The 227,758-nt window shown below is 67.3% G+C and carries 214 protein-coding genes and 1 pseudogene (1 of these 215 cut by a window edge); 113 read left to right on the forward strand and 102 right to left on the reverse strand.

The annotated features are described in order from the left end of the window. Window positions 1–113: 113 nt before the first annotated feature. Together P9A17_RS33230 and P9A17_RS00010 are read right to left on the reverse strand one after the other, a co-directional pair. A pseudogene (locus P9A17_RS33230) lies at window positions 114–440 on the reverse strand (DUF222 domain-containing protein); the annotation flags it as partial. Window positions 441–480: 40 nt separating this feature from the next. Then, window positions 481–2,445: an NAD(P)/FAD-dependent oxidoreductase gene (locus tag P9A17_RS00010; protein WP_278036542.1), complete on the reverse strand. Its 1,965-nt coding sequence runs from the start codon at window positions 2,443–2,445 to the stop codon at window positions 481–483. Between the two features lie 70 nt (window positions 2,446–2,515). Between P9A17_RS00010 and P9A17_RS00015 the strand changes: the two genes are divergently transcribed. From P9A17_RS00015 to P9A17_RS00025, 3 genes are read left to right on the forward strand one after another with little or no spacing between them, the layout of a single operon-like run. After that, complete coding sequence (locus P9A17_RS00015; RefSeq protein ID WP_278036543.1) at window positions 2,516–3,433, forward strand: metal-dependent hydrolase; 918 nt, start codon at window positions 2,516–2,518, stop codon at window positions 3,431–3,433. A gap of 4 nt (window positions 3,434–3,437) precedes the next feature. After that, window positions 3,438–4,664, forward strand: a complete 1,227-nt coding sequence (locus P9A17_RS00020; RefSeq protein WP_278036544.1) for an SRPBCC family protein — start codon at window positions 3,438–3,440, stop codon at window positions 4,662–4,664. 28 nt (window positions 4,665–4,692) lie between these two features. Then, window positions 4,693–5,604, forward strand: a complete 912-nt coding sequence (locus P9A17_RS00025) for an alpha/beta hydrolase (RefSeq protein ID WP_278036545.1) — start codon at window positions 4,693–4,695, stop codon at window positions 5,602–5,604. Here the strand turns inward: P9A17_RS00025 and abc-f are convergent. The 4 genes from abc-f to P9A17_RS00045 form a co-directional block, all read right to left on the reverse strand. Continuing rightward, on the reverse strand, window positions 5,591–7,228 hold the full coding sequence (gene abc-f, locus P9A17_RS00030) for a ribosomal protection-like ABC-F family protein (RefSeq protein WP_278036546.1): 1,638 nt from the start codon (window positions 7,226–7,228) through the stop codon (window positions 5,591–5,593). The two genes, P9A17_RS00025 and abc-f, sit on opposite strands and share 14 nt — an antisense overlap. A gap of 22 nt (window positions 7,229–7,250) precedes the next feature. Continuing rightward, entirely contained in the window at window positions 7,251–7,685 is a 435-nt protein-coding gene (locus P9A17_RS00035; RefSeq protein WP_278036547.1) for a hypothetical protein, read from the reverse strand. A gap of 118 nt (window positions 7,686–7,803) precedes the next feature. Further along, a complete protein-coding gene (locus P9A17_RS00040; RefSeq protein WP_278036548.1) occupies window positions 7,804–8,490 on the reverse strand; it encodes a hypothetical protein in 687 nt (228 codons plus the stop codon). Window positions 8,491–8,600: 110 nt separating this feature from the next. Beyond that, on the reverse strand, window positions 8,601–9,224 hold the full coding sequence (locus P9A17_RS00045) for a TetR/AcrR family transcriptional regulator (RefSeq protein WP_278036549.1): 624 nt from the start codon (window positions 9,222–9,224) through the stop codon (window positions 8,601–8,603). Between the two features lie 93 nt (window positions 9,225–9,317). Between P9A17_RS00045 and P9A17_RS00050 the strand changes: the two genes are divergently transcribed. Next, window positions 9,318–9,995 carry a DUF998 domain-containing protein gene (locus P9A17_RS00050; RefSeq protein WP_278036550.1) on the forward strand — a complete coding sequence of 226 codons (678 nt, stop codon included), beginning with the start codon at window positions 9,318–9,320 and terminating at the stop codon, window positions 9,993–9,995. Here P9A17_RS00050 and P9A17_RS00055 read toward each other — a convergent pair. From P9A17_RS00055 to P9A17_RS00065, 3 genes are read right to left on the reverse strand one after another with little or no spacing between them, the layout of a single operon-like run. Then, entirely contained in the window at window positions 9,992–10,756 is a 765-nt protein-coding gene (locus P9A17_RS00055) for a fumarylacetoacetate hydrolase family protein (RefSeq protein ID WP_278036551.1), read from the reverse strand. The two genes, P9A17_RS00050 and P9A17_RS00055, sit on opposite strands and share 4 nt — an antisense overlap. Then, window positions 10,753–13,392 carry an aconitate hydratase AcnA gene (gene acnA, locus P9A17_RS00060; RefSeq protein WP_278036552.1) on the reverse strand — a complete coding sequence of 880 codons (2,640 nt, stop codon included), beginning with the start codon at window positions 13,390–13,392 and terminating at the stop codon, window positions 10,753–10,755. Before acnA ends, P9A17_RS00055 begins: the two co-directional genes overlap by 4 nt. 43 nt (window positions 13,393–13,435) lie before the next feature. After that, complete coding sequence (locus tag P9A17_RS00065) at window positions 13,436–14,362, reverse strand: GntR family transcriptional regulator (RefSeq protein ID WP_278036553.1); 927 nt, start codon at window positions 14,360–14,362, stop codon at window positions 13,436–13,438. A gap of 301 nt (window positions 14,363–14,663) precedes the next feature. Between P9A17_RS00065 and P9A17_RS00070 the strand changes: the two genes are divergently transcribed. The 13 genes from P9A17_RS00070 to P9A17_RS00130 are packed head-to-tail and all read left to right on the forward strand — an operon-like array spanning window position 14,664 to window position 26,754. Then, entirely contained in the window at window positions 14,664–15,809 is a 1,146-nt protein-coding gene (locus tag P9A17_RS00070) for an extracellular solute-binding protein (RefSeq protein ID WP_278036554.1), read from the forward strand. A gap of 21 nt (window positions 15,810–15,830) precedes the next feature. Further along, window positions 15,831–17,609 (forward strand): iron ABC transporter permease, encoded by a 1,779-nt coding sequence (locus P9A17_RS00075; protein ID WP_278036555.1) that lies wholly within the window; start codon window positions 15,831–15,833, stop codon window positions 17,607–17,609. 7 nt (window positions 17,610–17,616) lie between these two features. Continuing rightward, window positions 17,617–18,702 (forward strand): ABC transporter ATP-binding protein, encoded by a 1,086-nt coding sequence (locus P9A17_RS00080; protein WP_278036556.1) that lies wholly within the window; start codon window positions 17,617–17,619, stop codon window positions 18,700–18,702. Further along, entirely contained in the window at window positions 18,699–20,108 is a 1,410-nt protein-coding gene (locus P9A17_RS00085; RefSeq protein ID WP_278036557.1) for an NAD-dependent succinate-semialdehyde dehydrogenase, read from the forward strand. The genes P9A17_RS00080 and P9A17_RS00085 overlap by 4 nt, the downstream gene beginning before the upstream one ends. An 8-nt stretch (window positions 20,109–20,116) precedes the next feature. Then, window positions 20,117–20,554, forward strand: a complete 438-nt coding sequence (locus P9A17_RS00090; RefSeq protein WP_278036558.1) for a dimethylsulfonioproprionate lyase family protein — start codon at window positions 20,117–20,119, stop codon at window positions 20,552–20,554. Continuing rightward, window positions 20,551–21,627, forward strand: a complete 1,077-nt coding sequence (locus P9A17_RS00095) for an isocitrate/isopropylmalate dehydrogenase family protein (RefSeq protein WP_278036559.1) — start codon at window positions 20,551–20,553, stop codon at window positions 21,625–21,627. The genes P9A17_RS00090 and P9A17_RS00095 overlap by 4 nt, the downstream gene beginning before the upstream one ends. Next, the gene (locus P9A17_RS00100; RefSeq protein WP_278036560.1) at window positions 21,624–22,301 is read left to right on the forward strand and encodes a hypothetical protein; all 678 of its coding nucleotides are present in this window, start codon (window positions 21,624–21,626) and stop codon (window positions 22,299–22,301) included. Before P9A17_RS00095 ends, P9A17_RS00100 begins: the two co-directional genes overlap by 4 nt. Beyond that, complete coding sequence (gene otnK / locus P9A17_RS00105) at window positions 22,298–23,542, forward strand: 3-oxo-tetronate kinase (protein WP_278036561.1); 1,245 nt, start codon at window positions 22,298–22,300, stop codon at window positions 23,540–23,542. The genes P9A17_RS00100 and otnK overlap by 4 nt, the downstream gene beginning before the upstream one ends. Next, entirely contained in the window at window positions 23,539–24,162 is a 624-nt protein-coding gene (otnC, locus tag P9A17_RS00110; protein ID WP_278036562.1) for a 3-oxo-tetronate 4-phosphate decarboxylase, read from the forward strand. Before otnK ends, otnC begins: the two co-directional genes overlap by 4 nt. Then, window positions 24,159–25,217: an Ldh family oxidoreductase gene (locus P9A17_RS00115; protein WP_278036563.1), complete on the forward strand. Its 1,059-nt coding sequence runs from the start codon at window positions 24,159–24,161 to the stop codon at window positions 25,215–25,217. The genes otnC and P9A17_RS00115 overlap by 4 nt, the downstream gene beginning before the upstream one ends. A 2-nt stretch (window positions 25,218–25,219) precedes the next feature. After that, window positions 25,220–25,537, forward strand: coding sequence for a putative quinol monooxygenase (locus P9A17_RS00120; RefSeq protein ID WP_278036564.1), 318 nt, complete (start codon window positions 25,220–25,222; stop codon window positions 25,535–25,537). Then, window positions 25,538–26,272, forward strand: a complete 735-nt coding sequence (locus P9A17_RS00125) for a FadR/GntR family transcriptional regulator (RefSeq protein ID WP_278036565.1) — start codon at window positions 25,538–25,540, stop codon at window positions 26,270–26,272. Beyond that, window positions 26,269–26,754: a nuclear transport factor 2 family protein gene (locus P9A17_RS00130; protein WP_278036566.1), complete on the forward strand. Its 486-nt coding sequence runs from the start codon at window positions 26,269–26,271 to the stop codon at window positions 26,752–26,754. Before P9A17_RS00125 ends, P9A17_RS00130 begins: the two co-directional genes overlap by 4 nt. Window positions 26,755–26,815: 61 nt before the next feature. Here P9A17_RS00130 and P9A17_RS00135 read toward each other — a convergent pair whose 3' ends face one another. The 3 genes from P9A17_RS00135 to ilvD form a co-directional block, all read right to left on the reverse strand. After that, window positions 26,816–28,381, reverse strand: a complete 1,566-nt coding sequence (locus P9A17_RS00135; protein ID WP_278036567.1) for a hypothetical protein — start codon at window positions 28,379–28,381, stop codon at window positions 26,816–26,818. Between the two features lie 308 nt (window positions 28,382–28,689). Continuing rightward, complete coding sequence (locus P9A17_RS00140) at window positions 28,690–29,301, reverse strand: LysE family translocator (RefSeq protein ID WP_278036568.1); 612 nt, start codon at window positions 29,299–29,301, stop codon at window positions 28,690–28,692. 4 nt (window positions 29,302–29,305) lie between these two features. Further along, window positions 29,306–31,015, reverse strand: a complete 1,710-nt coding sequence (gene ilvD / locus P9A17_RS00145; RefSeq protein WP_278036569.1) for a dihydroxy-acid dehydratase — start codon at window positions 31,013–31,015, stop codon at window positions 29,306–29,308. A 76-nt stretch (window positions 31,016–31,091) separates the two neighbouring features. On the opposite strand from ilvD, the gene P9A17_RS00150 reads away from it, so the two are divergent. Continuing rightward, on the forward strand, window positions 31,092–31,715 hold the full coding sequence (locus tag P9A17_RS00150) for a DUF305 domain-containing protein (RefSeq protein ID WP_278036570.1): 624 nt from the start codon (window positions 31,092–31,094) through the stop codon (window positions 31,713–31,715). After that, window positions 31,712–32,023 carry a metal-sensitive transcriptional regulator gene (locus P9A17_RS00155; protein ID WP_278036571.1) on the forward strand — a complete coding sequence of 104 codons (312 nt, stop codon included), beginning with the start codon at window positions 31,712–31,714 and terminating at the stop codon, window positions 32,021–32,023. The genes P9A17_RS00150 and P9A17_RS00155 overlap by 4 nt, the downstream gene beginning before the upstream one ends. Here the strand turns inward: P9A17_RS00155 and P9A17_RS00160 are convergent. The 4 genes from P9A17_RS00160 to P9A17_RS00175 all read right to left on the reverse strand — a co-directional run bounded on the left by P9A17_RS00160 (window position 32,020) and on the right by P9A17_RS00175 (window position 34,362). After that, complete coding sequence (locus P9A17_RS00160) at window positions 32,020–32,634, reverse strand: DUF4232 domain-containing protein (RefSeq protein ID WP_278036572.1); 615 nt, start codon at window positions 32,632–32,634, stop codon at window positions 32,020–32,022. The genes P9A17_RS00155 and P9A17_RS00160 overlap by 4 nt on opposite strands. Before the next feature lie 145 nt (window positions 32,635–32,779). After that, complete coding sequence (locus tag P9A17_RS00165) at window positions 32,780–33,328, reverse strand: PadR family transcriptional regulator (RefSeq protein ID WP_278036573.1); 549 nt, start codon at window positions 33,326–33,328, stop codon at window positions 32,780–32,782. Beyond that, on the reverse strand, window positions 33,325–33,900 hold the full coding sequence (locus P9A17_RS00170; protein WP_278036574.1) for a glyoxalase: 576 nt from the start codon (window positions 33,898–33,900) through the stop codon (window positions 33,325–33,327). The genes P9A17_RS00165 and P9A17_RS00170 overlap by 4 nt, the downstream gene beginning before the upstream one ends. 165 nt (window positions 33,901–34,065) lie before the next feature. After that, a complete protein-coding gene (locus P9A17_RS00175; RefSeq protein WP_278036575.1) occupies window positions 34,066–34,362 on the reverse strand; it encodes a thiamine-binding protein in 297 nt (98 codons plus the stop codon). A 153-nt stretch (window positions 34,363–34,515) separates the two neighbouring features. Here P9A17_RS00175 and P9A17_RS00180 point away from each other — a divergent pair, with 153 nt between their 5' ends. From P9A17_RS00180 to P9A17_RS00210, 7 genes are all read left to right on the forward strand, one after another. Continuing rightward, window positions 34,516–35,526, forward strand: a complete 1,011-nt coding sequence (locus P9A17_RS00180; RefSeq protein WP_278036576.1) for a L,D-transpeptidase — start codon at window positions 34,516–34,518, stop codon at window positions 35,524–35,526. Between the two features lie 61 nt (window positions 35,527–35,587). Continuing rightward, window positions 35,588–36,520, forward strand: coding sequence for a DUF4129 domain-containing protein (locus P9A17_RS00185; protein ID WP_278036577.1), 933 nt, complete (start codon window positions 35,588–35,590; stop codon window positions 36,518–36,520). After that, window positions 36,517–36,999, forward strand: a complete 483-nt coding sequence (locus tag P9A17_RS00190) for a hypothetical protein (RefSeq protein WP_278036578.1) — start codon at window positions 36,517–36,519, stop codon at window positions 36,997–36,999. The genes P9A17_RS00185 and P9A17_RS00190 overlap by 4 nt, the downstream gene beginning before the upstream one ends. Beyond that, window positions 36,996–37,949 carry a MoxR family ATPase gene (locus P9A17_RS00195; protein ID WP_278036579.1) on the forward strand — a complete coding sequence of 318 codons (954 nt, stop codon included), beginning with the start codon at window positions 36,996–36,998 and terminating at the stop codon, window positions 37,947–37,949. Before P9A17_RS00190 ends, P9A17_RS00195 begins: the two co-directional genes overlap by 4 nt. A gap of 4 nt (window positions 37,950–37,953) precedes the next feature. Beyond that, window positions 37,954–39,165: a DUF58 domain-containing protein gene (locus P9A17_RS00200; RefSeq protein WP_278036580.1), complete on the forward strand. Its 1,212-nt coding sequence runs from the start codon at window positions 37,954–37,956 to the stop codon at window positions 39,163–39,165. After that, the gene (locus tag P9A17_RS00205; protein WP_278036581.1) at window positions 39,162–39,575 is read left to right on the forward strand and encodes a hypothetical protein; all 414 of its coding nucleotides are present in this window, start codon (window positions 39,162–39,164) and stop codon (window positions 39,573–39,575) included. Before P9A17_RS00200 ends, P9A17_RS00205 begins: the two co-directional genes overlap by 4 nt. A gap of 78 nt (window positions 39,576–39,653) precedes the next feature. Next, entirely contained in the window at window positions 39,654–40,082 is a 429-nt protein-coding gene (locus tag P9A17_RS00210; protein ID WP_278036582.1) for a DCC1-like thiol-disulfide oxidoreductase family protein, read from the forward strand. Here P9A17_RS00210 and P9A17_RS00215 read toward each other — a convergent pair. Further along, entirely contained in the window at window positions 40,079–40,582 is a 504-nt protein-coding gene (locus P9A17_RS00215; protein ID WP_278036583.1) for a GNAT family N-acetyltransferase, read from the reverse strand. The genes P9A17_RS00210 and P9A17_RS00215 overlap by 4 nt on opposite strands. Next, the gene (locus P9A17_RS00220) at window positions 40,582–42,585 is read right to left on the reverse strand and encodes a M13 family metallopeptidase (RefSeq protein ID WP_278036584.1); all 2,004 of its coding nucleotides are present in this window, start codon (window positions 42,583–42,585) and stop codon (window positions 40,582–40,584) included. The genes P9A17_RS00215 and P9A17_RS00220 overlap by 1 nt, the downstream gene beginning before the upstream one ends. A 40-nt stretch (window positions 42,586–42,625) precedes the next feature. Between P9A17_RS00220 and P9A17_RS00225 the strand changes: the two genes are divergently transcribed. Further along, the gene (locus tag P9A17_RS00225; protein WP_278036585.1) at window positions 42,626–43,228 is read left to right on the forward strand and encodes a hypothetical protein; all 603 of its coding nucleotides are present in this window, start codon (window positions 42,626–42,628) and stop codon (window positions 43,226–43,228) included. Then, window positions 43,225–43,914, forward strand: coding sequence for a hypothetical protein (locus P9A17_RS00230; RefSeq protein WP_278036586.1), 690 nt, complete (start codon window positions 43,225–43,227; stop codon window positions 43,912–43,914). The genes P9A17_RS00225 and P9A17_RS00230 overlap by 4 nt, the downstream gene beginning before the upstream one ends. Before the next feature lie 4 nt (window positions 43,915–43,918). Here the strand turns inward: P9A17_RS00230 and P9A17_RS00235 are convergent, their stop codons facing one another. Continuing rightward, window positions 43,919–45,115, reverse strand: coding sequence for an FAD-dependent oxidoreductase (locus tag P9A17_RS00235; RefSeq protein ID WP_278036587.1), 1,197 nt, complete (start codon window positions 45,113–45,115; stop codon window positions 43,919–43,921). A 91-nt stretch (window positions 45,116–45,206) separates the two neighbouring features. Here P9A17_RS00235 and P9A17_RS00240 point away from each other — a divergent pair, with 91 nt between their 5' ends. Together P9A17_RS00240 and P9A17_RS00245 are read left to right on the forward strand one after the other, a co-directional pair. Continuing rightward, window positions 45,207–46,199 (forward strand): methylenetetrahydrofolate reductase, encoded by a 993-nt coding sequence (locus P9A17_RS00240; protein ID WP_278036588.1) that lies wholly within the window; start codon window positions 45,207–45,209, stop codon window positions 46,197–46,199. Continuing rightward, window positions 46,192–46,950 (forward strand): class I SAM-dependent methyltransferase, encoded by a 759-nt coding sequence (locus P9A17_RS00245; RefSeq protein WP_278036589.1) that lies wholly within the window; start codon window positions 46,192–46,194, stop codon window positions 46,948–46,950. The genes P9A17_RS00240 and P9A17_RS00245 overlap by 8 nt, the downstream gene beginning before the upstream one ends. Here P9A17_RS00245 and P9A17_RS00250 read toward each other — a convergent pair. From P9A17_RS00250 to P9A17_RS00260, 3 genes are read right to left on the reverse strand one after another with little or no spacing between them, the layout of a single operon-like run. Continuing rightward, complete coding sequence (locus P9A17_RS00250; protein WP_278036590.1) at window positions 46,947–47,618, reverse strand: alpha/beta fold hydrolase; 672 nt, start codon at window positions 47,616–47,618, stop codon at window positions 46,947–46,949. The genes P9A17_RS00245 and P9A17_RS00250 overlap by 4 nt on opposite strands. A gap of 4 nt (window positions 47,619–47,622) precedes the next feature. Continuing rightward, window positions 47,623–48,108: an XRE family transcriptional regulator gene (locus P9A17_RS00255; protein WP_278036591.1), complete on the reverse strand. Its 486-nt coding sequence runs from the start codon at window positions 48,106–48,108 to the stop codon at window positions 47,623–47,625. Window positions 48,109–48,113: 5 nt separating this feature from the next. After that, window positions 48,114–51,059 (reverse strand): MMPL family transporter, encoded by a 2,946-nt coding sequence (locus P9A17_RS00260; protein WP_278036592.1) that lies wholly within the window; start codon window positions 51,057–51,059, stop codon window positions 48,114–48,116. 270 nt (window positions 51,060–51,329) lie between these two features. Here P9A17_RS00260 and P9A17_RS00265 point away from each other — a divergent pair, with 270 nt between their 5' ends. From P9A17_RS00265 to P9A17_RS00280, 4 genes are all read left to right on the forward strand, one after another. Beyond that, window positions 51,330–51,782 carry a hemophore gene (locus P9A17_RS00265; RefSeq protein ID WP_278036593.1) on the forward strand — a complete coding sequence of 151 codons (453 nt, stop codon included), beginning with the start codon at window positions 51,330–51,332 and terminating at the stop codon, window positions 51,780–51,782. A 151-nt stretch (window positions 51,783–51,933) separates the two neighbouring features. Then, a complete protein-coding gene (locus P9A17_RS00270; RefSeq protein ID WP_278036594.1) occupies window positions 51,934–52,332 on the forward strand; it encodes a heme-binding protein in 399 nt (132 codons plus the stop codon). A gap of 7 nt (window positions 52,333–52,339) precedes the next feature. Continuing rightward, complete coding sequence (locus P9A17_RS00275; protein WP_278036595.1) at window positions 52,340–53,086, forward strand: response regulator transcription factor; 747 nt, start codon at window positions 52,340–52,342, stop codon at window positions 53,084–53,086. Beyond that, window positions 53,083–54,423, forward strand: a complete 1,341-nt coding sequence (locus P9A17_RS00280; protein WP_278036996.1) for a HAMP domain-containing sensor histidine kinase — start codon at window positions 53,083–53,085, stop codon at window positions 54,421–54,423. Before P9A17_RS00275 ends, P9A17_RS00280 begins: the two co-directional genes overlap by 4 nt. Here P9A17_RS00280 and P9A17_RS00285 read toward each other — a convergent pair. From P9A17_RS00285 to P9A17_RS00295, 3 genes are read right to left on the reverse strand one after another with little or no spacing between them, the layout of a single operon-like run. After that, on the reverse strand, window positions 54,420–54,788 hold the full coding sequence (locus P9A17_RS00285; protein ID WP_278036596.1) for a DUF3054 domain-containing protein: 369 nt from the start codon (window positions 54,786–54,788) through the stop codon (window positions 54,420–54,422). The genes P9A17_RS00280 and P9A17_RS00285 overlap by 4 nt on opposite strands. Next, window positions 54,775–56,004: a M23 family metallopeptidase gene (locus P9A17_RS00290; RefSeq protein ID WP_278036597.1), complete on the reverse strand. Its 1,230-nt coding sequence runs from the start codon at window positions 56,002–56,004 to the stop codon at window positions 54,775–54,777. Before P9A17_RS00290 ends, P9A17_RS00285 begins: the two co-directional genes overlap by 14 nt. 9 nt (window positions 56,005–56,013) lie before the next feature. Further along, window positions 56,014–57,201, reverse strand: coding sequence for a YbhN family protein (locus tag P9A17_RS00295; protein WP_278036598.1), 1,188 nt, complete (start codon window positions 57,199–57,201; stop codon window positions 56,014–56,016). A gap of 77 nt (window positions 57,202–57,278) precedes the next feature. Between P9A17_RS00295 and P9A17_RS00300 the strand changes: the two genes are divergently transcribed. Next, window positions 57,279–58,433 (forward strand): AI-2E family transporter, encoded by a 1,155-nt coding sequence (locus P9A17_RS00300; protein WP_278036599.1) that lies wholly within the window; start codon window positions 57,279–57,281, stop codon window positions 58,431–58,433. 7 nt (window positions 58,434–58,440) lie between these two features. Beyond that, entirely contained in the window at window positions 58,441–58,791 is a 351-nt protein-coding gene (locus tag P9A17_RS00305; RefSeq protein WP_278036600.1) for a cupin domain-containing protein, read from the forward strand. Window positions 58,792–58,866: 75 nt separating this feature from the next. Here the strand turns inward: P9A17_RS00305 and P9A17_RS00310 are convergent, their stop codons facing one another. Genes P9A17_RS00310 through trmB form a run of 3 tightly spaced genes read right to left on the reverse strand, consistent with a single transcriptional unit; the run spans window position 58,867 to window position 63,661 of the window. After that, window positions 58,867–62,163 (reverse strand): MMPL family transporter, encoded by a 3,297-nt coding sequence (locus tag P9A17_RS00310; protein ID WP_278036601.1) that lies wholly within the window; start codon window positions 62,161–62,163, stop codon window positions 58,867–58,869. Between the two features lie 26 nt (window positions 62,164–62,189). Then, a complete protein-coding gene (locus tag P9A17_RS00315) occupies window positions 62,190–62,909 on the reverse strand; it encodes an NYN domain-containing protein (RefSeq protein ID WP_278036602.1) in 720 nt (239 codons plus the stop codon). Further along, window positions 62,906–63,661: a tRNA (guanosine(46)-N7)-methyltransferase TrmB gene (gene trmB / locus P9A17_RS00320; protein ID WP_278036997.1), complete on the reverse strand. Its 756-nt coding sequence runs from the start codon at window positions 63,659–63,661 to the stop codon at window positions 62,906–62,908. Before trmB ends, P9A17_RS00315 begins: the two co-directional genes overlap by 4 nt. A gap of 194 nt (window positions 63,662–63,855) precedes the next feature. Between trmB and P9A17_RS00325 the strand changes: the two genes are divergently transcribed. The 5 genes from P9A17_RS00325 to P9A17_RS00345 all read left to right on the forward strand — a co-directional run bounded on the left by P9A17_RS00325 (window position 63,856) and on the right by P9A17_RS00345 (window position 70,571). Continuing rightward, entirely contained in the window at window positions 63,856–64,821 is a 966-nt protein-coding gene (locus P9A17_RS00325) for a hypothetical protein (protein WP_278036998.1), read from the forward strand. Then, complete coding sequence (locus P9A17_RS00330) at window positions 64,818–66,044, forward strand: hypothetical protein (protein WP_278036603.1); 1,227 nt, start codon at window positions 64,818–64,820, stop codon at window positions 66,042–66,044. The genes P9A17_RS00325 and P9A17_RS00330 overlap by 4 nt, the downstream gene beginning before the upstream one ends. A 162-nt stretch (window positions 66,045–66,206) precedes the next feature. Further along, window positions 66,207–68,036, forward strand: a complete 1,830-nt coding sequence (locus P9A17_RS00335; protein WP_278036604.1) for a phosphoenolpyruvate carboxykinase (GTP) — start codon at window positions 66,207–66,209, stop codon at window positions 68,034–68,036. 139 nt (window positions 68,037–68,175) lie between these two features. After that, window positions 68,176–69,696 carry a fatty-acid--CoA ligase FadD4 gene (gene fadD4 / locus P9A17_RS00340; protein WP_278036605.1) on the forward strand — a complete coding sequence of 507 codons (1,521 nt, stop codon included), beginning with the start codon at window positions 68,176–68,178 and terminating at the stop codon, window positions 69,694–69,696. Then, window positions 69,693–70,571 (forward strand): enoyl-CoA hydratase/isomerase family protein, encoded by an 879-nt coding sequence (locus tag P9A17_RS00345; protein WP_278036606.1) that lies wholly within the window; start codon window positions 69,693–69,695, stop codon window positions 70,569–70,571. The genes fadD4 and P9A17_RS00345 overlap by 4 nt, the downstream gene beginning before the upstream one ends. 3 nt (window positions 70,572–70,574) lie before the next feature. Here the strand turns inward: P9A17_RS00345 and P9A17_RS00350 are convergent, their stop codons facing one another. Further along, on the reverse strand, window positions 70,575–71,303 hold the full coding sequence (locus P9A17_RS00350) for an SDR family oxidoreductase (protein WP_278036607.1): 729 nt from the start codon (window positions 71,301–71,303) through the stop codon (window positions 70,575–70,577). Between the two features lie 84 nt (window positions 71,304–71,387). Here P9A17_RS00350 and P9A17_RS00355 point away from each other — a divergent pair, with 84 nt between their 5' ends. Beyond that, window positions 71,388–72,227 carry a helix-turn-helix transcriptional regulator gene (locus tag P9A17_RS00355; RefSeq protein WP_278036608.1) on the forward strand — a complete coding sequence of 280 codons (840 nt, stop codon included), beginning with the start codon at window positions 71,388–71,390 and terminating at the stop codon, window positions 72,225–72,227. Here the strand turns inward: P9A17_RS00355 and P9A17_RS00360 are convergent. Together P9A17_RS00360 and P9A17_RS00365 are read right to left on the reverse strand one after the other, a co-directional pair. After that, window positions 72,197–72,919 (reverse strand): GntR family transcriptional regulator, encoded by a 723-nt coding sequence (locus P9A17_RS00360; protein ID WP_278036609.1) that lies wholly within the window; start codon window positions 72,917–72,919, stop codon window positions 72,197–72,199. The genes P9A17_RS00355 and P9A17_RS00360 overlap by 31 nt on opposite strands. Next, window positions 72,919–74,076 carry an acyl-CoA dehydrogenase family protein gene (locus P9A17_RS00365; protein WP_278036610.1) on the reverse strand — a complete coding sequence of 386 codons (1,158 nt, stop codon included), beginning with the start codon at window positions 74,074–74,076 and terminating at the stop codon, window positions 72,919–72,921. The genes P9A17_RS00360 and P9A17_RS00365 overlap by 1 nt, the downstream gene beginning before the upstream one ends. A 57-nt stretch (window positions 74,077–74,133) precedes the next feature. Between P9A17_RS00365 and P9A17_RS00370 the strand changes: the two genes are divergently transcribed. Genes P9A17_RS00370 through P9A17_RS00380 form a run of 3 tightly spaced genes read left to right on the forward strand, consistent with a single transcriptional unit; the run spans window position 74,134 to window position 77,549 of the window. Further along, window positions 74,134–75,141 (forward strand): MaoC family dehydratase, encoded by a 1,008-nt coding sequence (locus P9A17_RS00370; RefSeq protein ID WP_278036611.1) that lies wholly within the window; start codon window positions 74,134–74,136, stop codon window positions 75,139–75,141. 24 nt (window positions 75,142–75,165) lie between these two features. Further along, window positions 75,166–76,281, forward strand: coding sequence for a CoA transferase (locus P9A17_RS00375; RefSeq protein WP_278036612.1), 1,116 nt, complete (start codon window positions 75,166–75,168; stop codon window positions 76,279–76,281). Beyond that, complete coding sequence (locus P9A17_RS00380; RefSeq protein WP_278036613.1) at window positions 76,275–77,549, forward strand: amidohydrolase family protein; 1,275 nt, start codon at window positions 76,275–76,277, stop codon at window positions 77,547–77,549. The genes P9A17_RS00375 and P9A17_RS00380 overlap by 7 nt, the downstream gene beginning before the upstream one ends. Here the strand turns inward: P9A17_RS00380 and P9A17_RS00385 are convergent. Then, a complete protein-coding gene (locus tag P9A17_RS00385; protein ID WP_278036614.1) occupies window positions 77,546–78,469 on the reverse strand; it encodes an alpha/beta hydrolase in 924 nt (307 codons plus the stop codon). The two genes, P9A17_RS00380 and P9A17_RS00385, sit on opposite strands and share 4 nt — an antisense overlap. A gap of 33 nt (window positions 78,470–78,502) precedes the next feature. Then, window positions 78,503–80,680: an acyl-CoA dehydrogenase gene (locus P9A17_RS00390; RefSeq protein WP_278036615.1), complete on the reverse strand. Its 2,178-nt coding sequence runs from the start codon at window positions 80,678–80,680 to the stop codon at window positions 78,503–78,505. Window positions 80,681–80,849: 169 nt separating this feature from the next. On the opposite strand from P9A17_RS00390, the gene P9A17_RS00395 reads away from it, so the two are divergent. Both P9A17_RS00395 and P9A17_RS00400 read left to right on the forward strand, forming a co-directional pair. After that, on the forward strand, window positions 80,850–82,070 hold the full coding sequence (locus tag P9A17_RS00395) for an alpha/beta hydrolase (RefSeq protein ID WP_278036616.1): 1,221 nt from the start codon (window positions 80,850–80,852) through the stop codon (window positions 82,068–82,070). Window positions 82,071–82,096: 26 nt separating this feature from the next. Beyond that, entirely contained in the window at window positions 82,097–83,515 is a 1,419-nt protein-coding gene (locus P9A17_RS00400) for a wax ester/triacylglycerol synthase family O-acyltransferase (RefSeq protein WP_278036617.1), read from the forward strand. Between the two features lie 80 nt (window positions 83,516–83,595). Here the strand turns inward: P9A17_RS00400 and P9A17_RS00405 are convergent, their stop codons facing one another. From P9A17_RS00405 to P9A17_RS00420, 4 genes are all read right to left on the reverse strand, one after another. Continuing rightward, window positions 83,596–84,864, reverse strand: a complete 1,269-nt coding sequence (locus tag P9A17_RS00405; RefSeq protein WP_278036618.1) for an alpha/beta hydrolase — start codon at window positions 84,862–84,864, stop codon at window positions 83,596–83,598. Continuing rightward, window positions 84,857–86,491, reverse strand: coding sequence for an acyl-CoA ligase FadD12 (fadD12, locus tag P9A17_RS00410; protein ID WP_278036619.1), 1,635 nt, complete (start codon window positions 86,489–86,491; stop codon window positions 84,857–84,859). The genes P9A17_RS00405 and fadD12 overlap by 8 nt, the downstream gene beginning before the upstream one ends. A 3-nt stretch (window positions 86,492–86,494) precedes the next feature. Continuing rightward, entirely contained in the window at window positions 86,495–87,304 is an 810-nt protein-coding gene (locus P9A17_RS00415; protein WP_278036620.1) for a 1-acyl-sn-glycerol-3-phosphate acyltransferase, read from the reverse strand. Window positions 87,305–87,473: 169 nt separating this feature from the next. Beyond that, a complete protein-coding gene (locus tag P9A17_RS00420) occupies window positions 87,474–88,172 on the reverse strand; it encodes an SDR family oxidoreductase (protein ID WP_278036621.1) in 699 nt (232 codons plus the stop codon). A 204-nt stretch (window positions 88,173–88,376) separates the two neighbouring features. Between P9A17_RS00420 and P9A17_RS00425 the strand changes: the two genes are divergently transcribed. From P9A17_RS00425 to P9A17_RS00445, 5 genes are all read left to right on the forward strand, one after another. After that, window positions 88,377–89,213 carry an arylamine N-acetyltransferase gene (locus tag P9A17_RS00425; protein WP_278036622.1) on the forward strand — a complete coding sequence of 279 codons (837 nt, stop codon included), beginning with the start codon at window positions 88,377–88,379 and terminating at the stop codon, window positions 89,211–89,213. A gap of 54 nt (window positions 89,214–89,267) precedes the next feature. After that, window positions 89,268–90,188 carry a helix-turn-helix domain-containing protein gene (locus P9A17_RS00430; RefSeq protein WP_278036623.1) on the forward strand — a complete coding sequence of 307 codons (921 nt, stop codon included), beginning with the start codon at window positions 89,268–89,270 and terminating at the stop codon, window positions 90,186–90,188. After that, window positions 90,188–90,709 (forward strand): dihydrofolate reductase family protein, encoded by a 522-nt coding sequence (locus tag P9A17_RS00435; protein ID WP_278036624.1) that lies wholly within the window; start codon window positions 90,188–90,190, stop codon window positions 90,707–90,709. The genes P9A17_RS00430 and P9A17_RS00435 overlap by 1 nt, the downstream gene beginning before the upstream one ends. Before the next feature lie 66 nt (window positions 90,710–90,775). Beyond that, window positions 90,776–92,611 carry an acyl-CoA dehydrogenase gene (locus tag P9A17_RS00440; protein WP_278036625.1) on the forward strand — a complete coding sequence of 612 codons (1,836 nt, stop codon included), beginning with the start codon at window positions 90,776–90,778 and terminating at the stop codon, window positions 92,609–92,611. A 44-nt stretch (window positions 92,612–92,655) separates the two neighbouring features. Further along, the gene (locus P9A17_RS00445) at window positions 92,656–93,051 is read left to right on the forward strand and encodes an SgcJ/EcaC family oxidoreductase (protein WP_278036626.1); all 396 of its coding nucleotides are present in this window, start codon (window positions 92,656–92,658) and stop codon (window positions 93,049–93,051) included. Window positions 93,052–93,122: 71 nt separating this feature from the next. Here P9A17_RS00445 and P9A17_RS00450 read toward each other — a convergent pair whose 3' ends face one another. Further along, entirely contained in the window at window positions 93,123–94,595 is a 1,473-nt protein-coding gene (locus P9A17_RS00450) for an aldehyde dehydrogenase (protein WP_278036627.1), read from the reverse strand. Between the two features lie 54 nt (window positions 94,596–94,649). Then, window positions 94,650–95,417, reverse strand: coding sequence for a class I SAM-dependent methyltransferase (locus tag P9A17_RS00455; RefSeq protein ID WP_278036628.1), 768 nt, complete (start codon window positions 95,415–95,417; stop codon window positions 94,650–94,652). A gap of 36 nt (window positions 95,418–95,453) precedes the next feature. On the opposite strand from P9A17_RS00455, the gene P9A17_RS00460 reads away from it, so the two are divergent. Continuing rightward, a complete protein-coding gene (locus tag P9A17_RS00460; RefSeq protein ID WP_278036629.1) occupies window positions 95,454–96,620 on the forward strand; it encodes a glycosyltransferase family 4 protein in 1,167 nt (388 codons plus the stop codon). Between the two features lie 3 nt (window positions 96,621–96,623). Here the strand turns inward: P9A17_RS00460 and P9A17_RS00465 are convergent, their stop codons facing one another. Next, on the reverse strand, window positions 96,624–97,838 hold the full coding sequence (locus tag P9A17_RS00465) for a cytochrome P450 (protein WP_278036630.1): 1,215 nt from the start codon (window positions 97,836–97,838) through the stop codon (window positions 96,624–96,626). Window positions 97,839–97,880: 42 nt separating this feature from the next. Here P9A17_RS00465 and P9A17_RS00470 point away from each other — a divergent pair, with 42 nt between their 5' ends. The 3 genes from P9A17_RS00470 to P9A17_RS00480 are packed head-to-tail and all read left to right on the forward strand — an operon-like array spanning window position 97,881 to window position 99,243. After that, on the forward strand, window positions 97,881–98,114 hold the full coding sequence (locus P9A17_RS00470) for a hypothetical protein (RefSeq protein WP_278036631.1): 234 nt from the start codon (window positions 97,881–97,883) through the stop codon (window positions 98,112–98,114). Continuing rightward, complete coding sequence (locus P9A17_RS00475) at window positions 98,114–98,971, forward strand: oxygenase MpaB family protein (RefSeq protein ID WP_278036632.1); 858 nt, start codon at window positions 98,114–98,116, stop codon at window positions 98,969–98,971. Before P9A17_RS00470 ends, P9A17_RS00475 begins: the two co-directional genes overlap by 1 nt. Before the next feature lie 11 nt (window positions 98,972–98,982). Next, window positions 98,983–99,243: a hypothetical protein gene (locus tag P9A17_RS00480; RefSeq protein WP_278036633.1), complete on the forward strand. Its 261-nt coding sequence runs from the start codon at window positions 98,983–98,985 to the stop codon at window positions 99,241–99,243. Here P9A17_RS00480 and P9A17_RS00485 read toward each other — a convergent pair. Together P9A17_RS00485 and P9A17_RS00490 are read right to left on the reverse strand one after the other, a co-directional pair. Continuing rightward, window positions 99,184–100,887: a hypothetical protein gene (locus tag P9A17_RS00485; RefSeq protein ID WP_278036999.1), complete on the reverse strand. Its 1,704-nt coding sequence runs from the start codon at window positions 100,885–100,887 to the stop codon at window positions 99,184–99,186. The genes P9A17_RS00480 and P9A17_RS00485 overlap by 60 nt on opposite strands. A 20-nt stretch (window positions 100,888–100,907) precedes the next feature. Beyond that, window positions 100,908–102,113: a DUF3068 domain-containing protein gene (locus P9A17_RS00490; protein WP_278036634.1), complete on the reverse strand. Its 1,206-nt coding sequence runs from the start codon at window positions 102,111–102,113 to the stop codon at window positions 100,908–100,910. Window positions 102,114–102,304: 191 nt separating this feature from the next. On the opposite strand from P9A17_RS00490, the gene P9A17_RS00495 reads away from it, so the two are divergent. Further along, window positions 102,305–103,468, forward strand: coding sequence for an acyltransferase (locus P9A17_RS00495; protein WP_278036635.1), 1,164 nt, complete (start codon window positions 102,305–102,307; stop codon window positions 103,466–103,468). Here the strand turns inward: P9A17_RS00495 and P9A17_RS00500 are convergent. After that, the gene (locus P9A17_RS00500) at window positions 103,465–104,400 is read right to left on the reverse strand and encodes an NADP-dependent oxidoreductase (protein ID WP_278036636.1); all 936 of its coding nucleotides are present in this window, start codon (window positions 104,398–104,400) and stop codon (window positions 103,465–103,467) included. The genes P9A17_RS00495 and P9A17_RS00500 overlap by 4 nt on opposite strands. 93 nt (window positions 104,401–104,493) lie before the next feature. Here P9A17_RS00500 and P9A17_RS00505 point away from each other — a divergent pair, with 93 nt between their 5' ends. Beyond that, window positions 104,494–104,985 (forward strand): MarR family transcriptional regulator, encoded by a 492-nt coding sequence (locus tag P9A17_RS00505; RefSeq protein WP_278036637.1) that lies wholly within the window; start codon window positions 104,494–104,496, stop codon window positions 104,983–104,985. A gap of 14 nt (window positions 104,986–104,999) precedes the next feature. Here the strand turns inward: P9A17_RS00505 and P9A17_RS00510 are convergent, their stop codons facing one another. Genes P9A17_RS00510 through P9A17_RS00525 form a run of 4 tightly spaced genes read right to left on the reverse strand, consistent with a single transcriptional unit; the run spans window position 105,000 to window position 111,442 of the window. Further along, entirely contained in the window at window positions 105,000–106,502 is a 1,503-nt protein-coding gene (locus tag P9A17_RS00510) for an AMP-binding protein (protein ID WP_278036638.1), read from the reverse strand. Window position 106,503: 1 nt separating this feature from the next. Continuing rightward, window positions 106,504–110,736, reverse strand: coding sequence for an alpha-(1->3)-arabinofuranosyltransferase family protein (locus P9A17_RS00515; RefSeq protein ID WP_278037000.1), 4,233 nt, complete (start codon window positions 110,734–110,736; stop codon window positions 106,504–106,506). A gap of 19 nt (window positions 110,737–110,755) precedes the next feature. Continuing rightward, on the reverse strand, window positions 110,756–110,929 hold the full coding sequence (locus P9A17_RS00520) for a DUF2613 domain-containing protein (RefSeq protein WP_003933939.1): 174 nt from the start codon (window positions 110,927–110,929) through the stop codon (window positions 110,756–110,758). 24 nt (window positions 110,930–110,953) lie between these two features. Beyond that, entirely contained in the window at window positions 110,954–111,442 is a 489-nt protein-coding gene (locus P9A17_RS00525) for a universal stress protein (protein ID WP_278036639.1), read from the reverse strand. Between the two features lie 116 nt (window positions 111,443–111,558). On the opposite strand from P9A17_RS00525, the gene P9A17_RS00530 reads away from it, so the two are divergent. Together P9A17_RS00530 and P9A17_RS00535 are read left to right on the forward strand one after the other, a co-directional pair. Further along, window positions 111,559–112,767: a glycoside hydrolase family 3 N-terminal domain-containing protein gene (locus P9A17_RS00530; protein ID WP_278036640.1), complete on the forward strand. Its 1,209-nt coding sequence runs from the start codon at window positions 111,559–111,561 to the stop codon at window positions 112,765–112,767. 65 nt (window positions 112,768–112,832) lie between these two features. After that, window positions 112,833–113,462 carry a TetR/AcrR family transcriptional regulator gene (locus tag P9A17_RS00535; RefSeq protein WP_278036641.1) on the forward strand — a complete coding sequence of 210 codons (630 nt, stop codon included), beginning with the start codon at window positions 112,833–112,835 and terminating at the stop codon, window positions 113,460–113,462. Here the strand turns inward: P9A17_RS00535 and P9A17_RS00540 are convergent. Together P9A17_RS00540 and P9A17_RS00545 are read right to left on the reverse strand one after the other, a co-directional pair. Further along, entirely contained in the window at window positions 113,449–114,300 is an 852-nt protein-coding gene (locus P9A17_RS00540) for a MaoC/PaaZ C-terminal domain-containing protein (RefSeq protein ID WP_278036642.1), read from the reverse strand. The two genes, P9A17_RS00535 and P9A17_RS00540, sit on opposite strands and share 14 nt — an antisense overlap. Beyond that, window positions 114,297–115,649 (reverse strand): 3-oxoacyl-ACP reductase, encoded by a 1,353-nt coding sequence (locus P9A17_RS00545; protein ID WP_278036643.1) that lies wholly within the window; start codon window positions 115,647–115,649, stop codon window positions 114,297–114,299. The genes P9A17_RS00540 and P9A17_RS00545 overlap by 4 nt, the downstream gene beginning before the upstream one ends. A 179-nt stretch (window positions 115,650–115,828) precedes the next feature. On the opposite strand from P9A17_RS00545, the gene P9A17_RS00550 reads away from it, so the two are divergent. The 3 genes from P9A17_RS00550 to P9A17_RS00560 all read left to right on the forward strand — a co-directional run bounded on the left by P9A17_RS00550 (window position 115,829) and on the right by P9A17_RS00560 (window position 118,713). After that, complete coding sequence (locus tag P9A17_RS00550) at window positions 115,829–117,130, forward strand: acetyl-CoA C-acetyltransferase (protein ID WP_278036644.1); 1,302 nt, start codon at window positions 115,829–115,831, stop codon at window positions 117,128–117,130. 151 nt (window positions 117,131–117,281) lie between these two features. After that, complete coding sequence (locus tag P9A17_RS00555) at window positions 117,282–118,205, forward strand: TIGR03564 family F420-dependent LLM class oxidoreductase (protein ID WP_278036645.1); 924 nt, start codon at window positions 117,282–117,284, stop codon at window positions 118,203–118,205. Window positions 118,206–118,437: 232 nt separating this feature from the next. Then, window positions 118,438–118,713 (forward strand): hypothetical protein, encoded by a 276-nt coding sequence (locus P9A17_RS00560; RefSeq protein ID WP_278036646.1) that lies wholly within the window; start codon window positions 118,438–118,440, stop codon window positions 118,711–118,713. Here the strand turns inward: P9A17_RS00560 and P9A17_RS00565 are convergent. Both P9A17_RS00565 and P9A17_RS00570 read right to left on the reverse strand, forming a co-directional pair. Next, on the reverse strand, window positions 118,703–119,623 hold the full coding sequence (locus tag P9A17_RS00565; RefSeq protein WP_278036647.1) for a hypothetical protein: 921 nt from the start codon (window positions 119,621–119,623) through the stop codon (window positions 118,703–118,705). The genes P9A17_RS00560 and P9A17_RS00565 overlap by 11 nt on opposite strands. Window positions 119,624–119,804: 181 nt before the next feature. Then, a complete protein-coding gene (locus P9A17_RS00570; RefSeq protein ID WP_278036648.1) occupies window positions 119,805–121,640 on the reverse strand; it encodes an acyl-CoA dehydrogenase in 1,836 nt (611 codons plus the stop codon). Between the two features lie 236 nt (window positions 121,641–121,876). Here P9A17_RS00570 and P9A17_RS00575 point away from each other — a divergent pair, with 236 nt between their 5' ends. Then, window positions 121,877–122,965 carry a dihydrodipicolinate reductase gene (locus tag P9A17_RS00575; RefSeq protein ID WP_278036649.1) on the forward strand — a complete coding sequence of 363 codons (1,089 nt, stop codon included), beginning with the start codon at window positions 121,877–121,879 and terminating at the stop codon, window positions 122,963–122,965. A 4-nt stretch (window positions 122,966–122,969) separates the two neighbouring features. Here P9A17_RS00575 and P9A17_RS00580 read toward each other — a convergent pair whose 3' ends face one another. The 3 genes from P9A17_RS00580 to P9A17_RS00590 are packed head-to-tail and all read right to left on the reverse strand — an operon-like array spanning window position 122,970 to window position 135,256. Continuing rightward, window positions 122,970–123,761, reverse strand: a complete 792-nt coding sequence (locus P9A17_RS00580) for an SDR family oxidoreductase (protein ID WP_278036650.1) — start codon at window positions 123,759–123,761, stop codon at window positions 122,970–122,972. Window positions 123,762–123,777: 16 nt separating this feature from the next. Beyond that, on the reverse strand, window positions 123,778–124,272 hold the full coding sequence (locus P9A17_RS00585) for a TspO/MBR family protein (protein WP_278036651.1): 495 nt from the start codon (window positions 124,270–124,272) through the stop codon (window positions 123,778–123,780). Window positions 124,273–124,282: 10 nt separating this feature from the next. Further along, window positions 124,283–135,256, reverse strand: coding sequence for a type I polyketide synthase (locus tag P9A17_RS00590; protein WP_278036652.1), 10,974 nt, complete (start codon window positions 135,254–135,256; stop codon window positions 124,283–124,285). Between the two features lie 213 nt (window positions 135,257–135,469). On the opposite strand from P9A17_RS00590, the gene P9A17_RS00595 reads away from it, so the two are divergent. The 4 genes from P9A17_RS00595 (at window position 135,470) to pe (ending at window position 142,887) form a co-directional block, all read left to right on the forward strand. Further along, on the forward strand, window positions 135,470–136,891 hold the full coding sequence (locus tag P9A17_RS00595) for a condensation domain-containing protein (RefSeq protein ID WP_278036653.1): 1,422 nt from the start codon (window positions 135,470–135,472) through the stop codon (window positions 136,889–136,891). Between the two features lie 64 nt (window positions 136,892–136,955). After that, complete coding sequence (locus P9A17_RS00600; RefSeq protein WP_278036654.1) at window positions 136,956–139,958, forward strand: RND family transporter; 3,003 nt, start codon at window positions 136,956–136,958, stop codon at window positions 139,956–139,958. Between the two features lie 49 nt (window positions 139,959–140,007). Further along, window positions 140,008–141,738, forward strand: a complete 1,731-nt coding sequence (locus P9A17_RS00605; RefSeq protein ID WP_278036655.1) for an AMP-binding protein — start codon at window positions 140,008–140,010, stop codon at window positions 141,736–141,738. Window positions 141,739–141,756: 18 nt separating this feature from the next. Beyond that, window positions 141,757–142,887 (forward strand): acyltransferase PE, encoded by a 1,131-nt coding sequence (pe, locus tag P9A17_RS00610; RefSeq protein WP_278036656.1) that lies wholly within the window; start codon window positions 141,757–141,759, stop codon window positions 142,885–142,887. Window positions 142,888–142,917: 30 nt separating this feature from the next. Here pe and P9A17_RS00615 read toward each other — a convergent pair whose 3' ends face one another. Then, window positions 142,918–143,568, reverse strand: a complete 651-nt coding sequence (locus tag P9A17_RS00615; protein ID WP_278036657.1) for a GAP family protein — start codon at window positions 143,566–143,568, stop codon at window positions 142,918–142,920. 95 nt (window positions 143,569–143,663) lie between these two features. Between P9A17_RS00615 and P9A17_RS00620 the strand changes: the two genes are divergently transcribed. Then, window positions 143,664–144,155: a flavin reductase family protein gene (locus P9A17_RS00620; protein ID WP_278036658.1), complete on the forward strand. Its 492-nt coding sequence runs from the start codon at window positions 143,664–143,666 to the stop codon at window positions 144,153–144,155. 21 nt (window positions 144,156–144,176) lie between these two features. Here the strand turns inward: P9A17_RS00620 and P9A17_RS00625 are convergent, their stop codons facing one another. From P9A17_RS00625 to P9A17_RS00635, 3 genes are all read right to left on the reverse strand, one after another. Next, window positions 144,177–144,338: a hypothetical protein gene (locus tag P9A17_RS00625; RefSeq protein WP_278036659.1), complete on the reverse strand. Its 162-nt coding sequence runs from the start codon at window positions 144,336–144,338 to the stop codon at window positions 144,177–144,179. Between the two features lie 59 nt (window positions 144,339–144,397). Beyond that, on the reverse strand, window positions 144,398–144,805 hold the full coding sequence (locus P9A17_RS00630; RefSeq protein WP_278036660.1) for a rhodanese-like domain-containing protein: 408 nt from the start codon (window positions 144,803–144,805) through the stop codon (window positions 144,398–144,400). 90 nt (window positions 144,806–144,895) lie between these two features. After that, entirely contained in the window at window positions 144,896–146,626 is a 1,731-nt protein-coding gene (locus P9A17_RS00635) for an acyl-CoA dehydrogenase family protein (protein WP_278036661.1), read from the reverse strand. Between the two features lie 61 nt (window positions 146,627–146,687). Here P9A17_RS00635 and P9A17_RS00640 point away from each other — a divergent pair, with 61 nt between their 5' ends. Then, complete coding sequence (locus P9A17_RS00640; RefSeq protein WP_347403823.1) at window positions 146,688–147,146, forward strand: Lrp/AsnC family transcriptional regulator; 459 nt, start codon at window positions 146,688–146,690, stop codon at window positions 147,144–147,146. On the opposite strand, the gene P9A17_RS00645 is transcribed toward P9A17_RS00640, so the two are convergent. The 5 genes from P9A17_RS00645 to P9A17_RS00665 form a co-directional block, all read right to left on the reverse strand. Beyond that, on the reverse strand, window positions 147,147–147,545 hold the full coding sequence (locus P9A17_RS00645) for a hypothetical protein (protein ID WP_278037001.1): 399 nt from the start codon (window positions 147,543–147,545) through the stop codon (window positions 147,147–147,149). It lies immediately after the preceding gene. Between the two features lie 85 nt (window positions 147,546–147,630). Continuing rightward, complete coding sequence (locus P9A17_RS00650; RefSeq protein ID WP_278036663.1) at window positions 147,631–148,386, reverse strand: succinate dehydrogenase/fumarate reductase iron-sulfur subunit; 756 nt, start codon at window positions 148,384–148,386, stop codon at window positions 147,631–147,633. A gap of 2 nt (window positions 148,387–148,388) precedes the next feature. Then, entirely contained in the window at window positions 148,389–150,341 is a 1,953-nt protein-coding gene (locus P9A17_RS00655; RefSeq protein ID WP_278036664.1) for a fumarate reductase/succinate dehydrogenase flavoprotein subunit, read from the reverse strand. 35 nt (window positions 150,342–150,376) lie between these two features. After that, complete coding sequence (locus P9A17_RS00660) at window positions 150,377–151,198, reverse strand: hypothetical protein (protein ID WP_278036665.1); 822 nt, start codon at window positions 151,196–151,198, stop codon at window positions 150,377–150,379. 72 nt (window positions 151,199–151,270) lie between these two features. Beyond that, on the reverse strand, window positions 151,271–151,573 hold the full coding sequence (locus P9A17_RS00665) for a hypothetical protein (protein WP_278036666.1): 303 nt from the start codon (window positions 151,571–151,573) through the stop codon (window positions 151,271–151,273). A 115-nt stretch (window positions 151,574–151,688) separates the two neighbouring features. On the opposite strand from P9A17_RS00665, the gene P9A17_RS00670 reads away from it, so the two are divergent. Next, on the forward strand, window positions 151,689–152,450 hold the full coding sequence (locus P9A17_RS00670; protein WP_278036667.1) for an isocitrate lyase/phosphoenolpyruvate mutase family protein: 762 nt from the start codon (window positions 151,689–151,691) through the stop codon (window positions 152,448–152,450). Here P9A17_RS00670 and P9A17_RS00675 read toward each other — a convergent pair. Genes P9A17_RS00675 through P9A17_RS00685 form a run of 3 tightly spaced genes read right to left on the reverse strand, consistent with a single transcriptional unit; the run spans window position 152,447 to window position 153,953 of the window. After that, window positions 152,447–152,890: a hypothetical protein gene (locus tag P9A17_RS00675; RefSeq protein WP_278036668.1), complete on the reverse strand. Its 444-nt coding sequence runs from the start codon at window positions 152,888–152,890 to the stop codon at window positions 152,447–152,449. The genes P9A17_RS00670 and P9A17_RS00675 overlap by 4 nt on opposite strands. After that, a complete protein-coding gene (locus tag P9A17_RS00680; RefSeq protein WP_278036669.1) occupies window positions 152,881–153,450 on the reverse strand; it encodes a sigma-70 family RNA polymerase sigma factor in 570 nt (189 codons plus the stop codon). The genes P9A17_RS00675 and P9A17_RS00680 overlap by 10 nt, the downstream gene beginning before the upstream one ends. A 50-nt stretch (window positions 153,451–153,500) precedes the next feature. Further along, window positions 153,501–153,953 (reverse strand): universal stress protein, encoded by a 453-nt coding sequence (locus P9A17_RS00685; protein WP_278036670.1) that lies wholly within the window; start codon window positions 153,951–153,953, stop codon window positions 153,501–153,503. 142 nt (window positions 153,954–154,095) lie between these two features. Between P9A17_RS00685 and P9A17_RS00690 the strand changes: the two genes are divergently transcribed. From P9A17_RS00690 to P9A17_RS00720, 7 genes are read left to right on the forward strand one after another with little or no spacing between them, the layout of a single operon-like run. After that, window positions 154,096–154,560, forward strand: coding sequence for an Asp23/Gls24 family envelope stress response protein (locus tag P9A17_RS00690; RefSeq protein ID WP_278036671.1), 465 nt, complete (start codon window positions 154,096–154,098; stop codon window positions 154,558–154,560). Continuing rightward, window positions 154,560–154,856 (forward strand): hypothetical protein, encoded by a 297-nt coding sequence (locus tag P9A17_RS00695; protein ID WP_278036672.1) that lies wholly within the window; start codon window positions 154,560–154,562, stop codon window positions 154,854–154,856. The genes P9A17_RS00690 and P9A17_RS00695 overlap by 1 nt, the downstream gene beginning before the upstream one ends. Further along, window positions 154,856–155,134 carry a hypothetical protein gene (locus P9A17_RS00700; protein WP_278036673.1) on the forward strand — a complete coding sequence of 93 codons (279 nt, stop codon included), beginning with the start codon at window positions 154,856–154,858 and terminating at the stop codon, window positions 155,132–155,134. The genes P9A17_RS00695 and P9A17_RS00700 overlap by 1 nt, the downstream gene beginning before the upstream one ends. After that, on the forward strand, window positions 155,131–155,310 hold the full coding sequence (locus tag P9A17_RS00705; RefSeq protein WP_278036674.1) for a hypothetical protein: 180 nt from the start codon (window positions 155,131–155,133) through the stop codon (window positions 155,308–155,310). Before P9A17_RS00700 ends, P9A17_RS00705 begins: the two co-directional genes overlap by 4 nt. Continuing rightward, window positions 155,303–155,677: an Asp23/Gls24 family envelope stress response protein gene (locus P9A17_RS00710; RefSeq protein ID WP_278036675.1), complete on the forward strand. Its 375-nt coding sequence runs from the start codon at window positions 155,303–155,305 to the stop codon at window positions 155,675–155,677. Before P9A17_RS00705 ends, P9A17_RS00710 begins: the two co-directional genes overlap by 8 nt. Then, on the forward strand, window positions 155,674–156,237 hold the full coding sequence (locus P9A17_RS00715) for a DUF6286 domain-containing protein (RefSeq protein ID WP_278036676.1): 564 nt from the start codon (window positions 155,674–155,676) through the stop codon (window positions 156,235–156,237). The genes P9A17_RS00710 and P9A17_RS00715 overlap by 4 nt, the downstream gene beginning before the upstream one ends. A 2-nt stretch (window positions 156,238–156,239) precedes the next feature. Continuing rightward, entirely contained in the window at window positions 156,240–156,803 is a 564-nt protein-coding gene (locus P9A17_RS00720) for a hypothetical protein (protein ID WP_278036677.1), read from the forward strand. An 18-nt stretch (window positions 156,804–156,821) separates the two neighbouring features. Here P9A17_RS00720 and P9A17_RS00725 read toward each other — a convergent pair whose 3' ends face one another. Continuing rightward, window positions 156,822–157,886, reverse strand: a complete 1,065-nt coding sequence (locus P9A17_RS00725; RefSeq protein ID WP_278036678.1) for a GGDEF domain-containing protein — start codon at window positions 157,884–157,886, stop codon at window positions 156,822–156,824. 283 nt (window positions 157,887–158,169) lie between these two features. Between P9A17_RS00725 and nirB the strand changes: the two genes are divergently transcribed. From nirB to fdxA, 3 genes are all read left to right on the forward strand, one after another. Then, the gene (nirB, locus tag P9A17_RS00730; RefSeq protein WP_278036679.1) at window positions 158,170–160,737 is read left to right on the forward strand and encodes a nitrite reductase large subunit NirB; all 2,568 of its coding nucleotides are present in this window, start codon (window positions 158,170–158,172) and stop codon (window positions 160,735–160,737) included. 6 nt (window positions 160,738–160,743) lie between these two features. After that, complete coding sequence (gene nirD, locus P9A17_RS00735; protein ID WP_278036680.1) at window positions 160,744–161,103, forward strand: nitrite reductase small subunit NirD; 360 nt, start codon at window positions 160,744–160,746, stop codon at window positions 161,101–161,103. Window positions 161,104–161,171: 68 nt separating this feature from the next. Continuing rightward, complete coding sequence (gene fdxA / locus P9A17_RS00740) at window positions 161,172–161,525, forward strand: ferredoxin (RefSeq protein ID WP_278036681.1); 354 nt, start codon at window positions 161,172–161,174, stop codon at window positions 161,523–161,525. Here the strand turns inward: fdxA and P9A17_RS00745 are convergent. From P9A17_RS00745 to lysE, 11 genes are all read right to left on the reverse strand, one after another. Then, window positions 161,522–162,229: a sirohydrochlorin chelatase gene (locus tag P9A17_RS00745; RefSeq protein ID WP_278036682.1), complete on the reverse strand. Its 708-nt coding sequence runs from the start codon at window positions 162,227–162,229 to the stop codon at window positions 161,522–161,524. The two genes, fdxA and P9A17_RS00745, sit on opposite strands and share 4 nt — an antisense overlap. Beyond that, window positions 162,226–163,368: a uroporphyrinogen-III synthase gene (locus P9A17_RS00750; protein WP_278036683.1), complete on the reverse strand. Its 1,143-nt coding sequence runs from the start codon at window positions 163,366–163,368 to the stop codon at window positions 162,226–162,228. The genes P9A17_RS00745 and P9A17_RS00750 overlap by 4 nt, the downstream gene beginning before the upstream one ends. A gap of 120 nt (window positions 163,369–163,488) precedes the next feature. Continuing rightward, entirely contained in the window at window positions 163,489–164,031 is a 543-nt protein-coding gene (locus P9A17_RS00755) for a GNAT family N-acetyltransferase (protein ID WP_278036684.1), read from the reverse strand. A 33-nt stretch (window positions 164,032–164,064) separates the two neighbouring features. Then, window positions 164,065–164,961 (reverse strand): biotin-dependent carboxyltransferase family protein, encoded by an 897-nt coding sequence (locus P9A17_RS00760; protein WP_278036685.1) that lies wholly within the window; start codon window positions 164,959–164,961, stop codon window positions 164,065–164,067. Further along, the gene (locus P9A17_RS00765; RefSeq protein WP_278036686.1) at window positions 164,958–165,632 is read right to left on the reverse strand and encodes an allophanate hydrolase subunit 1; all 675 of its coding nucleotides are present in this window, start codon (window positions 165,630–165,632) and stop codon (window positions 164,958–164,960) included. Before P9A17_RS00765 ends, P9A17_RS00760 begins: the two co-directional genes overlap by 4 nt. Before the next feature lie 106 nt (window positions 165,633–165,738). Continuing rightward, window positions 165,739–166,431: a queuosine precursor transporter gene (locus P9A17_RS00770; RefSeq protein WP_278036687.1), complete on the reverse strand. Its 693-nt coding sequence runs from the start codon at window positions 166,429–166,431 to the stop codon at window positions 165,739–165,741. Window positions 166,432–166,445: 14 nt separating this feature from the next. Further along, a complete protein-coding gene (locus P9A17_RS00775) occupies window positions 166,446–167,390 on the reverse strand; it encodes an ABC transporter substrate-binding protein (protein WP_278036688.1) in 945 nt (314 codons plus the stop codon). A gap of 13 nt (window positions 167,391–167,403) precedes the next feature. Then, window positions 167,404–168,522, reverse strand: a complete 1,119-nt coding sequence (locus P9A17_RS00780; RefSeq protein WP_278036689.1) for a putative sulfate exporter family transporter — start codon at window positions 168,520–168,522, stop codon at window positions 167,404–167,406. Further along, a complete protein-coding gene (locus P9A17_RS00785; RefSeq protein WP_278036690.1) occupies window positions 168,519–168,641 on the reverse strand; it encodes a hypothetical protein in 123 nt (40 codons plus the stop codon). The genes P9A17_RS00780 and P9A17_RS00785 overlap by 4 nt, the downstream gene beginning before the upstream one ends. A 75-nt stretch (window positions 168,642–168,716) precedes the next feature. Then, window positions 168,717–169,241, reverse strand: a complete 525-nt coding sequence (locus P9A17_RS00790; protein WP_347403819.1) for a hypothetical protein — start codon at window positions 169,239–169,241, stop codon at window positions 168,717–168,719. Between the two features lie 49 nt (window positions 169,242–169,290). Beyond that, window positions 169,291–169,899 (reverse strand): L-lysine exporter, encoded by a 609-nt coding sequence (lysE, locus tag P9A17_RS00795; protein WP_278036691.1) that lies wholly within the window; start codon window positions 169,897–169,899, stop codon window positions 169,291–169,293. A gap of 303 nt (window positions 169,900–170,202) precedes the next feature. Between lysE and P9A17_RS00800 the strand changes: the two genes are divergently transcribed. Then, complete coding sequence (locus tag P9A17_RS00800; protein WP_278036692.1) at window positions 170,203–170,502, forward strand: hypothetical protein; 300 nt, start codon at window positions 170,203–170,205, stop codon at window positions 170,500–170,502. A 57-nt stretch (window positions 170,503–170,559) separates the two neighbouring features. Here the strand turns inward: P9A17_RS00800 and P9A17_RS00805 are convergent, their stop codons facing one another. Further along, window positions 170,560–170,700 carry a hypothetical protein gene (locus P9A17_RS00805; protein WP_278036693.1) on the reverse strand — a complete coding sequence of 47 codons (141 nt, stop codon included), beginning with the start codon at window positions 170,698–170,700 and terminating at the stop codon, window positions 170,560–170,562. A gap of 45 nt (window positions 170,701–170,745) precedes the next feature. Between P9A17_RS00805 and P9A17_RS00810 the strand changes: the two genes are divergently transcribed. Then, window positions 170,746–171,546: a DUF5718 family protein gene (locus tag P9A17_RS00810; protein WP_278036694.1), complete on the forward strand. Its 801-nt coding sequence runs from the start codon at window positions 170,746–170,748 to the stop codon at window positions 171,544–171,546. Window positions 171,547–171,608: 62 nt separating this feature from the next. Next, window positions 171,609–172,631, forward strand: coding sequence for an NAD-dependent epimerase/dehydratase family protein (locus tag P9A17_RS00815; RefSeq protein WP_278036695.1), 1,023 nt, complete (start codon window positions 171,609–171,611; stop codon window positions 172,629–172,631). A gap of 4 nt (window positions 172,632–172,635) precedes the next feature. Here P9A17_RS00815 and P9A17_RS00820 read toward each other — a convergent pair whose 3' ends face one another. Beyond that, window positions 172,636–173,310: a TetR/AcrR family transcriptional regulator gene (locus P9A17_RS00820; RefSeq protein WP_278036696.1), complete on the reverse strand. Its 675-nt coding sequence runs from the start codon at window positions 173,308–173,310 to the stop codon at window positions 172,636–172,638. A gap of 94 nt (window positions 173,311–173,404) precedes the next feature. On the opposite strand from P9A17_RS00820, the gene P9A17_RS00825 reads away from it, so the two are divergent. From P9A17_RS00825 to P9A17_RS00835, 3 genes are all read left to right on the forward strand, one after another. Next, window positions 173,405–174,976: an alpha/beta hydrolase gene (locus P9A17_RS00825; protein WP_278036697.1), complete on the forward strand. Its 1,572-nt coding sequence runs from the start codon at window positions 173,405–173,407 to the stop codon at window positions 174,974–174,976. A gap of 118 nt (window positions 174,977–175,094) precedes the next feature. Beyond that, a complete protein-coding gene (locus P9A17_RS00830; protein WP_278036698.1) occupies window positions 175,095–175,808 on the forward strand; it encodes a cutinase family protein in 714 nt (237 codons plus the stop codon). Between the two features lie 46 nt (window positions 175,809–175,854). Beyond that, the gene (locus tag P9A17_RS00835) at window positions 175,855–177,354 is read left to right on the forward strand and encodes an FAD-dependent oxidoreductase (RefSeq protein ID WP_278036699.1); all 1,500 of its coding nucleotides are present in this window, start codon (window positions 175,855–175,857) and stop codon (window positions 177,352–177,354) included. Window positions 177,355–177,398: 44 nt separating this feature from the next. Here the strand turns inward: P9A17_RS00835 and P9A17_RS00840 are convergent, their stop codons facing one another. Both P9A17_RS00840 and P9A17_RS00845 read right to left on the reverse strand, forming a co-directional pair. Further along, a complete protein-coding gene (locus tag P9A17_RS00840) occupies window positions 177,399–177,524 on the reverse strand; it encodes a hypothetical protein (protein WP_278037018.1) in 126 nt (41 codons plus the stop codon). Between the two features lie 19 nt (window positions 177,525–177,543). After that, entirely contained in the window at window positions 177,544–178,518 is a 975-nt protein-coding gene (locus P9A17_RS00845) for a GGDEF domain-containing protein (protein ID WP_278036700.1), read from the reverse strand. Window positions 178,519–178,609: 91 nt separating this feature from the next. Between P9A17_RS00845 and P9A17_RS00850 the strand changes: the two genes are divergently transcribed. From P9A17_RS00850 to P9A17_RS00875, 6 genes are read left to right on the forward strand one after another with little or no spacing between them, the layout of a single operon-like run. Then, window positions 178,610–179,479: a LysR family transcriptional regulator ArgP gene (locus P9A17_RS00850; protein ID WP_278036701.1), complete on the forward strand. Its 870-nt coding sequence runs from the start codon at window positions 178,610–178,612 to the stop codon at window positions 179,477–179,479. Between the two features lie 23 nt (window positions 179,480–179,502). Next, window positions 179,503–180,282 carry a precorrin-6A synthase (deacetylating) gene (gene cobF / locus P9A17_RS00855; protein ID WP_278036702.1) on the forward strand — a complete coding sequence of 260 codons (780 nt, stop codon included), beginning with the start codon at window positions 179,503–179,505 and terminating at the stop codon, window positions 180,280–180,282. Continuing rightward, window positions 180,279–181,754, forward strand: a complete 1,476-nt coding sequence (locus P9A17_RS00860) for a cobyric acid synthase (RefSeq protein ID WP_278036703.1) — start codon at window positions 180,279–180,281, stop codon at window positions 181,752–181,754. Before cobF ends, P9A17_RS00860 begins: the two co-directional genes overlap by 4 nt. Continuing rightward, window positions 181,754–182,497, forward strand: a complete 744-nt coding sequence (locus P9A17_RS00865) for a cobalt-precorrin-6A reductase (protein WP_278036704.1) — start codon at window positions 181,754–181,756, stop codon at window positions 182,495–182,497. The genes P9A17_RS00860 and P9A17_RS00865 overlap by 1 nt, the downstream gene beginning before the upstream one ends. Then, a complete protein-coding gene (locus tag P9A17_RS00870; protein ID WP_278036705.1) occupies window positions 182,494–183,018 on the forward strand; it encodes a bifunctional adenosylcobinamide kinase/adenosylcobinamide-phosphate guanylyltransferase in 525 nt (174 codons plus the stop codon). Before P9A17_RS00865 ends, P9A17_RS00870 begins: the two co-directional genes overlap by 4 nt. Window positions 183,019–183,030: 12 nt before the next feature. Next, window positions 183,031–183,846 (forward strand): DNA-formamidopyrimidine glycosylase family protein, encoded by an 816-nt coding sequence (locus tag P9A17_RS00875; RefSeq protein WP_278036706.1) that lies wholly within the window; start codon window positions 183,031–183,033, stop codon window positions 183,844–183,846. Here P9A17_RS00875 and P9A17_RS00880 read toward each other — a convergent pair. The 7 genes from P9A17_RS00880 to P9A17_RS00910 all read right to left on the reverse strand — a co-directional run bounded on the left by P9A17_RS00880 (window position 183,819) and on the right by P9A17_RS00910 (window position 190,106). Further along, a complete protein-coding gene (locus P9A17_RS00880; RefSeq protein ID WP_278036707.1) occupies window positions 183,819–184,118 on the reverse strand; it encodes a hypothetical protein in 300 nt (99 codons plus the stop codon). The two genes, P9A17_RS00875 and P9A17_RS00880, sit on opposite strands and share 28 nt — an antisense overlap. Beyond that, entirely contained in the window at window positions 184,115–184,750 is a 636-nt protein-coding gene (bluB, locus tag P9A17_RS00885; RefSeq protein WP_278036708.1) for a 5,6-dimethylbenzimidazole synthase, read from the reverse strand. The genes P9A17_RS00880 and bluB overlap by 4 nt, the downstream gene beginning before the upstream one ends. Beyond that, window positions 184,747–185,526, reverse strand: a complete 780-nt coding sequence (locus P9A17_RS00890) for a cobalt-precorrin-4/precorrin-4 C(11)-methyltransferase (RefSeq protein WP_278036709.1) — start codon at window positions 185,524–185,526, stop codon at window positions 184,747–184,749. The genes bluB and P9A17_RS00890 overlap by 4 nt, the downstream gene beginning before the upstream one ends. A 31-nt stretch (window positions 185,527–185,557) precedes the next feature. Further along, a complete protein-coding gene (locus tag P9A17_RS00895; protein ID WP_278036710.1) occupies window positions 185,558–186,799 on the reverse strand; it encodes an amidohydrolase family protein in 1,242 nt (413 codons plus the stop codon). A 52-nt stretch (window positions 186,800–186,851) separates the two neighbouring features. Beyond that, on the reverse strand, window positions 186,852–187,430 hold the full coding sequence (locus P9A17_RS00900; RefSeq protein WP_278036711.1) for a TetR family transcriptional regulator: 579 nt from the start codon (window positions 187,428–187,430) through the stop codon (window positions 186,852–186,854). A 74-nt stretch (window positions 187,431–187,504) separates the two neighbouring features. Continuing rightward, window positions 187,505–188,929 carry a wax ester/triacylglycerol synthase family O-acyltransferase gene (locus tag P9A17_RS00905; RefSeq protein ID WP_278036712.1) on the reverse strand — a complete coding sequence of 475 codons (1,425 nt, stop codon included), beginning with the start codon at window positions 188,927–188,929 and terminating at the stop codon, window positions 187,505–187,507. A gap of 133 nt (window positions 188,930–189,062) precedes the next feature. Further along, window positions 189,063–190,106, reverse strand: a complete 1,044-nt coding sequence (locus P9A17_RS00910; protein WP_278036713.1) for a LacI family DNA-binding transcriptional regulator — start codon at window positions 190,104–190,106, stop codon at window positions 189,063–189,065. 108 nt (window positions 190,107–190,214) lie between these two features. On the opposite strand from P9A17_RS00910, the gene P9A17_RS00915 reads away from it, so the two are divergent. From P9A17_RS00915 to P9A17_RS00930, 4 genes are read left to right on the forward strand one after another with little or no spacing between them, the layout of a single operon-like run. Next, the gene (locus P9A17_RS00915; protein ID WP_278036714.1) at window positions 190,215–191,633 is read left to right on the forward strand and encodes a sugar porter family MFS transporter; all 1,419 of its coding nucleotides are present in this window, start codon (window positions 190,215–190,217) and stop codon (window positions 191,631–191,633) included. Then, window positions 191,630–192,535 carry a sugar phosphate isomerase/epimerase gene (locus tag P9A17_RS00920; RefSeq protein WP_278036715.1) on the forward strand — a complete coding sequence of 302 codons (906 nt, stop codon included), beginning with the start codon at window positions 191,630–191,632 and terminating at the stop codon, window positions 192,533–192,535. The genes P9A17_RS00915 and P9A17_RS00920 overlap by 4 nt, the downstream gene beginning before the upstream one ends. An 8-nt stretch (window positions 192,536–192,543) precedes the next feature. Next, window positions 192,544–193,575 carry a Gfo/Idh/MocA family oxidoreductase gene (locus P9A17_RS00925; protein ID WP_278036716.1) on the forward strand — a complete coding sequence of 344 codons (1,032 nt, stop codon included), beginning with the start codon at window positions 192,544–192,546 and terminating at the stop codon, window positions 193,573–193,575. Window positions 193,576–193,577: 2 nt separating this feature from the next. Beyond that, window positions 193,578–194,450: a sugar phosphate isomerase/epimerase family protein gene (locus P9A17_RS00930; RefSeq protein ID WP_278036717.1), complete on the forward strand. Its 873-nt coding sequence runs from the start codon at window positions 193,578–193,580 to the stop codon at window positions 194,448–194,450. A gap of 56 nt (window positions 194,451–194,506) precedes the next feature. Here the strand turns inward: P9A17_RS00930 and P9A17_RS00935 are convergent, their stop codons facing one another. Next, the gene (locus P9A17_RS00935; RefSeq protein ID WP_278036718.1) at window positions 194,507–195,388 is read right to left on the reverse strand and encodes a LysR substrate-binding domain-containing protein; all 882 of its coding nucleotides are present in this window, start codon (window positions 195,386–195,388) and stop codon (window positions 194,507–194,509) included. Between the two features lie 74 nt (window positions 195,389–195,462). Between P9A17_RS00935 and P9A17_RS00940 the strand changes: the two genes are divergently transcribed. Then, entirely contained in the window at window positions 195,463–196,641 is a 1,179-nt protein-coding gene (locus P9A17_RS00940) for an MFS transporter (protein WP_278036719.1), read from the forward strand. Here the strand turns inward: P9A17_RS00940 and P9A17_RS00945 are convergent. After that, window positions 196,580–197,560: a LacI family DNA-binding transcriptional regulator gene (locus P9A17_RS00945; RefSeq protein ID WP_278037003.1), complete on the reverse strand. Its 981-nt coding sequence runs from the start codon at window positions 197,558–197,560 to the stop codon at window positions 196,580–196,582. The genes P9A17_RS00940 and P9A17_RS00945 overlap by 62 nt on opposite strands. A 144-nt stretch (window positions 197,561–197,704) precedes the next feature. Here P9A17_RS00945 and P9A17_RS00950 point away from each other — a divergent pair, with 144 nt between their 5' ends. From P9A17_RS00950 to P9A17_RS00980, 7 genes are all read left to right on the forward strand, one after another. Then, a complete protein-coding gene (locus P9A17_RS00950; protein ID WP_278036720.1) occupies window positions 197,705–198,889 on the forward strand; it encodes a Gfo/Idh/MocA family oxidoreductase in 1,185 nt (394 codons plus the stop codon). Window positions 198,890–198,905: 16 nt separating this feature from the next. Further along, window positions 198,906–199,904, forward strand: a complete 999-nt coding sequence (locus P9A17_RS00955; RefSeq protein ID WP_278036721.1) for a sugar phosphate isomerase/epimerase — start codon at window positions 198,906–198,908, stop codon at window positions 199,902–199,904. A 13-nt stretch (window positions 199,905–199,917) separates the two neighbouring features. After that, entirely contained in the window at window positions 199,918–200,910 is a 993-nt protein-coding gene (locus tag P9A17_RS00960) for a sugar ABC transporter substrate-binding protein (protein ID WP_278036722.1), read from the forward strand. Further along, window positions 200,910–201,782 (forward strand): sugar phosphate isomerase/epimerase family protein, encoded by an 873-nt coding sequence (locus tag P9A17_RS00965; RefSeq protein WP_278036723.1) that lies wholly within the window; start codon window positions 200,910–200,912, stop codon window positions 201,780–201,782. Before P9A17_RS00960 ends, P9A17_RS00965 begins: the two co-directional genes overlap by 1 nt. A 31-nt stretch (window positions 201,783–201,813) precedes the next feature. Next, a complete protein-coding gene (locus tag P9A17_RS00970) occupies window positions 201,814–202,839 on the forward strand; it encodes a Gfo/Idh/MocA family oxidoreductase (RefSeq protein WP_278036724.1) in 1,026 nt (341 codons plus the stop codon). 153 nt (window positions 202,840–202,992) lie between these two features. Continuing rightward, window positions 202,993–203,526, forward strand: a complete 534-nt coding sequence (locus P9A17_RS00975) for a TetR/AcrR family transcriptional regulator (protein WP_278036725.1) — start codon at window positions 202,993–202,995, stop codon at window positions 203,524–203,526. Window positions 203,527–203,618: 92 nt separating this feature from the next. After that, window positions 203,619–205,229 carry a sulfite reductase flavoprotein subunit alpha gene (locus P9A17_RS00980; RefSeq protein ID WP_278036726.1) on the forward strand — a complete coding sequence of 537 codons (1,611 nt, stop codon included), beginning with the start codon at window positions 203,619–203,621 and terminating at the stop codon, window positions 205,227–205,229. A gap of 3 nt (window positions 205,230–205,232) precedes the next feature. Here P9A17_RS00980 and P9A17_RS00985 read toward each other — a convergent pair whose 3' ends face one another. The 6 genes from P9A17_RS00985 to P9A17_RS01010 form a co-directional block, all read right to left on the reverse strand. Further along, a complete protein-coding gene (locus tag P9A17_RS00985; RefSeq protein ID WP_278036727.1) occupies window positions 205,233–206,645 on the reverse strand; it encodes an NCS2 family permease in 1,413 nt (470 codons plus the stop codon). A 9-nt stretch (window positions 206,646–206,654) separates the two neighbouring features. Beyond that, entirely contained in the window at window positions 206,655–206,891 is a 237-nt protein-coding gene (locus tag P9A17_RS00990) for a hypothetical protein (RefSeq protein WP_347403824.1), read from the reverse strand. Between the two features lie 24 nt (window positions 206,892–206,915). Further along, window positions 206,916–208,157, reverse strand: coding sequence for an acyl-CoA dehydrogenase family protein (locus tag P9A17_RS00995; protein WP_278036728.1), 1,242 nt, complete (start codon window positions 208,155–208,157; stop codon window positions 206,916–206,918). Further along, window positions 208,150–209,340 carry an acyl-CoA dehydrogenase family protein gene (locus P9A17_RS01000; RefSeq protein WP_278036729.1) on the reverse strand — a complete coding sequence of 397 codons (1,191 nt, stop codon included), beginning with the start codon at window positions 209,338–209,340 and terminating at the stop codon, window positions 208,150–208,152. Before P9A17_RS01000 ends, P9A17_RS00995 begins: the two co-directional genes overlap by 8 nt. Window positions 209,341–209,477: 137 nt before the next feature. Then, a complete protein-coding gene (locus P9A17_RS01005) occupies window positions 209,478–209,885 on the reverse strand; it encodes an STAS domain-containing protein (protein ID WP_278036730.1) in 408 nt (135 codons plus the stop codon). A gap of 149 nt (window positions 209,886–210,034) precedes the next feature. After that, a complete protein-coding gene (locus P9A17_RS01010; protein WP_278036731.1) occupies window positions 210,035–211,273 on the reverse strand; it encodes a DNA polymerase domain-containing protein in 1,239 nt (412 codons plus the stop codon). Window positions 211,274–211,328: 55 nt separating this feature from the next. On the opposite strand from P9A17_RS01010, the gene fadD2 reads away from it, so the two are divergent. Beyond that, the gene (gene fadD2 / locus P9A17_RS01015; protein WP_278036732.1) at window positions 211,329–213,041 is read left to right on the forward strand and encodes a long-chain-fatty-acid--CoA ligase FadD2; all 1,713 of its coding nucleotides are present in this window, start codon (window positions 211,329–211,331) and stop codon (window positions 213,039–213,041) included. Between the two features lie 55 nt (window positions 213,042–213,096). Next, entirely contained in the window at window positions 213,097–213,876 is a 780-nt protein-coding gene (locus P9A17_RS01020) for an SDR family oxidoreductase (protein WP_278036733.1), read from the forward strand. Here the strand turns inward: P9A17_RS01020 and P9A17_RS01025 are convergent. Then, on the reverse strand, window positions 213,873–214,193 hold the full coding sequence (locus P9A17_RS01025) for a hypothetical protein (RefSeq protein WP_278036734.1): 321 nt from the start codon (window positions 214,191–214,193) through the stop codon (window positions 213,873–213,875). The two genes, P9A17_RS01020 and P9A17_RS01025, sit on opposite strands and share 4 nt — an antisense overlap. 284 nt (window positions 214,194–214,477) lie before the next feature. Between P9A17_RS01025 and P9A17_RS01030 the strand changes: the two genes are divergently transcribed. After that, window positions 214,478–215,584: a GGDEF domain-containing protein gene (locus P9A17_RS01030; RefSeq protein ID WP_278036735.1), complete on the forward strand. Its 1,107-nt coding sequence runs from the start codon at window positions 214,478–214,480 to the stop codon at window positions 215,582–215,584. Window positions 215,585–215,602: 18 nt separating this feature from the next. On the opposite strand, the gene P9A17_RS01035 is transcribed toward P9A17_RS01030, so the two are convergent. Genes P9A17_RS01035 through P9A17_RS01045 form a run of 3 tightly spaced genes read right to left on the reverse strand, consistent with a single transcriptional unit; the run spans window position 215,603 to window position 219,924 of the window. Next, window positions 215,603–217,789, reverse strand: coding sequence for an acyl-CoA dehydrogenase (locus tag P9A17_RS01035; RefSeq protein ID WP_278036736.1), 2,187 nt, complete (start codon window positions 217,787–217,789; stop codon window positions 215,603–215,605). Between the two features lie 54 nt (window positions 217,790–217,843). Then, window positions 217,844–218,791, reverse strand: a complete 948-nt coding sequence (locus P9A17_RS01040; protein ID WP_278037005.1) for a 2-hydroxyacid dehydrogenase — start codon at window positions 218,789–218,791, stop codon at window positions 217,844–217,846. Next, window positions 218,788–219,924, reverse strand: coding sequence for an alpha/beta hydrolase (locus tag P9A17_RS01045; RefSeq protein ID WP_278036737.1), 1,137 nt, complete (start codon window positions 219,922–219,924; stop codon window positions 218,788–218,790). The genes P9A17_RS01040 and P9A17_RS01045 overlap by 4 nt, the downstream gene beginning before the upstream one ends. A gap of 130 nt (window positions 219,925–220,054) precedes the next feature. Here P9A17_RS01045 and P9A17_RS01050 point away from each other — a divergent pair, with 130 nt between their 5' ends. Further along, window positions 220,055–220,633: a VOC family protein gene (locus P9A17_RS01050; RefSeq protein ID WP_278036738.1), complete on the forward strand. Its 579-nt coding sequence runs from the start codon at window positions 220,055–220,057 to the stop codon at window positions 220,631–220,633. Here P9A17_RS01050 and P9A17_RS01055 read toward each other — a convergent pair. Next, the gene (locus tag P9A17_RS01055; RefSeq protein ID WP_278036739.1) at window positions 220,621–221,241 is read right to left on the reverse strand and encodes a TetR-like C-terminal domain-containing protein; all 621 of its coding nucleotides are present in this window, start codon (window positions 221,239–221,241) and stop codon (window positions 220,621–220,623) included. The two genes, P9A17_RS01050 and P9A17_RS01055, sit on opposite strands and share 13 nt — an antisense overlap. 105 nt (window positions 221,242–221,346) lie before the next feature. Here P9A17_RS01055 and P9A17_RS01060 point away from each other — a divergent pair, with 105 nt between their 5' ends. The 4 genes from P9A17_RS01060 to eccCa form a co-directional block, all read left to right on the forward strand. Then, window positions 221,347–222,246: an oxygenase MpaB family protein gene (locus tag P9A17_RS01060; protein WP_278036740.1), complete on the forward strand. Its 900-nt coding sequence runs from the start codon at window positions 221,347–221,349 to the stop codon at window positions 222,244–222,246. Between the two features lie 159 nt (window positions 222,247–222,405). Then, complete coding sequence (gene eccA, locus P9A17_RS01065; RefSeq protein ID WP_278037006.1) at window positions 222,406–224,238, forward strand: type VII secretion AAA-ATPase EccA; 1,833 nt, start codon at window positions 222,406–222,408, stop codon at window positions 224,236–224,238. Continuing rightward, the gene (gene eccB, locus P9A17_RS01070; protein WP_278036741.1) at window positions 224,235–225,770 is read left to right on the forward strand and encodes a type VII secretion protein EccB; all 1,536 of its coding nucleotides are present in this window, start codon (window positions 224,235–224,237) and stop codon (window positions 225,768–225,770) included. The genes eccA and eccB overlap by 4 nt, the downstream gene beginning before the upstream one ends. Continuing rightward, window positions 225,767–227,758: the 5' portion of a type VII secretion protein EccCa gene (gene eccCa, locus P9A17_RS01075; protein ID WP_278036742.1), read on the forward strand. The gene runs 1,983 nt beyond the window's last position; the window shows 1,992 of its 3,975 coding nt (coding positions 1–1,992); its start codon is at window positions 225,767–225,769; the stop codon falls past the right edge of the window. Before eccB ends, eccCa begins: the two co-directional genes overlap by 4 nt.

The following is a 227,758-nucleotide window of genomic DNA, read 5'->3' on the forward strand; positions in this document are numbered from 1 at the left end:
TCGAAGGAGCCCGCACCAACGGCTGGAAACAAGCACTCGGAGCCCTCGCCCTCAACTACCCCGACCGCATCAACCCCTACCTGTAAACCCGCCACATACACAGAAATCTTGACAAGCTCCGGTTGGCGCGGCGCCAACAAGGCTGCCTCCGAGAGTCGGCGGTGCGCCTCCGAAGTGGAGATGCGCCACCGCACCGACAGCACTTCTTTCCACGTTTTGGCGCCCATCTGCTGCGGAGTGGCCTCCACCTGCAGCCGGGCCAACATTCGGTGACTCACCGACGGCAACTGGCACCACAGCGTTTCGAGCTCATCCAACGACTCGACCAACTCGTGGCGGGTCAGCAGATCGACTTCGCAAGCGGCCACGTCGTCGTATGCAGCACGCAGCGCGGCAACCTTGGCCTGCAGCTCGCCACCCGACATACTTCGAACATACATTCGACCACCGACAGATTACGGTCTCCCCGAGACTTGACGTTCAGAGCATCTCGTAATCAGCGGGATCGGGCCGGTTGGTCCACCGCCAGTAGTCCGCGATGCGGAAGCCGTAGAGCGTGGGCACGGTGCCTGCCGAATTCTTGTAGTAGCTGACTACTTTCGGATGCGTGTACACCATCGTCTTCAGCCGTTCCTGGTTCCGGCGGTTGTAGTCGGTGCACACCTCGGCGCGCACCGTCGCCCGCCGCACCTGGCCGGCGATGATCAGGTCGATACAGCCGAGGATGTAGCGCATCTGGCATTCCGAGTTGTAGATGATGCTCGCGCCGTTGACCGCGTTGGTGCCGGGCCCGTACATGCAGAAGAAGTTGGGGAAGTCCGGAACGGTGATGCCGAGGTAGGCGTACGGTGACTCGCCCCACGCATCGTTGAGCGCGAGGCCGTGCAGTCCCCGAATGTCGATGGGGCCCAGCTGATGATTGACGTCGAAACCGGTGGCCCACAACAGAATATCGGCGCGACGGTGCACACCATCGCTGGTGGTCACACCATCGGCGGTGATCTCAGCGATACCGTCGCGGATGAGCTCGACGTCGTCTCGCTGAAGCGTCGTGAGCCAGGTTCCGTTGTCCTGCAACATCCTTTTGCCCATCGGCGGGTAGTCGGGGATAACCTTCGCCAACAGGTCGTCGTCGTCGGTGAACACCCGCATCCACGCGATCAGCATCTCGCGGACAGCGTGGTTCGCCTCACCGCACGACAGCCCGCCGGTGTCCCATCCGGCGTCGACCATCACCCTGTCCTCGGCGGCGTCGGTGAGAGGCCACCACGACAGGAAGCGCAACCACCTTCCGTAGTAGGGCAGGTGGCGGATCGCCCACCTCGCGCCGTCGGGGATCGGGTCGTGATACGTAATGTTCGGCGCCATCCACTGCGGTGTGCGCTGATAGACGTCCACCCGCTCCGTGCGGTCGGCGATGGCAGGGACGAGCTGGAAGCCGCTGGCTCCGGCACCGATCACCGCTACCTTCTTACCGGTCAGCTCCACCTCGTCGCGCCAGTCCGCAGTATGGAATGACGGTCCTCTGAAGTCCTTGGCGCCCTTGATGTCCGGTATAACCGGGGTACTGAACTGACCGACTGCGCAGATCAGCGCCCGAGCGTGCAGTTCCTCTTCGGCGCCGTCCGAGGGGCGGATGGCGACACGCCAGATCGACTCCGCATCATCCCATGTCGCCGAGGTGACTTCGGTCGAGAAGCGCGTGTGGGTGGCGACGCCGTGTCGGTCCATGACATCTTCGAGGTAGCCGAGAATCTCGGGCTGCTCGGAATAGTAGTGAGTCCAGTGGTCGGTGGGCTCGAACGAGTAGGCGTAGTACTGGTTGGCGATGTCGACGCGGCAACCCGGATAGCGGTTGGCGCGCCACGTGCCGCCGACGCCATCCTGCTTGTCGACGATCGTGAATGGAATTCCGGCCTGCTTCAACTTGATTCCCGCCAGCAACCCGGCTTCGCCGCAGCCGATGATCACCACCGGAAACGTGCTGCGTTGCTCGACGGTCGATTCGAGCCGGGGGCCTGCTTCGTCGGCGTCGGAGAGCCTGAGGTCGGCGGCGACATAGTCGACGTAGTCCTCGGTGACCTGGCCGGCCGACATCACGTCGAGCATGAACCGCATCTGTTCGGCGTCGGGAATGAACGGCGGCGGACAACCGCGGTCCCGGTACTCACGGACGATGTCGAACGCACGGTCACGGACGGTCTGCTTGTCGGCCTCGTTCATACCGCCCTGGAGATCCATCGGGATGAGCATGAACGGCCTGGGCAGTTCGTCGAGCAGGGACAGATCGCTGGTCATGTGCACCATCGACATCAGCAACGCGGGCACGCTGGCTTCGGCGATCGCGGTGCGGATGGCGTCGTCGGGGGTGTCGAACGGCAGTCCGAGGAGTGCGTCGGGGGCCAATCGGCGCGCCACGTCCCCGAGAACCTCGTTGTCTCCCATGCGTCGTAATGCTAGCGTTTGGCTGGACACATAACAATGAGTGTCCAGTCTCGATGTCAGGGGTGACGCGATGACAACTCTTCAGGTCCGCCGCGTACGTTTCGACTTCAGCGGGGACGACGTGCCGTTCAACTGGAACACGCAGCGCCCGGCGTTTGCGATGCAGTGCAACCTCATCTCGTTCTTCGCTCCCGGGTTCGAGAAGTTCATCGTCGATGCCACCCGCGAGGGGTTGCCACTCATCCGCGACCCCGAGATCGCCGAGGAAGCCGAGGCGTATCTGCGTCAGGAGGCCCAGCACTCAGCTGCGCACGCCGCCCACATCCGCGCTCTGACCCGGCGGTGGCCCGGGCTGCGGGACACCATGGACGAGGTCACGGCATCGTTCGATCACTTGACCGCGACCAGACCGCTGGCGTGGCGGCTGGGTTACACCGCCGTGATCGAAGCGACGTTCACGCCCTACTTCAAGGTGTTCCTCGACCATGAGGACAAGCTGTTCGCCACCGGTGACGAAAGGGTCGCGTCGCTGTTCCTGTGGCACTTCGTCGAGGAGATCGAGCACCGCAGTTCGGCTATCAAGGTTTACGACGCCGTGCACGACAGTTATCTGTACCGGCTCAGAACGATCGGCGGCGTCGTGAGACATCTCGATGAGATCCTCGGCATCATCTCGCGGGGATTTCGTATGCATGTACCAGCCGGGGACGGCGGGAGTTTTGCGGAGCTGCTCCCAACGGGTCTGTCTCCGAGCGCATTACAGGCAGCGCGGCGTGCGGCGCGTGGGCTGTGCGGTCCGGCAGCGGCGACGTACGCCGGTGTGCCCAGACGCGAACTCCTCGCCATGGTCGTCGGCCTCCTACGCTCGCAAGGGCCGGGTCACGACCCGGCGACCGAGCACCTCCCGGCCTTCGCGAGCCGATGGTTCGATCGGTTTCACCGCCAGCCCGGGAGTGTGTCTCGCTGGTACTCGGCGGGACAGGAGTAGACCGATGACCGACCAGCACATGGAAGTCCCTGCGTTCTCGTTCGATTCGGGTGGTGGTATCGACGAGGTCTTGGCGCCGGTCCGAAAGGCATCCGAGACGGCCACAGCGCAGCTGCCGTTCGTGCGATCGATGACCCGGCGGGTGCTCGACCATCTCGCGGACAAGACCCTCGACGTCGGCGACAGCGTGGCAATGGTGCCCGCCGACGTGTTCACGAGCAGACAGCGCCACGACGCCGACCGGGCGATGATGCGGCGCGTGCCGCATGTGATCGCGTGGGCCGGAGAGATACCGGAGGCAGGCGACTTCACCACCAAGGACGTCATGGGCACCCCGGTACTGCTGGTCCGCGACAAAGACGGTCGGGCAAGAGCTTTCGCGAACGTATGCGCGCATCGAGGCGCGCAAGTGGCGCAGGGCTGCGGGCGTGCCACTCGATTCACGTGCCCCTACCACGCGTGGAGCTATGACCTCAGCGGACGGCTGGCCACGGTTCCGGGCCGACGGATGTTCGACGGGGTCGACCTCACCGAACTCAGACTGCGGCCCCTTCCGGTCAGCGAGCAGGCCGGCCTGATCGTCGTGGCCATCGACGACACGGTCGAGGTGGAGGGCTTCCTCGACGACGCGCGCGACGACCTGACAAGCTTCGGATTTGACCGCTATGCCCATGCGCAGAGCACAGTCCTTGCGCTGCGCGCGAATTGGAAGCTCGCCGTGGACGTCAACTTCGAGGGATACCATTTCCCGTTCCTGCACAAGGACACACTCGCGCCGATCGTCACGAACAACTCGGTGTTCGACGTGTACGGCATTCATTGCCGGTGGGCCTTCCCGTTCCGCAACATCGAAGATCTACGCGATGTCCCGGAGCATGACTGGCCCGAGCGTTTCAGTGGCTCGGTCGTGTACGGGATCTTCCCGAGCTGCGTTCTTGTCGAGTCGCCGGTCTCTACGCTGATGCTGCGAATCTATCCCGGAGATGATGCGGGGTCGTGCGTCGTCCACATGATCGGCGGCGCGCTCCAACCCATGGCGACCGACGACGACCGGCTGCTGGCGCGAGCGGGATTCGACGGTGCCACCGCGGTGCTGCGCGACGAGGACTTCCCGGCCGCCGAAGCATGCCAGCGTGGCGTCGAAAGCGGCTTACAGAACGTGATACTCGGCCGGTCGGAACCGCTCGTCCAGCATCTACACCGACAGTGGGATGCCGCGATCACACCGTGAGCATCTCCGTGGCGAATGAGGTTGCGTGATGGCCAGACTCGGGAGCGAGCTGGCACGCGTGGATCCCGAGCTCCGGCGACTCGCCCGCCTCCTGCCCGGCGGCTACGCGCTGCACCGCGGGCTGAGGCTGCCGCGAGCACTGATGAACCTCGCTGGAAGGACGGGACGGCTGGCACGGGTGGATGCCGTCACCGTCAACCCCCACGTCGCGATTCGTCTCCACCAGCGGCCCGAGCTCTCAGAACCCGGACCCGCGCTGCTGTGGATCCACGGCGGCGGAACGGTGATGGGGTCCGCGGCTCAGGAGGACGGTTTCTGCCGAAAGTTGATGAACTTCACCGACATTGCGGTGGTGGCCGTCGATCACCGGCTCGCACCCGAGCATCCCTACCCAACACCACTGGAGGACTGTTACGCGGCGCTGATCTGGCTGGCGCGGCAGCCGTGGGTCGACCCCACCCGCATCGCGATCGGCGGTGCCAGCGCAGGCGGGGGACTCGCGGCGGCCCTCGCGTATCTGGCCCGTGACCGCGGTGACGTGGCACCGGTCCTGCAGATGCTCGTCTACCCGATGCTCGACGACCGCACGGGCGCCGACGACCCGGCGGTTCGGGTCATGTGGTCGGGTCGCGACAACGTGATCGCCTGGCGCTGGTATCTCGGTTCGGCCGACCCCGCCACCGCGGTCCCGGCCCGTCGTACCGACCTCAGCGGACTGGCACCCGCGTGGGTGGGTGTCGGCGATCTCGATCTCTTCCATGACGAGGCGCTGGCCTACTCGGCTCGATTGCAGGCCGCGGGTGTCCCTGCGCACGTGCACGTCGCCGGCGGCGCCTTTCACGCGTTCGACATGATCTCGCCGAACGCCGTTGTGTCACAGCGGTTCTTCAGCAGCCAGTGCCGCGCGCTGCGCGCCGCCGTCGGTGCTACAACTCTGTGACGTGCCCGCCGTCCACGAGCCAACGGCGGTCCAGCCGGACGTTCTCCAGCATGCGGCGGTCGTGCGTGACCAGCAGCAGGGCCCCGTCGTAGGTGTCGAGCGCCTGCTCCAGCTGTTCGATCGCGGGAAGATCGAGGTGATTGGTCGGCTCGTCGAGCACCAGAACGTTGGTGCCGCACGCCTGTAGCAGCGCCATCCCGGCGCGGGTCCGCTCACCCGGTGAGAGATCATCCACGGCTCGTTCTACATGGTCGGCCCGCAACCCGAACTTCGCGAGCAATGTGCGGACGTCCGCCGTCGGCCAGTCGGGCACTCGCTGCTCGAACCGGTCGACGAGCCGCTCGGAACCAGTGAAATAGGCTCGGGCCTGGTCGATTTCACCGATCGCGACGTTGGCGCCGAGGCTCGCGCGGCCCGAATCGGGAAGCTGACGGCCGAGAAGCAGGCGCAGCAGTGTCGACTTGCCCGCGCCGTTCGGGCCGGTGATGCCGACCCGTTCACCCGCGTCGACCTGAAGGGACACCGGTCCCAGGACGAAATCGCCCTGCTGCACAACAGCATTGGCCAGCGTCGCCACGACCGAGCTCGATCTCGGCGCGGATCCGATGGTGAACTGCAGCGTCCACTCCTTGCGAGGCTCCTCGACCTCCTCGAGGCGAGCGATCCGGCTTTCCATCTGCCGCACCTTCTGCGCCTGCTTCTCGCTCGACTCCGTCTGTGCCCGGCGCCGGTTCTTGTCATTGTCGGGGGCCTTGCGCATCGCATTGCGCACACCCTGGCTGGACCATTCCCGCTGAGTGCGGGCGCGCGCCTCCAGATCGGCCTTCTTATCGGCGAACTCCTCGTACTGCTCGCGACGGTGACGGCGATTGACCTCGCGCTCTTCGAGATAGCTGTCGTAGCCACCGCCGAACACTGTCGTCCTGTTCTGCGCCAGATCGAGTTCGAGAACCCGGGTCACCGTGCGCGCCAGGAATTCTCGGTCATGGCTGACGAGCACCACGCCTCCGCGCAGATCCTGCACGAACTGCTCGAGCCGGGCGAGCCCGTCCAGGTCGAGATCGTTGGTCGGCTCGTCGAGCAGGACGATGTCGAAGCGTGACAGCACCAGTGCTGCGAGTCCCACCCGTGCCGCCTGCCCGCCCGACAGTGCCGTCATCGGTGCGTGGGCCGCATCGGCATCCAAGCCGAGATCGGCCAGCACCGCAGGCAGACGCTCATCGAGATCTGCTGCGCCGGTGGCTAGCCAGTGATCCAACGCGGCGGAGTACGCGTCTGCGCTCGCGGAGGAATCGGTCAACGTCTCGGCGGCGGACTCCATGGCTTGCGTCGCGGCGGTGCATCCCGTGCGGCGCGCGATGTATGCGGCGACGGTCTCCCCGGCCACCCGCTCGTGTTCCTGGGGCAACCAGCCGACGAAGGCGTCGGCCGGCGCGAGGCTGACCGAGCCGTCGAGGGGCTCCAGATCACCGGCGAGGATGCGCAGGAGCGTGCTCTTGCCTGCACCGTTGACGCCGACCACGCCGATCACGTCGCCCGGCGCCACCGTCAGGTCGACACCTTCGAAGAGGGTGCGGTGGGCGAAACCGCCCGCCACGTTCTTCGCGACGAGTGTTGCGGTCATGCGCCCATCGTCGCACCCCGGATCAGATCCAGATCGCCAGCACTTCCACCGGCTTCACCGACATTCCGTGGCGGCCGATGTCGTAATAGATCAAGGTGCGAAGCTCTTCGGTCTTGATCGTCCAGCCGTTGATGTTCGAGGTCTGGCCCACGCCCAGCACGACGTCACTGGATGGCGGCGGAGCGATCGTTCCCTGCTCGTAGTAGATCTCGCCGGTGGACTCGACGACCGCAAGATTCAGTTTCGCCGGCGAGGTCTGGAACGGTACGCCGTCTGTCCGCCCGCAGATCGCCATCGGAATGCCCTGGCCTTCGAAGTCCGCACTGATCAGACACCGGATCTGCCCAGCCATGACCCGGATGGTCTGATCGGCGCCGGCAGCGGCGGCCAGCGGAGCAGACAGGCACGCGCCGAGTACGGCGAGTGCAGCCGACCCGGCGGCGAAGGAACGAATCATGCGGTCTCCCCGGTGAGAGCGTCTCCAGAACGCGATGCTCTCACGGAGGCGACGGTCCGCATCGCGGAATCGGCGTGAGCAATTTGCTTACCCCGCAGGTGAAGGTGGTTCCCCTCAGTCAGAGCGGCCCAAGGCCCCACTTGCTGATGATCGGGGCCACCAGCGACGCGTGCACGATGCGCCCGAACACGTCGTCGCTGTGGGCGTACAGGATGGCCACGGCGGCGACGGTGCCGTCGGGCATCCGGGCGTACACGGGCGCGCCCGAATCGCCGAGGTCGTCCCACGCTCGGAACGACACCTGGGTCTCGGTAATCGAGGTGATCGGACCGCAGGACAGTCCGGTGCGCGCGCCGGACTTGCAGAGCTGCGGCTGCTCGCGGCGGAGGTCGTCGGCGGTCATGACGCGGGACACCCGCATCGCGTCGACGTCACTCACAAGCGGGACCGAGCTCCCGGCGAGGTCGACCAGGCCGATGTCGTGCACTCCGGGCACCACTTCCCACCGCACGTAACGCCCGATGACGCGATCACCTGTCGGGGTGCGCTGCAGCACGGTGTCGTTGACCGGATCCCGGCGGCAGTGTCCGGCGGTGAGCATGCCGGCAGATCCGGCGGGGGTTCGCACGGTGAAACCCGAGGTGCACTGGAAGGGCTGCCCATTGGGCGCGAGAACGGTGCTGACCAGGAATGCTCCGGGACTTGCGACCGGATATTCGCCGAGAGCCTGGGCGGCCGGCGCCTGGCTGAAGGTGAACGCGGCGAGCGCGGCTGCCGCGCCGGCGAGCATGGATCGGATTCGCATCAACATCCTTCGTCCCGGGTCGGTGCATCGCCGTCGGTGGCGGTGAACTTCAGGAGCCGCTCGGTCGACTATTACGAAGGCCCCCGACCGAGGCAAGTTCCGTCGTTTCACTACCCGGCGTAGGCACGCAGAAACGCCTCCGCTCCGGCAAGGGCCCTGTCGCGGATCTGCGATGGCGAAATGTCCTGCGATGCGAACATGCCGCGATCGAGATCAGCGCCGAACGCGAGGAACGCGAAATGCTCGGCCAGCAGCCGCGGGTCCGCGGGGCGAAGACGTTCCTGGCGGACGAGGTCGTCGAACAGCTCGGCCAACGCATGCATCACCGCTTCGGGCGCTCGCCGGCGATACTCCGTCACCAGGTCGGGGAACCGGTGGGACTCCATCACCAGCAGTCGGCGCAGCGGCAGCACCCTGTCACTGAGGACTGATTCCGCGAGCCGGGCGGCGATCTCCGGAAGTTCGGCCAACGGGTCGCCGACGCCGCGCACGTGACGGACCAGTTCTCCGCTGAAGTCCTCGGCGACCGAGATCGACTGCAGGATCGTCGCCCGAAAGAGTGTCTCCTTGTCGCCGTACAGGTTGTAGATCGTGCGTTTGGCGATACCCGCGCGTTCGGCGACCTGGTCAACCGAGACACCCTGGAATCCGAGCTCGAGGAAGATGCTCGCGGCAGCGGTCAGGATCAGCTCCCGCGATCGCGTCACCCGGGGATCCTCGGCACTGGCCGGCATGCACCCTCTCCGTCGTTCGTAGTTGCACAACCGCTGTCGACTGCTTACTGTACGCACAAGTGCAATAGTGCACTGGTGAGTGCAGGAGTTGAGATGGCGAATACGCGACCGACCCTCGACCGCGGCGCTGCGGTCACCCGCAGTCTGCTGGGCTGGGGCGTCGTCGCGGGCCCGTTCTATCTCCTGGTCGGGGTCATCCTCGGATCGACGCGGCCAGGCTTCGACTTCACCCGCCACGCTCTGTCGCAGCTGATGCTCGGCCAGTCCGGCTGGATTCAGCGCGCCAACTTCGTCCTGACCGGGATCATGGTGATCGCCGCGGGTACCGGGATGTTGCGGGCGATACGCAGTGGCCGTGGCCTGGCGATCGGTGCACCGGTTGTCGCGGCGGGGCTGGCTTTGGTCTCGGGCGCCGTTTTCGTGCCGGACGCGGTCAACGATTTCCCGCCGGGCACGGCGACGGATGATCCGACGACGAGCGGGATTCTGCACTTACTCTGCGGCGCAGTGCAGTTCGTCGCCATCGTGGTAGCGGCATCGGCCTACGCGCGATGGAACAGCACCCGCGGGCGTTCGGGGCGTGCCGCCGTGAGTGCTGTACTGGCTGCCGGCATTCTCGGCGGGTTCGCCGCGGGAGTCGCCCTGGCGCAGCACCCCACCGGCATCGCGTTGATCTGGCTTGCTGTTCTGTGCGAGTGGATCTGGCTCGCGACAGCGTCCATACAGATCTACCAGTGGTCTCCACACCCGCTGGGCGAGGCCGGCCGCTAACCCGCAACGACCCCGTTGACGAGCGCGCCGACACCGTCGATCTCGATCACGATGCGGTCGCCGTCGTGGATCCTGGCGCTGCCACCGGGCGACCCGGTGAGGATCACGTCGCCGGGCAGCAGCGTGGCGAAGCCGGACAGGTACTCGATGAGGAACGGGATGCCGTACGTCATCTCGGTGGTCGAGGCGTGCTGGCGAAGCTCTCCATTCACGCTGCAGCGCAGCGTGATTCCGGAGCCGGGGTCGACATCGGTCTCGATCCACGGTCCGATCGGGCAGAACGTGTCGAAGCCCTTGGCGCGGGTGGGGTGCGGGTCGCTGCGTTGCAGATCGCGGGCGCTGACGTCGTTGGCGCAGGTGTAGCCGAAGACATAGTCGAGAGCGTCATCGGCGGACACCGCTCGTGCCGTGCGACCGATCACGACGGCGAGTTCGGCCTCGTGCTCGACGTGGGTGCTCAACTCCTGCGGCGGCAACACGATGTTGTCGCCGCTGCCGACGATGGTCGTCAGCCCTTTCATGAACACCGACGGGCGGCCGTTGTGTCCGTACCCCATCTCCGAACGGTGCGCTGCGTAATTCCGCCCGAGGCAGAAGATCTTGGACGGCGTGACAGGTGGGAGCAGCCGGATCTCGGCCAGTCCGTATTCGGCTCCACCGCGGGGGCAGTCGAACGGGCTGCCGACCAGTACCTGGACCGAATCATCACCGACCACGCACCAGTGGATGATGTCGTCGATCGCCGCACGGCCGTACCTCATCCGCGGCCCACGACATTGCGGATCACGTAGGGCAGCGTGCCGCCATGGTGCAGATATTCGATTTCGTTGTCGGTGTCGATACGGATGTGCAGGTCGATGGTGTTCCTGCGGCCGCCGGTGCCGAAGATCTCGAGCCCGACGGGATTGAGTCCCACGGTGATCCGGTCGAGGCCGCGCAGGTTCAGCGTCTCCGACCCGTCAAGTGGCGGCACGGGATCGCCGGAGTCGAACTGCAGCGGATAGATGCCCATGCCGATCAGGTTGCTGCGGTGGATGCGCTCGTAGGAGCCGGCGATGATCGCGCGCACGCCGAGCAGCGCAGGGGCTTTCGCGGCCCAGTCGCGACTCGAGCCCGCTCCGTAGTTGTCTCCCGCGACGATGACCAGCGGTGTGTCGCCGTAGGTCGCCGCGGCGTCATAGATCGGCAGCACCCGCGTGCGGTCCGCGGTGTGAGCCCACGCACCTGAGCCACCTTGACCGGGCGGCAACAGCTGGTTTCGCACCGCAGCGTTCGTAAAGGCCCCACGCACCATCACCTCGAAATTGCTTCGCCGCGTCGAGTATTGATTGAAGTCTCGGGGTTCGACGCCAGCGCTGCGCAGGTAGTCGGCCGCGGCGCTGTCGCGGGGGATGGCGCCTGCGGGGGAGATGTGGTCGGTGGTGACGTTGTCCCCGAGGCGCAGGATCGCCCGTGTCGCCATCACGGCAGGCACATCCGGGGCGGTGCGGCTGACATCCTCAAGGTAGGACGGCCGCCGGATGTACGTGCTGTCCGGCGACCAGCGATAACGAAGCGTCTGCTGACCATTCAGTTCGTGCCAGGCGGGGGTGCCTTGCCGGATTTCTCGGGTGTTCTTCGCGAACATCTCGGGCTGCAGGAACTCCGACGCGCATTGGGCGATATCGGCATCGGAAGGCCAGATGTCGGCGAGGTGGACCGGCCGGCCCTGTGGGTCGTGCCCCAGCGGGTCGCTCTCGAAGTCGTGTAAAACGTTGCCAGCCAACGCATAGGCGACCACCAGTGGCGGCGATGCCAGATACCCGTACTGAAGTCGAGGGTGTACCCGGCCCGGAAAATTGCGGTTGCCGGACAGCACCGCAGCCGGGGTGTAGCCCTGGGCGACCAGCTCCTCCATCCGCGGATGCAGCGGCCCGGAGTTGCCGATGCAGGTCATACACCCGTATCCGACGGTGGTGAAGCCGAGGGCACCCAGGTCGTCGAGAAGGCTTGCGTTCGAGAGATATTCGGTGACCACCCGTGATCCGGGGGACAGTGTCGTCTTCACCCACGGCTTGACGGTCAATCCGCGCCTGGTGGCGTTGCGGGCCATCAGTCCGGCAGCGATCATCAGGGCAGGGTTGGCGGTGTTGGTGCAACTCGTGATGGCGGCGACCGCGACGGCGCCGGCGGGCACAGGTTCCCCGAAGACGGGGTCGTCGTCGCCGGCAGGAGTCGCCGTCTCGACGGCGGCCCGGAACGATTCGGCGACATCGGCCAACGGCACCCGTTGGTGTGGCATCGTCGGGCCAGCCAAGGTCGTCTGCACGGTGGCGAGGTCGAGCGTGAGCTTCTCGGTATACCGCGGTGTTGGTGAATCCTCGTGACAGAAAAGGTGATTCGTCGTCAGGTACTCGCGCACCAGACGGCAGTGCTGCGGCGTACGGCCCGTCGCGGCCAGAAAGCGCATCGACTCGTCGTCGGACGGGAACAATGCGACGGTGGCACCGTATTCAGGCGCCATGTTCGAGATCGCGGCCCGGTCAGCCCATCCGAGCGCACGGGCCCCGGCACCATGGAACTCGACGAACTTATCGACCACACCGTGTGCGCGCAGCATCGCGGTCAACGTCAGCGCGAGGTCGGTGCCCGTGACGCCGGGTCGCAACCGTCCAGTGAGTTCGACGCCCACCACGGTGGGATAGGCAATCGTCACGGGTTCGCCGAGCATGGCGGCCTGGCCCTGGAGTCCGCCGACACCCCATCCGAGGATGCCGATCGAATTGATCATCGGGGTGTGGCTGTCGGTCGCCACCAGCGTGTCTGGGTGCAGTGTGGCGGGCTCTGTCGTCGAGTCGATCCACACCGCGGTGGCCAGAGATTCCATGTTGACCTGATGGATGATCCCGGTGCCGGGCGGAATGACGCCGAAGCCGTCGAGTGTGTTCTCGGCCCACTTGACGAAGCGATAGCGCTCCTCGTTGCGACGGAAGTCCACCGCCAGGTTCAGTTCGACGGCGTCCGGACGGCCATAGTGTTCGGCGATCACCGAGTGGTCGACGGTGAGATCGACCGGAATCGCCGGCTGCAGTGCCGCGGGGTCGCCGCCGAGGTCGGCGACCGCGTCGCGCATCCCGGCGAAGTCGGCGAGGGCGGGGAGACATGTGGTGTCGTGCAACATGATTCGGTTCGGGTGTAGCGGAACTTCGCACGAGGTGTTGTCACCGCGCAACGTCGCCACGAGGGCGGGCAACGATCCCGGCGAGCACCTCGCGATGTTCTCGACCAGTACGCGGATCGAGTACGGCGTGGTCGCGAGTTCGCCCGCGGACAACACGCGGTCCAGCGGCAGATAGCGGAAGCGTTCGCCGTCGACCGATAAATCGGCATAGGTGCCGTCAACGACCACCGCGTACATGACGTCCAGTTTGTACTAATTGGCGAATAAGTACAAGAGTGGATCAGCTGTGTGGATCGTGCGGGATCCCGGTTTTCAGCTCGCGGACGACGTCGAGGTGGGAGTACATGAATGTCGCAGCAGCCTCGGTGTCCCCGCCTTCGAGGAGATCGAGCAGCTGCAGATGCTCGGACGCCTGCGTCACAAGACGAGACCGATCGGCCTGGTGGTTGTACTCGATCATGCGACGCATGCGGTTGATGCGGCGTACGGCGTCGGCGAGGTAGGCGTTCCCCGAGCACTCCGCGATCATTTCGTGGAACGTGGCGTTGTACCGGAAAAGCTCACTGCGCGAGAGCAATATGGCGTTTCCATGCAGCAGGGACTCCTGCTGGCGCCTGTGCACGTCGAATGCGGCCTGGTCGATCGTGAAGGTGGGTTCGCGCAACCCGGCGGGTTCGATGATCAGGCGGAAGCGGTAGCTCTGGTCGTGGGCCTCGTTGGTCGACAGCGTTCGCACGAACTCCCAGCCGCGGGCAGCTCGACGGCGGATCAGGTCCTCGGATTCCATGCGGGCCAGCACGAGACTGGCCTGGCGGCTGGTGAGCCCGTACCGCTGACACAGGTCGGTGGTGGTGAAGTCGTCGACGAACCGCCCGCCGAGGTGGTCGTCGATGATGCGGAAGTAGAGCTGCTCGTCGGCGTCATCCTCGGTGTGCAGCGCCGCCCGGGCCAACTCGGTGGCGGGCATCGCGAGGTGAAAGCCACGTCGCGGTGTCCGCTCGACGAGTCCGATGTCCGTTAGGTACGTCAGCGCCCGACGCGCAGGCGTACGCGAGATATCGAGTTCGTCGGCAACCCACTGCTCGGTGAGATGCGCCCCCTCGTCGAGACCGTGGGCGCGGATGAGGTCGACGACCCGGGCGGCCATGGCCGTCGGAGACACGCGCGTGGACAGCAATCCGCTGCTCTTTGCGCTGTTGGGGGGCATGGCACCTCCGAGCCCGTCGGGAGTTTTGCACTTCGAGCGCCGATGGTACAAGCGATCGCGACGGCTCTGACGGGCTGAAAGTGCGTGTCCAGCAGACGGCCTTGACATCGGATGTGATGCAGCCCATATTGTACTAGTTCGCATAACAGTACAAACAACGACCGCGCGGCGCTGGAGGTCAACCGGTTGACAGGGCGACCAATTTTGGAGCACACTGCGTAACAGCGCCACATCGTGAGCCAGTTCACATCAAGGGTCTCAAAGCGGCGATGCGTCTCAGAGCAGGAAGGTCATCGCGATCGTGTTCACCAACTCCATGCGACGCCGGTCGAAGCCGGTTGCGGTACTCGCCGCAGCTGCCGCGGCGCTCGCGCTGACATCATGCGGAGCCGTCACCGACTACTCCGACGTCCAGCCGGAACTGCCCGACTACTACCCGGCGGACTATGCGGCGCTGGTCGAGGCGTCCAAAGGCGAGGGTGGATCCCTGACGATCTACTCCAACACCGACCAACAGAGCTGGGCCCCAATCATCGACGCTTTCCAGGACAAGTTCCCGTGGGTCGGCAGCATCAACGCGACCAACCTGGACTCCGACGAGGTGTTCCAGCGCGTGCTGTCGGAACAGGCGATCGGCCAGGACTCGGCCGACATCGTGGTCAGCAATGCGGCCGACGCGTGGGCCGACTTCGCCGACCGGTCCGACACGTTGGTCACCTACACGTCGCCAGAACTGGGCCGTCTTCCGGACTTCGCGCAGCCGATGCCGAACGTCTACACACTGTCGGTCGACCCGATTTCGATGGTCTACAACACCGCGCTGGTGCCCGAAGACGAGGCACCGACGAGCATCGCCGACCTGGCCGCCAAGGTCACCGAACACCCCGAAGATTTCAACGGCCAGATCGCCGTGCGAAACCCCAAGGGCGCCTTCGGGTTCACGGTGACGCGCGCGTTCGTCGAGAACGACCCCGACGTGGCGTGGGCTGAGTTGGGCAAAATCCTGCCGTTCTCCAAAAACGAGACCTCGACGGGCGGAATGGTCGAGAAGGTCACCTCGGGGGAGTACACCGTCGGCTTCTTCATGGGCTCACCGGCCTTGACCGCCGAAGTGCGCACAGGCGGCCTGATCAAGGCTGTCTTCCCCAGCGACGGAACGCCGTTGTTGCGCCGCGGTGTCGGCATCGCCAATGGCGCACCCCACGAAGCCACCGCGAAACTGTTCCTCGACTTCGTCATGTCCGAAGACGGACAGAAAGCGGTCTCCGAAGGCGGCCTCACCGCATACCGCGACGGTGTGAGCCGCGCTGAAGATGGCGTGGCGACGTACTCCGAGGTCGTCGAGTCCGTCGGCATCGACAACACGATCTTCGTCCCGTACACCAAGGCCACCGACGAGGAGATCGACGCCTTCTCCGAGCGCTGGCAATCCCTGCAAGCCGGCTGAACCTGAAAGCGACACATCACCATGACCCTTGCGACTCCACCAGACGTCTCGTCGCCGTTCGTCCGGCCCACGCCAGGAGAACTCGGCAGCCCCCGCTATCGCCGATTCCGGAACATCGGCCGCGACAGCCTGATTCAGTACGCCGTCCTCGCGATCCTCGCAGTGTTCGTCCTGGCGCCGGTCGTGCCGACCATCTACCAGTCCGTGATGGACCGGCCGCTCTACGAACTCGGCGGACTGTTCACGCTCGACAACTACTCGCGACTCTTCACCGAAGCCGGGTTCGGTGACGTCATCGTCAACACCGTGCTCTTCGCCGGCTTGACCGTGATCCTCGCCCAGCTGTTCGCGGTCCCGATGGCCATCGTCGTCACCCGCACGAAGCTGCCCCTCGGACGGCTCGTCGCCGGTTCGATGAAGTGGCCGTTCTACATCTCTTCCCTGCTGCTCGGGTTCGGCTGGATCATTCTCTACGGGCCCGGCGGTTTCGTGAGTGTGCAAGCCCGTGAACTACTCGGCTTCATCCCCTGGAACCTGTACTCCATTCCCGGAATGGCGCTGACGGAAGCCGTCGCGCTCGCGCCCATCGCGTTCACCTTCTGCGTCGGCGCCCTCAATCAGTCGGACAACTCACTGGAGTCCGCCGCACAGGTCTGCGGTGCGGGTCCGGTGCGGATCCTGTGGTCGGTCGTCATCCCGATGCTGAGGCCGCCGATCGTGTACAGCTCGGTGCTGATCATCTCGATGTCGATCGAGACCCTCTCGGTGCCCCTGCTCTACGGCATGCCTGCAGACATCACGGTGTTCTCGACGTTCCTGTACACCAACGGACTTCAATCGATCGACCCCGACTACGGCGTCCTGGGCGCGGCCTCGGTGCTGATCCTGCTCGTCACCGTCGCGCTCGTCGCCATGCAGTCGAAGCTGCTCAAGAACTCGCAGCGCTTCGTGTCGGTCCGCGGCAAGGCCACCCGCCCCCGCGTGTTCGACCTGGGCTGGATCAAGTGGATCTCCGTAGCCTTCATCTTCGTCTACCTGGTCATCGGAGCCCTGCTTCCCCTGGGCGCGTTGATCTTCCGCTCGTTCACGCTCGTCCTGACGCCGCTGAAGTCCCCGTTCTCGACGCTGACCTTCGAGAATTACCGGCCGATCTTCAGCTACACCTCCTACTACATGTCGATCGTCAACAGCATCGTCATCGCACTCGTCGGCGCGGTGGTGATCAGCGTGCTGGCCGTGCTGGCGGTACTGGTCGCCCGACGATCCGACATGCGGTTCAACAAGATGGTCGAGTACCTCTCGCTCGCCCCACAGGCCATGCCCGGCCTCATCGTCGGTATCGGCTTCTTCTGGGCGCTGGCGTACTCGCCCGGCTGGCTGTCCGGTCTGCTGTCCGGGACGATCTGGATCCTGGTGATCGCCTTCGGTTTACGGGCACTGCCCACCGCCTACGGCAACATCTCACCGCTGCTCATGCAGATCGGCGAAGAGCTCGACAACGCCGCCCGAGTCACCGGAGCCGACTGGTTCCGCACCTTCACCCGGGTGCTGGGCAAGCTGATCCTGCCCGCCTTCGCCGGCGCCTTCATCCTCGTCTTCGTCACGATGATCAAGGAGTACTCGCCCGCGGTGTTCCTGGCCAACTCTCAAACCAACGTCATCGGAACCACGGCGCTGCAGCTGTGGGCGGAGGGCAATGCCGGTTCCGTCGCCGCGCTGGCCACCGTGCAGATCCTCATCACCATCGTCTTCGTCTCGATTGCCACCCGCCTCCTGAAAGGTCACACCTCGAATGCCTAACCTGCGCGTGAGAAACGTCAACAAGACGTTCAACGGAAACCAAGTCCTGCAAGACATCAACTTCGAAGTGGCCGACGGCGAGTTCTTCACGCTGCTGGGGCCCAGCGGGTGTGGCAAGTCCACGACGCTCGCCTGCATCGCCGGGCTGGAGTCGCCGGACGAGGGCACCATCGCCCTCGACGACACCGTGTTCTTCAGCGGCAAAGACAACACGTTCGTCGTCCCGGAGAGCCGCAATCTCGGCATGGTGTTCCAGTCCTATGCGCTGTGGCCGCACATGACGATCGCCGACAACCTGGCGCTGCCTCTGAAGCTGCGCAAGGTGTCGAAGGCCCGCCGCAACGAGCTTATCGACGATGCGCTGGAGAAAGTGGACCTGCTGCACCTGCGCAGCCGCTACCCGCACGAGATGTCGGGCGGACAGCAGCAGCGCGTCGCGCTGGCCCGGGCGCTGGTCTACTCGCCCCGACTGCTGCTGCTCGACGAACCGCTGTCCAACCTCGACGCGAAGCTGCGCGAGCAGGCCCGAGCCTGGCTCAAGGCATTGCAGTCCGAGGTCGGCATCACGACGATCTACGTCACGCATGACCAGGAGGAAGCGCTGGCGATGAGCGACCGTATCGCGGTGATGGCCAAGGGCCGAATGGTCCAGATCGCCTCGCCCACCGAGATTTACGAGCAGCCCGCCGCGCGCGAGGTCGCCAGCTTCGTCGGAAACTGCAACTTCCTCGACGGCAAGGTCGTCGAAGCTTCCACCGGCGACGCCAAGGTCCAGCTCGATGCGACCGGACAGGTGGTGCACGCCACCGGTCGCATGGACGTGCACTCCGGTGATGCCGTCACCGTCGCCGTACGGCCGGAACGCGTCAACATCGCTGCCGCAGGCCATATCCCGGAAGACGGCCACAACGTGGTGCGCGCGAATGTCAGCAGCGTCCAGTACGTGGGTTCACGGTATGAGTACCTGCTCTCGGTCGGTGGCTCGACGGTTCACGCCGACTGCCTCAAGCCCGGACACCAGGGTGAAGTGGATCTGGTCATCAACCCCGAGAACATCTTCCTGTATCCGCAGAAGCAGGCAGTGCCCGCATGATCACCACCGTCAATCCGGCGACCGGGGCGGTACTGGCAACCTACCCGGCGATGACAGATGCCGAGATCGATCAGTCGCTCGATGCGGCCGCTCGCGCTCAACTCGCTTGGTCACAAACGGATTTCGGTACTCGGTCCCACATTCTCAGGGCCGCCGCGGCGCAACTGCGCGAGCGCGACGCCGACTTGACGCTATTGATCACCCGCGAGATGGGCAAGCCGCTGGCCGAGGCGACCGCCGAGGTGCACAAGTGCGCCACCGGACTGGAGTACTACGCCGACCACGCCTCCGACTACCTGGCCGACGAGGTGTACGAAACCTCCGCCGACCGGTCCTGGGTGTCCTACGAGCCGGTCGGTGTCGTCCTCGCGGTGATGCCGTGGAACTTCCCGCTGTGGCAGGTGTTCCGGTTCGCCGCTCCTGCATTGATGGCGGGTAACGCTGCGCTCTTGAAGCATTCGCCCAACACCACCGGTGCGGCCCTGGCCTGCCAGGAGATCCTGACCGCGGCCGGGCTGCCCGACGGGTTGTTCACCGCCCTCGTGGTCGACGAGGCCGACGTCCCGTCGGTGACCGAGCGTCTCATCGGTGATCCGCGCATCGGGGCTGTCACGATCACCGGGAGTGAGCGGGCCGGCAGCGCGGTCGGCGCACTGGCGGGGCGCGAGATCAAGAAGTCCGTGCTGGAACTCGGCGGATCCGATCCGTTCGTCGTGCTCGCCGATGCCGATCTGCCCCGCGTCGCGCACCTGGCCGTCAGAGGACGTTTCCTCAACGCAGGCCAGAGCTGCATCTCGCCGAAGCGGTTCATCGTGGAGGCCGCGGTCGCCGACGAGTTCACCGCGCTGGTCGTCGAGGAGACCGTCCGGCTCGCCGTCGGGGACCCCGAGGCGCCCGGAACCCATGTCGGGCCGATGGCGCGGCGCGACCTCCGTGACGGGGTGGCGGCCCAGGTGGACGCCGCCGTCGCCGCAGGCGCCCAACTACTGTGCGGCGGCAAGGTCGACGAGCACGCCGACGGGTTCTTCTATCCTCCAACGGTTCTCGCCGGAGTGAGGCCCGGCATGTCGGTCTACGCGCAGGAGGTGTTCGGACCGGTCGCCACCATCATCACCGTCGCCGACGCCGACGAAGCGGTGGCCGTGGCCAACGACACCCCGTTCGGGCTGGGAGCCAGCGTGTGGAGCAACGACGTCGACGCGGCCGTCGCCGTCGGTCGCCGTATCACCTCCGGCGCCTGCTTCGTCAACGCCATCGTCGCCTCCGACGCCCGGATGCCGTTCGGCGGCACCAAGCGCAGCGGCTATGGGCGCGAACTCGCCGGCCCGGGTATCCGCGAGTTCGTCAACATCCGAACCTGGTGGGCGATGGACAAGCCCCACGCCGACGCCCCGGCGTCCGAATAGGAGCACACATGAACACCAGCACCCGTGGCGCCGTCGTCCTGCGCCCGTCCGAGATCACCCCACGTGAGCGCGGCGGTGGCGCGCGGACTATCCCGTTGGTCAGTCAGCAGGTCGGAGCCCAGGACTTCCTCAACGGAATCACGATGTTCGCGCCGGGCACCGCGATCCCGGAGCACTTCCACAACTGCGACGAGTCGGTGCTGATCCTCAAGGGATCCGCCGTCGCCCACATCGACGGAGAACAGCATCCGGTGCAGACCGGGGACACGTCCTTCATCCCGGCAGGCATCCCGCACTTCTTCAAGAACGCCTCGGACACCGAGGAACTGCACATCTTCTGGACCTACGCGTCGATCGACGCGAACCGCACCATCGTCGCCACCGGCGTCACCACCCGGATCGACGAGGAGCACGGAACCAACATCACGAAGGGAACACCATCATGACCGACACACTGCGCCTGGGACTGCTGGAAGGCGACGGCATCGGCCCCGAGATCGTGCCCGCCTCCGTCGAGGTCGTCGATGCGGCCCTGGCCGCCGCCGGTGCCCCCAAGGCCGACTGGGTCACGCTGCCGCTGGGTCGGTCCGCCATCGACACCCACAACAGCCACACCCCGCAGGAGACGCTCGACGCACTCGCCGGCATGGATGCCTGGGTGCTGGGACCGCACGACAGCGCCGCCTACCCCGAACCGTTCAAGTCACAACTGAACCCCAGTGGCACGCTGCGCAAGCACTTCGGCCTGTTCGGAAACATCCGGCCCGCCAAGTCATTCGAGGGCGCCAAAGCCGTCGTGCCGGGCACCGACTTGGTGATCGTGCGTGAGAACACCCAAGGCTTCTACGCCGACCGCAACACGTTCGCAGGCACCGGGGAGTACATGCCCGACGAGAACACCGCGATCGCGATGGGCATCATCACCCGCTCGGCGGTCGAGAAGATCGCGAAGGTCGCCTTCGACCTGGCCCAGGCGCGCCGGCGCAAGCTGACGATCGTGCACAAAGCCAACGTGCTCCGGCTGACCACCGGGCTGTTCCGCGACGTGTGCCGCGAGATCGCCGCCGACTACCCGGACGTCGAGGTCGACGACTACCACATCGACGCGATGACAGTGCATCTCGTGCGCCGTGCCAACGCGTTCGATGTCATCGTCACGGAGAACATGTTCGGCGACATCCTGTCCGACCTCGCCGGCGAGCTGGCCGGGTCGCTGGGAATCGCGCCGTCGATCAACGCATCGCTCGACAAGGCCATGGCCCAGGCGGCGCACGGGTCGGCCCCTGACATCGCGGGCCGCAACATCGCCAACCCGATCGCGATGATCCTGTCGTCGGGCATGCTGCTGCAGTGGCTGGGCACCCGGCATAACGACGCGACCCTGCTCAAGGCCGCCGAACTCGTCGAGGGTGGTGTCGAGGCGACGGTGAAGGCCGGCACGATGACGCCCGACATGGGCGGCACCACCGGCACCAAGGAGTTCGGTGCCGCCGTCGCGCAGTACATCTCGCGACAGTGACCCATCTACAACCGGCCAACGATCCGCTGATCGCCGTCGTCCACACAACGCCGGCATCGATCGCACCGACCGCGGCAGCGCTGCGTGGCCAGATGCCCGGCGTCCGGGTGTGGAACCTACTCGATGACCGGCTCGGTTCGGACGCCGATGCAGTCGGCGACATGCCTCCCAGCCTGCGCCACCGGATGCTGAACCTGGTAAGGCACGGTGTCGATGGGGGAGCAGACGCGGTCCTGATGGTCTGCTCGATGTACGGCGATACTCGACCCGTTGCCGAAAAGCTGTTCACAGTACCGATATTCAGCTCTGATGCGGACATGATGGCCGAGGTCGCAGCGCGGGCACCCAAGCGGGTGGCCGTGCTCGCGTCCCTGCGCGCGGCCACGGCCGACAGCACCACGCGCCTGCGGATGGCGGTGGGCGGTGACGTGGAGGTCGTGCCCGCGTTCTGTGCGGGTGCCGCCGAGGCGGCCTCTGCGGGGGATCGCGCCGCGCTGATCGATGCGGTGATCGCAGGAGTCGACGCGGCAGGAGGAAACTTCGACATGCTGTGCGTTGCTCAGTACTCGATGAGCTCCGTCGCCGACGAGGTGGCAGCCAAGACGGGCCTGCCGACCGTGAGCCCTCCGCGATACGCTGCCCGGGCCATCGCGCGGCGATTGGGAACCGGATGAGCGCGCCCAAGATCGGCTGTATCGCCGACGATTACACCGGCGGAACCGACGTGGCCGCGGCACTGCGCAGACAGGGCCTACGGACGGTGCTGCTGTTCGGACCGCCTGCCGATGGTCTGCGGCTCGACGAGTGCGAAGCCGTCGTCGTCGCACTCAAGACCCGAGCCCTCGAACCCGAGGCGGCCGTGAAGATGTCGATGGCCGCGCGGCATTGGCTCATCGAGACGGTCGGTGTTCCTACCGTCTACTTCAAGTACTGCTCGACGTTCGACTCCACGCCCGCGGGCAACATCGGGCCCGTCGCGGATGCGCTGATCGACGCGGCCGGTGGAGGCACCGCGGTGGTGTGTCCGGCCACACCGGAACATGGGCGGACCCTCTATCAGGGGCACCTCTTCGTGGCGGACAAGCTGTTGTCCGAATCCCCGATGCGACACCACCCGCTGACCCCGATGACTGACTCCGACGTCGTACGCCTGATGTCGGCACAGACACCCCACTCCGTGGGATCGGTTGCCTGGCAACAGGTGCAACAGGGACCCGTCGCCGTCGCCTCCATTCTGGCGGCGAGCCCGCGCTATGTGGTGATCGACGCAGTCGACGACTCCGACCTCGACATCATCGCGCGTGCGGTCGAAGGTGCTGCCGTGGTGACGGGCGGGGCAGGGCTTGCCGGTGCGCTCGGCCGGGTGCTCGTCGAGCACGACCGCGGCCACATGGATCCGCGTGCGGTCACGGCACCCGATGCGCCCACCGTCGTCTTCGCGGGCAGCTGCTCCAGGGCGACGCTGGGCCAGGTCGATTACGCCCGAGCCGAATTCGCGTCCTACCGGCTCGACCCCCGGGACGTGGACTCACCGGGGCAACTGCTGGAACCGGCGCGCACCTGGCTGCTGGACAGCCTGGGCGACCTCCCGGTGATGATCTACTCGTCGGCGCCGGCCGAGGAGCGCGGCCCCGCCGATCCTGTTGTCGCCGAACAACTGGAGGCGACGATAGGTGCGCTGGCCAAGGCCGCCGTGGCCGCCGGTGCCCGACGTGTCGTGGTGGCCGGTGGCGAGACATCCGGGGCAGTGGTCGACGCCCTCGGGATCCGCTCGGTGGTCGTGGACGCCGAGGCCGACCGCGGGGTGCCGTGGTGCAGCACACCTGATCACTCGGTGTCGTTGCTGTTGAAGTCGGGCAACTTCGGCAGGCCCGACCTCCTGGTGCGCGCCGCGACGAGTGAGGTGCTGGCATGAGCGTATGCGATGACATCGTCGAACTCGGTGCGTCGTTCTTCCGGCGCGGCCTGACCTTCGGGCGCACCGGCAATCTCAGCGCCGTCGACGCCGACGGCACCGTGCTGATGACCCCCACCGGCGTATCGCTCGACAAGCTGAATCGAAATCAGTTGTCCCGCCTGAGTATCGATGGGACGCGCCTTGACGGGCCGAAACCTACCAAAGAGGCCTTCCTGCACCTTGCCGTCTACCGGGCTAGGCCGACGGACAGGGCAGTCGTCCACACCCACAGCACCTACTCGGTCGCGGTGTCGTGCCTTCGCGATGTGGACCGCACCAACGCGCTGCCCGCACTGACCGCGTACTACGCGATGCGCGTGGGATCGCTTCCGGTGCTTCCCTACCATGCACCGGGCGATGAAAGTCTGGGCGCAGAAGCTGAATTCGCCGCAGTCAGCCACCACGCGCTGCTGCTGGCCAACCACGGTCCGATCGTCGCCGGCCGCGACCTGGCGTCGGCGGCCGATGTGCTCGAAGAGATCGAGGAAACCGCCAAACTGTCCCTGCTGCTGCGAGGCCAGGCCGTGGCACCCGTCGCCGATCACGAAGTCCAACGACTGGAGGAGCTGTACCGATGACCGTTTGTGTCGACACCCATCAACTGAGTGCCCCGGCCGCGACCGCCTGCGGCGCAGCGATTCTCGAGGCCTACGGCGTTCCACACGCCGACGCGGTGTTGGTGGCGGAGTCGCTGGTCACCTCCGACATGTGGGGGCACCCGTCGCATGGTCTGCTGCGTCTGCCCTGGTACGTCTCACGCGTGCGCTCCGGCGCCATGACGGCGATCACCGCCCCGCGTGTCGTCAGTTCGTTCGGTGCGGTGACCACCTTGGACGGTTGCGACGGAATCGGACAGGTGGTGACCAACCATGCCGTCGACACTGCCGCCACGGCGGCCCAGGTGCACGGGGTGGGCGTCGTCGCGGTCCGCAACAGCAACCACTTCGGGACGGCCGCCTACTGGACCCGTCTGTTGGCCGAACGGGGCTGCGTCGGAGTGCTGACGACCAACGGCAGCCCGGCGATGGCACCGTGGGGCGGCACGGAGAAGATGATCGGCGCCAACCCGTGGTCAATCGCCGTTCCCAGTGGCGGGCACGGGGTCATCGTCCTCGACATCGCCAATACCGGCGTCGCGCGCGGAAAGATCTACGCCGCCAAGGAACGGGGTACGCGGATTCCGGAAGGCTGGGCCATCGACGCAACCGGCCTTCCGACGACCGACCCGCAAGCCGCCCTCGACGGCGTCATCCTCCCGATGGCGGGACACAAGGGATACGCGATCTCGTTCATGATGGACGTGCTGTCAGGTGTGCTGACCGGAAGCTCGTCGGCCACCGACATCGTCGGGCCCTACGTCCCGGACAAGCGCAGCGGATGCGGTCACCTCGTGCTCGCCATCAACATCGCGGCGATCATGCCCGTCGACGAGTTCGGCTCCCGTATGGACGATCTGATCGGCACCGTGAAGAGCTGTCCTACCGCACCGGGACAACAGATCCTGGTGCCCGGAGAGCTCGAGAACCGGGCCGTCGAGCATGCCGACGGTCGAATCACGCTGCCCGAAGCGACATTTGCCGAAGTCAACGCGCTCGCCGTCGAGGCCGGGGTCGCGCCGCTGAAGGGGATCTGACGATGTACACGCTGTTCGTCACGCTCGATGTGCATGCCGAAACGATCGACGAGTTCGTCGACGCGATCACCACCAACGCAGCGGCGTCGCTACGCGACGAGCCCGGATGCCTGACATTTGACGTCCACCAGGATGCGCAGACGCCGACGCGATTCCACCTGTACGAGATCTACACCGACGAGGATGCCTTCCTGACCGGTCATCGGCTGGCCCCGCACTACGCGCGATGGCAGGAGGCCGCCAAGAGGTACGTCGTCGAGGGAAGCCACCTCAACACCTTCGCGCGACCGATCCGCTTGGGCACCGGCTACAGTGGTTGAGTGGGCGACCAATTCGCGCGGATAGTGCAGGCTCCTCGAGAGCCTCTGTCATCGGAGGTGGCGCGAGCACTGCTCGACGCGGTGTTCTCCGGCCAGATCACCCCGGGCACGCGCATGCCCTCGGAACGTCAACTCGCTGAATCCTTCGGGGTGGGCCGCTTCGTGGTTCGTGAGGCGCTCAAATCGCTCGGCCTGCTGGGACTGCTCGAGGTGCGCCAGGGTGACGGCACCTATGTGCGCCCGCCCGACTCCAGCTTGCTGCCGCGGGTCGTGGAGTGGGGACTGCTCGTCGGCGAACAGCGCACCAGCGATCTCGTCGAGACGCGCCAACACCTCGAACCCGTGACCGCGCGACTGGCCGCCGAACGCCGATCCGACGCCGACCTGACGGCGATCAAATCGCACCTGGACGGAATGCGCGACGCCTCCGACAACGACGTCTTCGTCGACGCCGACGTCGCGTTCCACCTCAGCATCGCCGAAGCGACGGGAAACCGCGTGCTGTCGAACATGCTGTCCAGCATCGCGTCACTGCTGAACGTATGGATCCGCAACGTCGTCGAGGCCGCGGCATCGCGGGAGCCTTCTTACCTTGAGCACGTGCCGATCTACGACGCCATCGCCGAACGCGACGCCCATGCCGCTGGGGAGGCGATGCGAATCCATATGGACGGCGCGGCTTGTCGCCTGAACGCCGCGATCGCGGCACACAACAAGAGCGGTGCCGACCGATGAGTGAAGAACTCGTCGAGGTCGAGGCGATCAAGAAGCTCAAGGCGCGCTACTGCCGACTTCTGGACACCAAACAGTGGGAAGCATGGCGCGAGCTGTTCACCGATGACTTCGTCAGCGACACAAGCGAATCGGGTGGCAAGCTGATCGTCGGGGCCGATCAGTTCGTCGCCTTCACCCGCAAGAGTCTGCGCGGGCAGGCCACCGTGCATCAGGTGCATGCGCCCGAGATCGAGCTGACCTCGTCGACCACCGCGACCGGAGTGTGGGCGCTCGAGGATGTCGTCAGGTTCGGGCCGGGGGTCAACCTGCGCGGCTACGGGCACTACACGGAGACCTACGAGTTGGTCGACGGGCGCTGGCTCATCGCGTCGTCGAAGCTCACCCGACTGCGTGAGGACGTCTTCAACGGCCTTGTCGCCGTGTATATCTCGCCTCGTATTCGAAAGGTGCTGATGAAGGCCGCCAGCCGAGCAATGAATTAGGGGCCGACGCACGCCCTGCCCCCCGGGCAGGACGCGCATCGACCCCTGTCTTCACGTGCTGCTAGTCGGTGGACCCTGCGCCGTCGCTACCGGCTCCTCCGGCACCGCCCGCTCCACCGGAGCCGCCCTGCGTGCCGTCGTTGTCGTCACCGTCGTCGCCCGGGTCGCCGGGATCGCCCGGATCACCGCTGCCACCGAAGCCACCGGTGCCACCGCCACCGCCTGCGCCACCGTCACCGCCGGTGCCACCTTCGTCGGAGTCGCCGCCGGAGCCGCCTGCGCCGCCGTCACCGCCGGTGCCACCTTCGTCGACGCTGCTGCTGCCGCCGAGGCCGCCGGCACCGCCGGTGCCACCGTCACCCGCGGAACCGTTCTCTCCAGCGTCGCCGCCTTGGCCGCCTTCGCCGCCGTCGCCTGCGTCACCGCCGGAAGGACCGGAGCCGCCTGCACCGCCTTCACCGCCCTGACCGCCGTTGCCGCCGCTGGCGTTGTCGTCGGTGTCCTGGCCGCCGAATCCACCGAGACCACCCTTGCCGCCCGCTCCGCCGGTCGACGTCCCCACGCCGCCGTCGCCGCCGTCGCCGCCCTGGCCGCCGTCAAAGCCCTCCGAGCCCGTGCCGCCGGTGCCGCCGCTTCCGCCGACGCCACCGATCTGACCACCGCCGCCGGTGCCGCCGTCACCGCCCTGACCGCCGCCGAAGCCGTCGTCGCCGAGGCCACCGAGGCCGCCGTCGCCACCGGTGCCGCCGATCACGCCCGAGCCGCCGACGCCACCGTTTCCGCCGTTGCCGCCGACACTCCCGTCGCCGGTGATGCCGTCGCCGCCGTCGCCACCGGTGCCGCCGTTGCCGTCGGCTCCGGCCTTTCCGAGGAAGCCTGCTGCGCCGCCCTTTCCGGCTTCGCCGCCGTTGCCGCCGTCACCGGGTGCGAGGTTCGACAGCGGATCGCTGTAGCCGTCGCCACCCGTGCCGCCCTTGCCGCCGGCACCGCCCGAGCCGAAGAAGAACCCGCCCGCTCCGCCGGCACCGCCCTTCCCGCCGACCTGGCCGTCCTCTTCAGGGTCTGCACCTGCGACGCCGGTCCCGCCCTGGCCTCCTGCGCCACCGTTCCCGAAGAACAGGCCACCGTTGCCACCGCGGCCGCCCTCGCCGCCGTCGACGCCTTGTCCGCCCATACCGCCGTTGCCGAAGTACAGCGCGCCGTTACCGCCGCGGCCACCGGCATAACCGTTGCCGCCGTTGCCGAACAGCAGACCGGCATTGCCACCGTTGCAGGCCGAGCCCTCGCACCCTTCCACCGCGCTGACGCCGTCGCCGATGAGCCAGCCTCCCGTACCGAACGGGCGGAACAGGTTGAAGTTTCCGTTGGCACTTGCGGCGGCGAGCGCGTTCGGCGTGATCGCTGCGTTGCCGCTTCCGCCGATGTTCTCCGAATGCAGCCACCACCAGTCGTCGGCGAGTTCCGACTCGGAGGACATCAGCTGGATCGTCGGTGCCGCGACGGTCGGCACAGGATCGTCGAGCAGGCCGGCCGACAAGAGCCCGGCGCCGACGACAGCGGCACTCCCCATCCCGGCCGTCAGGAACTGACGAACCGATAGGACTTTGATCTTCGGATTGACGGACATGAAGCGCCCCCTTTGGCGTGACGTGTCAGGCGCGCGACAGCGGATCATCTGAGCGTTTGCTGACAACCGACAGCAGCAATGTAGAGCTTTGCCAGACGAACGGTCAAGCAATTCCCATATTTTCGGTAGGCAAATCAGCAATTAACGCAAATGAAGTATGAGTTCACGTAAATCCGCTGTACAAACTACCTATCGCGTGTCCATTGCGGTCGCAAATTTTCGCATGAGCTAATTTCTAACGCTTTCGCAATAGGGATGTCGGCCGGTATGTGAGTTTGCCGATGGGTGGGATACGCGATGGTTCCGTGTTAGCGCGATGTGACGGCCATACGCGCGGCCAGCGCGACATACGTGGCGGCGAAGGTGCGCCGCAGCCAGGTGACGACACGCGGCCGCCGGATGACGTGAGAGCGCACGGATGCGGCGAACACCCCGTACAGGGCGAACACCACGAACGTCATCGCCATGAAAACCGCGCTCAGGTAGAGCATCTGAGCGACCGGTGGCCGACTCGCGTCGACGAACTGCGGAAGGAAGGCGAGGAAAAAGATGGTCAGCTTGGGATTCAGCACATTGACCGCGACCGCCGTCCAGGCGATACGCCATGCGCCCGGCGTCGCGGGTTCGGCGGTGCCCGCCACCAGCTCGGAGTCATCTCGCCACGTCGTCCACGCCAGGTACAGCAGATACAGCACGCCCGCCCATTTGATGGTCTGAAACGCGATCGCGCTGCTGTGCAGGATCGCGGCCAGGCCCGTGACCGCCGCCAGCATCGCGGGCACGATCCCCAGCGTGCACCCCGCCGACGCGACGAGGCTGGCGCGCGGACCGTGCGCCAGACCCGTCGCGACCGTATAGAGCGCGCCCGTACCCGGAGTCGCAACGACGATCAGCGACGTGATCAGGAAGGCGAGGGTCATTCCACTAGCTGCAGACGGCGCCGACTGCTGCCGATCCGACGAGCTTCGTGTACTTGGCCAGCACACCGGTCTTGTACACCGGCGGCAGCGGCTCGAAACCGGCCTTGCGCGAATCGAATTCGGCTTCGTCGACGAGAATGTCGAGCGTGCCGTTGGCGACGTCGAGCCTGATCCGGTCGCCATCGCGCACGAAGGCTATCGGCCCGCCGTCGACGGCTTCTGGCGCGATGTGCCCGACGCACAGTCCGGTGGTGCCGCCGGAGAACCGGCCGTCCGTCATCAGCAGCACGTCCTTGCCCAGCCCCGCGCCCTTGATCGCGCCGGTGATGGCGAGCATCTCGCGCATGCCCGGGCCGCCCTTGGGGCCTTCGTAGCGGATGACGACGACGTCGCCGTGGGTGATCGTCCCGTCCTCCAGCGCGTCCAGCGCGGCCCGCTCCCGCTCGAAAACCCGTGCGGTGCCCTCGAACACGTCGGAGTCGAAGCCCGCAGACTTCACCACCGCGCCTTCGGGGGCCAGCGATCCGTGCAGGATCGTGATGCCGCCGGTCGGATGGATCGGGTTGTTCATTGCGCGCAACACCTTGCCGTCGGGGTCCGGCGGCTCGATGTGGGCGAGGTTCTCGGCCATGGTCTTTCCGGTGACGGTGAGGCAATCACCATGCAGCAGGCCGGCATCCAGCAGCGCCCGCATCACGACGGGCACACCGCCGATCTCGTCGACGTGCTTCATCACATACGCGCCGAACGGCTTCACATCCGCGAGATGCGGCACCTTCTGGCCGATGCGGGTGAAATCGGCAAGCGACAGTTCGACATTGGCCTCCCACGCGATCGCGAGCAGGTGCAGCACCGCGTTGGTGGACCCGCCGAACGCCATGACGACGGCGATGGCGTTCTCGAACGCCTCCTTGGTCAGAATGTCGCGGGCGGTGATGCCGCGGCGCAGCATCTCGACCACCGCCTCACCGGACCTGCGGGCGAACTCGTCACGCCGCTTGTCGATGGCGACCGGAGACGCGCTGCCCGGCAACGACATTCCCAACGCCTCGGCGGCCGAGGCCATCGTGTTGGCGGTATACATGCCGCCGCACGCACCCTCGCCGGGACAGATGGCGCGCTCGATGATGTCGACGTCCTCGCGGGACATCAGTCCCCGGGCGCACGCGCCGACCGCCTCGAAGGCGTCGATGATCGTGACTTCCTTCTCGCTGCCGTCGGTCAGCTTCGCCACACCCGGCATGATCGAGCCGTTGTAGAAGAACACCGACGCCAGATCGAGGCGGGCGGCGGCCATCAGCATGCCGGGGATCGACTTGTCGCAGCCGGCGAGCAGAACTGTGCCGTCGAGGCGCTCGGCCTGGACCACCGTTTCGACGCTGTCGGCGATCACCTCGCGGGAGACCAGGGAGAAGTGCATGCCCTCGTGACCCATGGAGATGCCGTCGGACACGGAGATGGTGCCGAATTCCAGCGGGTACCCGCCCGCTTCGTGCACGCCGCCCTTGACCGCCTGGGCCAGTCGTTGCAGCGACATGTTGCACGGTGTGATCTCGTTCCACGAAGAGCCGACGCCGATCTGCGGCTTCACCCAGTCGTCGTCGGTCATGCCGACGGCGCGCAGCATCCCTCGGGCGGCGGTGCGCTCGAGGCCGTCGGTGACGTCGCGGCTGCGGGGCTTGATGTCGATGCTGTTGTCGGAATCTGAGGGCATGCGGTGATTATGCGCCAGCGCTTTCGGCGGCAAAACCCTGGTAGATACCCCCACGGGGTACTAGTACGCTGGGCGCATGACGCCGATCGTCGTTCGCCTGATCGCCGCGCTGTCCGCACTGCTCCTGCTGGCCGGCTGCGGCGGGGACGGTGACGCGTCCGTGGACGCCACGACGACACCGCTGATCCCCGACACACCGGTGATCACCGAGGCGCCCGCCGGCTACAACGCCGCCGATGTCGCGTTCGCCGAAACGATGGTTCCGCATCATCAACAGGCTGTCGATCTGTCCACCACGGCCACGCAGCGCTCCACGAATCCCGAGCTCATCGCGCTGGCCAACCAGATCGTCGCCACCCAGCAACCCGAGATCAACATCCTCAACGTGTTCCTCGTGCAGTGGAGCGAGAATCCGGACGCCCGCACCGACCCCGACGCGGGAGACGATCCGCTGGAACCGTCGATCCAGGGGATGGTCGACGACGCGACCGTCGCGAAGCTGGAGTCGCTCAGTGGCGCGGAGTTCGACAAACTGTGGCTGGAGTCGATGGTCGGACAGACCCAGGGTGGCGTCGACATCGCCGACGACGAGATCGCCAACGGGGTCAACGTGGACGCCATCGCGGTCGCCAAGGCGATCGCGGCGGAATTGGAACCGCAGGTTGCCCAGATGAAGCAGATGCTGGAGGGGATGCCGTGACTGACAGCCACGACGATGACGCCGGTGAGCGCGGCTACTCGGCGCAGAAGGAGAACTACGCCAAGCGGCTGCGCCGGATCGAGGGCCAGGTGCGCGGCATCGCCAAGATGATCGACGAGGACAAGTACTGCATCGACGTCCTCACCCAGATCAGCGCCGTCAACAGCGCGCTGCAGTCGGTCGCGCTCGGCCTGCTCGAGGAGCATCTCGGCCATTGCGTCACGCACGCCGTCGCCGCAGGCGGTAGTGAGGCCGACGCGAAGTTGGCCGAGGCGTCGGCCGCGATCGCGCGCCTGGTTCGCTCCTAGCCCACCGCGCTGATCGTCGCGTCGCAGATCGGCAGATTGACCTCAAGGACGCGCTGCTTCGTGTTGTCCGGCGGTGTGACCGCCAATGTGCCGATGCGCCCGCAGGATTCACCGGTGGCGCTGTCGATCGTGGAGGTCTGGACGTCGGCGGTCGCGACATCGCCAGGCTGCAGAGTCAGCCGCGGCGCGGCATTGGCCGGGCGTTTGGCCACGTGCACAAGCACATTGCCGGGTCCGCCGAGCAGGTCGGCCGACGGATAGCTGACGAAGCCGCATACCTCGGACGAGGTGTTCGCGAACGAGATGACGACGCGGCGCATCGTATCGGCCTCTTCGACCGGGCCCGCGCTGACGGTGAGGGCGGCGTCGGAGCACGGCGGAATCACGCCTGGCTCAACCGCAGTGGCGGCCGGGGTCTCCGACGGTGGAACCTCGGTGGAGGTGGGGGCGGCCTCCGGGGCGGTCGTCGGCGTCGACGTCGTGGCTGCCGTGCTCGACGGGGTGACGGTGACCGTCGCCGCGGCAGGTTCTGTGGCGTCCTGCGCGCAGCCGGCGAGTAGCAGGATCGCGGCAGAGCCCGTGAGCAGTGCGGCGGTGGAGCGTCCGAGCATGGGTGGTCCTTCCAGGTCAGTTCCCGACGAAGTATGAGTACAGGCGGATGATCCGGCTACCGATCCCAAGATCATCCGCCGAAACTGAACTGACGCAGGGGCGCTCTCGAACTTCTCCTGCTGGAATTCCGTTTCGGCGCGGAGGTCACTCGTCGGCGAAGTGGAACTCGCCTGCTGTGACCCGCTCCAGCATGCCGGCCGTCCACGATGCGTTGGACTGGAAGACCCCTCGCCAGACATCGAGGAGGTGCTGCGCGTGGGGCGGCGCATCCGGATCCGGCCACTGCGGCTTCATGTCGTCGAGCTCGACATCGATGCGGCGGGTGATCGCCAACTGCTCGGTCAGCAGCTCGCGCACCCGCGCCCGCGGCAGGCTCTGCATGAAAGCGATGCCGGCACCCAATTCCTCGATGTCCGGGCTCCGCAAGGCTGTTTCCAGCAGCGCGAAGAACTCGTCCTCGCCGGCTTCGGTGATGCGATACATCACCCGTGTCGGGCCCTGCGGACTCGCAGCGGGGTCGGCGGCCGTCAGCTTCCCTTCCCGCGCAAGCTGTTTGACGGCGTGATAGATCGACGGGGGTTTGACGGCCGTCCACGTGTCGACCCGCCAGCCCATCAGCTCGCGGTGTACGGCGTAACCGTGTGCCTCGCCGTGGGAGCGGACGACGCCGAGGACCAGGAGCCGGACCGTCACGCCTCGCGCATCCAGTCGTCGATCCGCTCCAGGGCGGTGAGTTCCGGTGCCAGCGCTGCCTTCTCGTCGTCCGACAACCCGATCGCGGCCAGCTGTGCCCTCGAAGCGTCGGCCTGTGCCCGATCGCCCAGAGTGACTGCCAGTTCGGCGCGGTCGGCGTGCGCGCGGGCCAGGTCGAGTCGCGGGGCGTGATCCCAGTACCGCCGCAGGGCGGTGTCGAGTGCGCGGGCGGCCAGCGCGTCGTCGCTCTTGAAATCCCGGAAGATGCGGACGTTGTCGTGTGCCTTGGCGAGCCCGGACAGTGCTGTGGAACCGCCGTACTCGATGTCGGGTTCGTCGCGGTTGATGACGGTGATGCCGTTGCCGGACGGGTCGTAGATGACGAAGCGGGTCTGGCCGGGCCGAAGACGTGTCAACCGCGGCAGTCCGGTCGCCGGTACGCGGCCAAGGCGCGCACGCAATGTCTCGACGAAGCGCGCATGGATCGGGGCGACGTCGTCGACGAAGGCGAGGAACCCGCCCGAGTTCTCCTCGGAGCCGTCCAGGCCTGCCGACGCTGCCGTGAAGTGCACCTCGATGTCGTCGAGCGGAACGCCAAGTACAGGTAGGGACGCTCCTGGCGGTGCGTGACGGTGAAGCCGAGCGCTTCGTAGAAACCGACGGTGGCGGCGGCATCGGTACAGGGCAGCACCGGGACGGTGGTGATCATGATCGCCACGGTACTCAAGGTTGAGTAGTTAGCCCAGCGCGTCGTCGATGCGCTGCACCTTCGCCGTGAGCTGGCCGGTGAAACCCGGCCGGATGTCCGCCTTGAGAACCAGGCTGACCCGGGGAGACACCGCCGCGACCGCCTCGACGGCCTGCTTGACGACGGCCATCACCTCGTCCCACTCGCCTTCGATGTTGGTGAACATCGCATTGGTTTCGTTGGGTAGGCCCGACGCGCGCACAATCCGGACGGCAGCGGCGACGGCATCGCCGACACCGCCCGTCTCGTCTGCTCCGGAAGGACTGATGCTGAAGGCGACGATCATGCGTCCAGTGTCACCGGCGTAACGGTTTGCCGCCCCGGCGCGACAATCACTGCAGGTCAAGGCTGTCTGGGTGGTCGCTGCCCAGGTCAAGCCGGCAAGAACGATCTTGGCGCTGTGACACACTGGGGTCAGTCGCTGGACTGGAGGTAACGCATGCGGCAGCGAAACAAGAGACGGCTCTCCGCCCTGCTCATGACCATGGGCGTGATCGCGGGGCTGTCCCTCGGTGCGCCCTCGGCGCTAGCACAACCCCTGCCGGCCCCGGCGCCCGCGCCGCCCCTACCGCCCGCTCCGGCACCGTTCGTGTTCCCGAACCCGTTCGCTCCGCCGCCACCCCCGGCTCCCGTGGTGCCGACGGCGAACGATCCGTTCCCGACGATCCCCGGCCAGCCGATGGCCATTCCCGAGGGCACCCCCGAGGGGCAGAACCCGACGCCGTTCGTCGGGCAGCCGCCGTTCGTGCCGCCGTCGTTCAACCCGACCAACGGATCGATCGCGGGCGCGGCCAAGCCGATCTACATCAACTTCCAGCGCCCCATCGCCAACCGCCAGATGGCCCAGGACGCGGTGCACATCTCGTCGGTGCCGCCGGTGCCCGGCCGTTTCTACTGGACCACCGACACGCAGCTGCGCTGGCGCCCCCTCGACTTCTGGCCGGCCGGCACGGTCGTCAACATCGACGCCGCAGGCACCAAGTCGAGCTTCACGGTCCCCGAGCAGCTGGTCGCCACCGTCGACAACGAGACCAAGCAGATGGAGATCATGCGCGACGGCGTGCTGGAGAAGACCTTCCCGGTCTCGATGGGCAAGTCCGGCTACGACACCAAGAACGGCACCTACTACGTGCTGGAGAAGTTCGACACCATCGTCATGGACTCTTCGACGTACGGCGTGCCCGTCGACGATCCGTCCGGCGAGGGCTACAAGCTCAAGGTCAAGGACGCCGTCCGCATCGACAACAGCGGCATCTTCGTCCACGGTGCCCCGTGGTCGGAAGGCTCTCAGGGCTACAGCAACGTCAGCCACGGCTGCATCAACCTCAGCGCGGAAGACGCGGCGTGGTTCAGGCAGAACTTCGGCAGCGGCGATGCCGTGGTCATCAAGAACACCGACGGCGGAATGTACGACCAGCCGGACGGCGCGTCCGACTGGCAGATGTTCTGACGGGATAACTCGTTCGCGTCGCCTGACGTGTCCGCCGTGCCACGATGGGCCCTGAGGGGCGATGCGCGGTGACGACAGGGCGATAGGACGCACGATCGCGGTGATCGTGCTGATGGCGCTCGCTACGGTCGCCTTGCGGGGCTATCTACCCGGAGCAGAACGGCGTGACCAACCCGAGGAGCTGACCGCGAGCTCCGGCAGCGTCGTCCCGGTCATCGTGATGCTGGTCGCGTCCATCGCCGTAATCGCGGTGGCGATCCTCTCGCAGGCTTTGCAGCGGTCCGCTGGGCCCGGAGCAGGGGATCCCCAGCGGAGACTTGGTGGTCCGCGCACACCGCTGCGGTGGCGGCCCCTGGTGATCGCGATCGTCGTGCTGCTGGTGTGGTCGCTGGTGCTGGTCCTGCTGATGCGGTGGGTGTCGCCGGAGATTCCCGACAACGCGGCCCCTGCCGATCCCGGAGCGCCCCCCGCGCAGAGCTCTTCGGAGGGTGACCAGACCCCACCAGCGCGTCCCTCCGGCGGCGGCGCCGTGTTCGTCATCCTGGCCGTAGCGACGACCGTGCTCGTCGCGATGTCGATCGCCGGAACCGTGCTGCGGCGCAGGCGGACACCCGCACCCACGATGGCCCCGGCCAGCCGCGACCCCGCCCCGCCGCCGGCTGCAGCACCCGACCTCGTCCGTGCTGCCGAACTCGGGCTCGCCGCAATGGACGACCCCGGCCGGGATCCGCGCGAGGCGATCATCGCGTGCTACCTCGCGATGGAACGGGAGCTGGAGAAATCGCCGGGCACCACTCCGCGGGATTCCGACACCCCGTCCGAGGTGCTGGCCCGCGCCATCGAACTGCACGCCCTCGAAGCGGGCAGCGCCACCGAACTGGTGGTGCTCTTCGAGGAGGCGCGGTTCAGCCCGCACGTCATGAACGAGTCGCACCGTGCCGACGCGGTGCGCGCACTGCGAGCGGTGCTCGATGAACTCCGGGTGGCGCCGTGACGAAAGTCGTTGTGGCAGGAGTATTTCTGGTGGTCGTCGTCCAGCTGCTCGCCATCACCCAGTTGGAGCGGGAGATCGTGGTCGCGGTGACGGGCGGCGCGATCGCGTGCGCGCTGATCGCCGTCAGGTCACGTCTGAACCACCAGATGGCGTTGGAGGAGGACGCCGTCGCCGACGACGCCGCCGCGGCCGTGCGCCGCTGGCTCTCGCGCACCGAGACACTCATCTCTTGGTCCGAATCGTCGCGCGCCGACTGGGACCGCCGGCTCCGGCCCATGCTGGCCCGCCAGTTCGAACTCGCCGCCGGTCGGCGTAAAACCAAGGACACCAGAGCATTCGATGCGACAGGCCGAATGGTGTTCGGCGACGAACTATGGCAATGGGTGGATCCGGAGAACATATCGAGAACTGGAGGCCAGGAGCCCGGCCCGGGACGCCGGACACTCGACGACATCCTCGCGCGGCTGGAGCGGCTGTGACCACACCGGCCGTCACCACCGCCCGATGCGAGGCGGTGCTCGACGAGATCGGCCGGGCGGTGGTCGGAAAACGCGGGGCGCTGAACCTGATCCTGATGACGGTCCTGGCGCGTGGCCACGTGCTGGTCGAGGATCTCCCCGGGCTCGGGAAGACGTTGATCGCCAAATCTTTCGCCGCGGCCCTGGGGTTGGAGTTCACCCGGGTCCAGTTCACGCCGGACCTGCTGCCCGCCGACCTTCTGGGCTCGACGATCTACGACATGCAGTCCGGCCGTTTTGAATTCCGTCGCGGGCCGATCTTCACCAACCTGCTCCTCGGCGACGAGATCAACCGAACCCCGCCGAAAACCCAGGCAGCCCTGCTGGAGGCGATGGCCGAGCGGCAGGTCAGCGTCGACGGCGTCACCCACCGGTTGCCCGAACCGTTTCTCGTTCTGGCGACGGACAATCCGATCGAATACGAAGGCACCTATCCGCTGCCGGAGGCCCAACTCGACCGGTTCGCCATCCGCCTCGAGTTGAAGTACCTCTCCGAGCCGGAGGAGGCGACGATGCTGCGGCGCAGGCTCGACCGGGGATCCGCGCCCGTGGTCGTGCGTCAGGTCGTCGACGCCGACGATCTGCTGCACATGCACGAATCGGTGGAGCAGGTGACCGTCCACGACGACGTCGTGCAGTACGTGGTGACGCTCGCGGCCGCGAGCCGCCAGCATCCGCAGGTCGCCGTCGGTGCGAGCCCGCGGGCCGAGCTCGACCTGGTGCAACTGGCCCGCGCACGGGCGCTGCTGCTCGGACGCGACTACGTCGTTCCCGAGGACGTCAAAGCGCTTGCGGTGCCGGCGATGGCGCACCGGATCAGCCTGCGGCCCGAGATGTGGGTGCGCAAAGTCCAGGGAGCGGACGTCGTCGAGGAGCTGCTGCGGCGCACAGCGGTGCCGCGGGCGCGGTGATCCCGTGGTCGATGTCGATTTACGTTGGCGTGCTTCCTCACTGACCCTCGCGATCGCGACGTGCGCAGCGGTCGTCATCACGGGGGCACTGGTGACCGGCCGGTGGGAGCTCGTCGCCTTCGCGGCGCCGATGGCCGGGGTTTTCTGCTCGATCGGCTGGCAGCGCCCCGCTCCCACCGTTGATGTATCAGGAAGTCCGGCGTTCCAACGGTGTTTCGAAGACGAGAAGGTGCGCGTGAGCGTGTCCGCCGATGCCGACGACGGCAGCCCGGTCACCGTACGCTGCACCGCACCGGCCGGGATGGAAGTCGAGGACGAGCCCTCGGCGGTCTCGGTGCGGGCGGCCCGGTGGGGCCGCTACCCGATTTCGGCATCGGTGAGAGTCCCCGGACGCGGCGGGCTGATCGAAGGCACCGGAACGGTCGACGCCGCCGAGGTCTGCGTATTTCCCATCGCCCCACCGCAATCCACCGGGATTCCGCGCACGGATCTGCTCGACAGGCTGGGTACCCACCTCACCCGTCACACCGGGCCGGGTGTGGAGTTCGCCGATATCAGACCTTACGTCCCCGGCGATCAGTTGCGCACCGTGAACTGGGCGGTCAGTGCACGGCGTGGCGCGCTGCACGTGACCGAACGGCTCACCGATCGGGCGGCAGACGTCGTCGTGCTCGTCGACACCTACCCGCAGCCGCCGGGACCGGCGACCGCCGCGACCGAGCGGGCCGCGCGCGGAGCGGCGCAGGTGGTCCAGAGCGCCCTGAGGTACGGCGACCGGGCGGGGCTGGTCGCACTCGGCAGCCGCACCACCCGCTGGCTCGGTGCGGACATCGGGCAGCGCCAGTTCTACCGGATCCTCGACACCATGCTCGGCGCGGCTGACACCCATGAGACCGCGACCGGCACCCTCGCACCGCGGCCCGCCGTGCCGGCCGGTGCGATCGTCGTCGCGTTCTCCACCATGCTCGACACCGAATTCGCTTTGGCGCTCATCGATCTGCGCAAGCGCGGGCACCCGGTGGTCGCGGTCGACGTCCTCGAAGGCAGCCCCGTCGAAGGTGACCACGACCCGCTGGTGCACCGGATGTGGGCGATGCAGCGATCGTTCATGTACCGCGACATGGCCACCGTCGGCGTCGACATTGTCAGCTGGCCCGGCGCCGCGACGCTGGATCAGGCGATGGCGCTGATACCTCTGCGTCGGAGGCGCGGATGACCCGCCATTTGTTGGCACCCGCATTCGGCGTGCTCATGGTCGGCGCGGCTGCATACCGCGCCGACGGGTTGGTGCTCGTCGTCGCCGGTGTCGCCGTGGTGGCGGTGATCGCGTCGGTGTGGCTGCGCCCGGCGGCCACCGCCGCGGTGCTGCTGGCGGCACTGACGGTCGCGCTTTCCGGCTCGGCACCTCTGTACGTGGTGCTGGCCGGGCTGGCCGCCGCGGTGTATCTCGTTGTACGCCATGCCGATCCGACGGTGCCGACGACTGTGTTCGCGGTCGGCTTCGCACTGGCGGCCTCGGTCGTCATCGTGGTGCCCGTCCGCGTGCCGTGGCTGCCGCTCGCTGCTCCGCTGGCCCTGCTCGCTGCCTACCTGCTGGCGCTACGGCCGTTCCTCCGCGCGCGCTGACGCACCGTTCTATCGGTCACAGTGCGCATTGTTGCCGTGTAGATGGGAATCCCCATGTCGGTACGAGGAGGTACTCAGATGGTCAGCGTGAAAACCCAACCGGCACCCGTCCTGCTCTATGACGGGGTCTGCGGCTTCTGCAATGGCGCGGTGCAGACCATTCTGCGGCTCGACCCGCACGGCGATCTGCGATTCGCACCACTGGACAGCGACTTCGGACGGGGTGTGGTCGAACGTCACCCGCAGTTGGCCGACGTCGACTCCATCGTCTTCGTCGAGAGGCCGGAAGAGACCGACGAGCGGGTCACGACCAAGTCTGAGGCCGCGTTACGCGTCGCGGACTACCTCGGCGGCCCGTGGCGGGCAGCGGGGGTGGTGGGCATCGTGCCCGCTGGGGTGCGCGACCGGCTGTACGACGGCTTCGCGCGCGTCAGGTACCGCATCTTCGGGACGCACGACACCTGCCCGATCCCCGCGCCCGAAGTCCGCGCCAGATTCGTGAGCTAGCGGCCCTCGAACTTCGACAGATACATCCACGTCGGGCGGTACCCGCGACGCTCGTACAACCGCATCGCGTCGGTATTGCCCGGCAGTACCCCGAGCACCAGATCGCGGACACCGTCGTTACGCAACGCCGACTCCAGCATGTCGAGAAGCTCCGAGCCCAGGCCGCTGCCGCGGTATTCCGGTAGCACACTGAGCGATTCGATCTCGCCGATCCGCTGACCCGTGCGCCACGTGTCAGCCACCCAGGTGTCCGCCGACGCCATCACGTGGGCCAGCCCGTAGCCGATCAGCGCGCCACCGTCCGACGCCAGCAACAACACCGTGTCCGGTTTGGCCAGCAGCTCCGCGTACAGCTTGCGCCGCTCGCGCCACGTCTCGTCATCGCCGACGAACGGCGCGAGCTCCGGCATCGACTCGGTGTGGCGGTGATGCACCGCAATCCACAACGGCGCCAGCGCATCCAGATCGCCGACGCCGCCGCGGCGCACCTGCCAGCTCATCAGTTCCAGATGTGGACGCGCCGCTCGGGCTCCAGGAACAGCTCGTCGTCCCGGCTGACGTCGAACGCGTCGTAGAACGCGTCCATGTTGCGGATCACGCCATTGCAGCGGAACTCCGGCGGCGAATGCGGATCCACCGCGAGGCGCCGGATCGCCTCGGCGTCACGCGATTTCGTGCGCCACACCTGAGCCCAACCGAAGAAGACCCGCTGTGCGCCCGTCAATCCGTCGAGCACCGGAGCCTCGGCTCCGTTCAGCGACAGTTGATACGCGAGCAGTGCGATCGACAGGCCACCCAGGTCGCCGATGTTCTCCCCGACGGTGAACGCGCCGTTCACGTGGTGCGAGGACCCCGACGACGCGAGTTCGCGCGGTACGAACTCTTCGTACTGCTCGATCAGAGCCTTTGTACGCAACCCGAATTCGGCGCGATCCTCGTCGGTCCACCAGTCCACCAGATTGCCGTCGCCGTCGTACTTGGCGCCCTGATCGTCGAACCCGTGCCCGATCTCATGGCCGATGACCGCGCCGATACCACCGTAGTTGGCGGCGTCGTCGGCATCGGCGTCGAAGAACGGCGGCTGCAGAATGGCAGCGGGAAAGACGATCTCGTTCATACCGGGGTTGTAGTACGCGTTGACGGTCTGCGGCGTCATGAACCACTCGTCGCGGTCGACGGGGCCACCCAGCTTGGCCAAGTCGCGGTCGTACTCCAGCTCATAGCCGCGCCGGTAGTTGCCGTACAGATCGTCGCGTGCGATCACCAACGACGAATAGTCGCGCCACTTCGCGGGATAACCGATCTTCGGCGTGAACTTGTCGAGCTTGACGAGCGCCTTCTCGCGGGTCGCGGGAGTCATCCACTCGAGGGTGTTGATGCTGACGCGATAAGCCTCGCGCAGGTTGGCGACCAGCTCGTCCATCCGAGCCTTGGCCTGCGGCGGGAAGTGACGGTCCACGTACAGCCTGCCCAGCGCCTCACCCATCAGGCTTTCAACCACCGAAACGCCGCGCTTCCACCGGTCCCGGATCTCCTCGGTGCCCGAGAGCCGCTTCCCGTAGAACGAGAAGTCCTCGGCGATCAGCTCGTCGGTCAGCAGGAACGTCCTGCCGTGAATGACCCTCCAGCTGAGCCACTTCTTCCAGTTCTCGAGGCTCTCGTCGGCCCACAGAGCGGCGAACGCCGTCAAGTAGTCAGGCTGGCGCACAACGACTTCGGCAGCTTGCTCGGTGCCGGCACCCAGGCCGCCGAGCCACCCCGTCCAGTCGAAGCCCGGAGCCTCGTCGACGACCTCGGTGAACGTGCGCAGGTTGTACGTCAGGTCGGCGTCGCGCCGCTTCACGACATCCCAGTGCGCGGCCGCGATCTTCGTCTCCAGCGCGACGATCGTGGCGGCTGTCGCTTCATGATCGGCGGAATCGCCGCCGTAGACGAGCGCGAACATCGCCGCGATGTGGCCGGGGTAGGCGGCCAGGATCTCGGCGTGCTGCTCGTCGCGGAAGTAGGACTCGTCGGGCAGGCCGATGCCGGACTGACTCAGGTGCAGCAGGTAGCGCGTCGAGTTCTTCGAGTCGGTGTCGACGTAGAGGCCCGTGCCACCGCCGATGCCGGCGCGCTGCAACGAGCCGAGAACGCCGGCGAGTGCGTTGTGATCCCCGGCGGCATCGACGGCGGCGAGCTCGTCGAGCAGCGGCTTGAGCCCACGGGCGCGGACCGTGTCCTCGTCCATGAAGCTCGCGTACAGATCACCGATGCGCTGCTCGTCGGTGCCCTCGTCTGCGTTGGCTGCTGCCGCTTCGGTGATCAGGTCCCGGATCTGCTCTTCGGCACGGTCGTACAGCGTGCGGAACGCGCCGTCGGTCGCCCGGTCACCCGGGATCTGATATTCGGTGAGCCAGCGACCGTTGACATGGCCGAACAGGTCGTCCTGCGGGCGGGCGTCGCCGTCGACGTAGCGCAGGTCGATACCGGACTTGAGATTCGAAGAAGCTTCTACCGTCACCCCACCAGCGTGCCAGAAACGTCCAGGTACCCTCACGCGCATGCCCGACGACGAGCAGGTTCCCGACCACGAAACGCGCGCAGGCACGTCGGGAGTGTTCAGAGTATTCAGTGGCTTCGGCATCGCCTCGGCCGTACTCGGGGTGATCGCCGTCGCCGCGGTCGTCGTGGCCGCCCTGATCTGGTCGGGTCATCGCAGTGACACCGACGAGCTGAAATACCGCACCGAGGTGCTGCAGGCGGCGGCCGACTGGACCAACGTCCTGATCAACATGAACAAGGACACGGTCGACACCGACATGACCAAGCTGCACGACGGCACCGTCGGGCAGCTCAACGCGGACTTCGAGTCCAGCGTCGAGCCGTTCCGTCAACTGGTGCAGACGCTGCAGTCCCAGACCAGCGGACAGGTCGACTCGGTCGCGATCGAGACCATCCACCACGACCAGCCCGGCGCCCCGCCCGCCCCCGAGCCGGGGATGTCCGGCTTCTCGACGCGGACCGACACCGTCATGGTCGTCGCCACGTCGCTGAGCGAGAACGCGGGCACCGAGAAACCCCAGACGGTGCGCTGGACGCTGCGACTCGACGTCACCGACGTCGACGGCAAGCTGTTGATATCGCGACTGGAGCCGATCCGATGAGGAACCGGCTGCGCGTTCTCGCCTTCGACCTGCTCGCACCGTTCGGCGCGATCGCCGCGCTGGTCTACGTCGGCGTCGCACTCGGCTGGCCGCTGTGGTGGGTGTCGGTGTGCTCGGTGCTGTGCGTCCTCATCGTCGAGGGCGTCGCCGTGAACTTCGCGCTGGCCCGACGTGACGCCGTCACCGTCGGCACCGATGACGACGGCCCGGGGCTGCGGCTCGCGGTCGTCGGCACCGCCGCGGCCGCAACCGTCGCGGCCGCTGTCGTCGGCTACGTGCAGTGGACGGTTCCCGACCGCACGTTGCAAGACGACAGCGGCGAGGTGACGGGCATCGCCAGCAGTGTCGCCGAGGCGTCGGCCACCTTCACTCCCCAGAACCCGACGTCGTCGATCGATCGCGCCACCGGCATGATGTCGCCGGCCAGCGCCGAGCGGTTCAAGAACGAATTCGCCGCGGTTGCAAAGGATCTGGGTGCCCGTAACGTCTCGGCGCAGGCCAGCACGGTGTCTGCGGGGGTCGAGGCCATCGGACCCGACGCCGCGAGCGTGGCCGTCATCCTGCGCGGCACCCAGTCCACGCCGGGGCGGCAGCCCGACACCGCGGTGCTCGCGCTGCGGGTCGCGCTGTCGAAGACCGACGGCCGCTGGGTCGTCGAGGACGTGTCGCCGATTCACTCCCGCTGACGCCTCAGGCCCGGCCCTTCAGGATGAGATTCCAGTAGATCTGCGGCAGCACGTACCGGTCGAACGCCCACGCAACCCGGCGCGGCTTGAGTGGGTCCAAGAACGACGGCAGCGACGAGCTGATCGCGCCGTCCCGGTCGAATTCGGCAGGGATGAGGTGGCGGGAATCGGTGGCGACCGGTGCCACGGTGTAACCGTCATAACGGGACAGCGGTCGCCCGTTGCGCGCCGCGACGAGGTTGTCCGCCAGCGTCGAGGTCTGACGTCGTAGTGCGCCGCCCGAGGGATCGGTGGCCACCTGCGCGGCATCACCGGCCGCCCAAACGGTCGAGTAGACGCGGTGCTGCAGCGTCTCAGGGTCGATGTCGATGCGGCCGTGCGAGTCGGTACCGCTCAGGCCGGCGTCCTCCAACCAGCGCGGTCCGCGAAACGGGGGCACGAGATGGAGAAGATCGAACGGCAGGGTGCGTGTCCCGTCAGGCCCTTCGACAACGAGTTTTCGGTCGTCCGGGCGGACAGCGCTGACCGAGGTGTCGTAACAGACGCGCGCTCCCAATTCGGCCAGAGCGCTTCGTAACCGGTCGTCGACATCGGGCACCCCCAACAGCGCAGGACGATCGATGACGAGGGTGATGTCGACATCACCGAGACGGCCCTGCCTACGCCAGTAGTCCGCCGCGAGAAACAACGGCTTGATGGTGGTGCCCGTGCAGCTGACCGGGGCACGCGGAACCGTGAACACGGCGTGGCCGTGACGCGGCGGCATGGCGCGGACGAGCTGCCAGGTGTCCTCGGCGCGGTCGAGGTAGTTGCTGCACACCGCCGGTGACTCGATGACCTCGGCCAGGCCGGGAAGGGCGTCGGTGTCCGGGACGAGCCCCGGGCTCAAGACAAGGTCCCGGTAGCCGTAAGTCCTGCCTGAGGCGCAGGACACGGTGTGCGCGACCGCGTCGACGGCCGTGACCGAGTCTTGGACCCAGCTGCAGCCGCGCGGCGTCACGGAACGCTGAGTGCGTTCGGCCTCGCCTATGGAGGCCTGCCCGCCCCCGACGTACGAGAGGAGGGGGCGGTAGGTGTGCACAGCCAGTGGCTCGATCACGGCGATGTCGTTGATCCCGCGTCGCAAGAGATGCGCGGCGGTGCTGAGTCCCGCGTTTCCGCCTCCGATGACGAGCACATCGAAAGACGAAGTCGCGACCACGCATGGCCCTTACCCGCTTTGGTGAGGACTATTCGGGCCGGGTGATGGGAACACGTGGGCCCACAGCTTCGACAGAAAGGGGGACGCGGCCTTGGCGCAGATTTCCGAGCTGGATTGTCCCAAGCGCATGCATTTCGGTCCCTGCGGTGGGGTACGCCACGACGGGCAGTGTGAGATGCGCCCCGGGCCGTGCGTGTTCCCCGACGTCGTCCCGTGGGCGGGCCCGGTTCCCCAGGCGCGCCCGGCAACCGCCCCGCTGATCCTGACCGACTTCAGCTGCGTCCCGTTCGACCTGGCGGACATGACCGCCACGGCTGCGGCGCTGTCCGGTTCGTGTGACGCGGTTCTGGTGGGCGAGCACCAGAACCGTCCCGACTTCCCGCCCGTCCTGACTGCCAGCACGCTCCTCGACAACGGTGTGACTCCGTGGATAACGCTGTCGTGCCGGGACCGCAACCGCGTGGTGCTCGAGCAGGAACTGCGCGGACTGCAGCTTGTCGGAGTGCAGACGGTGCTGTGCGTGACCGGCGACGGCCGTGCCTACGACGTGCGCCCCGATGTCACCCAGACCTTCGACCTCGACGGCCCGCGCCTGGTGTCGCTGGCCGCATCACTGGCGGTCACCGCCGCCGTACCTGAAACCCCAACGGCGCCACCGGTTTCGCAGCGACCACTGCGGTTGGTGCAGAAGCAGCGCGCCGGGGCGGGGGTGGCGGTCCTCAACCACGTGTCGACCCCGGCGATGGTCGCCGAGTTCATGGCCGCTGCACGGACGGCCGGTCTGACGATTCCGGTCCTTGCTGCGGTCGCGGTGCTGACCGACGAGGTGTCCGCCGCTGTGCTGCAGGGGCTGCCCGGTCTCGCGCTCGACGATGCGGTGGTGAGTTCGATTCTGACCGCGCCCGACCCGCGGGAAGCCGGTATCGCGGCGGCGGTCGACGAGGCCCGCGCCCTGCTCGCCATCGACGGGGTTGTCGGCGTCAACATCTCCGGCCTGGCCTCCGCTGCGGGTACCCGAGAAGGTGCCCACATCAAAGCCGAAGTGGGACAACGAATACGAGCATGGGTGGACGGCAATGAGTGAGGCGATGTCGGCTGAGTTCGACACCGTTGCCGAATGGACCGCGGAGGTGGCGCGCGACCTCGGTCCGGACTTCTGGATACCCGCGGGATGCCGCGGCAGCGGCAATCCGGCCGCGCTGGACTGGCTTGTCGACGAACTCGAACTCAGGACCGGAGAGTCGTTGCTCGACTGCGGGGCAGGAGTCGGGGGACCCGCCGCATACGCCGCGCAGTTGCGCGATGTCGCACCCGTGCTGATCGATCCCGAACGGGGCGCGTGCCGCGCGGCCCGGTCGCTGTTCGGGTATCCGGCGGCGCAGGCGAGCGCGGCGCGGCTGCCCGTCGACGATGAAACCTTCGATGCAGCATGGTGTCTCGGTGTGCTGTGCACGATGCCGGATCAGTCCGATCTGCTCACCGAACTACGCCGCGTCGTGCGGGCGCCCGGACGCATCGGCCTGCTGGTGTTCCTCGCCGAGGTGGAGCTGTCGCCTGAGGACCAGCCGGAGGGCAATCACTTTCCGACCGAAGAGTCGCTGCAGCAGCTTCTCTCGGTCGCGGGCCTCACGGTCGTGCGCAGGCGGAAAACCGCCGACCTGCCGGAGATCCCGGCGAGCTGGCAATCGAAGGTGGATGCTGTCGAGGATGCTCTGCGTCGCAGGCACGGTCACGAGCAGGCGTGGCGGGTGTCCGAGAAGCAGTCCGACGAGATGGGCCGGCTGCTCGGCGAGGGCCTCGTGACCGGGCACGTGCTGAGCCTGCGGGGCAGTTAGGCCAGCAGGGCCGCGGCGATCTCCTCGGGATGGCTGAGCGCCGCGAGATGCCCGCCCGGGACCACCTCGACGTCGAGCCCGAGACGATCCCGCACCACCCGCCGCTGGAACTCCAGCGGGAACAGCCGGTCGTGGCTGCCCGCCAGCACGCGGGTCGGCACGTCGGGCCAGAACGGCAGCGGCCAGGGTTCGACGAACGGAAGCTCGGCCTGTTCGGGCTCCGGCCGCAGCAACGCGACCTGACGCACCGTGGCGGGAACATCGTGAAAGAAGTCCTCGATCACGTCGAATTCTGTTCTGCCAAGCTCGATTTCGGCGAAGTAGTCGATCTGCGCCTGCTTCTGCCCGGTGTTGGCCCACCAGTTGCCCGGCGACTCCGCCGGTGCAGGCACCATCGGGTTGAGCAGAATCAGCGACGCTGTCGGCAGCCGCTCGGCGACGATCGGCGCCGTCATCGCCCCCAACGACTGGGCGACCACCGTCAGCGGTCCGTCGGCGTCCATCGCCGCGACGGTCGCGATATCGGCGTAGGTGAGCAGGTCGGCTTCCGGGTCGTCGGCGGGCAGTTCCACGGCGATCGCCTCGACGCCGGCCTCTTCGAGCAGCGGGACGACCCGATGCCAGTACCAGGCGCTGCCGCCCGCGCCCGGGATCAGCAGATGGGCCACGGGATCAGTCGCTGTTGCGCTGGGATCGCATCTTGGCGAACCGGTCGGACAAGCGGCCCATCCGGATCATCAAGGACGCCGCGGGGCTGGTGCTGCCGCGCAGGTAGGCGGCGAAGTCCTCGGACGGAACGCCGATACGCGACGCGAACTCCTGCTCGCCGAGACCCGAACGCTCCAGCAGCAGGTGCACGTGGCGGGCCACCTCGGCGCACTCGTTGGCCTCCAGATGCTCGCGGGTGCGAACCAGGACCTCCGACATCGCCCTCGACACCCCGTACGGACGCGCAGTCTCGAGGACCTCCTCGACCTGGCGGGCCGTCCTGCCGAACGGATCGCGCTTGATGGCAACGACGATGCGCTGCCAGACGCTGAGGTCGTCGTTCTCCAGGGCGGCCCGGATCGCGGCGGTGGGCCAGAACTCCACGGGCCGGCCGTCGACACCCGGGGGAGTCGCGGCGGCGTCCGCGCCCCCACGAATCTCAGGGGTCACCGCCGTCACCTCGCTTCCTCCAGCATCGCCACCGCCACCGATAGGCAGCGCTGTCTGACCTTGGCCCACTCAGTCTCTCTGTCGGCTCCGGCCGCCGCGATGTCCGGTCCGTCGGACGGCGCGGGCTCGGCCAGTCGGCGCACCAGCTGAGTGGCCACCCAGTGTCCGCGTGCCGGTTGTCCAGCGTAGTACCGATCCATGCTGGCCAGCACTTCAGCCGCGGTGTTGGTGTCCATCGAGTCGACCAGTTCCGCGAATTCGTTGTAGTCGCGCGCGGTGTTGCGCTCCATGATCAGAAAGCTCTTGAGGCGCAGCGTCTCGGCGCCGGTCGGGATCTGCAGCCGATCGCCGGTGGGTAGCAACACGTTGGTGGTCTCCATCGGGGCGGTCCGCTCGATGCGCGAACTCCCGGTATCGCCTGGATGCTCCTCGCGCAAGCGCTCGTCGGCACCTGCCCGTTCGACGGCCAGCGCATCCAGGGCCACATCGAGCCTGCCGCGCCACATCGTCACCGGGTGTTTGGGCAGTTTGACCGCGACAGTCTTGCCGTGGGCGCGATTGGTCACCGCGGCGGTGACGCGCTCGTCGCGGCCCACGCGCGTTCCGGTCATCTTGCTGTACGGCTGGCAGCCGCTGAACGCCAGCGGATCTGCGACAGTGATTGCCTGCGGGGCAAGGGATTTGAACTTCGCCGCCGACTTGACGACGGTACGAAGGTCCGAGCCGGACGGAGCGAGCGCGGAGATGTCGTCGGGGATGATCACGAGGTCGCCGATGTCGGCCTTGGGGAGCGGCTTCTCGAAGTCCACCGACGGCAGGATGCGGTCCAGCCAGCGCGGCAGCCACCAGTTCCACTCGTCGAACATCGCCATCAGCGCCGGCACCAGGACCAGGCGCACCACCGTCGCATCCACCGCGATCGCGACCGCGCACGCGACGCCGAGCTGGGCGACCAGCGGCATACCGGCGAACGCGAACCCGATGAACACCGCGATCATGATCAGCGCCGCGCTGGTGATCGTGCGGGCGCTGGTCGACACGCCATAGGCCACCGCGTCGCGGGTGTTGCCCGTCTGCAGGAAGCGCTCCCGGATGCGGGTGAGCAGGAAGATCTCGTAGTCCATCGACAGGCCGAATGTGAGGGCGAGCACCAGCGGCGGGACCGTACTGTCCAGCGACGAGATCTTCTCGAAGCCCAGATCCTGCAACCAGCCCCACTGGAAGACCACGACGAGCGAGCCGTACGCCGCCGCCACCGACAGCACGGTCATCAGGACGCCCTTGAACGCCAGGAACACCGACCGGATCGACACGAGCAGCATGACGAAGGCGATCAGCGCCACGAACGCGAACACCAGTGGCTGCGTCGTGGAGACCCGGTCGTCGAAATCCTTGATCAGCGCCGTCGGGCCGCCGACGTCGACGCGGGCTCCCTCGCCGGCCACCGCCGGGAGCTGGTCGCGCATCCAGTCGATCGTGTCGCGGGCACCCATGTCCTCGGGATCGACCGACGGCACCGCGGACAGCAACGCGCTGCGGTAGTCGGCGCCGAACACGGGCGGAGCGACCGACACCACGTTGGGCGCCTGGGTCATCTTCTGCCGAATAGATTGCAGCAGAGGCTCTTTCGCCGCTGCCGAAGCGGCGTTGCCGTCCGGGAAGGTCACGAGCACCCGAATCGGACCGAGCGCACCGGGGCCGAGCGCCTCAGCCGCCGCGTTGACACCCCCGCGGATCTCGTGGGTGGCATCGAACTGCCGCTGCATACTGTTGCCGAGCATCATCGAGAATGCGGGTGCCGCAAACGCCAGCAGCAGCGCCGCCGCCGCGATCGCCGACAGCCACGGCCTGCGCATCACCCACCCGGTCCAGCGGGACCAGAACTTCGACTGCGTCGCCTCGACGCCCCGACCCCAGTGAAGGTATGACGAACGTTTGGCCGCCCGCCTGCCGAACGTGGCCAGCACCGCGGGCGTCAGCGTCGTCGACGTCAGCACCGCGATGGCCACGGCGAGGATGGCGCCTGTCGCCATCGACTGCAGCACCGGGGTGTTGATCAGATAGATGCCGGTGACCGACGCGATCACCGTCAGGCCCGACAGCACCACCGCGAGGCCGGACGTGGCCATCGCCGCATCGGCGGCGTCCTCGGGTTCACGGCCCGCGCGCAGCTCCTCGCGAAATCGCATCAGGATGAACAGGGAGTAGTCGATGGCGACCGCGATGCCGAACATCGACACCGTCGACGTCACGAACACCGACATCGTCGTGTACATCGACAGGACGAAGACCACACCCATCGTCACGACGACGGTGCAGACACCCAGCAGCAGCGGCATCGCCGCGGCGGCCAGTGACCCGAAGACCGCCAGCAGGATGATCAGGACGATCGGGAAGTTCCACTTCTCGGCCTGGGCGATGTCGTGCTTGGTGGCCTCGGTCGCTGCCGCACCGAGCGCTCCCTGGCCGATGACGTAGAAGCGGACCTTGCCGTTCTCCGTCTCGCCGGGCTCTTCACCGTCGACGCCGATCTTCTGGCGCAGCTGTTTGGCGACGTCCACCGCGCCCGTGTTCTCGAAGTCCAGCTGCAGCGTGATGACGTACGGCCGGTCGGGCCGCGGCGGTGGTTGCAGAGGGGTCGGGACGATCGCGACGCTGGGCACCTCCGCGGCCAGACTCTCCAGATGCGCGACGGCGTCGTTCATGTCCTGGAACGAGGCGTCCGCGCGGGGTGCAGCGACGAGCGCCAGGGGCGATGCGCCCTGGTCGGGGAATTGCGCCTCGAGTTGGCGTTGCACGTACAGCGACTGCGAGCCTTCGACTTCGAAGCCACCGCCGGTGAGGTTGCCTGCTTGATTGACGGCCAGATACACCGAGGGGACCAGAAGTAACAGCCAGACCGCGAACACCGCCCAGCGGAACCTACGCAGGTTGCTGCTCACGCGCATCATGAACTGCTGGATGTGAACTCCCCACTTTCTCCCCGGGCGTTTCTTCGCGGAAGCGTACAGCAGGAAACTGTGCCGCGACCGTCCTCACCAGGGCCTCAGCAATGCCTCATGCAGCTCTAATGCATGTCTGCGCGACGCGCTCAGGTGGTCAGCCCGGCGGGGGCGATGGCACTATGTGGTCGAGCAATATCAAGGCGTCGGGGCCCGTGCTAATGATCGCAGCGTGTTTGCGAAACGCGTGTGGCGTTAGCGAACTGTTAGGAGTTCGTCATGAAGCCAGCCAGGGGAGTCACCGCGTTAGCCACGCGGTCGTCGGTCCTCGCCGCGGGGGCCGCTGTCGCGGCGCTGATGTCGGTATCCACGGCGACCACGGCCACCGCCGCACCGGACCCGTGTGCGGCCAGCGAGGTGGCCAGGACCGTGGCTGAAGTGGCCACCTACACCGGCAACTATCTCGAGGCAAACCCCGAGACGAACGCCGCCATCACCGCGATCTCTCAACAGCAGGAAGGGCCGCAGTCCCTCGCAGCGCTGAAGACGTACTTCGATGCCAACCCGCAGGTCGCCGCTGACCTGCAGCGGCTTCAGCGTCCACTGCAGGCACTGTCGACCCAGTGCAAATTGCCACTGACACTGCCTCAGGTCTTCGGCCTGATGCAGGCCGCCCAGCAGAGCCCCGCACTGCCGCCGGCCCAGAATGTCGGAGTGGCCGGGCTGCGTTAGCTCGCAGGACCATCGCTTCTGGCGACTTTCTCACGATTGGTTAACCGCTAGGCAAGAAACTGTGCGGCTGTTCTGCTTAGCTTCCTAGGATGGTCCTGACCGGCGGCCGCTTCGGGCCCGGTCTGTCAATCCCAAGATCTAAGGAGCGTTCATGTTGAACTCGGCCCCCATTGTGCGTCGTGCTGTCGCAGGCGCGCTGGGCGCGGGTGCGGTTTCCGGCGCTGTGCTGTTCGGTGTCCTCGGCGCTGCGCCGGCTTCGGCACAGCCCGCCCCTCCGCCGCCGCCGAACTGCACCGCGGCCGATTTCTCCGGTGTGGCCTCCGGCGTCTCCGCCGCATCGTCGGCCTACCTGTTCACCCACCCGGACGTGAACGCGTTCTTCAGCGGCCTGCACGGCATGCCGCGGGCTCAGCTCGACGCCGAGGTCGCCGAGTACCTGGCCACCCATCCCCAGGTCGAAGCCGAGCTGAAGGGCATCCGCCAGCCGCTCGCCGACATCAAGCACCGCTGCGGCTTCACGCCGCAGGACCCGGACGGACCTAACTTCTGATACGACGGTGCGGGACAGGGTAGACAACCCGCCCGCTCGTGGGGGGGAGCTGTCCGCCCAGGACGGCGCGGGCCGGACGGTCCTCATGGTTGACGACGACCCGGATGTCCGGACCTCGGTTGCCCGAGGTCTGCGGCATTCCGGGTTCGACGTCCGGGTCGCGGCGACAGGCAGGGAGGCGCTGCGCCTGCTCTCCAGCGAATCGCACGACGCGCTGGTGCTCGATGTGCAGATGCCCGAGCTCGACGGCGTCGCGGTGGTCACCGCGTTGCGCGCGCTGGGCAACGACATCCCGATCTGTGTGCTGTCGGCCCGCGACACCGTCAACGACCGCATCGCGGGGCTCGAGGCCGGCGCCGACGACTACCTGACCAAGCCTTTCGATCTCGGTGAGTTGGTCGCGCGGCTGCACGCGCTACTGCGCCGGGCCCACCTTTCCGATCCGACGTCGGACTCGATGACGGTCGGGTCGCTGACGATCGACACCGCGCGCAGGCTGGTGTTCGTCGCCGGCGAGCGGGTCGAGCTGACGAAACGCGAATTCGATCTGCTGGCCGCGCTCGCCGAGAACGCGGGCGTGGTCCTGAGCAGGCAGCGCCTGCTGGAACTCGTCTGGGGCTACGACTTCGACGTCGACACCAACGTCGCCGATGTCTTCGTCTCCTATCTGCGCCGCAAACTCGAACGGGACGGCCTGCCCCGCGTCATCCACACGGTGCGCGGCATCGGCTATGTGCTTCGGGAAGAGCCCTGAGACTTCCGAGGTTTCTCCGATCGGCTTCTCTGCGCACCAGAGTGGCAATCGCAGCAGCCGCTGCCGCGGCGGCGGTGGTCGCCGCGTTCACGATCCTGACGTCGCTCGTATTGGCCAACAACGATGAGGTGCAACTGGATCGGCGCCTCGACGCGATCGTCGACGCCAGCGTGTTCCCCGATCAGCTGACCGACCCCCGCCGCGGGGTACTGCAGACGGGCCGGTCCCGCTCGTCGGGTCAGGTCGTCTTCCAGCGCGGCTTCCAGTTGCCCGCGCTGCCGCCGGGCACCGAGACCGTCGTCGTCAACGGCATCGAGTACCGGGTGCGCACGCTCCCGGTCGACGAAGAAGGCGGCGTGCTGATGTCGATCGGCATCCGCGCCGACAGCATCCTGCTGACCAGCGCCAGGATTCCGTTCTACATCGGGGTCGGCGTGATCACGGTGTTGCTCGCGGGGGTGCTGGGCTGGCTGCTGGCCGGGCCCGCGATCCGGCCGCTGCGCAAGCTGACCGAACACACCAAAGCGCTCGGCGACGGCACCGAGCAGATCCCGGCAGTCCACGGGGTCCGCGAAGCCGAGGACCTGTCCGAGGCGATGAGCGCGATGCTGGACCGGCTCGCTGCGGCCCAGCGGGCCACCACCAATTCGCTTCAGGCCGCGCAGGATTTCGCCGCCAACGCCGCCCACGAGTTGCGCACTCCGCTGACCGCGATGCGCGCGGACCTCGACACGCTGCGCATCCACGACCTGCCCGACGACGAACGGGCCGAGGTCGTCGGCGACCTGTCCCGGGCGCAGCGCCGAGTGGAGGGCATCATCACCGCGCTCGGTCAGCTCGCCTCCGGCCAGTTGGCACAGGCCGAGGATCGCGAGGTGATCGACATCGCCGACATGCTCGACCGCGTCGCCCGCGAGAACATGCGCGTCAGCCGCGACGTGCAGATCGACATCGAGGCAGGCGACGAGGTGGGCACCGTGCTCGGCTGGCCCAGCGGTCTGCGGCTGGCGGTCGACAACCTGGTGCGCAACGCCGTCACCCACGGCGCGGCGACCCGCATCGTGCTCGCCGCCCATCGCGGTGTCGACGACATCACGATCGTCGTCGACGACAACGGGCGGGGCCTGCCCGCCGACGAGCACGAGTCGGTGCTCGGACGCTTCTCCCGGGGCAGCAACGCATCCCCCGGAGGTTCAGGGCTGGGCCTGGCGCTGGTGGCCCAGCAGGCCGCGCTGCACGGCGGCGCGATCGCGCTCAGCGACGGACCTTTGGGTGGGCTGCGCGCCACCCTCGTCGTGTCGACTTCGCCTGAGGCGCCGCAGGATTCGGACGGCTAGCGGCGCGCGATGGCGCGGGCGGCCCCGCGCCAGCCGAGCAGCAGCACGGCGGTCGTCACCGACGCCACCACGATGAAGCTCGTGGCCGTGCCCTGGCCGGTGACCTTGCGCAACAGCATGCCGACGACAACCGTCGCCACCCAGACGACGACGCCTGTGGGTGCGAGCGAGGACGGCCGCTGCCAAGCCCTCGCGAGCAACCAGCCGATGCCGGTGCCCGTGAGGAACGGCCACGCCGTCTCGGCGATACCAGCGATGGTCAAACCCTCCGCGTGACTGCGGCGCCCGATCGTGCAGAACACGACGACGCAGAGCAGGTCGGCGGCCAGCGCCTTGAGCACGAGGGAACGGTCAGCGGTCTGCATAGGTCATCACATCGTAAACCATTGGGCTGGTGTTCTTTTCGTCGCGCGGGGCGAATCCCGGTTCAAGCTCGGCGGGCCTGCCGTCGAGCAGGGGATCGATGTCGGCGGTGGTCCGCGAGTCCAGCCGGTACGAACCGAACACGAACGGTAGGCCGTCCGAGCGCAGCGGGTCCGGGCCGTTCATGACGTGGAAATGCAGGTGCGGCGCATCAGAGTTACCGGTGTTGCCGAGTGACCCGATGACCTGACCGGTGGTCAGCCGGTCTCCGGGCTGGACCTTGACCGAGCCGGTCTGCAGATGCGCGTAGAAGGCATAGTTGCCACCACCGAGGTCCTGCACGATGTGGTTGCCGCCGTACTCGTTGAGCGCCAAACCTGTTGGCGGGACACCCGGTACCTGCTCGGGCAGCCCGTCGAGAACGCTGACGACCGGCCCGTCGCCGACGGCGAGGATGTCGGCGCCGAAGTACGGGTAGCTGGCCGTCGCGGCCTTGTCCCCGGTGAACATCCGGCCGTCGGGCCCGAGCTGGATGTAGTCGATGGCGAACCGCTCGGCCGCCCAGATCTCGCCGTTGATCGGGTTCAGCGCCATGCGATGCGCCGTCATGTCGCAGCAGCTGTTGCCGTCCAGCCAGTTCGGCCCGGCCAGCGGCGGCGAGATCTGCACCGGCGTGCGGGTCTGCACGGTGACGGGCCCGACTTCCTCGGTCATCGCACCGGGGAACAGTGGCGGCATCGGGTCGGGCACCGTGATCGAGACGGCGTGGGTCAGTTGGTCGGGGACCGGATCGTTGGGTGAGAGCGCCACGTCGAGCCACACCGTCGCCGTCTGGGCGGCACCGAGCACGGTTGTCGGCGTTGGGTTTCCGAGTATCCGCGTCCAGTACTGGAGGCGGTCCCGGGGCAGGGTGAGCAGTGAGCGGTCGCCGCTGCGCACCTCGACCGACGCGAGGGTCACGTCTTGGGCGAGCGTGTTGGTCAGCAGAAGTTCGTATGCGAGATGAGTTTTGCCGTCCGTGGTCGGCACCGGGATGGGTGCGGACAGAACGCGTCCCACCAGCGGCGTGGCCACCGAGGGGCCCTGCGGCGGCGGGGCGTCCGTCGATGGAACGGTTGACGAGCTGGTGGCCACCTGTGTGGTCTGGGGTGCGGATGCGCAGGACGCGGTCAGTGCCGCGGCTAACAGCAGGATCGCAAGGGTTGGACGAACCGGCATGTGGCGCAGCTACTTTCGGGGATTGGTGAGGTCGTCGTCCGGGGGATCGTCGGACAATATGTCCGGCGGATGAGGCGCCTCCGGGTCGGGGCTGAACTGCGGCGGAGCGTCCTCGTCCGGGGCGGGTGCCGTCGATCCGTTGGAGTCGGGATCGACGTCGCTCTCGGTGCGGAACATGAAGAAGAACACGATCCACCCGATGGTGGAGATGAAGATCCAGCTGATCAGGCGGTAGATGAGCATCGCCGAGATGGCCGACGCCAGCGACATCCCACTGGTGACCAGACCCGGTACGAGCACCGCTTCCACCACGAGCAGGCCACCGGGCATCAGCGGGATCGAGCCGACGGCGCGGGCGGCCGCATACGCGACGGTCACCCCTGCCAGCGACGGATGCCCGCCGGTGGCATAACAGGCGAACAGCAGGCACGCGACGTCGGCAACCCAGTTGAACAGCGACCAGCTGAACGCCTCACCGAGATCGCGGCGCCCCAGCTGAACCGACTCCAGCTGTGCGAGGATCTCGCGCCACTTCGCCATACCGGTCTGGGCGGGCTTGCCGCGCAGCGAGTTCACCCACGTCAGGACCCGCACACCGATGCCCTCGATCAGCTCGGGCCGGGTGGCCACCGCCTGGGCGAGCAGGATCAGCGCAATGAAACCGCCGAGCGAAAAGATCAGCGACAACGGGTTCTTGCTGGCGCCGAGAAGGAAAGCGCCGCCGAGGCCCAGCAGCGCCAGCCCGACGACCTGCAGCACGCCGGACATCACCAACTGCCAGGACGCCACGAGCGGGGACGCACCCCAGAGCCGCTGCTGGCGGTAGATGAACGTCGCCGACAGCACCGGCCCGCCGGGCAGCGTCGTCGACAAGGCGTTGCCTGCGTAGAACGCCGCCTCGGAGCGCCACTGGTGGACCCGCACCCCAGCCGACCGCAGAAGCGTGCGTTGGATCTGGGCGAAGCTGTGCATCGACGCCATTGCGGCGACCGCGGCGGCCAGCACCCACAGCCAGTTCGCCGACAGCAGGCTCTTCCACGCCTTGGCCAATTGATCGCGGACCAGCGCCAATTCGATCGTCAGCACGATGACGGCCAGCCCGATCAGAACCCACCGCAGCCACCAGTACTTGCCGCGCGTTCGGTCCTGGCCGGAGGCCCCGGCCTGGGTGTCGCTCGCTGGCGCGTCGTGTGACACGCCCTACAGGGTAAGCGGACATCGGCTGAAAACCGCAGATCCAAGGCTCGGGCGGATGTGGCCGTTACGCTACCGGGATGCCAGACCGCCCGTCTTTCGACACTTTCGCCGACCAGTCGGTCAGTCCGACGGTCCGCAGGATCGCCGCCTGGTCGTGGCGGCTGCTGGTCATCTTCGTCGCGGTCCTCGCCGTCCTGTGGGTCATGCTGAAGCTCGAAATCCTGGTTGTCCCGGTGGCTTTGGCGACGATCATCGCGGCGCTGCTGCTGCCCGTCGTCGACTTCCTGGACAAGCGAGGGGCACCGCGCGGTGGCGCTGTCGCACTCGTACTGCTCACCAGCATCGCGTTGTTCGGGGCGCTGCTGGCGTTCGTCGTCACCCAGTTCGTCGAGGGCGCGCCCGCGCTCGTCGGGCAGGTCTCCACCAGCATCGAGGGCGTCGGCAAATGGCTGACCGACGGTCCGCTGCAGGTCAGCGATCAGCAGATCAACCAGGCCCGCGACACGGCGATCAACGCGCTGCAGAGCAACCAGGAGAAACTGACCAGTGGCGCGCTGTCGACAGCGGGCACCCTGACCGAGATCATCACCGGCGCCCTGCTGGTGTTCTTCACGCTGATCTTCCTGCTGCACGGTGGTCGCAACATCTTCGGGTTCGTCACCTTGGTCTTCCCCAGCCACGTGCGCGACCGGGTCCGCGACGCCGGCCGCGCCGGATTCCGTTCGCTGATCGGTTATGTGCGCGCGACGTTCCTCGTGGCGGCCGTCGACGCGATCGGCATCGGTGTCGGCCTCGCGATCATGGGTGTGCCACTGGCGCTTCCGCTCGCCTCGTTGGTGTTCATGGGTGCGTTCGTCCCGCTGGTCGGTGCTCTGGTGACCGGATTCCTCGCCGTCGTCGTGGCTCTGATCGCGAAGGGCTGGGTCTTCGCGCTCATCACTCTGGGGCTGATCATCGCGGTGCAGCAGTTGGAAGGTCACGTCCTGCAACCGCTCGTAATGGGGCGCGCCGTCGCGATCCACCCGCTGGCGATCGTGCTCGCGATCGCCGGCGGCGGCGTGATGGCCGGGATCGTCGGCGCGCTCCTCGCCGTTCCCGCGCTGGCGTTCCTCAACAGCGCGATCCGGGTCCTGACCGCCGACGACCCGGTCGCGGAGGAAGCGGCGTTGGAGGCCGACGACGAAGGGTTGATCAGCGCCGAACCCGACGACGTCGACACGAAGAAGGGCTGACTCTGACATGAGCGAACTCAGATCCAACAGCGCCGCCCACGCCGCCGAACTCGACCTCGACCACGAGGCTGTGCCCGGAGACCAACGCGTCGAGGGTGACCCACAGACCGGCGCGGTGGAGCTGACCAACTTCTACGGCGTCGAGGTCGGCGTCTGGGAGATGACGCCGGGTGTCGCAACCGACGTCGAGGTCGACGAGGTATTCATCGTGCTGGCGGGTTCGGCGACCGTCGAGTTCGGCGACGGCAGCCCGACACTGACGGTCGGACCCGGCGACGTCGTCCGTCTGGCTGCGGGCGCCGAGACGACGTGGACCGTCACCGAAACCCTGCGCAAGATCTACCTGACCCAGGCCTGACGCGGTCTCGCGAGGCTAGACCTTTGGTCAGACTCCTCAACGCGGCTCGTCCCTCGCCGCTTGATCGTCGTCCGACTAGATGCGGCCTTCGCGGCGCAGCAGGTCCTGCGCGCTGAGCCCACCGCCGCCGCGCCGTGGCGTGTCGTCGTCAGGCCGGGTGTTGAGCTTCTCCGTCGCCGTCTCGGCATCCGGCTTGCGCTGCGCCGGGATAGCCCGGGTCGCCGCGTCGTCGGAATCGTCGCCGGCGGTGTCAGCGTCGGGCATCGCCCGGGTCGGTTCCGCTGACGGCCGCATGGGCTGCGGGCCGGCCTGACCGGCGCCGGACGCGGTGTTCCCGCGCAGGTCTCCGAGCCAGGACTCGATCTCGCGCTCGTCGCGAGGGGCCGGCGCCTCGGGTTTGTCGGGACGCGCTGCCCGCTGCGCCGCTGCGGCGGCACCGCTGACAGCGTTGCGCACGACGTTCTTGGCGACGGACAACCGCGTCGTCTGCGGCTCGTCGGCCGGGGGAGCTGGCACCTGGGGCGGGGCTGCCTGTGGACGCGGCGGAGCGGCCGGGATGCGAGTGGTGCCTGCGCCCGACGGATCTCCGGCAGGCCTGGGCGGCATCGGGGGCCGCGGACCGGCGGGTGGCCGGCCGGGCCCTGGGCGGCCGGGGCCGGGATGCCCGGGATCGTGTGGCGGCAGTGCCCGCGCGGGCACCATCGCCGGGGGACCGCCCGCACCGACCAGCGCCTCGGCGGGCTCGTCACGCTCGTCCCGCACCTGCGGACGTTTGCGCTCGTCGGGCAGCTCGGTCTCGCCGAGACCCAACTTCTCCTGGACGCGCTTCATCCAGCGCGGCGCCCACCAGCAGTCGTCGCCGAGCAGCTTCATGATCGCGGGGACCAGGAACATCCGGATGATCGTCGCGTCCAGCAGCAGTGCGATGAGCAGGCCGAACGCGAGGTACTTCATCATCACCAGGTCGGAGAACACGAACGCACCGGCGACCACCGCGAGAACCAGGGCCGCGCCGGTGATCAGGCGGCCCGTCGTCGCGGTGCCGATGCGGATCGCCTCGGCGGTCGACAGTCCGCGCTCCCTGGCCTCGACCATGCGGGAGACGAGGAACACCTCGTAGTCGGTGGACAGACCCCAGATCACCGCGATGATCAGGCCGATCATCGGCGCCATCAGCGGCTGCGGGGTGTAGTTCATCAGCCCGGATCCGTGCCCGTCGACGAACATCCACGTCAGGATGCCCATCGTCGAGCCGAGCGTCAGCGCGCTCATCAGCGCCGCCTTGATCGGTAGCACGATCGAGCCGAACGCCAGGAACATCAGGATCGTCGTCGTGACGATCAGCACGATCCCCATCAGAGGCAGCCTGTCGAACAGGCTGTGGATGCTGTCCTGCTCCAGAGCGGGCGTGCCGCCGACGGAGATGTCGAGCCCGCGGGGAGGTTGGATTGCGCGGAGCTCGTCGATCTTCTGGGAGGCATCGTTGCGGCTGACCAGGCCGTTCTGGATGACCCGGATAGACGGGTCCTTCGAACCGCCCTCCTGAACTGAGCGTTCCTGCCACATCTTGGACGGATCGTTGTCCGGGTCGATGAACCCGCCGATCGTCATCGCCTTGGCACGGACCTCCGCGAGCTGCTGATCGGTGACGGGCTCGCCGTCCTGGCGTTCGATCACCATGGTCAGCGGTTCGGTGCGGAATCCGGGGAAGCTGCGGTCGAAGTCCTCCTGCGCCTGGCGCACACCGTTGTCAGGCGGCAGATACTTCTCGCTGATACCGCCGAGGGCAAGCTGGCCCAGCGGGATGATCAGCAGGATCATGATGATCAGAATGGGCGCGGCGAACGCGATCGGCCGCTTCATCACGACGTTGACGAGCTTGCCCCAGAAGCCCTTCTCGACCTCGGCGCGCGTCTTCGTCTTCTGCGTCTTCTCGGCCAGCCACTCGACCCACCAGACGATCGGTTTGCGAGCGAGCGGGACATAACGGGCCAGAGCGAGACCACCGGCGACGACGGCGACGAAGATGATGACACCGAGCATCACCCAGTACAGGCCGCCGCCGAGGCTGTCCTTATTGGACATGACGAAATAGGTCAGCCAGCCCAGCATGCCGACGTAGCCGAGCGTCAGGCCGATCAAGGTCAGGGGCAGGCCCTGCTCTCCGGAGTACTTGATGCGTTTGCGCGCCAGATGTCCGAGGGCAAAGCCGGCCGGCGGGACCAGCAGGCCGGCGGGGATGGACGCGATCGCCAGCGTGTTGGTTTTCGTGTTGGCGGGATCCGAGGTGACGTCGGAGTTGATGAACTTCAGCAGCCAGCGCACACCGAGCGCGTCGACGCGGGGGCCGAGGATGCCCAGGGCCGCGGGCAGCACGGTGATCGACAGGATCGCCGCGAGCATGACCGACGCGATGATCGCGTAGGTGATCGACTTCAGGAAGCCCTGCGGGAACAGCAGCAGCGGCACCGAGGACGCCACGAGGATGACGGCGGAGAACATGACGGTGCGGCCGGACGTCATCACGGCGCGGCGCACCGCGGCCTCGGTGTCGTACCCCTCGGCGAGCTCCTCGCGGAAACGGCTCACCATGAACAGGCCGTAGTCGATCGCGATGCCGAGGCCCATCAGCGTGACGACGGGTTGAGCGAAGAAGTGCACGGGCATGAACTCGGCGAACACCCGCATGATGCCGAGCGCGCCGGCGATGGTCAGACCGCCGATGATGCCGGGCAGGGCCGCGGCGATGACACCGCCGAAGACGAAGAACAACACGACGCAGACCAGCGGGATGGCCGCCACCTCGGCCCGCTTCTGGTCCTCGCCGATGGTGCCGGTCAGCTCACTGGCCAGCGGCTGCAGCCCGGCCAACTGGATGCGGCCGTCGTTGACCTCGGACAGTTGAGGTTCGATGGCCTGGTAGTTCTTGAGGATCGCGTCGTCGTCATCGCCCTTGAGCGGGATGCTGATGAACGTCTTGGACAGGTCCTCGGTCTTCATCTGCTGCACGGTTTCGGCCGCGGCGTCCGGCGCCCGCAGCCAGCCGACCCAGCTGACGATCTGGTCCTCGTGGTCGGCGACGAGATCGTTCAGCTCGCCGGTGACCTTCTCCATCCACTCCGGGTTGTCGACCTTCTCGCCGTCGGGCGGCGTGAGGATCGCCACCACGTGGCTCGTGCGATCACGGCCGTAGGCCTCGTCGGACACCAGCGACGCATGGACGGACTGGCTGCCTTCGTCATAGAAACCGCTCTGGGTGACGTGCTGTCCCAGGCTCATGCCGTAGACGCCGCCGCCCAGGCACAGTGCGACCATGACACCGATCACTATGTATCGGTACTGGTACACCGTTCGACCCCACCAGGCGAACACGTTGGGCTCCTTAAGCTTTAGTTTTTCTAGACGCGCGAGTTCAGGAGCGACGACAGCGGCCGGAACGGCTGCAGCCAAGCACCCTGCTCGGGTAGCGAATCGAGTCCGATCCGCGGTAACGGTTCCCGGAAGACGCCTGCGATGTCCTCCAGATCGACGAACTCCAAGGTATCCGACGCTAACGCCCAACTGGCATGTTCGCGAAATCCGAGCACCTGGACCCCGACGCCGGTTCTGGCGATGTCTTCCAGGGGCACTTTGAACGCCTGGCCGTCGGCGGAGGCGACGATCAGACCGGCCAGTCCCTGGCTCTCGCGCAGGGCGATGTGGTCCAGCATGTCGCTGTCGACGTCACTGTCTTCGTCCACCTTGGGTTTGGCGAACACCGCGAAGCCAACGTTACGCAATGCCTCGACCCAGGGCCGCACGACGTCCGCGCTGCCCGGGGCGATGTTGGTGAAGACGGTGGCCTCGGGTTCGAGCGCCACCGGGCGGCCGGATCCGGCATATTCGGCGGACAGGTCGGCGGTCCGGGAGAGCAGCCAGCGGCCCAGCGCGTCGAAACGGGGCCGGTGGGCGGCGGTCGGACGGCCACCCAGGATCGATCCGAGCCCCATGTCGAGGTTGGGTGCGTCCCAGACGAGAAGGACCCGGCCGGCCCGCGGCGCGGTGTCGGCGCCGAGCTCTGCGTACGTGACCACCTCGGATGTGGCGTCGACGCCGGGCATGTTGTCGGTGACGCTCATGGCGTTCTCTCCCAGAGCAGCTCGGTCACGATGGGACCTGCGAGCGCTTTGCGCTCGTACTTGGTGACGGGCCGGTCCGCCGATATCAGGAGACGATCAGAGACGGCGACACGGCGCAGGCGCGGCTCGGCGTCGCCGACCTCGGCGATGTGCTCGGCGTATCCCATGTGATCGGTGGCCGCGTGCAGCACGCCGCCGGGGCGCAGCCGGTCAGCGATCAGGGCCACGGTGTCGGGCTGCAGCAGCCGGCGCTTGTGGTGGCGCGCCTTGGGCCAAGGGTCGGGGAAGAAGACGCGGACGCCGGTCAGCGAGTCGGGCCCGAACATCGAGGTGAGGACGTCGACACCGTCGCCGCGGATCAGCCGGATGTTCGAGGTGCCCTCCCGGTCCATCGCACTGAGCAGCTGGGCCAGCCCACGCCGGTAGACCTCGACGGCGACGACGTCGATGTCGGGTTCGGCCTGCGCCATTGCCAGGGTCGAGGTGCCCGTGCCGCAGCCGATCTCCAGGACGACGGGGGCGTGGCGGCCGAACCAGGCGTCGGTGTCGAGCAGGCCTGCCGGGGCGTCGCCGTCGCGGGCCTGTAGGCCGAGTTCGGGCCAAAGCCGATCCCAGGTGGCCTGCTGGCTGTCCGAGATGGTGGAACGACGGGCGCGGAAGCTGGTGACGCGGCGGTGGAAGTGCGGGGATTCCGGCGTCGCGGAAGCGGCGACCTCGGAACCCGTCGATTGCATCCGTCCATGGTCGCTTATCAAGACCGCGCTCCCCGCATCGTGTTACAGATTGATACCCAACAGTTGCCTTCTCCTGGTACAGGGGGGTACCCACGCCGTCAAGCGGCAAAAGTGGTGTCGTCGCCCCGCCGCAACCGGTGCCACGATTCTGTGGGGGGCGGACGTCAAGGCCGCCTCGGGGACCGGGGGCCACAGTGTTTTCTTTGTCGTCTATGCCGCTGTCGTCGTCAGCTCGGCCGACGTTGGCCGACGCCGTCGGCCGGTACGCCGCGCACACCGGCAACCCGCGGGTACGCGCGGTAGAGGCGCGGCTTCGCGCACCGCGGTCGGTGGCCGTCCTCGGTCGGTCGGGGGTCGGCTGCACAGCCGTGGCCCGAGGGCTGGCCGGATCCGGCGTGCGAATTGTCACGAGCGGCGCCGACGTGCACGTTCTTGTCGTCGCCGAGGCGCTCAAGGCTGAGGACCAGCGGGATCTCGGCGCCGGGCCGACCGTCATCGTCCTCAACAAGGCGGACCTGTCCGGCCGGGTCCCCGGTGGACCGCTCGCGGAAGCCGGGCGGATCGCGGGCCGGATCGCCGCCGCGTCCGGTTGTCCCGTCGTTCCCACGATCGCTCACCTCGCTGCGGTCGACGTCGACGAGGAGATGGCTGCGGCACTGCGCACGTTGGCGGTGACACCTGCCGACATGACGTCGGTCGATGCGTTCGTGGCCGCGCCGCACGTGGTGCCCGGCCCCGTTCGACGCCGTCTGCTCGAGCGACTCGACCGGTTCGGCATTGCGCACGCGGTTCTTGCCGTCGCCGACGGTGCGGACGGCGCGCAGGTGGCCGCGCGGTTGCGGGCACTCAGCCAGGTGGACGCCGCCGTGGCCCGGATTGGCGAATTCGATGCCGAGGTGGAGTACCGCCGCGGCTGCTCGGCGCTGGCGGGGCTGCGACGGGTCGCCGCGGAGACGCGCGACGACGAGCTGGCCTCGTTCCTGGTTTCCGACCAGGTCGTGTCGGCGGTGATGACGTCCGCCGCGAACGTCATGGAGGCGGCGGGTGTGCGTGTCGACCTCGGTGACGGTCTTCGCAGTGCGGTGCGGTGGCGCCACTACGCGGACGGGCCTCTGAATGCACTGCACCGCCGGTGCGCCGCCGACATCTCGCGCGGTCTGCTGAGGTCGCAGCAGTGACGGCGCCGGAGGTGGTGGTGGTGGCCGGCCCACCTCGGGCGGGGGTGTCGGCGATGGTGAGCGAGTTGAGCCGCAGGCTCCCGTCGTACCGGTTCGCCGAGCGCACGGAGTTGTCGTCGGACGACAGTCCCGCAGCAGTCGTGTTCGTCGTCTCTGCGGTTGCCCCGCTCACCGAATCGGATTGTGCACTGCCCGAGTTCGCCGCCGACATCGACGTGGTGGTCGCCGTCGTCGCGAAGATCGACGACCACCGCGACTGGCAGGCCGTCCTTTCCGTCAACCGCGCAGCGCTGGGCAGGCCCGTGCCGTGGGTCGGTGCGGCGGCGGCACCCAGGCTGGGTGAACCGATCATGGACGAATTGGTCGGCGTGCTGGACTCGGCGCTCGGCGACGCCACCGTTCGGGCTCGAAATACGTTGCTGGCGAACGACTTCCGAGTTGCTCAGCTTCGAAACCAGCGGGAGCGCCTGATGCGAAGCAGGCGGCTGGCGGCCGCGGAACGTGCGCGCACGTTGCGCGGCGCGGTCCAGCAGGTCCGGCTTGATCTGACGCACACCGTGCGGAGGCGGTGCGCCGCGCTGCGCACCGAGTTGGTCGAGAAGGCGGCGGCGGTCGACAGGGGTGAGGTGGGGTCCTTCCCTCGGTACGTTCGCCAGCGCTGCCGCGACGTGCTGGCCGACGTCGACGCCGACATTTCCGCACATGCCGGCGCGACGGCGGCTGCCCCGCCACCGGATCTCGAACCGGCAGATCCGCCGCTGACACCGCGCCGGCTGGAGAACCGACTGATGGCCGTGCTCGGCGCGGGGTTCGGCTTCGGTGTCGCCTTGGTGGTGACGCGCGTCGTCGCGGGACTCGCGCCCGGGCTCGCGCTCGCGGGACTGGCCGTCGGCGGAGGTGTCGGGCTGGCGACGTCGGTGTGGGTGATCCGGGCGCGCACACTTCTTCACGTCCGGACACTGCTTCAGGCGTGGGCGGCCGAGGTGGCTGCCGCGGCGCGGGCCGCCGCCGAGGAACGGGTGGCGACGCGCATGCTGGCCGCCGAGACCTCGATGGCCTTGGCGAGCGCCACTGCGGGGGCGGGCGAGGACGAGGAATTCGGTGATCAGATCGCGGCGATCGAGGCCAAAATTCGGCAGCTCACGCGCTCGGAGGAGGCTTCTGGGTTGTTACCGATCGGTAGATCACCCGGTTACCGCCATCTGAATCGTTCCTGTGAGTGATTGGACATACTCCTGATTTACCGCGGGTATCTCACCCGCGTTAACCTCAATACACAGTGACGGCCGTGGCTGCCATCTGGTTTGAGTCCTGGGGGCCTCAATCCTGGCGCCGCCCGCGTTCTGGCAGACCTTTCGCAGCAAGATGCAGGGAGACAACACAGCATGACCGCAGCGACCATTCCGGGACTGGATTCCGCACCGACAAAGCACGAGGGGCTGCTGGCGTGGGTCCGCGAAGTTGCCGAGCTGACGCAGCCGGACCGCGTGGCTTGGGCTGACGGCTCCCAGGAGGAATACGAGCGCCTCGCCCAGCAGCTCGTCGACGCGGGCACCTTCCAGAAGCTCAACAACGAGAAGCAGCCGAACTCGTTCCTGGCGCTCTCCGATCCCTCCGACGTCGCGCGCGTCGAGTCGCGCACCTACATCTGCTCGCAGCGCGAGATCGACGCGGGGCCCACCAACAACTGGATGGACCCGGCCGAGATGCGCGGCATCATGACCGACCTCTACCGCGGCTCGATGCGCGGACGCACCCTGTGGGTGGTGCCGTTCTGCATGGGCCCGCTGGACGCCGAGGATCCGAAGCTGGGCGTCGAGCTCACCGACTCGGAGTACGTGGTCGTGTCGATGCGCACGATGACCCGGATGGGTCAGGCGGCGCTGGAGAAGATCGGCGACGACGGCTTCTTCGTCAAGGCGCTGCACTCCCTCGGTGCGCCGCTGGAAGACGGTGAGAAGGACGTGCCGTGGCCCTGCAACGACACGAAGTACATCACCCACTTCCCCGAGACCCGGGAGATCTGGAGCTACGGCTCCGGCTACGGCGGCAACGCGCTGCTGGGCAAGAAGTGCTACTCGCTGCGCATCGCGTCGGCGATGGCCCACGACGAGGGCTGGCTCGCCGAGCACATGCTGATCGTCAAGCTGATCTCCCCGGAGAACAAGGCCTACTTCGTCGCCGCGGCGTTCCCCTCGGCGTGCGGTAAGACCAACCTCGCCATGCTGCAGCCCACGATTCCGGGCTGGCGCGCCGAGACCGTCGGCGACGACATCGCGTGGATGCGCTTCGGCAAGGACGGCCGGCTGTACGCCGTCAACCCCGAGTTCGGCTTCTTCGGTGTCGCGCCCGGCACCAACTGGGATTCCAACCCCAACGCGATGAAGACGATCGCCGCCGGCAACACCGTCTTCACCAACGTCGCCAAGACCGACGACGGCGATGTGTGGTGGGAGGGCCTGGAGGGCGAGCCCGATCACCTGATCGACTGGAAGGGCAACGACTGGGTTCTCCGCGAGACGGAAACCAAAGCCGCGCACCCGAATTCGCGCTACTGCACCCCGATCTCGCAGTGCCCGACGCTGGCGCCGGAGTGGGACGACCCGCAGGGTGTGCCGATCTCGGCGATCCTGTTCGGCGGCCGTCGCAAGACCACCGTCCCGCTGATCACCGAGGCCCGCGACTGGCAGCACGGTGTCTTCATCGGCGCCACGCTCGGTTCCGAGCAGACCGCCGCCGCCGAGGGCAAGGTCGGCACCGTGCGCCGCGACCCGATGGCCATGCTGCCGTTCCTGGGCTACAACGTCGGTGACTACTTCCAGCACTGGATCAACATCGGCAAGCAGGCCGACGAGTCGAAGCTGCCGAAGGTGTTCTTCGTCAACTGGTTCCGCCGCGGCGAGGACGGCCGCTTCCTGTGGCCCGGCTTCGGCGAGAACAGCCGCGTGCTGAAGTGGGCCATCGAGCGCATCGAGCACACCGCCGAAGGTAAGAGCACCCCGATCGGCATCGTGCCGACCGCTGCCGACCTGGATCTGTCCGGGCTCGACGTGGATCCGGCTGACGTCGACGAGGCGCTGAAGGTCAACGCCGACGAGTGGCGTGCTGAACTGCCTCTGATCGAGGAGTGGTTCGAGTTCGTCGGCGAGAAGCTGCCGACGGGCATCAAGGACGAGTTCGACGCCTTGAAGACCCGCCTCGCCGAAGAGGCCTAGCCGTTCACACCGCGAGCGCGCGAGTCTGCACACTGACACGCCGCTCGCGTTGTGCATTCTGGGCACGCTCGTCGGCGGCGACAGCGCGCACCCAGCCACCTCTTGACAGGTGTCAAGTTTAGGCTTGTAGAGTCTTCGCATGCAGATCCGTGACACCGCCGTCGCCAGCCCCGACAAGCCCGCCATCGTCATGTATCCGTCGGGAACGGTGGTGACATTCGGCGAGCTCGAGGCCAGGGCGAACCGCCTCGCGCATCTGTTCCGCAGGGCCGGGCTCGTCGAAGGCGATGCCGTCGCGATCCTGATGGAGAACAACGAGCACATGCACGCGGTCATGTGGGCCGCGCGCCGCTGCGGTCTGTACTACGTGCCCATCAACACGCACCTGACCGCCGCCGAGGCGGCCTACATCGTCGACAACAGCAGCGCCAAGGCGATCGTCGGATCTGGCAAGCTCACAGACACTCTCGCCGGGCTCGCCGCGGAACTGCCCAACGGGCTTCCGCCGGTTCTCCTCATCGCCGACGGGACTCTCGACGGATGGCAGAGCTACCCCGAATGTGTTGCGGATCAACCGGATACGCCCATCGACGACGAGATCGAGGGTGACCTGCTGCAGTACTCCTCGGGTACGACGGGCCGTCCCAAAGGCATCAAACGTGCACTGACACATCAGAAGCCGGCCGAGGTGCCCGGTCTGATGGCCGCGCTGGTGTCGTTCTGGATGCACCCGGAGGCCGTCTATCTGAGCCCCGCCCCGCTGTATCACACGGCGCCGTCGGTGTGGTCGATGCAGACCCAGGCCGGCGGAATCACGACGGTGGTGATGGAGAAGTTCGACGCCGAGGGTGCGCTCGACGCGATCGCCAAACACCGTGTCACACATGGTCAGTTCGTGCCGGTCATGTTCACCCGCATGCTCAAGCTCCCGGAAGACGTCCGCACCTCCTACGACGTGTCGAGCCTGGAGCGCGTCATGCACGCCGCCGCCCCGTGTCCCGTCGAGATCAAGAAGCAGATGATCGACTGGTGGGGCCCCATCGTCGACGAGTACTACGCCTCCTCCGAGGCACACGGCTCGACGCTGATCACCGCCGACGAGTGGCTGGCCCACCCCGGTTCGGTGGGGCGCCCGCTGGCCGGTGCCCTGCACATCGTCGGCGAGGACGGCAACGAACTGCCCCCCGGCGAGGCCGGCGAGATCTACTTCGAGGGCGGCTTCGACTTCGAGTACCTCAACGATCCCGACAAGACCGCCAAGTCCCGCAGCACCCACGGGTGGAAGACCGTCGGCGACATCGGCTACGTCGACGAGGAGGGTTACCTCTACCTCACCGACCGCAGGCACCACATGATCATCTCGGGCGGGGTGAACATCTACCCGCAGGAAGCCGAGAACATGCTCGTCACGCATCCGTTGGTGATGGACGCCGCGGTGTTCGGTGTGCCCGACGACGAGATGGGTCAGCGGGTGAAAGGTGTTGTCCAGACGGTCGACCCCGCCGACGCCACCCCGGAGTTCGGTGAGGAACTGATCGCGTGGCTGCGAGACCGGCTGGCGCACTACAAGTGCCCGCGGTCCATCTCGTTCGAGGCGCAACTGCCGCGCACCGACACGGGCAAGCTGTACAAGCAGGAGCTGATAAACAAGTACTCGTGAACGAGCTGGCCGGGGGAGTGCGGGTCGCCGTCGGGACACCGTCGGACGACGCATCCTTCACGCTGACCGAGGACGTCACCGACGATCCCCGCGCCGTCACCGTCACCTCGGTGCCCGACGCGCTTGCCGAGCTCACCGAGCGCTGCCGACGCTGGCCGCAGGCCGCGGCCGTCTGCGACGACGTCCTGCGCGCCGTCGACGTCAAGGGTTCGACGTTCGCGGGCGTCGTCACCGAATCGCTGGCCTACTCGACGCTTCAATCCGGTACCGAGTTCGCCGGCTGGCTGGCCGGCCGTGGACCGGCCGTCGTACCCGTCGTCCCGAATCCCGTTGTGGCAGAACGCGACGGAGACCGTCTCACGGTTCGCTTCAACCGGGCCGCGCGGCACAATGCGTTCTCGACCGACGCCCGCGCGGCGCTGCTGGAGGCCCTCGAGGTCGCCCGGTTGGACCCGTCGGTCACCGAAGTCGTCGTGGCGGGCAACGGCCCGTCGTTCTGCAGCGGCGGCGATCTGGCCGAGTTCGGCACGTTCGCAGACCCGGCCAGCGCGCACATCGCCCGGACCCGCCACAGTCCTGCTCTCGTGCTCGACGAGATCACCGCCCGGCTGGGCCGCGCCTGCCGCGCCGAGATCCACGGCCAGGTGCAGGGCAGCGGACTGGAGATGGCGGCCTACTGCGGTTGGGTGCGATGCCGTCCCGACGCGGTCCTCGGGCTACCGGAGCTCGCGCTCGGGCTGATACCGGGTGCTGGCGGGACGGTCAGCATCACCCGCCGCATCGGCCGTTGGCGCACTGCCTATCTCGTGTTGTCCGGCCGCTCGATCGACGCCGAGACCGCGCTGCGGTGGGGCCTGGTCGACGAGATCGGCTGATTGTCAGCGCTGCCGGGCAGGACGGATGATCAGCTCGTTGACGTCGACATCCGCGGGTTCGTTGATCGCATAGGAGATTCCGCGTGCGATCGCATCCGGCGAGATCGCGTCGGCCCGGTAGTCCTTCATCGCCGCGACCGCCGTCGGATCCGAGATCGTCTCGGCCAGTTCGGATTCGACGACTCCCGGGGACACCGTCGTCACGCGGATCGACGGGTCCGACTCCATCCGCAGCCCTTCGGTGATCGCCCAGGCGGCGTACTTGCTCGCGCAGTAGACCGCGCCCGTGGGCACCACCTCGTGCGCGCCGATCGACGCCACCGTGATGAAGTGGCCGCCGCCCTGGTGCTGGAAAACCGGGAGTGTGGCGGCGATGCCGTTGAGCAGCCCGCGCACGTTGACGTCGATCATCCGGTCCCACTCGTCGACCAGCAGAGCGTCGAGGCGTGACAGCGGCATCACGCCCGCGTTGTTGACGATGACGTCCACCCTGCCGTGCGCGGTGACCACGGCATCGACGAAGGCGGCGACATCCGCGCGGTCGGTCACGTCGAGACGCCGGGTCTGGATGCTGCCGCCCGCCTTCCCGACCCGGCCGGCGAGTTCCTGGAGGCGGTCCTCGCGGCGCGCGCCCGCGACGACGTGATGGCCGTCGGAGGCGAGTCGCTCGGCAACCGCCTCTCCGATTCCGCTGCTGGCTCCGGTGACGATGATGATCTTCGATTCACTCATGACCCCAGCCTGGGTGCCGGTGCGACGGACAACCAGGGTGCGATGCACCCTGTCAGCCCGGGAATGCCCGCCTACTGTGGATGGATGGCCGAACTCGGTGAGTACCTGAAGAGCCGGCGCGCGCTGCTGAGCCCGGCCGACGTCGGGCTGACGAGCACCGGGGTGCGCCGCGTGCCCGGCCTGCGGAGGGAAGAGGTGGCGCTACTCGCCGGGGTCAGCGTCGACTACTACGGGCGTCTGGAGCAGGGCCGCGAGCGGTCACCGTCGGTGCAGGTCCTCGAATCGCTCGCCGCGGCGCTGCGCCTCGACGACGACGGCCGCAGCCACCTTTTCGGGCTGGCGGGGCACACCCCGCGGGAGCCGCGGCAGCGGGTGCCCGACCGCGTCGATCCGGGCCTGCTGCGATTGATGGATGCGTGGCCCGACAATCCGGCGCTGGTCTACAACCGCGCGTACGACATCCTCGCCGCCAACCCGTTGGCCGCTGCGCTGTTCGGGGAGCTCGGCGCCGTGGGAAACCTGATGCTGCTGGTCTTCACCGATGCGCGCGCCCGAGATTTCTACGCCGACTGGGATGTCGTGGCGGCGGATTCCGTCGCGGGTTTCCGGATGGCGTACGGCGCCGCGCCCGACGACCCACGTGCCCGCGCCGTGCTGGGTGAGCTGCTTGCCGTCGACGAGTTCCGCGCCCTGTGGGAGCGGCGGGATGCCCGACGAAAATGCTTGGCGCGAAAGACGTTCCGTCACGGCGAGGTCGGTACGCTGACGCTGAACATGCAGACGTTCGACGTTCGGTCCGCACCCGGTCAGGAACTCATCGTCTACGACGCCGACCCGGGCACGCCGAGCGCCGACGCGCTGAAGTTACTGGGCAGTGTGGCCGCGACCAGCGGTCAGCCGGAACGCTTCAACGTCACCCGGTAGGTGTACTGCTCCGGCAGGAACTGGCTGACGGCCAGTTCGACCGGGTGGCCGCCCTCGTCGGAGTAGAGCCGATCCACGCGCAGCATCGGGTGACCGGTGGCGCAGCCCACCGCCGCGGCGGCGGCGTCATCTGCCCCGACAACCGTGATCGACTGTGCCGCTTCGGCGATCGGCCGCTCCAGATGCGGTTCCAGCAGTCCGATGACGGTGTGGGTACTGACGGCGCCGGTCATCAGAGACGGCGACGTCAGTACCGGCGCGGCGACCGCAGGCGGAAGGTGAAGCACGGTGTGCCCGAACGCGACACCGTCGTGCACCCGCCGGAACTCCACGGTGTAGACGACATCGCCGTCGAGGCGCAGCCGGCTGGCGGCCTCGATGTCGACTCGACGGCCCAACCCGCTCAGGACTTCCATCGTGGTGTCGTCGGACAGGCTCATCAGGTCTTCGATCGAGCCGAGTTGGCGCAGGTACCGCCGGCCGGGTTCGCCCGCGTAACTGCCACGCCCGGGAACCCGGTAGACCGCGCCCTCGGCGACGAGATCCTGGAATGCGCGTCGCACGGTCTGGCGGGACAACCCGTGGCGGGCCACCAGTTCCGACTCGGTGGGAAGCCGGGTCCCGTCCGGATACCGGCCGGCGGCGATCTCGTCGCGAAGCCGTTCGCGCAGAACCTGATACGCGGGCGGCATCAGATTCCGCCCCGGGCCACCAGCTGTCCGGCGATGACGTTGCGCTGGATCTCATTGGTGCCCTCGCCGACGATCATCAGCGGGGCGTCACGGAAGTAGCGCTCCACGTCGTACTCGGTCGAGTAGCCGTATCCGCCGTGGATCCGCACGGCATTCAACGCGATCTCCATGGCCACCTCGGAGGCGAAGAGTTTGGCCATCCCCGCCTCCATGTCGGCGCGCTCTCCGCTGTCGTACCGGTCGGCCGCGTGCAGCGTGAGTTGGCGCGCGGCAGTCAGTTTCGTCGCCATGTCGGCCAGGTAGTGGCCGACAGCCTGATGTTTCCAGATCGGTTGCCCGAAGCTCTCCCGATCCTGGGCGTAGGCCAGCGCATCCTCCAGCGCTGCCGATGCGACCCCGAGCGCTCGTGAGGCCACCTGAATACGGCCTGTCTCAAGGCCTTTCATCATCTGCGAGAAACCCTTGCCCGGTGCGTCGCCGAGAATCGCGGAGGCCGGTACCCGGCACTGGTCGAAGGACAGCTCGCACGACTCAACTCCCTTGTAGCCGAGCTTGGGCAGGTCGCGGGACACGGTCAGCCCGTCGGCCGGATTCTCGACGAGCACCACGGATATGCCGCTGTGCCGCGGTGTGGCGTCGGGATCGGTCTTGCACAGCAGCGCGATCAGACCCGACCGGCGGGCATTGGAGATCCACGTCTTGGCACCGCTGATCACGAGATCCTCGCCGGTGCGCCGGGCGATCGTGCCCATCGCCTGAAGGTCGGATCCGCCACCGGGTTCGGTCAGCGCCATCGTGGCGCGCAGTTCACCGGTCGCCATGGCGGGTAGATAGCGCTGTTTCTGGTCCTCGGTACCGAACAGCGCCAGAAGTTTCGCCACCACGGTGTGCCCGCCCATCGCACCCGCCAGGCTCATCCAGCCACGTGCGAGTTCCTGGGTGACCAGGACATAGCAGCGGGTGGAGACCGGGGCGCCGCCGTACTCCTCGGGGATGGCGAGCCCGTAGATACCGATGCGCTTCATCTGGTCGATCCACGCCTCCGGGTAGGTGTTGGCGTGTTCGACCTCGCGGACGGAGGGTTTGACGTCGCGGTCCACGAACGTGCGCACCGTTTCGACCAGCATGGTTTCTTCGCTGCTCAACCCGTCGACCACCGTCTACCTCCTGCATATGTACGGCCATATTGACACGGCATCAGACCTGGTGCCAGCATGCCAGCCGTGACTTTGTACGGCCAAATCCCCGGCGGACCTCATTTCGACGACCTGCACGTGGGCCAGGTTTTCGATTCGGCGCCGTCGATGACGTTGACCGCCGGCGTCGCGGCGGCGCACCAGGCCATCATCGGCGACCGTATGCGGCTGCCGCTGGATGCCGAACTCTCCTACGCCGTGACCGGCGCCCCGGGGGCGCTGGCCCACCCCGCGCTGGTGTGCGACGTCGCGATCGGCCAGTCGACGCTGGTGACCCAACGCGTCAAGGCCAACCTGTTCTACCGCGGCCTGACCTTCCACCGGTATCCCGTCATCGGCGACACCCTCTACACCCGCACCGAAATCGTTGGCCTGAAACAGAATTCGGCCAAACCAGGGCGTTCCGCCACGGGTCTGGCGGCGCTGCGGATGACGACGATCGACGGCGTCGGACGGCTCGTGCTGGATTTCTTCCGTTGTGCGATGCTGCCGCTCAGCAGCGACGATGTGCAGACGGGTCACAACGACGACCTGTCGGGCATCGGCACCGGGACCGATGTCGTAGCGGATCCGATCGCCGACTGGAATGCGGATGCCTACCGAGCCCGTGTCCCGGCGCCGCATTTCGACACAGGGCTGGCAGGAACAGTGCTCCGCAGTACGGCCGACGTGGTGAGCAGTGCTCCTGAACTGGCCCGGTTGAGTTTGAACATCGCTGCCACCCACCATGATTCGCGACTGGCCGGCCGGCGACTGGTCTACGGCGGTCACACCATCGGCTTGGCGCTCGCCCAGGCGTCGCGTCTGCTGCCCAACCTCGTGACGGTGCTGGGCTGGGAGTCGTGCGACCACACCGGACCGGTGTACGAGAACGACACTCTCTACAGCGACCTGACCGTCGAGGGCGCAGACGTACTCGGTGAGGGACGCGGCGGCGTGGTCCGGCTGCGGTCTGTCGTGTTCGCCGCAGGCGAGGACGGTGACCGGCAGGTTCTGGACTGGAAGTTCTCCGCTCTCCTGTTCTGAACCGTTGTCACCCACAATGGGGTGATGAGTCCTGTGCGTGTCCCCGCCGCCGTGCTGGAGCATGCGCGGGCAACCACGCAGACCATCGCGGCCCTGTCCGGAGCGGACATCGACGCCGACGAGGCGATCGGTGGCCGCGCCGCGCTGCTCGGACTTTCGCCCGCAGGCCGCGTGTCCGCGGGCGGCGCCACCCGGCTGATGGATGGTCCGGACGGGTGGTGCGCGCTGACCCTGTCGCGGCCCGACGACGTCGGCGCGGTCCCGGCGCTGCTGGAACGCGACAGTGTCGACGGGGAACTGTGGCCCGCGATCGAGGGATGCGTCCGCGATCTCGGGGTGACCACGTTCGCAGAGCGCGCCCGCCTGCTCGGGCTTCCTGTCGGAGTCCTCGGTGAAAGCAACGCCGCGCCGATGACTGTGCAGACTTGCGCAGAGGCCGCACCGGAAGTGCCGATCGCAGGGTTGCTTGTCGCGGACCTGTCGTCGATGTGGGCAGGCCCGTTGTGTGCCAGGGTCCTCGCGGACGCCGGCGCGACGGTGGTCAAGGTGGAGAGCGCAGCCCGCCCGGACGGCACCCGGCGGGGGCCTGCCGCGTTCTTCGATTGGATCAGCACCGGAAAGCTCTCGTATTGCGTGGATTTCGACGATTCAGCCGCCGTGAGCAGGCTCCTCGCCGCGGCGGATGTGGTCATCGAGTCGTCGCGTCCTGCCGCGCTGCAGCGACGGGGGCTCGGCCCGTCGGACGTGCCGGCGCGGCGCGGCCGCATCTGGGTCCGGATCACCGGGCACGGTACCGACGGTGAGCGCGCCGACTGGGTAGCCTTCGGCGACGATGCCGCCGTGGCCGGGGGACTGGTCGCTGGAAGCGTCGACGCACCACAGTTCTGCGGGGACGCGATCGCCGACCCGTTGACGGGACTCCACGCAGCCCGCGCCGTGCTCGAATCCCGCGGCCGTGGGGGTGGTGAGTTGATCGAGGTGTCCATGTCGGCGGTGGCCGCGGAGTACGCACGACTCGACCGCCGCGCCGAAAGAGACTGCACCGCAACTCCAGTGATCGCTGCACCCGCCGCTCCTCTGGGCGCGGACAACGGACTCGTCGACCGGATGGTGTCCGAACGGCTGGTCGCATCATGCTGATCCGCCGTGCGGTCCTGATCGACGGCACCGCCACCGACATCCGCGTCGAGGACCAGATCGTCGACGTGGCAACAGGTCTCGAAGCCCGACCGGGTGAGGTGGAGTTCGACGCCGCAGGTGGCACGGTGCTGCCCGGACTCAACGACCATCACATCCACCTGCGCGCTACTGCGGCGGCGCTGGATTCTGTCCGTGTCGGGCCCGGCGAGGTCCGTGACAGGGAAGGCCTGGCACGGGTTCTCGCCGCGGCCGTCCGCGGCGGCGACGGGTGGATTCGTGGGGTCGCCTACCACGATTCGGCGGCGGGACCATTGGACCGCGACGTACTCGACGCCGTGGCGCCCGAGATGCCTGTGCGCATCCAGCACCGCAGCGGGGTGCAATGGGTGTTGAACACGCCCGGGCTGATCCGGGTCGGGCTCGCCGAGCACCCCACCGGAATCCTGCGAAGCTCAGATCCCAGCTGGACACTTCCGCCGAATGAACCCGAGCTCGCCGAGTTGAGCGCACAGCTGTGCCGATACGGTGTCACCGGAGTCACCGATGCCACACCGGATCTCGATGCCGGCGACATCACCGACCTGCAGGCTCAGATGCGACAGACGGTGCGCTGCCTCGCGCCGGGCAAGCGAATCCTGCATGACGACGAACTCGATCTCGATGCGTTGACGCGCTGGGTCCGCCACACGCATTCCGTCGGTGTGCCAGTGGCGCTGCACTGCGTCACAGCGGCGCAACTCGTCGTCGCGCTGGAGGCGTTCCGGGCTGTCGGGCGTCATCCTCTCGACCGCATCGAACATGCGGCCGTTGTTCCCGACGGGATGATCGCCGATCTCGCCGCGAGCCGGATCCCGGTGATTACGCAGCCCAATTTCGTTGCAGAGCGCGGAGATCAGTACCTCGCCGACGTCCCCGAGGCCGAACACCACGAACTGTGGCGGCTGGCCACATTACTGAATGCGGGCATTCCCGTCGCCCTGTCGACCGACGCACCGTTCGGCGACGCCGACCCGTGGGCGGCGATGCGGGCCGCGGTGCACCGCCGCACACCGTCGGGCACCGTGCTCGGTCCCGGTGAATGTGTCACGGCGGCAACGGCGTTGACGATGTTCCTGGGCAATCGACCGGGTCATCCGCACCGCGTCGAGGCCGGCGGCGCCGGCGACCTGTGCATTCTGGCCACGCCACCTGCCGAGGCACTCGCCGAGCTCGACGCCGCGGCGGTCACCGGAACCGTCATCGCCGGTGAACTCGTCTACGAACGTTAAGCCGGCGAGCTCGCCGCCTCGGGTGGGGAAGGCGCGAAGGCTGACCGCAGCAGCGCGCACTGGCTGTTGAAGAACGACAGCGACACATCGGCTTTCGGAGCCACCCCGTCGAACCCGTGGAACGCTCCGTCGACGACCATCACCTCGCACGGCACCCCGGCCTCACGAAGCCTCTCGGCGTAAGCGAGGTCCTCGTCGTGGAACAGGTCGAGCGTCCCGACCCCGACCCACGCAGGCGGAAGGCCCGCCAGGTCCGCGCGGCGCGCAGGGACGGCGACATCGGGCTCGGCATCGCCGAGGTAGGCCTGCCAGCCGTACTTGTTGCTCGCCTGGTTCCACAACCGATGGCCGGGGTTGTCGAGATCCGTGCGCTCGACCGTGCGGTCGTCGATCATCGGGTAGACGAGAAGCTGTGCTGCCACCGGGATCTCACCGCGGTCTCGGGCCAGCAGCGCCAGCGCGGCAGCCAGTCCGCCGCCCGCGCTCGCGCCGCCGATCGCAACCCGGGCCGGGTCGACCGCGGGTAGCGCGGCCAACCAGCTCAGCGCCGAGTAGCAGTCCTCGACCGGCGCCGGGTACGGATGTTCGGGTGCGAGGCGGTAGTTGACCGACACCACCGTCGCGCCGAGTTCGCGGGCGAACCGACCGCACAGCACGTCGTCCTGTGCGGCGTCGCCGATGAGGTACCCGCCGCCGTGGATCCACAGCAGCGCAGGCCCGGGCGTCTGCAACCCGGTGGGCCGGTACAGCCGCACGCTGACGCCTGACGGCAAGGTGAGAACCTCGACGCCCTCGGGCGCCTTACGCCACATCAACCGCGAGAACGCGCGGAAGAACGGAAGCGTCACAGGGGTGATGATCTGCTTGGGGACCACCCGCGCAGCGCGTCGCAGTTCAGGGTGGAAGTCGATGCTCGGCACCGCACCAGTATGCGTGGACGGCGAGGCCGCCCGTCAGCGAAGCAGCGGATCGCGTGGCAGGCCGAGAATCCGCTCGGCGATCGTGTTGCGGGTGATCTCCGAGGTCCCCCCGGCGATGGTCATCGCGCGGTTGCCGAGATAGCTGCGTGTCAGTTGCGGTGTCTGCTCGACCACCGCGGCCGTCCCCGCCAGCTCGAAGGCCAGCTCGGTCAGGTGCTGGCCGGACTCGGCGACCAGCAGCTTGGTGACGTTGCCTTCGGGTCCGGGTTCGGCGCCCGCGATGGCGCGGGTGGCGCGACGCAAGTTGAGCAGCCGCAGCGTGTGGATCTCGGCGATCACCTCACCCGCCCGCCGGACGTACATCGCCGCGGTGTCGGGGGAGTTGTCGAGCAGCCTGATCAGGTGGTCGGGCGTGGTGCCCATGGGTGCCCCGGAGCCGCCGCCGATGGAGATCCGCTCGTTGCCCAGCGTCGCGCGCGCCACGAGCCAGCCCTTGTTGACGTCGCCGACGACGTCGGAGTCCGGCACGAAGACGTCGTCGAAGAACACCTCGTTGAAGTGGGAGTCGCCGGTGATGCCGCGTAGCGGATTGACGGTCACCCCTTCGGCGTTCATGTCGACAGCCATCATCGTCACGCCGGCATGCTTGGCGGCGTCCGGGTCGGTGCGGACCGTCGCCAGACCCCACTGACACATGTGCGCGAGGCTCGTCCACACCTTCTGGCCCGTCACCCGCCAGCCGCCGTCGACCTTCTTGGCCGACGTGCGCACCGCGGCGGCGTCCGATCCCGCCCCGGGTTCGGAGAACAGCTGGCACCACATCACCTGTCCCCGCAGGACCGGTTCGACCCAGCGTTCGCGCTGGTCGTCGGTGCCGGCCTGGGCGATGGTCAGCGCCACCCAACCGGTGATCCCCATGTCGGCGCGGTCGATGCCGGTGAACTCCTCTTCGATGACAAGCTGTTCGAGGACATTCGCACCGCGACCCCACGGCTTTGGCCAGTGCGGAACCAGGTAGCCGGAATCGACCAGGAAATCGCGCTGCTGATCGGCGGGCAGCGACCGCACGGTGGTGGCGGCTTCGCGTGCTTGGCTGCGAAACTCTTCGGATTCCGGCGGCAGCGTGAACGACGCGCCGTGTGCCTGACCGCTGCGCTGGCCGTCGACGACGTCGAGGAGCGAATCGACGCCGTCGGCGAGCAGCGCCGCCAGCGTGCGGGCTCTACGAAGGTAGAGATGCGAATCATGCTCCCAGGTGAAGCCGATTCCGCCGTGCAGCTGAATATTGTTCTGCGCGTTGAACACCTGAGCCCGGTTCGCCAGCGACGCGGCCACCGCGGCGGCGAACCATGCGCTGTCGAGGTCGTCCGACCGTGCCGCATCCCACGTGGCCGCGGTCGCGGTTTCGGCGTTGACCAGCATGTTGGCCGCGTGATGCTTGACCGCCTGGAAGGTCCCGATGGTGCGGCCGAACTGTTCACGCACCTTGGCGTAGTCGACCGCCATGTCCAGTGCCGCCCAGCTGACGCCGACGGCCTCGGCCGACGCGAGAATCCTGAAGACCGTCCTCGCATTTCGGGCGGCCCCGCGCAGGACGCGGTCGGCGGCGACGGATACGCCGTTCAGTGCGACCGAGCCGATGCTGCGCGTGGTGTCCAGACTTTCCAGGGGCCGCACCGCCACGCCGTCGGCGCGGGCGTCGACAATGACCACGTCATCGCCGGAAATGAGGACGACAACGTCGGCATCGGGCGCGCCGAGCACGGTCGGGCACTCTCCGGTGACGACCTGGTCGGACCCGACTGTCACGGTGCCTGACGTGCCGAGCGCAGCGACCGACTCGCCGTCCGCGAGGCTCGGAAGAAGTTCGGCCCGAACGGATTCCGGTGCACAGCGGTCGATCACCACCGCCGCCGACACGCTGGACAGGAACGGGCCGGGGGCGAGTTGGCGGCCGAGGCATTCGGTCACCACCGCCAGTTCTGCCAGGCCGAAGCCGGACCCGCCGTGCTCCTCGGCGATCGCCAGGCCCGTCCAGCCGAGTTCGGTTGCCGCCGACCAGATGTCGGCGGGGTGGGTAGATCCGCCGTCCAGTGTCGCCCTGGCTTTGGTCAGCGCGTGCAGCCGCTTGAGCTGGCCGGACACGGCCTCCGCGAGGTCCTGATGGTCGTCGGTGATGGCCAGATTCGACGTGCTCGCGGTTTTACTCACGGAATGCCTTCTACGTTGAAGTTGACGGATGTCAAAAGACGCTATCGCGGGCCTCTGTGTACGCCGGAGGTTGTGGGTCAGATCACAAATTGACTACTTCTGAAAATCGGTAGACACATTGGCCTCGATTGTCTGTTTGGCCGGTAGCGATCGGGGTACGCTTCGCGCCATGACGGAACGCCCGGATACGCGGTATCCCGGACCCACTTTGACCACTCGCGTTCAATGGTTGCTGAACGCGGGGTTTTCCGACTATTTGCTGGCCGCCAGCGTGGCCTCGGCATCTCTGCCGGTCATCGGGAAACACCTTGAGCCGCTGGGTGCATTGACCGCCGCGGGCGTCTGGGGTGCCCGCCACGCCCCCGACTTCGTCGGCTCGCTGGCCAAGTCGCTGGTGACACCCAACGACGCCGAGAAGAAGCAGCAGGAACGAGACTGCACGAACGCGGTCACCGAGGCCGCTCTCCGTGGCGTTGTCTCGCCCAACGATCTCGACATCGAGTGGCCCGCCGCCGACCGTGTGCCCCCGGTCTGGAAGATGCGCGAGCACCGTCGCAACGTGCTCAAGACGTCGGTGCGTTACGGCCCGCGCCCGACCCAACTGCTCGACGTGTGGCGTCGCGAAGACACCCCCGCCGACGCACCGGTGATGATCTTCGTCCCCGGCGGAGCCTGGGTGCACGGCGGCCGCGTGTTGCAGGGCTACGCACTGATGTCCCATCTGGCCGAGATGGGATGGGTCTGCCTGTCCGTCGAATACCGCGTCGCGCCGCACAACCCGTGGCCCGCGCACATCACCGACGTCAAGACCGCGATCGCGTGGGCGCGCGCCAACGTCGACAAGTTCGGCGGCGACCGTAACTTCGTCGCCATCGCCGGCACGTCCGCGGGTGGACATCTGGCGGCGCTCGCCGGACTGACCGCCAACGACCCCGAGATGCAGGGCGATCTTCCCGAAGGCTCTGACACCTCGGTCGACGCGGTCGTCGGCATCTACGGTCGCTACGACTGGGAGGACAAGTCGACGGTGGAGCGGGTCCGCTTCATGGACTTCCTCGAGCGCGTCGTCGTCAAGCGCAAGTTCGACAAGCACCCCGATGTGTACCGCAAGGCATCGCCCGTCGCGCGCATCCACTCCGAGGCGCCGCCGTTCCTCGTCATCCACGGCACCGGAGACAGCGTCATCCCGGTCGCGCAGGCCCAGGACTTCGTCGGGCGCCTGCGCAACGTGTCTCGTTCCGTCGTCGGCTACGTCGAGCTTCCCGGCGCAGGTCACGGGTTCGACATGACCGACGGTGCCCGCACCGGTGCGGCGTCGACGGCAATCGGCTTGTTCCTCAATCACATTCACCGAAACCGCAGTCTCATCGGGGCCAAAGAGGTTATATAGTCACCTCCAATCGGGAAGGTGGCGCGGTGAAGAGACTGCGTGGTTGGGATGCTGTGCTCCTGTACAGCGAAACCCCGGCCGTTCACATGCACACGTTGAAGCTCGCGGTGATCGAGCTCGACGGTCTGGGTGGTGCGACGTTCGGCGTAGAGGAGCTCCGCAAGGTAATCCACAGCAGGCTCTACAAGCTGGACCCGTTCCGCTTCGAACTGATCGACATCCCGTTCAAGTTCCATCACCCGATGTGGCGGGAGAACGCCGAAGTCGATCTCGACTACCACGTCCGGTCCGCCCGGGTCGCCGCCCCCGGTGGCCGTCGTGAACTGGACGAGAAAGTCGGCCGGATCGCGAGCACCCCTTTGGATCGCAGCCGCCCCCTGTGGGAGATGTATCTGATCGAGGGTCTGGCCGGCGGTCGCATCGCAGTGCTCGGCAAGATTCACCACGCCCTCGCCGACGGCGTCGCCTCGGCGAACCTGTTGGCGCGCGGCATGGATCTGCAGGACGGGCCGCAGGCCGACCGCGATTCGTATGCCACGGATCCCGCGCCGAAACGGGGCGAACTGGTGCGGTCGGCGTTCACCGACCATCTCCGTCAGATCGCGAAATTCCCTGGGGTGGTGCGTTATACGGCCGCCGGAGTCCGGCGCGTCCGTCAGAGCGAGAAGAAGCTGTCGCCCGAGCTGACCCGGCCGTTCACCCCGCCGCCGTCGTTCATCAACCACCAGATCGACGCGACGCGCCGGTTCGCCACCACGACGCTGGCGCTCGACGACGTGAAGACGACCGGCAAGCACCTCGGCGTCACCATCAATGACATGATCCTGGCCATGTCGGCGGGTGCCCTGCGAAAGTTGTTGCTGCGCTATGACGGTCACGCCGATCATCCGCTGCTGGCTTCTGTTCCGGTGAGCTTCGACTTTTCCCGCGACCGTATCTACGGCAACTATTTCACGGGCGTGCTCGTCAGTATTCCCGTCGAACTCGACGACCCGCTGGAGCGGGTCCGCGCCGCGCACGACGCCGCGGCCGCCGGCAAGGAGAGCAACACCCTGCTCGGCCCCGAGTTGGTGAGTCGGTGGTCGGCGTATTTCCCGCCCGGTCCCGCCGAAGCGATGTTCCGCTGGTTGGCGACCAAGGACGGCCAGAACAAGGTGTTGAATCTGCCGATCTCGAATGTGCCGGGCCCCAAGGAGCGCGCCCGCGTCGGCGGCGCACTCGTCACCGAGATCTACTCCGTCGGACCGCTTACCACGGGCAGCGGTATCAACATCACGGTGTGGAGCTACGTCGACCAGATCAACATCTCGGTACTGACCGACGGCAAGACCCTCGAAGACCCGCACGAGCTGACCGCGGCGATGACCGAGGAGTTCATCGAGATTCGCCGCGCCGCAGGGCTTTCCACGGAGCTCACGGTCGTCGAGACCGCAATGGCTAATTAGTCGGCTCGCCGACGTGGCCAATTAGTCGGCGCGCCGACGTGGCCAACTGATCTCCGCCGAGACTGAAACCTCGCAGGGCCTTACTCGGACTTTGTCTGCTGGAATTCCGTTTCGGCGAGAGGCTGCTTCCGTTTGGCCATCACCCAGGACAGGAACGTCTCGACCGCGTGGGCGGTGTAGTGCGCCCGCGGTGAGCCGTAGTAGAAGTCGAAAGCGTGCTGGGCATGCGGGATTTCGGCGTACACCACCGGCGATGTCGACACTTCCTTCAGCGCCGCCGCGAACTCGCGGCCCTCGGTCACCGGGATGATCGAGTCGTCCTGACCGTGCAGGACGAAGAACGGCGGTGCGTCGGCGCGCAGCCGGTAGCTGGGCGACGCGTCGACGTACACCTGGCGGTTCTGCGCGAACGGCTTCTTGACGACGAACTTCTGCAGGAACGCGATGAACTCCTTGCGACCGTCGCCTTTACTCGATACCCAGTCGTAGCGGCCGTAAATCGGGACCGCGGCGACCACGGAGGTGTCCGCGTCCTCGAAGCCAGGCTGAAACTGCGGGTCGTCTGCCGTCAGTGCCGCCAGCGACGACAGGTGCCCGCCGGCCGATCCACCGGTGATCACGACGAAGTCCGGGTCGCCGCCGTATCCGGCGATGTGCTCCTTGATCCACGCCAGCGCCCGCTTGACGTCGACGATGTGGTCGGGCCAGGTGTTCTTCGGGCTGACCCGGTAGTCGATCGACACACAGATCCAGCCGTGGTCGGCGAGGTGGCTCATCAGCGGATAGCTCTGGGGCTTGCGCATCCCGATCGCCCACGCACCGCCCGGAACCTGGAGCAGCACAGGAGCTTTGCCGTCGCGCGGCAGGTCGGCCCGGCGCCAGATGTCTGCGCGGTTCACCTTGAGCGGGCCGTACTGCACGGTGCTGGCCTTCTCGACGTACCGGCGCCGAATGACCTCGTTGGGGAACACGCCGATGGTGCGGCGTCGCGACGACTTCGCCTTCTCCGCGATCGCCTGGTAGTCGGGGCCGAGCGCCTCGCGCAGCGGATCTTCGAAAAACGGCTGCGATGCCACGTTCCGACGGTGGGTCAGATACAGCAGTGCCCACGCAACAGCGGTGAGTACCAATGCGATCCGCCCCCGGGTGCCGCGGAAGTCACCACGGATACCGCGCCGGACCGCGTCGATCATCGAGCCGGCCATGTACAGAGGGGACAGCTCGGACGTCGGCCACCCGAACGCGAACACCGGGATGGTCGGATAGCCCTCCCGGGCCACCGGCCTCAGACCGTTGGCGGCGTTGAGCAGTTCGACTGCGGCACGCAGCACGGGATGGCGTTTAGGCATCGCCCAGGCGGTCCTTCAGCTCCTTGCGTGAAATCTTCCCGGTGATGCTGCGGGGAAGCTCGTCGAGCACCGTGATCTCCCTGGGCACTTTGTAGTTCGCGAGGTTGTCTCGCACATGTTGCTTCAGCGTCTCGGGGGTAGCCGTCGCGCCCTGGTTCAAAACCACGAACGCCGCCAGTCGTTGCCCGAATTTCTCGTCGTCGACGCCGAGCACGTGGGCCTCGGCGACATCGTCGTGGGCGGACAGCGTCTTCTCGACCTCGATCGGGTAGACATTCTCGCCGCCGGACACGATCATCTCGTCGTCGCGGCCGACCACGAAAAGCCTTCCGGCATCGTCGAGATAGCCGACATCGCCCGACGACATGAAGCCCTCGTGGAAGTCTTTCGTCTTGCCGGAGGTGTATCCGTCGAACTGCGTCGAGTTGCGCACGTAGATGCCGCCGGTCTCGCCGACGGGCACTTCGTTGAAATCACCGTCGAGGATCCGGATCTCGGTGCCTTCGGCAGGCTTTCCCGCGGTGTCCGGTGCGGCGCGCAGGTCGCGTGGTGTCGCGGTGGCGATCATGCCGGCCTCGGTGGCGTTGTAGTTGTTGTAGATCACGTCGCCGAAGCGGTCCATGAACTTGATGACCACGTCGGGCCGCATCCGCGAACCCGATGCGGCCGCGAAGCGCAGTGAGCGTCCGCTGTACTTGTCGAGGACCTCGTCGGGCAGATCCATGATCCGGTCGAACATGACCGGAACGACGCACAGTCCGGTGGCCCGGTGCTTGTCGACGAGTTCCAGCGTCGCTTCCGGGTCGAACTTGCGGCGCGTGATGATCGTGCAGGACATCGACGCCGCGAACGCCAGCTGCGAGAAACCCCACGCGTGGAACATCGGGGCGACGATGACGACGGGCTGCTCGGCGCGCCAGGGGGTGCGGTCGAGGATCGCTTTGAGGACGCTCGGGTCGCCGCCGGAGTGGCTGGCGCCCTTCGGTGTTCCGGTGGTGCCCGAGGTCAGCAGGATCACCCGAGACTTTTCGCGCGCCCTAACCGGTTCCTCGCCACCGTGTTCGGCGATGAGGTTCTCGACGGTGAGGCCGTCGTTGGGGGTGTCGGTCCACGCGACGATACGGGTGGTGTCGGGCTGGTCGGACAGCGCTCGGTCGACGATCTCGGAGAACTCCTCGTCGTAGATGACCGCGACGGTCTTGCCCTCGCCCTCACGTTCCAGCACCTCGGCCAGCGCAGGGCCGGCGAAGGAGGTGTTGAGCAGCAGCACGTCCGCGCCGATGCGGTTGGCGGCGATCAACGCGTCGACAAAGCCCCGGTGGTTGCGTGCCATCAACCCGATCACTTCCGGCTGTCCACCGGGCAGCGCCTGAAGCGCGGCGGCGAATGCGTCGGCGCGCCGGTCGATCTGGCGCCAGGTCAGGATGCCGAGTTCGTCGACCAGTCCCGCCCGGTCGGGGCAACGCTGGGCGGCTCCGGCGAAGCCCGACGTGATCGCCATGTTCTCGCGCTGCATCGCACCCGCGATGCGGAGGTACTTGTCGGGGCGCATCGGCGCGATGATGCCCGCGCGCACCATCGTCGAGAGCAATCCCAGGGTGTCGGTGACGGGGTCGGTGATGCCCATCTCTCAGCCCAGGATCGGGAGCTTGCGCTCCTGAGCCAGTTCGTCGAGGGCGCGCTGCATCACCCGGCGGACGTGAGCGTCGACCTCGTCGACGTCGGGGTTTTCGCCGAACTCCTTGATGATGTCGATCGGCGGCAGCGCCTGCATCGTGATCTTGGCCGGCAGGGGCACGTTCACCGGGAGCACCGCGGAGAAGCCGAACGGAAAACCGAACGACACGGGCAGGATCTTGGCGCGGAAGAGTCGGGCGACCGGTCCGAGGGCTTTGGCGATGTCGGTGCCGCGGCTCAGGAAGAACTGGGATTCCTGCCCGCCGATCCCGACGGTCGGCACGATCGGAACGCCGGCATTGATGGCGGCCTTCACGTAGCCGGTTCGTCCGCCGAAGTCGATCTTGTTTGCGGTCAGCGTGGGACGGTAGACGTCGTAGTCTCCGCCGGGGAAGACGACCACGACACCGCCCGAGCGCAGTGCCTCGTCGGCGTTCTTGTGGTTGGCGGGGATGAAGCCGGCCTTCTTGAAGAAGGTGCCCGTCGGCCCGACCATGAGCATGTCGTGGCTCAGCGTGTAGACGGGGCGGTCGAAGCCGTACTTCTCGTAGAACCCGCTGGCGAAGACGGGTACGTCCATCGCGAACAACCCGCCGGAGTGGTTCGACACCACGAGCGCGCCACCCGCTGGGAAGTCCTCGAGGCCGCGGACTTCAGCGCGGTGATACCCCTTCAAGAACGGCTTGAGGACGTTCATCACGCGCTCGGTGAGCACCGGATCCCATTTGGTGATCTCGGACGGCTGGCTGTCGGTGTCGCTCACGGCGGCCCCCTTGAGACGTCGGCGTCGGACTGGAACGTGTTCTAGTTTTGCTAGGTTACCCCCTGCTCACAGCCGTCAACGCAGGTATGACCAGCATCACGTGACCGAAGACTCCAACACCGGCCGTCCGCCGTCAAGACCGGCTACCCGATCGCAACCTTGATCTTGATCACTCTCGCGGCTCGGACAAGCCTGCCTTGACGGTTCGCGTCAGCTCGTCACCGAGGATCTCAGGCTTGCCGGCGAACAGGCCGTCGAGCGCGAGCGTGGCCACGACGGCCGGGTCGGTCTTCTGATCGGCGGGGATGTAGCTCACCATGTCGGTGTCCATATAGCCGACGTGCAGCCCGGCCACATGGATGCCCTTCGGTGCGAGCTCGGTGCGGATTGCGTCGGTCAACGCCCACTCGGCGGCTTTGGCCGCGGAGTATGCGCCGCTGGCGGGGAAGTGCGCCCAGGAGAGTACGGACAGGACGTTGAGGATCGCGCCGCCGCCGTTCTCCGCGACGTTGCGTTCGATGATCGGGGCGAAGGCGCGAGTCACCGACAGCGTGCCGAAGTAGTGGGTGTCCATCTCGAGGCGGATGTCGTCGACCGGGCTCTCCAGCAGGTTGGCCTGCGTCGAGACCCCGGCGTTGTTCACGAGGACGTTGACGTCCCCGGCGACTTCGGCGGCACGGCGTACCGACTCCGGATCGGTGATGTCGAGCTGGACCGGAATGACGCCAGGGATGTCGACGGTTTCGGGTCGGCGCGCGCCGGCGTAGACCTTGGCGCCGCGGGCGACAAGCTGTTCGGCGAAACGCTTGCCCAGGCCGCGATTGGCGCCCGTGACGAGAGCGGTGATGTGTTCGATGTTGTTTGTCATGTCCGACTCAACTCTCAGACCCCTCAGTTCAGTCCCATGAACCCAGACGATTGCAGCTAGCCGGTAATTGACACGTCAGAAATGCGACGAAGCCGGACCTGACCGTTGTAGTTTTTAGTCGCACTATGGCGGGACCCGGTCGGGGGATTCCGCCATAGTGCTTTTCGGGCCCGGGTTGACCCGAACCCCTGTTGAGGTCGCACGATGGACGACATGGCCAGCCTGCCCGCCGAGTACTTCACCCGGATCGCGTTCACCGGTCCCGCCGAGCCGACACTCGACACCGTGCGCGGCATCGTCGCCGCCCACAACCGGACCATCCCGTTCGAGAACCTCGATCCGCTCACCGGGATCCCTGTCGTCGACCTGTCCGCAGATGCGTTGGCCGACAAGCTGATCGGTCGCCGTCGCGGGGGTTACTGCTACGAGCACAACGGACTGCTCGGTTACGTCCTGGAAGAGCTGGGCTTCGGTGTGCAGCGTCTCGCGGGCCGGGTGGTCTGGATGCACGACGGTGACGCACTCCCCGCGCAAACCCACCAGGTGCTGTCGGTGACTCTTCCCGACGGCGACGGGCCCTGGCTCGTCGACGTCGGGTTCGGCGGGCAGACGCTGACCTCCCCGATCCGGCTCGAGGCCGGGCCGGTGCAGCAGACCCGGCACGAGCCGTACCGGCTGCTCGACCACGCCGAGGGTGTCGAACTGCAGGCGGAGGTCCGCGGCACATGGCAGCCGCTGTATCTGCTGAACCTCACCCCGCGGCCGCGGATCGATCTGGAAGTGGGCAGCTGGTACGTCTCGACCTACCCGCATTCCGGGTTCGTCACCGGGCTCAGCGCCGCGATCGTGGCGGACGACGCACGCTGGAATCTGCGCGGCCGACACCTTGCCGTGCACGGCGCGGGCGGCTCGAAGAAAACCCGCTTCGAGACCGCGGGCGAGGTGCTCGACGTGCTCGACAAGCAGTTCGGCATCAACGTCGCCGACCTGGGTGACCGCGCCGACCTGGAAGCACGGGTGGATCAGGTCCTCGACGTCTGACGCAGCAGGAATTGTCATGGTCACGCCCGAAGCGGACGACGATACTCGGACACCGTGACCGATCCGAGGGGCCGCGACCGGCTCCGCGAACTACTCGACGCCGTCACCGACGCGGACAACGGCGACGTCGGTGACATGGCGAAAAGCAGTCACGCCTCGGAGTTCCACTTCTCCCGGGAGGTGCGGCGGCTGACGGGCGAATCCCCGGCGGCGTTGCGCCGCCGCGTCATGCTCGAGCGTGCCGCATGGCGACTCCAGCGCGGCGAAGCCGTCGCAGCGGTGGCGGCCGACGAAGGGTGGTCCTCGGCCGAGGTGTTCTCCCGCGCCTTCCGCCGCACTTACGGGGTGCCGCCGTCCCAGGCCGTCGACGTCCACTTCCGGCTGCCCGCACCGAACGGGCTGCATTTCCACCCGCCGGAGTCCCTGTGGCTGGACAGTGAGCCTGCCGACGCACCCATCGCCGACATCACGCACCTGATGGTCGTCCACGACGTCGACGACACCGCCCACCTGCTGGCCGCTGCGGCAGGCCTGACCTCAGAGCAGTGGACGGCTGAGGTACGGCCTGGTCAGACGGTGCTGGAATGGGACGGGCCCGAGCCCAGCGTCGGGGCGGTGCTCGGCACGATCGTGTGGAGCAAGGAGGTGTGGCTCGCGACGATCGCCGGCGACGACTTCCCGTCCCGCACCGCGACCCAACCCGAGTTCACCGACGCCGCGGCATTGGCCGCCCACCACGACGACATCGCCAAGCGTTGGCGCGCAATGGTTTCCGACTACACCGCGGCCGGTCGTCTCGGTGACACCGTCATCGACGCGCTGTGCGACCCACCTGAGTCGTTCCAGCTGTACGGCATCGTCGCCCACGTTCTCACCTATTCGGCACACCGCCGCGAGCTTGTCCGCGCCATGCTCGCCGACCACGGCGTGACCACCCGGCGCGGCGACCCACTGGACTGGATGAGAGGAACCTGATGGCCACGATCTACTACACCGCGTCCAGCCTGGACGGGTTCATCGTCGACGACCACGGAAGCCTCGACTGGCTGTTGTCGCGGGACATCGACTCCGCCGGCCCGTTCGGATTCGAGGGGTTCATGGCGTCGATCGGGTCGATCGTGATGGGTGCCGACACCTACGAGTGGATCGTGAAGAACGAACCGGGCGCCTGGATGTACTCGCAACCGTCGTGGGTGATGACGCACCGGCCCGACATCATCGTCGACGGTCACGACGTCACGACATACGCCGGGGACGTTGCCGAACTACACCCGACGCTCGTGGAGGCGGCCCGCGGCAAGGACGTCTGGGTGGTGGGTGGCGGCAACGTCGCCCGGCAGTTCGTCAGCGCCGGACTGGTCGACGAGGTGATCGTGTCCTATGCGCCGTGCACGCTCGGCGCGGGATCGCCCGTGTTGCCGATGCGGTCCGAGTGGGCGCTGGTGTCCTCGGCCGTCAACGGCGATTTCGTGTGTGCCCACTGGCGGCAGGTGTAGCCACACCCACGGTGCGTCGTAGGCTTGCAGCAAACACGCAACGGCGGTCAGACCGGAGGGTGCAACATGGGCCACTACAAGAGCAACGTGCGTGATCTCGGGTTCAACCTCTTCGAGGTGCTCGCATTGGAGAAGGTGCTCGCAACCGGCGAATTCGGTGACCTCGACGTCGCGTCGGTCCACGACATGCTCGACGAAGCGGCCAAGCTGGCCGAGGGGCCGCTCGCCGAGGCGTTCGCCGAAACCGACCGCAACCCGCCGTCGTTCGATCCGGCGACGCACGTTGTCAGCATCCCGGAGCCGTTCAAGAAGTCGTTCCGCGCCTGGCAAGACGGTGAATGGTTCCGCGTCGGCATGTCCGAGGACATCGGCGGTGTTCCGGCGCCGTCGATGCTGGAGTGGGCGATCAACGAACTCGCGCTCGGCGCGCAGCCCGCGGTGTTCATGTATTCGGCCGGGCCCAAGATGGCCGACATCATCAACGCCGTCGGCAACGATCTGCAGAAGCACTGGGCAGCGCTGATGGTCGAGCGCAACTGGGGCGCCACGATGGTGCTGACCGAACCCGACGCGGGCTCCGACGTCGGCGCGGGCCGGACCAAAGCCATTCCCCAACCGGACGGCACCTGGCACATCGACGGCGTCAAACGCTTCATCACCAACGGCGACACCGACGACCTGTTCGAGAACATCGTCCATGTCGTGCTGGCCCGCCCGGAGGGCGCCGGGCCCGGCACCAAGGGCCTGTCGCTGTTCCTCGTCCCGAAGTTCCACTTCGACCCGCAGACGGGTGAAACCGGGGAGCGCAACGGCGTTTTCGTCACCGGCCTCGAACACAAGATGGGTCTGAAGGCATCGGCCACCTGTGAGGTGACGTTCGGGCAGCACGGGGTGCCTGCGGTCGGCTGGCTGGTCAATGATACGCACAACGGCATCGCGCAAATGTTCAAAGTCATCGAGTACGCGCGAATGATGGTCGGTACCAAAGCGATTGCGACACTGTCCACCGGCTACCTGAATGCGCTGGAGTATGCGAAGACCCGCGTCCAGGGTTCCGACATGACGCAGATGACGGACAAGTCGGCGCCACGGGTGACGATCATCCATCACCCCGACGTGCGCCGCGCCCTGATGACGCAGAAGGCCTATGCGGAAGGTCTGCGGGCGTTGTACCTGTACACCGCCGCACACCAGGATGACGCCGCCGCCGAGATCGTGTCCGGCGCCGACGCCGCGATGGCAGGCCGCGTCAACGATCTGCTGCTGCCGATCGTCAAGGGCGTCGGATCCGAGCGGGCCTACCAGTGCCTCACCGAATCACTGCAGACACTCGGCGGTTCCGGCTTCCTGCAGGACTATCCGATCGAGCAGTACATCCGCGACGCCAAGATCGACTCGCTCTACGAGGGCACGACCGCGATCCAGGCGCAGGACTTCTTCTTCCGCAAGATCGCCCGGGACCAGGGCGGTGCGTTGCTGCACGTCGTGGCGCAGCTGCGACAGTTTCTGGAAGACCCCGCCGCGCGGCCGGACCTGGCGACCGAGCGGTCTCTGCTAGCGACCGCCGTGGCCGACGTGCAGGAAATGGTGGCCACGATGACGAAATACCTTCTGGATTCCCAGCAGAACCCCCGCGAGCTGTATCGGCTCGGTCTGGAGTCGGTGCCGTTCCTACTCTCGGTCGGCGACCTGCTGCTGGGCTGGCTGCTGTTGCAGCAGGCCGAGACCGCACTCAACGCGCTGGACGGGAACGTCAGCGACCGTGACCGTGCGTTCTACGAGGGCAAGGCTGCGACGGGTAAGTTCTTCGCGCGCAACGTGCTTCCTCGCCTGACCGCGCAGCGCGTCGTGCTGCAGGCGGTCGACCTGACGGCGATGGACATGCCCGAGGCCGCATTCTGACCCGTCCGCGATGACTTTCCGTCTCACCCGAGGTCGTCACTGACATGACCGATGACCAGAATGCAATCCGAACAGTGGTCGAGCGGTGGATCGGGGCGATCCAGGCACGAGACCTTGACGGCGTGGTGGCCGCTCACACCGACGACATCGTGATGTTCGACGTCCCACCGCCGCAGAACGGCGTCCGTGGGCGTGCTGAGTACCGCGACTGCTGGCCGCCGTTTTTTGAGTTCATCGCCAGTGGAGCGGTTTTCGAGCTGGTCGAGCTCGACGTCACCGCGGGCGCGGACGTGGCGTTCGCCCGCGCGCTGCTGCGATGCGGGACGGCCGACGAGTTCGCCGAGAATCCGGACCGTCGGCTGCGCATCACTGTGGGGCTGCGCAAGGTGGACAGCGAATGGCTGATCGCCCACGAGCACCACTCGTTCCCCCTGGACTGAGCCGCGAGCAGACGCAAACTCACCTTCGCCGAGGCGAATTCGTGTGAGTTTGCGTCTGCTCGGCAGCGAGATCAGGCGGGGGTGTAGCCGAACGGCAGCAGGATGCTCTTGGGTTCGGTGTAGGCCGCGATGCCCTCGGGGCCGTTCTCGCGGCCGATGCCGGAGTTCTTGAAGCCGCCGAACGGGGCGCCGGGGTCGAACGCGTACATGTTGACCGCGTAGGTGCCGGTGCGGATCTTGCGGGCGATCGACAGCGCCTTGTCGTTGTCGGTGGTGTACACCGAGCCGGCCAGGCCGTAGACGGAGTCGTTGGCGATGCGCACCGCGTCGTCCTCGTCCTCGTAGGCGATGACCGCCAGCACAGGCCCGAAGATCTCCTCCTGGGCGATCACCATCGAGTTCTCGACGTCGGCGAAGACGGTCGGCTGCACGAACCAGCCGCTGTCGAGGCCCTCGGGGCGTCCGCCGCCGGTGACGATGCGGGCGCCTTCGTCGACACCCTTCTTGATGTAGTCCTCGACCCGGTCGCGCTGCTTCTCCGAGATCAGCGGACCGATCATGGCGCCGGCGTCGTCGGGCAGACCGATCGGCATATTTCGGACAGCTTCACTGAGTTTTTCTACGACCTCGTCGTAGCGCGAGCGCGGCGCCAGGATCCGGGTCTGGCCGACGCAGGCCTGCCCGCAGTTCATCAGGCCGGAGAACACCAGCATCGGCAGCGTCGAATCCAGGTCGGCGTCTTCGAGGATGATGGCCGCCGACTTGCCGCCGAGCTCCAATGTGCACGGCTTGAGCTTCTCGGCCGCGAGCTTGCCGATCTCCTTGCCGACGCCGGAGCTACCGGTGAACGTGAACTTGTCCAGCTCGGGGTTGGCGGTCAGCGCGCGACCGGTCTCCGGGCCACCCGGCACGATCGACAGCACGCCCTCAGGCAGACCGGCCTCGGCGAACGCCTCGGCCATCGCGAAGACGGACAGCGGGGTCTCGGCGGCGGGCTTCAGGACGACGGTGCAACCGGCCAGCAGCGCAGGTCCGAGCTTGTTGGCGGCCAGGAAGAACGGCACGTTCCAGGCGGTGACGGCGCCGACGACGCCGATCGGCTCCTTCACGACCAGCGTCTGGCCGTACACGCCGTCGCGGATGTCCTGCCACTGGAACTTGTCGGCGGCGCCGACGTAGTAGTTGAACGACGACATCGCGGCGCCGTACTGCATCATGTCGACGATCGTCGGCGGCTGGCCCGTCTCGGCGGCCAGCAGGAACTTCAGCTCCTCGGCACGCTCCTCCATGATCTTGACGGCGCGGCCGAGGACCTCGGCGCGCTCGGCGGGTGCCAGGTGGGGCCACGGGCCCTCGTCGAAGGCCTTGCGGGCGGCGGCGCAGGCGGCGTCGACGTCGGCGGCGGTGGCCAGCGGGACCTTGCCGACCAACTCGCCGGTTGCGGGGGAGTGCACCTCGATCACGTCCGAGGTGGCCGGCTCGACCCACTTGCCGCCGATGAACAGCTTGTCCCATTGGGTCTTGAAGGCAGTGCTGGATGTCATACCGGTCACAGTACCGACAGTAGACAGAAACGAGAACCTGTTCCAGTCCACAGATCAGGACACGTGCAACACGACCACCAGATTGCTCACCGTGAATTCCCTCAGGCCCGGCACCCGTGTCAGTCCCCAGGCCCATCGCGGGTGGTAGCGGGGAAATGCGGCGACCATCGCGCCGGTGCTCGCGGCCCAGCGCAGCCCGTCGGCGGCCGACACCGCGAACAACGACGATCCGTAGTCGTTCTTGGGCCGATGGCCGTGTTTGCGGGTGTATCGCTCGGCGGCCCGGTGCCCGCCGAGATAGTGCGTCAGGCCCATCTCGTGGCCCCCGAAGGGCCCGAGCCACACGGTGTAGGACAGCACGACCAGCCCGCCCGGCCGTGTCACACGCAGCATCTCCTCGCCCAGCCGCCACGGCTGCGCGACGTGTTCGGCGACGTTGGACGACAGGCAGACATCCACGCTGCCATCGGCGAATGGCAACGCGGTGCCCGAGGCCCGCACGAATGTCCCGGCCCGGCTGTGTGTGCGGGGTGCGGCGGCGTGCATCTCCCGCGGATCGGGTTCGACGCCGATGTAGCGCACGCCGGCGTCGGTGAACGCCGTCGCGAAGTACCCGGGGCCGCCCCCGACGTCGAGCAGCGTCACGCCGGCCGAACCGGTTCCGGTGGCGGAGCTCCACAGGTCAGCGACCATGCCGACGGTGTCGGCGGCAAGTGCGCCGTAGAACCGGTCGGGGTCGCTCTGCTCGAACCGGAACGCCGACAGCAGCCGCAGCGATCGCGACAGCGTCGCCCGCCGGGCGAACAGATCGGTAGCGACCACCCGGTCACCCTACGCAGGGCGGTTAGGCTGGCCGGGATGTCTCGTCCCGCCCCCCATCTGCGTTCGGTGCTGCTCCTGTGCTGGCGCGACACCGGCCATCCCCAGGGCGGCGGCAGCGAGGCCTATCTGCAGCGCATTGGGGCCCAGCTGGTGGCGCAGGGCACCAAGGTCACGCTGCGCACCGCGCGTTACCCGGGCGCAGCGCGCCGGGAGGTCGTCGACGGTGTCGAGATCCAACGCCGCGGCGGCGCCTATTCGGTGTACGTGCGGGCCGGCCTCGCGATGGTTGCGGGCCGGCTCGGGGTCGGACCGATGCGCCGGGTGCGTCCCGACGTCGTCGTGGACACCCAGAACGGGCTGCCGTTCCTGTCCCGGCTCGCCTTCGGCAGGCGCACCGTCGTGCTGGTTCACCACTGTCACCGCGAGCAGTGGCCCGTCGCCGGCCCGGTGATGAGCCGCATCGGATGGTTCGTCGAATCCCAGCTCTCGCCACGGGTGCATCGCCGCAATCAATACGTCACGGTGTCGCTGCCGTCGGTGCGCGACCTCACTGAGCTCGGCGTGCACCCCGACCACGTCGCCGTCGTGCGCAACGGTGTCGACGCGGCCCCTGAAGGCACCCTCGAACTTCCCCGCTCGCAGACTCCGCGGGTCGTCGTGCTGTCACGGCTGGTGCCGCACAAGCAGATCGAGGACGCGCTCGACGTCGTCGCAGCATTGCGTACTCGCATCCCGGACCTGCACCTCGACGTCCTCGGTGGCGGTTGGTGGTCGCAGAAGCTTGTCGACCACGCGGCGCGGCTGGGGATCTCCGACGCGGTCACGTTCCACGGGCACGTCGACGACACCACCAAGCATGCTGTGCTGCAACGTAGTTGGGTTCACGTTCTGCCGTCCCGCAAAGAGGGGTGGGGGCTCGCCGTCGTGGAGGCCGGTCAGCACGGGGTGCCGACCATCGGCTACCGCTCCTCGGGCGGGCTGGTGGATTCGATCGTCGACGGAGTGACCGGCGTTCTCGTCGATGACTATCCGGATCTGGTCGACGGGCTGGAACGGCTGTTGACCGATCATGTGCTGCGCGAGCAGCTCGGCGCCAAGGCGGCGGTCCGCAGCGGCGAGTTCTCCTGGGAACAGAGCGCCGACGCGATGCGTGCGGTGCTCGAGTCGGTGCGTGCGGGCCGCATGACGAGCGGCGTCGTCTGATCGCTACGCGGGGACGGCCGCGGGCGTCAGGCGGACCGGCATCGAGTGGATGCCGTTCATCAGCACCGAGCGCACGCGTTCGACAGGACCTGCGAGTTCAATCTGCCCTGTGCGCCTGATGATTTCGCCGAAGATGGCCGTCGCCTCGACCCGGGCGAGGCTCGCGCCCAGACAGAAATGGGTGCCACCGCCGCCGAAGGCCAGATGCTGGTTCGGGGTGCGGCCGACGTCGAAACGGTCGGGGTCGACGAAGTGGTCCTCGTCCCGGTTCGCCGACGGATAGAACAGTGCGACCCGTTCCCCCTCTGCGATCCGCGTGCCCCGGATCTCGGTGTCCCGCGTCGCGGTGCGGGTGAACACCGTGACCGGGCTCGTCCAGCGCAGCATCTCCTCGATCGCGGTCGGCATCAGTGAGGGATCGGCTGCCAGGCGGGCCCATTGGTCCGGGTGCTCGATCAGCGCGAGAGTCCCTGCGGCGACCAGGTTTCGGGTGGTGTCGCCACCGGCATTGAGCAGCAGCATGAAGAACAGGTTGAACTCGAGGTCGGTGAGCCGTTGGCCGTCGACCTCGGCCTCCAGCAGTGCGGTCGCGATGTCGTCACCCGGGTTCGCCCGCTTCTTCGCTGCGAGATCGCCTGCGTAGGAGAACAACTCAACCTGCGCCTGGACCAGTTCCGGATCGTGCAGCGGACGCGTGTTCATGATCTCGGTGAGCGCGTAGAGCGCGCGGCCGTCGTCGAGCGGAATACCGAGCAGCTCGGCGATCACGTAGGACGGCAGCGCCCCGGCCACGTCGCCGACGAACTCGCACTCGCCGTGGTCGAACGCGTCGTCGATGATGTCGCGCGCCATGTCGGCGGTGCGATGGTTCAGCCGTGCCACATGCCGGGGCGTGAATCCGCGGCTGACGAGGGCCCGTAGCGCGGTGTGCCGCGGCGGATCCATGGTCAGCATCATCAGGGCCAGTTGGTAGGACTCCTCGGGCTCGGGGACATCGACGAACACCCCCTTCTGCTGGGATGACCACAGCTCGCTGTCGCGCGAGGCGGCGAAGACGTCGTCGTGGCGGGTCAGTGCCCAGAATCCCGGCTTGTCGCCGTACGGATGCCACGCCACCGGAGCCTGCTGCCGCAGTCGGCGGAACGCGTCGTAAGGCATACCGGCGAGGTAGGTGTCGGCGTCGGCGAGATCGACACCGCCGATCGCAATCGCGTCCATTTGCCGCACATTAGTCGGGTTATGTTGCAGACAACGTCGAGAATGGCTATTAACATAATCGTCGTGGTGCGCCGGATTCTTGCCTATGACATGACGTTGGCGGAGTGGCTCGGCACGGCGTTGATCCTGGGTGCGCCGTACGGGGTGATGGGGGTCGTCTTCTCCGTGTTCAAGCCTGACCACATCGTCCATGCCGACGGCATCCTCAAGGTGGCCGCCTTCGTCGGCACCGTGGTGTTCTGGCCGGTGTTGCTCTTCGCCGACGTGTGTCCGTGATGAGCGGCAACCGAATTCGCATCACGCGACGCACCGCGCGATGGAGCGATGACCCGGTGCAGGTGGCCGACGCGATGGACTTCTGGTCGTTCGCTGCCGGCGCGGCGAACGTCGTCATGCAGCTCGCCCGCCCCGGTGTCGGCCACGGTGTCGTGGAGAGCAAGGTCGAGTCCGGCAACCTGATGAAACATCCGTGGAAGCGGGCCCGCACCACGTTCCAGTACCTGGCCGTGGCAATCCTCGGCTCCGAGGACGACCGGGCCGCGTTCCGGGAGGCCGTCAATGCCGCCCACCGCCACGTGAAGTCGGGACCGTCAAGTCCGGTGCGGTACAACGCTTTCGACCGGGATCTGCAGATGTGGGTGGCCGCCTGCCTGTTCGTCGGACTCGAGGACACCTATCGGCTGCTGCGCGGTGAGATGACCGGGGAGCAGGCCGAACAGTTCTATCGGTCGGGTTGGACGCTGGGGACCACGCTGCAGGTCACCGAGGACCAGTGGCCGGCGACCAGGGCGGAGTTCGACGACTACTGGGACCGTGCGTGCGAGCAGGTTGCGATGGACGACGTGGTCCGGTCCTACCTCACCGACCTCATCAACCTGCGCATGATCAATCCGCTTCTCGCACTGCCGTTCCGGACGTTGCTGAAGTTCCTGACGGCGGGCTTTCTCGCACCCGTCTTCCGGGACGCGCTCGGCGTGAGTTGGGGAGGCGGGCGTCAGCGCCTGTTCGAGCGGTTGTTCCTGTTCGTGGCGTTCGCCAACCGATTCCTGCCCGGATTTGTGCGCCAAGGTGGCAGTTATGTACTGCTCGCCGACGTCCGTCGCCGGGTCCGGCGACACCGCCAACTGGTCTGAGGAGCGCTGCGATGCCGGGAATCAGAACCGCGACCCGCGGAGTGCTCAGCAGGCGGGTTTCTGTCGCGGGGATGGTGGAATTCCATCTCTGGCTGCTGATTCCGTACGTCACGATCGGACTGGCGTGGGCGGTCTTCCACGTCGAGGAGGTCCGCCGGCTCGAAGAGACGCTGCAGACCGCCATGCCTGCCGGCGGCGGCATGGCGGCCTATCTACTCGTCGCCGCCCTGTGGCCCATGCACGTCCTGCTTCCGTCGGTCTGCCTGGTTTGACCGCAGCCGCCCGGCCGTCATAGCGACGAGGCCCAGGAGAAGCTGAGCCAGCCACACCGCGTGCGCGGCGATCATGACGGCCCGATGCGACGCGGGGGGCGCGTCGCCACCGACGTCGTACACGGTGAGGTCGACGTCCCGGAATGCGACGGGCAGCGTCAACGCGGGCGCCTGGCCGTTCTCCGGGTTTTCGATGACCACCCAGCCCACCCCGGCCGCCGCGAGTTCGTCGCGGCCCGCGCCGGACACCAGCATCTGCTGGATCTCCCTGGCCCTGGAACCGTCGCCGGGCACGGTCGTCCCGGCGATGGTGAGGTCGCCGGTGCTGAGAACGTCGGCCCGCACCCAGCGGGGGAGCGGGTCGAGCACCGGTGCTTCACCGGCCCAACGGAATTGGCGCATGCTGTCGACGGGCAGCACGGCGACGGGAGCCGGGTCCGCGTTGATGATGGCCGCGGTGGCGTCCCAGCCTTCCGGATAGTGGACCGGCGCCACCCGGCCGCCGACGCCCCACGCCAGGTCGGGCAGTGTCGCGATCAGTGCGGCGCAGCACACCGCGGCGGTGGCCAGTGCAGGTACGCGCGGACGGAGGGTGACGACGGTGGCGGCCCCGGACAGTGCATAAGCAGGCATCGCCAGCGCCACCCACTTCTGACCGTCGCGGAGCACACCGAGCCCGGGTACCGCGTCGATCACCGCCTCGACAACGGTCAGGCCCGGGCCCGTCGCCATCAGGGCAGGCAGCACCACCGCGGCGGCAGCGACGACCAGAAGGGGCACAGCGGCCCGACGCCGGATCAGCAGCGGCACGCCGACCGCGACCACACCGAGGAGAACCGCTGCCGACACGATCGCGAAAAGCGTTGTCCGTGAAGCGGGTACCGCCTCGGCGTTCCAGATGCCGCCGAGGCTCGCCAGGCTGCCGAGAGTCCCGAGGCCGGGTTCGGCGCGCGCCGCGAACGCCGCCACCCCGGCCTTCTGGTCGGCCGCCCACCCGGTCGCGAGCGCCGACGCCACAAGCCACGGCAGCGCCGCCGTCGCGGAGGCGGCCAGACTCACCCCGGCGCACCACCATCGAGGTCGGCCCGCACCCGCGGCCAGCGCGCATACCAGCGCGATCGCGGCGGCCAGCATCAGCCCCGTCGGCGTCAACCCCGCCAGCGCCAGCCAGAACACCAGCGACGCCACTCCGGGGAGGCGGCGCTCCGGCCACCCCCGCAGGGACAGCACTGTCGCCGCCACCCACGGCAGACAGCCGTAGCCCACCAGCAGGCTCCAGTGCCCCTGCAGAAGCCGCTCGGCGACATACGGATTCCAGATCGCGATCGTCACGGCCACGCACTGACCGGCCACGCCGGCGTCGGGAAGCACGGCGGCCACCAATCGTGCCGCACCCCACCCGGCGAGCCAGAGCCCCAGGATCAGCAGCGCCTTGACGACCACGCCGCCGTCCACCAGCGACGAGGCCAGGGCGACGAAGAAATCCTGCGGCAGCGCGCGCGGCGCCGCCTGTGTCAGGCCGAGCGCGGCGTCGGACAGATAGGACCGCGGAGTGGATACCGCATCACGCAGCAGCAGATAGCCGGGCCCGAGAAGGGGAGCGGTAACCGCCAGCGTCAACGCCAGCGAGTAGGCCGGCGCAATCAGCGCGCGGCGGACCCCGATCAGACCGGTCTGTCCGGCGGCAGGTCGGACGGCCGCTGCGCGGGCAGCTTCTCGGTCATCGCCTCGGCGCCCGGCACCTGCTTGCCCTCATCGCCCCGCGTGCCGTAGAACCGGCCTCCGGTGTCGTCGAGACCCGGATCGATCAGCATGGACTCCGCCCGGAGGCTGAACGTGCCGAGCAGCGCACCGCCGACGAGAGCGATCAGCCCCAGAGCGGTGAACGTGATCGGAAGGATGCGGCCCCACAGCGCTACCCGATCGCGCTCGTCCTGCGCGGCGGCCACCTGGGATTCGACCGACTCCTCGTTGGTCGTCACCGTGTAGTCGGCGAAAGTCACCTCAGGCTTGAGGGCTTCGCGGGCGTAGTAGTGGTAGGAGCGGTCGGTCTCTTTGAGGATGGTGCCCGACACCGGGTCGACCCAGAAGGTGCGCTGCGCGGCGTAGTACCGCGTCATCGTGATCTCTTCCTCGGGGTCGCCCTCCAGGCCCCACAGCGACGCACGCGCCGTGACCTGGCTGTCCGCGTCGTCGTCGTACAGGGAGGCGTACTTGAGCGGTTCGACGAGTTCGCCGTCGGCGTCGAAGCCGACATTCTGCGTGAACTTGAAGGCGGTCAGGCCGTTGACGTCCTCTTCGCCCGCATAGTTCGCGTCGAAGGCCTTCTGCGCGATCGGATCGAAAACCGGGTAGGTCTTCTTCTCCGTGTCGAACGGGAACCGGTACGCCAGACCCTCGTGCGGAAGAGCCACGCTGGTCGGCGGGTTCTCGTCCTCGATGGAACGCGGCTTCTGCACCGAGCCGCCGGGGTTGGTCTCGCTGGACACCGCTTCGGCGGTCTGACGGTTCACCGTGACGGTGTCCACCATCGCGAGCAGGAGACCGTTCTCCTGCTGCTGGTCGGAGCGCCGCAGCGAGGTGCCGACCTGCAGCGTGACGACGTCGGCGTTCGACGGTGACTCGACGCTGATCTGCTGCTGCTGGACGACAGGGATGTCCTCGTTGATGACGAACCGCTCACCGAGAAGCGATGCCGGGTCGAACGCAGTACCCGTGCCGTCGCTGACGAGGGTGGCGTCGATGTTGAGCGGAATCTTCGCGATCTTGCCCTGGGTGTAGGTGGACAAGAGCAATGCGGCGATGAGCAGGGCAGCTCCGAGGCCCATGATTCCGCACGCGGCGATCCTCAGCGCAACTGCGCGGTTCAATACCGTGTCTCCCTTCGCGCACCGCCACGGTCGTGACGGGCGGCGCCCAGCCAGACGCCCAAAAGCCGGTTCGACCCTAACAGCAGACAATAAGGTCGTCGCTTACTACGAGGCGTTCACCGGCAGCGCCTGACTACCCCGTTTCGCACCGTTGCCTCCTGATGCATCCGATTGCGGGCACACTGTTCGGCGTGAGTGAAAGCGCCGTGGGCGGGACCCGCGGTTTCCTGCCCGCCGTCGAAGGGCTGCGCGCGTGCGCCGCCATCGGCGTCGTCGTCACCCACGTCGCGTTCCAGACCGGTATGTCCGGCGGCATCCTCGGCCGCATCCTCGGCCGGTTCGATCTCGCCGTCGCGGTGTTCTTCGCACTGTCGGGGTTCCTGCTGTGGCGCGGTCATGCCGCCGCGGCGCGCGGTCTGCGGTCACGTCCGCGAACGGGGCACTACCTGCGGTCGCGCATCGTGCGCATCATGCCGGGCTACCTCGTCGCCGTCGTGGTGATCCTCACGCTGTTGCCGGAGGTCAAAGCCGACTTCACCGTGTGGCTGGCAAATCTGACGCTGACCCAGATCTATGTCCCGCTGACGTTGACCGCGGGGTTGACGCAGATGTGGAGCCTGTCGGTCGAGATGAGCTTCTACCTCGCGCTGCCGCTGCTGGCGCTGCTGGCCCGGCGGGTTCCTGCCCGTGCCAGGGTTGCCGCGATCGTCGCCGTCGCCGCCGCGAGCCTGTTCTGGGTGCACATCCCGTTCGATGCGGCGTCCGGGCACAACCTGTGGAACTGGCCGCCGGCGTTCTTCTCGTGGTTCGCCGCAGGCATGGTGCTGGCCGAGCTCACCGTCAGCCCGGTGGGCTTCGTCCACCGGCTGGCTCGCAGGCGGATCCTGATGGCGGTCATCGCCGTGACGGCGTTCCTGATCGCCGCGTCGCCGCTGGCGGGCCGGGAAGGGCTGCATCCCGGCTCGATCGCCCAGGTGACGCTGAAGACGGTGATGGGGGCGATCGTCGCGGGCGCGCTGCTGGCGCCGCTGGTGCTCGACCGTGTCGACACCTCGCACCGGATACTCGGAAGTCCTGTCATGGTGACGCTGGGCCGCTGGTCCTACGGACTCTTCGTGTGGCACCTGGCGGCGCTGGCGATGGTGTTCCCGATCATCGGGGAGTTCGCGTTCAACGGCCACTTCACGATCGTGTTGGTGCTGACGGTGGTCTTCGGTTTCGCGATCGCAGCGGTCAGCTACGGCCTGGTGGAGTCGCCATGCCGGAATGCGTTGCGCCGCTGGGAGCGACGCAACGATCCGACACCGCTGGACTCATCGGTCACCGAAGACGTCGAGCCGGCGCAAGCCCGCTAGGGAATCAGCAGGGTCTTGCCGGGCAGGCGACCCGTGTCGTAGGCCTCATGTACGGCGGCCGCCTGCGCGAGCGGGCGCCGGTCGGCGACGTCGATCCGCAACTCTCCCGAGTCGACTCTGCCGGCGAGGTCAGCCAGCTGCGCGGCATCACTGCGCACGAAGACCCGTTGTGCCCGGAGTCCTCGCTGGGGTCGTTCGGGTCCCGACGTCATCGTGCCGACGTAGTGGCCACCGGCGACGACGACGGACGCGAGCGCCTCCGTCTCCGCCGCGGTGGTGCTAACCAGATTGAGGACGACGTCGAACGGAGCTCCACCGATCTCGAAAGGTGTTGCGGTGTAGTCGAGATAGCCGATGATGTGGTCGGCGCCGAAGTCGTGGAGATGTTGGGCGGTCTCGGCCTTCGCGGTGGCAGTGACTTCTGCGCCGACACTCTTGGCGAGCTGGGTGGCGTAGCCGCCGACCGCTCCGCCGGCGCCGTTGATCAGAATCGTCTGTCCGCGGGTGAGGCCCGCGATTTCGAACAGCGCCTGCCACGCAGTGAGCCCGACAGTCGGCAGGGAAGCCGCGTCTGCCAGCGGCACCGATGATGGCGCTTGTGCCAGGACCTCGGCCGGTGCGACGACATACTCCGCGGCGGCACCGTCGGCGGTCATCGGAAGCAGGCCGACCACGGCGTCCCCGACATTCCAGCCGTCGACACCGTTTCCGATTTCGGCGATCGTGCCGGCGACGTCGATGCCGGGCACATGGGGGGAGTCGATCGCAAATACCTCGGACAGGTAGCCGCCGCGGATTCCGGCGTCGACCGGATTGAACGATGTGCCTGCGACCTTCACCAGAACCTGCCCGGCGCCCGGTACCGGTTTCGCCACGTCGACATACTCCAAGACGTCGCTGCCGCCGTAGCGGTGGAACTGTATCGCCTTCATGATCTTCTCCGATCGTCAGATGCTTCGATTTCGAAGCGTTTACGAACGGTGCAACATGCTTCGATATCGAATCAATTCCCGTAGGCTGCGATCGTGGCGAAAACGCTGAAACCGGAGCAGATGCGGACCTACTTCGCCCTCACAGAAGCAGTCAGCCTGCTGCAGTACGCCGTCCGCGAGCAGCTGCAGGAGGAGGGTGGTCTCAGCTACGTGCAGTTCGAGATCCTGGCCAAACTGGCCGACACCGACGGGCCCCTGACGATGACCGACCTCGCCGACGGGGTTGTCTACAGCCGCAGCGGCCTCACCCACCAGGCCGGGCTACTCGAGAAAGAAGGCCTCATCATCCGAATGGCCAGTCCCGACGACCACCGGGCCACGCTCGTGGACATCACCGAGAAAGGCCGCGCCAGGGTCGCCAACGTCCTGCCCGGCCACATCGAGGTCGTCCGCTCGCTGTTGTTCGAGCCGCTCTCCGCTGCCGACGTGCGCACCCTCGGCGGCATCATGGGCCGGGTTCGCGACCACATGCGCGCTCTGCCGCCGCGATCGAGCCGACCGCGCCCCGCCGCGCGCCGAGGCTGAAACTACGCAGGCCCTCACTCGGCCTTTCGCTGCGTGCTTTCCGTTTGGGCCCCCCGCGCGATGACCTCGTCGCGGACCGCCGACCGTCGTGCCTTGCCCGCATCGTCACGCAGCGGGCGGTCGGCGAACTCGACTGACCTGGGCAGCTTGTAGCCCGCGATCCGCTCGGCCAGGAACGCGACCACCCCCGCCTCGTCGAGACCGTCGGCCTGCACGATCGCGTGCGGCACCTGGCCCAGATCGTCGTCGGGCAGTCCCACCACCAGGCTCGACAACACCGCCGGGTGCTCCGCGAGCGCCGACTCGATCTCCGCCGGATAGACGTTGCGCCCGCCGACGGTGAACATGTCGACTCGGCGGTCGTTGAGGTAGAGGAACCCGTCCGCATCGAAGTAACCCAAGTCGCCCAACGAATCCCAGCCGTCCCGGGACTTGGCGGTGCTGCCGATGTAGCGGTAGGTGGGCCGCGACCCCGGGCCTGGCCGCATGTAGATCTCACCGGCCACGCCGGGCGGGCACTCGTTGCCGTCGTCGTCGAGCACCTTCATCTCACCGGCGACCACCGTGCCGACGGAGCCGGGGTGTGTCAACCACTGGTGCCCAGAAATGAACGTCAGGGCCTGTAACTCGGTGCCGCCGTACAGTTCCCACACCGCCTCGGGGCCGACGATCTCGATCCACGCCCGCTTGACGGCGGGCGGGCAGGGTGCGGCCAGGTGCCAGAACCGGCGAATCGAGGACAGGTCGTAGGCGTCCGGGTTCGCGCGAAAGACCGGCAGCAGACGTTGCATGATCGTCGGCACCGTGGCCAGGAACGTCACCCGGTGTTCGGTGATGAGACTGAGGAATTCGTGCGGTTCGAACCGCGGCATCACGACGAGGTGGTGACCCTGCAGCAGGCCGATGGCAAATGTCGTGAAGCCGGTGTTGTGGCTCAGCGGCACCGAGATCAGGTTGACGTCGCCCTCCTGCGCGCCCAGCGGATAACCGATGGCCGCGGGCACCCGGCTGTCGTTGCCCGCCTCGATCAGCTTGGGCCGCCCGGTGCTTCCGCCCGATGCCATCGACTTCCACACCGGCGACACCGCCTCCGGCAGGGGCTCGGCCGGGAATTCCGCGAACTCGGCGGCCAGATCCGTTGCCGTACTTGGTGTCATACCGGTCGGGTCGGTCCTGCCCACCAGCAGCGCCGGCCTGCGCAACTCGAGCAGTGCGGCGAGCTCGGCGTCGGGCAGCCGCGCCGACAGCGGCTGCGGCACCGCCCCGAGCTTCCAGCACGCGACGACCGTGAACACCCAGTCCAGCGAATTGGGCAGCACGATCGTCACATAGTCGCCGACGCCGACTCCAAGGGAGGCGAACCCGCGGGCGACCCGATTGGTGATGGCATCGAGCTCGGCGCGGGTCACCGTGACACCGGAGCAGGTCACCGCCGATGCACCGGGCGCCTGCTCGGCAAGGGTCGACACGTGCGTGCCGATCGGAGCGACGGGCGAGGCGGCGAGCGCGTCTGTCATGTCAGCCATCCTCGTCGTCGTGAGCCTGGCTGCGGCGGGAATCGGAGAACGTCACCGTCGACATCGCGACGGCGAGCACCGACAGCAGCGCGAGGAACTGCACCCCCGCCGAGTGTCCGACGTATCCGTCGACCGAGCGCCACGGGTACTGGCTGAGCACCGCGCCGGCCAGGATCAGTCCGGACGCCGCAACCCCCACCGTCAGTCCGTCGAGCAGCGTGTCCCGGCGGCGCAGCAGATACCTGATGCCCAGGGCCGCCGCCGCGACGACGGCCCCGGCGATACCCGAGATGACCAGTGCTGCAACCGTTGCCGCGGCGCCGGCGCCCCACGGCGGGGGCTGCCACGGTTGCGTCGGCTCGCCCGGGTCGCCGACCCGGCGGGGCGCTACGAACGCCAGCGCGAAGAGAAGCGGCAGTAGTGCAAGGCCACCGATCAGACCGGCCCGGTAGGTGGCGTTGGAGGCGAAGTCCAGCGTGACGGCGCCCTCGGTGCCCGCGGGCACCACCCAGCCCTGCTGCCAGCCGTTGACGGTGACGGGGGTCAGCGCGTTGCCTGCGGCGTCGCGTGCGACCCAGCCCGGGTTCACGCTCTCCGGCACGACCAGAACGCGGGAGGCATCCGATGGCGTGACGGTGACCTCGCGGTGATCGCCCGTCCATCGGCCGGTGTCGACGGAAGATGTTGTTGCTGAACGGACTTCACCGAAGCGCGGGGTGTCCAGCTGGATACCGTCGACGATCAGCGCGGGGCCGGGACTGACGAGCAACTCCTGCTGGCCTTCGGGGAGCAGGATCGGTTCGTCGCGGCACGGGCGGGCCGGAACAGGTCTGTTGTCGAGCAGGTCGCCGACGGTGGTGCGTACCGACGTCTGGACGAACTCACCGGCGACGCCGATGACGGGTCCGCGCCCGCACGGCAGGGTGATGCTGCGGTCGCGGTTGGCGGCGGCGTCGGCGGCGCCGATCGGGGCGCCGCGACCGTCGAGCGCGACGATCTCGGCGAGCCCGGGCGGCTTGAGCTGATCGAAACCCAGTGAGGTGCGGTCGATCACGTCGTCCCACTGCAGCAGCCACACCCTGATCGAGTCGGTCATCCGGGGGTGGAGCGCGAACGTTTCCGTTCCCGCCGTCATGCGGCGCACCTGCGGGCCGTCCCCGAGGTCGACCGCGATGAGCGTCGGGTGGGCGGGCAGCGCCGACGCGCTGGGCGTCACCCGGATCGCGGACACGGTCTGCGGGCTGGGCAGCGTGAGCGTCAGCGACGGCGGGGTGTGTGGCTGCACTGTGCGCTGCGGGGCGGTCCACGATGTGCCGGGATCGCCGTCGGTGGCGGCGTAGGCGGAGCCGAGCACGTCGATGGGATCGCTGTCACCGGCGGCCCGCGTCGTCCCGGGCTGCGCGATCAGGTCGGCGAGATTCGGTCCCTGCCTGGCCCGCACCCAGACCGTCGGCATCACCTCCGTCGGCTCCGCGACGGCGAGCGTCCGGCTCAGGTTCACGGGCTCCTCGGCGGCCAACGCCATCGCCGCCGCGCACCGGACCCCGGTCGGGCTCTCCGCACACCCGGCACGCCCCAACAGATCCGAACCCAGATCCCATTGCGCCACAACCGAACCCGGAGGCGGACCGGGAACGCTGACGGTGTGCCGCAGGTTGACCGGGTGGGCGAAACCGTTCGCGTCGTACTGGGTGACGCTGATGTCGGTGAGGCCGAACTGGACGCCGGGCGACCCGTCGTCGGTGCCGGTCGCGGTGATCCGCACCCACGGGGATTCCCCGTAGGGCAGCGCCACGGTCAGCGGTTTACCCGCCTCGTCGAACCGCACGGTGCTGGTGCCGTTGACCGTCGACACCTCCAAGCGCCGTACCTGTGCGCCGACCGCGGAAGCACTCGGCGTGACGGTGAGGGTCGCGTTGGTGACGGGGTGGTCGAAGTCGACTTGCAGCCACTGGCCCAGCGCGGTCTGCAGCGAGTTGGACACCCAGCTGGTCGAGGAATCCCCGTCGATCGCCGACGGCGGCCCCGACGACGGTGAAACATTGGGCAGCGCAGTGGAATCCGATGCGGCACTCGATACGGAGATCCGGCCGCCACCCCACTGGCCGTACACGAGATCGGCATCGGCGGACGGATAGTCGGGCACCCGGTTGTAGGTGTTGCGCGCGTCGTCCGGCCCGCGGATCGCCGACGAATGGTCGTCGACGCGGCCGTAGTCGGTTTCGCGGGCCGTCGGGGTGTCGGTGATGGTCACCAGCGGTGCGGGCAGGCCGGCACGTAATGCGTCCTGCGTCAACAACATCGGTCCGAGCGGCGGCCGGCCCGACAACCGGCGGCGCTCATCGATGCGCAACAGCGACTCGGGCCCGCCGTCGACCCGCGCCATCGTGTCCGTCTCCGCCACATAGGGTTCGAGCGAAGCCGCACCGTCGACGTGATAGATCTCGACCGCCGGATAGCTGGGTCGCAGCCCGCTGTCGGTGACGAATCCCTCCAGCGCACCCGGCCCGACCACGTCGCCGAACTCCGCGACCTTCGTCAGGCCCGGTGACCCGTCGACAGCGCGGTGCACGAGGATGGGCCGCGCCGACCTCGACGAGTCAGGGTCGAGGTCGTTGCGCACCACCACATACGAGATGCCCTGTCGGGCAAGGGTGTCGGCAAGGCCGTCAGAGGCTCGGCCGGCGGCGAACAACCGCTGGACGGAGTCGAGTGCGCGGATCGTCTCCGGCGGGTTCAGGGGGATCGAGTCGCGCACCCCCCACGCACTGTCCCCCAGGACCTGGAGTGGCTCGTCGTGGCTGTTGCCCCACACCTGGGTCGCGAACGGAGATCCCGGCGCAACGAGGACACGACCTCCGGAGTTGTTGTCGTCCAGCCACTGCGCGGTGTCGTGCCAGTACTGCGGGATGGCGTCGAACGCGCCCGGAGGCGTCAGCCGACCGGTCCAGGCCAGTGCCGTCGCCGCCGTCAACGCCGACAACAACACGATGCCCACCGCGACCCGCTTGTCCTTTTCGGGATGGGCGAAAGAGTCGCGCCACACCCGCTGCGGGGCGCTGCCCGGCAACGGGATACGGCCGAGTACATGAACCAGACCCAGCGCCAGGGGCAGCCGCAGCAGCGGTTCGAGCTTGTGCAGGTTGCGCAAAGGTGTGCCGTCGGCATCCAGAAACGCCTGCACCGCATGGGCGATCGGAGAGCCGAGACCGCCGGAGTAGGTGGCCGCCAGCAGCACGACGCCGACCATCAGCATGGTGATCAGCCGGCCCCGGGCGGGCATGCGTGCCGACGCCAGACCGGCCAGCCCGCCGGCCGCCACGAGCGTGGTCGCCAGCACCGCCACCGACCCGGTCACCAGCTGCGCACCGGCCGTCGCTGTCGGCGCCACATACGGTGTCCACGCACCGGTGCCGCGCAGCATCTCGGTCAGCGACATCCACTGCGTCGTCACGCCGGAGGATTCGATGAAGTCCAGGAACGGCGGGCTGATCCTGCCGAGGTGCAGCAGCGCGACCACCCACCACGCCACCGCGAGAGCCGCACACGGCAACCACCACGCCACGAAGCGCCACCACGTCCGGTCGGGCCGGTGGCACAGCAGCCACACCACGGCGCACAGGCATGCGGTGAGAGTCGCGACCGCGTTGACCGCCCCCATCAACGCGATCGCCACCGCCGACCGTGCCGCCAGCACTCGCACCCGGGGATCGCTGTGCCCTTCGCCCACCCCTTTCTTCCCCCCGCGTAAGGCAAGGATGACCGGCAGCAGCACCCACGGCGACAGCATCATCGGCAGCGTCTCCGACGAGATCGCGCCGAGCGTCGTCAGCACCCGCGGTGACAGCGCGAACGCGACCGCACCGATCACCCGCGATGTCGAGCTGCCGATGCCGAGCGCTTCGGCGACCCGCAGCACACCCCAGAAACCGACGACGAGGATCAGCGCCCACCACAGGCGCTGCGTCACCCACCCGGGGACACCGAGGAGGTCACCGGCGAGGAAGAACGTGCCGTGCGGGAAGAGGTAGCCGTAGGCCTGGTTCTGGGCCTGACCGAACGGGAGCTCGCTGTTCCACAGGTTGAACGCGCGCGCGAGGAACCGCAGCGGATTGGCGGTGAGATCAAGCTTGGTGTCAGGGGAGATCTGGCCGGGTGACTGGCCAAAACTCAGAAGCAGAGCCACCGCGGCGGCGGCCCACAGCCAGCGCCGCGACAGCGGCTGGACGCTCAGTTCAGGATGGGAACGCAGTTTAGGTGCGGTCGCCGTACTCGACCCGGTTGAGAACCGAGGACGCCGGATCGCCCGCCTGCAGAGGCGGCTTGGTGTCCTGTTGCACCATGAGCGTCACCCCGAACACGGCCGCCGCGCCTAGCAGCAGGCCCACGACAATGCTGGCGGCTGCGGGCACGAGGAACCGATCCATGCGGCCAACCTAGCACGGTGGCCGTCACGGTCCGGGCGGCACGATCAGCACCGGACGGTGCCCACGGCGCAGCACATGGTCGGCGACGCTGGACTGCAACAGCGACCGGAAACCCGTGGTCGCCCTCGTTCCGGTGACGATCAGGTCGGCGTCGAGGTCGTCGGCCGCCTCGATGATCGTCTGCCACACCGTGAAGGTCACCGGGCGGCGCAAGGCTTCGGCGGGCAGCCCGGCCGCCACGGCCAATTCCAGGCCCTCGTCGTTGATGCGCTGCGCCTCGGTCAACGCGATGTCGTCCTCGTCGTCCTGGCGGGGGTCCGGCGGCCCGTCGAGGTCGTAGTCATAGGCGCTCTCGTCGGCGCCGCGGTCCATCGGCGACCACACCGTGAGCACCACGGCCCTGTCTGCGGTCAGGAACCGGCCCGCGTACTGCACGGCACGCCGGGCCGTCGGCGACCCGTCGAAGGCGATGAGGAGCACGGTCTTCTTGTCCCGGGGTACGGGGCTCGTCATCGTCACTCCTTGTTCGCGGCGGGCATCCAGAATATTGGGTCGTTGACCTGGTGTGCTGACGAACTGGACGACCACGGCATGGATCGCGGCGGGCCCTGCCATTAGTGTCGGGACGTATGCCAGCCCCAAGGACCTTCCCGAACGCGCTGATCGGCGTGCTGGCGGCGTCGGCGCTGCTGGCCGGATGCACATCAGCTGATTCCGAGCCGTCCGCGCCGCCGGCCGCCCCAGCCGGCCCGTCGCAGCTTTCGCTGGCTGCCGGGAACCTCCCCGCCGCTCCCGCCCTTGCACCGCCCGCAGCCCCCGTATGTGGCGATCCCGCGGCCGTCGTCGCGGCGATGCCGACGCGCGACAAGCTGGCGCAGCTGCTGATGGTCGGGGTGGCCGGCGCGGCCGACGCACGCACGGCCGCCGCGGACTACCACGTCGGCGGCATCATGATCGGCAGCTGGACCGACATGTCGATGCTGACCGACGGGTCCCTGCCCGACATCGCAAACGCCGGCCCGCTGCCGCTCGCCGTGAGCGTCGACGAGGAGGGCGGCCGCGTGTCGCGGCTGTCCGGGCTCATCGGAGGCCAGCCGCCGGCCCGCGTGCTCGCGGAGACCAACACCCCGGAGCAGGTCTACGGGATCGCGCTCGAGCGCGGCAGAAAAATGCGCAACCTCGGTATCACCGTCGACTTCGCACCGGTCGCCGATGTCACCGACGCTCCCGCCGACAGCGTCATCGGGGACCGTTCGTTCGGAGCCGACCCCACCACCGTCACCGACTACGCCGGCGCCTACGCCCGCGGCCTGCGCGACGCCGGCGTGCTGCCCGTCCTCAAACACTTCCCGGGGCACGGCTCGGCGTCCGGCGACTCGCACACCGGCGCCGTCGTCACCCCGCCGATCGAGCAACTGCAGGCCAACGACCTGGTTCCGTACCGGACGCTGACCGCCCAAGCTCCGGTCGGAGTCATGGTGGGCCACATGGAGGTGCCCGGCCTCACCGGCAGCGAACCCGCCAGCCTGAGTCCGGCCGCGTATGCGCTGCTGCGGTCCGGCGACTACGGCGGCCCGCCGTTCGGCGGACCGGTGTACACCGATGACCTGTCGGGCATGCAGGCCATCACGGACAGGTTCGGAATCGCCGATGCCGTGCTGCGCGCGCTGCAGGCCGGAGCCGACGTGGCGCTGTGGCTGTCCACCGACGACGTGCCCGCCGTGCTCGACAGGCTTGAGGCAGCCGTCGGGGCCGGTGAGTTGACGATGTCGGGCGTGGATGCGGCCGTGAGCCGGATCGTCGCGACCAAGGGCCCGTCGACGCGGTGTGGCGGCTGATCGGTCAGCAATTGCTTACCCTGTCGTAGGGAAGGTGTTGCTCATCGGTCACGAAAGGCGCGCGCATGGCAGGTGGAACCAAGCGGTTGCCGCGCGCCGTCCGCGAGCAACAGATGTTGGACGCGGCCGTGGAGATCTTCTCGGTCAACGGTTACCACGAGACCTCGATGGATGCGATCGCCGCCGAGGCGCAGATCAGCAAGCCGATGCTCTACCTCTACTACGGATCCAAGGAAGACCTGTTCGGTGCGTGCCTGAATCGTGAGCTGAGCCGGTTCGTCGACGAAGTGAACAGCCACATCGACTTCAGCGCCCCGCCCAAGGAGTTGCTGCGCACCGCGGTGCTGTCGTTCCTGAAGTACATCGATGCCAACCGGGCATCGTGGATGGTGCTCTACACGCAGGCCACCAGTTCGCAGGCCTTCGCCCACACCGTGCGCGAAGGTCGCGAGCGCATCATCGAGCTCGTCGGCCGACTGTTGCGGTCGGGCACGCGGTTTCCCGAGCCCGACACCGATTTCGACATGATGGCCGTCGCGCTCGTGGGCGCCGGGGAGGCGATCGCGTCGCGGGTCAGCACGGGCGACGCCGACGTCGACGAGGCGTCCGAGCTGATGATCAACCTGTTCTGGCGGGGCCTCAAAGGTGCGCCGTCGACCCACGACGTCGACGCCACCGCCGTCATCTCAAGCTAGACACGGTTCCCGTCAGGTGCGGGTAGCCCTTGCTCAGATGACGCAGTGTCAGATCCCAACCGTCGGTGTTGCGGTCGACGTACAGACCAGCCCGTGCGGGCAGTACCACCGGCTTGGCGAACCGCACCGAATACTTGACCGCATCCGGCAGTTGTCCCTCGATGTTCGCGAGAACTGCAGCGGCGCTGAACATTCCGTGGGCAATGACAGTCGGGAAACCGAACAGCTTGGCCGCGATCCCGTTCGTGTGGATCGGGTTGTGGTCGCCGCCGACGGAGGCGTAGTGCTTGATCTGGCCCGGCGTGATCCGCAGTATCGCGTTGGGCGGCGGTAGCTTCGGCTGCTTCTGCGGTGGCGCCTTGGGCTCGTCGGACAGGCTGGTCCGCTGCTGATGCAGGAATGTCGTCACCTGCTGCCAGGCGAGCTCGTTGCCGACCTGGACATCGGTGAGGATGTCGACGAGCAGACCCCTGCGGTGCTCCCGCATGTTCTGCGCGCGCACCGACACCGACACGGTGTCGGTCACCGCGATCGGCCGGTACTGCGTGATGTGGTTCTCCAGATGCACGGAACCCATTGCCGCGAAGGGAAAGTCGAACCCGGTGATCAACTGCATCACCGTCGGGAACGTCAACGCGAACGGATAGGTCAACGGCACCGCATTGTCGAACCGCAGCCCGGTCACGTCGGCGTACTCGGCGACGTTCGCCGGGTCGATCGACAGATCCTCGACGGTCAGTGTGCGGGTGGGAAGCGTCTCGCTGCGCGGGATGAACGGCAGCGCACCCGCTGCGGCGAGTACGAGATTTTTGAGGCCCGAAGGCTGACCGTTGCTCATGCGCCCAGCATCGCCTGTCCGCAGACCCGGATCGTGTTGCCCGTCACCGCATTCGACCCGGGGCTGGCGAAGTACGCGATCGCCTCGGCCACGTCGACGGGCTGCCCACCCTGGAACAGCGAGTTGAGCCGTCGGCCGACTTCACGGGTCGCCAACGGGATCGCGTCGGTCATCTTCGTCTCGATGAAGCCCGGTGCGACGGCGTTGATCGTGATGTTCTTCTCGGCGAACTCCGGTGCCAGCGCGTCGGTCAGCCCGATCATGCCCGCCTTCGTGGTCGCGTAGTTCGTCTGGCCGCGGTTGCCCGCGATGCCCGCCATCGACGACAACCCGACGATCCGGCCGCCGTCGCCGATCACCCCGTTACCCACCAGGCCCTCGGCGAGACGAAGGGGGGCAAGGAGATTCACCGCGATGACGGAATCCCAGCGCGACTCGTCCATGTTGGCCAGCAGCTTGTCGCGGGTGATGCCTGCGTTGTTGACCAGGATGTCGAGCGTGCCGTCATAGTGCTCGCGGACGTGCTCGGTGATGCGGTCGACGGCGTCGGCCGCGGTGACGTCCAGCGTCAGCGCCGTGCCGCCCACCTTGCTCGCGGTGATCCCGAGCGACTCGGCTGCGCCTTCGACGTCCACGCAGATGACCTTCGCGCCGTCGCGCGCGAACACTTCGGCGATCGTCGCCCCGATGCCGCGCGCCGCGCCGGTCACGACGGCGACCTTGCCGTCGAGTGGCCGTTCCCAGTCGGCGGGCGGGGTCGCGTCGGCTGCCCCCACATGGAACACCTGGCCGTCGACGTAGGCCGACTTGCCCGACAGCAGGAAGCGCAGCGTCGATTCCAGCCCCGTCGCGCCGGGTTGGGCGTTGGCGGACAGGTACACCAGCGCGGCGGTCGACCCGTTGCGCAGCTCCTTGCCCAGCGAGCGGGTGAAGCCCTCAAGGCCGCGCTGCACGGTGCGCTCGTGCACGCTGCCGGTCTCCTCCGGCGTCGTGCCGATGACGACGACGCGGCCGGAGTGGCCGAGGTTGCGCAGCAGCGGGGTGAAGAACTCGTAGAGCCCCTTGAGTCCCTCGGGTTCGGTGATGCCGGTGGCGTCGAAGACGAGCCCGCCGAACGAGTCGGCCCAGCGGCCGCCGAGATTGTCGGCGACGACGTCGTAGTCGTCGGCCAGGGCGGCGCGCAGCGGCTCGACGACCCTGCCCTCGCCCCCGATCAGCAGCGATCCTGCGAGCGGGGGTTCACCGGCCTTGTGCCGCCGCAGCGGTTCGGGCTGCGGAACACCGAGCTGTTTGGCGAGGAACGAGCCAGGCCCGGAGTTGACGACCTGGGAAAGGAGATCGGAAGCCACTGTGCTGCCTTTCGAGAGGGGGCCACCTTCGGAAGAGGAGGCCGACTTTCTGACGATCAGGTGGGTTCTACGTCGACCGCACGGGGGTACCCGCTCTGTCGCGTCCGTCACCGAACTTACTCCAGAGTAAGAACCGTGGGTAGTATGACGCTCGACACCTAGCAAGCCGGGAGGACAACGTGGTCGACAACAGGACAACCCGCCGGGTGGCGATCCTCGGAGGTAACCGGATCCCGTTCGCGCGATCCGATGGCGCCTACGCCAAAGCCTCGAACCAGGACATGTTCACCGCCGTGCTGGACGGGCTCGCCGAGCGCTTCAACCTCAAGGGCGAGAAGCTCGACGCCGTCATCGGCGGTGCGGTGCTCAAGCACAGCCGCGACTTCAACCTGATGCGGGAGTGCGTGCTCGGCAGCTCGCTGTCGTCGTACACCCCCGCTTTCGACCTGCAGCAGGCCTGCGGCACGGGCCTGCAGTCCGCGATCGCCGCGGCCGACGGCATCGCGCTACGGCGCTACGAGGTGGCCGCCGCCGGTGGCGTGGACACCGCCTCGGATGCGCCGATCGCATTCGGTGACGACCTGCGCAAGGTGCTCCTCGGACTGCGCCGCGCCAAATCCAACGTCGACCGGCTGAAGCTGGTCGGCAAGCTGCCCGCCGCCCTCGGCGTCGAGATCCCGGTCAACAGCGAGCCGCGCACCGGTATGTCGATGGGCGAGCACGCCGCCGTCACCGCCAAGGAGATGGGCGTCAAGCGCGTCGACCAGGACGCGCTCGCCGCCGCCAGCCACCAGAACATGGCCGCGGCCTACGACCGCGGGTTCTTCGACGACCTCGTCAGCCCGTTCCTCGGCCTCTACCGCGACAACAACCTGCGGGCGGATTCGTCGACGGAGAAGCTGGCGAAGCTCAAGCCGGTCTTCGGTGTGCGTAACGGCGACGCGACGATGACGGCGGGCAACTCGACGCCGCTGACCGACGGTGCGTCGGTGGCGCTGCTGTCATCGGAGGAATGGGCGGCCGCACATTCGCTTCCTGTCCTGGCCTATTTCGTCGACGGCGAAACTGCGGCGGTCGATTACGTCAACGGCCGCGACGGCCTGCTGATGGCGCCGACGTACGCGGTGCCGCGACTGCTGGCCCGCAACAACCTGACACTGCAGGACTTCGACTTCTACGAGATCCACGAAGCGTTCGCGTCCGTCGTGCTGGCGACGCTGGCGGCGTGGGAATCCGACGAGTACTGCAAAGAGCGCCTCGGCCTCGATGCTGCGCTGGGATCCATTGACAGGTCGAAGCTCAACGTCAACGGTTCGTCGCTGGCTGCGGGACATCCTTTCGCCGCGACCGGCGGACGCATCGTCGCCCAGCTGGCCAAGCAGCTCGCCGAGAAAAGAGCTCAGACGGGCCAACCGGTGCGTGGCCTCATCTCCGTCTGCGCTGCCGGCGGGCAGGGCGTCACGGCCATCCTCGAGGCCTGATTTCGTGCGCCGGACGTGCACTAATGCCGTCCCGAAAAAAAGTTTCGGAACGCTGTAACGCTCGTCCGCAGGCGATCGATACATGGGATAGCTCCGTGTTGCCGTCTGACCCCCCGACCCGACGGCAACACGGGGCTCTTAGTTTTAGGGCATGCAGATCAGCATGTTCGGCCAGATCACCGGCTTCGGTGCGGCCAATCCGATCGACGCCACCATCGCCTACCTCGCCCAGCTGCGTGACGAAGGCTTCGGCCGCGTCTGGATCAGCCAGCTCCCTTACGAGCCCGACCTCCTGACGATCCTCGCCGTCGCCCTCCACGAGGTCGACACCATCGAGGTCGCCAGCGGTGTCGTCCCGATCCAGAACCAGCACCCGATGCAGATGGCGCAGCGGGCCCTGACCGTCAGCCTGGCTTCGCGGGGCCGCTTCATCCTCGGCCTTGGCATGACGCACGCCGCCGTCACCGAGGGCATGTGGGGCATTCCGTGGGACAAGCCGGTGCGCCGGCTCAACGAATACCTCGACGGACTGCTGCCGCTGTTGGCCGGCGAGCCGGCCGACGCGTCGGGCGAGACGGTGACCACCCGCGGCGCCCTCGTCATCCCGGGTGCGCCGAGGCCCGACGTGTACATCGCCGCGCTCGGCCCGCAGCTGCTGCGTCTGGCGGGACGCCGTACTCAGGGCACCTGCACGTGGATGACCGGGCCGGCCACGCTGCGCGACCACGTCAGCCCGACGCTGCGCCAGGCCGCGGCAGACGCGGGCCGCCCGGCCGACGCGGTCAGGGTCGTCGCATCTCTTCCCATCGCCGTGACCGATGACGTCGATGCGGCGCGCAAGCAGGCCGCCGAGCAGTTCTCGGTCTACGGGACGCTGCCGTCCTACCGGGCGATGCTCGACCGCGAGGGTTACGCGGGACCCGAGGACGCCGCCATCATCGGCGACGAGGCAACGGTGCGCGATCGGCTGGCCGATCTGGGTGCCGCGGGTGTCGACGAGTACGTCGGCGCGGTGTTCGACACCGTCCCCGAGGGTCGCGATCGGACGCGTGCTCTGCTGCGTGAATTGGGTTGAAGATTCCCCTTTCCCGCGGGTGAACGCAGGCGTAGCATCGTCTGCACGACGGGTTCGGGAGTGACGGGTCCGAAGAGCCGACGAGGGATGAGAGTCGGCCGCGCGAGACAATGAAGCGCACCCACGTGTCCTCCCGAACCCGCCCTTATCTCCTTCCCGCGAAAAGACACAAACTCACCCGGAATCGCCGCAGTACGTGTGATTTTGTGTCTGCTCGCGTAGGAAATGAGGCATGACCGCGCTCAATGCCGTCCAGCTGCTGACCTTCGTCGCGTTTCTGGGGCTGCTCGCCTACGCGGTATTCGCGCCGCGCGAAGCGAACCGCGTTACCCGCGTTCGGCGGACCCGGACGTACTATGGGGTGGCGATGATTGCCGGCGCCGCATTTTTCGCCGCGATGGCCGCCGACTCCGTCGGGTGGCTGCGCTACGCGGAGGGCATTGCGGCCGTGAGCTTGCTCGTCGCCGGACTCGCGGTGGTCGCGAAGGCCCGACAGCCTAGTAAGTAGGGGTATTCCGCGGAGCCGACGGCGCCACCGGCCGGCCCGACAGCTCCCGGTAGATGTAGACCTGGAACAGGTAGCTGACCGGGATTGCGACGAAAAGTCCTATCAGGCAGGCAAATTGGCCAACTGTACTCAGCGCGGCGGCGATCAGATACATCAGCAACACCGGCACGATGTTGTTCTTGACGAGGTTCACGCTCGTCTTGACCGCCTCGATGACCGGCAACCCGCGGTCGAGCAGCGCCAGCGGCGCGAGGATCGTCAGGAATCCGACGAGGATGCCGGGGATGACGCACAGGATGAACCCCACGACGGTCGCTGCCACGATCAGCAGTTGCAGGGCGAGCATCGCGCCGAAGCGGTTCGGCTTCAGGAAGGACGCCAGCGTGACGGGCTGCCCGTCGGCGATCTTGAGATAGCCCGTGTTCAGTGCCGCCGACATGGCGGCGATCGTCAACCACAGCAGGATGGACGCGACGACGATGAGGACGATGCTCGTGGCACCGAAGTACATCGTCGACGTGGATGCCGAGTATTCGGTGTACGAGGACGGGCTCGTCTCGGCGGCCACGAATGCCATGCCGTACGGAACTCCGAACAGCACACCGATCGCGAGCATCCAGATCACCAACGACCCGACCAAGGGAAATGCGTTCTGGGTGAACGTATTCCATGACCACTTGAGTCCGGCACCGATGTCGGGGGCGGGCTTGCCGAACATCGGCGGAGGCCCGTAGCCCGGTGGCGGCGCGTATCCGGGCGGCGGGCCGTAACCGGGAGGCGGTGGTGCGTACCCGGGAGGCGGCTGGCCCGTCTGGTAGCCCGGGGGCGGTCCGTAACCGGGCGGCGGCGGTTGGTAGCCGGGCGGTGGCTGGTAACCGGGCGGCGACTGGTCGTTCGGATAGTCGGTCATGTCATGTCCCCTCGGTTTCTGAAGGCGAGCAGACACAAAATCGCACGAAATGCGGTCAATGTGTGTGATTTTGTGTCTGCTGGCAAGCGGGAGGTGCCCCCCAGCTCGCACCAAGAGTCAACGCAAGACGCCCCCGGGAAGAGTCCGGGGGCGTCTCGGGTCCGAAGCAATCTGAGGGGGGTCAGAAGCTCGCTTCGTCCAGTTCCATGACCTCGGTGTCGAGGTTCTCCACAATGGCGCGGGTGCTGGTCAGCAGCGGCAGGAAGTTCTTCGCGAAGAACGATGCCACCGCGAGCTTGCCCTCGTAGAAGGCACGGTCGTCACCGGTCGCGCCTGCATCGAGAGCCTCGATCGCCACGGCGGCCTGCTTCTGCAGCAACCAGCCGATCATCAGGTCGCCGACGCTCATCAGGAAGCGCACCGAACCCAGGCCCACCTTGTAGATGCTGGCCGGATCCTCCTGCGAGGCCATCAGGTAACCGGTCAGCGAGGCGGCCATGCCCTGGACGTCCTCCAGTGCGGTGGCCAGCAGTGCACGCTCGGCCTTGAGCCGTCCGTTGCCGGTCTCGGCCTTGACGAACTGCTCGATCTGGCCGGCCACATGGGCCAGCGCGACACCCTTGTCGCGGACGATCTTGCGGAAGAAGAAGTCCTGCGCCTGGATCGCGGTGGTGCCCTCGTAGAGCGAGTCGATCTTGGCGTCGCGGATATACTGCTCGATCGGGTAGTCCTGCAGGAAGCCGGAACCACCGAACGTCTGCAGCGACTCGGTCAGCTTGGCGTACGCCTGCTCCGAACCCACACCCTTGACGATCGGCAGCATCAGGTCGTTGACCTTGACCGCCAGGTCGGCGTCGATGCCGTGGACAGCCTTGGCCATCTCGGCGTTCTGGTGCGTCGCGGTGAACAGGTACAGCGCGCGCAGGCCTTCGGCATACGCCTTCTGGGTCATCAGCGAACGACGCACGTCGGGGTGATGCGTGATGGTCACGCGCGGCGCGGTCTTGTCGGTCATCTGCGTCAGGTCGGCACCCTGCACGCGGAACTTGGCGTACTCCAGAGCGTTCAGGTAGCCGGTCGACAGCGTGGCAATGGCCTTGGTGCCCACCATCATTCGAGCTTGCTCGATGACGTCGAACATCTGCGCGATGCCGTCGTGCACCTCGCCGACGAGCCAGCCCTGGGCGGGCACGCCGTGCTGACCCAGCGACAGCTCGCAGGTGGTCGAGATCTTCAGGCCCATCTTGTGCTCGACGTTGGTGACGAAGACGCCGTTGCGCTCGCCGGGCGCGCCGGTCTCGCGGTCGAAGTGGAACTTCGGTACGAAGAACAGCGACAGACCCTTGGTGCCTGCGCCTGCGCCTTCGGGGCGGGCCAGCACCAGATGCATGATGTTCTCGAACAGATCGTCGGAGTCGGCCGAGGTGATGAAGCGCTTCACGCCGTCGATGTGCCACGAACCGTCGGGCTGCGCAACGGCCTTGGTGCGGCCGGCGCCGACGTCGGAGCCGGCGTCGGGCTCGGTGAGAACCATGGTGGAGCCCCAGCCGCGCTCGGCGGCGAATCCGGCCCACTTCTTCTGCTCATCGGTTCCGAGGTGGAACAGGATGTCGGCGAAGCCGGCGCCCATCGCGTACATGTAGACGGCCGGGTTGGCGCCGAGGATGTGCTCCTGCAAGGCCCACGACAGGACGCTGGGCAGCGCGGCGCCACCGAGTTCCTCGCTGACCGACAGCTTGTCCCATCCACCGTCGGTGACGGCGCGCACGGACTTCTTGAACGCTTCCGGAAGCGTCACGGAATGGGTCTTGGGGTCGAAGACCGGCGGGTTGCGGTCGCCTTCGGCGAACGATTCCGCAACCGGGCCCTCGGCCAGCTTGGCCATCTCGGCCAGCATCTCGGCGACGGTGTCGGCGTCGAGGTCGGCGTATGCGCCCTGACCCAGTGCCTTGTCGACCCCGAGGACCTCGAACAGATTGAATACCTGGTCCCGAACATTGCTCTTGTAGTGGCCCACGATTCCTCCTCGATGAGAACGCCACGTGCGGTTGGGTACTTCTGCTAAGTTACCCACCAGTAACTGCGGGTTACTATACCGCCCGGTAACTTCAACGCAAGACGAGTGTGAGCAATTTCCATCGCCTAACCAACCGGGCGGTTGGCCGACGAGCCATTTCGGCCAGTTCATGGGTCTTGACCTGGGAATTTCCCTCCCTGTGATGATGGTCACGTTTGGGCCGCTAGGGTGTCCTCATGCAGACGGCAATCGGGGTCGCGGTATGGGGAACAGGCAATATGGGAGCGACCTCGATCCGCTCCGTTTCGCAGTTCCCGGGACTTCGCTTGACGGGCATCATCACGTCCTCCGACGAGAAGTCGGGTAGGGACGCCGCGTCCTTCGCCGGCATCGACGAACCCACCGGCGTGAGCGCCACCACCGACGTCGACGCGGCGCTCGATCAGTGCGACGCCGTCGCCTATATGGCCTCGGGGGACATCCGGCCCGAGGAGGCGATCGCCGACATCGAACGGTGCCTGCGCGCCGGGAAGCACGTCGTGACGCCGTCGCTGTACTCCCTCTACGACCCCGCGTCCGCCCCCGCTGAATGGGTGGAGCGGCTGACGGCAGCGGCCGAGGAAGGTGGCGCCACGCTGCTGGTCAGCGGCGTCGATCCCGGATGGGGCAACGACGCGCTCGCGGTGACGGCGGCCAGCCTGTGCACGCGCATCAACACGATCACCTGCCAGGAGATCTTCGACTACTCCACCTACAACCAGCCGTTCGCGGTCAAGGTGTCGTGCGGGTTCGGCGGATCGATGGACGAGACGCCGATGATGTTGCTGTCCTCGATCCCGACGATGGTGTGGGGCGGAAACATCCGGCTCATCGGCCGCGGCCTCGGCATCGAGATCGACGAGATCACCGAAGAGGTCGAACGCCTCCCGCTCGAGGAGACCGTCGACACCGTGATGGGTGAGTTCGAGAAAGGAACGCAGGGCGCGTTCTTCCTGAAGGTGATCGGCTGGTCCGGCGGCAAGCAACGGGTCGTCATCGAACACATCACCCGCATCCATCCGTCCTGCGCGCCCGACTGGCCGCAGCCCGACGAGGGCGTGGGGGATCATCGGGTGATTGTTGACGGAGACCCGCAGCTGACCATCACCACCCGCGCCGACGTTCCCGGCGGCACGCGGGCCGACGGGGGCAACACGACCGCCGCGAACCGCCTGCTCGGCGCCCTCAACTGGCTTGCCGAACAGAAGCCCGGCATCTACGACGGGCTGCAGGTGCCGCTGCGCTCGGCGCTGAGCCCCGAACGTGAAGCCGCCCGCTGGGCCTGATGCGCTAGTGCCCGGCAAGTCTCTTGTTGACCAGCCGGGTGAGCCACGCCGGTGAGAAGCGTGCACCCGCAGCCAGCACCTTGGCCTGTAACCCGACCGGATAGTGCACCTGTGCCAAGGCTTTTCGCGCCCACGAGGCATCCACCGCGGCGACGATATCTTCGGCGATGTTCTGCGCGGTGAGGCGGATTCCCAGCGACTGCGTGGTGCCGGTCTTGAGGTCCTTGGTCATCGCTGTGTTCACGTACAGCGGCCACATGTCGATGACGCGGATCCCGTACCGCGCCCACTCGAGGTTCAACGCTTCGGTGATGGCTCGGACGAAGAACTTGGTCGCAGAGTAATTCGCCAACTCGGCCTGGCCGTAGATCGCCGATGCGGAAGCCAGGTTGACGACGACAGCACCCGGCGAGTCCTTCAAGTACGGGAACGCCGCATGCAGTCCGTTGACCACACCTGTGACGTTGACCCCGATTTCGCGGTGGTGCACATCGAGCGGGATCTCCTCGAAGCGGCCCGCGTTCAGCAGGCCGGCGTTGTTGATGAGCACGTCGATACGACCGCCGGACGAGTCGGCGAACTCACCGAGCCGCTCGGCGACCTCGGCGGCGTCGGTGACGTCGAGGTGCCCGACGACAGGAATACCGCCGACCGCGGTGATGTCGGCGGCCAGCACGCGCAGGCCGCCCTCGTCGATGTCGTAGCCGCCGACCCGGTATCCACGCGCGGCGAACAGCAGCGCCGTAGCACGCCCGATGCCGGTCGCGGCGCCGGTGATGAACACGGATCTGGTCATGTACGCCTCTCAGTCGTCAGTTGTTGAGTTGCCACACAGCGAAGTTCAGACACAACGCGAACGCTGACCACGCCAGGTAAGGCAGCAGCAGGACTCCCGCGAGGGCACTGCGCCGCAAGAACGCAACGACGGTCGCGACGAGCACCACGAGCAGGACGCTCAACTCGACGAAAGCCACCCCTCTCCAGCCCAAACCGAAGAACAACGGGGTCCACGCAGCATTGAGCGCCAGTTGGATCCCGTACAACGTGAGTGCGCGCGTCGTCTCCGGTGCGGGTCCTGTCCGCCACACCAGCCACGCGGCGACCGCCATCAGGACGTAGAGCACGGTCCAGGTGGGGCCGAACACCCATGACGGCGGCGCGAATCCGGGCTGCTGGAGGCGTCCGTAGTCCTCGGATGCGCTCGCGGTCGCCAACCCGCCGAGGGCAGACGCTGCGACCACGGCGAGGATCGAGAGCACCAACGCGAGGACCGACCGGGAGCGAGTTGTCGAATGTTCGGTCACCATGGCCCGCAGGCTACCCCGTCGAATCTGCTTCCCCGGCGGGCTTTTCGTGGCCGTTCGGTGACGCTTCCTCCGCATCGGGCAGCTGACCCACGAGGTACTCGGCGAGCCCGCCGATGGTCGGGTAGTCGAACACCGCCGTCGCGTTGATCGTGAACTTGCCGCCGAACTGGCTGTGCAGCCGGTTACGCAGCTCGATCGCCATCAGCGAGTCGGTACCGAGATCGAGGAACCGGCTGGTCGCCGCGGGCGGTGACGCCAGCCTCAGGAAGTTCTGGACCTCCTTCTGCAGGAACTCGGTCACGAACCCGGCGCGCTGCGGAACCGGGACCTCCATCAGCTGCTTCAGCAGCTCGCTGTCCCCGGTGACCTCGCCTGCGGCACTGGGCAATACAAGGTCCAGGATCGGCGGTCGCGAACTGCCGAGCACCTTTGCGGCGCGCTGCCAGTTGGCCTTGATGACGGTGGCCTGGCCTGTTCCGTTGGCGACGACCTCGGCGAGCGCCGACAGCGCCGCCGACGGATCCAGTGGAATCAGGCCCTGCGCAGAGATATTGGCGGTCGCCGCGGCCGACGACGCCATACCGCCCTGTCCCCAGGGGCCGAAGTTGATGCCCGTCGCGGGTAGGCCCTGGGCTCGGCGCTGCGCGACGAGGCCGTCCAGCAGCGCGTTGGCCGCCGCGTAGTTGGACTGGCCGGGGGACCCGAACAGGCTCGACACCGACGACGACACGATGAAGAAGTCCAGATCGTCGTCCTCGGTCAGGCGATCCAAGTGATAAGCACCGAAAGCCTTGGGTGCCAACGTCATCCGGAACCGATCCACACTCTGCTGGGCCAGCAGCGCATCGTCGAGGACACCTGCGAGGTGCACCACCCCGGCCAGCGGCGGCAGTTCCGCGCGGATCCGGGCCAGGAGGGCATCGACGTCGGAGGAGTCGCCGACATCGGCCGCCATCACGTGGACGCGGCACTTGTGACGCTCGGCGATGTCGTCGATGGCCTGCTGGGTGTCCGTATCGGGCGAGCGCCGGCTGGTCAGCACGATGTCGCCCGCCCCGAGGTGGGCCAGGTAGGCAGCCGTGTGCAGTCCGATCGCGCCGAGCCCACCGGTGATCAGGTAGGTCCGGTCAGCCTGCGGCTGAAGCGGATTCGGAACCTGCACGACGATCTTGCCGATGTGGCGGGCCTGCTGCATGCGGCGGAATGCCGACCGCGCCTCGGTGAGCGGATAGATCTCGGCGGGCAGCGGTGTCCAGTCGCCGTTCGCGAGCCCGTCCGACACCTCGGTCAGCAAGCCGCGGATCCGTTCGGGTTCGGTGAACATCACCGTGTCCAGCGCGACGATCTCGTAGGCGATGTCGGGCCGGGCCTGCGTCATCTGCTCGACCGACCAGATGTCGCGCTTGGCGATCTCCGCGAAGCGGCCGTTCTGGGCGGTGGCCCGCAGCGTCGCCTCGATGAACCCTTCGCTCGTCAAGGAGTTCAGGACGACGTCAACCCCTGCGCCATCGGTGTCCGCCAGTATCTGATCGGCGAAGTCCGTCGTCCGGGAGTCGTAGACATACTTCACACCCAGCTTGCGCAGCGTCGCACGCTTGAAAGTGCTTGCGGTGGCGAACACCTCGGCTCCACACTGCTGGGCCATCTGCACGGCCGCGAGACCCACGCCGCCGCTGGCGGCGTGGATGAGCACCTTGTCGCCCGGTTTGAGCTGGGCCCAGTCGAACGACAGTCGCACCGTCAGTGCCGCGGCGGGAATGGTGGCCGCTTCCACGGCGCTCACCCCGTCGGGGATCGGTGCCAGGAACTGGGACGGCACGTTGAACCGGCTGGCGAAAGCGCCCTGCATCGATCCGTAAACACGCTGGCCGACCTCGACGCCCGTGACGCCCTCACCCAACTGGGTTACGACGCCGGCGAAGTCGCCGCCGATCGGACCGGGGTCGCCCGGATAGAGCCCGAGGACGTTGAGGACGTCGCGGAAGTTGAGGCCCGCGGCCTCCACCCGCACCTGCACGTAGTCCGCGTCCGGGGCGGGGACATCGGCCTCGGTCAGCCGCAGGTTGTCGATGGCGCCGCGCTCGGTGGGTGCCAGCACATAATCGCCTCCGCGAGGCACAGCGAGGTGGCCGCTGCGCGCCCACGGCAGCAACCGCGAGGCCAGCAACTTACCTTGGCGCACAGCAATTTCCGGCTCGTCGACGGGAGTCGCGAGCAGGTTGGCCAACGCCTGGACGGCCTCCGGTGATCCGTCGCAGTCGACGAGCTTGGCGCGCAGCGCAGGCTCTTCGTTGATCGTGGTGCGACCGAAGCCCCACAGCGCCGCTTGCACCGGGTCGACCGGTTCGCCGGACTCCGTGGCCACACCTCGCTCGGTGACGATCCACAGACCGCCCGGCAGTTTCACCCCACCCTGCACGGCGTGCACGGCGTCGAGCAGGTTGGCGATCTCGGTTTCGAGCCGGGCCTCGATGTCCGCGCTCGTCTCGCCGGCGGTCGGCAGGCCGGCACGCCAGACGACTCCGGAGAACGGCAGACCGCGCTCCTGCGCTGCAGACAGCACCTGTCCCAACAGTTCTGGATCCGTTGTCCGGTCGACTGGGATGCAGCCCGCGACCTTGGCGGCGAGTTCATCGAAGCCCGCGATCAGCCAGGTGCCTGTCGTCTCGCCGATGTCGTCTGGCCCAGAAGGCGGGGGTACCTCGTGCCACCCGAGGGTGTACAGCAGCCGGGTGGCGTCGCCGCCGAGCCCGCGCAACAGCGCCTCCCTGGGCGCGCGCTTGACCGTGAACTCGCGGATACCACCCAGGTGCCTGCCATCTCGGTCGAGGTACTCGAGGTCGAAGACCTGGGTTTCGTTGTCGAGTGCGCCGGCGTGCCACTTGGCGCGGCAGTAGAACCGTCGCGGCATCTTCTCCCGCAGCGTCACCTCGCCGTATCGCAGCGGCAGGAACAGGTCGTTGACCCCCTGCTCGGCTGCCAGCAGCGCGGGGAACGCCGGGAATGCAACGCCGGTGCACAGGTCCATCAGCACGGGGTGCATCGGCTCGGTTCCGAGCTGTTCGGCGAGTTCGGCTCCGACGAGGATGTCGCCGATCGCTTCACCCTCACCGAGCCACAACGACTTCAGCGAGCCGGACCATGTCGGTCCCCAGGCGAGCTCGAGATCGGCGAAGGTCTCGAACAACTCCTGTGGCCGCATGCGGTTGAGCCGCTCCAGCGCCTCGTCGACCCGTTCCGTCTCGTCAGGTTCGGCGTCGTCGGCCAGACCGCTCACGACGGTGCCTTCGGCGTTCAGCGCCCATTCGGCACCGCTTTCGCCGTACGGCCGGCTGTGCACCTGGAACTTCCACTCGCCGCCGGTCTCCAGCGGATGCAAGGTCAGCTGAACTTCCCGGGAGCTCTTCTCGGGCAAAATGATCGGCTCGTAGAAGAAGACGTCCTTCGCCCGTGCCGGGGTGCCGACGGCGGCCAGCGCCATCGCGGCGTACGTCGCCCCGGGAACCACGACGGTGCCGTAGATGACGTGATCGGACAGCCACGGCTGGGATTTGACGGACAACCTGCTGGTGTAGACCGAGTCACCGGAGGCGAGATCCTTGGCGCTGCCCAGGATTCCGGAGCCCACCGGTCCGACGGAACCGCTGACCGCGATGGAGCCCGCTTTGGGCCAGAAGCGGCGTCGCTGGAACGGATAGGTGGGGAGTTCGAGTCGGGGGCCGGGCTTGCGTTGCAGCGCAGCGAAATCGGGCCGGTGACCGCCGACGTAGGCCGCGGCCAGCGCGTCGGCCATCTGCCGCCTGTCGCTGACGCTCTTGCGCAGCGACGCGATGGCACGCGGCGGTGCGAGGTGCTCGGGCCATACCTGCACGGCGGCGCCGGTGAGCACCGGCTGCGGGCCGATCTCCATCAGAACGGTGCACCCCAGGGCCGCGACGGTGCGCACGCTCTCGGCGAACTGCACAGGCTGGCGGGAATGCCGTCGCCAATACGGGGCATCCAACGGGGCCTGGCCGGTCAGCACGGCACCGGTGCGGTTGCACACCAGCGGCAGCGTCGGGACCTCGAAGGTGAATTGCGCCGCATAGGACTCGAATTCATCGAGAACCGGATCCAGCAGCTCGGAGTGGAACGCGTGGCTGGTCTGCAGCCAGGTGCAGCGGACTCCTTCGCCGCCGAACCGTTCGACGATCTGTTCCAGATCGTCGCCGGGGCCCGACAGCACGGTGTTGGGACCGTTGTAGGCGCCGACCGACACCCGTGGGAACTCGGCTGCGGCCTCTTCGACGTGCTTGGCGTCGGTGAACACCGCGACCATGCGTCCGCCTTCGGGCAGGCTGCCGAACAACCGGCCACGTTCGGCCATCAGCCGGGCGCCGTCCTCGAGGCTGAACACGCCGGCGACGCAGGCCGCCGCGTACTGGCCCACGCTGTGCCCGAGCACCACGTCGGGCTCGATGCCCCACGACTGCCACAGCCGGGCCAGGCCCATCTCGATCGCGAAGAGCGCCGGTTGCGCGAACGATGTGTGCCGCAACAACTCCGAGGTCGCCCGATCGGACGCGAACAGCACCTCCAGCAGGGGGCGCGGCAGCATGCCTGCGACCGCGTCGGCGCACCGGGTCACGGTCTCGGCGAACACCGGTTCCGTCGCGAACAACTCGCGGGCCATCCCGGGATACTGGCTGCCCTGTCCGGTGAACAACCACGCCGTCGTCGGATGATGGGTGTGCTCGCCGCGGACCACGCCTGGCCGCAAGCGATTTTCGGCCAGCTCAGCCAGACCGTCGCGGGCACCGTGAACCGAATCGACCACCAGAGCGGCACGATGATCGAAGTGTGATCGTCCAGTGCCGGCGGTCCGGCACACCTCCGCCAGGTCGGCGTCCGGGTGTGCGCCCAGCCAGGATTCGTAACGCCGCGCCAGCGCCGCCAGTGCTTCCGGGGACCGTGCGGACAAGGCGAGCACGTTGACCTGCTCGGGCTCGGGCTCGGGCTCGGAGACGTCCTCGACGACCGCCTCGACAGGCTCTTCCACTGCGGTAGGGGCCGGTGCCTCCTCGATCAGGACGTGCGCGTTGGTTCCGGTGAATCCGAACGAGCTGACTCCCGCGCGCCGCGGCCTGCCGTCGGCTTCCCACGGAATCGCCTTGTCCACCACCCGGACCGGCAGCGAATCCCACGGGATGTGCGGTGACGGGTTGTCGAAATGCAGGCTCTGCGGCAGCACGCCGTGTTGCAGCGACAGCACCACCTTGATCAGACCCGCTGCGCCGGAGGCAGATTCGGTGTGGCCGATGTTCGTCTTGACCGAACCCATCAGCAACGGGCGGTCCGGGTCCCGCGACGCGCCGTAGGCGGCGGCGGCGGCCTGGACCTCGATGGGGTCGCCAAGCGGGGTTCCCGTCCCGTGCGCCTCCAGGTAGTCGACGTCGCCGCCGGACAACCCGGCGCGAGTGAGGACGGAGTGGATGAGCCGTTGTTGCGCACCGCCGTTGGGCACCGTCAGCCCGCTGGATGCGCCGTCCTGGTTGACGGCGCTGCCGGAGATGACCGCCCGGATCTGGTCGCCGTCGCGCTGCGCATCACTGAGTCGCTTGAGCACCAGCACGCCGCAGCCCTCGCTGCGCACGTAGCCGTCGGCGGAGGCGTCGAACGTCTTGCACCGTCCGACGGGGGACAGCATCCGGGCGCGGGACGCAGCGACGATGGTCACCGGGCTGAGCAGGACGTTGACCCCGCCGGCCAGCGCCATGTCGCAGTCGCCGGACCGCAACGCCAGCGTCGCCTGGTGCACGGCGACCAACGCCGAACTGCACGCCGTGTCGATCGCGACGGCCGGGCCTTCGAGTCCGAGGGCGAATGCGACGCGGCCGGAGATGGCGTTGAGCGCGTTGCCGGTGATGAAGTGCGGCTCGATCTTGTCGACCGGTTCGGACGACAGCAGGTGCGCGTACTCGTTGGCGGCCACGCCGACGAAGACTCCGGTGCGGCTGCCGCGCAACGTCGCCGGCGAATACCCCGCCCGTTCTAAGCCCTCCCACACCGTCTCGAGCATCAGCCGCTGCTGGGGCTCGATCCACACGGCCTCACGCGGGGAGATGCCGAAGAACTCGGGATCGAAACCGTCGATGCCGTCGAGGAATCCGCCGAATCGGGTGTAGGTCTTGCCGGGTGCATCGGGATCCGGGTCGTAGAACTCGTCGATGTCGAATCGGTCCTCGGGGACCTCCCGGATGGCGTCGACCCCGCCGGAGAGCACGTCCCAGAACGCTTCCGGATCCGGGGCGCCGGGGAAGCGGCACGACACCGCGACGATCGCGATCGGTTCGTTCGCGCTTGTCGTCACCGCGGAGGTCAGCGTGGGTGCGGAGGCCTGCTCGCTGAGGCCGAGCACCTCGCCGAGTAGATAGTCCGCGACGTCGGCCACGCGGGGATGATCCATCGCGAGCGTGACCGGGATCTCCGCGCCGACACCCTGTTCGAGGTGGCGCCGCAGCTCCACGGCCATCAGCGAATCCATGCCGAGGTCGAAGAAACCCGCGTCCTCGCGGATCTCCGCGACGTCGACGCGTGTCACCTCGGCGACGACCTCCCGCAGATAGGTCGTCAGCAGCTTCTTGCGTTGCTGCGCAGGGGCGTTGGTGACTCGTTCGACGAGCGCGGTCTTGCCGGACGGCGTCACCGGCGGCGTCGCGTCGGGCACCTCGCGCGCGAGCTCGGAGAGGAATGCGCGCCGGCCCGCCTGCTGGTAGAGCGGCATGAAGAGCGACCAGTCGATGCGGGCGACGACACCTTGCGGCGCGGACGCGGCAACCACGTCGGCGAGCCCTGCGAGGGCATCAGCGGGGGACAGGGTCTGGACCCCGCGCTTTTCGAGGCGGGCCCGCGACTCGGCGTCGGCCATTCCCGTCGACCACGGACCGAAGTTGACGCTGACACCGGGAATGCCCTGCTCGCGTAACCGGAAGGCCAGCGCGTCGAGGAAGGCGTTGGCAGCCCCGTAGGCGGTCTGACCGTAGCCGCCCCACACCGAGGCGATCGACGACGTGCTGAGGAAGAAGTCGAGCGCGAGATCTCGTGCAGCCTCGCTCAGATGCCAGGCGCCCCAAACCTTTCCGGCGAAGACACGGTCGACTTCGGCGTCGTCGAGAGAGGCCAGCGGCGTCGTGCCGATCTCACCCGCGGCGTGCACGATGCCCGCCAGCGGGGGCAATTCGGCCTGGACGGTGGTGAGGAGCCGTGCGACGTGATGGGCGTCGGCAACGTCTGCGGTGAAGACCCGGACGTCGCAGCCGTGCTGTTCGGCGAGTGCGTCGATGCGTTGCTGTGCAGACTCGCCGGGAGAACGCCTGCTGGTCAGCACGAGATGTCTGGCGCCGTGGGCGGCCAGATACGCGGCGACCTCCAGGCCGATCGATCCGAGCCCACCGGAGACCAGATAGGTTGCGTCGGAGCGGATCTGGAGCGGAGCCGTACTGGGGGCGCCGGTACGTCGGACCAGCCTGGGCCCGTAGGCGCCCTGCTTACGCAGGGCGATCTGGTCCTCCCGGACGACGGAATCGGTGGATGTGGCGACGCGATCGATGAACTGAGACCATTCGTCGGTGTCGCCGGTCGCGATGTCGGCGAGTCCACCCCAGAGCTGGGGGAGTTCGAGCGCCGCGGCGCGGCCGAATCCCCACAGGCACGCCTGGTCGGGTGACACGCTGTCGGAGTCGGTAACCGGCTGTGCGCCACGGGTCACCAGCCAGATCGGTGCGCGCAACTCGGCGGCCGTCGCCGCGCGCAGGACTCGTCTGGTCCCGCCGAGAATGCGGTGCTGCATCCGCAACAACGACTGCATGGATGGTGCGACGTCGGCATCCACAGCGGCGACGTTGACGATGTGCAGCGGCGAATCGTTCGCCGCAGCACGGAACGCGTCGACGAGCTTCTCCTCGTCGGCGTCGGACACCGGCAGGGCGAGGGTCCGGTGCTGGTGGCCGCGGGCGGTCAGCACCTCCGTCAGCGACCGGACCGCTGGGGTGTCCTCGCCGATCAGGAGCCACGACGCGGCGGAAGCCGCAGCGGGCGACGACAGCTTCTGCCACTGGAACTCGTAGCGGTCGTCAGCGATCGACTGCGTCGTGAGCTGCTGATGATGCTGGGCTGCAAGCCTTCTGAGAACATCGAGGGTCTGGCTGTCGATGTCTCCGTCGTCGAGGAGGGAGGCGAGCTCTTCGATCCGGCCGTCCTCGAGGAGGCGGACGGCTTCGGTGCGGGACTGCCGCATCCGCGGCTGCTGCGCGGGCGCTTCTGCGCCGTCGGGCCGGTTGTCCAGGAACCAGTACTGGCGATGGTCGAACGGGTAGGTGGGCAGGTCGAGCTTGCGGGCATGAGCTTCGCGCGTCGCGGCGAAATCGGGGACGTGGCCCAAGACGTAGGCGTCGGCCAGGGCTTCGGTGATCTGCCGGTGGTCACCGGTGTTGCGGCGCAGCGACGCGATCGCCCGCGGTGTCGTCGCCGGGTCGGGCCATGCCCGCAACGCGGCGGCGGTCAGCACCGGTTGCGGACCGATCTCCAGCAGCACCTTGCAGTTGAGGCTCGCCAATGTCCGCACGCTCTTGGCGAATTCCACCGGCTGGCGCGCATGCCTGCGCCAGTAGGCGCCGTCGAGTTTCACGCTTCGCCCGAGCGCGTCGCCGGTGCGGTTGTCGATCAGGATCCGCTGCGGCGGATTGAACGTGAACTGCTCTGTGTACGTTTCGAATTCGTCGAGAATCGGGTCGAGAAGCGCGGAGTGGAACGCATGGCTGGTGTCGAGCCAGTCGCAACGCACCCCGTCGGCGGTCAGCGCGGACACGGCCTTCTCGAGATCCGGTGCGGGACCGGACAATACGGTGTTGGCGCCGTTGTAGGCGGCGACCGACAGGGCGGGGAACTCGTCGGTGAGTCCCTCGACGCGTCCGGCGTCGGCGAACACCGCGGCCATCCGGCCCCCGGCGGGCAGGCTGCCGAAGAGGCGGCCACGCTCGGCCATCAGCCGTGCGCCGTCCTCGAGGCTGAACACGCCGGCGACGCAGGCGGCGGTGTACTGGCCGACGCTGTGGCCGAGCACTACGTCCGGTTCGAAGCCCCACGACTGCCACAGACGCGCCAGGCCCATCTCCACCGCGAACAGCGCGGGCTGCGCATACGTCGTCTCGCGCAGTGTGTCCTCGTCGTCGGTATCGAAAATGACGTCCAGCAGCGGCTTTTCGAGAACATCGGCCAGCACGTCGGCGCACCGCTGCATCGTCTCCGCAAAGACCGGTTCGGTGTCGAACAGCTCCCGTGCCATGCCGGGGTACTGGCTGCCCTGGCCGGTGAACAGCCACGCCGTCTTCGGAACGTCATGCGACTCACCGCGGACGAGCCCGGTGGCGGGCCGGTCGTCGGCGAGAGCGCCGAGAAGCTCGACGACGGAGTCCCGCGAATCGACCACGAGCGCGGCCCGGTGCTCCAGATGGGCGCGCCCCACGCCCGCGGTGAAGGACAGGTCCGCCAGCGTGGCGTCCGGGTGGGCGTTGAGCCAGCTGCGGTACTGCTCGGCGATGTGGACGAGGGCGGCGGGCGTGCGGGCGGACAGCGGCACGATGCTCGACCGCGACGTTTCGGCGGGCACGTCCAGGCGGGGGGTCGGCTCGGGAGCCTCTTGGAGGATGACGTGCGCGTTGGTGCCCGCGAACCCGAACGAGCTCACGCCGGCGACGCGAGGCTTGCCGTTGCGCTCCCAGGGTCTGGTCTCCGTCACGACCTCCACGGCGAGCCGGTCCCACGGGATGTGTGGGGACGGATTTTCGAAGTGAAGATGCTTCGGCAGTGTCGCGTGCTCGAGCGACAGGATGACCTTGATGACGCCCGCGATGCCTGCGGCGGCCTCCAGGTGCCCGATGTTCGTCTTCGCCGAACCGATCAGCAGAGGCCGTTTCGGATCCCGTCCAGCGCCCAGAACCGTACCGGCGGCCTGCGCCTCGATCGGGTCACCCAGCGAAGTTCCGGTGCCGTGGGCTTCCAGATAGCCGACGTCGCTGGGCGCCAGGCCCGCGCGCTTCAGCGCATCGGTGATGACTCTTTGCTGGGCCACGCCGTTGGGCACCGTCAGACCGCCGGACGCGCCGTCCTGGTTGATGGCGCTACCCCGGATGACGGCCCGGATCCGGTCCCCGTCGCGGAGCGCGTCCTCGAGCCTCTTGACGACGATGACGCCACACCCCTCGCCGCGCACGTATCCGTCGGCGGCGGCGTCGAACGTCTTGCATCTGCCGTCGGGCGCGAGCATGTTCGCGCTGGAGAACGTGATCATCGTGGCCGGGGTCAGCAGCACGTTCGCGCCGCCGGCCAGCGCGAGGTCGCACTCACCCAATTGCAATGCCTGGCAGGCCTGATGGATCGCGACCAGCGACGAACTGCACGCCGTGTCGACGGCGACTGCAGGTCCCTGCAATCCCAGGCGGTAGCTGATCCGTCCCGCCGCGGCGGCGCTCGACGTGCCGATGGCCAGGTAGGCCTCGATCTCGGGATAGGTCAGCCCGTCGGAGGCCATGCCGAGATAGTCGTGGGTGGCGAGCCCGATGAACACGCCGGTGTTGGTGTCGGCCAGCGCCGTCGGCGCGGTTCCCGAATGCTCGATCGCACGCCACGCCGTCTCCAGCAGCAGGCGGTGCTGGGGGTCCAAGGATCGGACCTCGCGCGTCGACATGCCGAAGAACGGGGCGTCGAATCCGGTGACGTCGTCGACGAAGCCGGCCCGGCGCGTCACGACCTTGCCGGGCGCTCCCGGTTCGGGATCGAAAAATTCGTCGGCGTCCCAGCGGTCCTGCGGCACCTCGGAGATCGCGTCGCGGCCGTCGCGGAGCAGCTCCCAGTACTCGTCGGCGCCGGAGGCGCCGGGGAATCGTGCGGCGTAGCCGACGATGGCAAAACGCGGGGCAAGTTCGCCTGCACCCTCGACGTCCGTCATGTGGCTGTCCTCCCCCAAGATCAGTGTGGTGACCCCCCAGGATCGAATGTGGACGGATCCTATGCCACTGTGCCCTGTCCCCGGGGTTCGTCGCAGGCCGGGGCTCCCTCGGTCGGGGCGGGCCACAGTCGTGCAGCGTTGGGTATGTTGATCCCGCGTTGAGTGACGATGCCGGGCAGCAGCCGGTCACAGCATAAGGACCAGGGGGATGCAGTGCGCATCGGCAAGATAACTATTGGCGCGCTTGATGAATGGACGCTCAATCCAGGGTCGGTCACCTCCTGGCATCCGACACAGTCGTCAATTGAAAAGGCGCGGCAGGCGCCTGTCAGCCCGGTGCCGATCAGCTACATGCAGGGCCAGCATCTCCGCAACTATTCCGAGCGGTCCTCGGCCGGTTCGACGTTCTCCCGGCAGATCATCGCCAGCTGCGAGGTGGCCGGCGTCTGCGACATCGCGGCCATGGACCACGCCGTCAACTCCTACCTGCGCCGCCACGACACCTTCCGCAGCTGGTTCGAACGGACCGGAGACGGACAGTTCGTGCGACACGCCATCGAAGATCCGGCCGACATAGAGTTCGTGCCGACCGAGCACGGGCACATGACCGTCGACGAGATCCACGCCCACGTGGTGGACATCCCGAGTCCCCTGGAATGGGGCTGCTTCACATTCGGGATCATTCAGAGCGACGACCATTTCGCATTTTTCGCGGCGATGGATCACGTTCACGGGGACGCGACGTTGATCGGCACCACGATGATGGAAGCCAACGGCATGTATTCGGCGTTGAGTTCCGGCGGCGCCGCGCTGACTCTCCCGGACGCGGGAAGCTTCGACGATTTCTGCGTCAGGGAACGCGAATACACCGCGGAGCTGACCGTGGATTCGCCTGGCGTACAGGCGTGGATCGACTTTGCCGACGAGAACGACGGCGGCTTCCCCGAGTTCCCGCTGCCGCTGGGCAACCCGCGTGAGGCGACCACCAGCACGATGACCTCCCAGCCCCTGCTGGACCCGGCGCAGACAGAGCGTTTCGAATCGGCGTGCTCGGGGGCCGGTACTCGCTTTGTCGGAGGGCTTTTCGCCTGCCTGGCGCAGGTCGAACATGAGCTGACCGGTGCGCTGACGTATTACGGCCTCACGCCCAGGGATTCACGCTCCGCCGGGGACAACTTCATGACGCAGGGCTGGTTCACCGGACTTATCCCGATCACGATCCCGATCGGGGCGGCGTCGTTCGCCGAGGCGGCGGGCTCGGCACAGGCCGCATTCGATTCGAGTCTGAACATGGCCAAGGTGCCCTATTACCGGGTGCTGGAATTGGAGCCGTCCCTGAAATGGCCGCGGCCCAATTTCCCTGTGTCGAATTTCTTCCACGGCGGTGCTGCTCCGCTGAATGCGGTCCTGGCCGCCGCCGAAATGGGCCTCGCGAACAATATCGGCATCTACCCCGACGGCCGCTATTCCTACCAGTTGACGATCTACATTTTCCGCTACGGCGAGGGCACCGTGATGGCCATCATGCATCCCGACAATCCCGTCGCCAAGAAGTCGGTCGAGCGGTACATGACGGCGATGAAATCGGTCGCCGGTTTGGTTGCTGACACCGGGCGCTGGGGACGCGTCGCGTAGCGTGGAGCAATTCGCGGAGGACGGCTTCCCGCGATGCGCTGCGCGCGGGCGGGGGTGAGGCGATATGAGACGGCTGGCCGATCTCGTGGTGCGTTGGCCCCTCGTCGTGATCGGGATCTGGGTCGCTGTGGCCGTTGCCCTGCCGCTGACGTTCCCGTCGCTGGGCCAGATGGCGGAGAAGCATCCGCTGGTGATCCTGCCGGGCGACGCGCCGTCCACCGTCACCGCCACGAAGATGGCCGAGGCGTTCGACGAGCCGGGTGCCGACAACCTCCTCGTCGTCGCGTTCATCAACGAAGCAGGGCTCGAACCGGCCGATGAGGCCACCTACCGCGAGGTGGTCGACGCGGTGCGCGACGACGTCACCGACGTGGTGTCGGTGCAGGACTTCGTCAGCACGCCGCAGCTGAGGCAGTTCCTGACCAGCGAGGACAAGACCACCTGGGTGCTGCCGGTCGGTCTGGTCGGCGAGCTGGGCACCCCGCGCGCCTACGAGGCGTTCAACCGCGTCGCCGACATCGTCAAACACCAGGTCCCGGACGAAGGATCCGGCCGGACCCTCGAAGTGTTCGTCACCGGGCCCGCCGCCACCGCCGCCGACCTGACCGTCGCCGGGGAACAGGATCGGCTGCCGATCGAGATCGCGATCGCCGTCCTGGTGCTGCTCGTCCTGTTCGTCGTCTACCGCAGCGTCGTCACGATGCTGTTGCCGCTTGTCACGATCGGGTCGTCGCTCGTCATCGCGCAGGGGGTGGTCGCCGCCTACTCGCAGATCACCGGTGCGGGTGTCTCCAACCAGTCGGTCGTCTTCCTCAGCGCGATCATGGCCGGCGCCGGGACGGACTACGCCGTCTTCCTGATCAGCCGCTACCACGATTACGTGCGCTCAGGTGACGACCCCGCCCGTGCGGTCAAGGCCGCGATGATCTCGATCGGCAAGGTCATCACCGCGTCGGCGCTGACCGTCGGCGTCACGTTCCTGGTCATGAACTTCGCCCAGATGGGCGTCTTCCGGACGATCGGGGTGTCCGCGGCGATCGGTATCGGTGTCGCGTACCTGGCCGGTGTGACACTGCTGCCCGCAATTCTGGCGCTCGTCGGTCCGCGCGGCTGGATCAAACCGCGCCGCGAACTGACGGCCCGGTTCTGGCGACGCTCCGGCATCCGCATCGTCCGCAGGCCCATACCGCATCTGGTGGCCAGCGTCCTCGTGCTGGTGCTGCTCGCCAGCTGCGCGATCTTCGTGCGCTTCAACTACGACGACCGCAAAGTGGTGGAGGCGTCGGCGCCGAGCTCCATCGGGTACGCCGCACTGGAGAAGCACTTCCCGATCAGCCAGTCGATCCCGCAGTACATCCTCGTGCAGTCGCCGCGCGATCTGCGCAACCCGCAGGCGCTGGCCGACCTCGAGCAGATGGCGTCGCGGATCGCGCAGCTGCCGGATGTGTCCCTGATCAGTGGCATCACCCGACCCCTCGGCGAAGTGCCGGCCGAGTTCCGCGCCACGTTCCAGGCCGGCATCGTCGGTGACCGGCTCGCCGCCGGATCCGCCCAGATCGGCGAACGCACCGGCGATCTCAACACGCTGGCCAACGGCGCCGACACGTTGGCCGACAGCCTCGGCGACGTGCGCGCCCAGGTCAACGAGGTCGCGCCCACACTGCGCAGCCTGATCGACACGTTCTCGTCGGTGCGGACCGAATACGGCGGCGACAAACTGGTCCGCGACGTTGCGACCGCAGCCAAGCTCGTCGACAGCGTCAACAAGCTCGGCCTGTCCATGGGGCTGAACTTCCGTGCGGTCAAGGACATGTTCGCGTGGATCGGACCGGTCCTGACCGCGCTGCAGGGCAACCGGGTGTGCGACGCCAACCCGTCGTGCGTCGACACCCGGATGCAGTTCGAGAAGCTGGTCGCCGCTCGCAACGAGGGGCGGGTCGACGAGATCAACACCCTGGCGGGGCAGTTGCAGGGCGTCGACGACCGGTCGAGCCTCACCGCGACGGTGAACCAGCTCAACGCGGCACTGTCGAAGCTGACCAAGGCGATCTCGGCGATGGGCTTCGACACCCCCGCCGGTGCCCGCAACGGCCTCGCCGAGCTTGAGGACGGCGCCGACCGTCTCGCCGACGGGAGCCGCCAGGTGGCCGGCGGCGTCGATCAGATCGTCGAGCAGATCAAGGTGATGGCCGACGGACTCGACCAGGCCGCCGCGTTCCTGCTGACGATGCGCAACGACGCGTCGAGCTCGAACATGGCCGGCTTCAGCATTCCCGCCGAAGTGCTCGGAGCCGTCGAGTTCCAGAAGGCTGCCGCGGCCTACATCTCGCCGGACGGTCACTCGGTGCGGTACCTCGTGCAGACCAAGCTGAACCCGTTCAGTGCCGAAGCGATGGATCAGGTCAACGCGATCAGCGACATCGCGCGCGGCGCGCAGCCGAACACCACGCTGTCCGACGCGACGATCTCGATGGGCGGCTTCCCGGCCGCGCTGCGCGACACCCGCGACTACTACGAGCGCGACATCCGGTTCATCATCGCCGCGACGCTGATCGTCGTGCTGCTGACGTTGATGGTGTTGCTGCGGTCGATCGTCGCACCGCTGTACCTCGTGGGGTCGGTGGTGCTGTCCTATTTCGCGGCGATCGGCATCGGGGTGCTCACCTTCCAAGTCCTGCTCGGCCAGGAACTGCACTGGAGCGTGCCGCCTCTGGCGTTCGTGGTCCTGGTCGCGGTCGGCTCCGACTACAACATGCTCTTCGTGTCGCGAATGCGCGACGAGTCCCCGCACAGCATCCGCTTCGGCATCATCCGCACCCTGGGCGCGACAGGCGGCGTGATCACCGCGGCGGGCCTGATCTTCGCGGCGTCGATGGCCGGTCTGCTGTTCTCCAGCATCGGCATCGTGATCCAGGGCGGATTCGTCATCGGCGTCGGCATCCTGCTGGACACCTTCGTGGTCCGCACGATCACGGTCCCCGCGATCGCCGCGCTCGTCGGCAAGGCCAACTGGTGGCCGTCACGAGTGGCTGCGCGGCCACCGGCAGAGGTTCGCGAGCCCGCGTGATGTATGTGAAACTACGAGCCAGCATCCCACGAGTGTGTACGGACGTGATGTGACATCTGAGCCCCAGTCGTCGATTCTGTCGATGCTGCACGCCCGTGCCAGCATGCGGCCCGACGAGGTCGGGTTCACGTTCACCGACTATCTGCAGGATCCGGACGGGGTGCGGGAAAGCCTGACGTGGTCGCAGCTGTCGCGCCGGACCATGAACGTGGCCCGCGAGCTCAGCCTCCACGGCACTGCGGGGGACACCGCGGTGATCCTCGCGCCGCAGGGGCTGGAGTACGTCCTGGCGTTCCTGGGTTCGATGCAGGCCGGGCTGATCGCGGTGCCTCTGCCGTTGCCGCACCGCGGTTCCAGCCACGACCGGGTGAGCGCGGTGTTCGCCGACACGAAGCCGTCCGTCGTGCTGACGACGTCGGTGGCGGCCGGGGACGTCGGGGACTGGGTCGACCAGTCTCGGATGGACACGGCGCCGAAGATCATCGCGATCGACACACTGGATCTGGATGCCGAGGGTCCCGTCAGCCTTGAGCTGACCGAACTGCCGAGCATCGCGTACCTGCAGTACAGCTCGGGCTCGACGCGGCTGCCGACGGGCGTGGAGATCTCGCACCGCAACCTGCAGTCGAACTTCGAGCAGCTGATGCGGGGTCTGTTCGCGGGCCCTCCGGTGACCTCGACAGCGGATCTGACGATCGTGTCGTGGCTGCCCTTCTATCACGACATGGGGCTGGTGCTCGGCGTCTGCGCGCCCATCCTCGGTGGCTACCGGGCCGAGCTGACCAGCCCGGTGGCCTTCCTGGAGAAGCCGTCGCGGTGGGTGCGGGCGCTGGCCGAGAATCCGAACGCATTCTCCGGCGCTCCCAACTTCGCCTTCGACCTTGCGGCGCGCAAGACCAAGGACAGCGACCTGGACGGGCTCGATCTCGGCGGGGTGCGCGGCATCATCAACGGTGCCGAGCGCGTCGAGCCGGCGACACTGGAACGCTTCGCAGATCGGTTCGCGCACTTCAACTTCCGTGACACCATGCTGCGCCCGTCGTACGGGCTCGCCGAGGCGACCGTCTACGTCGCCAGCTGCACGTGGCACGACTCCACCTCACCGGACAGCAGCGCTGTCCGGTTCGATTCCGACGGCCTGTCCGAGGGGCGGGCCGAGCCGTCTGCGACCGGCACCGCGCTCGTGAGTTACCGGTTGCCGCAGGCGCCCGTCGTGCGGATCGTCGACGTCGACACCGCGCGGGAATGTCCGCCGGATCTGATCGGCGAGATCTGGGTGCACGGCGACAACGTCTCGACCGGGTACTGGGCCAGGCCTGCCGAGGATCAACAGTGCTTCGGCGCGACGCTGCCGGAGCCGACCGCGGGCACCCCCACCGGGCCGTGGCTGCGCACCGGGGACCTGGGCTTCATCCACGACGGACAGTTGTTCGTCGTCGGCCGGATCAAGGACCTTCTGATCATCCGCGGACGCAACCACCACCCCGAGGACATCGAGGCGACGGTTCAGGAGATCACCCGCGGCCGGGTCGCCGCGATCTCGGTGCCGGTGAACAGCACCGAGAACCTCGTCACCGTGATCGAGTTGAAGAAGCTCACCGATCTCACCGAGGTCAAGAGCGACGTCACGTCCGCGATCTCCAACGCCCACGGCCTCAACGTCGGTGACTTGGTCCTGGTGTCTCCCGGTTCCATCCCGACGACGACGAGCGGCAAGATCCGTCGCGCCGCGTGCGTCGAGCAGTACCGGCAGGATCAGTTCACCCGGCTGGATGCCTGAGACAGGTAAGGTCGAAGAATGCTGAGACGGGTCGCCACGGTCACCGCAGCGGTAACCATTGGCGCGACAGGCTGTTTCGGCTTCGGGATCGCCACCGCCGACGAGCCTCCCCCGCCACCACCCGGGGTCGGCGCCGGGGGCCCGACGCCCTGGGGGACACCGGGCAGGGCCTACGCGCTCGGCGGCGCCCACGTTCTCGGCATCCCGTACGACGAGTACATCATGCGCACCGGCGCGGACTGGTTCCCCGGGCTGGACCGTCAGATCGTCGACTACCCGGCGGGACAGGTCCAGGGCCACACCCTGGAGCGTCTGTTCCCCGGCATCGGTGCCTTCGGTGATCGCGTGGCGCCCGGCCTGGGACTCGACGGTCCCAGCTACGGCGAGTCGATCGACGTCGGCGGACCCAACCTCATCGCGGCGATCCGCGAAGGGGGTCCCGGCACCGCGATCGGCCTGTCGGAGGGCGCGTCGGTTCTCGATGACGTGCAGGCGCGGCTGGCCTACGACCCGGCTGCTCCGCCGCCCGACCAGTTGAGCTTCGCCACGTTCGGCAATCCCGTCGGCAAGCACGCCTTCGGCGAGAGCTTCCTGACGCAGAACTTCCCCGTCGGCAGCGTCGTTCCGTCGCTCGACTACCGGATCCCGGCGCCGGTCGAGAGTCAGTACGACACTTACCAATTCGTGTCCGCCTACGACAGCATCGCCGACTGGCCGGATCGGCCCGACAACTGGCTGTCCGTCGCGAACGCGATCGTCGGCCTCGCGACCGGCCACACCGCGGTCGCGTTCACCAATCCGAGCATGGTGCCGCCGCAGAACGTCAGGACCACCGTCAACTCCCGTGGCGGGAAGACGACGACGATCATGATCCCGGAGGAGCACCTCCCGCTGGTGCTGCCGTTCAAGTACCTCGGGGTCGACAAGGGCACGCTGATGGAGCTCGACAAGGTGCTGATGCCCTATGTCGATGCCGGCTATTCGCGCAACGACAATCCGGCGACCGCACCTGTCACCGTGGATCCGGTCAACGGGTACGACCCCGCCGAGGTCACCGCGCCGGCGACGCAGGCCGCTTTCGGTGGCGGCTCGGATCCGGTGTCCCAGCTGCTGGCCGGTCTGCAGTACCTGACCAACAACCCGCCGTAGCGCCTGGCCGACACCGACGTTCGGCGCGGGTCAGAGCGCCGCGAACCCGACGGCCAGCAGGACAGCCCCGATGACGGCCATCAGCGCGCACACTCCGTAGCGGCCCCGCGCCCGGATCCAGTTGTTGAGAGCTGTCAGCGCTGCGCGGGTTCTTTCCGGCGCGATGACGTAGCAGAGCAACGGGATCTCGACGAGCGCGAACGCCACCACGTTGAACGCCATCAACGCCCCGAACTGCGACGTGGCGGCGGCGCCGGACGCGGCGATCAGGGCGAGCGCGGCCAGATAGTCGATCGACGGCAGCGCGATGCCCAGCCCCGCCACCCCCGCCGTCCACAGCGATCGGCCGGTCAGCAGCGCCCGCAGACGCGTCTCGAACCTGCCGGGTTCCCGGTCCGCGGTACCTCCCAGGAAGCCCGCCGCCACCAGTCCGGCGGTGACGATGACCAGCGCGCCCACGGCGATCTGCACCTTGGGGAGATTGAAGTGGGTGTCCCTGAGCGCGGGCCGCAGCAGGAAGAGGACGGCGACGCCGACTGCGGTGCCCATCAGAAAGCCCCCGGTGAGGAACGCCAGCAGCTGGAGTAGCGGGCGCGGCCGGTTGAGCATCACGACGGTCATCCCGACCCGAAACGGCTCCAAGCTGACCGCGACGGCCATGACCAGGAGCGGAAACCACATGATGGCGTCACGTTACCGGTCCGGCCGGCGGGGATTGCGTTCACGACGATTCGGACGGTGGCCGTGATTCCCGCGTCCGTGTGAAAATGGGAATGATGACCGGAACACCGATAGACCTGAGCCCGGCCTCGTTGCGCGAGGCGTTCGGGCACTTCCCCTCTGGCGTCATCGCGATCGCCGCCGAGGTCGACGGCACCCGGGTCGGGCTCGCCGCGAGCACCTTTGTGCCGGTATCTCTGGACCCCCCGCTGGTGTCGTTCTGCGTGCAGACCACGTCGACCACCTGGCCCAAGCTTGTCGACGCGCCGTACCTCGGCATCAGCGTGCTGGGGGAGTCCCATGACGAGGCTGCGCGCACATTGGCCGCGAAGACGGGCGATCGCTTCTCCGGGCTTGAGACGTCATCGACGGAACGGGGTGCTGTCTTCATCCACGGCACCAGCGTCTGGCTGGAGAGCGCGATCGAGCAGCTGGTGCCCGCGGGCGATCACATCATCGTGGTGCTGCGCGTCAGCGACATCACCGTCCACCAAGACGTGTCACCAATCGTGTTTCACCGCAGCACTTTCCGCAAGCTCGGCGCCTGACCGACCCGGACGGGAGCGGCGTCAGGGCTTGGTGGCCAGTTCTTCGCGGTAGTTTCTGACGCGCTGGTCCAGCTCTGCGGCGTCGGCGGTGCGGCCCTCTTTGCGGGCCAGGTCGGCGCGGGTGCTCAATTCGCGGATCGCAGTGCGAATGTCGTTGATGCTGTGGGGCTCTCGAAGCGCCATGGGAGCTGCCTTTCTTCGATGATTGGCTGCTCAGTGAAGGGTACCCCCGCGCCGGGTGCCTACACTCGGATCGCGGTCAGGGCGTCGGCGATCCGGCGGGTCCGGCCTTGCGCAGTGACGACGGACAGTCCCTCCCTCGCCCAGTATTCGAAGCCGCCGATCAGTTCCCGCACGCGGCGGTAACCGAGGTCGCTGAGCGTCAACGCGGCCTTGGTTGCGCCGTTGCATCCGGGACCCCAGCAGTAGACGACGATGTTGGCGTCCCTGTCGGGTAGCTCGGCGTCGGCGCGCACCGCCAGTTCGCCACCCGGAATGTGCACGGCGCCCGGTAGATGGCCCTGGTCCCAGGCCGCCGCCGACCGGGTGTCCACCACGATCGGCGCCGCACCGCAGGACCGTGCCGCGGCGAGGTCGGCGGCGTCGATTTCGTAGGCGAGCTTGGCGGCGAAGAACGTCAGGGCATCCATACGTTCATCGAAGCGCGCTATAGCCTTCCGGGGAACCGGCGATCCACGGCACATCGGTGTCTGCGCCGTCCATTCGACGGGATTGTGCCACTATGGCCGCATTTCGTAGGCCCCGTCGTAGCCACGCACCTGTTCCCACAGCCGACCGAACCGGTCGGCGTCGGTGGCGGGCTTACGCACGGCAGACAACGCCCATTGCTGCTGCGCTGTGCTGGAGCTGGGCTTGCCGTGCAGCGCGACCGCGTAGGTGGAGAAGTCGCGGATCTGGACGTCGAAGATCTGGTCCAGGAGGTCGCGCCCGAGCCCGGTCAGTTCGGCTTGTTCGAGGATCAGCTGCCCGTACACGACGAGGGTGAAGAGGTGGCCGACGACAAGGACGAAGTCGAGGTCGCGCTGCTGCGCCTCGTCAGGAGCCGCCGTCGCGAGCAACTCCTTGAATGCCTGCACCTGTTCGTAGAAGACACCGACGTTCGGGATTCCGGCGTTGCGCTCGTAGACGGGAGCCCAGTCGGCGAACTGCACCTTCGACGCGCCGCGGGCGGGGCCCTGCGACCAGAAGAAGACGTCGTCGGCCGGATCGTCGCGGGTGCCGATCTCCGGGTATTCGGCGGGGGCGAACATGTAGTTCGGCATGAACTTGAGGATCTGGGCGACGTTGACGTGGACGGTGCCCTCAAGGCGCGGCAGCGCGCCGATCAGCAGCTTCACCTGATTGAAATAGGTGTTCTTCTCGAAACCCTTGGCTGCCAACACGTCCCACAGCAGAGTGACGACCTTCTCGCCCTCTGAGGTGACCTTCGATTTGGTGACCGGATTGAACAGCAGGTAGCGGCGGTCCTGCGGGCTCGCGCTGCGGAAGTAGTCGATGGCGCGGTCGCTGAACAGCTTCATCGCGATCAGGCGGGCGAACGCGTCGACGAAGCTGGCGCGCACGTGGGGGAAGTCGGTGACCGGGTTGCCGTACAGGATGCGGTTGTTGGCGTGGGTGATCGATTCATAGAAGGCGTGCTCGCACATGCCGATCGAGCCGCTGCACAGGTTGAACTTGCCGACGTTGACGGTGTTCAGCGCTGCCGAGAACGCGTCGGGGCCCGTCGCGAGGATGTCCTCCTCGTACACCGGGTAGTCGTGCAGCGCGAAGTTGGAGACGAACATCTGGCCGTGCACCACGTTGTCGATCAGCTCGTAGTTCTCGTGGCCGCTGTCGGCGACGAACCACACGTACCCGTCGGCACCCTCGATGTCGGTGCGGCGCGAGAAGACCGACACCATGCCCGCGACGTTGCCGTTGCCGATGTAGTACTTCTCGCCGGACGCCCGGAACAGCACGCCCTCGTCGTCATCGACAGCCGGCGTCAGCAGCAGGTCGGTGTTGTAGATGTCGGCGCCGTGCTCGCGCTCCGACAGCCCGAACGCCATCACGCCGCCCGCCTCGAGCTGCGCGGCGGCCTTCTCTTTGGCCTTGACGTTGTCGCTCTGCCAGATCGGTCCGAGGCCGAGGATCGTGACCTGCTCGGCGTACCAGTACGACAGCCCGTAGAACCCGAGGATCTCGGACAGCAGCGCGTTGCGGGAGGTGTCCCAGCGTTTGTTCGGATCCCCTCCGGCGAATTCTGACGGTGTCAGGAACGTCGCAAACAGCCGTTCTTGTTTGACGAAATCGAGGAAGTCGGACACCCAGGCCGCGTCGAGGTCGTCGCGTAGCAGCCGGACCTTTCCACGCTCTTCGAACCACTGGATCAGCGCGCGGAGCTGGCGCCGCGATTCTGGGTCGAGGCGCTCGGGGTCGAAGTTGTTGGGGTCGAGCAACAAACCGGTCATGGTCGCGAATCTAGCGCGGTCACCTGAGCCCGAGATGTCATTCGATGCGATCATCGGCGGTATGGCCTACAGCAACGGGATCGCGCTGGATCGCACCGATGAGGCGATTCTGCAGGCGTTGCAGAGTGACGGTCGGATGAGCACCGCCGACCTGGCCAGGGCCGTGTCGCTGTCGCCGAGCGCGACCGCGGACCGGGTTCGCCGCCTCGTCGACCTCGGCGTGATCACCGGCTACACCGCGACCGTGTCACCGTCGGCGCTGGGCTATTCGATCACCGCGTTTGTGCGACTGGCCTACCCGTCGGGCAACTACAAACCGCTGCACGACCTGCTCGACGTGACCCCCGAGATCGTCGAGGCACACCACGTCACCGGCAACGACTGCTTCATCCTCAAGGTGCTGTCGCGGTCGATGTCCGACCTGGAACGCATCACCGGACGCGTCGCGACGCTGGGCACGATCACGACCAATGTCGTCTACTCCAGCCCGCTGACGGGCCGCACGCTATCGCCGGCCTGATCAGGCGGCGTGGACGCCGCGCAGGCCGACCGCATTGCGCAGGCCTGAGCAGGCCACGCAACCGATGCAACCGATGCAGTCCTCGCAGTCGACGCAGCCGATGCACGCCTTGCATTTCGTACACGCGATGCACGCCAGACACGCGGCGCAGCCCGCGCAGGCGATGCACAGGACCGCGAGGACACACCCCGCGATGACGGCACTGCCCGCCGTCGCGATCGACCCTGCGACGGCCGCACTACCGCTGGTGGCGATCGACCGGAACACCGCTGCGCTCCCCGCCGTTGCGATCGATCCCGCGACGCCGGCGCTGCCCGCCGTGGCGACCGATCCCGCGACGCCGGCACTGCTCTGCGTGGCGATCGAGCCGGCGATGACGGCGCTGTCGGTGGTCGCGATGGAGCCCGCGACGGCGTAGCTGTTCTCCGTGCGCGGCGAACGGACGACGGCGCGGGACTCTCCGGACTCGACGGTCACCGGCTGATTATTTCCTTCTGAACAGCTTGTTGCCCAGCCACACCACCGGGTCGTACTTGCGGTCGGCGGCGCGTTCCTTCATCGGGATCAACGCGTTGTCGGTGATCTTGATGTGTTCGGGACAGACCTCGGTGCAGCACTTGGTGATGTTGCAGTAGCCCAGGCCGTTCTCTTCCTGCGCCTGCTCGGCGCGGTGGCCATGGGTGTCCAGCGGGTGCATGTCGAGCTCGGCCTGACGCATCAGGAAGCGCGGCCCCGAGAACGCGAGCTTGTTCTCCTCGTGGTCACGGTTGACGTGGCAGACGTTCTGACACAGGAAGCACTCGATGCACTTGCGGAACTCCTGCGACCGGTTCACGTCCTCCTGCGCCATCCGGTACTCGCCCGGCTGCAGATCCTTGGGCGGCGTGAACGACGGGATCTCCCTGGCCTTTTCGTAGTTGAAGGAGACGTCGGTGACCAGGTCGCGCATGACCGGGAAGGTGCGCATCGGGGTGACGGTGACAACCTCGTCCTCGCCGAACGTCGACATCCGGGTCATGCAGAGCAGACGCGGGCGGCCATTGATCTCTGCCGAACACGATCCGCACTTGCCTGCCTTGCAGTTCCACCGCACGGCCAGGTCGCCGGCCTGGGTCGCCTGGAGCCGGTGGATGATGTCGAGCACCACTTCACCGTCGTTGACCTCGACGGTGTAGTCCTTCAGTTCGCCGCCGACATCGTCGCCCCGCCAGACACGCAGCTTCGCGTTGTAGGTAGCCATGATCAGCCCTTCCGTTCCGGATGTTCGGCCAATTGATCGTCGGTGTAGTACTTTTCGAGCTCGCTCAGCTCGAACGTGGCCAGCAGATCGGGCCGCATCGCCGGCTGCTGCTCGGGCGTGACGGTCACGTCGGGCACGATGGCTTCGGTACCGGCCCCGTCAGTGTCGGTGCGGCACACCAGCAATGTGTTGCGCCACTGCGCGTCCATCTTCGGGTAGTCGTCGCGGGTGTGGCCGCCGCGGCTCTCGGTGCGCTGCAGCGCCGCCTTGGCTACACACTCGCTGACGAGCAGCATGTTGCGCATGTCGATGGCCAGGTGCCAGCCGGGGTTGAAGATGCGGCCACCCTCGACGACCACGTTGGCGTAGCGCTTCTTGAGTTCGTCGATTTTGCCGAGGGCTTCTTCGAGTTCGGCTTCCTTGCGGATGATGCCGGCCAGGTCATTCATCGACTGCTGCAGTTCGGCGTGCAACGTGTAGGGGTTCTCCGGGTTGTCCTTCGGCTCAAAGGGATCCAGCGCCAGCGTGGTGGCAGCCTGGATGTGATCGTCGGTGACCTTCGGTCGATTCTCCAGTGCGCGAACGTAATCCGCTGCACCGAGGCCAGCGCGGCGCCCGAACACCAACAGGTCCGACAGTGAGTTACCGCCGAGCCGGTTCGATCCGTGCATGCCGCCGGAGCACTCGCCCGCGGCGAACAGGCCGGGTGTCGCAGCGCCGCCGCTGTCGGGGTCGACCTCGATGCCGCCCATCACGTAGTGGCAGGTCGGGCCGACCTCCATCTCGTCCTTGGTGATGTCGACCTCGGCCAGCTCGATGAACTGGTGATACATCGACGGCAGCCGGCGCTTGATCTCTTCGGCGGGCATGCGCGACGCGATGTCGAGATACACGCCGCCGTGCGGGGTTCCGCGTCCCGCCTTCACTTCCTCGTTGATGGCGCGGGCCACCTCGTCGCGGGGCAGAAGGTCAGGGGTGCGGCGGGCGGAGTCGTTGTCCTTGAGCCACTGGTCGGCCTCTTCTTCCGTCTCGGCGTACTGGCCTTTGAAGACGTCGGGAATGTAGTCGAACATGAAGCGCTTGCCCTCGGAGTTCTTCAGAACTCCGCCGTCGCCGCGCACACCCTCGGTGACGAGGATGCCCTTCACCGACAGCGGCCAGACCATGCCCGTCGGGTGGAACTGGATGAACTCCATGTTGATCAGGCCGGAACCCGCGCGCAGCGCGAGTGCGTGCCCGTCGCCGGTGTACTCCCACGAGTTCGACGACACCTTGAAGGACTTGCCGATGCCGCCGGTCGCCAGCACGATCGCCGGTGCCTCGAACAGCACGAACTTGCCGGTCTCGCGGTAGTAGCCGAACGCACCGGCAATGCGGCCCGGCCCTTCCCCCGTCGCTCCGCTCGCCCCCTTGTCCAAGATCAAGTCGGTGACCGAGCACTCGTGGAAGACCCGGATCCGGGCCTCGAAGTCGCCGAGTTCCTTCTTGTCCTCCTGCTGCAGCGACACGATCTTCTGCTGCAGCGTGCGGATGATCTCCAGGCCGGTGCGGTCGCCGACGTGGGCCAGGCGCGGGTAGGTGTGGCCGCCGAAGTTGCGCTGGCTGATCCGGCCGTCCTTGGTCCGGTCGAACAGCGCCCCATAGGTTTCCAGTTCCCACACCCGGTCGGGAGCCTCCTGCGCGTGCAGCTCGGCCATCCGCCAGTTGTTCAGGAACTTGCCGCCGCGCATGGTGTCACCGAAGTGCACCTGCCAGGAGTCCTTGGTGTTGACGTTGCGCATGGCGGCCGCGCAGCCGCCCTCGGCCATCACGGTGTGGGCCTTGCCGAACAGTGATTTGGTGACCACCGCGACGCGAAGACCCCGCTCCCGGGCTTCGATCACCGCACGTAATCCTGCGCCGCCGGCACCGATCACGACAACGTCGTATTCGTGCCGTTCCACGGACTCAGACATCAATCCTCGCTTGTCTATCGGTAATTAAATCGTTGTCAGCCAACAAATCTCAGGTCAGGGAACCACCCGGCCGCCAGGGCCATGATGTAGAAGTCGGTCAGCATCAGCGTGCCGAGGGTGATCCAGGCGTACTGCTTGTGCCGGACGTTGAGCTTGCTGATCTGGGTCCACATCCAGTAACGCACCGGATGTTTCGAGAAGTGCTTGAGGCGTCCGCCCGCGACGTGCCTGCAGGAGTGGCAGGAGATCGTGTACGTCCAGAGCAGGATCACGTTGGCGACGAGGATGAGATTGCCCAGGCCGAAACCGAATCCGCCGTCGGGCTTGTGGAACGCGATGATCGCGTCATAGGTGTTGATCACCGAGATGATGCCGGCGATGTAGAAGAAGTACCGGTGGGTGTTCTGGATGATCAGCGGGAACTTGGTCTCGCCCGTGTACTTCGCGTGCGGTTCGGCAACGGCGCACGCAGTCGGTGACTGCCACACGGAGCGGTAGTAGGCGCCGCGGTAGTAGTAGCAGGTCAGGCGGAACAGCAGCAGGAACGGCAGCGACAGCGCGGCGTAGGGGAGGAACCACACGTCGGGAAGGAACTGGCCGAAGTGGCTTGCCTCCGGGACGCAGCCGGTGCTGATGCACGGCGAGTAGAACGGCGTCAGATAGCCGTACTCGGGGACGAAGTAGTTGTTCTGCTGGAAGGCTCGCACCGTCGCGTAGATGATGAACGCGGCGAACCCCAGATCGGTGAGGATCGGGGACTTCAGCCAGTTGTCGGTCCGAAGCGTGCGCTGCGAGATTTTGGCACGGCCAGGCGAGAAGACGCCGGTCGCTTTGCGGTCGGCGGTGGGTGCGCTCACAGTTACCTTTCGATGAAGTTATGTCCCCCGAGGACGTGCCCCTCCGAGTGTCAGAAGAGGGGCACGCATGTCTCAGCGGGTGCCGCCGAGACCCTCGTCGTCGACACCGCGCCAGAAATCGGTGTCGTACTGGGTGTCCGGGATGGGAATCCGCTCGGCGGAATGGTGGTGCCGGCTGACGCCCCGCGCGAGTTCCAGCTCCTCGGCATCGATGTCGAGTCGATCGATATCGTTGAGGATGCGTTCAGCGTCGTTGACGATGCGACGGGTGGCAGGGCTGTCCCCGTATCGCGACGCCAGTGACGTGACGCAACGCCTGAGGCTTCCGATCAGGTCGTGAAGCTGGGCGAGTTCGGTGGTGCTGGTGCTGGACAAGCGACCTCCTTGGGCTGAAGGGTGTCATGGATCACAGTACGCACTTGATGCTAGCTAAATCACCGAGACCAGGCGTGAGACAGATCACTTTGATGAGCGGAGAGGCGGAGGCCTGATGGCGACGAATGGCGATGTGTTGGGTCGGGCAGAGGCATTGCTGGCGCTACACCAGCCCGGTAACCCGGTGGTCCTGCCGACGGTGTGGGATGCGTGGTCGGCGAATCTCGCTGTCGAGGCCGGCTTCTCCGCGCTGACCGTGGGCAGCCACCCGATGGGCGACTCGGTGGGCAGAGGCGACAAGGAAGCCATGTCGTTCGACGATGTGCTGACCCGCGTTGCGCAGATCACGGGGTCGGTCGACGTTCCGGTATCGGTCGATATCGAGTCCGGATACGCCCAGGAGCCGACCCGTCTGATCGAGGGGCTGCTGTCGGTCGGGGCGGTGGGGCTCAACATCGAGGACACCGTGCACAGCGAGGGCGGTCGGTTGCGGTCGCCCGAGGAGCATGCCGAACTCGTCGGCGGCTTGCGCGCGGCCGCCGATGCGTCCGGTGTCCGGGTGGTCGTCAACGCCCGAACGGATCTGTTCCTGCGCCAGGACGGCGACGAGGCCGACCGCGTCGATCGGGCGGTGTCCCGGCTGAAGCTGGCGGCTGACGCCGGCGCCGACGTGCTGTACCCGGTCGGTGTCCACCCGCCGGAGATCATGCAGCGCTTGGCGTCTGAGCTGCCACTTCCGGTGAACACGGTAGCGTTCCCGGACAAGTCGGATCCGGCGTCGTATGGGCCGCTCGGCGTGGCGCGCATCAGCTTCGGTCCGTTCTGGCAGTTCGCGCTAGCCGAGAGGTCGAAGGAGTTGCTCGCGCGCTGGTCCTAGTCGGCGTGTCGGTGGACGTCGACGACGTCGATGGAGATCTCCACGTCGTCGCGTCCGGCAACCTCGGCGACGATGGCGACGACGATCCCGCGGATCCGGTCCGCAGTTGCATTGAGGTCCGCGCCGAAGCGGCCGCTGATGTCGACCCGCACACCGCGCAAGATCTCCTCGTCGAGCGTCACCGCGACATCGACCAAAGCTGCGTCGGGTTCATCGGCTACACCTCGCGCGATGAGCGTGCTCAGGACGAGATCGCTGATCTGGATGCGGCCGGGTGCGGAGTGGTGATCGGGATCGACGGCGTCGAACGGCCAGCCGGCGCGAGGGTTGGCGCGAACTGCCTGGAGGACCCGCTGCTCGACGGCCGCCCAGCCCGGTTCCGGCGCGGCCCGCAGCGCGCGACTGGCCCGCGTGATCACCTCGTAGTCGCCTATCGCCATCGGTGAAGCCTTTGCTGGAGGGTTGTCCGGGCTCGGTGGTGGTGCCCCCGTGCACCGTCGGGGCTCAGACTCAGGATCTCGCCGATCTGGGGGAAGGTCAATTCCTCCACTTCGCGTAGCACCCACACCGCGCGCTGCCGCGGCGGCAGCTCGGCCAGGGCCACCTCCAGCGCGGCCAGGAATTCGGCGTTGGTGGCGGCGGCCAGCGGATCAGCCGACGGTGAGGGATCCGCGGGTTCGAGTAGCCGATCGTCGAGCGGCTCGGCGCGCTTGACCCGGTGGGAGTCGACGACCTTGCGCGCGCAGATGGCGAAAAGCCAAGTCTTGACGCTGGATTCGGCTCGAAAGCGGTCGATCTGGCGCCACGCGGCGACGAAAGTTTCCTGCACGATGTCCTGAACCGCAGCATCGTCACGGGTCATGCGGCGTGCGTAGCGGTAGAGGCTGGGGCCGTGGCGTTTGACGAGCACCTCGTAGGCCGCGGTGTCTCCCGCCCGCGCCGCGGCAGCCAGTTGTGCGTCGTCGGGCCCGTCGGCGGCGCGCGACTCGTCAGCCAACACTCGGTAGGTCCTTTATGCGGGGCGGTACAGATCCGACGCTAGGCGAGTGTTCAGTCCGACGTCTCGACAACGAGGACTTCGGTGCCCGCCCGCTGGCGGACCAGCTTCGGCACCGATCCGATGAGTCGTCCGACCATCGAGTTCAGCCCTACGTTGCCGACGACCAGCAGATCTGCCGCGACGGCGTCGGCCAGCCGGACCAGGGCGTCTGCAGGCGCACCTTCGACGGCGCGCACCTCGACGTCACGCGCGCCGGCCTTCTTCGCACGTGCGGAGGCGTCATCCAGCAGGTCGAACACCGGGGCGTTGCCTTCGGTTCGGTAGCCCTCGTTGCGGGGCTGGTCGGGGTCGGGGCCGACACCGTCGGGGCCGTTGGCGGGGTAAGCCGACGCGATGATCAGTTTTCCCCCGGCTTCGGCGGCCAGTTCGGCGGCCCGGTCGACCGCGCGCAGTGATGTCTCTGAGCCGTCGGTGCCGACGACGATGACGCGGTGTTCTGACACGATGCGCCCCTCTCCACTTTGAGTGAACACTTGTTCTTACTCTACAGTAAGAAATTGGCGTGAGCGAGGTCACAGCGTTGTCGCATTCGGTTTCGCCGGCCGTCGTCGACCAACCAATGTGACCAAGGAGAGAGGAACAGAGATGACCAGTACTCAGACCGCAGGATCCGCAGCAGCGTCGGCGGTGGCCACGCAGCCCGGTCCCCTCGCCACCACCCACGGCAAGACGACTATCGCCGACACGGTCGTGTCCAAGATCGCCGGTCTGGCGGCACGTGAGGTCAACGGCGTTCACGCGCTCGGAGGCAGTGCCAGCCGCGCGGTGGGCGCTCTTCGCGAGCGGATTCCGGGAGCGACGGTCAACCACGCCCAGGGCGTGTCGGTCGAGGTGGGTGAGAAGCAGGCTGCCGTCGACATCGACATCGTCGCCGAGTACGGCGTATCGATCTCGGACCTGGCTTCAGGCATCCGCCGCAACGTGATCACCGCGATCGAGCGGATGACCGGGCTCGAGGTCGTCGAAGTGGACATCACCGTGCACGACGTCTACGTCGCCGACGAGGAATCCGAGCAGCCGGCCGACGGCCGCCTGGCCCGGGTGGAGTAGTGGAGGGCGTCGACGAGGCGGACGCCATCGAAGCCATCGTGCGGGCAGTGCCGGGCGTGGCGGATCTGCACGCAGGTATGTACGGCGAAGTCGGCACCTACCTGCCCGGTCGGCGGGTTGCCGGCATTCGGGTCGGCGACGGTGCGATCGAAGTCCACATCACCGCGCGCGCCGATCGCCCCGTGCGTGAGACAGCGGCTGCGGTCCGTTCCGCCATCGCTGCTCAATGGCCCGAAAGGTCCATCGACGTGACAGTCGAGGGTGTTGTTCTGCCGCCACTCGGTGACGAGGAATGATGCCGACGCAAGCACGCGGGCAATCTCTGCGCAGCGCAAGGCGATCGGCGATCCGCCGGCATCACCCCGATGCCGGCGGGTCGGCCGATGCGCTCACGGCGGCGCTCGCTGCCGCCGGTCGCGACGCCGCGTCGCCGACGGTGGCCATCGCGACGTGGCATGGGCGCATCGGCCGGTTCCGTGCGGTCCTGGTGGGCCGCCTTCGCCGCAGGCGACTGATCACGCTGGCCGACAACAGAATTCGACATGACGATATCGACAGTGGAGGAAGATCATGACGACCGCAACCGCCGGCCTGCTGGCCGGACTACTCCTGGGGGTGGCCGCCGCAGCAGGCGGATTCACCGGATTCCTGCTGGCGCTCGTGCTGGGCGCCATCGGTTTCATCGTCGGGGGCCACCGCGACGGCGAGTTCGACGCGATGAGCATCCTGCGGGGCCGGGGCCGTGGCTGAGCAGGCTCTGGCCGACGACCCAGCGACCCGCGGTCGCCTGACGATCCGCGAAAAGGCCGTGGAGCGAGTCGCTTTCGCCGCGGCACTGGAGGTCGACGGTGTCGTTCGGGAAAGCCACGGCATCGGCAAGTTGGCAGGCCGTGAACTGCCCAGGTCGGACATCGTGATGTCAGGCGATCATGTGCGGGCGAGCGTGGACATCGCGGTGCTCTGGGGCTCGTCGCTGTCGGAGACCGCTTCCGAGGTGCGCCGGCGGGTCGGCCACGGACTGGCCGATCTCAGCGGCCTGATTGTCGACGCGGTCGATGTGCGCGTCCGCTCGGTGGTTGCTCCCGACGCCGGACACCGGATGCGGGAGCTGCAATGACCATGCAGAGCGATGCCGTGCGGACGTCCAGGGTCAGGACGGCTCCTCGTCCGGCGGCGACGGCGGGCGCAAGTTACGTCGGAGCCGCGCTGGCGGTCGTCGTGACCGGACTGGGCGCGTTGGGAATTCGGGAGGCGCTGATCGCCACCGGTTGGGTTTCAGGGGGGACCTGGGTCGCGGATGCGGTGGCCGCGGTGGACGGTGCCGCGCCGCCGACGTGGTTGCCGGTGGCGGCGATCGGTGCAGCCCTGCTCGGCGTCGCCCTCATCGTGGTCGCGGTCAAACCGCGGCGGAAACATGCGGTGCCCGCACAGTCGGGGACCGCGGTCTACGTCGACCTCAGTGGTGTCGCGAGGGTGGCCAGCGCGGCGGCCGAAGCCGTCCCCGGCGTCGTCTCGGCCCGCACGACCGCATCGAAGCGCACGCTCACGGTTCGGTGCGAGGTGACCGGAAAAAGCGACGCCGAACTCAAGGACGCGATCGCCCGCGCAGCAACTGAAGAGCTTGCCGGGCTCGCGCGGTCGCCGCGCGTCAAAGTGCTTCTCTCCGAGAGGAACTGATCATGAAACCTGCAGCTGTGGCCGTAGATCGCGCGGCCGTCTTCGCGGTGGGCGCGTTGCTCACCGGCGGCGGCGCCTCGGCGCTGTTGTGGTCGCGCGGTCAGATCGGCGGCGGTCGGCCGCTGGAGCTGGCCGCGCCGCTGAGCGCTGTGGATTCGTCGTGGTGGGCGTGGGCCTGCGGCGGTCTCGGGGTGGTGCTGGTGTTCGTCGGCCTGTGGTGGCTGGCCCAGCATCGCCGTAACCCGCGTGTGCGCGATGTACGCCTGGAAGACCGGTCTCCAGTGGAGGGATCGTTGAGCGCGGATGCCGGATCTGTCGCATCCGCTGCCGCCGACATCCTTGCGCGCGATCCCGCGGTGTTGAAAGCCAGCGCACGCGCCACCGTCGAACACCGGGTCCCGACCATCACGCTGGTTGCTGTCGTCGGGACGCGGCATGCGCTGTCGCCCGCTATTCGCGCCGCTGACGAAGCCGCGACGACTGCGGCGCGCATGCTGGATGACGGGGTCGCCGTGCGCACCCGCATCCGAGTCGACGCGCGGGCACGCCGACTGCCCGTGGCCTGACCAACCGGGTATCGCGACTCAGCCGAAATGAACGCGGTTGCCACCGTCGCGCTTGGCGACGTACATCGCCGCGTCGGCGGCCGCAATCAGCTCGTCGACAAGGGCCTCCGTCAATCCCGCACGCAGGTACTCGAGGCTGACGCTGCAGGTGCCGACGCTGGCGGTGACATCGTGTGGCAGCTCGGCGATGGCACGGCAGAGCTGAGCACCGACGGACTCGGCGCCGCCCCGCGTTGCGGTGACGGCGACGAGGAACTCCTCGCCGCCCGCGCGACAGATCGGCGCATTGCGCGGGCTGCGGTGGCGGAGGAGGTCGGCGACGGCGAGAAGGGTGCGGTCGCCGGCGGCATGCCCGAGGTTGTCGTTGACAAGTTTGAACGCGTCGAGGTCGACCATCACCAGGCCGAGATGCGTTGCCGATTCGCTGGTCTCGGCGAGCTGACGAGAGACCGCATCGGCGAAACCTCGTCGATTGAGCAGCCCGGTCAACGGGTCGACGTCTGACTGCATGGCATACGTACCCATGGCTTTGGTGATGCTGCGGATGGCGAGCGGGACCGTGAGATTGAGAAACCATGCGAGCCAGAACGCCGCGACGGCGGTGGCTGCGTTGGTGTCGGCGCCCAGCCGCCACGTGGCCGAAGTGGTGATGCCGATGGCGACCACGAAGTTGAACAGCAGAAGCCTGTTGTTGTGAAAGAACGCGACGTAGCCGCCGGTGACCGCGGTCGCGGTACAGGCGAGCACCGCGACGGCGGTGTTCGGTTGCGTAATGCTCCAGATCGCGATGAACAGGGTGCCGCTGACGAGCGCGAGTTCGGACTGTCGGCGGGTGGGCCATCGCGTCAGCCAGAACGCGGTCACACCAAGCGTGAAGAGAGCGCCGGCCACGCCGACGGCGAGCAGCTGTACGGTCGGCCAGCCCAGCCCGGCCAGGAACGTCAGCGCGACGAGTGCGGCAGACGAGGAGACGACCGCCATCACGGTCTGGGTGGCCCGCAGCATCCCTCGTTGCCGCAGGAACGCGGTGATCCACTCGAAGTGGTCGGGTTCGTCCCACCATCGTCGGAACCTCGAGCTCACGCGACATACCCCCACACCCTGTCGCGGCCGACTGACAGCGACTCCAAGAATTGTCCGAACCCGAATGAAAGCCGAAGGTCGGCGCGGCCCCCGCCGCTCGGATCGTGGTGTCCGTGTGCTCGAACTGGTAGACGGTATCTCGCCGGGCGCCCCGCGTGTAGCAAGTCGAGGTCGCCGTCCGCGAATCGACTCACAGAAGGCGACCTGCTCCGGTGAGCACACCGTGACTACGCCTTCACACGAGGCGACATCAAGGCAATATGCGCTCCCTAGCGTGAGCGACATGGCGTCACACAAGCACGTCGTGGTCGTCGGCCACGGCATGGTCGGTCACCGGTTCATCGAGGCACTGCGGTCCCGCGACACCGACGGCACCTGGCGGGTCACCGTCCTCGCCGAGGAACTGGACCCCGCGTACGACCGTGTCGGGCTGACCGGTTACACCGAGCACTGGGATCGGACGAAGCTGGCGTTGCCCGGCAACAACTACCCCGGTGACGACCTGGTCGACGTGAAGCTCGGGCACCGGGTCGTGGCGCTCGATACCGCGGCGAAATCGGTGACCACCGACGACGGCACCCGGATCGACTACGACGCGCTGGTGTTGGCAACGGGTTCCTATGCTTTCGTGCCGCCCGTGCCCGGACGTGATCTGCCGGCCTGTCACGTCTACCGGACGCTCGACGATCTCGACGCGATCCGTGCTGCCGCCGAACGGACACGCGAGCGCGGGGGCGCACCCGTGGGTGTCGTCATCGGTGGTGGACTCCTGGGTCTGGAGGCCGCGAACGCGCTGCGCGGCTTCGGGCTCACCGCACACGTGGTCGAGCGGTCGCCCCACCTGATGGCTCAACAGCTCGACGAGGCCGGTGGCACGCTGCTGAGCCGGATGATCGGCGCGCTGGGTATCGCCGTGCACACCAACGTCGGCACCGACTCGATCAAGCCTGCCCAGCGCAACAAGCCGCTGAAGCGGTCGGCCGACGACGATTCGATGCGCGTGATGCTGAGCGACGGCACCTACATCGACGCGGGCGTCGTCGTGTTCGCCGCGGGCGTGCGTCCGCGTGACGAGTTGGCCCGCGAGGCCGGGCTCGAGGTCGCCGAGCGTGGCGGTGTGCTCACCGATCTGTCCTGTGTCACCAGCGATTCCAGCGTCTATGCGATCGGCGAGGTGGCTGCCATCGAGGGCCGCTGCTACGGCCTGGTCGGCCCCGGATACACCAGCGCAGAAGTCGTTGCCGATCGCCTCCTCGGAGGCGCGGCGGAATTCCCCGAGGCCGACATGTCGACCAAGCTGAAACTGCTCGGCGTCGACGTGGCCAGCTTCGGTGACGCGATGGGGAGCACGCCCAACTGTCTCGAGGTGGCCGTCAACGACGCGGTCAGCCAGACGTATGCCAAGCTGGTTCTTTCCGACGATGCCAAGACCCTGCTCGGCGGCATTCTGGTCGGCGATGCTTCGTCGTACGGCGTGCTGCGGCCGATGGTCGGAGAAGCGCTGCCGGGTGACCCGCTGGCTCTCATCGCCCCGGCCGGAAGCGAAGGCGGGGCAAGCGGTTTGGGCGTCGGGGCGCTGCCCGCGGCAGCCCAGATCTGTTCCTGCAACAACGTCACCAAAGGCGATCTCACCGACGCGATCGCCGGCGGCTGCGCGGACGTGCCCGCCTTGAAAGGATGCACCAAGGCGGGCACGTCGTGCGGTTCCTGCATACCGCTGCTCAAGCAGCTGCTCGAGGCGGAGGGCGTCGAGCAGTCGAAGGCGTTGTGCGAGCACTTCTCTCACTCGCGCGCTGAGTTGTTCGAGATCGTCAGCGCTGGGCCTTCTGACTCCACCCGCACCTTCACCGGCCTCATCGAGCGCTTCGGTACCGGAAAAGGTTGCGACATCTGCAAACCCGTCGTGGCATCGATCCTCGCGTCGACGAGCTCCGATCACATCCTCGACGGCGAGCAGGCCTCGCTGCAGGACTCCAACGACCACTTCCTGGCCAATATCCAGCGCAACGGCAGCTACTCGGTGGTGCCACGGGTTCCCGGCGGCGACATCACCCCCGAACACCTGATCCTGATCGGCGAGATCGCCAGGGATTTCGGGCTGTACACCAAGATCACGGGCGGCCAGCGCATCGACATGTTCGGTGCCCGGGTGGACCAGTTGCCCGAGATCTGGCGCCGGCTCGTCGACGGCGGCATGGAATCCGGTCAGGCGTACGGCAAGTCGCTGCGCACGGTGAAGAGCTGCGTCGGCAGTGACTGGTGCCGGTACGGCCAACAGGATTCGGTGCAGATGGCCATCAATCTGGAGTTGCGCTACCGCGGGCTGCGGTCCCCGCACAAGATCAAGATGGGCGTCTCCGGATGTGCGCGCGAGTGCGCGGAAGCCAGAGGCAAAGACGTCGGTGTCATTGCCACGGAGACCGGCTGGAACCTCTACATCGGCGGCAACGGCGGTGCGACACCGCGGCATGCCGAACTGCTGGCCGGTGACCTGGACGACGAGACGCTGGTGCGCTACATCGACCGCTTCCTGATGTTCTACATTCGCACCGCCGACCGGTTGCAGCGCACGGCGCCGTGGGTCGAGGAGCGCGGACTCGACCATCTGCGTGAGGTGATCTGTGAGGACTCGCTCGGGCTGGCGGAGGAGTTCGAAGCCGCCGTCGCCCGCCACGTCGACGGGTACGCCTGCGAATGGAGGGGCGTGCTGGAAGACCCCGACAAGCTGTCGCGGTTCGTGTCGTTCGTCAATGCCCCCGATGTCCCGGATCCGACGATCAGGTTCACCGAGAACGGCGGCCGCAAGGTGCCTGCGCCCGTCGCGATCGGTATGCCGAAGGTAGGAAGGTAAACCGTCATGACCGTGCTGAACGAATCGCTCAGTGGAACGAAGGTCTGGACGTCGGCGTGCCGGTATGACTTCCTGATCCCCAACCGTGGCGTCGGCGTGCTGCTGCCCGGTGGCGAGCAGGCGGCGCTGTTCCGCCTCGATGACGGCAGCATCCACGCGGTCGGCAACATCGACCCGTTCTCCGGCGCGGCCGTCATGTCCCGGGGCATCGTCGGCGATCGAGGTGGCCGCGCGACCGTGCAGTCGCCGATCAAGAAGCAGGCGTTCGCCCTCGACGACGGCAGCTGCCTCGACAACCCCGAGCACTCGCTGACGGTGTACGCGACGCGAATCACCGAAGACGGCGACGTCCAACTCGGCTCCTGATCCGCGGCGAAGACATTGGGGACTTTCGGCCCCTGTGCCGGGAACGTCGTCGCCCTACCGTCGTAGGTATGACCTACGTGATCGGCAGCGCGTGCGTGGACATCGTCGACAAGTCCTGCGTGGCGGAATGCCCCGCGGACTGCATCTACGAAGGCGCCCGCGCCATGTACATCAACCCGAACGAATGCGTGGACTGCGGCGCGTGCCGTATCGCGTGCCGGGTCGATGCGATCTACTACGAAACCGACCTGCCCGACGAGGAATTGGCGTTCATGGCCGACAACGCCGAGTTCTTCAGCCTGACGCTGCCGGGGCGTGACGCGCCGCTGGGCGACCCGGGTGGGGCTCTACAACTCGGCCGTGTCGGCACGGACACGCCCTTGGTGGCAGCGTTGCCACCATCGACGACGCCACACCCTTAACGGAACGCCGCCACCAGCGGACGCCACGGGGCCAGCGTCGAGGACGCCCGCTGGAATCGGCTGGCGATCAACCGTGTCACCCCTGGGTGGGTACCCAGCGGATCGGTCACGATGTCGGCGCCGCTGTCACGCAGTCTGTCTTGAAATAGGCCCTCGGACACCAGGTATGACGCGATCACCACGCGTTTACCATGGCCACGCATCGCTGCGACGGCGTCGGCCACCCGCGGCTCGCCGGTCGCCGCGAACGCCAGCTCGACCCGCGACCCGATGGTCGCCGACAGCCAGGTCGCCGTGGTGTGCAGATCGCGCATGGCAGCCGGATCCGACGTTCCCGCCGCGGCGAGGATCACCGAATCATCGGGATGCCAACCGGATTCGATCAACCGATCGACGAGGACGCGCACCAGGGCGGGGTCGGGACCCAGTGCCCGCGTGACGGTGACGTCGTCGTGTCCGCTCGTCGACACGTGTTCGGGAATGTCACGGCTGACGTGATACCCGCGCGACAGGAATGCGGGCACCAGGACCGTCGGCCGGTCCAGCGTCGAGGCGAGCAGTTCCGATGGTGTCGGACCGAGGACGTCGACGAACGCGACCCGCACGGGACGCTCCAGGGCCGTCGACACCTGCGCGGCGATGTCCGCGATCAGCGACACCCCGCTCTGCTTCCGGGTGCCGTGTGCGACGAGCAGCAGGCTCATGACGCGAACGCCTCGTCGACGGGCAACCGGTAGCCGCGCTTGACGACGGTGGTGACCATCTTCTTGTCCCCGAGCGCGGTTCGCAGACGCAGCACTGCCGTCTCGACGGCGTGGGTGTCGGTGCCGCAGCCGGGCAGGGCGCGCAGCAGGTCGGTGCGCGAGACGACCGCACCTGGGCGCAGTGCCAGCGCGCGCATCGTCGCCATCGCGGCGGGCGAGAGCGCTTTGACCGTGCCGTCGACGAGCACGCAGTTGCCGCGGATCTCCAGCAGGTGCCCGGCCACGCGCACCGTGCGCGCCTGCAGCAGCGGCAGTTCGTCGGTGATGTGACGGGCCAGTGCACCCAGCCGCATCCGCTCCGGCGCTGACGTCGGAACGCCGAGCCGGACGAGCGGCCGGGCGGTGACGGGCCCCACGCACATCGCGTGGACGCCGTTGCGCAGCGCCGACAGCACCTCGGCCTCGATGCCCATCTCGGTGGCACGCATCAGCACCGACGCGACGGCAGGCGCCGACGTGAAGCTGGCAGCGTCGAACTTTTCCTCCGCGATGCCGGCGACCAGCGCGTCGAAGTCGCCGTTGCGGGGCGCCGGATGCCAGCGGTACACCCTGATCGGGACGACTTCGGCTCCCGCCGAACGCAATTCGTCGAGAAACTCGGGGAACGGATCCCAGTCGGCGGTCGCTCCGTGCAACTGCACCGCGATGCGGGTCCCGGCGATACCGCCCTCGACCAGGTACTGCAGCACTTCGCGCGAGGACTCCGATTCCGGTGACCACTCCTCGGGTAGTCCTGCCGCGCGCAGGGCGCCGGTGGCCTTCGGGCCGCGAGACACGATCCGCGCCTTGCTCAGCGCGGTGGTGAGCTCGGTCGCCATGCCCCATCCGTCGGCGGCGGCGACCCAGCCCCGGAACCCGATGCCGGTGGTGGCGATGACGATGTCGGGAGGCGTATCGACCAACGAATGCGTGCGTTCCCGCAATTCGTCGTCGTCGGGCAGCGGCACCATCTCGATCGCTGCGGCGCTGCTGACTGTCGCGCCGCGGCGACGCAGCAGCGCACTCAGTTCGTCAGCGCGCCGTGCGGAAGTGACCGCAACCCGGAAACCGGTGAGCGGCGCCCAATCCGGATCAGTCATGCCCAATGTCTATTCAGGCCATGTTTCGGCGTGATTAACCGACCGTTGCGGAGCTGTGTCGCCCCCGCTCAAGCGATGAATTTGTGTTCACCGCGGCCCGGTGATCGCTGTGAGGTCGACTCACCACACGTCGCCGGCCCGCCAGTCGCAGGCGATCGGGGCTTCGGTGTCCAGTGTGAAGGATTCCGGTAGATCTGCGGGTAGTACGTAGACCCCGCCGTCGTCGTCGGGGGTCGGCGTCAGGCCGTCGGGCGATAACACCGAGGTGGGTCCAATCCAGCGGATCCACCCCCGGAGCGTGTAGAGCGGCTCGCCGAGGTCGCTCGAGCCCAGTGCGCCGAGGTGGTAGCCGCCGCGCACCACCTGCTCGACGGCGTCCATCAGAACCCCTCCGAGACCTTGGCCTCGGTGCTCTTCGGCGACCGCGACGCCTTCGACGTAGCCGCAGCGCAGCGCGACGCCACCGCAGTAGAGGCGCCGTTGGACGACGGCCGCGTGCCCGAGCACCTCGCCGCGCTGACAGATCAGGGCGTGCATGCCGCCGAGGGCGTGTTCCCAGTCGTCATCGGAGAAGTCACCGCCGAAGGCTTCGATGACCATCCGGCGGGCGTCCTCGCGAGTCTCATCGTCGAGATCTGAGGTGTGGACGAGGCGTGCGCGCACACCTGTCGTTCTACCAGCGTTCGGCGCGCGCCGTTAGTCCTCGAACGGTCGCCTCGGCCGCGACCAGTGCAGCCTGACCGTCTGGCCCGGCCGAGCCTGCGCGATCTTGTCGATGTCGTCGTCGGTGACAACACCGATGACCGGATAGCCGCCGGTGACCGGATGGTCGGGGCCGAGGATCACCGGGAAACCGTTGGGGGGGACCTGGATCGCCCCGCGGGTGGCGCCTTCGCTGGGAAGTTGGCGGTCGGGCCACCGGTACTCCAGCGGCATGCCGACCAGCCGCATACCGACCCGGTCGCTGCGGTTGGTGACCTGCCAGTTGGTGCGCACCAGGACGTCGGGGTCGACGAACCAGTCGTCGCGCGGCCCCGGCACGACCCGCAGCTCCAGTGCCGCGTCGACGATCGCGGCCACGGGTGCCTGGTCGACCTCGGGGAAGTCGTCGGTGTGCGCGCCGACGGGCAGTACGTCGCCACGCTGCAGCGGTAACGGACCGATCGCCGACATCACGTCATAGCTGCGCGACCCGAGCACCGGCTCGACGTTAATCCCGCCGCGCACCGCGAGATACGACCGCAGTCCCGAGCGCGGTGGCCCGAGCGAGATCACCTCGCCGTCATGGGCGTAATGAATGCTGTTGGTGCCAAACGGCTTTCCGTTGACCGACGGGTCGGCGTCAGCGCCGGTGACGGCAATCGCGACACCTTCTCCGTTGCCCCCGTGGACGCGGGCGGTGAACCCGCCGAGGGTGATCTCGACGGTGGCCCTGTCGTCGGGGTTGGCGACGAGGCGGTTGGCCAGCGTGTGGGCGCGCCGGTCCGCCGCGCCGGATCGCGTGACGCCGATGTGGGACAGCCCTGGCCTGCCGAGGTCTTCGACGAGCGCGAGCGGGCCGGTCTGCAGGATCTCCAATGTCACGCCGCTCATGACGTCAACTCCCGGAACTGCACCCACATGCCCGGCTTCAGCAGCGCCGGTTCGTCGCGGTCGACGTCCCACAGCGCGGCTGACGTGCGGCCGATGAGCTGCCAGCCGCCGGGAGATTCACGCGGGTAGACGCCGCTGAACTCGCCAGCGAGCCCGACGGAGCCGACAGGCACCTTGGTCCGCGGCTCGGATCGGCGCGGAACGACGAGCCGTTCGTCGCCGCCCACCAGATACGCGAAACCTGGTGCGAAGCCGCTGAATCCGACGCGCCACAGCGTGCCGGTGTGGGCGGCGACGACGTCGGCGGTGCTCAGCCCGGTCAGCCGGGCCACCTCGTCGAGGTCCTCGCCGTCGTAGGTGACGTCGAGGACGACGTCGGCCTCGGTGGGGGTCGCCGACTCGGCTACCGCCTCCTCCGACACCTGCACCCCGCCGAGGCGCTGCCGTGTGGGGGCCTGATAACGGCTTCCCGCCAGCTTCACCAGGATGGTTCGCGCGGCCGGAACGATGTCCACGACGCCGAGCAGGCCGGCCGTTCGCACGGCCTCGGTCCACGCCAATACCTCTGCACTGCTGCCGAATTCGAGCAGCAGCGCCCGGTCACCATAATCCAGAATCCGTCGTACGCCCCCGGTGCGCACTGTGTCGATCTCATCCGCAGTCACGCTCATCTACCAAAGCTACCGCCGAGTAGCTTCGAAGTCTCCCCCCGTCGCGAAGCTCTGTGAGGGTTGCCAGAAGGCCCTTATCGACGGCTCAGGAATCCGCCGACGCGAACTAGACGGTCACCGGCTGATAGCTCGGTTCGCGGTTCTTGATGTAGGCGATCACCCGATAGGTGATCGGCAGCAGCGCCACCTCGATGACGGTCTTGTACAGCCAACCCTGGGCGGTGTAGACGATGAAGTCGCTGAACGACGTGATCCCGATGACGCCGGCCGCGATCGCGCAGAACACCACCGTGTCGCCGAGCTGCCCGATGAACGTCGAGCCGACCAGCCGGGCCCACAGGTGCTTCTCCTTCGTGCGCTCCTTGATCAGCACCAGCGACCACGCGTTGAGCGTCTGCCCGACGATGAACCCGGCCAGCCCCGCGATGATCAGCCCGGTGTAGGCGTGGGCGATGTTCTCGAAGTGTTCCTGGTTCTCGTAGAAGTCCGCGGCGGGCAGGTAGATGGTCGCCCAGAGGGCAAGGGCGGCAAGGATGTTCATCGCGAAGCCGGTGTAGATGGCGCGCCGGGCGGCCTTGAAGCCGTACACCTCGGACAGGACGTCGCCGATCACGTAGGTGAGCGGGAACACGATGAAGCCGCCGTCGGTGATGATCGGCCCGAACTCGACGCCCTTGGTGGCCGTCAGGTTCGAGATGATGACCAGCGCGGTGAAGACGGCGACCAGGACCGGATAGTAGGCCGACCCCACGCGCGCGAAAGAGACATGGGGATCAGGGTCGACGGTCGGGTCGGTCACCGACCCATTAGACCTCAGCCGAGCACTTTGGCCAGCATCGGCGGGAGCCGGTCGGCGACGACGGGGTAGGACAGCGTCGACGCGTAGGCGATGGCCCCGGCGAGCTCCTTGCCGGTGAACACGTGGTGCGTCAGCTTGCCGATGACGGGGTCGGCCAGCAGCGCGGCCTGCTCCGCGTCGCTCTCGGTGGTCCAGATCAGCACGTCGGCCTCGTCGAGCACTGTCGACATCCGGTCGCGCGGGATCAGGTCGTCCTCGGCGTCGATGACCGTCAGCCCCATCTCTGTCAGGAATTCGTGCCGCCATGGCGGTCTACTGACCTGCACGCTGTCCTCGAACAGGGCGCCTCCGAGCAGCAGCGCTTTCTTGCCGGTGAACCGGGGGTGGCTGTCCTTGACGCCGCGAAACTTCGCGTCGACGTCGGCGACGAGCTTCTGCATGTCGTCGTGCCGGAACACCGCCTGGCCGATCGCACCGGCCTGGTCGCGCCACGGTTCGAAGAACGCGTCGCGGCCGGCCTGGGCGATCGTCGGGGCGATCTCGGTGAGCTTGCCGTAGGTGTCCTGGTCGAGGCCGGCGTCGGTGGCGACGATCAGGTCGGGCGCCAGCGCGGCGATCTGGTCGACCTGGATGCCGTCGGCCAGCGACAGGACCACGGGTTGGGCGCCGTTCAACCGGGGTTGCGCCCACGGCCAGACCCCGAACGGTTCGGCGCCGAACCAGTCCGTCACGGCGATCGGGACGACGCCGAGGGCGAGCAGATCGTCGGCGTCGGTGAGGCCCGCGCTGACGACCTTGGTGGGTGCTGCGGGGACCTTCGTCTCACCGAACGCGTGCGTGACGGTGACGGAGCCGTCGCTCGCGACGGCGCCGGGCTTCTCGGATCCGCAGGCCGTCAGCAACGCCGCCGCGCCGGCCGCCATCCCGAGGAAGCGGCGGCGGGGCACCGACAGGGTCACACCGCGAGACTAGCTACCCGGCTTGGAAGTTGCCGAACAACACGAGCGCGAGTCCGAGGGCGACGACGATGTTGATGACGGTCGCGGAGGCAAACACGGCGATGGGCCGCCACCCGGCCTCCCGCAGCCCCTTGAGGGAGAACTCGAGGCCGATCGCCACGAACGCGAAGATCAGGAACCACGTGCGCAGGTCGTTGACCGTGGTGATGTTCGCCTTGTCGCCGCCGTACTGCAGATACAGCGTCCCGATGATCGACGCGGCGATGAAGCCGAGCACGAACTTCGGGAAGCGCTCCCAGAACTGCCCGACGGTGGGGCGGGCTCCTGGGTCGGTGCGCTTCTCCACCTTGAGCGCGAAGTAGGCCGTCAGCGCGATCGCGACGATGCCGATCAGCGCGTTCTGGGTGGTCTTGACGATGGTCGCGATCTGCAGCGCGTCCTCGCCGGCAAGTGCGCCGGCTGCCGCGACGGCGGCGGTGGTGTCGATGTTGCCGCCGATCCAGGCGCCGGCGACGGCGTCGGGCAGCCCGAACACACCGGCCAGCCACGGGAGTAGGAAGATCGACGGCAGCGCGAACACGATGACCAGCGATGCCGCGTAGGCGAGCTGTTCACGCCGGGCCTGCACCGCACCTGCGGCGGCGATGGCCGCGCTGACGCCGCAGATCGACACCGCGGACGCAAGCAGCGCGCGGAGTTTGTCGTCGATGCCGAGCCGCCCGCCGAGCCACCACGTGAACCCGAAGACGATGCTGATCAGCAACAGCGCTTGGATGATCGCGGGGCCGGCCGCCGTGATGAGGAGCTTGAGGTTGATCGATGCGCCGAGCAGCACCAGCCCGGTCTTGATGAAGAACTCGGTGCGGAAACCAGCCGACAGCGCGTCCCGCAACGCGAGTTTGGACAGCACGGCGTTGCCCAGCAGGCCCAGGGCGATGGCATAGACGGGGAACTCGATCGATTTGGCGATGCCCGCGAGGAAGGTGTCGTCGGCCCATTTGGGCACCTGCTGTTCGAGGAAGCGCGTCGCGGCACCGAGGGCAAGGACGACGAGCACGCCGGCGACCGCATAGCCGATACCGCCGGACGGACGCTGATCCTGGGTGGAAGTCTCGGCCGTTTGCTCGGTCACGGGATCACGCTCCCGGGGAGCGCGCCGGCCAGGACGAGGGCGAGCAGTGTCAGGCCGACAATGACGGCGAGCCAGTCCTCGTTGAGCCTTCGGGGTGGGTTCTGCTGCTGATCCGGCATGGTTGCCGACCGTAGGCGTCGCGCGCGGCGTCGTCGCCGGTTGCGATCAGGGCGAACCGAAGATGCGGTGTCCGGTCAGGGGACCGGTGCGGGCACCGGTACCGGCGGCCAGATCGGCGGCGGGGCGGACGCCGGAACCGGAGGCGAGCCGGCCGCGGGTGGCGGCGGGGCGGCGGCAGGATCCCCATACGGCGTCGGCGGGACCCAGGTGTTCGGGTCCATCTGGCCGGGGCCGACGCTCTGCATGAACTCGGGGGAGTTACGCATGTTCCACAGGTCGCGCAGGAAGTCGAACTGGCCGGTGTTGTTGAAGTCGGCGTTCGGCACCGGCGGGATGAAGGGCGCTCCGGCCGGCGGTGGCGCGGGAGGAGCAGCAGGTACCACCGGGGCTGCGCCGGGAGCACCCGTGGCGGCACCTTCGGCGATCGGGATGTACTGGAAGACCGGGGTCGGCGGTTCTGCCGGTGCGGCCACCGGTGGCGGTGGCGGCGGGTCGAAGGGAACCGCCGGTTGCGCGACAGCCTGCGTTGCGGCGGCCAGCGCGACGCCACCCAGGAGCGCGTTGAGCGCTGCGATCTTGACTATGTGCACGACTGTCACATCGACGAGGCTAATGCCTCGCGTTACATGGCGACACCTTTAGCCGCCGTCACCTCACGACCAGGGAGACGGCCAACCCGAGCATGGTCGCCGCGATCACCGCGTCGAGAATTCGCCAGGTTCGCGGGGAGGCGAACAAGTGGCCGAGTCGCTTCGCGCCGAATCCCAGCCCGGTGAACCACACGGCGCTGGCGGTTACTGCCCCGATACCGAAGAGCCATTTGCTGTCCTGATGCTCGTTGGCCAACGCGCCGAGCAGGATCACGGTGTCGAGATAGACGTGCGGGTTGAGGAAGGTCAGCGCGAGACACGTGGCGAGCACCGCGCCGAGTCGTGCGGGCGCGGCGTCGGCGGGGGTCAGGGCTCCCGGCCTGATGGCGCGGCGGGCGGCCAGCAACCCGTAGCAGACCAGGAATACGGCGCCGCCGAACTTCGTCACGGCGACGATGTCGGGGTGCGCGGCGATCAGCGCACCGAAGCCGGCGATGCCGGCGGCGATCAGCACGAGATCCGACACCGTGCACACCGCGACGACGGGCAGTACGTGCTCACCGCGGATGCCCTGGCGCAGCACGAACGCGTTCTGCGCGCCGATCGCGGCGATGAGCGCCATCGTGGTGGCGAAGCCGCTGAGCACGACGAGGTAGGCGGTGTTCACGCCGTTGACGTTAGGCATGGCCTACGAATCAGTACAGCTAAATATTCTTCAGAAGGATTAGGGAAGCTAAAGAATCGCGGGCGCATGGACCCCCCGAAAAGCGGAACCCGCAAATATGAACGGCACACGAATTGTCGATCATGATCAAAAAGCTTGTGCTTGAGGATATTTCACGCGGCGTTCACAACTTAGGGATTAAAACTATCTGGTGCGGGGAACTCGAGGGGCACGGCAAGACGGGCTCGCACATGCTGACGGGAAGCCTCGTTTTGTCTCGACCACTTCAATCGAGAAAGGCTTGTCATGAACCGTTTGATCATCGCGGCTGGCGCATGCTCGGCCGCAATCGCCGCGACACTCTCCTTCTCCGGCACCGCTTTTGCCGATCCCGAAGAACCCGCCCCCGCGGTGGACGGCACAGCGTCGGGCGGCGACAGTGCGGCTACCGAGATCGCGCGCCTGCAGTCAGAAGGCAAGTCTGTCCAGGTCGTCGGCAACGCGAACGCATCGCCGCTGGAGAACTGCGATGTTACAAACACCACCCAGGGCGAACTGGCCAACACCGTGATGGTCGAGGTGTCCTGCCCGCTCACAAACTTCTAGTACGGCTGATCGCGGCGCCCGGGGTGAACGTGCCTCGGGCGCCGCGCTTTTCGCTGTCTAGTCGCCGTCGGGTTCGGTCAGTTCGGGAGCGATTTCCCGAGTGGCCATTCCACCGTCGCGGCCGTGATCCTCAGGGCCTGGTGGAGTCTCATCATGAGAATCGGCGTGGCCGTCGTCCTTGCGTGAATGTTTACCCATGGGTGCAGGTCTACCCGATTGCGCGAGCGCGATACGCTGCTGGTCGTGATCGAGATCCCCCTGAGCGAGATGCGTAATTGGTTCGGTTTCGGGGTTGCGGGTAACTTCGCGGGCCACCTCGAACAGGCGGGCGAGGCGGTCGATTTCGTCAACGTCGCCAGCGAGGGCAGCGCGCCAAAAGGCATCTTTCCCTGGTACGCGCCCGGGTCGGACACATTCCTCGGCGAGTTTCCGCTGTCCAACGACGAGGTCGTGCTCCCGGGTGAGAGTGACGGTCCCCTGAACCTCCAGATCGAACCCGAGGTGGGTCTGGCGTGCCGCGTGGTCTGGGAAGGCGACACCGTCGTCACCCTGCAGCCGTTCGCGCTGGGCGCCTTCAACGACTGCTCGATCAGGCGGCCCGGCGCCCCGAAGATCAGTTTCAAGAAGAACTGGGGGCCGGCGTCCAAAGGTGTGTCGGCCCAGTTCTTCGACATCAGCGACCTGACGCCGGACGGCCCGACCGCCACACTGCGATTGGTCTGCTTCCTCAACAGTGGAGGCGAAGAGCACGAGTACGGCGTCGACAGCCCATTGATCGGTTACTCGTACTACGGCGAAGTGCTGCTGGACTGGATCGTCGAGCGGCTCGCCAATCAGAAGGGCTCGTCGGATACGCCCCTCGAGGATGTGGGCGCCCTGATGGTGGCCAGCGGCCATCCGGAAAACGTGCTGATCGGAATCGGCGCCACCCGCTACACCCCGCTCGGCGAATCGACGTTCCTCAAGCCGGGTGACGAGGCGATCGTGCGGGTGTACGACACCGCCTCCGACGCATCTACCGAGTTGCGCCAGAGCGTTCGTTAGGCATCTCTAAACCATCAAACCGTCGACGTTACGGTAGACACGTCGGTTACGATGTCGCCGACATGACGAGCGACGATGTGACAGTGACGGGCCAGCGTGCCCTGGTGATGGGCGCGAGCGGCAACGTGGGAGCGTGTGTCGCCCGACAACTCTCCGCTGGCGGCGCTGATACCCGGGTGATTCTGCGAAAGACGAGCTCCACCAAGGGAATCGACGAGTTCGACATCGAGCGTCGCTACGGCGACCCGTTCGACCCGGCATGTGCCGCCGAAGCGATGGCTGACCGAGACGTCGTCTACTACTGCATCGTCGACACCCGGGCCGAACTCAAGGACCCCGCCCCGCTGTTTGCGACCAACGTCGAGGGGCTACGCAAAGTGCTCGACGTCGCCGCCGCGGCGAACCTGAAGAAGTTCGTCTTTCTGAGCACCATCGGCACGATCGCAGTCGGGCCCAACGGTTTATCCGTCGACGAGGAGACACCGTTCAACTGGGCTGACCGAGCCGGAAGCTACATCGAGTCGAGGCGGGCCGCCGAGAGCCTGGTGTTGAGCTACGCGGCCGAGCGAGGTGTGCCCGCCGTCGTCGTCAACGTCTCCAACCCGTATGGGCCACCGGACTGGCAACCACGGCAGGGGATGTTCGTGCAGATGGCCGCGCTTGGGAAGATGCCGTTCTACGTCCGCGATGTCGGGTCGGAGGTGGTCGGGATCGACGACGCGGCCGAGGCGATGCTGCGGGCCGCGCTATACGGGCGTGTCGGCGAACGCTACATCGCCTCCGAACGCTTCATGAGCCACCGCGAACTCGTCACCACCGCGGCCGATGCCGTGGGCGCCCGCAGGCCCCGAATCGGTATCCCGATGCCGGTCATCCATGGATTCGCTGCCATCGCCGATGCGATCGGATCGGTTCTGCCCGTGAGCATTCCGATCAGCAGGCAGAGTGCCCGCCTGCTGGAGTTCACGTCGCCCGCCAGCCACGCCAAGGCCACCCGGGAACTGGGATGGAAACCAAAGCCGACCGAACATTTCATCCGGCTCGCCGCGGAGAACTACGTGCGGCGGGCAACGGCGAGTCGCTGACTTGCTACCGCCCGAACACCCCTCGGGGTGGTGGTGGGTCGACGAGTATCGCTGGCAGCACGAACGTTTCGACGTAACGGCGTGCTGTCTGTGGGTCGTCGATGCCGGGTATCACACCGAGCAGCATGGTCAGCGCCGTGGTGATGATGAACTTCCCGACGTCGCCAGGGCGGAGTCCCGGCCGTATCTGTGTATCGGCGTCGTCGGCGATCATCGCCTCGACCATCAGCTCGACGAGGCGGGGGAGTTCCGCGTCGTTGGCAACGAGGTGCGCGACGGTTCCTTCGTCGGTCTGTTGAGACAGAGTCTGCAACAAGGGGTCGTGGATCAGCTCGCTGGCGACGATCGCCAGGCTCTCCACGAGAATCTCTGCCAGGCCCGCATTTTCGGGCAGGCGGGCGACGATCTCCATCTGATGGCCGCGCACCTTGCGGCGGACCAGGGCCTCGAGGAGACGCTGCCGGTTGGAGAAGTGGCGGTACATGACCGCTCGTGAGTAGCCCGCCTCGCGAGCGATGATCTCCATGGTCGACGCCTGGAATCCGCGGGCTAGGATCGACCGCTCCGCGGCGTCCATCAGCACAGTCTTCGCCTGCTCCGATGTGTTGCCGCCGCCGACCGGCCGGCCTCGCGGACGCCGGTCGGGCGCTCGCACGTCGGGTTCTGGCATGGCGCTCACAGTATGCCGTCGGACGCGGCGGCTTGTTCTTCGCTCCGGTTGCGTCTGTAAATACACAAAAGGCAACATATGTCTTATTAATGGGGGTCGCGAGATGGCACGTCGATGGGCAATCCTTCTCAGCACGAGCGCCGCGGCGGCGGCGATGTCGTCGATGTTGCTTGTGGCTGCGCCCGCTGCCATGGCGTCCCCGTCGGACACGGAGACGTCATCGGCCACCAAGGAAGACCGCTCGGCCGACCGCGATGCCGCTACCGAACGCGCCGGTGACGATCCGTCCGCGACTGCTTCCAATGCCGACGAACGCGACAACAGCGTCGATGAGATCGACACGGACGAGAGGGCCGACAGCGTCGACGAGGACGTCGAGACCGTTCCCGTCCGTGCCAAGCATGCCGAGAAAGAGACTCGCAGCGCTGCTGAGGATCTCGACGTGACCGAGGCCGAGCCCGTCACCGCCGAGCCCGTCACTTCGCAGTCACCCGTCACCGACACGCCACCTGAGACCGACTCCGCGTCCTCGGCGTCGGTGACGGTCGAGAACATCGAGCAGCCTCCAGCCCGTTCGCCGTCCCTGGTCAATGTCGTCGGTTCGGTGGTGCTCAATCTGCTCGTTGGGCTGATCCACGTGATCGACGGACCGCCAATGCTTCCAGCGAACAGCACGGTGACAGTTCGCACCTCGTCGTTGGACCTTCCGATCGGTGCGGGCCGCAGCGTGCAGGCCGATTGGTACTTCCCGGAGGACGCCGACGAATCGACTCGGCTGGTGTATCTGCAGCACGGCTTCCTCGCCAGCGGACCGATGTACAGCTACACGGCCGCACGACTCGCAGAGCGCACCAACGCCATCGTGGTGGCTCCGTCCCTTACATCGAACTTTTTCGCCCCCGACGCAGTGTGGGTGGGAGGGTCGACGATGCACCGTGCGGTAGCCGAGCTGTTCGTCGGAGAGCGCCGCGCGCTGGCCGAAAGTGCCAGTGCTGCTGCGGGGTACGCAATTACTCTGCCCGAGAAATTCGTGCTCGTCGGACATTCTGCGGGCGGAACTCTGGTGACCAGCGCCGCCGGTTTCCTGGCCGACAACGGCGCCATCGCCGACCTCGCCGGCGTCGTCATGCTCGACGGCGTGGAACCCGCGGGATCGAGGCTCGTCGGTGAGGCACTGGCCAAACTCCGCGGCGATAACGACCGCCCGATCTACCTGATCTCCTCCGAACGCTACTTCTGGAGCCGGGGTGGCGATATGGCCGACAAGATTCAACTCGCCCGGCCGGGCCGCTTCAACGGCGTGGGGCTCAAGAACGGTCTGCACATCGACTACATGGAGGGCGGCAACCCGGTCGTGCAGTTCGGGGAGTATGTCGTCGCCGGCTTCTCGCTGAACCGCAATATCGGCGCCGCGTCCGACCTCACCGTCGGCTGGGTCAACGATCTGTTCTCGGGGTCGACCGCAGACGGTGTCTACGGAGCCCCTGGAGAGGTCATCCCGGTCGCGACACCGTCCGGTACGGCCACCGCGGTGGTGCTGCCGCTGGGCAATCCGGCCCGTCCGGTGTGGCCTCCCCTGCTCGACGTGGTGCTCACCGCGATCTTCGACTTCGCCGGCAACTACCTCTTCGTCTACGAGCCGCTGCGCGGATTCGAGCTCCAGCCAACGGGGTGAGCGCATTGGGTGCTAGCCGCCATTAATCGATTCCTCGGTGTCGAGTGGAATTTTCTCCGGTGCTCCGGACATTCCACTTGATAACGCCGCCGGAGCGGCCCGACTGAGGAGTCCAATCATGTCTGAAAGCCGTTCTGTTCGACGTGCCCTGATCATGGCCGGTATCGGTGGAGTCGCCGCTGCAGGCCTGCTCGGACCCGGCGCCGCCAGCGCCCAGGCCGCCGAGTCCTGTCCTGACGTGGAAGTCGTGTTCGCCCGCGGCACAGCAGAACCCGCCGGTCTCGGCCGGGTCGGACAGGCGTTTGTCGACGACCTGCAGGGTGCTCTCGGCGGACGGACGGTCAGCGCCTACGCAGTGAATTACCCTGCCTCGTACGACTTCCTGCAGTCAGCTCCGGTCGGTGCCGACGACGCCAGCGCACACATCCAGGCCACCGCGGCCGCCTGCCCCACCACCAGCATCGTGGTCGGTGGATACTCGCAGGGCGCCGCCGCAGTTGACCTGATCACAGCAGACCCCGGCGCGACGTTCGGCTTCGGCCGGCCGATGCCCGCAGGCGTCGCCGACCACGTCGCCGCGGTCGCGGTGTTCGGCAATCCGTCGACCAAGATCGGCCGCCCGTTGACGGCCATCAGCCCGCTCTACGGCGCGAAGACGATCGACCTCTGCAACGGCGCCGACCCGGTGTGCTCCAACGGCGACGATCGCCCGGCGCACAGCCAGTACGTCCAGGCCGGGTTCGCGCAGCAGGCCGCCGACTTCGTCGCGGGCAGGATCGCGGGCAACGCCCCGTCCGATGTGATCAGCAACGCGTCGGCCACCGTCGGCTGATCCGAATCCGCGCCGCCGAGCGCTGCCCGCGTGCGACAGTGCCTCCGTGGCGCAACGCGTGGCGGTGATCGGAGCCGGGCCCGGAGGTCTGGTGTCGGCGCGCTGGCTTGTGAGCCAGGGCTTCGAGCCGACCCTCTTCGAGCAGGCGCCGACTCTAGGTGGACAGTGGACGGGCCTGACCGGTACCAGCGGTGTGTGGCCGGGAATGCGCACCAACACCAGCCGGATCCTGACGGCATTCAGCGATCTGGCTCCTGACGGTGACCGGACGTTCCTCGACAGCGCCGATGTCCTGGCCTACCTCCACCGTTACGCGGACATGTTCGGCCTGACGAGCCGGATCCGGCTGTCCACCGCGGTGACCGGGATAGGCCGGGCCGGTCCGGGCTGGGTGGTCGAGCACAGTGGGACGGCCGAGTCGTTCGACAAGGTCGTTGTCGCGAGCGGCCGTTTCGGGTCGCCGGTAATCCCGCCGGTGCCCGGCCTCGATTCGTTCACAGGCTCGCTGGGGGCTGCGTCCACGTTTGAATTTCGCGGTGCCGAAACATGCCGGGGCAAAAGGATTCTCGTCGCGGGTTGCGCGGTCAGCGCTTTGGAGATCGCCTCCGAACTCGCCGATTCGGGTGCCGCGCGTGTCGTCGTGACGCAGCGGCGCCAGCGCTACGTACTCCCTAAGTTCGCCGCCGGGGTGCCGTCGGATCACCGCATCTTCACGAGGTACGGGGTGCTGGCCACCGAGGCACTCGCCCCGGCTGAGGTCGATCGGCAGCTTCGCGAAATCGTCGTCGAAGCCGGCGGCAGTCCCGAACAGTACGGGGCGCCGTCACCGGGGCCGTCGCTGTTCGCGGCGGGGGTGACGTTGAGCCAGAAGTATCTGCCGCTGGTTGCCGAAGGCCGGATCGCTGTCCGGCCGTGGATCGAATCGGTGACCGGCGGCGAGGTTTTCTTCGGTGACGGCCGGAGCGAGCAGTTCGACGGGATTCTCTTCGGAACCGGCTTCTCCCTTCGTATTCCATTCCTGGCCGAGTCGATCGCCGACACCGTCGACATCGACGATGTCCACCTGGACGCCGACCGCTACACCTTCCACCCGGACCTGCCGGGCCTGGCGTTCGTCGGGATGTGGGACCAGTCCGGCGGCTACTTCGTGCCCCTGGAGTTGCAGGCCCGCTGGATCGCCTACACGTGGGGCGGCATCGTCGCGCCACCCGATGTCGCCGAGCAGCGCGGCGCGATAGAGAACTATCGGGCGCGGCGCGGCCTCCCGCAGAAAACCCGAATGAATCTGGCAGCGTTGACCTTTGCGCGAGCTGCGGGCTGTGAGCCGAAGCTCGCGAACTGGCCGGAATTGCGTCGCGCGCTGCTGTTCGGGCCGCTGGCCCCCAGTTGCTTTCGGTTGGAAGGCCACGATGCGCTGCCGGACGCCGCCCAGGCGTTCGCCGACGAAGCGGCCGCGTTCGGCGCGATCACGTCCACGGAGTTCACCCCGCGGGAGCGCGACCACTGGGGCCAAGTGCGAAACGCTACATCGTCGACGGCTTGGTGATCGCTTCCTCGTCCGATGCCGGCCACTGGCCCGACCATCCGCGGCTACGCATCGAACTCCAGCTCCAGCACCGTCGGACCCGTCATGCCGAGCATCGGCTTCCATGGTGCGGCGCCTGTGCGGCGCGGATTCGACAGGCGACCGAGAAATCGGGGGTTGGTCGTACACACCAAGGGCTTGTGTATGTTCCTACGCGCTGCGGCGGGCCCGCTTACGTTCGTAGAGTTCGCCGTCGGCGGCCACGAACAAGGTATCGAAGGTGGTCCGTGCCGCCTGTCCGGCCGCGACTCCGGTCGTGACGTCGACCGCCAGGTTCCGGGTCATCTCGTCGGCCAGTGCCCGTGCCCGACGCTCGTCGTAACCGCCGACGATGACCACGAATTCGTCGCCTCCGATCCTGCCGATCGCGCTGGAGGGAGGCAGTTGGGACGACCAACGCCGCGTCAGGTCGCTGAGCACGAGATCGCCGACGGCGTGCCCGCCCTGGTCGTTGACGCCCTTGAAGTCGTCGACGTCGAAGACTACGACCGCGACCTCTTCACGCCGGCGGCGGGCCTTGACCAGGATGCGAGCAGCCTGCCGGCTCAGGCCTGCGCGATTCCACGCCAACGTGAGCGGATCGCGGAACGCGGCGTCCAGCAGCGCGGAATTGCCCAGCCCGAACACCTCCGCCGCACCGACGATGCTCATCATGTAGAACACCAGCCACAGTGCCGGCACGGGCGCCGGCGCGACGACCAACGCGGCTGCGGCCGTGGCGGCCAGCGCCGCCACGATGATCCGGGTGGTCCGCGGCGGGTGCCAGGTGCGGATGAAGATCGCGATGAACATCAGCGGCACGACCGACCAGATCTGCGCGATCAGCTGTTCGTGGAACAGGACCGCGACGACGGGTGCGGTGCAGGCGCATACCAGCCCCGCCGGATAGCGCCAGCCGGACATGTCCTTCGGAATGCAGAGGAGTAGACCCGTGACGGTCAACGCCACAGCGAGCAGCTCGCCGCGAGAGTCCGAGCGAGGCACGTCGATCGCCAACCCGTGAATCGACGACAGTCCGTAGATGATCAGGAGGAGACCGAGGTAGGTGATCAGCATGCGCCGACGGAGCCGTTCGTCGAGGGGCCTCGCCGGGGGAGTGGCGTCGATGTGAGCGTGCGTGACCACGGATGCAGCGTAGGAGAAACCCGAGCGAGGTGCGTGCCCGCTACTTCCTGAGCGCTCTTGATGATTTTCGGTCTGGATTAACATCGCTGATGTGCCTGATCAGCTTGACGGTGGACAACTGGCGGCACTGTCATCGGTCGTCGAGTTCGGTAGCTTCGACGCGGCCGCCGAGCACTTGCACGTGACCCCTTCGGCGATCAGCCAGCGCATCAAGGCGCTCGAGCAACGCGCCGGCCAGGTGCTCGTGCTGCGAGAGAAACCCTGCGTGGCGACCGCGGCGGGCGTACCGCTGCTGCGCCTGGCGGCCCAGATGGCTCTGCTGGAGTCGGAAGCGCTGGCGGAGATGCGTGGCGGTAGCGCGGAGTCGCCGCGCGTCGCCCTCGCCGTCAACGCCGACTCGATGGCGACGTGGTTCACCGACGTGTTCGCACGCCTGCCCGACGTGTTGTTCGACGTCCGGATCGAAGACCAGGACCATTCTGCGCGCCTGCTGCGCGAAGGCGTTGTGATGGGCGCGGTGACGACGGAGCGGACACCGGTGGGCGGATGCCGCGTCAAGCCGCTCGGGGTGATGCGCTACCTGCCGGTGGCCACCGCGGAGTTCGTCGAGCGGTTCCTGCCCGACGGCTTCACCCTCGATGCGGTGGCGCGGGCGCCGTCGCTGGCGTGGAACCGCGACGACGCGCTTCAGGATCAATTGGTGCGCAAAGTCTTCCGCAAGAATGTCCGGCGGCCGACCCACTACATCCCGACCGCCGCCGGGTTCGGTGCCGCCGTGCATGCAGGCCTGGGGTGGGGCATGTATCCGGTGCAGCTGATCGACGCCCCGTTCGTCCCGATCGCCGATCAGCATCTGGACGTGCCGCTGTACTGGCAGTGCTGGAAGCTCGACAGCGCCACCGTCGGGGAGGTCAGCGCTGCGGTCGAGGCGGCGGCCGCGGGCCTGTTCCGCGGTCCGTGACCACGCCAGGGACAATCGCTGACATGAGCGCCCCGGTCAGCATCCGCATCCTCGGCGTCGGCATGGGGCCGCAGCACGTCACCGCCGAGGTCGCCGACGCCCTGCGCACCGTCGACTACGTGCTCGCCGCCGAGAAGAGCGAAGACGACCGGCTGCTCGCGCTGCGCAGGCAGATCCTGACCGAGCATGCAGGCCCGAACGGGCCCGCCGACCTCGTCGTGTTACCCGACCCTCGACGCGACCGTTCGGAGGGACTCACGACCAGCCGCTACGAATCGGCGGTGGCCGACTGGCACGACGCGCGTGCGACGCAGTATGCCGCGGTCCTCCGGGAACGCCGAGGCACGGCAGCGTTTCTGGTGTGGGGCGATCCGTCCCTGTACGACTCCACGATCCGCGTCGTCGAGAAGGTGCGGGCCCTGCTGGGGCCCGAATCGGTGGACGTCGACTTCGATGTGCTCGCCGGCATCAGCGCGCCGCAGCTGCTGGCCGCACGCCACCGGATCGTCCTGCACGAGGTGGGCAAACCGGTGCACATCACCACGGGCCGCAGGCTGCAGGAAGCCGTCGCTGCCGGGTTGGACAACGTCGTTGCGATGCTGAACCCGCCGCCCGATCGCCTCGACTTCAGCGGACTCGACGATTGGACCATCTGGTGGGGCGTCAATCTCGGCGCCGGCGGCGAGCGGTTGGTCACCGGCAGGCTGGGTACGGTGCTGCCCGCGATCGCGACGGCGCGGGCTGAGGCCGAGGCTGACGACGGGTGGGTCATGGATGCTTTCCTGCTGAGGAAGCCGTCGTGACGGGTCTGCTGATCGCCGGCACGACGAGCGACGCGGGCAAGTCGCTGGTCACCACCGGACTGTGCCGTGCGCTGTCGCGGCGGGGTCTGAAGGTGGCGCCGTACAAGGCGCAGAACATGTCCAACAACTCCATGGTGTGCCTGGGGCCGGATGGTGTTGGCGTGGAAATCGGCCGAGCGCAATGGATTCAGGCGCTGGCCGCACGGGCCACCCCGGAGGCGGCGATGAACCCGGTGCTCCTCAAACCGGGCAGCGACCGGCGCAGCCACGTCGTTCTGATGGGCCGGCCGTGGGGTTACGTGTCGTCGTCGGACTGGCTGGAAGGTCGACGCGCGCTGGCCGCGGCTGCCCACGCCGCCTACGACGAACTGGCCGGCCGGTACGACGTCGTCGTCGCCGAAGGCGCCGGAAGCCCCACCGAGATCAACCTCAGGGCAGGCGATTACGTCAACCTCGGGTTGGCGCGTCACGCCGGTCTGCCGACGGTCGTGGTCGGCGACATCGACCGCGGCGGCGTCTTCGCCGCGTTCTTCGGCACGGTCGCGCTGCTCTCGCCGGAGGATCAGGCTCTGATCGCCGGCTTTGTGGTCAACAAGTTTCGCGGCGATCTGGACCTGCTGGCGCCCGGCTTGCGCGATCTCGAAAGACTAACCGGCAGAGGAGTTTTCGGTACATTACCGTGGAGCCCCGACGTCTGGCTGGACTCCGAGGATGCTCTTGAACTGCAGGGACGGCGGTCGGTGCGGTCCGGCGCCCGCCGGGTCGCAGTGGTGCGTCTGCCGCGCATCAGCAATTTCACCGACGTCGATGCCCTCGGCCTGGAGCCCGAACTCGACGTCGTCTTCACGTCCCATCCCGGAGCTCTGGCTGACGCCGACCTCGTCGTGCTGCCTGGAACCCGGGCCACCATCGCCGATCTCGCATGGCTGAGATCGCGCGGCCTCGACCGCGCGGTGCTCGATCACGCCGAGGCGGGAAAACCTGTTCTCGGTATCTGTGGCGGGTTCCAGATGCTGGGCCGCGCGATCCGCGACCCGGACGGCATCGAGGGCCGAGCCGTCGCCGTCGAAGGTCTCGGGCTCCTGGATGTCGAGACAAATTTCGTTGCGGACAAGACACTTCGGCTTCCCGAGGGCCGCTGGCGTGATGTACCGGCGACAGGCTACGAGATCCATCACGGCCGCATCACCCGGGGGCCTGCGGTCGACGAGTTCCTCGGAGGCGCCAGAGCGGGCAACGTGTTCGGCACCATGTGGCACGGCGCGCTGGAGGGCGACGCGTTGCGCCGGACCTTCCTGCGAGAGTCACTGGGACTGGCCCCGTCGGAGGTGTCGTTCGCGCACGCGCGGGAGGCCCGGCTGGACCTTCTCGGCGATCTCGTCGAACAGCACCTCGACGTCGATGCTCTGCTGAAGCTCGCCAGAAACGGTTCTCCGCAAGGACTTCCGTTCCTTCCTCCGGGCGCGCCGTGATGCGCGTGCTGCTGCTGGGAGGTACCGCGGAGGCGCGCGCCCTCGCTGAACTGCTCACCGCCGACGGCATCGAGGTCACCTCGTCGCTCGCGGGCCGCGTCGCCGATCCGCGCCTGCCCGTCGGGGAGGTGCGTGTCGGCGGGTTCGGCGGCGTCGACGGACTGCGCGCCGTGTTGGCGGAGTACGCGGCGGTTGTCGACGCGACACATCCCTTCGCCAAGAACATCTCCGCGAACGCGGCCGCCGCGTGCGGTGCCGACGATGTGCCGCTGCTGCGGCTTGAGCGGCCCGGGTGGACCGAGCGCTCCAGCGAGTCCTGGCACTGGGTGGACAACCACGAGGACGCCGCCGCGACCGCGAGTCGTCTGGGCGGGCGGCCTTTTCTGACGGTCGGGCGCCAGGAGATCGATCGCTTCGTCCCCGACCTGCGCGACCACGCGGTGCTGGCCCGGGTGGTGCAGGCCCCCGAGAGCCCATTGCCCCCGGCGTGGCAGCTGGTGACCAGCCGCGGGCCCTACGCCCTCGCCGACGAACTGGAGTTGATGCGTGAGCACCGCTGCGACGTGCTGATCACGAAAGATTCTGGTGGCGAACACACCTGGCCGAAGATGGAGGCCGCCGACCTGCTCGGCATTCCCGTCGTCGTCGTGCGGCGTCCTGCCCGCGCGTCCGGGGTGCCGACCGTGCGCGACGTGGCCGCTGCCGCGGAGTGGACGCGCGGCCTCCCTAGGATGTCCCCGTGAAGGTTCTCGTCACCGGCGGCGTCCGTTCGGGGAAGTCCCGGCACGCCGAGGAATTGCTCTCTGCCGCAGGCGAGGTCACCTACATCGCGCCGGGTCGCCCCGCCGACGGCAGCGATCCCGACTGGGACGCCCGGGTGGCCGGGCACCGCAGTCGCCGTCCCGCGCACTGGCGCACCGTCGAGACCACCGATGTCGCCGCTGCCGTTCGCGACGCCGGCGGGGCACTGCTCGTCGACTGCCTCGGAACCTGGCTCACCGCACTGCTCGACGACGCCGGGCTCTGGGACGGCAGTTCCCGCGACGCCGCCGCAGTGGTCGAGCGGCACGTGACCGCCTTGTGCGACTCGCTGACGGAAGTGCCCGACGCCGTGGTCGTGACCAACGAGGTCGGACTCGGGGTGGTGCCGTCGCACCGGTCGGGTGTGATGTTCCGCGACCTGCTCGGCACCGTCAATCAACGGGTGGCCGCGGTGTGCGACGACGTGCACCTGGTGATCGCAGGCCGGGTGCTGACGCTCTGATGGCCCGCGGCCGTGCCTGAAGGCGACACCGTCTATGCCTTGGCGCGTCGACTCGATCGTGCGCTGCACAACCGTGTCCTGACACGTGGTGAGTTGCGGGTGCCTGCGCACGCCGCCGACGATCTGACAGGGCGAACGGTGTGCGCGCATGTCACTCACGGCAAGCATCTGCTCACCCGGCTGTCGGGCGGCGTGACGGTGCACACCCATCTGCGGATGTCCGGGTCATGGACGATCTCGGCGGAAGGCCGCTGGCTGCCCCGCGCGACGATGCCCGACGTTCGCGTGCTTTTCCGCACCGACGGCCCCGCGGCCTACGGAATCCGGCTTCCCGTGGTCGATCTGGTCCGCACAGCCGACGAGGCCGATGTGGTCGGTCACCTCGGCCCGGATCCGCTGCGCGACGACTGGGATCTCGACGAGGCCGTGCGGCGGCTCACGCGCGAACCCGAACGTCCGCTCGTCGCCGCTCTGCTGGACCAGCGCTGCGTGGCGGGCTTCGGCAATCTGTGGGCCAACGAGCTGTGCTTCCTGCGGGGGCACAATCCCTGGACGCCGGTCGGCGCGATCGACGTGCAGGCCCTGCTCGCGCTCGGCGCCCGGGCGTTGCGTCATTCGGCCACCGTGCCAGGCGCCATGCAGGTGACCACCGGCATCCGACGCAAGGGCGAAATGCACTGGGTCGCGGGCCGGGCGGGACGGCCGTGTCTGCGGTGCGGCACGCGGGTACGCGTTGTCGCGGAGGTGCCCAACGACCCAGAACGGCGTCGCACGTGGTGGTGTCCGGTCTGCCAACCGGGTCAGGAGGATTCGGGAGAGGGAACCTGAGCCTCCCAGCGGGCCCGGCGCTGCGCATCCGTCTGCTCCCACCACGGCGGCGTCCCACGCTCACCCAAGGCCACCTTCGCGGCGTTCACGCCCGCGCGTGAGCCGGCCTCTTCGTCGGTGCCGCGGGTGCGACGGACCTCGCGCCGCCACGCCATCAGGATGCGGGTCAGCTCGGCGCGCCGCTCTTCCGGAATCATCGGATCCGTTGCTCGCCAACGCCGCCCGTCGACAACGATATAGTGCCCGTCGTCGGTCTTCGCCGGTTCGCTCACCGGCCGTAATGTTCCCGGTGCACCACCGTGTCGAGCGATGACCTTGCGCGCCAGCCGAATCGCTCCAGATCCGGCACGTCGGGCAGGTCGGTGACGGCGCCGACGCACAGCCACGCGATCGGCCGGACGTGGTCGGGCATGCCGACGAGGGAGCGAAGGAAATGCTCGCGGTAGAACGACACCCACCCGACCCCCAGGCCTTCGACAGTCGCTGCCAGCCACAGGTTCTGGATTGCGCAGACTACCGAGTACAGGCCCGCGTCGGGGATCGCGTGACGGCCGAGCACCTGGGGTCCGCCTCGGGTGGGGTCGTAGCCGACGACGACACCGAGGCCGGATTCGCAGATCCCCTCGATCTTGATGCGGCCGAACGTCTCGGCACGTTCGCCGGACAGCTCCGCGGCGAACGCCTCCCGCTCCCCGGCCACGTGATCGCGAAAGAGGCGCAACGTTTCCGGGGATCTGACGAGCACGAAGTCCCACGGCTGCGACATCCCGACCGACGGCGCGGCGTGCGCAGCCAGCAGCACCCGCTCGAGGACGTCGTCGTCCATCTGCGCGCCGGTGAATTCGCGGCGGGTATCCCGGCGCCGATTGATGACGTCGTAAAGCGCTGTCGCACAGTCGTTCACGAGCAGTCCCTGGAGGGTGCCCGATCGCGCGCCGGGTCGTACAGATGGCTCTCACCCGCGCAGGGATCGGGTGTGCCCGCGAGTGCCCGGCCGACGAGGATCACCGCGGCCTGTCGCAGACCGGCCGCGTCGACGGCATCGGCGATATCGGCAACCGTGCCGCGAAGCACCGTCTCCTCCGGCTGCGAGGCGCGGTACACCACCACCGCGGGGCAATCTGGGCCGTAGTCGTCGCGCACCTCGGCCATCAGCTCCCTGATCCGGGTGATCGCAAGATGGAGCACCAGCGTGGCCCGTGTCGCGGCAAAAGCCTTGAGCGACTCCGTCTCCGGCATCACCGTCGATCGTTGCTGGGTGCGGGTCAGCACCACCGACTGGGCGACCAGGGGAACCGTCAACTCGCGTCCCACCCGGGCCGCGGCCGCCGCGTAGGCCGGCACGCCAGGCGTCACTGTCCAGGGCACGCCCGCCGCGTCCAGACGGCGCGACTGCTCGGACACCGCGGAATACACCGACGGGTCCCCGGACACCAGCCGCACCACCTGCAGACCGGCCCGGTGACCGTCGATCAGCCGGGCGACGATGGCGTCGAGGTCCATCTGGGCGGTGTCGACGAGCTCGGCCCCCGGCGAGCAGTGAGCGAGCACGTCGGGATCCAGATAGGTCCCCGGGTACAGCACCAGACCGGCCTCGCCGAGAAGCCGAGCGGCGCGCACGGTCAGCAGATCCGCAGCGCCGGGTCCCGCCCCGACGAACTGCACGGCCCGGTCATTCATCGACGCCGAGTCTAGGACAGCGCGCGACGCCTCAGGGCGTGGCCAATACCGGAGGATAGGTTGCGGCCGGATCCGGGTTGGCGATCGGCAGGCCCATGAACCGTCGCGCATTGTCGCCCATGAAGTCGTAGGTGCGGCGCACGTCCATGCCCTCGGCGTACTTCCAGAAGCCCTTAGGCTCCGCGAGGCCCTCGGGGTGCGGGTAGTCCGATCCGAACATGACCTTGTCCCAGCCGACGGTGTTGACGACGTCGGAGACGCAGCCCTCCCAGAACGGGCTGACCCAGATGTTGCGGCGGAACACATCCAGCGGATGCTCCGGGAAGTTCTGCGGCATCTTCTTGGCGAGTTCTTCGAAGTCGTTGAACAGCGGGAAGATCCACGAGCTGCCGTTCTCGACGCTGGCGATGCGCAGCTTCGGGAAGCGCGTCAGCGTGCCGTGGCAGATCAGCGCGGTGATCATGTCGGCGATCTCGCGGTGGCCCAGCACCATCCAGCGGAACGCGCTCTGTGCCATGAAGTTCTGCGTGTAGGGGGGTTCCCACTTGCCGACGTACTCGTCCAGCGGCGGGTAGCTCGCGTGCAGCACGATCGGCAGCCCGGCGGCTTCGACGTCGCGCCAGAACGGATCGAACTCGGGCAGGGCTGGGGAGCGCCAGCCGCGCAGACCGTTGACCGGGCCGGGTTTGATCAACGCCACCTTGGCGCCGTTGGCGAGCAGGTATTCAAGCTCGCGCTGGGCGCCGTCGACCTCGGAGAGGTTGATGATCGGCGTGGAGAACACGCGGCCCTCGTAGTCGAATGTCCAGTGTTCGAGCATCCATTCGTTGAGCGCATGGATGACGGCCAATGTGAGCTCGGGATCGTCGGCGGTGGCGTGCTCGATCAGGCTGGCCAGCGTGGGGTAGTTGAGTGCCTCGCGCACGCCCTGGCGGTCGAGTTCGGCGACCCGATCGGCGGGGTTGCGGGTGGCCGCGGGTGCTTCGATCGCTGGGCCCTGCATCTCGCGCAGGGTCAGGCCCTCGGTGTTCTCACCTGCGAAGAACTTCTCGTGTGCGCCGGGCGCCGCGACCCGCTCGAAGGTGGGGTTGGGGATGAAATCGGACACGTGGTTGTTGATGACGATCCGCGTATGACGGCCGAACTGCGCGAACTGCACCGCCCGGGAGAACTGCTGCGGGAGGTATTTGGTCAGCGACTCCGGGGTCTCATACATGTGCTGATCGGAGTCGAAGATCGGCGCATCCCGGAACTGCTCGGTGGGGCGGGTCATGGGGCTACCTTACTGTAATGCCAACGGTAGCGGGTCCCGGACCGCTGATCGGTTACTCGGGCAGACCCTTGTCGAGGAGGTCGAGCGCGAGAAGGACGGCGTCACTCGCCAGCGGTGACTCGTCGGCGGTCGCCATCATCACGCCGGTGATCGCGCCCGCGACAACCGGCACGATGGGATCTTCTCGGGGACGGTTCAACCGGACGGCTACCGCCTCGGCCAGAGCCCGCATGCTGTGGATGTACTCGTCATAGAGCGCGCCCTTGACGTCCGGCATCGTGTACATCAGATGTTGACGCGCCGTCATGAAGTCGAGTTCGTCGCGGTCCATGGTTCCGAAGACATGCATCAGCGCGTGGCGGTAGGCGGCCGCCGGGGACAACTCGGCCGGCGCCGCTTTGAAGGCCGTGCAGATCGGCTCGACGCATCGGTCGGAGACGAGCAGTGATTCCTTGGACGGGAAGTACCGGAAGAACGTCCGCGGCGATACGTCGGCAGCTCTGGCGATCTGTTCGACGGTCGTGTTCGCGTACCCGTTGGTCTCGAACAGGCGGAATGCTTCGCGAAGGACCGTCTCGCGGGTGCGCATCTTCTTGCGCTCCCGGAGGCTGGGTTGCTCCACCTCATACATACCGACCATTGTCGCAGCCAGATCAGGGTGCGCGTCGGCTGCGCCGCGGCGGAATTATGACGATCTGTTAAGGGTCACGGCCGTCCGCGCTTGCGGGGCGGCTTGCGTGTCGGGTCCACGACGATCCCGGCGGCCACCTCGAGGTCGTGCAGTGCGGGCTCGATCTGGTCGGCCAGGTCGGCGATGTCGCTGGCGATCTCCGGCGTGGTGATGAACCCGAAGTCGATCCAGCCGCAGTAGCTGAAGCACGTCACGTTCAGGGCGACGTCGAACAGCAGCGGCCCGAGCGGCATGAGGTGCTCGACGCGTGCGCCGCCGAGGTAGAGCGGGAAGGTTGGCCCGGGCACATTGCTGATGACGACGTTCATCGGCGCGATGTTGCTGCCGATCCCGCTCGCGGCGTACGCCCGCGACGCGAGCGCGAGCAAGCCCGGGGGTGTGGTCTCGGTGTAGCCCATGATCTGATGCGCGGTAAGGGCTTTCGTCATCTCCTTGGCGCCTTGCGTATAGGAGTAGATCGCCTTGATGCGCTCAGCCGGATCGGCAACGTCGGTGGCGAGCACCACTGTCATCGCGTTGACCTGGTTGCCGACGGTGTCGTCGTTCTCCGACCGTGTCGAGACCGGGACCTGCGAAACCAGTGATTTGGCAGGCAATTCATCGCGCTCTTTGAGGTAGTTGCGCAGCGCGCCGGAGACCAACGCCAGCACCACGTCGTTGAGCTTCACGTCGAACGCCTGCTTGACGGCTTTGACCCGGTCCAGCGACACGCTGGCGCCCGCCACTCGGCGGTGCGGTGAAATCGGGCCGTTGAAGCGAACTTTCGGCGCATCGAAGTAGCGGGGCGGCTTGTTGTCGATGTTGCGGACGGCGATCTGCTGGCGCACCGCCTGTTCGACGAGCCTGGCGATCCGGTACGGCGTCTTCACCCAGACGTTGACCAGACCGTTGACCGCCTGCACCTCCCGGCGCGGGGGTTTCATGCCGACCAGGGAGCGCGCCACGTCGATGGTCGCCTGACGCGGCTCCGGGGTGACGTCGAGCAGAATTTCGCTGAGGCCTGCGCCGGACACTCCGTCGACGATCGCGTGGTGCATCTTGGTCACGACCGCGACGCGGCCGTTCTCGAGTCCTTCGATGAACCACAGTTCCCACAGCGGCTTTGACCGATCGAGCTTGTACGACATCAGCCGGCCGACGAGTTCGTCGAACTCCTTCCTGCCGCCCGGTGACGGCACCGCGATCCGGCGGATGTGGAAGTCGACGTCGATGTCCTCGTCCTCGACGAAGTACGGGCGGTCCAATCCCAGTGGTGCGCCCTCGACGCGCCACCGCAGCTGCGGCAACTCCGGCAACCGGCTGACGATCAGATCGCGCACCAGATCGAAGCTGAAGGCCGGCGCCTCGGACGGATCGCACACCGCGATCGCACCGATATGCATGTGCCATTTGAGATTCTCAGCGAACCAGAAGGCGGCATCGACGCTGGACAATCGCATCTGCAAGAGAGTACGGGCGCGCCGGTGGGAGCGACGTGGATTGGGGTGATTGTCACCCTTGCCGTCACCGACCCGACATCTGATGCCATCGCCAGCCGCAGCACGGGCCGGATTCCAGCAAATGCGCCGGGCGTCAATTACGCGGGGGCGCAGTCGTTCCGCGCACGACGAGGGTCGGTTCGAGCACGACGTCCGCCGCGCGGGACGGCCCGTCGACGAGCATCTGGATGGCGAGGTCGACAACGTTGCCGGCGATCTCCTCGGCGTCCTGATGGATCGTGGTCAGGTCGATGCGGGGGTTCTCCGACAGCCTGCTGTCGTCGTATCCCATCAACGACACCTGGCCGGGGACGTCGACACCCGCCCGGGTGAACACATCGAGAATGCCCAGGGCGCAGCGGTCGTTGCCCGCCAGCACGGCGGTGGGCAGTCCCCGTGCGGCCAGCATCGTGTGGGCCGCCGCGGCGCCGGCCTCCTCGTTGTGGGCGCCCGGTATCACCGTGACCTCGTCGGCGAGTCCGTGTGCGCGCATTGCATCGACATAGGCCTGCCGCCGGTCGGCCGACCCTGGATCCATGCCGCCGTCGACGTGATGGATGCTGCGGTGTCCCAATCCGACGAGGTAGTCGATCGCCTGCCGAATTCCCGTGGAATCGTTGGTCCTCACCGATGCCAGCGCGGCTTCGGTCGTGATCTCCCGAAGGCGGCGGCAGGCCACCACGACCGGAACCCGTTCGGCCAGATGATCGAAGAACGAGTCCTCCGCTCTGGGACCGAGCAGGATCAGCGCGCCGCATCGATGGCTGAGAAGCGAGTCGCAGACGGCCGCTTCGGTGCGGTCGGGGAGGTTGGCCGACAACAGCACCTCGTAGCCCAACTTCTCGGCCGCCGGGTAGATGTGGGTGACGAGTTCGGATTCGAAGAGCTGACGGATGTCACTCATGACGCCGAGCGTTCTGCTGCGGCCCTGCGCGAGCAGCCGAGCCGCCGAATCCGGGCGGTAGCCGATCTCTTCGGCGATCGCGAGCACCCGCTGCCGTGTCTCGTCGCTGGCACCGGGCTTGCCGTCGAGGATGAACGACACCAGCGTCCGTGACACTCCTGCCCGTTGCGCGACATCGGCCATCGTGGGTCGGCCTGACGTCGCGTTAGGGCGGCGACGGCGAGGTGTGCTCACGGGCGGGATCCTTCGGACGAGTGACGGTTGACACATCTACGGAGTGCGGTTCATAGTAATCCTTACGCGCGTTACTAACGCGCGTTAGTCAGAGAAACGAGGAACCCGATGTCCGTACAGGCCCCACCCGAACGCTCGGGTCGCTTCCTGACGAAGCTCACCGTCATCGCCACCCTCGGCGGACTTCTCTTCGGCTACGACACCGGCGTCATCTCCGGTGCCCTGCTCTACATGAAGGACGACCTGGGGCTGTCCGCGTTCGGTGAGGCCACCGTGGTCAGCTCTCTGCTGTTCCCCGGCGCGGCCTTCGGGGCGCTGTTCGGTGGCCGCGTCGCCGACCGGATCGGCCGCAAGCGCACCCTGCTGGTGTGCGCCGGCCTGTTCCTCGTCGGCGCGATCGGCTGTGCGTTAGCGCCCAACGTGCAGATCATGGTCGCCGCCCGCATCATCCTCGGACTCGGCGTCGGTGCCGCCGCGGTCACGTGCCCGCTGTATCTGGCCGAGATGGCGCCCGCCGACCGGCGCGGCCGCATGGTCACCATCAACGAGCTGATGATCGTCACCGGTCAGATGCTCGCCTTCGCCACCAACGCCCTGCTCGACCACCTCGTCCACGACCCGCACGTGTGGCGCACCATGCTCGCCGTCGCCGCGGTTCCCGCGGTCGCGCTGCTGATCGGCATGCTGATCCTCCCCGACTCACCACGCTGGTACGCCCTCAAGGGCCGGCTGCCGGAGGCACAGAAGGTGTTGTCGCTCAGCCGGACTCCCGCCGAAGCCGAAACCGAGTACGCCGTCGTCGTCGAACACACCAACCACATGCTCAAGACCACCCGTACCCCGTTCTCGGTGATCCGCGACGTGCCGTGGATCCGGCGTGTGGTGCTGATCGGATGCGGGCTCGCGATCGTGCAGCAGGCCACCGGCATCAACACGGTGAACTATTACGCCCCAACCATTCTGGAGCAGAGCGGGCTCGGAGTCAGCGCCGCGCTCGTCGCGACGATCGCCGTCGGCGTGACATCGGTCGTCACCACGATCATCGGCATCGTCCTGCTCGGCTACATCGGCCGCCGCACCATGCTGCTCATCGGCTTCGCCGGCGTCGCCGCGTCCCAGGCCGCACTCGCCGCGACATTCCTGTTGCCGGAGAACACCGCACGCAGCTACTTCATTCTCGGCTGCATGGTGCTGTTCGTCGGGTTCGTGCAGATGTTCATCGGCACCTGCGTATGGCTGTTGCTCTCGGAAATCTTCCCGCTGTCGGTACGCGGCTTCGCCATGGGCATCGCGGTGTTCGTGCTGTGGTGCACCAACGCCGTCATCTCATTCCTGTTCCCGCTGCTCAACAGTGCGCTCGGTTCCACCGGCACATTCGCACTCTTCGTACTGATCAACATCGGCTCGTTCGTCTTCGTGAAGCGCACCGTTCCCGAAACCAAGGGCACCTCGCTGGAGCAGCTCGAAGAGCGTCTCGAAGCGATGGGCACCGCCTCAACCCTGAACTCTGAAAGGACAGCAGTATGAGCACTATTCGCGTCGGATCCGCCCCGGACTCATGGGGTGTCTGGTTCCCCGACGATCCGCAGCAGACGCCCTACACACGGTTCCTGGACGAGGTAGCCGCATCCGGCTATGAGTGGATCGAGCTGGGCCCCTACGGATATCTGCCCACCGACCCGTCGCAGCTCTCCGATGAGCTAGCCGCCCGTGGCCTGAAGCTTTCGGCGGGTACGGTGTTCGAGCATTTGCATCAGGATGATTCGTGGTCGGCGGTGTGGAAGCAGATCGAGGACGTCGCGAAACTGACCGCCGCGGTCGGCGGCAAGCATGTCGTCGTGATCCCCGAGATGTGGCGCGACCCCGCCACCGGTCAGGTACTCGAAGACCGCAATCTCACCGAGGCGCAGTGGGCCAAGAAGACCGGCGGCATGAACGATCTCGGTAAGGCGATGTTCGAAACGTACGGTGTGCGAGCGCAATACCACCCACACGCCGACTCTCACGTCGACACCGAGGAGAACGTCTACCGCTTCCTCGACGGCACCGACGGTGCGTTCGTGAACCTGTGCCTGGACACCGGGCACATCTCCTACTGCGGTGGGGACAACATCGCCATCATCCGCCGCGCCCCTGAGCGCATCGGGTACCTGCATCTCAAGCAGGTGGACCCGGAGGTGCGTGCCAAGGTCGAAGCGGAGGATCTCCCGTTCGGCGAGGCCGTCAAGCTCGGTGCGATGACCGAACCACCCCTGGGCATTCCGGAGATGCCGCCGCTGCTGGCCGAGGTGGAGAAGCTCGGCATCGACGTGTTCGCGATCGTCGAGCAGGACATGTACCCCTGCGAGGTCGACGCGCCCCTGCCCATCGCCAAGCGCACCCGCAGTTACCTCGGGTCCTGCGGCATCCCGTCCGTCACGTTCAACTAGGAGAATCCATGTCCGACTTGCGTATTGCCGTGCTGGGCGTCGGCCTGATGGGTGCCGACCACGTGGCGCGCATCGCCTCCCGGATCTCCGGGGCCCGGGTCGCCGTCGTCAACGACTTCGTCGCGGAGAAGGCCGAGCAGATCGCCGCCGAGATCGACGGCTGCCGCGCGATCGCCGATCCGCTCGATGCCATCGCCGACGCGGGTGTGGATGCCGTCGTCCTCGCCACGCCCGGCCCGACCCACGAGAAGCAGCTGCTCGCCTGCCTGGAGCATCGCAAGCCGGTGCTGTGCGAGAAGCCGCTGACCACTGATGTCGAGACGTCCCTCGAGGTGGTGCGCCGCGAGGCCGAGCTCGGAATCCGGTTGATCCAGGTGGGTTTCATGCGGCGCTTCGACGACGAGTACATGGCGCTCAAGGCACTGCTCGACGGCGGCGAACTCGGCAGCCCGCTGGTTTTGCACTGCGTGCACCGCAACCCGGCCGTCCCCGACCATTTCGACTCCGTGATGACGGTGCGCGACTCCCTGGTCCACGAAGTCGACGTCACCCGCTTCCTGTTCGGTGAGGAGATCGAGTCCATCCAGATCGTCAAACCGGCACCGAACGGACTCGCCCGCGAAGGCCTGTTCGATCCGCAGATCGCGATCCTGCGCACGGCCGGTGGCCGGCACGTCGACGTCGAGCTGTTCGTCACCACCGGGGTCGCCTACGAGGTGCGCACCGAGCTCGTCGCCGAAAAGGGCAGCGCCATGATCGGTCTCGACGTGGGGATGGTCCGCAAGAGCGCCCCCGGCCATTGGGGCGGGACGATCACGCCGGGCTTCAAAGAGCGCTTCGGCCGTGCCTACGACACCGAGATCCAGCGGTGGGTCGACGCGGTGCGGCGCGGGTCTGCGACCGGTGACTACACCGACGGTCCCACCGCCTGGGACGGCTACGCCGCAACCGCCGTCTGTGAGGCGGGCGTGCAGGCACTGCAGTCCGGTCAACCCGTCGCGGTCACGATGGTCGACCGCGCCTCGATCCCGGGGGCCTGACCATGAAGATCGCACTGGATCCCACACCGTTCCACCACGATTACGAACTACTCCAGTTCCCCTCTCTTGTCGCCGAATTGGGGTACGAACACCTGCAGCTCACGCCACACCGGGACTTCATCCCATTCTTCAACCATCCGCGCGCTGATGATGATCTGGTCGCGAAGTTCCGCAAGGCCTGTGCCGATGCCGGTGTGGGGATTGCGTCGGTGTTGCCGGTGTTGCGGTGGTCAGGTCCCGACGAGGACGCTCGCGAAGCGGCGGTGCGGTCTTGGAAGCGGGTTGTGCAGATCACCGTCGATCTTGGCGTGAACGTCATCAACACCGAGTTCTCCGGCCGGCCGGAGAAGGCGGAGGAGTCCGAGCGAGCGTTCTTCCGGTCGATGGAAGAACTCGTGCCGATCTTCGAACGGGAAGGCATCGATGTGCGCATCGATCCGCATCCCGATGATTTCGTCGAGGACGGATTGGAGGCGCTGCGCATCATCCGCGGCGTCAACTCCCCGAACATCGGCATGGTGTACGTCGCGTGCCACACGTTCCATATGGGCGGCGGGATGGCCGAGATCATGGCTGCGGCCGGGGACAAGCTTCGCCTGGTCCACGTGGCGGACACGATGGATCACCATCGCTCGCATGGTTTGCGGTACATCACCAACCCGCCGGGGAATCCGGTGCGGGTACACCAGCACCTCAAGATCGGCGATGGCGATGTCGATTGGGATGAGTTCTTCGGCGGCCTGGCCAAGCTCGGCTTCTACGACCGAGACGACACCGTGATGGTGTCGTCAGTGTTCGCCGAAGACGAAGCGGCTCATGACGTCTCGCGCTACCAGCTCAAGACCATGACGGAGTACGTCAACAAGTACCGCTGACCAACCGCCGAAACTGAACCTGCGCAGGTGCGCACTCGCACTTTCGCTGCACAGGTTCAGTTTCGGCGAGAAGCCTCGACGAGTGCGTCGATGAACTCGGTGACCAACACGTCGGAGTCGGTGCGGTAGAGCGCACTCATCGCGATCGTCAGCGGTGAGCGGACGCGGACACTGGCGATAGCGTCGTAACCCGCCACCGAACTCGCGGGCACAAGTGCCACGCCGAGGCCCGCGGCGACCATCGAGAGTTGACTGCTGATCGATTGCGCCAAATGCTTTGCCTGCGGGGTGAACCCGGCGTCCCGGCAACAGGCGGCGACCTGATCATGGTAGTCGGGCGTGCCACCCCGCGGAATCCACACCCATGGCAGGTCGGCGGCTGACGCGAGATCGGTGCCGACCGCTCGCGGAAGGCGCCATCCCGCAGGGGCGGCCAGCACGAACGGTTCGCTGGTCAGCGTCACGTGGTGCAGCCATGGCCGAGCCGGTCCGTGGCGGACGACGGCGATGTCGATCTCACGGCGCGCCAACAACTCCGAACCGTAGTGGGTGTCCACCTCGCGGACGCTGACGTCCACGTTGGGTCGCGACTGGCCATGCAAAGCAAGCGCTTTGGGCAATACGGAAGTGAAGGCCGTGGACACCGCCCCGATGCGCAGTTCACCGAGTTGTCCCTCGGCGGCAAGTCGCGTCGCGGACTCGGCGTCCTGCGCGGCGGCGACGAGGCGTCGGCAGCGTTCCAAGAAGACTGTCCCTGCCGGGGTCACGACGACATGACGCGTCGTCCGGTTGAGCAGGAGCACTCCGAGCCGCTTCTCTATTGCCTTGACCGCAGCAGACAGGGGCGGCTGCGACATCTGCAGCCGCTCGGCCGCCCTGCCGAAGTTCAGTTCTTCCGCCACGGCGATGAAGTACCGGGCTTCGCGAACCTCAAGCATTGATACTCACTGCCTATAACTGAAAGATAGAATCGGACCTTCACACGATAAATGATGTTCGGTGCAATGGTCGGGTGTCTGTCGAACGCCGTCTGATCACGACGCTGTGGAGCGCTGGTCTGGCGGCCTTCGCAGCCATGTATGCCCCGCAGGGATTGCTACCGCAGATTGCGCGCGACGTGGGGGCCGCCCCATCGTCGGTGACCCTGCTGATCTCGGCAACGACGCTGGGTCTGGCGGTGTCGGTGCTGGCGTGGGCATGGGTCGCCGACCGCGTGGGCCTGCGCCCGGCGATGCGGATCGCGGCGGGCGCCGCGGCCGTATGCGCCGTCGCCGTCCCGCTGATGCCGACGTTCGAGTGGCTACTGGCCGGTCGGCTCCTGCACGGTGTCGCTCTGGGCGGAATTCCGGCGTTGGCGATGACGCTCTCGCATGAGGTGTTCTCGCCGGCCCGTGCCGCGGCGGCCGCTGGTAGTTACGTCGCAGCCACCTCGGTGGGCGGGTTGAGCGGCCGCCTGCTCGCCGTCCCTGCCGCCGACCAATGGGGCTGGCGTATCGCACTTTTCGTGCTCGGCGCTGCGGTCGCGATCCTGATGCTCGCGATGATCGGTCTGATACCCCCGACGCCAGGCGGGCAGAGACCGGAAAGCACGGTGCGTGTCCTGGCCGCGCACCTCCGCAATCCGCGGTTATGGCCGATCGTCCTCGTAGGCATGGTGCTGTCAGGTGCCGTCATGATCGTGTTCAACTGTCTGCCGTTCCGGCTCATCGCCGACCCGTATGACCTGGCGCCGACGATGGTGTCGCTGATTTTCTTGACCTACCTCGGCGGCACGGCAGGGTCGCGTGGAACCGGTTGGCTGAGTGAACGATTCGGAGCTCCCGCGGTGCTGGGCGGGGCCTCCGCGATGGTGGCTGTCGGTGCCGCGGTGACGGTGGCTCACCCGTTGCTCGCGATCGTCGCCGGGGTGGCCGTGCTGACCGCCGGGTTCTTCATCGGGCATGCCGTGGCGTCGAGCATGGTGGCGGCGCGGGCCCCGTCAGGACGGGCTCAGGCAACGTCCCTCTACACGATCGGCTACTACCTGGGGTCGAGCCTCTTCGGTTGGTTGGGCGGCGTGGTCTGGTCGCACGGCCGATGGTTCGCGGTGGCGGCGCTGGTGGTGGCGCTGGGTGTCATTGCGCTGGCGCTCACCGTGATGGGGCAGGCCCCGTCGAGCCGCGGATCACGAGAGCCGGTGCCAGCACGGTAGACAGCGGCTCAGTTCTGCCGCCGTCAAGGCGCTGCACCACGGCATCGATTGCACGGTCGGCCTGCTCCTGCGGCTGCTGACTGACCGATGTGAGGTCGACGCTGCCCAGCCGCGCGAGAACGTTGTTGTCGAAGCCGCTCACGGAAACATCTTGCGGTACAGACACACCCGCGCGCCGCAGCCGGTCGATGACCCCGATGGCGCTGTAGTCGTTGGAACACACAATCGCCGTTGGCAGCGTGGTATCGAGAAGTTCTGTCGCGGAGCGCATACCGCCGATCTCGGTGAAGTCTCCGGCAATGATGCGAGCCTCGCGTTCGAGGTCGTGGCGTCGCATCGCGCGTAGAAATCCGGACCGGCGATCTGCGCTGATCGTGCCCGATCCGCCGTCGACGTGGACGATGTCGTGGTGGCCCAGGGAAACGAGATGGTCGACGACGGAACCGATCCCGCGACCATCGGCCGATCGCACGACATCGAGACTGGATTCGGTGATTCGCCGGCCGATCACCACAGTGGGCAGGGCCGTGCCGAGCCTGGCCAACTCGCGCGCCGGCAGCTCAGGACCGATGAGAAGCAGTCCCTCGCAACGAAAGTCGCGCAGGGTCTCGATCACTCGGGACTCGTCGTGCGTGGGAGTGACGGCACCCAACACGATCTCGTAACCTGCCCGGTCCGCCGCTGCAACGAGATCCTCCACGATTTCGGCGTGAAACCCGCTGCCGATCTTGGCCATCACCCCGATCAGGTGTGAGCGCTTGGCTGTCATCAGCGCGGCGTTGCGGTTGACGCGGTAGCCGATCTCGTCGGCGGCATCCAGCACGCGCTGCCGCGTCTCCGCGCTTGCTCCCGGTGCGTTGCGAAACACCACGGAGACGAGCGCCTTGGACACACCGACCTTGTCGGCGACATCCTGCATCGTCGGTCGCAGACGCTCGCCGGCCACGCATTCCTCCTCGCCCCCCGGGGGTTGACAACCCGATGTGACGCCGTTCATAGTAACTGAACTAGACCGGTCTAGTAGACCGGAACAGATTCGTACTTCGATGAAGCAGGAGCAACCGTGACAGAACGTGATTCGATCGGCGTCGCCGTGATCGGCGGCGGAATGGCGGGCCGCGCGCACGCCGCCGGCTACCGCACCGCGACGACCCTGTTCGGCACCGATCGTCCCGACGTGCGGCTCGTCGCCATCGCCGACGCGAATCCTGCCGTCGCCGATGACAACGCCACGCGGTACGGATACCAGCGGGCCGAGTACGACTGGCGCGCGATCGCCGACGCGCCGGACATCGACGCCGTCAGCGTTGTCGTCGCCAACCACCTGCATCGCGAGATGGTCGAGGGGTTGCTCGCCGCAGGCAAGCACGTGCTGTGCGAGAAGCCACTGGCAGGCACCGTCGAGGACGCGGAGGCCATGGTCGCGGCGGCGGCCGAGTCGGACCGCGTCACCGCGGTGGGGTACACCTACCGCCGGTCACCCGCGGTCGAGCAGATCCGCCGCGCGCTGGCCGCAGGCGAGCTCGGCGAGCTGATTCACTTCAACGGGCACTACTGGTGTGACTACGCACTGGATCCGACCTCGCCGATCACCTGGCGATACCGCGGCGGCCAGGGGTCCGGCGCACTCGCCGACATCGGCAGCCACCTGATCGATCTGGCCGAATTCGTGTGCTCGCCGATCACCGAGGTCAGCGGCGCATCGTTCGCGACCCTGGTCACGCATCGTCCGGTCCCGATCGGCGTCACCTACGGCCACACCAAGGGCGCCGTCAGCGACGAGCTCGCCCCCGTCGAGAACGAGGACATCGCGACGTTCACTGCACGGTTCGACAGCGGCGCCGTCGGCACGTTTTCGGCGTCCCGGGTCGCCCACAACCTGCCCGACGGCCTGGGCTTCGAACTCTTCGGCTCCCGCGGGTCCGCCGAATTCGACCTGCATCGGGCCGGGGAGTTCCAGCTGTCCAGCGACGAACTCACCGGCGCACTCGCCGGCTCCCGCCGCGTGCTGATCGGACCCGACCACCCCTACATCCGCGGCGGTCTGCCCATGGACGCAGGCGGTGTCGGCCACGGCGTCGCCGACCTGTTCGGATACCAGGCGCGTGCTTTCCTCGATCAGATCGCAGGCATCGGCGACCTAGGGCCGCTGCCCGGTTTCGAGGTCGGCCTGCACGGCCTGCGCCTCGTCGCCGCCATCACCGAATCCGCCGCGTCCGGCGGAGCCACCGTCAAAGTTCAGTACTGAGAAGGGAATCCACGCCATGAAGCTCGGTGTCTACACCGCGATCCTGCACGACAAGCCGCTGCGCGAGGCGCTCGAGATCATCGGGTCGCTCGGCCTGACCGGTGCCGAGATCAACGCCGGCGGGTTCCTGCCCACCCCGCACCTGCCGGTCGATGACCTGCTGTCGGGGGCCGTTTCCGCCGAGCAGTACTTGTCGACGTTCGACGGCACCGGAGTCTCCATCGCAGGCCTGAACTGCAACGGCAACCCGCTGCATCCCGACCCCGAGGTCGGCCCCGAGGATGCCGACGACCTGCGCAAGGCGATCCGGGTCGCCGGACTGCTGGGTGTCGACCGCGTCGTGACGATGTCGGGCCTGCCCCACGCGCACCCCGGCGGCCGTTGGCCTGCGTGGAACGTCAACACCTGGGACTCGGGCTACCTGGACTCGCTGGACTACCAGTGGGACGACGTCGCGGTGCCGTTCTGGTCCGAGATCGACCAGCTGTCAAGGGAAAACGGCGTCAAGGTCGCCATCGAGATGCATCCGCAGAACCTGGTGTTCAACCCGCCGACCCTGAAGCGGCTCGTCGAGAAGACCGGTGCGACGCACGTGGGTGCGGAGATGGACCCGTCGCATCTGTTCTGGCAGGGCATCGACCCGGTCGCGGCGATCGAATGGCTCGGCCCGTTGGTATTCCACGCCGCCGCCAAGGACACCCGCATCAACGACAACTGCCGAATCTACGGTGTGCTCGACGAGCGCTTCACCCGAATCCCGTTGGACCAGAATCCGACCGGCCTCGGCGGCAAGCACGTCGTCAACAAGTGGCCCGAAGACTCGGCGTGGGACTTCGTCGCCGTCGGTCGCGGTCATGATGTCGACTTCTGGGCGCGCTTCCTTCAGGCGCTCGAAGTAGTCGACCCGGACATGTGGGTCAACATCGAACACGAAGACGTCGCGTTCGGCCCCCTGGAGGGACTGCAGGTGGCAGCCGAAACGCTCAAATCCGCCAATTCCGTCTCCATCGGCTGAAAGGTTGTAGATCATGCCGCAATTCAGGAAGGTGGCGGCGGTCGCTGTCGGCGTCGCCGCTTTGGTCACGATGACCGCGTGCTCGAGTACGGGCGGGAAACCGCAGCAGAACGGCGGAGGAATGTCCGCGGGCCAGGCTGACACGCCCCGCTTCACTGTCGCGATGGTCACGCACGGTCCGCCCGGGGACACCTTCTGGGATCTGATCCGCAAGGGTGCCGAAGCCGCGGCGGCCAAGGACAACATCGAGCTCAAGTACTCCGCCGAACTGCAGGGTCCCGAGCAGTCCAACCTCGTGCAGAACGCGATCGACAGCAACGTGGACGCGCTGGCGGTCACGATGGCCAAGCCCGAGGCCGTGGCTCCCGCGGTCAAGAGCGCTGTCGAGGCGGGCATTCCCGTCGTCGCGTTCAACGCCGGTATCGACAACTGGAAGGAAGCGGGCGCCAAGGCGTACTTCGGTCAGGACGAGATGATCTCTGGCCAGGCCGCCGGCGAACGACTCGCGGCCGACGGTGCCACCAAGGTGATCTGCGTGATCCAGGACCAAGGCAATGTGGCACTGGAATCGCGTTGTGCTGGTGTTGCTTCCGGATTCGGCGGTGCGGTCGAGAACCTCAACGTCAACGGCACCGACATGCCGTCGGTGCAGTCGACCATCACCGCCAAGCTGCAACAGGACCCGTCGATCGACTACATCGTGACGCTCGGCGCCCCCATCGCATTGGCCGCCGTCGAGGCGGCCGACGGCGCGGGCAGCACCGCACGGATCGCGACGTTCGACACCAACGCCGCGCTCGTCGATGCCATCAACGCCGACCAGGTGCAGTGGGCCGTCGACCAACAGCCGTTCCTGCAGGGCTATCTCGCGGTCGATTCATTGTGGCTCTACTTGAACAACGGCAACGTGGTCGGCGGCGGGCAGCCGACACTCACCGGACCGGCGTTCATCGACAAGACCAACGTCGAGGCCATCGCCGAGTACGCCAAGAACGGCACGCGCTGATGAGGATTGCGTTGGATCCGACGCCGTTCCACTACGACTACTCGCTGTTGGAGTTGCCTTCTGTGGTGGCGGAGTTGGGGTTTGAGTGGTTGCAGTTGACGCCGCATCGGGATTTCATTCCGTTCTTCAACCATCCGCGCGCTGATGATGATCTGGTCGCGAAGTTCCGCAAGGCCTGTGCCGATGCCGGTGTGGGGATTGCGTCGGTGTTGCCGGTGTTGCGGTGGTCAGGTCCCGACGAGGACGCTCGCGAAGCGGCGGTGCGGTATTGGAAGCGGGTTGTGCAGATCACCGTCGATCTTGGCGTGAACGTCATCAATACCGAGTTCTCCGGCCGGCCGGAGAAGGCGGAGGAGTCCGAGCGAGCGTTCTTCCGGTCGATGGAAGAACTCGTGCCGATTTTCGAACGGGAAGGCATCGATGTGCGCATCGATCCGCATCCCGATGATTTCGTCGAGGACGGATTGGAGGCGCTGCGCATCATCCGCGGCGTCAACTCCCCGAACATCGGCATGGTGTACGTCGCGTGCCACACGTTCCATATGGGTGGCGGGATGGCCGAGATCATGGCTGCGGCCGGGGACAAGCTTCGCCTGGTCCACGTGGCGGACACGATGGATCACCATCGCTCGCATGGTTTGCGGTACATCACCAACCCGCCGGGGAATCCGGTGCGGGTACACCAGCACCTCAAGATCGGCGATGGCGATGTCGATTGGGACGAGTTCTTCGGCGGCCTGGCCAAGCTCGGCTTCTACGACCGCGACGACACCGTGATGGTGTCGTCAGTGTTCGCCGAAGACGAAACAGCCCAAGACGTCTCGCGCTACCAACTGGCCACCATGACCGACTACATCAACAAATACCGCTGACCAACGGCGACGAGCGAGAACAGGACAATCGATGCGGATCGGGTTGGTCGGATACGGAGTGGGAGGACGGTACTTCCATACGCCGTTCATTCAGGCGGCCAAGGGGTGTGAACTCGTCGGGGTGGTGGCACGTTCGGCGCAGCGTGTCGCCGAAGTGGAAGCTGACCTCCCCGGCATGCCGGTGTACGGCTCTCTGGGCGCGCTGCTCGATGCGGGCGTGGACGCGGTCGCGATCTCCACTCCGCCGCAGACCCGTCGCGAACTCGTCCTGGAAGCCGTCGGGCGTGGCGTGCACGTCGTCGCGGACAAGCCGTTCGCACCATCGGCGGCCGCCGGACGGGAGTTGGTCGACGCGGCGGAGGCCGCCGGAGTTCTGCTGAGCGTGTTCCACAATCGGCGCTGGGACACCGACATCACCACACTGCGCGGCGTCCTCGACAGCGGTGGGGTCGGTGACGTCTGGCGGTTCGATTCCCGCATGGATCAAGATGATCCGAAGACCTTCGAGGCGGGACCTGAGGGCGGGCTCCTGCGTGATCTCGGCAGTCACGTTGTGGATCAGGCACTTTGGCTGCTGGGGCCCGCCGTGGCGGTGACGGCGAACCTGGACTGGGTGGACGCGCCCGAAGGGCGCAGCGACGCAGGATTCGTCATCACCATCAGCCATGTCGGTGGTGCCCATTCCCATCTGTCGGCGAGCAAGCTCAACCACGTGAACTCGCGGGAACTGCGCCTGTTCGGTTCGCGGGGCAGCTACGTGTCGACGCAGCAGGATGTGCAGGTGCAGGCCGTCTTCGCAGGGCGTCTCCCGGCAGACGACCCCGACCACTGGGGTTATGAGGTCGAAGAGCGCTGGGGTGTGCTGTCCACAGCGGACGGCACCCGCGCGGTGCCGTCGGAGCAGGGCGCCTACGCCGACTATTACGCGCGCTTCGCCGCGGCCGTCGCCGGCGCGGGACCCCAACCGGTACCCGCCGCCGAGGCGATCGCCACGCTTGCGGTGCTCGACGCAGCCAGGCGAAGCGCCGCCGACGGAGTCACGGTCACCATCGGATGATCCCGTGACCTGCGCTCGCATCAGGTTCCCGTCTACCATCCACCTGTTGACACCCGTCGAAGGAACAATGCCGCCGAGCGGCGTCGCCAGTTGTGCGACGCCGCGATCGCGTTGTTGGCGGACGACGGTCCACGAGGCCTGAGCCATCTGAAGGTGGATCGCCTCGCGGGCGTCCCCGACGGCACGACGTCCTTCTACTACCGGACCCGGTCGGCGCTACTGCACGGTGTCGCCGATCAGCTCGTGCGCTACGACGCGGAAGCATTCACCGAGGCGTTCAAGGACGTGCCCAACAGCTCCGGCGACGTTATCGCCGACATTCTGGCCGGACAGATCCTGTCCATCCGGGCAGAACCCCAGCTCGCGCGCACTCGGGCTCGTCTGGAGCTGACGATGCTCGCCAAGGGCGATCCGGACATCGCCGCGGGGTTTCAGGAGATGGCGGTGAGCTTCCGCGCCCTCGTCGAACGCCTGGTGCTCGCTGTTCAAGCCGGTGACGGGCCACTCGACAAGGCCCTGCTCGACGAACAGGCATCGGTGGTGCTGTCGTACCTCGGTGGCCTGATCTTCGCGTTCGCCAACGGTTCGCCGGAGCCGATGACCAGGGGCGATATCGCCCGCCAGATTCGTGCGGTGATCGTCGGGGTCGCCGTCCAGAACGCCCGGGAGCACGTCCGGTCCGGATAGGGGAGCCCGTACACAGCGCCCACATCCTTGTAAGGTCGCCCTAACTAAGGGCGTACTTACTTTGTGGTGTCCAGGAAGGGGTGGCTCCGACGATGTCTGATGATTCTTCGTTCTCGCTGGTACTGGGTTTCGCCACCGAGACCGGCAACTCCACGATGGTGGCCAAGAAATTCGCGCAGGCGGCCCGCGGCGTCGGCATCGACGTCGAACCGCAGTACCTCAACGACCTCAACATGGCGTCGCTGGCGTCGGCGACGCATTTCGTCGTCATCACCGCTACCTACGGCGACGGCGAGTTGCCCTACGACGCCGAGGTGTTCTGGGAGGAGCTCAGCGGCGACGGTGCCGGTCGACTGGACCATCTCACGTTCGCGGTGTGCGGCCTGGGCGACAGCTTCTATCCGTACTTCAACAATGCGGCCAAGCTCGTCGACGCGCGCCTCGAGGAACTCGGCGCGACGCGGATGCTCGACCGGGTGGACTGCGATCTGGAGTTCGAGGAACCGTCGGAGGCGTTTACCGCCGACGTGGTCGAGATCCTCGGCGAGCTGACTTCGTCCGCACCGCAGGCCGATGCCCCTGAAGTCGAAGCGGCAGAAACTGATTCGCCCTGGACCCGGCGCAACCCCTTCTCGGCCACGCTGGTGGCCAACCGGCCGCTGACGGCGACCGGTTCCGACAAGTCGGTCCGTCACTACGAGATCGACCTCGCCGACAGCGGCATCACCTACACGGCCGGCGATTCGCTCGGGGTCCATCCCGTCAACGATCCCGCGCTCGTCGCGGCGGTCCTGTCCAGACTCGGCGTGGACGCTGATTACGTTGTCGCAGAGCGTGATCAGCCCCTCGGTGTGTTGCTCACCGAACACCTCGAACTGCGGATCCCGACCGGAGCCCTTCAGTCGCTGGTCGCCTCGCGCACCGAGGATGCCGAAGCCGCCGCGATCCTCGGTGGTGCCGATTCGGCGGCGCTGACGAATTGGCTGTTCGGTCGCGACGTTCTCGACCTCCTCGAGCTCGCCGACCTGAGCGTCGACGACGTGATCCCGACCTTGCGTCCCCTGCAGCACCGCGACTACTCGATCGCGTCGAGCCCCGTCGTCCACCCGGGCCAGATCCACCTCACGGTGGCCACGGTCGAATACGACGCCCGCGGACGCGCACACCGGGGTGTCGCCTCCGGCTTCCTCGCCGACCGTGCCGAGACGCTGCGAATTCATATGGCGCCCAACGACAGTTTCCGGCTGCCCGCCCCCGACGTGCCGATCATCATGATCGGCCCGGGCACCGGCATCGCCCCGTTCCGTGCGTTCCTCCAGGAGCGTCAGGCCACCGGTGCGTCCGGGAAGTCGTGGCTGTTCTTCGGCGATCGACATCGCGCCACCGACTTCCTGTACGGCGACGAGCTCACTGCCTTCCGGGAATCGGGCGTGCTGACGCGACTCGACTGTGCGTTCTCACGCGATCAAGAGGCCAAAGACTATGTCCAGCACCACATGCTGGCCAACGCCGCCGAACTGTTCGCCTGGCTCGAGGACGGCGCCCACGTGTACGTCTGCGGCGACGCCGACCACATGGCCAAGGACGTCCACCGCGCATTGCACGAAGTCATCTCCACCGCAGGCGGTCTCGACGAGGCCGGCGCTCATTCATACGTGAACAACCTCATCACGACGCACCGCTACCTGCGCGACGTGTACTGAGGGTCACGCCCCGATCAGCGACTCCAGCGGGGTGCGGGCGAAGTACACGGCGAAGCCTGCGGCCACGATCCACAGCAGCGGGCTGACCTCGCGGGCCCTCCCCACGGCAGAGCGCATCACGGCCCAGCTGATGAAGCCGACACCGATGCCGTTGGCGATCGAATAGCTGAACGGCATGACCGCGACCGTCAGCACGACCGGCAGAGCGACCGACAGCTCGGACAGGTCGACATGCCGGATATGCGAGATCATCATCGCGCCGACGACCACCAGCGCGGCAGCCGCGACTTCGGTCGGCACCATCGACGCCAACGGCGAGACGAACATGGCGGCCAGGAACAGCACGCCGGTCACGACATTGGCCAAACCGGTTCGTGCGCCCTCTTGGATTCCGGCTCCCGACTCGATGAAGACGGTGGTGGACGACGACGAGGTCGCGCCGCCGACGACCGCACCGGCCCCTTCGACGACGAGCGCGGAGCGCAGCCGCGGGAACGTGCCGTTCTTGTCGGCGATCCGGGTGTCCTGGGACAGTCCCGTCATCGTGCCCATCGCGTCGAAGAAGTTCGCGAACACCAGGGTGAAGATGAGCATCACGATCGCGAGAACGCCGATACGGCCGAAACCGGAGAAGCTGAAGTCGCCGAGGAGCGACAGGTCCGGCATCGCGAACGGTGACCCGGACAGCGACGGTACGGAAAGGCTCCATCCGCCCGGCTTTTCGGTGGCCGGCCCCAGATGCCAGATCGCCTCAATCACCACGGCGATCACGGTGCCGGCCACCAAACCGATGAGGATGCCGCCGGGCACCTTTCGGGCCACCAGGACTCCGGTGAGCAGCACGGTGACGACGAACACCAGGGTCGGGATCGTGGTGATCGAGCCGAGGCCGCCCGCGCCCAGTCCGACGGGCGGCGACGGTACCCCGGTTGCGGAGATGAAGCCCGCGTCGACGAGCCCGATGAACAGGATGAACATGCCGATGCCCGCGGTGATGGCGAGCTTGAGCTGCATCGGCACTGCCTCGAAAACCATGCGGCGCAAGCCTGTTACGGCGAGCAACACGATGATCAGGCCGTTGATGACGACGAGCCCCATCGCCTCGGGCCAGGTGAGCACTCCGACCACCGTCGTGGCGAGGAACGAGTTGAGGCCCAGACCCGCGGCCAGCGCGAACGGCAACCGGGCGATCAACCCGAACAGGATCGTCATGACGCCCGCGGCCAGCGAGGTGCTCGCCGACACCGCGGCGAAGTCGAGTTCGTTGCCGTCGACATCTGCGGAGCTGGACAGGATGATCGGGTTCAGCACGATGATGTAGGCCATCGCGATGAACGTGACGACGCCGCCACGGATTTCGGTACCCAGCGTCGACCGGCGGGCCGTGATCTCGAAGAAGCGGTCCACTGGGTTCACGGGCGGTCCTCAGTAGCGCGGCGCCGGCGGCGGCGGCGGTGCCACGGGCATGCACAGGCCGGTGGCGGTGTCGAGGTACTTACCGGGCAGGCAGAACGGACTGCACCCGTAGATGACACCGGTCTGACCGGGTGGGCACTGCGCGACGGACGTGGCAGGCGGCGTGAATGCCGCGGCCAACGGTGCTGCCGCCGCGGCGGCAGCGATGGCAGCCACTCCCAGATATCGCGACAACGTTTGTCTCACAATTATTCTCACTGAGATTCCCCCTCAGGTTGTCGGGATACCGGTGGCGACGCGGGGTGCGTCCTTGGCTGGTGCGACGTCGAGGACGAACTCCGCGACCCTGGCCCGGTGCTCTTCTGCGTTTCCGAGCAGTGCAGCGTCGGTGTAGGCCCGCTTGTAGTACAGATGTGCCTGGTGTTCCCAGGTGAATCCGATACCACCGTGGACCTGAATGGTGTCGGTCGCAACCTTGACGAACGCCGCCGAGCACGTCGCCTGCGCGATGCTCGTCGCGAGCGCGGGATCGTCGGTCCCGTCGGAGAGCGCCCACACCGCGTGGTACGCCGTCGAGCGGGCGTGCTCCAGGGCGACGAGGTCGTCGGCAAGTCGGTGCTTGACGGCCTGGAACGAGCCGATCTGTCTGCCGAACTGCAGCCGGCTCTTGGCGTACTCCACCGACAGGTCGAGCAGATGCTGCGCCGCCCCCACCTGTTCGACGGCCAGCAGCGCGGCGCCGACCTGCAGTGCGTGGGTGATGACTCGCTCGGCGTCGTCAGGGCCGGCGACCTGTTGTGCCGTGGCTTGCTTCAGTTCCACCGTGGCCTGTGGACGGGTCAGGTCGAGCGTGTTCAACGGGATGCGTTGCACCCCAGGACTGTCCGCCTCGACCGCGTACAGCGCGATTCCGTCGGGGGAGTTGGCGGCGACCAGAAGCACATCGGCCGCACCGGCGTCGACAACCTGCTCGACCGTTCCCGACAGCGCCCAGCCCTGCTCGGTGGGGACGGCCTCCACCGAGACCGACAGCGGATCGAACGCACCTGCGTCGTCGCTGACGGCGAATGCCGCGGTGCGAGTGCCGTCGGCCAGACCCTCCAACAGCTCGCGAGAACCGGACCCGGCGACGAGCGCCGGAATGGCCAAATACACGGTGCCGAACAAGGGTCCGGGGGCCAGCGACGCGCCGAGTTGCTCGACCGCGACGGCCTGGTCGACGAGAGTGCCGCCGGCGCCGCCGTCGGCTTCCGGAACCGCCATGCCCAGCACGCCGAGTTCGGAACCCAGGCGCGCCCAGACCTTCGCGTCGAAGGGTGGGTCCGACACCATCTGGTCACGCACGGCGGACTCGTCGATGTGGTCGGCGCAGAACTTGCGGACCGCAGCGCGCAGTTGGGTCTGCTCGTCGGTGAACACGAACTCAGAGCTTGCGGACTCAGCCGAGCCCTTGGGCTGATCCACAAGTTCCTCAGCCGTGCTCTTGGGCTGATCCACAAGTTCCTCAGCCACGCGGGATCTCCTTCCACGGCATCCCTGCATCCGCCCGCAGGTCTCCCGGTAGGCCGAGCACCCGCTCGGCGAGGATGTTGCGCATCACCTCGGACGTGCCGCCCTCGATCGTGTTGGCGCGGCTGCGAAGGAACCGCTGCTGAAGGGGTCCGCGCCAGTCGGCGGCGTCCCCGTCGCTTCCGTCCATCGAGTAGCCGTCGTAGAGGATCCCTTCGGGGCCGAGCAGGTCCATGCAGAACTCATAGATGTGCTGGTTGAGCTCGGCGCCGACGAGCTTGCCGACCGAACCTTCCGGTCCAGGACCGCCGACCGTCGCCGATGCCCTTGACCGTTCCGACGTCAGCCGCTGAGCTTCGGAGCGCAACCATAACGAACTGAGCCGATCCCGCAGGACCGGCGTGTGCAGGTCCGGACGCGACGCCCACAACGCGACGGCATCCGAGATCGTGCCCGCGCCGCGACGATTACCGCTGCCGCCGAGCGCGCTGCGCTCGTTCATAAGCGTCGTCATCGCCACGCGCCAGCCGTCGCCGACCCCGCCGAGCCGGAATGTGTCGGGGATACGGGCGTCGGTCATGTAGACCTCGTTGAACTCCGCATGCCCCGTCATCTGCCGCAGCGGACGGGTCTGCACACCGTCGCCGTGCATGTCGATGACGAAATACGTGAGCCCCTTGTGCTTGACCGCGTTGGGGTCGGTGCGGGCAAGCAGCAGCCCCCATTTGGCGCGGTGCGCGAGGCTGGTCCACACCTTCTGGCCGTTGACGACCCAGGTGTCGCCGTCCAGCACCGCGGTCGTGGCGAGTCCGGCGAGGTCGGAGCCCGCACCCGGCTCGGAGAACAGCTGGCACCAGATGTCCTCGGTGGTCGCGAGCGGCCTCAGCAGTTGCTTGCGGACGTCGTCGGTCTGGGCGTGCTCACGAACCGTGGGGGCCGCCATGCCGTACCCCATCGGGTTGAGTCCGAGCGGGACGGGCCCGCCCGCACCCTGCAGGATGCGGTCGGCCACGGCTTGCAGACCGCGGGACAGTCCGAGGCCGCCGAAGCCTTCTGGGAAATGCACCCACGACAGGCCGGCGTCGAAACACGCACCGAGATATTCCGGAATCGGGACGGTCTTCGGGTCGTGATCGGCGACCACACGGCGTGCGGCGTCGGCTACCCGGTCGGCGTCAGTGCCCATAGCTGCACACTAAATCAGCGTGCAGCTCTTCCGGCAGGGGATCTAGCGAGCGGTCAGCGCGAGGCGCTCGTGGTGCGACCTGTGGCGACGCTGAAGCAGGAATCGGAGCCACCGAACATCGAGTATCACAGTGATCCTTAAGCGGTCTTGGTGAGGAGGGGGAGCAACTGGCGGCGTGCGACCATCGCATCGGCGAAATGGTTCAGCGCCTCGGGAACCGAGCCTGCGGCCGGGAATTCGATCCCGGCGTCGCTGAGGGTCTGCTCGACCGCGCGGCTGGCGATCAGAGACCACTCATCACCGGCAGCGGTGCAGAGGTCATCGATGACGAACAGCAGCGAAATGGCTTCCTGCGTAAAGGAATCCACGTCGCTGAGGTCCAGGACGAAGGCTTTTTCCGGAAGGATGAACCGGTCGATGTAGCGGCCGGCACGCTCGACATTGGCGCTGTCGAGATGGCCGGACACCTTCACGACGGTGGCCAGTTGACGACAATGCGCCCGAATGTCAGCGCCGTCGCAGTTGAACGTCGGATTGCCGTACATCGCAGCCTCCCTCGATCTATTGCCCTTCAGTGGCCCGTCGGTGGGTCACATATTGATCAAGGTAGTGAGACAACTTAAGGCTGCCGGCAGTATCGACTAATACTTCGGTAAGACTTCTGAAGCTGTCAGCTAGCAAACTCACCGGTAACTTAGTCGCGGCGCTGGGCCTGCGCGCCGGTGTAACCGACCCACGGGTTGTAGTCCGCGAGAAGGTCTTCCTGGGGTGGGCGCTGTTCGTCGGCGACGTGCTGGAGATTGATCCGGATCCGGTACCAGATGGAGCTCGGACCGCGCATACCGTCGACGAGAACGTCTGCGGGATCGAGCTTTTCGGCGGCTTCCGGGTATTTGTCGCGCCACTGCTGCAGAGCGGCCAGCGCCTCGTCCTTCGTCTTGGTCCGCGCGATCTCTATCAACGGCATCACCGATTGCCGGCGTCCGTCGGCGGATTTGGTGGCGCCCTTGGGCGCCTTCTCCGGCGGGCCCAACTGGTCGGCAAGGTCGAGCAGGGACTCTAAACCCCCTACAGCGTCGTCCATCCCCTCCCACGGATCGCCGAGTTCGGCGAAACGGCTCGGCACGGTGGCGACGGTGAACTCTTCGGGCTTGCAGGTGGCGACCTCATCCCAGAACAACGGCGTCGACACCCGCGCGTCCGGGAGGGCGCGCACCGAGTACGCGGAGGCGACGGTGCGGTCCTTCGCGTTCTGGTTGAAGTCGACGAAGACGCCGTGACGTTCCTCCTTCCACCACCGCGCGGTCGCCGACTCCGGCGCACGGCGCTCGACCTCGCGGGCCACTGCCTCGGCGGCAAGCCGGACGAGCTTGAACGGCCACTGACGGTGGATCCGGGCGTAGATGTGGAAGCCACGCGAGCCTGACGTCTTGGGCCAGGCGACCAAGCCGTGGTCCTCGAGCACCTCGCGTGCGACGAACGCGACATCGAGGATCTGCCGCCAGCCCACCCCGGGCATCGGATCGAGGTCGACGCGAAGTTCGTCGGGGTGGTCGAGATCGTCGGCGCGCACCGGGTGCGGGTTGAGGTCCACGCACCCGAGGTTCACCGCCCAAATCAGCCCGGCCGGGTCGTGCAGGACGGCTTCCTTCGCCGAGGTTCCCCGCGCGTACTTCAGCTCGGCGACGTCGACGAAGTCCGGCCGCTTCTCGGGGGCGCGCTTCTGGAAGATCGCCTCCTCGGCGATCCCTTTGACGAAGCGCTTGAGGATCATCGGCCGGTCCCGCACACCGCGCAGGGCCCCGTCGGCGACGGCGGCGTAGTAGTTCATGAGATCGAGCTTCGTCAGCCCGAGATCGGCGAACACCACCTTGTCCGGATTGGTGATGGGCACCGCTTGCCCGCCGATCTCGAAAGAGTCGTGAGCTGCCATTTCCTCATCGTAGGTTCCAATCCGCAGTGCGACCGGCGTCACATAAGGTTGACGCATGTCGAAGCTCAGCGATCTTCCGTTGCAGGCGCTCGCCACAGTCCAGCAGTCGTCCGTCGGGAAGGTGCTGGAGAAGTATCTGGAGCGAGGCTCAGCCGAGCTGCACTACGCCCGCAAGATGTTCGAGGCGGGCGCGCTGAAGGTGGAGCCGCCACAGGACATCGCCGCGTTCGTCGCCGACATGAGGCGCTGGGGCGAGATCGGCATGATCCCCGCGCTGAACGCCCGGCGGTACCCGAACCGCAATGCGGTCATCGACGACTTCGGCGAGTTCACCTTCAAAGAGCTGGACGACGCGGTCAACGCCGTCGCGAACGGGCTGCTCGCGAAGGGCGTCAAGGGAGGCGACGGCGTCGCGATCCTGGCGCGCAACCACCGCTGGTTCCTGGTGTCGGTGTACGCCACCGCCAAGATCGGCGCCCGGATCATTCTTCTCAACAGCGAGTTTTCGGGACCGCAGATCAAAGAGGTCTCGGAGCGCGAGGGCGCCAAGCTCATCATCTTCGACGACGAGTACACCGCGGCGGTCTCGCAGGCCGACCCCGAACTCGGCATGCTGCGCGCGCTCGGCATCAATCCCGACAAGGAAGAGCCTTCGGGCAGCACCGACGAGACGCTCGAGGAGCTGATCGCCCGCACCAACCCGGCACCGCCGCCGAAGGCGACCAAGCATTCGTCGATCATCATCCTGACCAGCGGCACGACGGGGACGCCGAAGGGCGCCAACCGTAGCGCCCCGCCGTCGCTCGCCCCGATCGGCGGCGTGCTGTCGTCGGTGCCGTTCAAGGCCGGCGAGGTGACGTCGCTGCCCGCGCCGATGTTCCACGCGCTCGGATTCCTGCACGGCACCATCGCGATGATGCTCGGCACGACGCTGGTGCTGCGCAGGAGGTTCAAGCCGGCCACCGTGCTCGCCGACATCGAGAAGCACAGGGTCACCGCGATCGTCGTGGTGCCGGTCATGCTGTCGCGGATGCTCGACGAACTCGACAAGACGTCGCCGAAGCCGAACCTGTCGTCGTTGCGCATCGTGTTCGTGTCGGGTTCCCAGCTCGGCGCCGAACTGGCGACCAGGACGCTGAAGGAACTCGGCCCCGTCGTCTACAACCTGTACGGCTCCACCGAGGTGGCGTTCGCGACCATCGCTGGGCCACAACATCTTTCGATCAATCCCGCCACTGTCGGCCCGGTGGTGAAGGGCATGAAGGTCAGGATCCTCGACGACAACGGCAACGACGTCCCCAAGGGGGAGGTCGGCCGGATCTTCGTCGGCAACTTCTTCCCATTCGAGGGCTACACCGGTGGCGGCGGCAAGCAGATCATCGACGGTCTGCTGTCGTCGGGCGACGTGGGTTACTTCGACGAGCACGACCTTCTCTATGTCAGCGGCCGCGACGACGAGATGATCGTCTCCGGCGGCGAGAACGTCTTCCCGGCCGAGATCGAGGATCTCGTCAGTGGGCATCCGGAGGTCGTCGAGGCCACCGCACTCGGTGTCGAGGACAAGGAGTGGGGCCACCGGCTGCGCTGCTTCGTCGTCAAGGTCGAAGGCGCCACGGTCGACGAGGACACGATCAAGGCGTACGTCCGGGACAACCTCGCCCGCTACAAGGTTCCCCGCGAGGTGATCTTCATCGACGAACTGCCGCGCAACCCCACCGGCAAGATCCTCAAGCGCGAACTGCGCGAGATGGAGATCCCGGAGAGCTGATCTGCGCGTGCTCGTCGCAGGAATATCGGGCCGCCCGCGGTGGTAGTACCTCTGCGTGAACATCGACCTGACCGGAAAGACCGCACTCGTCACGGGCTCGACGCAAGGCATCGGCCTGGCCATCGCGCAGGGGCTCGCCGCCAGCGGTGCGACGGTGGTCGTCAACGGCCGTAACCGGGATCGCGTCGACGACGCCGTCGCGAAAATCGAGGGCGAAGTGGTCGGTGTCGCCGCCGACGTCGCGTCCGCCGACGGCGCGGAGGTCCTGTTCGGCGAGCTGCCCGACGTCGACATCCTGGTCAACAATCTCGGCATATTCGGCGCCGTGCCGGCCCGCGAGATCACCGACGAGCTGTGGCGCACCTACTTCGAGGTGAACGTGCTGGCCGCGGCGCGGCTGATTCGGCACTACCTGCCCGGCATGGTGGAGCGCCGCTGGGGCCGGGTGCTGCAGATCGCCAGCGACTCGGCGATCGTCACGCCGGAGGAGATGATCCACTACGGCGTGTCCAAGACCGCGCTGCTGGCACTGTCCCGCGGGTTCGCGAAAGACGCGTCCGGCACCGGCGTCACGGTCAACTCCGTCATCGCCGGGCCGACGCACACCGCTGGCGTCGAGGACTTCGTCTATCAACTTGTGGACAAGAACCTTCCGTGGGAGGAGGCGCAGCGGGAGTTCATGCGGCTGCACCGGCCGCAGTCGTTGATCGAGCGGCTGATCGAACCGGAGGAGATCGCCAACATGGTCGTCTATCTGTCGTCGCCACAGGCGTCGGCGACGACGGGCGGCGCGCTGCGGGTCGACGGCGGGTACGTCGACGCGATCCTGCCTTAGCTCGAGAACGCTGCTGAACCGGGCACGGCGAGTGTCACCAGCATCAGCAGCAACAGGAACCACCCCGCGCCCTGCCATGCGGCCCAGCTCCTTTCGGCCTTCCACCTTCGGTACGCCGCGACCAGCGCTCCGACGCCTCCCGCGAAGAGAAAGCCGGGAACCAACGCGGCGCTGAACACCGCATCGCGCGGCCCTGCGGCATAGAGCGCGAACGCGATACCCGCGACCACGACCACCCCGAGCACATACGTGACCGCGGCCCGGTACTGCCCCGGTCCGTTGAACCGCTTCTCGGCGAAGTCGCGATCGTTCGTCATCGCATAGCGGGTTCCCGTATTTGCGCCATGCATGCCTCGTGGCTCACATGCGGATGTTCCGGCACCTCGACGGCCTGCGGCGGTCGACGAATTGTGCCACCGGAGAATGGATTCCGGGTTTGCCGACTATCACGTGGGCTTTCGGTGGATCGGGCCTGGCCTGTCCCGCGCGTTCATCTCGTCGTAGAGTCGTCGACGTGGTCGGCGGTTTTGATCGACCTTGGGGCAGCGACCGGACATTCGCACCCCGCCCACTGTTGCCTTAGGTGTTGGTCGATCAGTCCATGCGTAGACAAAGCTTGCTGCACGCATACGTGGGGCATTGGTGGCGGCAGGCTGATCATTTCGATTGGTTCAACGAGTACCTCCACACACGACGTCTCCTCCATGTGTTGCGCGGGGTGATGGTCATCGTCACCACGAGTCTGATCACCGTGGCGACCGCGCTGAACATCAGTCAACTCGGTGGCCAAGGCCGCCTCGGCGCAGGATTGGCATGGTCTGCCGTGGCCACCGGCATCGTGTGCGCGGTGCTGTGGCTCGTTTGCTGGCCGTCGAGGTCCGAGTCGGCGGCGTTCGTGGTGGCTCTCGACGGCAGCATCGCCGTCGTATGCCTGGTCCAACCCAGCCAGATGACCGGACTGGTAGGCGTGACAGCGTTTGCGGTGACCGGCGGCTACATCGCCTGCTGCCACACGTCTCGTCTGATGGCGTGCCATTTCGCTGTCGTCGTGGCCGTCGGCACCGTTCTCGCCTTCGGCCACATGAACGACGGAGGCGACGTGTTCCTCACCCTCGCCGCGTTCGCGCTCGGTCAGGTGATCAACACGCAGGTTGCGTTCGGGTTGCAGTTCGTCGTCCACACCCTCGGCGGAGACGTGGTGGATTCAGATCGTGATCCGCTCACCGGCCTGCTTCACCGGCGAGCATTGTTCCAGCGTCTCAGCGCGGCACTGCTGTCGAGATCCGGAGGCGACGGCTTCCTCAGCGTGTCGATGATCGACCTCGACCGCTTCAAGAACCTGAACGACACAAGCGGCCACGATGTCGGTGACAAAGCCCTCGTCGCAGTCGGCGACATCCTGCGGGCAGTGTCACCCGATCGAACGCTTGTCGGCCGAGTCGGCGGCGAAGAGTTTCTCATCGCGGAGTTTCTCGACAGCGAGGATCCGGGGTCAGTTCCGCAGGAGGTGTGCGACGCCGTCGACCGGATGCCCTTCGTGGTCACCGCAAGTGTCGGCACTGCGGTCGGACGACTGACTGACAGTTCGCCGAGGAACTTCGACGACTTCGTGTTCGCCCTCTACCGGAATGCCGACGGCGCGATGTACGAAGCAAAACGCAACGGCGGCAACCAGACCCGGCACCTGGTGGTGACCGATTGGGCCTGAGCGACCGCCGAGCCCGTCCTACGGATCGCGGGGCAGCCCCAGCAGCCTCTCGGCGATGATGTTGAGCTGCACCTCCGACGTGCCGCCGTAGATCGTCGTCGACCGGCTCGCCAGCAGGTACTCCGCCCACCGGCCGTTGAGTGTCTCCGGATCGCCGACCACGGCGTCGGTGCCAAACGACGACACCGCGAACTCGGCGTAACCCTGACCGGTCTTCATGGACAGCAGCTTCGAGATCGCGGCCGCCGGCATCGGATCCCCTCCAGCCAAGGTCAGCAGCGTCGAGCGCATGTTGAGCACCTTGGCGGCGTGGCCCTCGGCGATCAGGACGCCCGCATGATTCTGGGCGATCTGGTCAAACTGGCCTGCGCCGACGAACTCGACGAACTTGTCCAGGCTCGGCAGGAACGGTGGCTCGCTGCTGCCGATCGAAACCCGCTCGTTGGTCAGGGTATTGCGGCTGACCTCCCAGCCGCGGTCGACCTCGCCGAGCACCAGCTCGTCGGGCACGAACACGTCGTCGATGAAGACCGTGTTGAACATCGCGTTGCCGGTGAGCTCCCGCAGCGGCTTGACCTCGACGCCCTCACTCTTCATGTCGAGCAGGAAGTACGTGATGCCCTGATGCTTGGGGACGTTCGAGTCGGTACGCGCCAGCAGCGCGCCCCACTGTGAATATTGCGCACCGGTCGTCCAGATCTTCTGGCCGGTGATCCGCCAGCCGCCCTCGACCTTGGTGGCCTTCGTCGTCAGGCTCGCCAGGTCAGAACCCGCGCCGGGCTCGGAAAACAGCTGACACCAGATCATTTCGCCGCGGAAGGTCGGCGGCAGGAACCGCTCCTTCTGCTCGTCGGTGCCGAACGCCACGATCGACGGGATGATCCATGCCGCGATGCCCATCTGCGGCCGCTTGACGCGCCCGGTGGAGAACTCCTGGGCGATGATGATCTGCTCGATCGGCTTCGCCGCACGGCCCCACGGCACCGGCAGGTGGGGTTGCACCCAGCCCGCCTCCGCGATCGCGGCGAACCGCTTCTCCCGCGGAATCTCCTTCAGCGCAGCAACTTCGGAGCGGACCTCCGAACGCAGCTTTTCGGTTTCCGGGTCGAGGTCGATGTTGAGCGCCCGCATCCCTGTCGACGTGGCGATGTCGACGACCCGCTGGGCGTAGTCAGAGGAACGGCCGAAGCTGGCCGCCAGCACCAGCGCGCGACGATAGTAGACGTTGGTGTCGTGTTCCCAGGTGAAACCGATTCCGCCGTGCACCTGGATGCAGTCCTGCGTGCAGTGCTGCGCGGCGACGGGCGCCAGTGTTGCCGCCACGGCAGCCGCGAATTCATAAGCATTGTCCGGGTTTTCGCGCGTTTCGTCGATGGCGCGGGCGGCGTCCCACACCGCCGCGGTGGCGCGTTCGGTCTCGGCGATCATGCCGGCGCACTTGTGCTTGATGGCCTGGAACTGGCCGATGGGGCGGCCGAACTGCTCCCGGATCTTCGCGTAGGCCGCGGCGGTGTCGGTGGCCCAGCGTGCGACGCCGATGGCCTCGGCCGACAGCAGGGTCGACATCAGCGCGCGGGCGTGGCCGCGGCTCAGATTGCTGAGCACACGATCGTGGCTCACCTCGATCGCGTTGGCGCGGACGTGGGCGACCGGCCGCAACGGGTCGACGCTCTGGACCGGTTCGATTTCGAGTGCTGCGGCGTCGATGACGACCCACTCCTCGCCGGACTCGATCGAGACGGGCAGCACCAGGAGTGACGCCTGCGCGGCAGCCGGAACAGCGCGCGCCTCACCCCGGATCACCAGGCTGTCGCCCTGACGTGTCGCGGTGAGGCCCGAGTCGATGGCGTAGGCGGCGATGACGGCGCCGGACGCGAGGTCGCCGAGAACGGCCGCGTCCGGGTCGTGCGCGGCGATCAGTGCGCTGGCGATGGCCGACGGAACGAACGGCCCGGGTACCGCGCCGTAGCCGAATTCGGCGACGACGATGGCGAGCTCGAGGATGCCGAAGCCCTGCCCGCCCACCGACTCGGCGAGGTGAACACCCTGAAGTCCCTGTTCGGACGCCGACTTCCAGTACGGCGGGGGATTGGGGACCGGCGTCTCGAGCGCTTCGTGCAGCACCTCCGACGGAGCCACCCGCTCCACGAAGGACCGGACAGAATCGGCGAGGTCGTTGTGCTCTTCAAGGATGGCGATGGGCATGTGCACCTCTTCACATCGGCGTGACCGGCCCCAACCGGTTGGTTGGGACCGAGGTTACCCCGACACCTGGTTCACTACGTTGGCGAGGTCGAGACCGTCACGGAGCCGTTCGCAATTGTCGACGGCAAACTCCAGGTAGCGGCGCATTGTGTCGGCGGTGTACCAGGACACGTGTGGCGTGAGCACCACGTTGGGCAGGCCGAGTAGAGGGTTGTCTGCCGGCACGGGTTCGACGGCGAACACATCGAGCCCCGCCGCGGCGATGCCGCCGGACCGCAGCGCCTCGACCAGTGCCACCTCGTCGACGATGGGGCCGCGCGACGTGTTGACGAGTATCGCGTCGGCTTTCATGCGCGCCAGCTCGTCGTGGCCGAGAAGGCCGTGAGTCGAGTCGGTCAGCGGCAGATGCAGCGAGACGATGTCGCTGCCGGCGAGCAGGTCGGGCAGGCTGCGCCATTGCGGGGTGCCGTCGTCGCGGGTGCTGGTGTGCCGGACCTCAGCTCCCATCGCGACGAGGATGCGCTCGACCTGTTTGGCGATGTTGCCGTAGCCGATCAGCCCGACGGTGCAGCCGCCGATGTCGCGGGCCGTCTCGCCGAGCGTGGGATCCGACGGCCAGCCCTTGCCGGTGCGCGTGGCGTGGTCCAGTTCGGGAAGTCTGCGCAGCGCGGCGAGCATCAGCAGGAGGGTGCCTTCGGCCACCGACGGCGCGTTGGCACCGGGCATGTTGGCGACCGCGATTCCCCGCGCGGTCGCGGCGTCGACGTCGATCGTGTTCACCCCGGCGCCCAACTTGTGGACGAGCCGCACCTTCGAAGCCTTCGCCAGATCGTCACCCGAGATGGGCCGCAGCACATGCCAGATCACGTCGGCATGCGGCAGCTCGCGGTAGAACGTCTCGTCGTCGTCTTCGGCGCAATACCGGATGTCGAGCCAATCCGATTGCGGAGCAAGGAATTCGGTGACTTTCTCGCCCGGAGTGAAATGGGCGAGAACGGTCACCAGCGGCGTGCGATCCACTTGGCGATCGTATCGGCCTTCTCGGATCGCGAACCCGGCGTCGTGAAGTAGTGGTCGGTGTCCATCGAGTGCATCGTCTTGTCCTCGCTGCCCAGGGCGTCGTGGATGCGCTGGGCGTCGGAGGGGAACACGCCGGTGTCCTGCTCGGCGTTGATCACCAAGGCGGGACAGTCGATCCGAGCCAGGTGCGGCTCGGCTCTCGTCTGCGCGTGGCGCAGGCTCCACATTCCCAGCCAGTTGCGCAGCGTGCAGGCCGCGGCGATGCCGTGGGTGGACCGGTTGGCCTTCGCGGGCAGCCCGGCGTAACACATGTTGGCGGGGCGCTTCGTCGGTTCGAGTGTGGGATCGACCATGCGTGGATCGGCCCACGTGCGCATCACGGTGAAGGGCCGGTCGGAGAAGCCGGCGGCGCGAACGCGTGCGAGTTCGTCCTCCGCCCAATCGGTGATGGCGTCGTTGCGGGCGATCTGGGCGGCGCGATAGCGGGCGACGAAACCGGGATCGTAAGCGGGCCCGTTCCGGTCGTTGAACAGGTCGAGGTCCGGATCTGTTGCCACAGCGTCGTTTTCGTCGACGACGGCGGCGTCCATCCATGCGGTCAGCACATCGGGGCGGCCGGGATGGGCGGCACTGGCCACGTAGCCGTCGGCAGGCGGGAGATCGTCGAGTCCGGCGGCGGGGCGCATTCCGTCCAGGGGGGTGACGTGCTTGTCGACGGCGTTGGCCTGGTACGCCGCCATCAGCGACCCGCCACCCGAATTGCCCAGCAGGATCACGGTTTCGATGCCCTGCACCTCGCGCAGCCAGCGAACTCCGGCGCCGATGTCCACCAGCGCGTGGTCGAGGAGGAAGCTGCTCTCGAAACCGCGGAAGCGGGTGTTCCATCCGAGGAAGCCGACGCCCCGGGTCGCCATGTAGTCGGCGAGATAGTGCTCGGAGAAGTCGATCTGATAGTGCGTGGCGATCATCGCCACCTTGGGTTTGCGCCCCATACCGCGGTGGTAGAGCCCTTGGCACGGATGCCCGCCGGACCCCGCGCGGCGCGCGGTGGTGGAATCCAGACCGACGAATTCCCTGGTGACGCCTGGAGCTTGGGGAGCGTTGGTTCGGCTCATTGGTGTCCGTCTCCCGGTGGTAGTGGTCCGGTAGAAGTGCGTTGAGCGTCTTGATGATCCGAAGCTGGACACGATGTTAGATTCAGTTCGAGCCCCGTGAGGGACTTTGGCCTTGCAGAAAGGCGCGATCATGATCAAGCCGGTCAACACGAACAACGAGTTCGAACTGGGCGGAATCAACCACGTCGCGCTCGTGTGTTCGGACATGGAACGCACCGTCGACTTCTACAGCAACGTGCTGGGGATGCCGCTGATCAAGTCGCTCGACCTGCCCGGCGGGATGGGACAGCACTTCTTCTTCGACGCGGGCAATGGTGACTGCGTGGCGTTCTTCTGGTTCGCCGACGCGCCGGATCGCGTCCCGGGCATCTCATCGCCGGAGGCCATCCCCGGTATCGGGGACATCGTCAGCGCGGTGAGCACGATGAACCACCTGGCGTTTCACGTGCCCGCGGAAAAGTTCGACGAGTACCGGCAGCGGCTCAAGGCCAAGGGTGTGCGGGTGGGGCCGATCCTCAATCACGACGAGAGCCCGGCGCAGGTGTCGGCGGCTCTGCATCCCGGGGTGTACGTGCGCTCCTTCTATTTTCTGGACCCGGACGGGATCACGCTGGAATTCGCCTGCTGGACCAAGGAGTTCGGCCAGGCCGACGTGACGACCGCGCCGAAGACGGCGGCCGATCGCCGGGTGCCGGTTCAGTCGAGGTAGAGCGTCGGCTCGGCGAGCTCGTCGATCAACGCGCCGAGCTGCTTCGCCAGCTGTTCCGGGGTGAAGGTGAGATCGCCGGACAGCCAGGCGCTCAGAGTCTGGGACACCCCGCCGACCACGAAATGAGCGGCGGCCTTGATCCGTTCGTTCTGGACGAGGCGCAGCGCGGCCTCCGCGTGCTGGCCCGACAACAGAGCGAACAGGGCGCTCGATTCGGCCCGCTTGCGGACGACGACCGGGTTGTCCAGACGCGCGCTGAACAACAGTCTGCCCACCCGGACGTCATCGGAGATGGTGCGGACGATGTTGGCCATGCCCTGGCGGCTCTGCTCCCGCTCGGGTGCGGCGGCCACGGCGGCCTGGGTGGTGGTGGCGATATCACCGACGACCCAGTCGAAGACGGCGCCGACGAAGACGTCCTTGTCCGTGAAGCTCTCGTAGAAGTAGCGGGCTGCCAGTCCTGACTCGGCGCAGATGGCCCGGACGGTCAGATCGGCCGGGACCGGCTGCCCCCCGAGAAGGTCCAGACCTGCCTCGAGAAGCCGGCGTCGCCGTTCGGCGACCCGCTGCGGGGCCTCCACCCCGCGGTACGGACGGACCTGGGCCATAACCCATATTGACACCCGGGCGCGTGCCAGAGCAATATCAGGAAACAGACGTTCGCACATTCGGGGTCTGATGACCGGCACTGTCGCCGAGATGGAGCAGTTTTCATGACGCTGAACGAGTCCGTCGAACCGCACATACCTCTGGTGGAACGCCCGATGAACGACACCGTGGTGCCCGCCCGGACCGGGCGTGCCGCACGCGACGAGGGCATGCTCGGCCTCGGTCTGCTCGCCGGCCCCGCGAACGTCATCATGCAGCTGGCCCGTCCCGGCGTCGGTTACGGCGTCCTGGAGAGCCGTGTCGAGAGCGGCCGGGTCGACCGCCATCCGGTCAAGCGCGCCCGCACCACGTTCACCTACCTCGCCGTGTCGACCAACGGCACCGCACAGCAGCAGGCGGCATTCCGCCGCGCGGTCAACGGCGCGCACGCCCAGGTGTTCTCCACCGACGAGAGCCCGGTGAAGTACCACGCCTTCGACAAGGACCTGCAGCTCTGGGTCGGCGCGTGCCTCTACAAGGGGGTCGTCGACGTGCACCGGTTGTTCGTCGGCGAGATGGACGACGAGACCGCCGACCGTCTCTACCTGCAGGGTCGGGCGCTGGCGACGATGCTGCAGGTGCCGCACAGCATGTGGCCCGCCGACCGCGCGGCGTTCGACCGATACTGGGCGGGCGAGCTCGACAACGTGCACATCGACGACACCGTGCGGGACTACCTCTATCCGATCGCCGTGTCGCGCTTGCGTGGGGTCAGACTGCCGGCCCCGCTGCAGCGGCGCACGGAAGGTCTGGCGCTGTTGATCACGACGGGTTTCCTTCCACAGCGTTTCCGCGACGAGATGCGGCTGCCCTGGGGTCCCGATCACCAGCGCAGGTTCGACCGGCTGGTGGCAGTTCTGCGCACCGCCAACAAGATCTCGCCACGGTTCGTGCGCGAATTCCCGTTCAACGTTCTGCTCAAGGACCTCGATCGGCGGATCCGCACCGGCCGTCCTCTGGTGTAAGTCGGCCGGTCCGCGCCGGAACCCGTGCGTCTCGACACGTCGCATCTGCGATGCTAACTTCAGCGAAAGTTAGCTTAGCCATACATAAGCATCGCAAGGGAGATGGCGGGGGCCGACGTCCAGCAGTGGACGGTGGACCGGCACCGCGCAACACAGTTCATGGAAATTGGAAGTGACACGCTTGCGGCCCCGTCCGGTTCGGTCCGCGTCGATCAGGACGTGGTCAGCCGGTTCGCCACCTGCTGCCGCGCGCTGGGATTGTCGGTACACGACCGCCGCCGACCAGCAGATCTGGCCGCGGCCCGGTCCGGCTTCGCCGCGCTGACCCGGATTGCCCACGACCAGTGCGATGCGTGGATCGGCCTCGCCGCCGCCGGCGACGTCTCACCGCAGGTGATCGAGGCGATTTGGCAAACTTCCGCGGTCACGGCCGGCGTGCTGCAGCGACAGATCGAACTCGCCCCGCAGGCCCTCGGTTTCACCTATGACAGCGGGCTGTACCTGCAGTTCCGCGCGGTCGACACGGATGACTTCGCGCTGGCCTACGCCGTCAGGCTGTCCGAGGCGCACCGCTACGAGGAAGCCGACGAACTGGTCAGCGCACTCCTCGAACGCCGGCGCGGGTGGCTGGACGCGCGGTGGGTGCGCGCAGCGATCTACTACCGCACATCACGCTGGTCCGACGTCGTCAGGATGCTGACCCCGTTGTGCACCGACGAGACCCTCGACGAAAACACCGTGCACGCAGCCCGGGTGACTCTCGGCATCGCACTGGCCCGACTGGGCATGTTCGCCCCGGCGCTGTCGCACCTGGAACGTCCCGAGGGCCCGGTCGCTGTGGCGGCTGTTGACGGCGGCCTCGCCAAGGGGCTGTCCCTGCGGGCGCAGGGCGAAGACGACGAAGCCCAGCAGCTGCTGCAGGAGCTCTACGCCGCCCACCCGGAAAACGCGCAAATCGAAGAAGCGTTGCTGGACACCAGTTTTGGGATACCGACGACGACGGCCGCCCGCATCGAGGCTCGCAGCAATCCGTGGGATCCCGAGACCGAGCCCGGCGAAGCCGATTTCGTCGACCCCGGCGCCAAGGACCGCAAGGCTCACCTGCTCGTCGAGGCAGAGGCGGAACTCGCCGAGTTCATCGGTCTCGAGGAAGTCAAGTATCAGGTCGCCCGCCTGAAAAGCTCTGTGGCGATGGCAATTCGACGCCAAGAGCGTGGTCTGACCGTCGCACAGCGCACCAATCACCTGGTGTTCGCAGGTCCGCCAGGAACCGGTAAGACCACGATCGCGCGGGTGGTCGCCAAGATCTATTGCGGACTGGGCCTTCTGAAGAAGGAGACGGTCCGCGAGGTGCACCGTGCGGACCTGATCGGCCAGCACATCGGCGAGACCGAGGCCAAGACGAACGCCATCATCGACAGCGCGCTCGACGGCGTGCTGTTCCTCGACGAGGCGTATGCGCTGGTGTCGACCGGTGCGAAGAACGACTTCGGCCTCGTCGCCATCGACACCCTGCTGGCCCGCATGGAGAACGACCGTGACCGCCTGGTCGTGATCGTGGCCGGCTACCGCAAGGACCTGGACACCTTCCTCGACACCAACGAGGGTTTACGGTCCCGCTTCACCCGCAGCATCGACTTCCCGTCGTACTCAGGCAAGGAGCTCGTCGAAATCGCCACACGTATGGCCGAGAAACGTGATTCACGGTTCGAGGCGGCCGCCCACGACGACATGGAGCACCTGTTCGAGCACCTGGCCGCATCGACGACCCCCGATGGGAACGGCGTGGACCGGCGCAGCCTGGACATTGCGGGTAACGGGCGTTTCGTCCGGAACCTCGTCGAGCGCTCCGAGGAAGAACGCGAATACCGCCTCGATCACTCCGACGCGGACGACTTCACCGACGACGAGCTGATGACGATCACCTCCTCCGACGTTCGTAACTCCGCCATCCCGCTGCTGCGCGGCCTCGGCGTCCCGGTGCCCGAATGAGCGGCCCGGACGGCGAACGACGATCGTTCACGTCACGCACACCCGCCAACGAGAACCCGGAGCGGGTCACCTATCGGCGTGGGTTCGTCACGCGCCACCAGGTCACCGGATGGCGATTTGTCATGCGCCGCATCGCTTCCGGTGTCGCACTGCACGACACCAGGATGCTGGTCGACCCGCTGCGCACGCAGTCGCGTGCCGTGTTGGTCGGTGCGATGGTCCTCGTGACGGGCCTCATCGGGTGCTTCCTGTTCTCGTTGATCCGCCCTTCAGGTGACGCGGGAACCGATTCCGTTCTCGCCGATCGCGATACGGCGGCTCTGTACGTCCGGCTGGGCGACCGGCTTCATCCGGTGTTGAACCTGACTTCGGCGCGACTGATCACGGGGCGTCCCGACAACCCCGCGATGGTGAAGAGCAGTGAGCTCGACCAGTTTCCGCGGGGCAACATGCTCGGCATCCCCGGTGCCCCGGAACGCATGGTGGCCAACCCGACTCGCGACGCGTACTGGACGGTGTGCGACGCCGCGACGGGCAGCGTCACCGGTGTCACCGTCATCGCGGGCAAGCCCGCCGAAGGCGGCGAACGCGCGGCCGCACTGCCTGCCGGTCACGCGGTCCTCGCCGAGAACGAGGGCCGGACGTGGCTGCTGTGGAACGGAAGGCGCAGCCCCATCGATCTCGCCGACCGCGCCGTCACCGGCGGCGTGGGCATCGGCGTGGACATCGCTGCGCCACAGCCGATTGCGTCGGGTCTGTTCAACGCGATCCCGGAGTCGCCGCCGCTCGTCGCGCCGGCGATCATCGGGGCCGGCCTGCCCTCGGACATCGGCCTGCCTGAGCCGTTCCCCGTCGGGGCGGTCGTCGTCGCCTATGACACTGGTGGGTCGGCCGACACCCCGCGCTACTACGTCGTGCACATGGAAGGCCTGCAGCCGGTCTCGCCGGTCGTCGCGGCCATCCTGCGCAACACGAACTCCTGGGGACTGGCGCAGCCGCCCCGTCTGGACGCCGACGTCGTCGCCCGCGTCCCCGAAGCCGGCGGCGTCGACGTCAACGCCTACCCGGCAGAGCGGGTCACGCTGGTCGACACCGCCATCGATCCGGTGACCTGCGCTGCCTGGGCGGAACCCGAAGGCGCGCAGACCAGTTCGCTGACGTTGCTCTCCGGCGCCGCGCTGCCGCTGTCCGAGGATCAGCGCACGGTCTCTCTGGTGAGCTCGGGTGCCCCCGGAGGCCCCGCCAACCAGGTGGCGCTCCCACCGGGCACCGGCTACGTCGTCGACAGCGCGGGTTCGCTGTTCTGGGTGAGCGATATCGGCGTGCGCTACGGGATCGAATCCGGCGACGACGACACCGCGGAAGCACTCGGCCTCACCACCGCACCGTTGCCGATCCCTCCGGCGGTGCTGTCCCAATTCGCCGCGGGCCCGACGCTGTCACGCACCGATGCGTTGCTGGCCCATGACACGCTGGCTCCCAACCCGGCGCCGGCCCGGGTGGAGCAGGCCACTCTTTTGGAGAACCCATGAGCAGGCTGATCTTCGAACATCGCAAGCGGGTCCCCGCGCCGGGTGTTCGCAAGGGCACCATCACCATCGAACCGCCCCCCGAACTACCACGGGTCGTCCCGCCCTCGCTGCTGCGCCGGGCGCTTCCGTACCTGATCGTCATCCTGATCGTCGGGATGATCGTGGCGCTGGTGGCGACCGGGCTGCGGCTGATCTCGCCGACCACATTGTTCTTCCCGTTCGTGTTGCTGCTGGCCGCCACTGCGCTGTATCGCGGCACAGACAACAAGATGCGAACCGAGGAGGTCGACGCCGAGCGTGCCGACTACCTGCGTTACCTGTCGGTGGTCCGCGACAACGTGCGAGCGCACGCCGACGAACAGCGCGCAGGACTCGACTGGTCTCATCCGGAACCGGCTGCGCTGGTGAGCATCCCGGGCACCCGTAGGCAGTGGGAGCGAGATCCGCACGACTCGGACTTCCTGGTGCTCCGAGCGGGATTGCACGATCAGGCACTCGACGCCACGCTGCGGGTGAAGGACACCGCCGACGAGATCGATCTGGAGCCCGTGTCGCATACGACGCTACGTGGCTTGCTGGAGACCCAGCGCACGCTGCACGACGCCCCGACCGGCATCGATCTGACCAAGGTGTCGCGGGTGACGCTGATCGGAGACGACGGCGCGGTGACGGGAGCGCTGCGGGCGTGGATCGCGCAGGCGATGACCTGGCACGACCCATCGGTACTCGGGATCGCCTACGCCGGAACCGGTTTGGAGAGCAGCTCCTGGTCGTGGCTCAAATGGCTGCCACACGTCGACGTGCCGGGTCGCGTCGACGGCGTCGGTCCGGCCCGCTATCTGGCCACCGATGCCGCGGACCTGCGCCGACTGCTGGCGCCTGCGCTCGCCGAGCGCGGGGCGTTCACGGGTGATGCGACAGGCAGCACGAAGCACCTGCTCGTCGTCCTCGACGACCCCGACGCCGATCCGGCCGATATCGTCGGCCGCGGCCTTGCCGGCGTGACGGTCATCCATCGGTCGGTCAAAGAACCTCATCGCGAACAGTATTCGGATCCGGAGCGGCCGATCTTGCACATCGCCGCGGGCCGCATCGAACGCTGGCAGAACGGCGCCTGGGCCCCGTACATCGACACGGCCGACCGGCTCGGCTCCGCCGACGCCCGCAACATCGCGCGGCGGCTGTCCCGGTGGGATTCCAATCCGAGTCACGGCCGGTCCGCAACGACAAGCGGTGCGACGTTCACAACGCTGCTCGGCATTCCCGATGCCTCCGCACTCGACGTCGCCGCCCTGTGGGCGCCGCGCAACCGCGACGACGAACTGCGGGTGCCCATCGGGGTGACCTCCACCGGTGAGCCGTTGATCTTCGACCTCAAGGACGAGGCGGAAGGCGGCATGGGTCCGCACGGCCTGATGATCGGCATGACGGGCTCGGGTAAGTCCCAGACGCTGATGTCGATCCTGTTGTCACTGTTGACAACGCATTCCGCCGATCGCCTGATCGTCATCTACGCCGACTTCAAGGGCGAGGCTGGCGCCGACATCTTCCGCAACTTCCCGCAGGTCGTGGCCGTGATCTCGAACATGGCCGAAAAGCGCTCGCTGGCCGACAGATTCGCCGACACGCTGCGGGGAGAGGTGGCCCGCCGCGAACAGCTGCTCAAGGAAGCCGGCCGCCGCGTTCAGGGCAGCGCGTTCAACTCGGTCACCGAGTATGAGAACGCGATCGGTGAAGGTCACGATCTGCCGCCCATCCCGACGCTGCTCGTCGTCGCCGACGAGTTCACACTGATGCTGGCCGACCATCCCGAGTACGCCGACCTCTTCGACTACGTGGCGCGCAAGGGCAGGTCCTTCCGGATCCACATCCTGTTCGCATCCCAGACGCTGGACGTGGGACGTATCAAGGACATCGACAAGAACACGTCCTACCGGGTGGGCCTGAAAGTGGCCAGCCCCAGTGTGTCTCGGCAGATCATCGGGGTC

The sequence above is a fragment of the Mycobacterium sp. 236(2023) genome (assembly GCF_029623955.1).
Classification (GTDB): Bacteria; Actinomycetota; Actinomycetes; order Mycobacteriales; family Mycobacteriaceae; genus Mycobacterium.

What these genes read in the sequence shown, in the direction of transcription:
- P9A17_RS00010 (WP_278036542.1), bottom strand. Translation starts at nt 2,445, where the DNA reads ATGGGAGACAACGAGGTTCTCGGGGACGTGGCGCGCCGATTGGCCCCC.
- P9A17_RS00015 (WP_278036543.1), top strand. Translation starts at nt 2,516, where the DNA reads ATGACAACTCTTCAGGTCCGCCGCGTACGTTTCGACTTCAGCGGGGAC.
- P9A17_RS00020 (WP_278036544.1), top strand. Translation starts at nt 3,438, where the DNA reads ATGACCGACCAGCACATGGAAGTCCCTGCGTTCTCGTTCGATTCGGGT.
- P9A17_RS00025 (WP_278036545.1), top strand. Translation starts at nt 4,693, where the DNA reads ATGGCCAGACTCGGGAGCGAGCTGGCACGCGTGGATCCCGAGCTCCGG.
- abc-f (WP_278036546.1), bottom strand. Translation starts at nt 7,228, where the DNA reads ATGACCGCAACACTCGTCGCGAAGAACGTGGCGGGCGGTTTCGCCCAC.
- P9A17_RS00035 (WP_278036547.1), bottom strand. Translation starts at nt 7,685, where the DNA reads ATGATTCGTTCCTTCGCCGCCGGGTCGGCTGCACTCGCCGTACTCGGC.
- P9A17_RS00040 (WP_278036548.1), bottom strand. Translation starts at nt 8,490, where the DNA reads ATGCGAATCCGATCCATGCTCGCCGGCGCGGCAGCCGCGCTCGCCGCG.
- P9A17_RS00045 (WP_278036549.1), bottom strand. Translation starts at nt 9,224, where the DNA reads ATGCCGGCCAGTGCCGAGGATCCCCGGGTGACGCGATCGCGGGAGCTG.
- P9A17_RS00050 (WP_278036550.1), top strand. Translation starts at nt 9,318, where the DNA reads ATGGCGAATACGCGACCGACCCTCGACCGCGGCGCTGCGGTCACCCGC.
- P9A17_RS00055 (WP_278036551.1), bottom strand. Translation starts at nt 10,756, where the DNA reads ATGAGGTACGGCCGTGCGGCGATCGACGACATCATCCACTGGTGCGTG.
- acnA (WP_278036552.1), bottom strand. Translation starts at nt 13,392, where the DNA reads ATGTACGCGGTGGTCGTTGACGGCACCTATGCCGATTTATCGGTCGAC.
- P9A17_RS00065 (WP_278036553.1), bottom strand. Translation starts at nt 14,362, where the DNA reads ATGCCCCCCAACAGCGCAAAGAGCAGCGGATTGCTGTCCACGCGCGTG.
- P9A17_RS00075 (WP_278036555.1), top strand. Translation starts at nt 15,831, where the DNA reads ATGACCCTTGCGACTCCACCAGACGTCTCGTCGCCGTTCGTCCGGCCC.
- P9A17_RS00085 (WP_278036557.1), top strand. Translation starts at nt 18,699, where the DNA reads ATGATCACCACCGTCAATCCGGCGACCGGGGCGGTACTGGCAACCTAC.
- P9A17_RS00090 (WP_278036558.1), top strand. Translation starts at nt 20,117, where the DNA reads ATGAACACCAGCACCCGTGGCGCCGTCGTCCTGCGCCCGTCCGAGATC.
- P9A17_RS00095 (WP_278036559.1), top strand. Translation starts at nt 20,551, where the DNA reads ATGACCGACACACTGCGCCTGGGACTGCTGGAAGGCGACGGCATCGGC.
- otnK (WP_278036561.1), top strand. Translation starts at nt 22,298, where the DNA reads ATGAGCGCGCCCAAGATCGGCTGTATCGCCGACGATTACACCGGCGGA.
- otnC (WP_278036562.1), top strand. Translation starts at nt 23,539, where the DNA reads ATGAGCGTATGCGATGACATCGTCGAACTCGGTGCGTCGTTCTTCCGG.
- P9A17_RS00115 (WP_278036563.1), top strand. Translation starts at nt 24,159, where the DNA reads ATGACCGTTTGTGTCGACACCCATCAACTGAGTGCCCCGGCCGCGACC.
- P9A17_RS00120 (WP_278036564.1), top strand. Translation starts at nt 25,220, where the DNA reads ATGTACACGCTGTTCGTCACGCTCGATGTGCATGCCGAAACGATCGAC.
- P9A17_RS00130 (WP_278036566.1), top strand. Translation starts at nt 26,269, where the DNA reads ATGAGTGAAGAACTCGTCGAGGTCGAGGCGATCAAGAAGCTCAAGGCG.
- P9A17_RS00135 (WP_278036567.1), bottom strand. Translation starts at nt 28,381, where the DNA reads ATGTCCGTCAATCCGAAGATCAAAGTCCTATCGGTTCGTCAGTTCCTG.
- P9A17_RS00140 (WP_278036568.1), bottom strand. Translation starts at nt 29,301, where the DNA reads ATGACCCTCGCCTTCCTGATCACGTCGCTGATCGTCGTTGCGACTCCG.
- ilvD (WP_278036569.1), bottom strand. Translation starts at nt 31,015, where the DNA reads ATGCCCTCAGATTCCGACAACAGCATCGACATCAAGCCCCGCAGCCGC.
- P9A17_RS00150 (WP_278036570.1), top strand. Translation starts at nt 31,092, where the DNA reads ATGACGCCGATCGTCGTTCGCCTGATCGCCGCGCTGTCCGCACTGCTC.
- P9A17_RS00160 (WP_278036572.1), bottom strand. Translation starts at nt 32,634, where the DNA reads ATGCTCGGACGCTCCACCGCCGCACTGCTCACGGGCTCTGCCGCGATC.
- P9A17_RS00175 (WP_278036575.1), bottom strand. Translation starts at nt 34,362, where the DNA reads ATGATCGTCGCCTTCAGCATCAGTCCTTCCGGAGCAGACGAGACGGGC.
- P9A17_RS00180 (WP_278036576.1), top strand. Translation starts at nt 34,516, where the DNA reads ATGCGGCAGCGAAACAAGAGACGGCTCTCCGCCCTGCTCATGACCATG.
- P9A17_RS00185 (WP_278036577.1), top strand. Translation starts at nt 35,588, where the DNA reads ATGCGCGGTGACGACAGGGCGATAGGACGCACGATCGCGGTGATCGTG.
- P9A17_RS00205 (WP_278036581.1), top strand. Translation starts at nt 39,162, where the DNA reads ATGACCCGCCATTTGTTGGCACCCGCATTCGGCGTGCTCATGGTCGGC.
- P9A17_RS00210 (WP_278036582.1), top strand. Translation starts at nt 39,654, where the DNA reads ATGGTCAGCGTGAAAACCCAACCGGCACCCGTCCTGCTCTATGACGGG.
- P9A17_RS00215 (WP_278036583.1), bottom strand. Translation starts at nt 40,582, where the DNA reads ATGAGCTGGCAGGTGCGCCGCGGCGGCGTCGGCGATCTGGATGCGCTG.
- P9A17_RS00225 (WP_278036585.1), top strand. Translation starts at nt 42,626, where the DNA reads ATGCCCGACGACGAGCAGGTTCCCGACCACGAAACGCGCGCAGGCACG.
- P9A17_RS00230 (WP_278036586.1), top strand. Translation starts at nt 43,225, where the DNA reads ATGAGGAACCGGCTGCGCGTTCTCGCCTTCGACCTGCTCGCACCGTTC.
- P9A17_RS00245 (WP_278036589.1), top strand. Translation starts at nt 46,192, where the DNA reads ATGAGTGAGGCGATGTCGGCTGAGTTCGACACCGTTGCCGAATGGACC.
- P9A17_RS00260 (WP_278036592.1), bottom strand. Translation starts at nt 51,059, where the DNA reads ATGATGCGCGTGAGCAGCAACCTGCGTAGGTTCCGCTGGGCGGTGTTC.
- P9A17_RS00265 (WP_278036593.1), top strand. Translation starts at nt 51,330, where the DNA reads ATGAAGCCAGCCAGGGGAGTCACCGCGTTAGCCACGCGGTCGTCGGTC.
- P9A17_RS00270 (WP_278036594.1), top strand. Translation starts at nt 51,934, where the DNA reads ATGTTGAACTCGGCCCCCATTGTGCGTCGTGCTGTCGCAGGCGCGCTG.
- P9A17_RS00285 (WP_278036596.1), bottom strand. Translation starts at nt 54,788, where the DNA reads ATGCAGACCGCTGACCGTTCCCTCGTGCTCAAGGCGCTGGCCGCCGAC.
- P9A17_RS00290 (WP_278036597.1), bottom strand. Translation starts at nt 56,004, where the DNA reads ATGCCGGTTCGTCCAACCCTTGCGATCCTGCTGTTAGCCGCGGCACTG.
- P9A17_RS00300 (WP_278036599.1), top strand. Translation starts at nt 57,279, where the DNA reads ATGCCAGACCGCCCGTCTTTCGACACTTTCGCCGACCAGTCGGTCAGT.
- P9A17_RS00305 (WP_278036600.1), top strand. Translation starts at nt 58,441, where the DNA reads ATGAGCGAACTCAGATCCAACAGCGCCGCCCACGCCGCCGAACTCGAC.
- P9A17_RS00315 (WP_278036602.1), bottom strand. Translation starts at nt 62,909, where the DNA reads ATGAGCGTCACCGACAACATGCCCGGCGTCGACGCCACATCCGAGGTG.
- P9A17_RS00325 (WP_278036998.1), top strand. Translation starts at nt 63,856, where the DNA reads ATGCCGCTGTCGTCGTCAGCTCGGCCGACGTTGGCCGACGCCGTCGGC.
- P9A17_RS00335 (WP_278036604.1), top strand. Translation starts at nt 66,207, where the DNA reads ATGACCGCAGCGACCATTCCGGGACTGGATTCCGCACCGACAAAGCAC.
- fadD4 (WP_278036605.1), top strand. Translation starts at nt 68,176, where the DNA reads ATGCAGATCCGTGACACCGCCGTCGCCAGCCCCGACAAGCCCGCCATC.
- P9A17_RS00350 (WP_278036607.1), bottom strand. Translation starts at nt 71,303, where the DNA reads ATGAGTGAATCGAAGATCATCATCGTCACCGGAGCCAGCAGCGGAATC.
- P9A17_RS00355 (WP_278036608.1), top strand. Translation starts at nt 71,388, where the DNA reads ATGGCCGAACTCGGTGAGTACCTGAAGAGCCGGCGCGCGCTGCTGAGC.
- P9A17_RS00360 (WP_278036609.1), bottom strand. Translation starts at nt 72,919, where the DNA reads ATGCCGCCCGCGTATCAGGTTCTGCGCGAACGGCTTCGCGACGAGATC.
- P9A17_RS00370 (WP_278036611.1), top strand. Translation starts at nt 74,134, where the DNA reads ATGCCAGCCGTGACTTTGTACGGCCAAATCCCCGGCGGACCTCATTTC.
- P9A17_RS00375 (WP_278036612.1), top strand. Translation starts at nt 75,166, where the DNA reads ATGAGTCCTGTGCGTGTCCCCGCCGCCGTGCTGGAGCATGCGCGGGCA.
- P9A17_RS00380 (WP_278036613.1), top strand. Translation starts at nt 76,275, where the DNA reads ATGCTGATCCGCCGTGCGGTCCTGATCGACGGCACCGCCACCGACATC.
- P9A17_RS00395 (WP_278036616.1), top strand. Translation starts at nt 80,850, where the DNA reads ATGACGGAACGCCCGGATACGCGGTATCCCGGACCCACTTTGACCACT.
- P9A17_RS00405 (WP_278036618.1), bottom strand. Translation starts at nt 84,864, where the DNA reads ATGCCTAAACGCCATCCCGTGCTGCGTGCCGCAGTCGAACTGCTCAAC.
- fadD12 (WP_278036619.1), bottom strand. Translation starts at nt 86,491, where the DNA reads ATGGGCATCACCGACCCCGTCACCGACACCCTGGGATTGCTCTCGACG.
- P9A17_RS00420 (WP_278036621.1), bottom strand. Translation starts at nt 88,172, where the DNA reads ATGACAAACAACATCGAACACATCACCGCTCTCGTCACGGGCGCCAAT.
- P9A17_RS00425 (WP_278036622.1), top strand. Translation starts at nt 88,377, where the DNA reads ATGGACGACATGGCCAGCCTGCCCGCCGAGTACTTCACCCGGATCGCG.
- P9A17_RS00435 (WP_278036624.1), top strand. Translation starts at nt 90,188, where the DNA reads ATGGCCACGATCTACTACACCGCGTCCAGCCTGGACGGGTTCATCGTC.
- P9A17_RS00440 (WP_278036625.1), top strand. Translation starts at nt 90,776, where the DNA reads ATGGGCCACTACAAGAGCAACGTGCGTGATCTCGGGTTCAACCTCTTC.
- P9A17_RS00445 (WP_278036626.1), top strand. Translation starts at nt 92,656, where the DNA reads ATGACCGATGACCAGAATGCAATCCGAACAGTGGTCGAGCGGTGGATC.
- P9A17_RS00450 (WP_278036627.1), bottom strand. Translation starts at nt 94,595, where the DNA reads ATGACATCCAGCACTGCCTTCAAGACCCAATGGGACAAGCTGTTCATC.
- P9A17_RS00460 (WP_278036629.1), top strand. Translation starts at nt 95,454, where the DNA reads ATGTCTCGTCCCGCCCCCCATCTGCGTTCGGTGCTGCTCCTGTGCTGG.
- P9A17_RS00465 (WP_278036630.1), bottom strand. Translation starts at nt 97,838, where the DNA reads ATGGACGCGATTGCGATCGGCGGTGTCGATCTCGCCGACGCCGACACC.
- P9A17_RS00470 (WP_278036631.1), top strand. Translation starts at nt 97,881, where the DNA reads ATGGCTATTAACATAATCGTCGTGGTGCGCCGGATTCTTGCCTATGAC.
- P9A17_RS00475 (WP_278036632.1), top strand. Translation starts at nt 98,114, where the DNA reads ATGAGCGGCAACCGAATTCGCATCACGCGACGCACCGCGCGATGGAGC.
- P9A17_RS00480 (WP_278036633.1), top strand. Translation starts at nt 98,983, where the DNA reads ATGCCGGGAATCAGAACCGCGACCCGCGGAGTGCTCAGCAGGCGGGTT.
- P9A17_RS00500 (WP_278036636.1), bottom strand. Translation starts at nt 104,400, where the DNA reads ATGAAGGCGATACAGTTCCACCGCTACGGCGGCAGCGACGTCTTGGAG.
- P9A17_RS00510 (WP_278036638.1), bottom strand. Translation starts at nt 106,502, where the DNA reads ATGACAGACGCGCTCGCCGCCTCGCCCGTCGCTCCGATCGGCACGCAC.
- P9A17_RS00520 (WP_003933939.1), bottom strand. Translation starts at nt 110,929, where the DNA reads ATGGATCGGTTCCTCGTGCCCGCAGCCGCCAGCATTGTCGTGGGCCTG.
- P9A17_RS00525 (WP_278036639.1), bottom strand. Translation starts at nt 111,442, where the DNA reads ATGACGAGCCCCGTACCCCGGGACAAGAAGACCGTGCTCCTCATCGCC.
- P9A17_RS00530 (WP_278036640.1), top strand. Translation starts at nt 111,559, where the DNA reads ATGCCAGCCCCAAGGACCTTCCCGAACGCGCTGATCGGCGTGCTGGCG.
- P9A17_RS00535 (WP_278036641.1), top strand. Translation starts at nt 112,833, where the DNA reads ATGGCAGGTGGAACCAAGCGGTTGCCGCGCGCCGTCCGCGAGCAACAG.
- P9A17_RS00540 (WP_278036642.1), bottom strand. Translation starts at nt 114,300, where the DNA reads ATGAGCAACGGTCAGCCTTCGGGCCTCAAAAATCTCGTACTCGCCGCA.
- P9A17_RS00555 (WP_278036645.1), top strand. Translation starts at nt 117,282, where the DNA reads ATGCAGATCAGCATGTTCGGCCAGATCACCGGCTTCGGTGCGGCCAAT.
- P9A17_RS00560 (WP_278036646.1), top strand. Translation starts at nt 118,438, where the DNA reads ATGACCGCGCTCAATGCCGTCCAGCTGCTGACCTTCGTCGCGTTTCTG.
- P9A17_RS00565 (WP_278036647.1), bottom strand. Translation starts at nt 119,623, where the DNA reads ATGACCGACTATCCGAACGACCAGTCGCCGCCCGGTTACCAGCCACCG.
- P9A17_RS00575 (WP_278036649.1), top strand. Translation starts at nt 121,877, where the DNA reads ATGCAGACGGCAATCGGGGTCGCGGTATGGGGAACAGGCAATATGGGA.
- P9A17_RS00580 (WP_278036650.1), bottom strand. Translation starts at nt 123,761, where the DNA reads ATGACCAGATCCGTGTTCATCACCGGCGCCGCGACCGGCATCGGGCGT.
- P9A17_RS00585 (WP_278036651.1), bottom strand. Translation starts at nt 124,272, where the DNA reads ATGGTGACCGAACATTCGACAACTCGCTCCCGGTCGGTCCTCGCGTTG.
- P9A17_RS00590 (WP_278036652.1), bottom strand. Translation starts at nt 135,256, where the DNA reads ATGACGGACGTCGAGGGTGCAGGCGAACTTGCCCCGCGTTTTGCCATC.
- P9A17_RS00600 (WP_278036654.1), top strand. Translation starts at nt 136,956, where the DNA reads ATGAGACGGCTGGCCGATCTCGTGGTGCGTTGGCCCCTCGTCGTGATC.
- pe (WP_278036656.1), top strand. Translation starts at nt 141,757, where the DNA reads ATGCTGAGACGGGTCGCCACGGTCACCGCAGCGGTAACCATTGGCGCG.
- P9A17_RS00615 (WP_278036657.1), bottom strand. Translation starts at nt 143,568, where the DNA reads ATGTGGTTTCCGCTCCTGGTCATGGCCGTCGCGGTCAGCTTGGAGCCG.
- P9A17_RS00620 (WP_278036658.1), top strand. Translation starts at nt 143,664, where the DNA reads ATGACCGGAACACCGATAGACCTGAGCCCGGCCTCGTTGCGCGAGGCG.
- P9A17_RS00625 (WP_278036659.1), bottom strand. Translation starts at nt 144,338, where the DNA reads ATGGCGCTTCGAGAGCCCCACAGCATCAACGACATTCGCACTGCGATC.
- P9A17_RS00630 (WP_278036660.1), bottom strand. Translation starts at nt 144,805, where the DNA reads ATGGATGCCCTGACGTTCTTCGCCGCCAAGCTCGCCTACGAAATCGAC.
- P9A17_RS00635 (WP_278036661.1), bottom strand. Translation starts at nt 146,626, where the DNA reads ATGACCGGTTTGTTGCTCGACCCCAACAACTTCGACCCCGAGCGCCTC.
- P9A17_RS00640 (WP_347403823.1), top strand. Translation starts at nt 146,688, where the DNA reads ATGGCCTACAGCAACGGGATCGCGCTGGATCGCACCGATGAGGCGATT.
- P9A17_RS00650 (WP_278036663.1), bottom strand. Translation starts at nt 148,386, where the DNA reads ATGGCTACCTACAACGCGAAGCTGCGTGTCTGGCGGGGCGACGATGTC.
- P9A17_RS00655 (WP_278036664.1), bottom strand. Translation starts at nt 150,341, where the DNA reads ATGTCTGAGTCCGTGGAACGGCACGAATACGACGTTGTCGTGATCGGT.
- P9A17_RS00670 (WP_278036667.1), top strand. Translation starts at nt 151,689, where the DNA reads ATGGCGACGAATGGCGATGTGTTGGGTCGGGCAGAGGCATTGCTGGCG.
- P9A17_RS00675 (WP_278036668.1), bottom strand. Translation starts at nt 152,890, where the DNA reads ATGGCGATAGGCGACTACGAGGTGATCACGCGGGCCAGTCGCGCGCTG.
- P9A17_RS00690 (WP_278036671.1), top strand. Translation starts at nt 154,096, where the DNA reads ATGACCAGTACTCAGACCGCAGGATCCGCAGCAGCGTCGGCGGTGGCC.
- P9A17_RS00700 (WP_278036673.1), top strand. Translation starts at nt 154,856, where the DNA reads ATGCCGACGCAAGCACGCGGGCAATCTCTGCGCAGCGCAAGGCGATCG.
- P9A17_RS00705 (WP_278036674.1), top strand. Translation starts at nt 155,131, where the DNA reads ATGACGACCGCAACCGCCGGCCTGCTGGCCGGACTACTCCTGGGGGTG.
- P9A17_RS00715 (WP_278036676.1), top strand. Translation starts at nt 155,674, where the DNA reads ATGACCATGCAGAGCGATGCCGTGCGGACGTCCAGGGTCAGGACGGCT.
- P9A17_RS00720 (WP_278036677.1), top strand. Translation starts at nt 156,240, where the DNA reads ATGAAACCTGCAGCTGTGGCCGTAGATCGCGCGGCCGTCTTCGCGGTG.
- nirB (WP_278036679.1), top strand. Translation starts at nt 158,170, where the DNA reads ATGGCGTCACACAAGCACGTCGTGGTCGTCGGCCACGGCATGGTCGGT.
- nirD (WP_278036680.1), top strand. Translation starts at nt 160,744, where the DNA reads ATGACCGTGCTGAACGAATCGCTCAGTGGAACGAAGGTCTGGACGTCG.
- fdxA (WP_278036681.1), top strand. Translation starts at nt 161,172, where the DNA reads ATGACCTACGTGATCGGCAGCGCGTGCGTGGACATCGTCGACAAGTCC.
- P9A17_RS00745 (WP_278036682.1), bottom strand. Translation starts at nt 162,229, where the DNA reads ATGAGCCTGCTGCTCGTCGCACACGGCACCCGGAAGCAGAGCGGGGTG.
- P9A17_RS00750 (WP_278036683.1), bottom strand. Translation starts at nt 163,368, where the DNA reads ATGACTGATCCGGATTGGGCGCCGCTCACCGGTTTCCGGGTTGCGGTC.
- P9A17_RS00760 (WP_278036685.1), bottom strand. Translation starts at nt 164,961, where the DNA reads ATGAGCGGCGTGACATTGGAGATCCTGCAGACCGGCCCGCTCGCGCTC.
- P9A17_RS00765 (WP_278036686.1), bottom strand. Translation starts at nt 165,632, where the DNA reads ATGAGCGTGACTGCGGATGAGATCGACACAGTGCGCACCGGGGGCGTA.
- P9A17_RS00785 (WP_278036690.1), bottom strand. Translation starts at nt 168,641, where the DNA reads ATGCCGGATCAGCAGCAGAACCCACCCCGAAGGCTCAACGAGGACTGG.
- P9A17_RS00800 (WP_278036692.1), top strand. Translation starts at nt 170,203, where the DNA reads ATGAACCGTTTGATCATCGCGGCTGGCGCATGCTCGGCCGCAATCGCC.
- P9A17_RS00805 (WP_278036693.1), bottom strand. Translation starts at nt 170,700, where the DNA reads ATGGGTAAACATTCACGCAAGGACGACGGCCACGCCGATTCTCATGAT.
- P9A17_RS00815 (WP_278036695.1), top strand. Translation starts at nt 171,609, where the DNA reads ATGACGAGCGACGATGTGACAGTGACGGGCCAGCGTGCCCTGGTGATG.
- P9A17_RS00825 (WP_278036697.1), top strand. Translation starts at nt 173,405, where the DNA reads ATGGCACGTCGATGGGCAATCCTTCTCAGCACGAGCGCCGCGGCGGCG.
- P9A17_RS00830 (WP_278036698.1), top strand. Translation starts at nt 175,095, where the DNA reads ATGTCTGAAAGCCGTTCTGTTCGACGTGCCCTGATCATGGCCGGTATC.
- cobF (WP_278036702.1), top strand. Translation starts at nt 179,503, where the DNA reads ATGAGCGCCCCGGTCAGCATCCGCATCCTCGGCGTCGGCATGGGGCCG.
- P9A17_RS00865 (WP_278036704.1), top strand. Translation starts at nt 181,754, where the DNA reads ATGCGCGTGCTGCTGCTGGGAGGTACCGCGGAGGCGCGCGCCCTCGCT.
- P9A17_RS00890 (WP_278036709.1), bottom strand. Translation starts at nt 185,526, where the DNA reads ATGAATGACCGGGCCGTGCAGTTCGTCGGGGCGGGACCCGGCGCTGCG.
- P9A17_RS00895 (WP_278036710.1), bottom strand. Translation starts at nt 186,799, where the DNA reads ATGACCCGCCCCACCGAGCAGTTCCGGGATGCGCCGATCTTCGACTCC.
- P9A17_RS00900 (WP_278036711.1), bottom strand. Translation starts at nt 187,430, where the DNA reads ATGTATGAGGTGGAGCAACCCAGCCTCCGGGAGCGCAAGAAGATGCGC.
- P9A17_RS00905 (WP_278036712.1), bottom strand. Translation starts at nt 188,929, where the DNA reads ATGCGATTGTCCAGCGTCGATGCCGCCTTCTGGTTCGCTGAGAATCTC.
- P9A17_RS00915 (WP_278036714.1), top strand. Translation starts at nt 190,215, where the DNA reads ATGTCCGTACAGGCCCCACCCGAACGCTCGGGTCGCTTCCTGACGAAG.
- P9A17_RS00920 (WP_278036715.1), top strand. Translation starts at nt 191,630, where the DNA reads ATGAGCACTATTCGCGTCGGATCCGCCCCGGACTCATGGGGTGTCTGG.
- P9A17_RS00925 (WP_278036716.1), top strand. Translation starts at nt 192,544, where the DNA reads ATGTCCGACTTGCGTATTGCCGTGCTGGGCGTCGGCCTGATGGGTGCC.
- P9A17_RS00930 (WP_278036717.1), top strand. Translation starts at nt 193,578, where the DNA reads ATGAAGATCGCACTGGATCCCACACCGTTCCACCACGATTACGAACTA.
- P9A17_RS00935 (WP_278036718.1), bottom strand. Translation starts at nt 195,388, where the DNA reads ATGCTTGAGGTTCGCGAAGCCCGGTACTTCATCGCCGTGGCGGAAGAA.
- P9A17_RS00945 (WP_278037003.1), bottom strand. Translation starts at nt 197,560, where the DNA reads ATGCAGGATGTCGCCGACAAGGTCGGTGTGTCCAAGGCGCTCGTCTCC.
- P9A17_RS00955 (WP_278036721.1), top strand. Translation starts at nt 198,906, where the DNA reads ATGAAGCTCGGTGTCTACACCGCGATCCTGCACGACAAGCCGCTGCGC.
- P9A17_RS00960 (WP_278036722.1), top strand. Translation starts at nt 199,918, where the DNA reads ATGCCGCAATTCAGGAAGGTGGCGGCGGTCGCTGTCGGCGTCGCCGCT.
- P9A17_RS00965 (WP_278036723.1), top strand. Translation starts at nt 200,910, where the DNA reads ATGAGGATTGCGTTGGATCCGACGCCGTTCCACTACGACTACTCGCTG.
- P9A17_RS00970 (WP_278036724.1), top strand. Translation starts at nt 201,814, where the DNA reads ATGCGGATCGGGTTGGTCGGATACGGAGTGGGAGGACGGTACTTCCAT.
- P9A17_RS00980 (WP_278036726.1), top strand. Translation starts at nt 203,619, where the DNA reads ATGTCTGATGATTCTTCGTTCTCGCTGGTACTGGGTTTCGCCACCGAG.
- P9A17_RS01000 (WP_278036729.1), bottom strand. Translation starts at nt 209,340, where the DNA reads ATGGGCACTGACGCCGACCGGGTAGCCGACGCCGCACGCCGTGTGGTC.
- P9A17_RS01005 (WP_278036730.1), bottom strand. Translation starts at nt 209,885, where the DNA reads ATGTACGGCAATCCGACGTTCAACTGCGACGGCGCTGACATTCGGGCG.
- P9A17_RS01010 (WP_278036731.1), bottom strand. Translation starts at nt 211,273, where the DNA reads ATGGCAGCTCACGACTCTTTCGAGATCGGCGGGCAAGCGGTGCCCATC.
- fadD2 (WP_278036732.1), top strand. Translation starts at nt 211,329, where the DNA reads ATGTCGAAGCTCAGCGATCTTCCGTTGCAGGCGCTCGCCACAGTCCAG.
- P9A17_RS01025 (WP_278036734.1), bottom strand. Translation starts at nt 214,193, where the DNA reads ATGACGAACGATCGCGACTTCGCCGAGAAGCGGTTCAACGGACCGGGG.
- P9A17_RS01030 (WP_278036735.1), top strand. Translation starts at nt 214,478, where the DNA reads ATGCGTAGACAAAGCTTGCTGCACGCATACGTGGGGCATTGGTGGCGG.
- P9A17_RS01035 (WP_278036736.1), bottom strand. Translation starts at nt 217,789, where the DNA reads ATGCCCATCGCCATCCTTGAAGAGCACAACGACCTCGCCGATTCTGTC.
- P9A17_RS01045 (WP_278036737.1), bottom strand. Translation starts at nt 219,924, where the DNA reads ATGAGCCGAACCAACGCTCCCCAAGCTCCAGGCGTCACCAGGGAATTC.
- P9A17_RS01050 (WP_278036738.1), top strand. Translation starts at nt 220,055, where the DNA reads ATGATCAAGCCGGTCAACACGAACAACGAGTTCGAACTGGGCGGAATC.
- P9A17_RS01055 (WP_278036739.1), bottom strand. Translation starts at nt 221,241, where the DNA reads ATGGCCCAGGTCCGTCCGTACCGCGGGGTGGAGGCCCCGCAGCGGGTC.
- P9A17_RS01060 (WP_278036740.1), top strand. Translation starts at nt 221,347, where the DNA reads ATGACGCTGAACGAGTCCGTCGAACCGCACATACCTCTGGTGGAACGC.
- eccA (WP_278037006.1), top strand. Translation starts at nt 222,406, where the DNA reads ATGGAAATTGGAAGTGACACGCTTGCGGCCCCGTCCGGTTCGGTCCGC.
- eccB (WP_278036741.1), top strand. Translation starts at nt 224,235, where the DNA reads ATGAGCGGCCCGGACGGCGAACGACGATCGTTCACGTCACGCACACCC.